The 230,686-nt window shown below is 46.2% G+C and carries 186 protein-coding genes, 1 tRNA gene and 10 pseudogenes (2 of these 197 running past the window's edge); 121 read left to right on the top strand and 76 right to left on the bottom strand.

From position 1 onward, the window contains the following. The 3 genes from UNITIG_RS20755 to UNITIG_RS20745 all read left to right on the top strand — a co-directional run. A protein-coding gene (locus UNITIG_RS20755; RefSeq protein WP_101760242.1) for a phenylacetate--CoA ligase family protein crosses the window boundary here: on the top strand, positions 1-444 show its end. 948 nt of this gene lie to the left of the window's left edge; only the last 444 of its 1,392 coding nucleotides appear in the window; its start codon lies beyond the left edge, outside the window; it ends in the stop codon at positions 442-444. A gap of 116 nt (positions 445-560) precedes the next feature. Continuing rightward, positions 561-1,742: a glycosyltransferase family 4 protein gene (locus tag UNITIG_RS20750; RefSeq protein WP_101760241.1), complete on the top strand. Its 1,182-nt coding sequence runs from the start codon at positions 561-563 to the stop codon at positions 1,740-1,742. A gap of 54 nt (positions 1,743-1,796) precedes the next feature. Beyond that, complete coding sequence (locus tag UNITIG_RS20745) at positions 1,797-2,885, top strand: sugar-transfer associated ATP-grasp domain-containing protein (RefSeq protein WP_101760240.1); 1,089 nt, start codon at positions 1,797-1,799, stop codon at positions 2,883-2,885. A gap of 92 nt (positions 2,886-2,977) precedes the next feature. On the opposite strand, the gene UNITIG_RS20740 is transcribed toward UNITIG_RS20745, so the two are convergent. After that, positions 2,978-3,979: an acyltransferase gene (locus tag UNITIG_RS20740; RefSeq protein ID WP_101760239.1), complete on the bottom strand. Its 1,002-nt coding sequence runs from the start codon at positions 3,977-3,979 to the stop codon at positions 2,978-2,980. 111 nt (positions 3,980-4,090) lie between these two features. After that, positions 4,091-5,233, bottom strand: a complete 1,143-nt coding sequence (wecB, locus tag UNITIG_RS20735; RefSeq protein WP_101760238.1) for a non-hydrolyzing UDP-N-acetylglucosamine 2-epimerase — start codon at positions 5,231-5,233, stop codon at positions 4,091-4,093. 336 nt (positions 5,234-5,569) lie between these two features. Between wecB and UNITIG_RS20730 the strand changes: the two genes are divergently transcribed. Continuing rightward, positions 5,570-6,772, top strand: a complete 1,203-nt coding sequence (locus tag UNITIG_RS20730; RefSeq protein ID WP_101760237.1) for a glycosyltransferase family 4 protein — start codon at positions 5,570-5,572, stop codon at positions 6,770-6,772. A gap of 79 nt (positions 6,773-6,851) precedes the next feature. On the opposite strand, the gene UNITIG_RS20725 is transcribed toward UNITIG_RS20730, so the two are convergent. Both UNITIG_RS20725 and UNITIG_RS20720 read right to left on the bottom strand, forming a co-directional pair. Then, complete coding sequence (locus UNITIG_RS20725) at positions 6,852-7,991, bottom strand: DegT/DnrJ/EryC1/StrS family aminotransferase (RefSeq protein WP_101760236.1); 1,140 nt, start codon at positions 7,989-7,991, stop codon at positions 6,852-6,854. 328 nt (positions 7,992-8,319) lie between these two features. After that, positions 8,320-9,111: a glycosyltransferase gene (locus UNITIG_RS20720; protein ID WP_235015543.1), complete on the bottom strand. Its 792-nt coding sequence runs from the start codon at positions 9,109-9,111 to the stop codon at positions 8,320-8,322. Positions 9,112-9,766: 655 nt separating this feature from the next. Here UNITIG_RS20720 and UNITIG_RS20715 point away from each other — a divergent pair. The 13 genes and pseudogenes from UNITIG_RS20715 (at position 9,767) to UNITIG_RS20660 (ending at position 39,715) form a co-directional block, all read left to right on the top strand. Beyond that, positions 9,767-14,458, top strand: coding sequence for a MupA/Atu3671 family FMN-dependent luciferase-like monooxygenase (locus tag UNITIG_RS20715; protein ID WP_101760235.1), 4,692 nt, complete (start codon positions 9,767-9,769; stop codon positions 14,456-14,458). 72 nt (positions 14,459-14,530) lie between these two features. Then, positions 14,531-16,297 (top strand): type I polyketide synthase, encoded by a 1,767-nt coding sequence (locus UNITIG_RS20710; protein WP_101760234.1) that lies wholly within the window; start codon positions 14,531-14,533, stop codon positions 16,295-16,297. Then, complete coding sequence (locus UNITIG_RS24715) at positions 16,204-20,340, top strand: SDR family NAD(P)-dependent oxidoreductase (protein ID WP_235015560.1); 4,137 nt, start codon at positions 16,204-16,206, stop codon at positions 20,338-20,340. The genes UNITIG_RS20710 and UNITIG_RS24715 overlap by 94 nt, the downstream gene beginning before the upstream one ends. Before the next feature lie 3 nt (positions 20,341-20,343). Further along, a complete protein-coding gene (locus tag UNITIG_RS20700; protein WP_101760232.1) occupies positions 20,344-21,108 on the top strand; it encodes a serine aminopeptidase domain-containing protein in 765 nt (254 codons plus the stop codon). A 91-nt stretch (positions 21,109-21,199) separates the two neighbouring features. Continuing rightward, complete coding sequence (locus UNITIG_RS20695) at positions 21,200-22,066, top strand: hypothetical protein (protein WP_101760231.1); 867 nt, start codon at positions 21,200-21,202, stop codon at positions 22,064-22,066. A gap of 168 nt (positions 22,067-22,234) precedes the next feature. Next, complete coding sequence (locus UNITIG_RS20690; RefSeq protein ID WP_101760230.1) at positions 22,235-22,981, top strand: alpha/beta fold hydrolase; 747 nt, start codon at positions 22,235-22,237, stop codon at positions 22,979-22,981. A 22-nt stretch (positions 22,982-23,003) separates the two neighbouring features. After that, complete coding sequence (locus tag UNITIG_RS20685) at positions 23,004-23,852, top strand: hypothetical protein (protein ID WP_145999250.1); 849 nt, start codon at positions 23,004-23,006, stop codon at positions 23,850-23,852. Between the two features lie 91 nt (positions 23,853-23,943). After that, positions 23,944-25,074, top strand: coding sequence for an acyltransferase (locus tag UNITIG_RS20680; RefSeq protein ID WP_101760228.1), 1,131 nt, complete (start codon positions 23,944-23,946; stop codon positions 25,072-25,074). A 363-nt stretch (positions 25,075-25,437) separates the two neighbouring features. Beyond that, positions 25,438-30,264 (top strand): annotated as a pseudogene (locus UNITIG_RS24710) (acyltransferase domain-containing protein); the annotation flags it as partial. Positions 30,265-30,368: 104 nt separating this feature from the next. Beyond that, complete coding sequence (locus UNITIG_RS24705; protein WP_369809237.1) at positions 30,369-32,180, top strand: aminotransferase class III-fold pyridoxal phosphate-dependent enzyme; 1,812 nt, start codon at positions 30,369-30,371, stop codon at positions 32,178-32,180. Continuing rightward, positions 32,177-38,578 carry a non-ribosomal peptide synthetase gene (locus tag UNITIG_RS20670; RefSeq protein ID WP_101760227.1) on the top strand — a complete coding sequence of 2,134 codons (6,402 nt, stop codon included), beginning with the start codon at positions 32,177-32,179 and terminating at the stop codon, positions 38,576-38,578. The genes UNITIG_RS24705 and UNITIG_RS20670 overlap by 4 nt, the downstream gene beginning before the upstream one ends. Continuing rightward, complete coding sequence (locus tag UNITIG_RS20665; RefSeq protein WP_101760226.1) at positions 38,559-38,750, top strand: hypothetical protein; 192 nt, start codon at positions 38,559-38,561, stop codon at positions 38,748-38,750. The genes UNITIG_RS20670 and UNITIG_RS20665 overlap by 20 nt, the downstream gene beginning before the upstream one ends. A gap of 35 nt (positions 38,751-38,785) precedes the next feature. Beyond that, positions 38,786-39,715 (top strand): cupin, encoded by a 930-nt coding sequence (locus UNITIG_RS20660; RefSeq protein ID WP_145999249.1) that lies wholly within the window; start codon positions 38,786-38,788, stop codon positions 39,713-39,715. A 154-nt stretch (positions 39,716-39,869) separates the two neighbouring features. Here UNITIG_RS20660 and UNITIG_RS20655 read toward each other — a convergent pair whose 3' ends face one another. From UNITIG_RS20655 to UNITIG_RS20630, 6 genes and pseudogenes are all read right to left on the bottom strand, one after another. Beyond that, complete coding sequence (locus tag UNITIG_RS20655) at positions 39,870-42,503, bottom strand: tetratricopeptide repeat protein (protein WP_101760224.1); 2,634 nt, start codon at positions 42,501-42,503, stop codon at positions 39,870-39,872. A 46-nt stretch (positions 42,504-42,549) separates the two neighbouring features. Further along, positions 42,550-43,901, bottom strand: a pseudogene (gene prsR, locus UNITIG_RS20650) (PEP-CTERM-box response regulator transcription factor). Between the two features lie 19 nt (positions 43,902-43,920). Further along, positions 43,921-45,963, bottom strand: a complete 2,043-nt coding sequence (prsK, locus tag UNITIG_RS20645) for an XrtA/PEP-CTERM system histidine kinase PrsK (RefSeq protein WP_101760223.1) — start codon at positions 45,961-45,963, stop codon at positions 43,921-43,923. 165 nt (positions 45,964-46,128) lie between these two features. Next, complete coding sequence (locus tag UNITIG_RS20640; protein ID WP_101760222.1) at positions 46,129-48,357, bottom strand: DUF1631 domain-containing protein; 2,229 nt, start codon at positions 48,355-48,357, stop codon at positions 46,129-46,131. Positions 48,358-48,594: 237 nt separating this feature from the next. After that, positions 48,595-49,140, bottom strand: a complete 546-nt coding sequence (locus tag UNITIG_RS20635) for a fibronectin type III domain-containing protein (protein ID WP_101760221.1) — start codon at positions 49,138-49,140, stop codon at positions 48,595-48,597. A gap of 148 nt (positions 49,141-49,288) precedes the next feature. Beyond that, the gene (locus UNITIG_RS20630; RefSeq protein ID WP_101760220.1) at positions 49,289-50,251 is read right to left on the bottom strand and encodes a polyprenyl synthetase family protein; all 963 of its coding nucleotides are present in this window, start codon (positions 50,249-50,251) and stop codon (positions 49,289-49,291) included. A gap of 290 nt (positions 50,252-50,541) precedes the next feature. Here UNITIG_RS20630 and rplU point away from each other — a divergent pair, with 290 nt between their 5' ends. The 4 genes and pseudogenes from rplU (at position 50,542) to proB (ending at position 53,696) form a co-directional block, all read left to right on the top strand. Continuing rightward, positions 50,542-50,853, top strand: a complete 312-nt coding sequence (gene rplU, locus UNITIG_RS20625; RefSeq protein WP_101760219.1) for a 50S ribosomal protein L21 — start codon at positions 50,542-50,544, stop codon at positions 50,851-50,853. Between the two features lie 16 nt (positions 50,854-50,869). Further along, a complete protein-coding gene (gene rpmA, locus UNITIG_RS20620; RefSeq protein ID WP_101760218.1) occupies positions 50,870-51,127 on the top strand; it encodes a 50S ribosomal protein L27 in 258 nt (85 codons plus the stop codon). Between the two features lie 206 nt (positions 51,128-51,333). Further along, positions 51,334-52,529 (top strand): annotated as a pseudogene (cgtA, locus tag UNITIG_RS20615) (Obg family GTPase CgtA). A gap of 45 nt (positions 52,530-52,574) precedes the next feature. Continuing rightward, positions 52,575-53,696, top strand: coding sequence for a glutamate 5-kinase (gene proB / locus UNITIG_RS20610; RefSeq protein ID WP_101760348.1), 1,122 nt, complete (start codon positions 52,575-52,577; stop codon positions 53,694-53,696). Positions 53,697-53,778: 82 nt separating this feature from the next. Here the strand turns inward: proB and rpsT are convergent, their stop codons facing one another. After that, the gene (rpsT, locus tag UNITIG_RS20605) at positions 53,779-54,045 is read right to left on the bottom strand and encodes a 30S ribosomal protein S20 (protein ID WP_101760217.1); all 267 of its coding nucleotides are present in this window, start codon (positions 54,043-54,045) and stop codon (positions 53,779-53,781) included. Positions 54,046-54,236: 191 nt separating this feature from the next. Further along, entirely contained in the window at positions 54,237-54,662 is a 426-nt protein-coding gene (locus tag UNITIG_RS20600) for a diacylglycerol kinase (protein ID WP_235015541.1), read from the bottom strand. A 133-nt stretch (positions 54,663-54,795) separates the two neighbouring features. Between UNITIG_RS20600 and UNITIG_RS20595 the strand changes: the two genes are divergently transcribed. The 5 genes from UNITIG_RS20595 to UNITIG_RS20575 all read left to right on the top strand — a co-directional run bounded on the left by UNITIG_RS20595 (position 54,796) and on the right by UNITIG_RS20575 (position 58,040). Next, positions 54,796-55,293, top strand: coding sequence for a carboxymuconolactone decarboxylase family protein (locus UNITIG_RS20595; protein WP_101760216.1), 498 nt, complete (start codon positions 54,796-54,798; stop codon positions 55,291-55,293). Between the two features lie 3 nt (positions 55,294-55,296). Continuing rightward, positions 55,297-55,815, top strand: coding sequence for a carboxymuconolactone decarboxylase family protein (locus UNITIG_RS20590; protein WP_101760215.1), 519 nt, complete (start codon positions 55,297-55,299; stop codon positions 55,813-55,815). A gap of 298 nt (positions 55,816-56,113) precedes the next feature. Continuing rightward, positions 56,114-56,440 (top strand): hypothetical protein, encoded by a 327-nt coding sequence (locus UNITIG_RS20585; RefSeq protein WP_101760214.1) that lies wholly within the window; start codon positions 56,114-56,116, stop codon positions 56,438-56,440. A 209-nt stretch (positions 56,441-56,649) separates the two neighbouring features. Next, on the top strand, positions 56,650-57,252 hold the full coding sequence (locus UNITIG_RS25240; protein WP_101760213.1) for a TetR/AcrR family transcriptional regulator: 603 nt from the start codon (positions 56,650-56,652) through the stop codon (positions 57,250-57,252). Continuing rightward, a complete protein-coding gene (locus UNITIG_RS20575) occupies positions 57,249-58,040 on the top strand; it encodes a tyrosine-protein phosphatase (protein WP_101760212.1) in 792 nt (263 codons plus the stop codon). The genes UNITIG_RS25240 and UNITIG_RS20575 overlap by 4 nt, the downstream gene beginning before the upstream one ends. 432 nt (positions 58,041-58,472) lie before the next feature. Here UNITIG_RS20575 and UNITIG_RS20565 read toward each other — a convergent pair whose 3' ends face one another. The 3 genes from UNITIG_RS20565 to UNITIG_RS20555 form a co-directional block, all read right to left on the bottom strand. Next, positions 58,473-58,745, bottom strand: a complete 273-nt coding sequence (locus UNITIG_RS20565) for a hypothetical protein (RefSeq protein WP_101760210.1) — start codon at positions 58,743-58,745, stop codon at positions 58,473-58,475. Between the two features lie 263 nt (positions 58,746-59,008). Beyond that, entirely contained in the window at positions 59,009-59,236 is a 228-nt protein-coding gene (locus UNITIG_RS20560) for a hypothetical protein (protein WP_101760209.1), read from the bottom strand. Between the two features lie 214 nt (positions 59,237-59,450). Further along, positions 59,451-59,527 (bottom strand) — tRNA-Met (locus tag UNITIG_RS20555). Positions 59,528-59,710: 183 nt separating this feature from the next. On the opposite strand from UNITIG_RS20555, the gene UNITIG_RS20550 reads away from it, so the two are divergent. From UNITIG_RS20550 to UNITIG_RS20535, 4 genes are all read left to right on the top strand, one after another. Continuing rightward, a complete protein-coding gene (locus UNITIG_RS20550) occupies positions 59,711-60,604 on the top strand; it encodes a hypothetical protein (protein WP_101760208.1) in 894 nt (297 codons plus the stop codon). A gap of 58 nt (positions 60,605-60,662) precedes the next feature. Beyond that, positions 60,663-61,820, top strand: a complete 1,158-nt coding sequence (locus tag UNITIG_RS20545) for a 1-acyl-sn-glycerol-3-phosphate acyltransferase (RefSeq protein ID WP_101760207.1) — start codon at positions 60,663-60,665, stop codon at positions 61,818-61,820. 89 nt (positions 61,821-61,909) lie between these two features. Further along, entirely contained in the window at positions 61,910-64,027 is a 2,118-nt protein-coding gene (gene dinG / locus UNITIG_RS20540; RefSeq protein WP_101760206.1) for an ATP-dependent DNA helicase DinG, read from the top strand. A gap of 29 nt (positions 64,028-64,056) precedes the next feature. After that, positions 64,057-64,404, top strand: a complete 348-nt coding sequence (locus UNITIG_RS20535; protein WP_101760205.1) for a YqcC family protein — start codon at positions 64,057-64,059, stop codon at positions 64,402-64,404. Here the strand turns inward: UNITIG_RS20535 and UNITIG_RS20530 are convergent. Continuing rightward, the gene (locus UNITIG_RS20530; protein WP_235015540.1) at positions 64,401-64,595 is read right to left on the bottom strand and encodes a CPXCG motif-containing cysteine-rich protein; all 195 of its coding nucleotides are present in this window, start codon (positions 64,593-64,595) and stop codon (positions 64,401-64,403) included. The two genes, UNITIG_RS20535 and UNITIG_RS20530, sit on opposite strands and share 4 nt — an antisense overlap. Positions 64,596-64,629: 34 nt before the next feature. Continuing rightward, positions 64,630-65,253: a response regulator transcription factor gene (locus UNITIG_RS20525; RefSeq protein WP_101760203.1), complete on the bottom strand. Its 624-nt coding sequence runs from the start codon at positions 65,251-65,253 to the stop codon at positions 64,630-64,632. A gap of 413 nt (positions 65,254-65,666) precedes the next feature. Here UNITIG_RS20525 and UNITIG_RS20520 point away from each other — a divergent pair, with 413 nt between their 5' ends. Next, positions 65,667-66,941, top strand: coding sequence for a response regulator (locus tag UNITIG_RS20520; protein ID WP_235015539.1), 1,275 nt, complete (start codon positions 65,667-65,669; stop codon positions 66,939-66,941). Continuing rightward, positions 66,938-67,252, top strand: coding sequence for an ATP-binding protein (locus tag UNITIG_RS24695; protein WP_235015538.1), 315 nt, complete (start codon positions 66,938-66,940; stop codon positions 67,250-67,252). The genes UNITIG_RS20520 and UNITIG_RS24695 overlap by 4 nt, the downstream gene beginning before the upstream one ends. A 103-nt stretch (positions 67,253-67,355) precedes the next feature. Here UNITIG_RS24695 and csrA read toward each other — a convergent pair whose 3' ends face one another. The 7 genes and pseudogenes from csrA to UNITIG_RS20485 all read right to left on the bottom strand — a co-directional run bounded on the left by csrA (position 67,356) and on the right by UNITIG_RS20485 (position 76,016). Then, the gene (csrA, locus tag UNITIG_RS20515) at positions 67,356-67,547 is read right to left on the bottom strand and encodes a carbon storage regulator CsrA (RefSeq protein ID WP_101760202.1); all 192 of its coding nucleotides are present in this window, start codon (positions 67,545-67,547) and stop codon (positions 67,356-67,358) included. 206 nt (positions 67,548-67,753) lie between these two features. Then, positions 67,754-67,951, bottom strand: coding sequence for a hypothetical protein (locus tag UNITIG_RS20510; protein WP_101760201.1), 198 nt, complete (start codon positions 67,949-67,951; stop codon positions 67,754-67,756). Positions 67,952-68,038: 87 nt separating this feature from the next. Further along, complete coding sequence (locus UNITIG_RS20505) at positions 68,039-69,295, bottom strand: ribonucleotide-diphosphate reductase subunit beta (protein ID WP_101760200.1); 1,257 nt, start codon at positions 69,293-69,295, stop codon at positions 68,039-68,041. A 99-nt stretch (positions 69,296-69,394) separates the two neighbouring features. Then, positions 69,395-72,278, bottom strand: a pseudogene (locus UNITIG_RS20500) (ribonucleoside-diphosphate reductase subunit alpha). A gap of 544 nt (positions 72,279-72,822) precedes the next feature. Continuing rightward, positions 72,823-73,863: an ABC transporter ATP-binding protein gene (locus UNITIG_RS20495; protein WP_101760199.1), complete on the bottom strand. Its 1,041-nt coding sequence runs from the start codon at positions 73,861-73,863 to the stop codon at positions 72,823-72,825. A 30-nt stretch (positions 73,864-73,893) separates the two neighbouring features. Next, positions 73,894-74,799 (bottom strand): ornithine carbamoyltransferase, encoded by a 906-nt coding sequence (argF, locus tag UNITIG_RS20490; protein WP_101760198.1) that lies wholly within the window; start codon positions 74,797-74,799, stop codon positions 73,894-73,896. Positions 74,800-74,828: 29 nt separating this feature from the next. Beyond that, complete coding sequence (locus UNITIG_RS20485; RefSeq protein ID WP_101760197.1) at positions 74,829-76,016, bottom strand: acetylornithine transaminase; 1,188 nt, start codon at positions 76,014-76,016, stop codon at positions 74,829-74,831. Between the two features lie 379 nt (positions 76,017-76,395). Between UNITIG_RS20485 and grxD the strand changes: the two genes are divergently transcribed. From grxD to UNITIG_RS20470, 3 genes are all read left to right on the top strand, one after another. Continuing rightward, entirely contained in the window at positions 76,396-76,728 is a 333-nt protein-coding gene (grxD, locus tag UNITIG_RS20480; RefSeq protein WP_101760196.1) for a Grx4 family monothiol glutaredoxin, read from the top strand. A gap of 155 nt (positions 76,729-76,883) precedes the next feature. Continuing rightward, positions 76,884-79,547, top strand: a complete 2,664-nt coding sequence (locus UNITIG_RS20475; RefSeq protein ID WP_369809236.1) for a protein kinase — start codon at positions 76,884-76,886, stop codon at positions 79,545-79,547. Between the two features lie 93 nt (positions 79,548-79,640). Then, positions 79,641-80,417, top strand: a complete 777-nt coding sequence (locus tag UNITIG_RS20470; RefSeq protein ID WP_101760194.1) for a hypothetical protein — start codon at positions 79,641-79,643, stop codon at positions 80,415-80,417. A gap of 105 nt (positions 80,418-80,522) precedes the next feature. Here UNITIG_RS20470 and bfr read toward each other — a convergent pair whose 3' ends face one another. After that, positions 80,523-80,990, bottom strand: a complete 468-nt coding sequence (gene bfr / locus UNITIG_RS20465; protein WP_101760193.1) for a bacterioferritin — start codon at positions 80,988-80,990, stop codon at positions 80,523-80,525. A gap of 195 nt (positions 80,991-81,185) precedes the next feature. Then, entirely contained in the window at positions 81,186-81,389 is a 204-nt protein-coding gene (locus UNITIG_RS20460) for a bacterioferritin-associated ferredoxin (RefSeq protein WP_101760192.1), read from the bottom strand. Between the two features lie 306 nt (positions 81,390-81,695). Between UNITIG_RS20460 and UNITIG_RS20455 the strand changes: the two genes are divergently transcribed. Then, on the top strand, positions 81,696-82,298 hold the full coding sequence (locus UNITIG_RS20455; protein WP_101760191.1) for a peroxiredoxin: 603 nt from the start codon (positions 81,696-81,698) through the stop codon (positions 82,296-82,298). Positions 82,299-82,386: 88 nt separating this feature from the next. Here UNITIG_RS20455 and UNITIG_RS20450 read toward each other — a convergent pair whose 3' ends face one another. From UNITIG_RS20450 to pyrC, 3 genes are all read right to left on the bottom strand, one after another. Beyond that, positions 82,387-83,952, bottom strand: coding sequence for a SulP family inorganic anion transporter (locus UNITIG_RS20450; protein WP_101760346.1), 1,566 nt, complete (start codon positions 83,950-83,952; stop codon positions 82,387-82,389). Between the two features lie 183 nt (positions 83,953-84,135). Beyond that, positions 84,136-84,747 carry a ribonuclease T gene (gene rnt, locus UNITIG_RS20445; protein ID WP_101760345.1) on the bottom strand — a complete coding sequence of 204 codons (612 nt, stop codon included), beginning with the start codon at positions 84,745-84,747 and terminating at the stop codon, positions 84,136-84,138. Between the two features lie 69 nt (positions 84,748-84,816). After that, a complete protein-coding gene (gene pyrC / locus UNITIG_RS20440) occupies positions 84,817-85,857 on the bottom strand; it encodes a dihydroorotase (RefSeq protein ID WP_101760190.1) in 1,041 nt (346 codons plus the stop codon). A 207-nt stretch (positions 85,858-86,064) separates the two neighbouring features. Here pyrC and UNITIG_RS20435 point away from each other — a divergent pair, with 207 nt between their 5' ends. From UNITIG_RS20435 to UNITIG_RS20425, 3 genes are all read left to right on the top strand, one after another. Beyond that, positions 86,065-86,937, top strand: a complete 873-nt coding sequence (locus UNITIG_RS20435) for an OmpA family protein (protein WP_101760189.1) — start codon at positions 86,065-86,067, stop codon at positions 86,935-86,937. A 137-nt stretch (positions 86,938-87,074) separates the two neighbouring features. Further along, positions 87,075-88,295, top strand: coding sequence for an argininosuccinate synthase (locus tag UNITIG_RS20430; RefSeq protein WP_101760188.1), 1,221 nt, complete (start codon positions 87,075-87,077; stop codon positions 88,293-88,295). A 354-nt stretch (positions 88,296-88,649) separates the two neighbouring features. Then, positions 88,650-90,062 (top strand): Ig-like domain-containing protein, encoded by a 1,413-nt coding sequence (locus tag UNITIG_RS20425; RefSeq protein ID WP_101760186.1) that lies wholly within the window; start codon positions 88,650-88,652, stop codon positions 90,060-90,062. Between the two features lie 58 nt (positions 90,063-90,120). On the opposite strand, the gene UNITIG_RS20420 is transcribed toward UNITIG_RS20425, so the two are convergent. Beyond that, entirely contained in the window at positions 90,121-91,329 is a 1,209-nt protein-coding gene (locus UNITIG_RS20420) for a CaiB/BaiF CoA-transferase family protein (protein ID WP_101760185.1), read from the bottom strand. A gap of 574 nt (positions 91,330-91,903) precedes the next feature. Between UNITIG_RS20420 and mraZ the strand changes: the two genes are divergently transcribed. The 23 genes and pseudogenes from mraZ (at position 91,904) to UNITIG_RS20305 (ending at position 116,879) form a co-directional block, all read left to right on the top strand. Next, positions 91,904-92,350 (top strand): division/cell wall cluster transcriptional repressor MraZ, encoded by a 447-nt coding sequence (gene mraZ / locus UNITIG_RS20415; protein ID WP_101760184.1) that lies wholly within the window; start codon positions 91,904-91,906, stop codon positions 92,348-92,350. Positions 92,351-92,365: 15 nt separating this feature from the next. Beyond that, a pseudogene (rsmH, locus tag UNITIG_RS20410) lies at positions 92,366-93,291 on the top strand (16S rRNA (cytosine(1402)-N(4))-methyltransferase RsmH). A gap of 102 nt (positions 93,292-93,393) precedes the next feature. Continuing rightward, positions 93,394-93,717: a cell division protein FtsL gene (ftsL, locus tag UNITIG_RS20405; protein WP_101760182.1), complete on the top strand. Its 324-nt coding sequence runs from the start codon at positions 93,394-93,396 to the stop codon at positions 93,715-93,717. 15 nt (positions 93,718-93,732) lie between these two features. Further along, the gene (locus UNITIG_RS20400) at positions 93,733-95,505 is read left to right on the top strand and encodes a penicillin-binding protein 2 (protein WP_101760344.1); all 1,773 of its coding nucleotides are present in this window, start codon (positions 93,733-93,735) and stop codon (positions 95,503-95,505) included. Then, entirely contained in the window at positions 95,505-97,031 is a 1,527-nt protein-coding gene (locus UNITIG_RS20395; RefSeq protein ID WP_200821393.1) for a UDP-N-acetylmuramoyl-L-alanyl-D-glutamate--2,6-diaminopimelate ligase, read from the top strand. Before UNITIG_RS20400 ends, UNITIG_RS20395 begins: the two co-directional genes overlap by 1 nt. Then, positions 97,028-97,860 (top strand): annotated as a pseudogene (gene murF, locus UNITIG_RS25810) (UDP-N-acetylmuramoyl-tripeptide--D-alanyl-D-alanine ligase); the annotation flags it as partial. The gene UNITIG_RS20395 and the pseudogene murF, both read left to right, overlap by 4 nt. Positions 97,861-97,923: 63 nt before the next feature. Beyond that, positions 97,924-98,394, top strand: a complete 471-nt coding sequence (locus tag UNITIG_RS25805; RefSeq protein ID WP_235015558.1) for a glutamate ligase domain-containing protein — start codon at positions 97,924-97,926, stop codon at positions 98,392-98,394. Then, positions 98,394-99,476 (top strand): phospho-N-acetylmuramoyl-pentapeptide-transferase, encoded by a 1,083-nt coding sequence (gene mraY, locus UNITIG_RS20380; protein WP_101760178.1) that lies wholly within the window; start codon positions 98,394-98,396, stop codon positions 99,474-99,476. Before UNITIG_RS25805 ends, mraY begins: the two co-directional genes overlap by 1 nt. A gap of 18 nt (positions 99,477-99,494) precedes the next feature. Then, complete coding sequence (gene murD, locus UNITIG_RS20375) at positions 99,495-100,847, top strand: UDP-N-acetylmuramoyl-L-alanine--D-glutamate ligase (RefSeq protein ID WP_101760177.1); 1,353 nt, start codon at positions 99,495-99,497, stop codon at positions 100,845-100,847. Then, positions 100,847-102,109 carry a putative lipid II flippase FtsW gene (ftsW, locus tag UNITIG_RS20370; RefSeq protein ID WP_255399709.1) on the top strand — a complete coding sequence of 421 codons (1,263 nt, stop codon included), beginning with the start codon at positions 100,847-100,849 and terminating at the stop codon, positions 102,107-102,109. Before murD ends, ftsW begins: the two co-directional genes overlap by 1 nt. Then, positions 102,102-103,190 (top strand): undecaprenyldiphospho-muramoylpentapeptide beta-N-acetylglucosaminyltransferase, encoded by a 1,089-nt coding sequence (gene murG / locus UNITIG_RS20365; protein ID WP_200821392.1) that lies wholly within the window; start codon positions 102,102-102,104, stop codon positions 103,188-103,190. The genes ftsW and murG overlap by 8 nt, the downstream gene beginning before the upstream one ends. Further along, a complete protein-coding gene (murC, locus tag UNITIG_RS20360; RefSeq protein ID WP_101760176.1) occupies positions 103,183-104,634 on the top strand; it encodes a UDP-N-acetylmuramate--L-alanine ligase in 1,452 nt (483 codons plus the stop codon). Before murG ends, murC begins: the two co-directional genes overlap by 8 nt. Next, positions 104,627-105,583, top strand: a complete 957-nt coding sequence (locus UNITIG_RS20355) for a D-alanine--D-alanine ligase (RefSeq protein ID WP_101760174.1) — start codon at positions 104,627-104,629, stop codon at positions 105,581-105,583. Before murC ends, UNITIG_RS20355 begins: the two co-directional genes overlap by 8 nt. Next, positions 105,584-106,117, top strand: a complete 534-nt coding sequence (locus tag UNITIG_RS20350; protein ID WP_101760173.1) for a cell division protein FtsQ/DivIB — start codon at positions 105,584-105,586, stop codon at positions 106,115-106,117. A gap of 23 nt (positions 106,118-106,140) precedes the next feature. Continuing rightward, the gene (locus tag UNITIG_RS20345; RefSeq protein ID WP_101760171.1) at positions 106,141-106,362 is read left to right on the top strand and encodes a cell division protein FtsQ/DivIB; all 222 of its coding nucleotides are present in this window, start codon (positions 106,141-106,143) and stop codon (positions 106,360-106,362) included. Positions 106,363-106,408: 46 nt separating this feature from the next. Further along, on the top strand, positions 106,409-107,647 hold the full coding sequence (gene ftsA / locus UNITIG_RS20340; protein WP_101760170.1) for a cell division protein FtsA: 1,239 nt from the start codon (positions 106,409-106,411) through the stop codon (positions 107,645-107,647). Between the two features lie 82 nt (positions 107,648-107,729). After that, entirely contained in the window at positions 107,730-108,887 is a 1,158-nt protein-coding gene (ftsZ, locus tag UNITIG_RS20335) for a cell division protein FtsZ (protein WP_101760169.1), read from the top strand. Positions 108,888-109,123: 236 nt separating this feature from the next. Then, positions 109,124-110,035 carry a UDP-3-O-acyl-N-acetylglucosamine deacetylase gene (gene lpxC / locus UNITIG_RS20330; protein WP_101760167.1) on the top strand — a complete coding sequence of 304 codons (912 nt, stop codon included), beginning with the start codon at positions 109,124-109,126 and terminating at the stop codon, positions 110,033-110,035. A gap of 161 nt (positions 110,036-110,196) precedes the next feature. Beyond that, on the top strand, positions 110,197-111,126 hold the full coding sequence (locus UNITIG_RS20325; RefSeq protein WP_101760166.1) for a M23 family metallopeptidase: 930 nt from the start codon (positions 110,197-110,199) through the stop codon (positions 111,124-111,126). Between the two features lie 87 nt (positions 111,127-111,213). Continuing rightward, positions 111,214-113,918 (top strand): annotated as a pseudogene (secA, locus tag UNITIG_RS20320) (preprotein translocase subunit SecA). A gap of 43 nt (positions 113,919-113,961) precedes the next feature. Next, a pseudogene (gene argJ / locus UNITIG_RS20315) lies at positions 113,962-115,181 on the top strand (bifunctional glutamate N-acetyltransferase/amino-acid acetyltransferase ArgJ). A 48-nt stretch (positions 115,182-115,229) separates the two neighbouring features. Next, a pseudogene (gene mutT, locus UNITIG_RS25345) lies at positions 115,230-115,645 on the top strand (8-oxo-dGTP diphosphatase MutT). A 130-nt stretch (positions 115,646-115,775) separates the two neighbouring features. Then, positions 115,776-116,879 (top strand): phosphoribosylaminoimidazolesuccinocarboxamide synthase, encoded by a 1,104-nt coding sequence (locus UNITIG_RS20305; RefSeq protein WP_101760164.1) that lies wholly within the window; start codon positions 115,776-115,778, stop codon positions 116,877-116,879. A gap of 24 nt (positions 116,880-116,903) precedes the next feature. Here the strand turns inward: UNITIG_RS20305 and UNITIG_RS25800 are convergent, their stop codons facing one another. From UNITIG_RS25800 to dapA, 4 genes are read right to left on the bottom strand one after another with little or no spacing between them, the layout of a single operon-like run. Next, positions 116,904-117,392, bottom strand: a complete 489-nt coding sequence (locus UNITIG_RS25800; protein WP_369809234.1) for an MBL fold metallo-hydrolase — start codon at positions 117,390-117,392, stop codon at positions 116,904-116,906. Between the two features lie 35 nt (positions 117,393-117,427). Then, the gene (locus tag UNITIG_RS25795) at positions 117,428-117,667 is read right to left on the bottom strand and encodes an MBL fold metallo-hydrolase (RefSeq protein ID WP_369809226.1); all 240 of its coding nucleotides are present in this window, start codon (positions 117,665-117,667) and stop codon (positions 117,428-117,430) included. Further along, entirely contained in the window at positions 117,667-118,731 is a 1,065-nt protein-coding gene (gene bamC / locus UNITIG_RS20295) for an outer membrane protein assembly factor BamC (RefSeq protein WP_101760163.1), read from the bottom strand. Before bamC ends, UNITIG_RS25795 begins: the two co-directional genes overlap by 1 nt. Continuing rightward, on the bottom strand, positions 118,728-119,606 hold the full coding sequence (gene dapA, locus UNITIG_RS20290) for a 4-hydroxy-tetrahydrodipicolinate synthase (protein ID WP_101760162.1): 879 nt from the start codon (positions 119,604-119,606) through the stop codon (positions 118,728-118,730). The genes bamC and dapA overlap by 4 nt, the downstream gene beginning before the upstream one ends. Before the next feature lie 205 nt (positions 119,607-119,811). Here dapA and UNITIG_RS20285 point away from each other — a divergent pair, with 205 nt between their 5' ends. Beyond that, a complete protein-coding gene (locus UNITIG_RS20285; protein ID WP_235015537.1) occupies positions 119,812-120,315 on the top strand; it encodes a DUF3806 domain-containing protein in 504 nt (167 codons plus the stop codon). A gap of 14 nt (positions 120,316-120,329) precedes the next feature. Here UNITIG_RS20285 and UNITIG_RS20280 read toward each other — a convergent pair whose 3' ends face one another. The 4 genes from UNITIG_RS20280 to UNITIG_RS23185 form a co-directional block, all read right to left on the bottom strand. Next, entirely contained in the window at positions 120,330-120,803 is a 474-nt protein-coding gene (locus UNITIG_RS20280) for a DUF420 domain-containing protein (protein ID WP_101760160.1), read from the bottom strand. 74 nt (positions 120,804-120,877) lie between these two features. Beyond that, positions 120,878-123,109 carry a DUF1631 domain-containing protein gene (locus tag UNITIG_RS20275; RefSeq protein ID WP_159931245.1) on the bottom strand — a complete coding sequence of 744 codons (2,232 nt, stop codon included), beginning with the start codon at positions 123,107-123,109 and terminating at the stop codon, positions 120,878-120,880. 166 nt (positions 123,110-123,275) lie between these two features. Continuing rightward, the gene (locus tag UNITIG_RS20270; RefSeq protein WP_159931244.1) at positions 123,276-123,986 is read right to left on the bottom strand and encodes an AEC family transporter; all 711 of its coding nucleotides are present in this window, start codon (positions 123,984-123,986) and stop codon (positions 123,276-123,278) included. A gap of 7 nt (positions 123,987-123,993) precedes the next feature. Further along, the gene (locus UNITIG_RS23185; RefSeq protein ID WP_159931243.1) at positions 123,994-124,152 is read right to left on the bottom strand and encodes a hypothetical protein; all 159 of its coding nucleotides are present in this window, start codon (positions 124,150-124,152) and stop codon (positions 123,994-123,996) included. A 324-nt stretch (positions 124,153-124,476) separates the two neighbouring features. Between UNITIG_RS23185 and UNITIG_RS20265 the strand changes: the two genes are divergently transcribed. Together UNITIG_RS20265 and UNITIG_RS20260 are read left to right on the top strand one after the other, a co-directional pair. After that, positions 124,477-125,157, top strand: a complete 681-nt coding sequence (locus UNITIG_RS20265; RefSeq protein ID WP_101760156.1) for an NUDIX hydrolase — start codon at positions 124,477-124,479, stop codon at positions 125,155-125,157. A gap of 139 nt (positions 125,158-125,296) precedes the next feature. Further along, positions 125,297-126,472 (top strand): alanine--glyoxylate aminotransferase family protein, encoded by a 1,176-nt coding sequence (locus UNITIG_RS20260; protein WP_200821389.1) that lies wholly within the window; start codon positions 125,297-125,299, stop codon positions 126,470-126,472. A 50-nt stretch (positions 126,473-126,522) separates the two neighbouring features. On the opposite strand, the gene UNITIG_RS20255 is transcribed toward UNITIG_RS20260, so the two are convergent. Further along, on the bottom strand, positions 126,523-126,765 hold the full coding sequence (locus UNITIG_RS20255) for a DUF6868 family protein (protein ID WP_101760155.1): 243 nt from the start codon (positions 126,763-126,765) through the stop codon (positions 126,523-126,525). Between the two features lie 388 nt (positions 126,766-127,153). On the opposite strand from UNITIG_RS20255, the gene UNITIG_RS20250 reads away from it, so the two are divergent. After that, positions 127,154-128,467: a cytochrome P450 gene (locus UNITIG_RS20250; RefSeq protein ID WP_101760153.1), complete on the top strand. Its 1,314-nt coding sequence runs from the start codon at positions 127,154-127,156 to the stop codon at positions 128,465-128,467. 52 nt (positions 128,468-128,519) lie between these two features. On the opposite strand, the gene UNITIG_RS20245 is transcribed toward UNITIG_RS20250, so the two are convergent. Next, positions 128,520-129,311, bottom strand: a complete 792-nt coding sequence (locus tag UNITIG_RS20245; protein WP_101760152.1) for an undecaprenyl-diphosphate phosphatase — start codon at positions 129,309-129,311, stop codon at positions 128,520-128,522. 238 nt (positions 129,312-129,549) lie between these two features. On the opposite strand from UNITIG_RS20245, the gene UNITIG_RS20240 reads away from it, so the two are divergent. After that, positions 129,550-130,422: a 2-keto-4-pentenoate hydratase gene (locus tag UNITIG_RS20240; protein ID WP_101760151.1), complete on the top strand. Its 873-nt coding sequence runs from the start codon at positions 129,550-129,552 to the stop codon at positions 130,420-130,422. Between the two features lie 23 nt (positions 130,423-130,445). On the opposite strand, the gene UNITIG_RS20235 is transcribed toward UNITIG_RS20240, so the two are convergent. Beyond that, the gene (locus UNITIG_RS20235; protein WP_101760149.1) at positions 130,446-130,997 is read right to left on the bottom strand and encodes a DUF2244 domain-containing protein; all 552 of its coding nucleotides are present in this window, start codon (positions 130,995-130,997) and stop codon (positions 130,446-130,448) included. A gap of 226 nt (positions 130,998-131,223) precedes the next feature. Between UNITIG_RS20235 and UNITIG_RS20230 the strand changes: the two genes are divergently transcribed. The 8 genes from UNITIG_RS20230 (at position 131,224) to UNITIG_RS20190 (ending at position 138,033) form a co-directional block, all read left to right on the top strand. After that, positions 131,224-132,012 (top strand): sulfurtransferase, encoded by a 789-nt coding sequence (locus UNITIG_RS20230; RefSeq protein WP_235015536.1) that lies wholly within the window; start codon positions 131,224-131,226, stop codon positions 132,010-132,012. Positions 132,013-133,470: 1,458 nt separating this feature from the next. Beyond that, on the top strand, positions 133,471-134,274 hold the full coding sequence (locus UNITIG_RS20220; protein WP_101760146.1) for a hypothetical protein: 804 nt from the start codon (positions 133,471-133,473) through the stop codon (positions 134,272-134,274). 73 nt (positions 134,275-134,347) lie between these two features. Continuing rightward, the gene (locus tag UNITIG_RS20215) at positions 134,348-135,421 is read left to right on the top strand and encodes a hypothetical protein (RefSeq protein WP_101760145.1); all 1,074 of its coding nucleotides are present in this window, start codon (positions 134,348-134,350) and stop codon (positions 135,419-135,421) included. A gap of 41 nt (positions 135,422-135,462) precedes the next feature. Beyond that, positions 135,463-136,386 (top strand): hypothetical protein, encoded by a 924-nt coding sequence (locus UNITIG_RS20210; RefSeq protein ID WP_101760144.1) that lies wholly within the window; start codon positions 135,463-135,465, stop codon positions 136,384-136,386. Between the two features lie 96 nt (positions 136,387-136,482). After that, positions 136,483-136,923 (top strand): hypothetical protein, encoded by a 441-nt coding sequence (locus UNITIG_RS20205; RefSeq protein WP_101760142.1) that lies wholly within the window; start codon positions 136,483-136,485, stop codon positions 136,921-136,923. Positions 136,924-137,009: 86 nt separating this feature from the next. Beyond that, positions 137,010-137,432 (top strand): hypothetical protein, encoded by a 423-nt coding sequence (locus tag UNITIG_RS20200; protein WP_101760140.1) that lies wholly within the window; start codon positions 137,010-137,012, stop codon positions 137,430-137,432. Between the two features lie 206 nt (positions 137,433-137,638). Beyond that, complete coding sequence (locus UNITIG_RS20195) at positions 137,639-137,797, top strand: YqaE/Pmp3 family membrane protein (protein ID WP_101760139.1); 159 nt, start codon at positions 137,639-137,641, stop codon at positions 137,795-137,797. A 44-nt stretch (positions 137,798-137,841) separates the two neighbouring features. Further along, entirely contained in the window at positions 137,842-138,033 is a 192-nt protein-coding gene (locus tag UNITIG_RS20190) for a DUF3185 family protein (RefSeq protein WP_101760138.1), read from the top strand. Positions 138,034-138,072: 39 nt separating this feature from the next. Here UNITIG_RS20190 and UNITIG_RS20185 read toward each other — a convergent pair whose 3' ends face one another. Further along, entirely contained in the window at positions 138,073-138,762 is a 690-nt protein-coding gene (locus UNITIG_RS20185; protein WP_101760137.1) for a pseudouridine synthase, read from the bottom strand. A 278-nt stretch (positions 138,763-139,040) separates the two neighbouring features. Continuing rightward, positions 139,041-139,436 carry a cereblon family protein gene (locus tag UNITIG_RS20180; RefSeq protein WP_159931242.1) on the bottom strand — a complete coding sequence of 132 codons (396 nt, stop codon included), beginning with the start codon at positions 139,434-139,436 and terminating at the stop codon, positions 139,041-139,043. Positions 139,437-139,629: 193 nt separating this feature from the next. Between UNITIG_RS20180 and UNITIG_RS20175 the strand changes: the two genes are divergently transcribed. Next, positions 139,630-140,160: a methyltransferase gene (locus UNITIG_RS20175; RefSeq protein WP_235015535.1), complete on the top strand. Its 531-nt coding sequence runs from the start codon at positions 139,630-139,632 to the stop codon at positions 140,158-140,160. On the opposite strand, the gene UNITIG_RS20170 is transcribed toward UNITIG_RS20175, so the two are convergent. Further along, complete coding sequence (locus tag UNITIG_RS20170; protein WP_101760135.1) at positions 140,136-141,113, bottom strand: DMT family transporter; 978 nt, start codon at positions 141,111-141,113, stop codon at positions 140,136-140,138. The two genes, UNITIG_RS20175 and UNITIG_RS20170, sit on opposite strands and share 25 nt — an antisense overlap. 425 nt (positions 141,114-141,538) lie before the next feature. Between UNITIG_RS20170 and UNITIG_RS25225 the strand changes: the two genes are divergently transcribed. The 3 genes from UNITIG_RS25225 (at position 141,539) to UNITIG_RS20160 (ending at position 143,841) form a co-directional block, all read left to right on the top strand. Then, entirely contained in the window at positions 141,539-142,015 is a 477-nt protein-coding gene (locus UNITIG_RS25225; RefSeq protein ID WP_255399703.1) for an FAD-binding protein, read from the top strand. Beyond that, positions 142,015-142,971 carry an FAD-binding protein gene (locus tag UNITIG_RS20165; protein ID WP_255399702.1) on the top strand — a complete coding sequence of 319 codons (957 nt, stop codon included), beginning with the start codon at positions 142,015-142,017 and terminating at the stop codon, positions 142,969-142,971. The genes UNITIG_RS25225 and UNITIG_RS20165 overlap by 1 nt, the downstream gene beginning before the upstream one ends. A 105-nt stretch (positions 142,972-143,076) precedes the next feature. Continuing rightward, entirely contained in the window at positions 143,077-143,841 is a 765-nt protein-coding gene (locus tag UNITIG_RS20160; protein ID WP_159931241.1) for an SDR family oxidoreductase, read from the top strand. A gap of 554 nt (positions 143,842-144,395) precedes the next feature. On the opposite strand, the gene hrpB is transcribed toward UNITIG_RS20160, so the two are convergent. The 3 genes and pseudogenes from hrpB to guaD form a co-directional block, all read right to left on the bottom strand. After that, on the bottom strand, positions 144,396-146,990 hold the full coding sequence (gene hrpB, locus UNITIG_RS20155) for an ATP-dependent helicase HrpB (RefSeq protein WP_235015534.1): 2,595 nt from the start codon (positions 146,988-146,990) through the stop codon (positions 144,396-144,398). 75 nt (positions 146,991-147,065) lie between these two features. Continuing rightward, positions 147,066-147,691: pseudogene (gene queC / locus UNITIG_RS20150) on the bottom strand (7-cyano-7-deazaguanine synthase QueC). A 151-nt stretch (positions 147,692-147,842) separates the two neighbouring features. Beyond that, complete coding sequence (guaD, locus tag UNITIG_RS20145) at positions 147,843-149,144, bottom strand: guanine deaminase (protein WP_101760133.1); 1,302 nt, start codon at positions 149,142-149,144, stop codon at positions 147,843-147,845. Between the two features lie 151 nt (positions 149,145-149,295). On the opposite strand from guaD, the gene UNITIG_RS20140 reads away from it, so the two are divergent. From UNITIG_RS20140 to UNITIG_RS20120, 4 genes are all read left to right on the top strand, one after another. Beyond that, complete coding sequence (locus UNITIG_RS20140) at positions 149,296-149,865, top strand: phosphoribosyltransferase (RefSeq protein WP_101760132.1); 570 nt, start codon at positions 149,296-149,298, stop codon at positions 149,863-149,865. 373 nt (positions 149,866-150,238) lie between these two features. Continuing rightward, positions 150,239-150,853: a VPLPA-CTERM sorting domain-containing protein gene (locus UNITIG_RS23770; RefSeq protein WP_101760130.1), complete on the top strand. Its 615-nt coding sequence runs from the start codon at positions 150,239-150,241 to the stop codon at positions 150,851-150,853. Positions 150,854-151,548: 695 nt separating this feature from the next. Further along, positions 151,549-152,055, top strand: a complete 507-nt coding sequence (locus tag UNITIG_RS20125; protein ID WP_101760129.1) for a hypothetical protein — start codon at positions 151,549-151,551, stop codon at positions 152,053-152,055. Positions 152,056-152,202: 147 nt separating this feature from the next. Next, entirely contained in the window at positions 152,203-152,787 is a 585-nt protein-coding gene (locus UNITIG_RS20120) for a hypothetical protein (RefSeq protein ID WP_101760128.1), read from the top strand. Between the two features lie 964 nt (positions 152,788-153,751). Here the strand turns inward: UNITIG_RS20120 and UNITIG_RS20110 are convergent. Continuing rightward, positions 153,752-155,203: a hypothetical protein gene (locus UNITIG_RS20110; RefSeq protein WP_159931240.1), complete on the bottom strand. Its 1,452-nt coding sequence runs from the start codon at positions 155,201-155,203 to the stop codon at positions 153,752-153,754. Positions 155,204-155,672: 469 nt separating this feature from the next. Between UNITIG_RS20110 and UNITIG_RS20100 the strand changes: the two genes are divergently transcribed. Then, a complete protein-coding gene (locus UNITIG_RS20100; protein WP_101760125.1) occupies positions 155,673-158,216 on the top strand; it encodes a TonB-dependent receptor in 2,544 nt (847 codons plus the stop codon). Between the two features lie 222 nt (positions 158,217-158,438). Here the strand turns inward: UNITIG_RS20100 and UNITIG_RS20095 are convergent, their stop codons facing one another. Next, positions 158,439-159,533, bottom strand: a complete 1,095-nt coding sequence (locus UNITIG_RS20095; protein ID WP_101760124.1) for an AraC family transcriptional regulator — start codon at positions 159,531-159,533, stop codon at positions 158,439-158,441. Between the two features lie 275 nt (positions 159,534-159,808). Between UNITIG_RS20095 and UNITIG_RS20090 the strand changes: the two genes are divergently transcribed. Beyond that, entirely contained in the window at positions 159,809-160,834 is a 1,026-nt protein-coding gene (locus UNITIG_RS20090) for an AraC family transcriptional regulator (protein WP_101760123.1), read from the top strand. 34 nt (positions 160,835-160,868) lie between these two features. Here UNITIG_RS20090 and UNITIG_RS20085 read toward each other — a convergent pair whose 3' ends face one another. The 5 genes from UNITIG_RS20085 to UNITIG_RS20065 all read right to left on the bottom strand — a co-directional run bounded on the left by UNITIG_RS20085 (position 160,869) and on the right by UNITIG_RS20065 (position 166,478). Further along, entirely contained in the window at positions 160,869-163,697 is a 2,829-nt protein-coding gene (locus UNITIG_RS20085) for a collagen binding domain-containing protein (RefSeq protein ID WP_101760122.1), read from the bottom strand. Positions 163,698-163,721: 24 nt separating this feature from the next. After that, a complete protein-coding gene (locus UNITIG_RS20080; RefSeq protein WP_101760121.1) occupies positions 163,722-164,579 on the bottom strand; it encodes a molecular chaperone in 858 nt (285 codons plus the stop codon). A 156-nt stretch (positions 164,580-164,735) separates the two neighbouring features. Further along, positions 164,736-165,185, bottom strand: a complete 450-nt coding sequence (locus tag UNITIG_RS20075; RefSeq protein ID WP_101760120.1) for a hypothetical protein — start codon at positions 165,183-165,185, stop codon at positions 164,736-164,738. Between the two features lie 117 nt (positions 165,186-165,302). Beyond that, complete coding sequence (locus UNITIG_RS20070; protein WP_101760119.1) at positions 165,303-165,752, bottom strand: hypothetical protein; 450 nt, start codon at positions 165,750-165,752, stop codon at positions 165,303-165,305. A 258-nt stretch (positions 165,753-166,010) separates the two neighbouring features. Beyond that, on the bottom strand, positions 166,011-166,478 hold the full coding sequence (locus UNITIG_RS20065; protein WP_145999246.1) for a hypothetical protein: 468 nt from the start codon (positions 166,476-166,478) through the stop codon (positions 166,011-166,013). Between the two features lie 651 nt (positions 166,479-167,129). Here UNITIG_RS20065 and UNITIG_RS20060 point away from each other — a divergent pair. Together UNITIG_RS20060 and UNITIG_RS20055 are read left to right on the top strand one after the other, a co-directional pair. Then, the gene (locus tag UNITIG_RS20060) at positions 167,130-168,599 is read left to right on the top strand and encodes a sigma-54 dependent transcriptional regulator (protein WP_101760117.1); all 1,470 of its coding nucleotides are present in this window, start codon (positions 167,130-167,132) and stop codon (positions 168,597-168,599) included. Positions 168,600-168,946: 347 nt separating this feature from the next. Next, on the top strand, positions 168,947-169,762 hold the full coding sequence (locus UNITIG_RS20055) for a two-component system response regulator (protein WP_101760116.1): 816 nt from the start codon (positions 168,947-168,949) through the stop codon (positions 169,760-169,762). A 31-nt stretch (positions 169,763-169,793) separates the two neighbouring features. Here UNITIG_RS20055 and UNITIG_RS20050 read toward each other — a convergent pair whose 3' ends face one another. Then, the gene (locus tag UNITIG_RS20050; RefSeq protein WP_101760115.1) at positions 169,794-170,870 is read right to left on the bottom strand and encodes an AraC family transcriptional regulator; all 1,077 of its coding nucleotides are present in this window, start codon (positions 170,868-170,870) and stop codon (positions 169,794-169,796) included. A gap of 25 nt (positions 170,871-170,895) precedes the next feature. Between UNITIG_RS20050 and UNITIG_RS20045 the strand changes: the two genes are divergently transcribed. The 10 genes from UNITIG_RS20045 (at position 170,896) to UNITIG_RS20000 (ending at position 185,130) form a co-directional block, all read left to right on the top strand. Next, on the top strand, positions 170,896-172,287 hold the full coding sequence (locus tag UNITIG_RS20045; protein WP_101760114.1) for an acyl-CoA dehydrogenase family protein: 1,392 nt from the start codon (positions 170,896-170,898) through the stop codon (positions 172,285-172,287). Positions 172,288-172,324: 37 nt separating this feature from the next. Further along, positions 172,325-173,434: a trans-acting enoyl reductase family protein gene (locus tag UNITIG_RS20040; RefSeq protein WP_101760113.1), complete on the top strand. Its 1,110-nt coding sequence runs from the start codon at positions 172,325-172,327 to the stop codon at positions 173,432-173,434. An 86-nt stretch (positions 173,435-173,520) separates the two neighbouring features. Next, positions 173,521-175,074, top strand: a complete 1,554-nt coding sequence (locus UNITIG_RS20035) for an AMP-binding protein (RefSeq protein ID WP_101760112.1) — start codon at positions 173,521-173,523, stop codon at positions 175,072-175,074. A gap of 28 nt (positions 175,075-175,102) precedes the next feature. Then, on the top strand, positions 175,103-175,537 hold the full coding sequence (locus UNITIG_RS20030; protein ID WP_145999245.1) for a hypothetical protein: 435 nt from the start codon (positions 175,103-175,105) through the stop codon (positions 175,535-175,537). Between the two features lie 32 nt (positions 175,538-175,569). Further along, positions 175,570-176,664: a saccharopine dehydrogenase NADP-binding domain-containing protein gene (locus UNITIG_RS20025; RefSeq protein WP_159931239.1), complete on the top strand. Its 1,095-nt coding sequence runs from the start codon at positions 175,570-175,572 to the stop codon at positions 176,662-176,664. Positions 176,665-176,743: 79 nt separating this feature from the next. Next, positions 176,744-178,651 carry a DUF3604 domain-containing protein gene (locus UNITIG_RS20020; RefSeq protein ID WP_101760109.1) on the top strand — a complete coding sequence of 636 codons (1,908 nt, stop codon included), beginning with the start codon at positions 176,744-176,746 and terminating at the stop codon, positions 178,649-178,651. Between the two features lie 259 nt (positions 178,652-178,910). Next, entirely contained in the window at positions 178,911-180,104 is a 1,194-nt protein-coding gene (locus tag UNITIG_RS20015; protein WP_101760108.1) for a lipid-transfer protein, read from the top strand. Positions 180,105-180,164: 60 nt separating this feature from the next. Further along, a complete protein-coding gene (locus UNITIG_RS20010; RefSeq protein ID WP_101760107.1) occupies positions 180,165-180,929 on the top strand; it encodes an SDR family NAD(P)-dependent oxidoreductase in 765 nt (254 codons plus the stop codon). A 262-nt stretch (positions 180,930-181,191) separates the two neighbouring features. After that, positions 181,192-183,609 (top strand): TonB-dependent receptor, encoded by a 2,418-nt coding sequence (locus tag UNITIG_RS20005; protein WP_101760106.1) that lies wholly within the window; start codon positions 181,192-181,194, stop codon positions 183,607-183,609. Positions 183,610-184,212: 603 nt separating this feature from the next. Beyond that, positions 184,213-185,130: a phosphate/phosphite/phosphonate ABC transporter substrate-binding protein gene (locus tag UNITIG_RS20000; protein ID WP_101760105.1), complete on the top strand. Its 918-nt coding sequence runs from the start codon at positions 184,213-184,215 to the stop codon at positions 185,128-185,130. Positions 185,131-185,143: 13 nt separating this feature from the next. Here the strand turns inward: UNITIG_RS20000 and UNITIG_RS19995 are convergent, their stop codons facing one another. Continuing rightward, on the bottom strand, positions 185,144-185,980 hold the full coding sequence (locus tag UNITIG_RS19995) for a helix-turn-helix domain-containing protein (protein WP_101760104.1): 837 nt from the start codon (positions 185,978-185,980) through the stop codon (positions 185,144-185,146). Positions 185,981-186,125: 145 nt separating this feature from the next. On the opposite strand from UNITIG_RS19995, the gene UNITIG_RS19990 reads away from it, so the two are divergent. From UNITIG_RS19990 to UNITIG_RS19980, 3 genes are read left to right on the top strand one after another with little or no spacing between them, the layout of a single operon-like run. Beyond that, positions 186,126-187,931, top strand: a complete 1,806-nt coding sequence (locus tag UNITIG_RS19990) for an acyl-CoA dehydrogenase (RefSeq protein ID WP_101760103.1) — start codon at positions 186,126-186,128, stop codon at positions 187,929-187,931. A 51-nt stretch (positions 187,932-187,982) separates the two neighbouring features. Next, positions 187,983-188,441: a MaoC family dehydratase gene (locus UNITIG_RS19985; protein ID WP_101760102.1), complete on the top strand. Its 459-nt coding sequence runs from the start codon at positions 187,983-187,985 to the stop codon at positions 188,439-188,441. Between the two features lie 49 nt (positions 188,442-188,490). Continuing rightward, positions 188,491-189,405, top strand: coding sequence for an SDR family NAD(P)-dependent oxidoreductase (locus UNITIG_RS19980; protein WP_101760101.1), 915 nt, complete (start codon positions 188,491-188,493; stop codon positions 189,403-189,405). A 73-nt stretch (positions 189,406-189,478) separates the two neighbouring features. Here UNITIG_RS19980 and UNITIG_RS19975 read toward each other — a convergent pair whose 3' ends face one another. After that, positions 189,479-190,585 carry an alpha/beta hydrolase gene (locus UNITIG_RS19975; RefSeq protein ID WP_101760100.1) on the bottom strand — a complete coding sequence of 369 codons (1,107 nt, stop codon included), beginning with the start codon at positions 190,583-190,585 and terminating at the stop codon, positions 189,479-189,481. Between the two features lie 485 nt (positions 190,586-191,070). Here UNITIG_RS19975 and UNITIG_RS19970 point away from each other — a divergent pair, with 485 nt between their 5' ends. Continuing rightward, entirely contained in the window at positions 191,071-192,150 is a 1,080-nt protein-coding gene (locus UNITIG_RS19970) for an AraC family transcriptional regulator (RefSeq protein ID WP_101760099.1), read from the top strand. Between the two features lie 122 nt (positions 192,151-192,272). On the opposite strand, the gene UNITIG_RS19965 is transcribed toward UNITIG_RS19970, so the two are convergent. Then, positions 192,273-193,151: a LysR family transcriptional regulator gene (locus tag UNITIG_RS19965; protein ID WP_101760098.1), complete on the bottom strand. Its 879-nt coding sequence runs from the start codon at positions 193,149-193,151 to the stop codon at positions 192,273-192,275. Positions 193,152-193,283: 132 nt separating this feature from the next. Between UNITIG_RS19965 and UNITIG_RS19960 the strand changes: the two genes are divergently transcribed. The 3 genes from UNITIG_RS19960 to UNITIG_RS19950 all read left to right on the top strand — a co-directional run bounded on the left by UNITIG_RS19960 (position 193,284) and on the right by UNITIG_RS19950 (position 195,727). Then, a complete protein-coding gene (locus UNITIG_RS19960; protein WP_101760097.1) occupies positions 193,284-193,985 on the top strand; it encodes a CoA transferase subunit A in 702 nt (233 codons plus the stop codon). A gap of 21 nt (positions 193,986-194,006) precedes the next feature. Next, complete coding sequence (locus UNITIG_RS19955; protein ID WP_101760096.1) at positions 194,007-194,669, top strand: CoA transferase subunit B; 663 nt, start codon at positions 194,007-194,009, stop codon at positions 194,667-194,669. Positions 194,670-194,977: 308 nt separating this feature from the next. Beyond that, the gene (locus UNITIG_RS19950; RefSeq protein WP_101760095.1) at positions 194,978-195,727 is read left to right on the top strand and encodes a VPLPA-CTERM sorting domain-containing protein; all 750 of its coding nucleotides are present in this window, start codon (positions 194,978-194,980) and stop codon (positions 195,725-195,727) included. An 819-nt stretch (positions 195,728-196,546) separates the two neighbouring features. On the opposite strand, the gene UNITIG_RS19945 is transcribed toward UNITIG_RS19950, so the two are convergent. Further along, positions 196,547-197,893 (bottom strand): C1 family peptidase, encoded by a 1,347-nt coding sequence (locus tag UNITIG_RS19945; RefSeq protein WP_159931238.1) that lies wholly within the window; start codon positions 197,891-197,893, stop codon positions 196,547-196,549. 383 nt (positions 197,894-198,276) lie between these two features. On the opposite strand from UNITIG_RS19945, the gene UNITIG_RS19935 reads away from it, so the two are divergent. The 3 genes from UNITIG_RS19935 to UNITIG_RS19925 are packed head-to-tail and all read left to right on the top strand — an operon-like array spanning position 198,277 to position 201,322. Beyond that, complete coding sequence (locus UNITIG_RS19935; protein WP_101760092.1) at positions 198,277-199,455, top strand: hypothetical protein; 1,179 nt, start codon at positions 198,277-198,279, stop codon at positions 199,453-199,455. Next, positions 199,445-200,530, top strand: a complete 1,086-nt coding sequence (locus tag UNITIG_RS19930; protein WP_101760091.1) for a hypothetical protein — start codon at positions 199,445-199,447, stop codon at positions 200,528-200,530. Before UNITIG_RS19935 ends, UNITIG_RS19930 begins: the two co-directional genes overlap by 11 nt. A 12-nt stretch (positions 200,531-200,542) precedes the next feature. Then, positions 200,543-201,322, top strand: coding sequence for a hypothetical protein (locus UNITIG_RS19925; RefSeq protein ID WP_101760090.1), 780 nt, complete (start codon positions 200,543-200,545; stop codon positions 201,320-201,322). Between the two features lie 69 nt (positions 201,323-201,391). Here UNITIG_RS19925 and UNITIG_RS19920 read toward each other — a convergent pair whose 3' ends face one another. The 4 genes from UNITIG_RS19920 to UNITIG_RS19905 form a co-directional block, all read right to left on the bottom strand. Further along, a complete protein-coding gene (locus UNITIG_RS19920) occupies positions 201,392-204,097 on the bottom strand; it encodes a bifunctional serine/threonine-protein kinase/formylglycine-generating enzyme family protein (RefSeq protein ID WP_145999244.1) in 2,706 nt (901 codons plus the stop codon). 11 nt (positions 204,098-204,108) lie between these two features. Next, complete coding sequence (locus UNITIG_RS19915) at positions 204,109-204,627, bottom strand: FHA domain-containing protein (RefSeq protein ID WP_101760088.1); 519 nt, start codon at positions 204,625-204,627, stop codon at positions 204,109-204,111. 258 nt (positions 204,628-204,885) lie between these two features. Then, the gene (locus UNITIG_RS19910; RefSeq protein ID WP_101760087.1) at positions 204,886-206,070 is read right to left on the bottom strand and encodes an MFS transporter; all 1,185 of its coding nucleotides are present in this window, start codon (positions 206,068-206,070) and stop codon (positions 204,886-204,888) included. 24 nt (positions 206,071-206,094) lie between these two features. Beyond that, positions 206,095-206,640 carry a nuclear transport factor 2 family protein gene (locus UNITIG_RS19905; RefSeq protein ID WP_101760086.1) on the bottom strand — a complete coding sequence of 182 codons (546 nt, stop codon included), beginning with the start codon at positions 206,638-206,640 and terminating at the stop codon, positions 206,095-206,097. A 273-nt stretch (positions 206,641-206,913) separates the two neighbouring features. On the opposite strand from UNITIG_RS19905, the gene UNITIG_RS19900 reads away from it, so the two are divergent. Further along, complete coding sequence (locus UNITIG_RS19900) at positions 206,914-208,146, top strand: MFS transporter (RefSeq protein ID WP_101760085.1); 1,233 nt, start codon at positions 206,914-206,916, stop codon at positions 208,144-208,146. A 156-nt stretch (positions 208,147-208,302) separates the two neighbouring features. On the opposite strand, the gene UNITIG_RS19895 is transcribed toward UNITIG_RS19900, so the two are convergent. The 4 genes from UNITIG_RS19895 to UNITIG_RS19875 form a co-directional block, all read right to left on the bottom strand. Next, positions 208,303-209,295 carry a hypothetical protein gene (locus UNITIG_RS19895; protein ID WP_101760084.1) on the bottom strand — a complete coding sequence of 331 codons (993 nt, stop codon included), beginning with the start codon at positions 209,293-209,295 and terminating at the stop codon, positions 208,303-208,305. Positions 209,296-209,320: 25 nt separating this feature from the next. Then, positions 209,321-211,819 (bottom strand): heavy metal translocating P-type ATPase, encoded by a 2,499-nt coding sequence (locus tag UNITIG_RS19890; protein WP_200821388.1) that lies wholly within the window; start codon positions 211,817-211,819, stop codon positions 209,321-209,323. A 178-nt stretch (positions 211,820-211,997) separates the two neighbouring features. Continuing rightward, a complete protein-coding gene (locus UNITIG_RS19885; RefSeq protein WP_145999243.1) occupies positions 211,998-212,876 on the bottom strand; it encodes an alpha/beta hydrolase in 879 nt (292 codons plus the stop codon). A gap of 465 nt (positions 212,877-213,341) precedes the next feature. Continuing rightward, positions 213,342-213,848 carry a flavin reductase family protein gene (locus tag UNITIG_RS19875; RefSeq protein WP_101760081.1) on the bottom strand — a complete coding sequence of 169 codons (507 nt, stop codon included), beginning with the start codon at positions 213,846-213,848 and terminating at the stop codon, positions 213,342-213,344. 57 nt (positions 213,849-213,905) lie between these two features. On the opposite strand from UNITIG_RS19875, the gene UNITIG_RS19870 reads away from it, so the two are divergent. After that, entirely contained in the window at positions 213,906-214,145 is a 240-nt protein-coding gene (locus UNITIG_RS19870; RefSeq protein WP_145999242.1) for a hypothetical protein, read from the top strand. Next, positions 214,136-214,777, top strand: a complete 642-nt coding sequence (locus UNITIG_RS19865; RefSeq protein WP_101760079.1) for an NAD(P)-dependent oxidoreductase — start codon at positions 214,136-214,138, stop codon at positions 214,775-214,777. Before UNITIG_RS19870 ends, UNITIG_RS19865 begins: the two co-directional genes overlap by 10 nt. Before the next feature lie 353 nt (positions 214,778-215,130). On the opposite strand, the gene UNITIG_RS19860 is transcribed toward UNITIG_RS19865, so the two are convergent. The 6 genes from UNITIG_RS19860 to UNITIG_RS19835 form a co-directional block, all read right to left on the bottom strand. Then, complete coding sequence (locus UNITIG_RS19860; RefSeq protein WP_101760078.1) at positions 215,131-215,388, bottom strand: hypothetical protein; 258 nt, start codon at positions 215,386-215,388, stop codon at positions 215,131-215,133. Between the two features lie 309 nt (positions 215,389-215,697). Further along, positions 215,698-216,327 carry a VPLPA-CTERM sorting domain-containing protein gene (locus UNITIG_RS19855; RefSeq protein ID WP_101760077.1) on the bottom strand — a complete coding sequence of 210 codons (630 nt, stop codon included), beginning with the start codon at positions 216,325-216,327 and terminating at the stop codon, positions 215,698-215,700. 503 nt (positions 216,328-216,830) lie between these two features. Then, positions 216,831-217,505: a hypothetical protein gene (locus tag UNITIG_RS19850; RefSeq protein ID WP_101760076.1), complete on the bottom strand. Its 675-nt coding sequence runs from the start codon at positions 217,503-217,505 to the stop codon at positions 216,831-216,833. A gap of 332 nt (positions 217,506-217,837) precedes the next feature. After that, the gene (locus tag UNITIG_RS19845; protein ID WP_101760075.1) at positions 217,838-218,365 is read right to left on the bottom strand and encodes a HugZ family protein; all 528 of its coding nucleotides are present in this window, start codon (positions 218,363-218,365) and stop codon (positions 217,838-217,840) included. Continuing rightward, entirely contained in the window at positions 218,362-218,778 is a 417-nt protein-coding gene (hutX, locus tag UNITIG_RS19840; protein WP_101760074.1) for a heme utilization cystosolic carrier protein HutX, read from the bottom strand. Before hutX ends, UNITIG_RS19845 begins: the two co-directional genes overlap by 4 nt. Positions 218,779-218,842: 64 nt before the next feature. Beyond that, complete coding sequence (locus UNITIG_RS19835) at positions 218,843-220,900, bottom strand: TonB-dependent hemoglobin/transferrin/lactoferrin family receptor (RefSeq protein WP_101760073.1); 2,058 nt, start codon at positions 220,898-220,900, stop codon at positions 218,843-218,845. A 200-nt stretch (positions 220,901-221,100) separates the two neighbouring features. Between UNITIG_RS19835 and UNITIG_RS19830 the strand changes: the two genes are divergently transcribed. The 11 genes from UNITIG_RS19830 to UNITIG_RS19780 all read left to right on the top strand — a co-directional run bounded on the left by UNITIG_RS19830 (position 221,101) and on the right by UNITIG_RS19780 (position 229,391). Then, entirely contained in the window at positions 221,101-221,784 is a 684-nt protein-coding gene (locus UNITIG_RS19830; protein WP_101760072.1) for an energy transducer TonB, read from the top strand. A 5-nt stretch (positions 221,785-221,789) separates the two neighbouring features. Continuing rightward, complete coding sequence (locus UNITIG_RS19825) at positions 221,790-222,392, top strand: MotA/TolQ/ExbB proton channel family protein (RefSeq protein WP_101760071.1); 603 nt, start codon at positions 221,790-221,792, stop codon at positions 222,390-222,392. After that, positions 222,385-222,810, top strand: coding sequence for a biopolymer transporter ExbD (locus UNITIG_RS19820; protein WP_101760070.1), 426 nt, complete (start codon positions 222,385-222,387; stop codon positions 222,808-222,810). The genes UNITIG_RS19825 and UNITIG_RS19820 overlap by 8 nt, the downstream gene beginning before the upstream one ends. Beyond that, on the top strand, positions 222,807-223,664 hold the full coding sequence (locus UNITIG_RS19815; RefSeq protein ID WP_101760069.1) for a hemin ABC transporter substrate-binding protein: 858 nt from the start codon (positions 222,807-222,809) through the stop codon (positions 223,662-223,664). The genes UNITIG_RS19820 and UNITIG_RS19815 overlap by 4 nt, the downstream gene beginning before the upstream one ends. Beyond that, positions 223,664-224,689 (top strand): iron ABC transporter permease, encoded by a 1,026-nt coding sequence (locus UNITIG_RS19810; protein WP_101760068.1) that lies wholly within the window; start codon positions 223,664-223,666, stop codon positions 224,687-224,689. Before UNITIG_RS19815 ends, UNITIG_RS19810 begins: the two co-directional genes overlap by 1 nt. Continuing rightward, positions 224,690-225,448, top strand: coding sequence for a heme ABC transporter ATP-binding protein (locus tag UNITIG_RS19805; RefSeq protein WP_101760067.1), 759 nt, complete (start codon positions 224,690-224,692; stop codon positions 225,446-225,448). A 188-nt stretch (positions 225,449-225,636) separates the two neighbouring features. Further along, positions 225,637-226,539, top strand: coding sequence for a DUF4437 domain-containing protein (locus UNITIG_RS19800; protein WP_101760066.1), 903 nt, complete (start codon positions 225,637-225,639; stop codon positions 226,537-226,539). A gap of 49 nt (positions 226,540-226,588) precedes the next feature. Continuing rightward, positions 226,589-226,819, top strand: a complete 231-nt coding sequence (locus tag UNITIG_RS19795) for a hypothetical protein (protein WP_101760065.1) — start codon at positions 226,589-226,591, stop codon at positions 226,817-226,819. Between the two features lie 5 nt (positions 226,820-226,824). Next, a complete protein-coding gene (locus tag UNITIG_RS19790; RefSeq protein ID WP_101760064.1) occupies positions 226,825-227,757 on the top strand; it encodes a sodium-dependent bicarbonate transport family permease in 933 nt (310 codons plus the stop codon). A gap of 54 nt (positions 227,758-227,811) precedes the next feature. After that, positions 227,812-228,291: a 5-(carboxyamino)imidazole ribonucleotide mutase gene (gene purE / locus UNITIG_RS19785; RefSeq protein ID WP_101760063.1), complete on the top strand. Its 480-nt coding sequence runs from the start codon at positions 227,812-227,814 to the stop codon at positions 228,289-228,291. After that, complete coding sequence (locus UNITIG_RS19780) at positions 228,291-229,391, top strand: 5-(carboxyamino)imidazole ribonucleotide synthase (protein ID WP_101760062.1); 1,101 nt, start codon at positions 228,291-228,293, stop codon at positions 229,389-229,391. Before purE ends, UNITIG_RS19780 begins: the two co-directional genes overlap by 1 nt. Here the strand turns inward: UNITIG_RS19780 and UNITIG_RS19775 are convergent, their stop codons facing one another. The 3 genes from UNITIG_RS19775 to UNITIG_RS19765 all read right to left on the bottom strand — a co-directional run. Further along, positions 229,392-230,042: an HPP family protein gene (locus UNITIG_RS19775; protein WP_101760061.1), complete on the bottom strand. Its 651-nt coding sequence runs from the start codon at positions 230,040-230,042 to the stop codon at positions 229,392-229,394. Positions 230,043-230,109: 67 nt separating this feature from the next. After that, complete coding sequence (locus UNITIG_RS19770) at positions 230,110-230,469, bottom strand: hypothetical protein (RefSeq protein WP_101760060.1); 360 nt, start codon at positions 230,467-230,469, stop codon at positions 230,110-230,112. Positions 230,470-230,496: 27 nt separating this feature from the next. Continuing rightward, positions 230,497-230,686: the 3' end of a hypothetical protein gene (locus tag UNITIG_RS19765; RefSeq protein WP_101760059.1), read on the bottom strand. Its footprint extends 242 nt past the window's final position; 190 of the gene's 432 nt are visible here — the last part of the coding sequence; the start codon falls outside the window, past its right edge — the gene reads right to left on this strand; the stop codon is at positions 230,497-230,499.

Genomic DNA, 230,686 nt, shown 5'->3' with positions numbered 1-230,686 from the left:
TTGCCTGGCGAAGAGGCTGAGGTGGTATGCACTGGATTTATAAACGATGTAATGCCGCTGATTCGTTACCGCATCGGCGATAGAGCTATAGCCGGTAGTCAGACATGTTCTTGTGGCAGTCCATTTCCGCTGGTTGATGCGATCTTGGGTCGGAATGATGATGTGATTGTCACCCCGGAAGGGCGGCGTGTTGGGCGGCTCAGCCCAGTGCTGAAGGGCTTTCCTGTAAAAGAGGCGCAATATTTACAGTCTAATAGTAGCAAGGTGACGGTAAAATTAGTTGTGGGTGGCGAGTATAACCGAGAGATAGAGCAGGCGTTTATCGCTGAGTTACGTAAAAGGCTTGGTGATATGATCGAAATTGAGTGCGTTCTTGTGGAAGAAATTGAAAGAGGTCGGGGGGGGAAATTCAAATCTATTCTCTCTACGATACAGAAGAATTAGCACGAAATAATATTTTCTGTTCGTTCAGTTCAGCTGGTCTTCGCTCTACCAAAGGTCTATATGAATGAACGATGCATGCTAGTGTGTCATATGGTTGTTGTTAAAGGAGCTTTAGAGTGAATATATTGTATATATGGGATGCCGACTACCCTTGGGATGTCAGGGTGGAAAAAATATGCTCTGCATTAGTTGAGCGTGGCAATACTGTACATATAGCTGCCAGAAATCTAAAAAAGTTGGCGGAATATGATATAGATAATGATCTTCATATCCATAGAATTAAACCTTATACAAATAGCAGAACAAATTATTTTCTTTCCTTCCCGGTTTTTTTTAGCCCTATATGGAAACGGTTTTTAGATAAAATAATAGCAGCTGAAAATATTGATTTAATTATTGTGCGTGACTTGCCGATGGCTATTGCCGGGATATGGGCTGGGAAAAGAAATAATATACCTGTGTTATTTGATATGGCTGAAGATTATGTTTCATTGGTTGGGGCAATGTGGAAAAGTAAGAAGTTTAAAGGCTTTAACTTGATTGTTCGCAATCCCTACTTGGCAAAAATAGTTGAGAGGTATTCTTTTAAGCGCGCTGACCATATTTTTGTTGTTGCAGAAGAGGCTGCAGACGTAGTGCTGAGAGGTGGGGGTGAAAAAGATAAAGTAACGGTAGTTGGTAATACACCATCGCTATCCGTATTCAAACAGCAAGAAAAGATAGTGAATGATACTCTTGATCTGATCGAAAAAAAATATTCTGCCATCTATGTAGGTGGAATTCAGCTAGGCAGGGGTTTGCAGATAGTTATTGAAGCTTTGCCAGAGATCGTCAGAAAAATTCCGGACTTTCTATTCGTTGTTGTTGGTGATGGTTATGCAGTTAAGCAATTAAAGGAGCAGGCGAAGCGACTTGGCGTAGAAAAATATGTGCTTTGGGTTGGTTGGGTGGAGCATCAGTTAATATATAACTACGTTAGCTTATGTAAGGTTGGGTTGATTCCCCATGTTGTAAATGATCATAAGAACACGACGATCCCCAACAAGTTATATGATTATATGGGGTTGGGATTACCTGTGGTTGCAAGTGCTGCTGCTCCATTGAAGCGGATATTGGAGGAAGAGCGTTGCGGCGTGGTATTTAAGAGTGAAAGTCCTGAAGATTTTTGCAGGGCGATAAACGATGTTTATGAACGGGCGGATGAGTATGGGGCGCTAGGTAAGCAAGCCGTAGAAAATAAGCATAATTGGAGTGTTGATGAGGAGCGTCTGGCGGAGGTCGTTAGTCGATATTCTTAGTTGTTTTAGATGAGAGCTCCTGTTCGGTTTAAAAATTCTTTTAGGTCTTTGTAAATGTTACAAGAAAGCCACCCCATTATTCGTCAGCTTATACGCTTTGTTGCGCTTCCTTATTATTATTTTATAGAAGTTAATTGGAAGGAGTGTGACGTATCGCGATGGCAGGTCGTAAAAGATCTGCTGTATATCTTCTTTAGGCTCAACTATTTCCCTGATAACTACAATAAGTGCCGTTTGTGGGAGCTACCTAGGGAGGAGTGGGTTTATTACTATGGTTCTTTGTATAATCCTTGGCAGCGCTGGCGCCTTAGAAAAGAAGTTTTTCCGATTAAATACAGGCTGTTATTTGACGATAAGCATATTTGTCATTTGCTGTGCTTGGCTTGCCAGTTGCCGGTTCCAATGGGGCATGGAATTGTAGAGGCGCGCAATTTTAAACAGCGGATGCTTGAGATTTTGAGTGATCGTCCAGATAAAAAGCTCATACTTAAACCAATAGAGGGGAGAGGGGGCGCAGGAATATTGTTTGTGAGCAAGGCCGATGAGGGCATTGTAGTTCAGGCAGGCAAGGAGTTTTTTCCGCTTGATTCATATGAGTTGACGTCGGTGGCAGTGGTTCAAGAGTTTCTGGAGCAGCATCAGGCGTTGGCTGCTTTTTCCAGTTCAGTAAACACCATTCGAATTGTTACGATGATGACCAGATCTGGCGATGTGATTATTATTGGTGCTAGATTGCGAATCGGTATTGGTGGTGCACTGTTGGATAATACATCTCAGGGTGGGGTCGCGGTCAAGATTAATATGGATGATGGAACTTTAGTCGATGTGGCTCATGATAATAAAGGTCGGTCGTTTTATATTCATCCAACTTCCAATATTGCTTTTGAAGGATTTACAGTTCCATGTTGGCAGCAGGTTGTGGCGCTTGCTGAAGAGGTCCAAAGAAAATTGCCATATAATAAATTGCTTGGTCAGGATATAGCGGTTTCAAAAGATGGGCCGGTCATTATTGAGCTTAACGCTGAGTATGATAATGTTATGTTTGAGCAAGCATGTGGGCCTTTATTAAAAAATAAATTAGTACGCGAAGAATTTTCGGCCTACGGACTGCTGATCAATAAGTATCAAAAAAATTTACAATAATAAATGAGATTGCAGTCTCTAAAAAATTAATTTGATATTTCTTTGTTTTGAATATGGGGCTTTCTTGATCGGGTTACTCTTTTTAATAGTGACTATTTGAATTTTGAAAGTAGTAGGTTTTTGAGTGGTGTCGCTAATGGCTTTTCAATCGTTATGTTAATGACCCATGAAATAAATAACATAATGACGATTGTGGTGAAGATCAATATTTCTTCAGCGATGAAGCTTGAATATTGGTCAATTATTGCTTTGCCGGCGAGGTTGTGTATTAAGTATAGCGGGTATGTGAGAGCGCCAAGAGTCAGAATTATTTTGCGTTGCTTTATCTTTATTCTGTCGGTGGCCATTGCATATATCAATGCATAAGAAAGCCAAATTATTATTACTGCAATTGATTTTGTGGTGGCGTTGGCGACTAATAGAAAGCCATCGGCCTGGTCGAATGCTTTAAAGCTTGAGATTACTAATGAAGATAGCAGGACGATCAAGTTGAAAGGAGTGTTGCCTTCTTTTTGTATTAAAAAGCAAGCTATGCCGGCAATAAAAAATGAGGAGTAGCCAGGTGAAATAAACCACCCCATAAAAAAAGGCTGCCCCGTCAAGCTGTGGAGAACTGTTATTCCAAGCCATAAACTCAGCCATATTTTATACTGGTGAAAAACACCAAAAAGTAATAATAAAAAAATGCATAGGTAAAACTTGAGTTCTTTCTTGAGTGTCCAATAGACGCCGTCTATATCTTCAAATCCCATATATTCATTCAAAAGTGTAAAATTGGCTAATATTTGGGCAATGCTGAAATTGTCTTTTGTGAGTATGGTAAGTGTTAGCACGGTAAATATAACACCGGCCCATAGAGCTGGGTATAATCGTACAAACCTGGAGATTCCAAATTGGATTGGCGTTCTATTTTCAGCAGATAGAGCAATAACATAGCCGCTAATAATGAAGAATAGCGGTACCCCGAGATATCCAAATTGGGTGATTGTAGCCAGTGTTGGGAACGCGGTAGATTCTGGTCGTGAAATATAGTGGTAAAGTACTACAGCTAAAGCGGCAAAAAATCTTATCAAGTCTAATGCGGCAATTCTCATCTTCTTTCCTTGATGGCTGGCATGGTTTTCTACGGTTAATAAAATGCTTGGTTGTTGATGTAAATTTTGGCTTACCTAAATCAAACCACCGTGGCCCAGTTGCCGTTTTGCTCAGCTAAAATTATCAGTTAGTGTTTGTATAATTCTTGGTGTGGCTTTGCCATCACCATATGGGTTAATTGCAGTTGCCATTTTGTTGTAGAGAGTATCATCATTGAGTACGTTTTCTATACCGTTGGTTATGGATTTTGTATTGGTGCCGACTAAAAGGACGGTTCCTGCTTCTACAGCCTCTGGGCGCTCTGTGACATCACGCATCACCAGAACGGGCTTGCCCAGTGATGGCCCCTCCTCCTGGACCCCACCAGAGTCGGTTAAGATTAAGTCAGCGTTGGACATAATCCAGACAAATGGTAAGTATTCTAAAGGTTTGATTAGTATTACATTATCTAGCCCGTTTAATATTTTGTTGACTGGGGTCTGTACGTTTGGGTTTAAATGCACGGGATAAATAAAATCCCAGTCGGGATGGTTATTGGCGAGTTCTTTGATGGCGTTACACAGATCTATAAATCCTTGGCCAAAGTTTTCTCTACGGTGCCCGGTTATCAAGATCAATTTTCTGGATTTATCGGATACTTTATTGATGATATCTGTCCCGAATTGGTGTTCTAGTAAGTCTTCGTCGAGGTGTTTTACTTTGTCGGTGGCAATTTTTAATGCATCAATAACGGTGTTTCCCGTTTTCGTGATGGTTGATTCTGATATATTTTCTGCTAATAAATTGTTGACTGCTGCGGGTGTCGGCGCAAAATTAAAATTACTTAGCCGCCCGACTAGTGAGCGGTTGGCCTCTTCGGGGAACGGCGCCTGCATGTTTCCTGTTCTTAACCCGGCTTCTACGTGGCCTATTTTTACCCCTTCGTAAAAGGCGGCTAAGCTTGCTGCAAAGCATGTAGTGGTATCACCATGTACCAGGACGATATCGGGTTTTGTCTCTTTAATAACATCTGAAACGCCATGCAGAACCCTTGAGGTAATCTCTGCGAGGGATTGACCTGGTTTCATTAAGTTAAGATCAAAATCTGGTTTGATATCAAATATCGAAAGGACTTGGTCCAGCATCTCTCTGTGCTGCGCGGTAACACAGACTAAAGGAAAAAAGTTTGGATCATTTTGCAATCCGAGCACAACGGGAGCCATTTTAATCGCTTCCGGCCTTGTGCCGAAAACGTTAAGTACCTTTATAGTCATTGCTGTTTTATACCTTTGTCGGATTTCTGAGGCGCTGTTAGTCGTAATATCTATGGCATGTTTTTTTACTGGTGAATGTTTACTTCTATACCATAACAATCGACCAGTAATGATTATGCTTTGATTGGAAGTATGCTGTATTTATTTCGGGGCTTCAATATCAACTTTCGGTATGATATCTCGTTGTTTCAATGTGGTTTATTTTGAAAAATTATGCTATTTAGTTTGTGTGTCGGGATTTGTGCTTGGTGCAGTGTAAAATGCCTATATAATAGAAGTATATTAACTGAGTATTTCAACTAATATCAGTTCACAGTGTTAAAAAATAGAGGCTGTATGAAAGAAAAAGTATTACTAGTGCTTGCCGAGATTCCTTACCCAGCGACAAGGAATGGCTATACGCTTCGATATTACCCATTGATTAAAGAATTGGCACAATATATCGATGTGGATTTGATCTGTTTGGCTGATGGCAGTGGTGAAGTTGAGCATGGAGATCTCACGGATTACACCAACAGTATAACTATTTTACGTACCAGTAGGGCTGCTGATTCCTTTCTGGATAAAATTAAAAGCTTATCTTGCATGTTCTCTCCTTGGGGTATTCCTTATCGATGTTATCGTCATGGCGCTGTGAAGCTTGCAGCTCAAATTATTGATGTTTGTGAAAGCCATTATAATGCCGTTTTGTGGGTTGCTCCGGGTTTGACTGAGGCGTTAAAAATATGTCGCCGATCTATCACTGCTGATCGCTGGGTGATGGATATGATTGACTCGCCAACTTTGACTGAGTCACGTACCAGTGGCGCTAAAACTATCAAGGGTAGGCTTAAGCTGGCAAAAATGCGTCGCTGGGAATTGGATATTATTTCTGTATGTGATTTGGTGGTGTATATATCCCCAAGAGATAGGCAGGAAATAGAAGGCTACGTTGTTGATGCCGATAGAAAATTAGCGGTGATACCTAATGGGATATTTATTGATAACTATTCTTCGGAAGCGTTGACATTGCGGACCCCTAGCATTGGTTTTCTTGGAAATATGTCTTACCTACCAAATGTAGAGGCTGTGCATACGTTGTGTCGTGTCCATGCCCAGGCAAAGTTGCGTGTGCCAGGCTTGCATTTATATATTATTGGCCGGGACCCCTTGCCGGAAATAAAAGCTTATGAAGCTGATGACATCTCGGTTACTGGCACCTTGGATAATATATGGCCACATGTTAATGGGGTGGATTTGTTTGTATTGCCAATGGCAATGGGCGCTGGGCAGCAGAACAAAATGTTGGAAGTTATGTATGCTAAAAAGCCTATTATATCTTCGTCCGTTTCTAATGGCGGTGTATGCGCAATTCATGGTGAATCAATATTGATTGCTGACGATGAAAAAAGTTGCGTAGAGCAAATAGTTGACATGTTCGGCGATTTGCAACAGATGAAAAAGATTGCGGATGGTGGTGCTGATTTTGTTAATCAGCGTTATTGCTGGGATAAAGTAGGGCGTGATTTTAATCAGAAACTGGTTGGAACAGTAGCCTAAAAATCAGCATAGATAGTGTAGCTAAGCCGTGAGTGCAGCCTGGTTAGCAGGCTGAGTATAAATAAATAGATTCAGGTTTTTAACGGGAGGTTAGTAGCTTTAAAGCCTGAGAGATGTCTTTTATTAAACGGTTGGACCTGCTATGGCAGGGTAAAGTGAGTAGAGCCTCCGCAAACCTGGCAGCGTGGCGATTATCAGAGGTTAGCGTCACCAAAGAGTTTATCCCTGGGATTCGATCAATACTAGAGCCGTACATAGTACTGGCGCCAAGCCCTTTCGTATTTAATATTTTGTAGAGTTGGTCTTTGTTCTGTCGCTGTTCACATAGAACGGGGTAGCGCAGTAATGGGTCTCGATTTTGCTGAGCGATGGGGTGTATTAAGCATTGCATTGCTAGTGTTTCGTCTAAATTTTTTTCAATGGTGCGCGCTCTTCGCAGGTAGCAATGAATGTTGGCTTGTAGCCAGTGCTTTCTGACAGAATCGATAGCCGTTATTTGTTTTAAGGGCTTATAAATAGTTTGGCCAATGTTGAGCAATGGATTTCTATTGGCTAGCCAATAAAATTTGGGGTGGATGAGTAAATTATAAGCTCTTATTTTTAATGTTAACAGGCGATCATCGCTTGAGGCATGAATATAGGGGCTTAGCTGGAGTCGATTAGTAAACGTGGAATTAATAAGGCAGAGTCCGCCTCCCAGCAAGCTGACCGGTTTACCTCGCCCAAATGAGGTAATAATAAAGTCGCCTTGCAATTCAGTAGGGCGGGTTAATGGGGTATAGGATTGTGCATTGTCTTCAATTAGGTGGCAGTGTGCGGGGAGTAGGTTTTTTATCTCCTTTAGTCGTTCAGGTATGCCTAGAAAGTTTACCGCGATCACTGCAATCGTATTGCCCGAGAGGTTCTGCTTAAGTTCAGATAAACATAAGGTAGGTTGATTGGGCGTAATATCGACAACCACAGGCTTTATTTTTGCAAATACAGCTGCACTGACTAAATCGGGGCAGCAGTAGGCTGGGATAATGACTTCAGGGTGTTTGACGTCGGGATGTAGCTGTTTCGCAGCGAGTAAGGCTAAGGCCAGTGCGGAGGTGCCGGAGTCTACATAGTGCGCATTGAAGCCGTCAAATTCAGGCGCAGGTTCCACAAGCTTGGGTATAAGAATAGCTTCCCCTACAGGAGGGAGATCCCCGTGTATTATCGGGTCGAGGGTTGCCATACGCTCATCCGTTTGCCACTTAAAAACTGGCAGCTAGCATCAAAAATAGCAAGGTTCACTTGTACGAAGAAGTAGATTAATTTGCTGATCGGGAACTGCCTTATTTTTTGAGAGTAGTGTGCAGATAGAGCGGTTCCATAGAATATTATTTGTAGTAGGCATACGAAGTTATAAATACTGGCCTCGCCCCACAACATTAAATTAGTCACTAAGAGTAATATTAAAAACCAGGGCTCTAGCCAGCGCATTAATTTGTGGCTAATGACCTGAAAAGCAAAGACGCCATGCTTTAGCGGATTTATGGCTTGTGGATTGCTGTTAAGTGCAGTTAGGCCGCGGATGACAGTGCGCGTTTTTCTGGCGTATTCTTTGCTGGGTCGCTCAGGTCTTGATAGTAGCCTAATACATCTGGTGCGCTAATCGAAGCATAGCCATTGGCGGCTGTGTTTAAGGCCGTGTTAAAGTCGCTTGGCGAATGAATATCCCAAGTTTCGCAAATGATTTTCCTGGCAGCAAAGAATGAGCCGCTTAAGCCAACTAATCCTGCGAGTTTAGACTCCAGTTGACGCAACCACATTTCATATTTGACATAAGCGCCCTCTCCAGCGACTTCGCCATTTTGGTTCAGCACACGGTCTTCACTGGAGACGGAGCCAATAGTTGGATCAGTAAAGTATTTACCCAATATGCTAAGGGCATCTTCAGGAATTTGAGTCGCTGTATCAGAAAAGACAATCACGTCACCACTGGCTTGCTGGATGGCACAGAGTTGCGCGTGCTCTTTTCCGAGTCGTTCAGTAGCTCTGACAAGTTTTATACCTTTATTGGAATACTCGTTGACGATGTCATCGGTACCGTCATCTGAGCAGTCTGAGGCTACAATAATTTCAAGTTGGGCTTCCGGGTAGGTAAGTTCGAGTGAATTATCCAGCTTCTCTCTGATGCGGCTCGCTTCATTGTGGGCTGTAATAATCAGTGTGAGATTTGGAAAAGGGCTTGCAGGTTGCTCCTTGATTGTTAACGTCGGTTTCATTTTTATCAGGAGAATGAGAATAACGGGATAGATAAAGTAGCTGTAAGCCGATAGTAGTAGTAGTGTCCAAAAAATAATCTCTAGCATTTTGATTCTGCTTCTTATTTGTTTCGATGAAAGCGATAAAAGGAAGGAGGCTATTTCAGCCGTTAACGTAATCTCAAATGTCCTATTGTAGAAGTGAGATGTCTTTTTGTCTTGTGAGAATTAAAAAAGTGGGATTTTGCACATTCGACTGCTGCTGGAAAAACAAAGGTGTCAGCAAATTGGTTTTTTAAAAGATGATTATAATAACCAGTTAATCGCAATGGGGTTGAAATATGTACAGAAAACCCTCTAAAACAGCGCTTTGACGTATTTATCTGCTGAATTTTAGGCGCTGGGGCAAATGTTACACTCCAGCTTCTCCCTGTTTTTGTAATCGGCGAATAACATAGACAGCGGTAAATGGAGTATTATTTACGTTGCTAAGGGCCATATTTTTTTCTATATATAAAGGGATGTGTGTCTTTTGTCGCGATTGGGCTTGCATAGATATGCGCCTACATTATGGGGGTGCATAGAGTGACTTCTGGCTGGCATACAGTTAGCCACTAAGGCCTTCGATGTTGTTTGGCGCAATGCCAAGTATTCTCGGTTGAAACTCTAATAAAGCCACATGTTCTGGCAGCACTAATTGTGTAGCGTTAAAGCAAATTAATAAGGGATGGTGCATGGGCATCATATTCGGAGTTGAATTAAGATGACTAAAATGGATTTGCCTAATACTAAGCAATCTTGTGTGGTGTTGGGGGAGCAGTCACTGCTGGTCCAGTGTTGCGAGCTATTGCTGAGCAGTAATTATCAGGTTGAAATGGTAGTTACTAATAATCAGAGTATTGTGCAATGGTGCTGTGAACACGCTATCAAGCATATTTCTAAAATTGACGAGCTGATACCCGCTGTAGGTGATAAGCCGATTGATTTCCTTTTTAGTATTACCAACCTCAAAATGTTACCGGCTGAAGTGCTGGCGATCCCCAAGGTATTGGCGATAAATTTTCATGATGGACCGCTGCCAGCCTATGCGGGTCTGAATGCGCCCGTGTGGGCCTTATTGCATGGCGAACAGCAGCATGGGGTTAGCTGGCACATCATGACCAGCGACGTAGATAAAGGTAATTTACTGGCACAAAAATATTTCCCGATTGTCCCCGGCGAAACGGTTTTTACCCTTAATGCAAAGTGTTATCAGGCGGCAATAGAGTCGTTTACCGAGCTATTGGATGGCTTGGCAAAAGGTGCGTTAGAGGGCGTTAGTCAAGGTGAAGCAGGGCGCTCTTACTTTGGGCTGGTAGATCGCCCGGTGGCAGCGGCGACCATTGATTGGAATCAGGGTTTTCGAGATATTGATCGGCTGGTGCGGGCGCTGGATTACGGGCCTTATCCCAACCCGGTGATCGCTCCCCGTATCGTATTGGGGGCCCAGCATCTACTAGTGTCCACACCTGAATTTGTTGCGCTGGAAGCTAACACCGCTGTTGGCAGCATTATTTCTTGTTGCAGTAAAACCTTAACCGTTGCGACTGCTGATGGGGGTATTCGGTTTACCAGGTTGACTGATTTGGATGGCAAAGTTGTTGATGTTGTTGCCGTACTGGCAGCCTGTGGGCTTAAAGCAGGTGATTGTTTGCCAGTGATAGAAAGCGATCAGCAGCAGTTGTTAACTGAAACCGTACGAAAGCTGGTTCGCTACGAGCCTTACTGGGAGCGACGGCTATTGTTGTCTGAACCGCTTGAGGCGCCGTATAGTCAGCAGCAACGTCGACAGCAAGCAGATTGGCAGCAGTGTGAACAGGTGCTGCCTCTGACTGGATTGGGTGGCGATTTTATCACTTCGGTATTTGCGCTGTTATTGAGCCGGCTGGGGCGTAAAACCCATTATACGCTGGCGTACCGTCCCCTTAGTTTGCAGCAATTGGACCCTGTGTTGCAGGATTATTTTGCGCCTGTAGTGCCATTGGTGGTCAATGTTGAGGGGGGAGAGACTTTTCAGCATTGGCAACAGGGCTTTGCGGTTGATTTGCAGCAAGCGGAGCAGCGAGTGAGTTATCTGTCGGACTTGCGCGCCCGTGTACCTGCTTTGGCGGGGTCACTGGGTTGTGAAGAGTTCCCTATACGATTGGATCGAGTGCAGAGTTTATCCGACTATTCGGTGCTGGCACCAACGGAGCATAATCAGTTAGTGATTGTGGTGCCGACGGATGGCAGCAGCTTGCATTTTCGCTACGATGCGCGAGCGTTGGATGCGACTGCTATCAGTCGTCTATTTGAACAATTTATCGTGTTGCTGGACGGGGTGATGGCCGATCAGGCAGCACTGTTATCGATGTATCCAATAGTTCCTGCAGCAGAACTCGCGCAGTTGGCTGAGTGGAACGGCACGGCTGGCGATAGCGATATTAATGATTGCGTGCACCAACTATTTGAGCGTCAGGTACTGAGTCAGCCAGATACCATCGCTTATGTATTCGAGGGTGAGCAGCTAACGTACCAGCAACTGAATAGCAGAGCCAATCAGTTGGCGCGGCACTTATTAGACAGTGGTGCCAGAAGCGGTGATTTGGTCGGTATTCTGGTTGATCGCTCGCTGGATATGGTGATTGCGCTGCTGGCGACGTTGAAGGCGGGTTGTGCTTATGTCCCGCTGGACCCGGTTTACCCAAAAGACCGCCTGGCTTATATGGTGGCAGACTCCGGTCTCGAAATGCTAATCACTCACCGTAAGCTGGCCACTTTGCTGGGCGGTTATGGGGTCAAGCGGATTATTGTGGATGAGTTGCAGGGCGCGTTGGTCTCCTATGATGAAAGTGATTTGGGCGAGGTGGTTGATCCCGCGTCCCTGGCTTATATGATTTATACCTCGGGTTCTACCGGTAAACCCAAAGGGGTGATGGTAGAGCACCGCAATGTGATTAACTTTTTTGCCGGTATGGATCAGCGGGTGGAACCGGCACCGGGAACCTGGTTGGCCGTGACTAGTATCTCCTTCGATATATCAGTATTGGAAATATTTTGGACTTTGGCTCGAGGTTTGACCGTAGTGTTGTATGCGGATGCCGTACGCCAGAAATCCGATGCGGGTATTCCGCTTAGCGCCTACCCGGATCAATCCGTCGAGTTTGGTTTATTCTATTGGAATGTGGCAACTGACGAAAATCAGTACGATCAGGATAAGTATCGATTGCTGTTAGAGGGTGCTAAATACGGCGATCAGAATGGTTTCAATGCAGTGTGGACACCCGAACGGCACTTCGCCGCATTTGGCGGTTTATTTCCCAATCCTGCTGTTACCGGTGCCGCAGTTGCTGCAATCACCGAAAATATTTCTGTTCGTGCCGGTAGTTGTGTAGTGCCGTTACATAGCCCTATTCGGGTAGCAGAAGAGTGGGCGGTGGTTGATAACTTGTCTAATGGTCGTGCGGGAATCGCTATAGCTGCGGGGTGGGCGCCACCGGATTTTGCCATTAAACCGGAAAATTTTTCCGACGCTAAAAATATTATGTTTGAGTCGGCAGAAACAGTACGTAAATTGTGGCGTGGTGAAACCTTGAACTTCCCGGGGCCAGATGGCAAAGAGGTCGCTGTTCGAACGTTACCGCGTCCGCTGCAGGCAGAGTTGCCGCTATGGGTTACTACCGCAGGTAATATTGATAGTTATGTGCGCGCCGCCGAAATTGGCGCTAATGTGCTGACCCATTTACTCGGGCAGACCATTGAAGAAGTCGCTGAAAAAGTGAAAGCGTATCGGTCGGCCTGGAAAGCGGCTGGCCATCCTGGCGAAGGCACAGTGACGCTAATGCTGCATACGTTTGTCGGTGAGGATGCGGCGACGGTGCAGGAACAAGTGCGGCAACCATTGAAAGACTATCTAAAAAGTGCGATGTTTTTAGTCAAAGCGGCGGCCTGGCAATTTCCTACTTTTAAGAAAATGTCGGAGCAGCAAGGCAAAACCCTTGATGACTTTTTCGAAACTATTTCTGACGAGGATATGGATGCGTTGCTGGAGTTTTCCTTTCAGCGCTATTTTCACACCAGCGGTTTGTTTGGTACTCCCAAGAGTGCGATGCAAATGGTGGATAAAGTAAAAGCATCAGATATAGATGAAATTGCTTGTCTAATAGATTTTGGTATCGATACCGAACTGGTGCTCGAACATCTGCCGTACCTCAATCAGCTGCGTGAATATAGCCAGCAAGTGCTTAAGGCGGATACTACTGCCGTTGATGATTATAGTTTGCCGGCGTTATTTCAACGGCATAACGTTACCCATTTTCAATGCACACCGTCGATGGCGACAATGTTAGCAGCCGACAAGCAGGCGCGCTCGGGATTGGCTGCTCTTAAGCATATGATGGTTGGGGGTGAGGCGTTTCCTCCGGAGCTAGCGAGCGAGCTTAAGTCTCTGGTAAGCGGTCGCGTTTCAAATATGTATGGACCTACCGAGACTACAATTTGGTCGAGCACCGGAGATGTCGAAGGCGGCAATGCCCAGTCAGTGTCTATCGGTCGCCCATTGGTTAATCAACAAATTCATATACTTGATGAAAATCAGCAGCCGATGCCCATTGGTTTGGCGGGCGAATTGGTTATTGCTGGCGATGGCGTGGTCCGCGGCTATCACAATCGAGCGGATTTAACCGATACTGTTTTTATTGAGGATAAGTACTCCGAGGGCGTAGGCGCACGCATGTATCGCACCGGTGACCTTGCCCGCTATCTTGCTGATGGCCGTTTAGAGTGCATGGGGCGGGTCGATCATCAGGTCAAGATCCGTGGCTATCGGGTTGAGCTGGGAGAAATAGAATCCCTATTGCGTCAACATCAATCAGTGATGGAGGCAGCGGTAATCTTGCGGGAGGATTCGCCTGGTGATAAACGGTTGGTCGCTTATGTTCGTTGCCACACGATTCAGGATTTGGATGCTTCTGAGCTAAAGTTGTTTTTAAAGGAGCAGCTGCCAGATTTTATGGTGCCCTCTTTGTTTGTGGCATTGCATGAACTGCCCTTAACACCCAATGGAAAAATAGACCGCAAGAGTTTGCCCAAGCCGCAACAATCGTCGACCGCCACGGAAGATTCAAAGGCGCCGGAAAATGATGCGGAAATCATGATTGCCGATATCTGGAAGCGAGCGCTGGACATCCCTTCCGTCGGTGTGCGGGATAACTTTTTTGATATTGGCGGCCATTCTTTATTGATTGTGCAAGTGTTAAAAGAGTTACAGGAAAAAGTGTCCAAACCGGTACAGATGACAGATTTGTTTAAATACACAACGATAGAAGCATTGGTCGAATTTATTAGTGGTGATGGTGATGGCGCAAAAACGCTGGATCAAAGTCAGGCCCGGGCGGCTGCGAGAAAAGCGGCTGCGGGGCGACGTCGCCGTCGCTAGTTTGGGGCGTAAAGTTCAATCGGCCAATGAATTGTTATTGGGCTGCAAAAAAATACAAGGTTAAAAGTAATAATGATTGATGAAAACGAACAGGCTGATGATTTTGAGGCGGGAAGCAGCGATATAGCGATAGTGGGTATGGCTTGTCGTTTTCCTGATGCTGATAGCCCAAGCCAGTACTGGAATAATTTGCAGCGCGGGCATGAGTCTATCACTATGCTTACCGATGAAGAGTTGTTGGCGTCGGGTGTATCAAAGGAGCAAATTAAGCATCCAAATTATGTAAAGTCCGGTATGTTTCTGCAGCATATGGAAAATTTCGATGCGGGCTTTTTTGGCTTCAGTCCTATGGATGCGAAAGTCATGGATCCGCAACATCGGCATTTTCTTGAAGTAAGCTGGGAGGCATTTGAAGATGCCGGTTATGATCCCGCTGACTTTTCCGGTTCCGTTGGGGTGTTTGGTGGTTCCGGCCACAATGCATACATGCCCTATAATTTGCTGACTAATCCAGACTTGATGGATGACCTGGGTTTCTTTCTGGTTCGTCATACGGGTAATGATAAAGACTTTCTCACCACTAGAGTGTCCTATTGCTTTGACTTAAAAGGTCCAAGCATTAATGTCCAAACCGCTTGTTCCACCTCATTAGTCGCTGTGCATTCTGCAGTACAAAGCTTATTAAACGGCGAGTGTGATATGGCTTTAGCCGGTGGCGTTACCATCGACTTGCCGCACCGTAGGGGCTATCAGTTTAAAGATAGCGAAATTCTGTCTCCCGATGGACATTGCCGGCCGTTTGATGCGAGTTCCAAGGGTACGGTTTTTGGCAGTGGTGCAGGGGTGCTGGTATTACGTCGCCTTGATGATGCCATTGCCGCCAAAGACAATATTCATGCGGTCATTAAGGCCTCCGCTATTAATAACGATGGTGCAGGTAAAGTAAGTTATTTGGCGCCCAGTGTTGATGGCCAGACCGCAGCCATTCATGAAGCATTGGAAATTGGGGAAATAGATCCGCAATCGGTTGAGTATGTTGAGTGTCATGGTACGGGCACGCAGCTCGGTGATCCTATTGAGGTTGCCGCACTCACCCAAGCTTATGGTGCCGGACATGATCGCAAACAATACTGTGCCATTGGCTCCGTTAAATCGAATATCGGTCACCTTGATACAGCCGCAGGTGTCGCCAGTTTAATTAAAGTGGTGCAGTCACTAAAGCATAAAAAAATCCCGCCTACACTGCACTATCGAGCACCAAATCCCTCAATAGATTTTTCTGCCAGTCCATTTTTTGTCAATGCGGAGTTGCGCGATTGGCAGTGTGCCGACAGCCGTCGTGCTGGAGTAAGTTCCTTAGGTGTGGGTGGGACTAATGCCCACATCATTGTTGAAGAGGCAGAAATTTTAGAAAGTGGTAGCTGTCCACGCGATTGGCAGTTGTTGATGATTTCAGCGCGTAGTGATCAGGCATTACAGAGAGCTACAGATCGATTGGCTGAATTTTTGGATCCGGATGACGCGGCTAATCAGGATGCCGCTCCGCAGCTAGCGGATGTGGCTTATACCCTGGCAGTAGGGCGGCGCAGTTTTAACAAGCGGCGTTTTGCTGTCGTGCAATCAACCGCGGATGCGGTTACGGTATTGGATGGTACCGAGCGCGGACGAATTGAGTCGGCCGACACCCGGACGTTGAGCGCGAGCTCGCGTTTATGTTCGCTGGCGGCGGCGCGCAGTATGCGGGAATGGGCGCCGGTTTATATCTCGACGAGCCAGTCTTCAGGTCAACAGTCGATGAGTGTTTGCAACTGCTGGAAGAATTTATTGATTATGATTTAAAGGCGTTGCTGTATCCCGAGACGGATGATTTGGCGACAGCGGGACGGGAATTAGAGCGCCCCAGCCGTTCACTTCCAGCACTATTTGTTACTCAGTATGCGCAGGCGCGATTATGGATGTCGATGGGGGTAGAACCCAAGGTATTGATCGGCCATAGCATGGGTGAAAATACCGCGGCATGTATCGCCGGGGTGTTGTCACTGAAGGACGCATTGGGCTTGGTGGCGTTGCGTGGCCAGCTGTTTGAGACTGTTCCTGAAGGCGGCATGCTCAGTGTGCAGTTAGATGAAAAACAATTGCAGTCATTATTATCGCCCCAATTGTCAGTCGCCGCTCAAAATGCGCCCGGCTTGTCTGTGGTGTCGGGGCCTAAACAAGCGCTGGCGGCATTGGAAAACGTACTCGCGGCCAGAGAGTTTTCCTATCAGCGGGTGCATATCGATATTGCTGCCCACTCCAGCATGCTGGAGCCAATTCTTGGAGCGTTTGGGGATTATGTTCGTTCGATCTCGTTGAGTGAGCCTAATATACCGTTTATTTCCAACCTGACCGGTGATTGGATAAAAGATCGCGAGGCTACTGACCCTGAGTATTGGGTTAAGCACCTACGCAACACCGTTAGATTCAGTGATGGTGTGGGTTGCCTGCTTGAAACCAACCAATACAATTTGTTGGAAGTGGGACCCGGTCGGACATTAAGCAGTCTCGCTGCGATGCATCCTGAAAAGACCTTGCAGCATACTATCCAGTCATCACTGCGGCACCCGGACGAAGTCGTTGCGGATGTGCCGTTCATGCTGGCTGCTTTGGGTCGGCTGTGGCAGGGAAATTGTATTTTTAATAAAGCCGGTTTATTTGCCGATCAGGATCGGCGTCGAGTATCCATCCCCACGTATGCCTTCGACCACGTCCGGCATTGGGTTGAGCCTGGCAAGTCGCTGGCTGGTAAAGCCCTGCAGCGCCGTGAACAGCTAAATGAATGGTTGTATCAGCCGGTTTGGCAGCGGCAGCCGCGCTTGGAATTAACGGCTGATTTAAGCAATAGCAAAGTCTTGTTATTGGCTGGCCAACATACTTTGAATACAGCGCTGGTGGCGTCATTGCAAAGCCGCGGCGCAACCGTGATCGATGTACGCATTGGTAATCGTCTGCAAGTCGACGCCACGCCGATGACGGTACGAGCAGGCAATAGTGATGATTTCGTGTATCTTGTCGACAAGTTGCAGCAAGACGGCCAGCTAATCAATTATGTTATTCACAGTTTGGCGCTAGAGCTGGATCCTGCACAAGGCTGTTCGTTGGACAATTTAGCTGAGCAGCAAACACTGGTGTTCGATAGCTTGTTTTATCTTTCCCAAGCTGTCGGTAATGAAGGCTGGGAACACGATCAGCGCTGGTTATTGTTGACCGCGGGCGCACAGCAGGTGGCAGGAGAGGAAATGGGCTCCGCACTGCAGGCGTTAATGAATGGGCCGGCACGGGTTATTCCGCACGAGATGCCGAATATTTCCTGCGTCTCTGTAGATCTTTCACTGCAGCAGGCAGTAGCCCATGAGGCTAGCCTTGCTGAAACTTTATTAGCAGAGCTTACCGCTACAGAAGGCGCAGTCGCTTTGCGCGGTGCGGCGCGGTTTAGTCAAAGTTACCAGCATGTGGTTGGCAACCAGACGACTGCCACCGCGGTGCGGGATCAGGGTGTTTATCTTATTACCGGGGGAACCGGCGGTCTGGGCTTGGTTGCCGCCGAGGCCTTGTTACAGGACGCGCAGGTTAAAGTGGCGTTATTGGCTAGACGTAATTTGCCCGAGCGACAATATTGGCAAGCGCTTATTGCTGAGCAGGTGGCTGAAGCACCTACATTAAGTCGAATTCTGGCGCTGGAAGAGCGCGGTGCCGAGGTCATGCTGGTCCAAGCAGATGTCAACAATGTTAGCAGTATGAGTGCGGCGATTGATCAGGTTCAGCAGCAACTGGGCCCTATAAATGGAGTCATTCATACCGCCGGTGTCATCGATGATGAGTTAATTCAGCTCAGGAGTATTGAGCAGGTGGCGCAAGTACTGGCACCTAAAGTCACTGGAACTTTAGTGCTACAGCAGCTGCTGGATTTATCGGCGTTGGACTTTATGGTGCTGTACTCATCGACCAGTGCTTTTTCTGGATTGCCGGGACAGGTTGATTATGCCGCCGCTAATGCCTTCCTTGATAGCTTTGCTCATGCCTGTGTTGATGCCAATGTCATTTCGATAAATTGGCCAGCTTGGCGAGACGTGGGAATGGCCGCGGCGATTGCTGATGGTAGCAAGCAGCGCTATCAGCCCGCGGGAAGGCCGGTGGAGCATCCTTTGTTGGATCGCTGTATTCGCGAAGATGAAACGCAGGCTGTGTACTCAACCTTGTTTGATGTGGAAAGTTACTGGTTGCTGAGCGAGCATCGCATTAAAGAGGGTGGCGCATTAATTCCCGGCTCCGGATTTGTCGAATTGGCAAGAGCTGCCTTTGCTGAGGCTAAGGGCCCTGGCCCAGTAGCGATGCAGGACTTGGCTTTTGAGTTGCCTTTTTTTGTTGCTGATCATGAGTATAAAGCACTGCAGGTGAGTTTATTTTATCGCGAGCAAGGTGCTGACTTTACGATCACCAGTGATAGCGACGGCGATGTCGTCGAACATGTGAGGGGTTCTATTCGACGCGGCGATGATGTTAACGAGCAGTTGGATTTGTCGGCCATAATGAGTAATTGCCAACAAGGGGTGCAGGGTTTCCATGATGCTGACCATCACCCCTATTTGGATTTTGGCGCCCGCTGGCAAGTGTTGAACAAAGTGCATTATGGCAGGGAGCAAGCGTGTATCGATTTGCAATTAGACGAAAGCTATTGCGATGAATTACAGCACATGCATCTGCACCCTGCCATTTTGGATATGGCCACAGCCGGCGCGCAAGTGATCATTCCTGAATACCATGCGCAAGATGAATTATATGTACCGGTGGGCTATGGACGTTTGCGCTTTAGTGGTGAATTGAGCCCGCAGATGTTTAGCCATGTGGTCTATAAATCTGGCGATGGCGGTGTTCATAATCATGACATTGCCAAGTTTGATATTCGTATTTGTGATGATCAGGGTAAGGTGGTGGTGCAGGTTGATGACTTTACCATGCAGCGTATTGTTGATGTATCCGCATTGCGGCGGGCGGTGGATAGCGTCGGTCGAAATGATAACGCCAGCTTAGAGCGAACGTTGGAATTAGGTATTGGTGCAGAAGAGGGTACAGCTGCTTTGCTGCATGTGCTCGGACAGCGCTCTATGCCGCAAACGGTAGTCAGTGTCTATGAATTAGCGGCGTTGCAGGCTGAGCTGTTAGCGCCTTTTGCGGCACCGGAGCCCGTGAGTAATGAAGTGGTTCACGATCCTGATGTTGACCCTGAAATTGTTGAAATTGAACAAGTGCTGCTGGCCAACGAGGCTATTGAGGCTATTGTTGTGCGTTCGCATCTTGACGAAGCGGGTGAACGACGGTTGATTGCGCATTTTGTGCCGGATTACGATCATAATATAACGGTTAGTGAGTTGCGTCGCTTTGCCAAAGACGTATTGGCATTAGGCAGTGTTCCACAGCAATTTATTGAGCTGGATGAAATGCCTGTCAGCGAGAGCGGTGAAATTGACCGTTTGCAGCTAAAAGATCCCTTCGCAGTGGAAGACAGTTATGTTGCACCGCGAACCTCAACGGAGCGAGCGCTGGCCAAAATATGGCAGGACGCACTGGGCATTGACCGCGTGGGGTTGAATGAAAATTTCTTTGACATCGGTGGCCATTCGCTATTGTCCATTAGAATCATCGTCAGAGTGGAACGAAAGTTTGGTGTGCGTCTCGATCAGGCCACCATGGTGCTGCACACACTTGAACAAATTGCGAGTGAGATTGACGGGCAAAGAGATGATAAGCCGGCTGACGATGTTGAAGGAAGTAGCGGCGACACTGAGTCTGGTGATACCAAGGAGCCAAAAGGGCTCATTAAAAAGCTATTTGGAAGGAAGTAAATAATGAATCCATTTTTCTTTGGTGACTCCAAAGAGCCTCTCTACGGAGTTTATCATCCGCCAGCAGGGGCAAATAAAGACGAAGGAGTAGTGCTTTGTTACCCGTTTGGACAAGAAGGTATGCGCGCTCATCGTGCTATGCGTCAGCTGGCGATGCAATTAACCAAAAAAGGCTTCCACGTCTTGCGCTTTGATTGTCGTGGTACCGGTGATTCGGCGCTTGATATGGAAGATATCGAGGCCCAGACATGGCTAGAAGATACTGGCGTTGCTATCGATGAATTGCGCGCCATGGCGGGTGTTAGTCAGATTAGTGTTATAGGTCTGCGTTTAGGGGCGTTGATTGCAGCGGCTACTGCAACAGCTAGAAGTGACATAAAAAGACTAGTTTTGTGGGACCCTATTCTTTCTGGTGCCGATTATATTCGGGAGTTGAAGCAGGAGATTTCCCAAGAGAAGCCGATAATAGGCAATTATGAAGAGGCTGATGGTCGTCTTAACTTTAACGGGTTTGCTTTGACTGCGTGTTTTCAACAAGGTTTGGAAAAATTGCAGCTGCTGGAGATGAAGCCAAATGCCAAACAAATCTATCAAGCCGTTTCCCATAAAGAAGACGCTTTTGCCGCGTTGAAGCAATCCTGGAGTGCTTATGAAGGTTTTCACTACCGGATGACTCCAGCCCCGCATGACTGGAATTATGTAGATAAAGTAGGAGGTATTTTACTTCCTCAGCCAATAATTCAGGCCATTGTTAATTGGATGGAATAGCATAGTGGTTTATCGGCGAGCAGTTGTTTGACGGTAGTAGTAAGGCGTCAGGTATTTTGGTTTAGTCATGAAGGTAATATAAGGTAGCAAGATGAAGGAACGAGCAGTTCGTATAGGTAAGCCCGTACCGCTAGTGGGTGTGATTTCTGAACCGGATCAAATTCAACCTGAGCGGCCAGCGGTCGTTATTTTTAACTCGGGTGTCATGCATCATATTGGTAGCTGCCGTTTGTCGGTAAAAATGGCGAGATCATTTGCTGCCGCGGGCCACTTAGTTATTCGCTTCGACTTTTCCGGTATTGGGGATAGCGAACCGCGTCGAGGTACGGATTCTTTTGAGGTTTCAGCGCCTAAAGAGGCTGCCGAAATTATGGATTATCTACAGCGAAAGCGCGGTTGCAAAAGTTTTGTATTGTTTGGATTGTGTTCAGGAGCTGATGCTGCCTACCAAACGGCTCTTATCGATGACAGGGTAGTAGCTTTTGCTCAAATTGATCCCTATTGTTATCGTACTTTTCGGTATCATGTGCAGTATTACGCATCACGTTTTTTAGTTGCAGAACGCTGGAAGAGTAGCTTTAAGCGTTTGCTAGCTGCGTTGCGTGGTGAGAAGAAAAAACAAAGCGCTGCAGAGCACTCGGGAATAGAGGATGAATATTTTGAGGTGCCAAACTATTCCCGTGTTTTCCCTCCAAAAGAAGAAGTTGCTGAGGGCTTAAGGAAAATTATTGGCCGAGGGGTTCCTAACTACGTTATGTTTACTGGCGATGAACCTGATTATAATTATAAGTCCCAGTACCTGGACAGTTTTAAAAATATCGATTTCAAGAATTTGTTACAACTCGATTACCTGGTGGAATCCAATCACATTATCACTGATCCCCGGCACCAGAAATTTGCCGTTGAACAGATATCGGCTTGGTTAGCTAATGTGAGTACGCGCTTGGTAAATAAATAGCCTTTATTATTTTGGAGGTAGGCTGATTCTGTGAGTGAAAATCAGCATGCCTTTATGCACTAAAGTTGTACGTGTTCAAATTTATTGCCAAGTGTAGTTATGCCATTTATTCAGGGGCAAGCTCAACGACAATAAGTTTAATGCGTTTTTCAATATTTATGGTATTTCATGGAAGCATTTTTTTTTGGTCCTTCGGACAGCTATCTTTATGGTGTTTATACACCCCCTACGGGAGCTCTGGATCGCAACGAGGCTGTGGTACTTGTTTTTCCTTTTGGGCAGGAGTACATGCGCTCGCATAAATCTTTTAGTTTTCTGGCTGATCGGCTAGCTGAGCAAGGCTACCACCTGCTGCGTTTTGATTGCCGTGGACAGGGTGATTCTTTTGGTGATATGTCGGGTGTTACAGCCCGTGACTGGCAGGCCGATATTTGTCTGGCCATTCAGGAAGTGCTGGATATTTCCAGGGTTTCCAAAGTGACCTTGCTGGGGTTAAGGCTGGGAGCCTTATTGCTGGCCACGCTGACTGAAATGCCTGCTCAGGTCTCCCGGTTGGTGCTATGGGATCCGGTAGTTGCCGGTGAAGACTATCTTCAGGAAATTCTTGGTGACGGATCCCAGCGAGACGATGGCTCAGTTATTGTCCATGGTTTTCAGGCACCTGAGATGTTTATTCAGTCGCTTGCTCCGCTGTCTTTACTGGTTAGTGAACCAGCCAATAAAATACAAATAATTCAGTTCGCCTCACATGAAAATCAACGTTTTGAGCAGCTTAAAATGCATTTTTCCAACCGGGAAAATTATCAGTTTGAATTTGTATCCGCACCCCATGATTGGAATTATCTCGACACTAATGGCGGTATTCTTTGGCCTATTGCGATGCTGTCGGCCATTGTTGAAAAATTAAAAGAGTAGCAGTTTAAGGAGAGGTAAGCAGTTGAGCGCAGAGGCAATGAGAGAACGGGTATTTATGATTGGTGATCCAGCACCATTGATGGGTGTTTGGTGTGCGCACACAAATCGCGATAGTGATAGGCCTGCCTTTATCCTGCTCAATTCAGGTATTATCCATCGGGTTGGGGCTTGCAGGTTGAGTGTGGAATTGGCTCGTGGGGTGACATCGAGTACCGGCATTCCCAGTTTTCGTTTTGATTACTCCGGTCTGGGTGATAGCCCAAAGCGTCGTTCTTCCCTGGACCGTGATAGTCAGGTGGATCAGGAAATTATTGAAGTAATGGATTATCTGCAGCGCAAAGAGGGTATCAGTCAGTTTATTTTGTACGGTCTGTGTTCCGGTGCCAGAGATGCGGTACGGGTTGCGGCCCAGGATTCCCGGGTGACGGGAGTGATGCAAATGGATGGCTATGCCTTTAAAAATCGTCGCTATTATCTTGAGCATTATAAAACCCGGGTATTCGACTGGCGCGAATGGCGCCGATTTGTTTTTCATTCAATCCCCGGTCATATCAAGTCCCGTTTTGTAAAAACCAAAGCAGAAGATGAGTCTGTCGAAATGTTTCAGTTCGATTGGGGGCATTATCCGTCAAAGGAATATATACAAACGCTGTATCGCGATTGTGTAAAAAGAGCGGTTCGATTTAATGTGGTTTTTACCGGTTCATGGGATCATGAGTATAATTATGCCAATCAATTCTTCGATATGTTCAATGAGGTTTCATTTGGCAATTCGGTTAAGTTGACTTACATGGAAGACAGCGATCATGTTTTTTCTAATCCGGCGGATAGAAGGCAATTGGTTGAAAATGTCTGCGACTGGCTGCGGTAAATTTTTTTATTTGATGTAGTTTTTATCGCGCCTTAATAACGGTGTCATTGTCTGGTTCTTAAATAGTGCTGGAGATTGATCGGGCATATCAATGCGAACAACACCAATAACATTGCCGCATCTGGCAGCACTGACTTCCTTGCGAGGTATTGCTGCGCTGTGCGTGGTATTGCATCACTTTTGTGTATTTTTATTTCCTGAAATCTATCGATTGTTGCCTTCCCATTTTTTGACAAAATCCTATCTCTGGGTCGATCTTTTTTTTATTCTCAGTGGCTTTGTGATGACTCATGTCTATCAGCAGCGTTTTTCCTCGGGGTATCACAAAGTTGAGTTTAAAAGATTTTTGCTAGCACGGTTTGCCAGAATTTATCCGCTGCATTTTTTTATGTTGTTGGTGTTTATTGTATTCCAGTTACTGTATCTATATGTGCTGGCCAACAGCCCGGATCCAGAACTAGTAAGGGCTGGAAGTGCGGGTGATAAACGCACCTGGCTGACGCTTTTGTCTAATTTTTTGTTGTTGCAAACCTTTCATAGCAATACATATTGGAATGAGCCAGCCTGGTCAATCAGTGCCGAGTGGTGGGTGTATTTGTTGATTCCCTGGTTGATCGCACTGTTGGGAAAAGCTTGTATCAAACGCTTGCTAATAGTGTTTCCGCTAGCGCTGGTTGCTCTTGGTCTGATGGAGTGGCGGTATGGTGATTTGGGTTTGTTCTATGCAGGGTGGCCCATGTTGGTGCGGTGTCTGGTGGAGGCGACTATGGGTATTGCGCTGTATCGTTTTTATCAAAGAGGCTGGTTTGGTAATTTTCCTGATTGGGCGCCAACGGCTGCCTTTGTAGCGATATTGCTGTCGCTGGCACTCCCCGTTCCGCACATCATCAGCGTGATGTTATTCCTGCTACTCGTGCCCGTGTCGGCAGTTATCCGGGATGGCGATCAACATTGGTTGGCGAATAAGCTATTAGTACATCTTGGCGTGATTTCCTACTCGATCTACATGATGCACTGGTTGGTCAAACAAGCGATTACCGAGCCGGTATTTTGGGTGACGGGTCAGCCAGTGACGGCGCTGTTGTCTTTACCACAGCAAGGTATTGTGGTGGTGCTTGCGCTGATCGCAGTCTTGTTGATTTCACATGCTAGCTATCATCTGGTGGAGCGCCCATGGCGTCGGCGGCTGGTTACTGGTAAGTTTGATCATAGTGTCGGCTGAGTGCCGAAATAAGCGAGGTTCTAGCCAATTTTAGAGGTATATTCCTTCGTATTATTACCTAAATTAGTCACATGGCGCTGACAAATAAATACTACACTTAGATACTTCCATACTCCCGCCAACATAGATCTCAGGGTGCTGTCTATCAAGGCATTATTGGGAGCTAGTTGCAGGGTTAATGTGCTATATCTATTAGCCCGCGCAGTGGACCAATAAGAATAATGGCGTCAGCTTAGCCATTGCCCAGAGCAGAGGATGCCGTGAAGACCGGAGGCTCATTGCAGCTGGCGGGCACATTGGAGTTGGCGGTAGGCAAGAGAAGTCATCTACAATATTTAATGGAGTAAGGGGTAGCTTAACGTTATGCGAGGCAACCATTCTGGTGAAGAAGCTATTACTATCCAGTCATGCTTTGCGCACCAGGTAAAAACATTTCCAGATCGTCCCTCTTTATACCTTCCGGCTACAGCAACAGTGCCAGCAGGCAAAGTATCTTACCGGGAGCTGGATCAATGGAGTGATAAGCTGGGGCGGCAGCTGCTGGAGCAAGGGGTTAGGGCGGGCGACGCCGTTGGGTTGCTGACCGAACGGTCTGCGGGAGCTATTGCGGCGATGCTGGCTATTGTGAAAGTCGGCGCCCACTATGTACCTTTAAACCCGGCCTATCCCGAATCCCGATTGGAAATGATGCTCGCGGACGCGGCCATTCGAGTGGTCTTTGCCGGGCCTGAAGCTGCTGAGTTGGCCCCGGCGCTGGGAGTACAGGCACTGCTGCTGTCTGGCGATTGTCAGTATGCAGGTTTAGCGTCAGTAGCCCCGATTCCACAGCAAGGTCTTGCTGAAACAGCCGCCTATATTCTGTATACCTCTGGATCAACAGGAAAACCCAAGGGCGTGGTTGTTCCTCAGCGCAGTATTCTGCGCTTGGTCTCGCCTGAAAATAGCTACTGCCGGTTTGATGAAACCCGCCATTTTTTGCAGCTGGCCCCGTTGTCTTTTGATGCCTCTACTTTTGAAATCTGGGGTGCATTGCTGAATGGCGGTTGCTGTACGGTTTTGCCGGGCGACAACATGCCCGGTTACGACCAGTTAGGAGATATCATTGCTAACGGTGTGACGACAGCGTGGCTGACCTCTTCGCTTTATAACACCCTCATTAGCGAGCGGCCTGATATATTACAGCCGCTGGAACAGTTGCTGATCGGCGGCGAAGCCTTGTCTGTTGCCCATGTGCGCAGGGGGCTGGAAAAACTGCCGAATACCCAGATCATCAATGGTTATGGACCGACTGAAAACACCACTTTCACCACAGCCTACCCAATCCCTCGTAATCTTCCCGCAACCGTTAGCCGCATAGCTATCGGCTACCCCATCTACAAAACGCACTGCGAGGTTTTTGACGAAAGCTTAAATCCCGTTGCTGATGGTCAGTCTGGAGAGTTGATCGCTTTTGGTGATGGTTTGGCGCTTGGTTATCTTAACCGCCAGGATTTAACCGGGCAGCGGTTTGTTGAAGTGAGCTGTGCTGATGGCGTCAGCCGCCGTGGTTACCGAACAGGGGATCTGGTGGTTAAATTAGCCGATGGTCGTTATGACTATCGCCAACGCAATGACAAGCAGGTCAAAATTGACGGCCATCGCATCGAACCTCTAGAGATTGAACACTTTATTAATCGACTGGGCTCGGTTGATGATGCCAGAGTTATAGTCAGGGTCGGGCCACAGGGTCAAAAAAGGCTGGTAGCTTATCTTGTCGGCCAGGTCGACAAGCGCGAGTTACGTGCGCTTATTAGTGCTCACTTTCCCGCGTTTATGGTTCCTCATTTTATTATTACGCTAGCCAAACTGCCCAAGAACCAAAATGGAAAATTGGATGAAGCGCAATTACCTGATCCGTTTATCACAGATCGGAGTTCACCGGTTTCATCCCCGCAGGTTACAGAGTGTTGGCGACAAATATTGGGTCGCGATGTTGATGACGCCACTAATTTTCTGGATGCGGGAGGAACATCGTTAGAGGCCTTGCGCCTGACTGAACTGTTGGAAAAAACCTTTGATTGTGAACTGGATGCAACATTTGTATTTGCGCACAGCACGATTCGCGCACAGATAAAGTATTTTTCTCCTGACGCTAGGGGCAAGGCGCAAACTGCAGCGGATGCGATTACAGATGCTAATGATGAGCAACCGGAAAGTTTAGCCAGTGATTCGGGAAATGAGGATGTCGCCGTCATTGGCATGGCCTGCCGTTTTCCGGGTGCCGAAAATCTGGAGCAATACTGGGATAACCTGATTAACAGTCGAGAGAGCATAAGCTTTTTTAAACCTGAGGAGCTTTCACCTGAAGTTAATCCAGCGGATGCCAATAATCCAAACTACGTAGCTGCTAAAGGTGTGGTTGCAGGCTGTGATGAGTTTGATGCCGCCTTTTTTGGTATTTCTCCCGCCGAAGCGGCGATTATGGACCCTCAGCAAAGAATTGCCTTACAGCTAGCGTGGCATGCGCTGGAAGATGCCGCTGTAATCCCGGGAGATGCTGTGCTGCGTACCGGTGTTTTTGCGGGTATGAACTGGTCGCGGTACTACCAGCAATATGTGCTCAATAATACTGAAGTAACGAATAAGTTTGGCGCGTTTAACGCGGCGCTGGCTAATGAGTCCGACTTTCTCAGCAGTCGAATTTCCTACAAGTTAAATCTTACGGGCCCGAGTATAAATGTTTATACCGCCTGTTCGACAGGGCTGGTTGCCATCGCCCAAGCTTGCCAGAGTTTGGCTCAAGGCGAATGTAATATTGCCTTGGCGGGTGGTGTGTCCATCGCTACCCCGATTAACAGCGGCTATCTTTATCAGGAAGGCAGCATGCTATCGCAGGATGGACACTGTCGTCCCTTTGATGCAAAAGCAACCGGTACTACTTTTAATGATGGTGCTGGTTTTGTCGTGCTTAAACCTTTGCGGTTGGCATTGCGCGATAACGACGCTATTTATGCAGTGATTAAAGGCTGTGATGTCAATAATGATGGTGGCAACAAGGCCAGTTTTACCGCACCTAGTGTTGCCGGACAAGTCAGTGTCTATAAAAAGGCGCTGGCAAATGCCGGTGTTGCTCCCGCCAGTATTGGCTTTATTGAAACACACGGTACTGCCACACCGCTGGGAGATCCGATAGAAGTTAAAGCGCTAACAGAAGTTTATAGCGGCGGCAAAGATATGGAAAAACGGCATGCTGATTTTGCGCCTTGCGCTTTGGGCTCGGTTAAATCCAACATTGGCCATACTATCCATGCCGCCGGTATTGCGAGTTTTATTAAAAGCGTGATGGCTGTTAAGCATGGAAAAATTCCTGCTACGCTGCATTTTAATAGCCCCAACCCAAAATTGAATTTGCAGAACACGCCTTTTTACGTCAACAATCAGTCAGTAGACTGGGCTGAAAAAAACGCGCCGCGCCGAGCTGCTGTCAGCTCGCTAGGTGTCGGTGGTACCAATGCACATATTATTCTCGAACAGTTTATTGCGGAACATAACCCCCTTGAAATAATCGCCGAAGATACAGCTCATACCGCGCCCGTCAGCCATCCGGGTCATACGGTTTTAATTACCGCAAAGAATCAGGCGTCTTTGGAGTGTCAGCTTAATAGTTATCGGCAGTTTTTTGCCGGCGCTAACGAATCTGTTCAATTGCGAGATGTGGCTTATAGCAGCCGGACCACTCGCCAACATTTTTCCTGGCGTGCTGCAGTAAGTGCAGGCAGTGTTGCCGAGATGATTAGCAAGCTGGAAAATAAGCGTGCTTATGCTCGTGGTGAGTTGCGTAATGCGGCGGGGCCAATTGGTTTTATGTTTCCCGGCCAAGGTTCTCAGCGATTACAAATGGGCCGCTGGCTCTACCAAAATAGTCGCGATTTTCGCCAGCTAGTGGATGACGGCGCCGACATTATTCTTGAGCAGCAAGGTTTTGACCCGCGCCATATTATTCTGGCTGACGAAAAAGCTGAACTCTCACTGGATGTGAATCAAACACGTATCGCGCAGCCGCTGCTGTTTTTATTAGAGTACGGTTTGGCTAAATATTTACAGGCTAATGGTTGTCAGCCGGACTTTCTAATCGGTCACAGCGTGGGTGAGTTTGCTGCCGCGGTATTGGCCGGCGTTTTTGATTTTGATCAGGCTCTGCGTCTGGTTGCTGCCAGAGGCGCATTAATGCAGACCATGCCCGCGGGAAAAATGCTGGCAGTGCAGGCAAAAACTGAATCGATAAGTCACTTGCTGGATGCAGGCTTGTGTCTGGCAGCAGTAAACGCCCCGAGCGTATCGTGCTGGCGGGCCCCACTGAGGCGATTGAGCGGGCAGCAGCCAGTCTACTTGAAACGAAAACGGCGTGTTCGGTGCTGCACACCAGTCATGCTTTTCATTCCGACATGATGCAGCCCATAGTAGGCGAAGTTGAAAAGCTCGCCGCTTCTCTGCAGGGCAAAGCACCACAAATTCCCATTTTTTCTACTGCAACCGGCAAGCTGCTGACCGCCGAGCAAGCAATGAGCCCTGGCTACTGGGCAATGCAGTTACGTCAGCCTGTATTATTTTCAGCGGCAGTGAATAGTGCCCGTGAATATTATCAGGGACAGCAGCTGGCTTTTGTGGAAGTCGGCCCAGGGGCCGCATTGTCCAGCTTGGTGGCGACAGATAATGTGGTTTCCACCAAACCGGTTAAAGTAAAAAATACCTTGGCCAGTTGTGCGTCGGGCAGCTGCGTTGATGAAAAGTTTATCGATGAATTTAATCAATGTTTAAATACGCTCTGGGTGAATGGTTTTGAGATTGATTGGCGTCAGCGTGAAGGTCCAGGGCCCCTGAGCAAAGTAAAGTTGCCTAATTATAATTTTGATAAAAAACGTTTTTGGCTGGAAAAAAATAGTGCGCCAGCCGTTGCAGACAGCTCGCAGCTGTCTACCCAGCAGCCCATACAGCAGCCCATACAAAAACCACCAGTAATGCAGGAAGTGACAATGAGTGCAGAACAACACCGTCAGCAAATTGAGCTAAAGCTGCGCAATATTTTAGAAGATGTGACCGGGCTTGAGCTTGCTGAGGTCGAGGCCGAAGCGCATTTTAGCGAGGTTGGTTTGGATTCATTGGCATTGACTCAAGCTGCTACTGCTATCGATCAGGAGTTTTCTATCGGTTTAACTTTCCGTCATTTGGTTGAAGACTATTCATCGATTGCAGAGCTCAGTGATTTTGTCGCCGAGCAGGTACCTCCTGCCACTACGACTGTTGCTGCGTCAACGATGGTCGATACTACGGTTGGTGGTGCAGCCGACATTCAGGCGACACTGGCACAGATGATGCCTACGGGTATGGCCGGGCCTTCGAATATGAGTAGCGATGTACAGTTGCTGATCCAGCAGCAATTAAAAATTATGCAGATGCAATTGCAGGCTTTGTCCGGCACGTCAGCTGCAGTAGGGTCGCAGCCAGTATCATCTGCGCAGATGTCATCCCAGCCTGTTTTACCTGCCGCCGATAAGCCAGCTATGGAAACGAATAAAGCGCAGGGCGCCAGACAAACTCCAGGCACACGTATTGTCAAGGAATCGGTGGGGGTAAACCTGACCAAAGCCCAGCGGCAGTGGTTGGATGAAGTGCTTGATCAATACCAGAAAAAATATGCTGGTTCCAAGGCATACACACAGAAATATCGAAAAATTCTCGCTGACCCGCGTACGGTGTCAGGTTTTAATCCCGAGTGGAAAGAGATTATTTTTCCGATTGTGACAGAGCGTTCCAAAGGTTCGAAATTGTGGGATATCGATGGTAATGAGTTGATTGATACTTCCAATGGATTTGGCCCAATATTTTTTGGGCACTCGCCGGACTTTGTCACGCAAGCGGTACAGCAACAATTAGCGATGGGTATTGAGACTGGCCCGCAGTCATCATTGGCAGGCACCGTTGCCGAACTGTTTTGTGAGCTGACTGGTAATGAGCGTTGTAGTTTTGCCAGTACTGGGTCGGAAGCTGTTGTGGGTGCGATTCGTTTGGCGCGAACCGTAACCGGGCGTAAAAAAGTAGTCATGTTCGAGGGCAGTTACCACGGTATTACAGATGAAGTTATTAACCGTCCGGGTAAAAACTATCAGGCACTACCTGCTGCTCCGGGGATTCCCCGTGAGGCCACAGCTAATATGTTAGTGCTGCCCTGGGGAGAGGCGTCAAGTTTGGAAGTGATCAAGGATCTTGGTTCTGAGTTGGCGGCCGTGTTGGTGGAACCCGTGCAAAGTCGCAAACCGCAATTTCACGATCAGCAATATTTGCAGAGCATTCGCACTATCACTGAAGAAACTGGTACGGCGATGATACTGGATGAAGTGGTGACTGGCTTTCGTGTTGCTGCCGGAGGTATCCGCGAGCGCTTCGGCATCGATGCTGATCTGGGAACATACGGCAAAGTGGTTGGGGGTGGTCATCCGATTGGCATCATCGGTGGTAAGGCTAAATTTATGGATGCACTGGATGGCGGTTTTTGGCAATTCGGTGATGAATCGATCCCGGAAGTGGGAGTGACGTTTTTTGCAGGTACCTTTGTTCGACATCCCATCGCCCTGGCGGCAGCCAACGCTATTTTAACCCGTATCAAACAGGAAGGTTCTGTACTCTACGAAACGCTGGAGCAAAAAACTGCAGCGATGACGGCCACGGCGAAAACGTTTATCGAGGAAATGAAATGCGCTGTGGGCTTTGAATACTTTGCTTCATTTTTTTATGTGTCGGTGCCGACCAGTGCACATTGGGGGCATATGTTATTTACCCTGATGACTCTGGAGGGTATTCATATCCAGCAATACCGTCCTAATTTTCTTACTACCGAACATAGCGAAGCGGATATAGAAAAAATTCTAAAAGCATTTAAAAAGTCATTGGCCCAATTAGTTTGTCATGGATTGATTGAAGGGGATATGGTGGCTGCCAAGCGCTTTTTGAGTGAGAGACCCGCTATTCCTGAAGGTGCCAGGCTAGGTAAAAATGCACGCGGTGAACCGGCTTACTTTATTGAAGATCCGAAAAATAAAGGCCAGTACATTGAGGTTGGCAAACCATGAGCGAAGCAAACTTCAATCCGTTTGCTGGTGGCGAAATTCTACGTATTAGTCCGACCACCGCGCCACAAAGGGAAGTCGTTGCCTCATGCAAAATGAGCGCCGAGGCCAATATCGCCTTTAATGAAGCCGTGGCCGTCGCTATCGATGGTGAGATAAACCCTGTGTTACTGGAAAAAGCGTTTAATACACTTATCGCTCGTCACGATATTTTGCGCGCTACTTTTTCTTCCTTGGCGGATGAGTTGTGTCTTCAGCAAGCAAAAGATCTGCAGCTAGATTTTGCCGATTATAGTGAGCTGGCTGCAGCAGAAAAACAGCAAGCGCTGGATAGCCTTTATCAGGAGGTGGCGCTTAAACCATTGAACTTAGAAGATGGTCCTTTGCTATTTGTTTGGCTGCGTAAATTGGGAGATGCCCGCTATGAGTTGATCATGCTGCTTCATCATGCCATTGCTGATGGTTGGTCACAGGGATTGTTACTGTCTGAACTGGCGGAGCTTTACAGCCGCGAAGGTGATTGCAGTGAGATGCAGCCCGCTCCTTCTTTTTTTGATTTTGCCGATCAGCAGGGCGCATCAATGGCGGCCAACGCCGATATCGATTACTGGTTAGAGCGGTTCAAACAACTGCCGCCAACACTGGACCTGCCTCTGGATAAAACTCGCCCGCTGCTGCGTAGCTTTGAGGCTACCCGCGTCGATTTTGAATTGGATCATGCACTAGTACAGCGCTTACCCAAAGCGGCCTCGCTGCTGAAATCCAGTTTGGTTAATTATGTCCTGGCTGGTTATTTTACGTTGCTTTACCGGCTAACTGGCAACACTGATATAGTCGTTGGTTTACCTGTGGCCGGCCAAGCTGCCATGCATCGTCTGGGACAGGTTGGACACATGGTACAGCTACTGCCGGTGCGTATCGGGCTCGATGCAGCGATGCCATTTGCTGAAGTCGTCAAGCAGGTGAAGACCGAAGTGCTTAATGCCAGTGATCATCCCAATTTTACCTTTGGCCAGTTATTGGAAAAATATGCAGTCGATCGCTCCCGTGTGCCTTTGGTCAGTACCATATTTAATATCGACCAGCCCATGGCTTTATTGGAATTTGGTGCCGCCACCGGTTCAGTTCGCGGCTTGCCTAGGGCAGGGGAGAATTTTGAATTATTTCTGAATGTTGTCCCGACCAGTGATCAACTGACTATCGAAGTAACGTACTCAACTGCTTTGTTTGAACAGGCAACGATTGATGCGTGGATGCAAGCCCTACAGACGATCCTGCAGCAATCTATAGTTGAAGGTCAGTTAGCGCTTTCATCTTTCGTGCTTAGTGATGACTTACCTGCTGTGTTGCAGGCATCCAATCAGACTGAGCGTGAGGTAAAGTATGCCGATCTGGTTTCTGCATTTGCAGAGCAAGTTGCTCACAATCCTTCCGGCGTTGCGGTTATTGCCAATAATCATTCGCTTAGTTATCGCGAGCTGGATGATCTATCCACCAGACTGGCGCTGTATTTAAAAACCCAGCAGATTAATGAAGGTGACACGGTGGCGATTTGTTGTCAGCGTTCAGAAAATCTGTTGATCGCTACCTTGGCCATTTTAAAGTTGGGTGCCGCGTATCTACCCCTTGATCCGGCTTTTCCTGAAGACCGCTTGGTTTATATGCTGGAGGATAGCGGTGCGGTAGCCATCGTTGAAGATGAGTTGGCACCTTCCAGAGTGAAACAGACTGCGCTCAAGCATATCGAGCTGGGGAGTGCGATGGCTGAAAACGGATTGAATGATGTTCTTGACCCGTTAATGTCATCGGCTAATCGGATGGCGTATACGATTTACACTTCGGGCTCAACTGGACAACCCAAGGGTGTTTGTATCCAAAATAGTGCGATGATGAATTTCCTTGAGTCCATGGCGGCAAGCCCGGGTCTATGCGCCAGCGATAAATTGTTAGCCGTTACCACCTTGTCATTTGATATTTCTGTACTCGAATTGTTTTTACCTTTGATGGTGGGCGCTACCACCGTGATCGCCAATAGTGATGAGGTGATGGATGGTGAAAAGCTGGCGGTGTTAATTAAATCGAACCAGATTTCTGCGTTGCAGGCAACACCGAGTACTTGGCGTATGCTGTTGGCGAGTCGCTGGGTGGGACAGTCTAATAATATGGGCGGTGGCCTGAAGGCATTGTGTGGTGGCGAGCCCTTACCTGCTGATCTTGCTGCGGCGCTATTACCGAAAGTGGGTGAGCTATGGAATATGTTTGGTCCCACTGAAACCACAGTTTGGTCCGCCTGCAAACGTATTACCGAAGTGGATACTGCCATTTCAATTGGTAAACCTATTGCCAATACCCAGTGTTATATTCTCGATGAAAATCTCAAGCCGCTGCCGGAATCTGTTCCCGGCGAATTGTTTATCGGCGGTAAAGGCGTCACCTTGGGGTATCACCGTCGTGAGGAATTAAATGCGGAACGCTTTATTCAGCATCCTGACTATGGTCGTATCTATCGCACCGGTGACTCAGCAAAGTTGTTGGCAAGCGGCGAGCTGCAACACCTGGGAAGACTTGATGATCAAGTAAAAGTGCGCGGTTATCGGATAGAACTTGGTGAGATCGAAACGGCGCTGGCAGAGAGTGAAGCCATCGCGATGGCTGCAGTTTATCTGTGGGAAAGAAGTGCAGATGATGTCAGGTTAGTGGCTTGCCTGGTCTTGTCCGATAACAATAAGCTCGCTAGTGATGCTCTGGACGCGGCGGCATTACGCGATCAGTTGTCTGCGCGGTTGCCAGCCTATATGGTGCCGCAGCACTTTATCGCTGTGGATCATATCCCGCTGACGCCGAATGGCAAATTGGATCGCCGCGCGCTGGCCAAGCCTGAGCTGGAGCAAGATGTACAGCAACAAGTAGCGGCTGCCAATGATTTTGAACGGCGAATTTCAGACCTTTGGTGCGAGGTGTTGAATATTCGTGAAGTAGGAGTAACTGACGATTTTTTTCTGCTTGGTGGTCACTCCTTATTGGGAACACAATTGTTCGCCAAAATCAGCACAGAATATGGTGTGAATTTAAGTTTGAATAATTTATTTTTAGCGCCGACTATCCGTAAGCAGGCGAAGTTGGTTATTGAGTCTTTAAAGGATGACATTAGTATTCCAGCCATTCACTCTTATGCGAATTACGAGGGGCTGCCACCAGCGTCTTCTCAACAACAACGTATTTGGTATCTTGAGCAAATTGAGCAGGACTCCATGGCCTATAACCTGGCGGCCTCTTTCAAGCTTACCGGCAGCCTTGATATAGCGGTTTTACAAAAATGCTTTGCCCTCATCGTTGAGCGTCACAGTGTGCTGCGTACTAATTTCATTCACACTGATAAAGGACTAGTGCAATCGATCCGTCCAGTGTTGACTATTGATTTACAGCCGCAGTTATTACCCGAAGAAGTTATCAATGGGGACATGACTTTACATCGCTTTTTAAAACAGCAGGCGATGCATAGTTTTGATTTGAGTAGTGATGTCTTGTTTCGGCCGGCGCTGTTTACCATTAATGATCAGGAACATGTGCTGTTTTTGTTGATACATCATCTGATATTTGATGGCTGGTCTTTTGACGTGATTCTGCATGAATTGTGCGTATTGTATAACGCTTTGTCACAGGGTGAACAAAACCCTTTGGATGAGCTGCCGGTACAGTACAGCGACTATGCTATTTGGCAGCGTGAATTGCTGCAATCCGGCCATATGGATCAGCAGCTCAATTACTGGCTGGATACATTGGGCGGCGAGTTGCCGATCCTTAACTTACCGGAAGATTTTAATCGGCCGGTGGGTCAGCCGCATCGATCCGAAGCGGTGCTATGGTCACTCACTGAGGAAGAGGTTGTTTCACTGGAGCACAAGTGCAAAGAGTTGGGCTGCACTTTATTTATGTTGTTAGTGTCGGTCTATGCTTTGATGCTGCATCGGCACAGTCGCCAACAGGATATCTTAATCGGCGCGCCGGTTTCTGGCCGTGGTCAGGATGAAACCAGTGGTTTGCTGGGGTTTTTTGTCAATACCATCGTGTTGCGTTTTGGCATCGAGCCGGGTGCTTCTTTTAATAGTTGGTTACAGCAGGTGAAACAAACCTGCCTAAATGGGTATGCCAATCAGGATGTGCCGTATGAATTGCTGGTGCAGGAACTGAAACCAAAGAGAGACCGCTCTCGCTCAGCTATATTCCAGGCATTCTTTTTATTTCAGGATACGCGTAATCGTACCGAAGAATTTAATTCGCTGCAGAGAGAGCAAATCAACGTTGATCGTCCCGGTGTGCAAACGGATATTGATTTCTGGGTTAAGCGTCAGAGTAGCGGATTAGTTGGTGGTCTGGAGTATCCCGTCGCTCTGTTTGAGCATGATAGCGCGCAACGATTTGCCGATAGCTTTAGTCAGATTCTTTCCCAGGTTGCAGCGCGGCCGGAGACACCGCTGTACAAATTAGCTGCTGCCAGTGCTAAGGATGTTGCCATGATGGCGAGCTGGAATGACACCCGTCGAGATTATGGGCAGCCTTTATTTCTCGATCATTTTTATCAGGCTGTGAGTGCTCAGGGTAACAAAATAGCCGTGCGGGGTGGGAGTGAATCATTAACGTATGTTGAGCTGGATAGCTATTCCAATCAATTGGCCCATACCCTGTTAACAACCGGTGTGGCCAGTGGCGATTATGTTGGTGTTTGTTTGTCGCGTGATGTGCGAATGGTGGCCAGTTTGTTGGCGATATGGAAAGTGGGAGCTGCCTATATTCCTCTAGACCCCGCTTACCCTGCCAGTCGTTTATTGCAGATGCTCGAGACGGGCAGTGTGTCCGTGCTGGTTACTGAATCTGGTCTTGCTGATACATTAAGCGATTATCCTTGCCGACGGATTTTAATCGATAGCGACGCGGCAGACATCAGCGCTCGGGATAATCGTCAGCCAAATATTAAATTGTCCCAAGACTCTTTGGCTTATGTGATATTTACCTCCGGCTCGACCGGTAAGCCTAAAGGGGTGAAAGTGCCACAGGGGGCGCTTGCTAACTTTCTCAATTCAATGGCGGAAGAACCCAGTCTTGTAGCAGAGGATATTTTGCTGGCAGTAACGACATTGTCATTTGATATTGCCGGGCTGGAATTATTTCTGCCGATGATGGTAGGTGCAACGGTCGTTATTGCAGAGCAAGAGCAGGCGATGGACGGCAATAAGCTATGTGATCTACTCGCTGCGAATGCTGTCACTGTTATGCAGGCAACACCTAGTAGTTGGCGATTGTTATTGGCGGCGGGGTGGCAGCCCCGGCAAGGCTTTAAAGTTTTATGTGGCGGCGAAGCACTACCGTTAGCTTTGGCTGAGGAATTGGTGAATAAAGGTGTGGAAGTCTGGAATATGTATGGCCCGACGGAAACAACTATCTGGTCTACCTGTGAACTGTTAAGCAAGGATTTTAAACAGCTTCTTATTGGTAAGCCGATCGCAAATACCCAATGCTATGTGCTGGATGAATACCAGCAGCCTGTACCTATTGGTGTTGCCGGTGAATTGTATATCGGTGGTTATGGCGTTACCGCCGGTTATTTAAATCGGGAAGAGGAAACAGCTTTGCGGTTTTTAACGGATCCCTTTGCTGCAAGTATGGCCGCAAAAAAAATGTATCGTACAGGTGATCGGGTGCGCTGGCACAGTGATGGGCGGCTGGAATACTTTGAACGAATAGATAATCAGGTGAAGTTACGCGGCTTCCGGATTGAGCTTGGCGAACTCGAAAATGTGATGGGTTATCACCCGGGGGTGAATGAGTGTGCGGCAGCGGTCAAAGAATTTTCTGTTAACGATAAGCGTCTGGTGATGTACACAGTATTTGAAGCGGGAGGGGAAGTCACCAATTCGGAATTGCGTCGTTTCTTGCGGGAGCACTTACCAGACTACATGATTCCACAACTTTTCGTAGAGCTGAAGGCAATGCCACGCACACCCAATGGCAAAGTTGATCGCAAGGCGCTGCCGCAACCGTCAATGGGCAGCGGTCAACGGCAGGAACGCATTGCTCCGCGGACAGCTACTGAAATAATGCTGGCTGAGATTTGGTGCGCAGCCCTAAATGCTGAGTTGGATATTAGTGTCGAGGATTATTTCTTTGAAATTGGTGGCCACTCCCTGCTGGCAATGGACATAATTTATGCCGTCGAGCAACAATTGTCCGTAACTATCTCGCCGATGGATATTTTGGTGAATTCATTGGAACAGATAGCCGCAAAAATTGACGAGGCTAAGTTTGATAGTAGTGATGTTGGCGATAGAGGTTCTTCAAATGCCGAGAAGTCAGCGACAAAGAAGGGTGGTTTGAGACGACTGATTGGACGGTTTAAGTGGTAGTGATGAAAAAGTTTTTACGGAAATAAAAGTGAGTGGTTGGATGTTGCGTGACTTTTGGCAAGCATTAGAAAAAATTGTAAAGTCACCTTTCAGGGAGGTTATGAATATGCGCATTACTATGGTATATATTTTAGCAAAAGCTGATAGCTTTATTTTTTTAAACTGTAATTGAAATAAGTCTATGATATTTCAACTTTGAGTTAAACGATGATTGAAGCAAAAACATCTTCTCCGTTCCAGACGTTCCAGATTTCGCCGGATAATCCTCAGCAGTTTAGTACTTATTCATCATCAGCTTTTCGGCATAATTTGCACAAAGACCCTTTGATGTCATTGCAAAGTATTGAGGGCTTAGCAGAGCATTTGATGAAAAAAGGGTTGTGTAAATTCATCCATCCCGATACCGCTATTGATTCGGCATTTAATCATCAGCAGACGCCTGTTGATGGGCGTTCATTATCCGAAGTCTTTCGGCGAATAGAAGAACCTGGTTCCTGGATTGCGTTATATCAAATAGAAGAGCATCCCAGTTATAAGAAGCTGTTAGATCAGTTGGTGGAGTCTTTTAAGCCTTTGGTCGAGCCTGAGCAAACAGGGATATGTCATGTGGCTGGATTTATGTTTGTGTCTGCGCCACCATCGGTAACTCCTTTTCATATTGACCGGGAAAACAATTTTTGGATGCAGGTTAAAGGCCGCAAGACTTTAACAGTGTTTGATCATACTGATAGAGAGGTTGTTAGCGGGCCTGATGTAGAGGATTTTATTATTTCAGGCAGCCTTGGCAATGTTCGCTTGCAGGATAAATTTTTGGATCGTGGTAAAAGTTTTAATGTCGGCCCGGGCGACGGGATTTATTTTCCCTCAACCAGTCCGCATATGTCTGAGTCTAAACCTGATTGGGTTAATGACAATGATGGTGTCTCTATTTCTTTGGGTGTTGTGTTTTATACTGATCAAACCCGACGTGCTGCGCGAATACACCAGTGCAATAAATTGCTGCGAAAATTTGGGTTGCGACCAGGTTTTCCACAAACCAGAGGTTGGTCTCAGGCTGTAAAGTCATTAATCGGTTGGGGTTTTGTAATGTTCAGGTCGGTGTTTAGAGGGTATAACCCTCCTCGCGGCTCATACTAGTCAGGGCATAATACAACAGAGCGGACAAACCGATCTATTTGATGCGGCAGGCATATCCGTTGTTTCTATTTAGTGTGTTGCTGCGAAAATATAATCGATCAATTATAGGGAGTGTAATCCGCAGCAGAGTAGTTAAATTAAAGGTTGTATCGCGTTACATATTTTTTGCGGCTTCCAGGTGTTGTTGTATTTCTTTATTGTTGGGCGCTTTTTCAGCTGCTTTTTCAAGTAATGAAATACCTTTTTTAACGTCGCCATTCTGAGCCAATATCCAGCCATAGGTGTCTAAAACACCTGCGCTTTCTGGTGACACTTTATAGGCTTTTTCAGCTAGCGTGGTCGCTTTTGGGTCTGACTTTTCAAAATATAACCAAGCTAGATTATTCAGCGCCAAGCTGTCAGTGGGTGCTAATTCAAGTGCTTGTTCATAGAGTTCTATAGCGGCATTCTTCTGGTTGGCACTTTGGAACTCTATTGCTTTAAGTACTTTGGCTCGTGAGCTATTGGGAAGTTTTTGTTGCCATTCAGTAACAAAGTCGGCAGCAGCGGCTTTATCTCCGCGCCGTTGCAAAGTACGGTAAAGACTTGAAGCAGTGGTGTCGTTAGGTTGTGTGTTCCATGACAGTTGGAAAAATTTTATGGCGTCATCCCAATGCTGCTGTGCTACATAAACTTGTCCCTTAAGGAAGTTACTTAAAGGGTTGCCTGTATCAGCGGCAGCAATTTGATCGGTAACCTTCAGCGCTTCTGAATAATTTTTTGCTGCTATCTCTACGTTGGTTAGGTCGGTTAGTAATCGTGCCTCCTGCGGCGCTAATTTAAGTGCCTGAAAAATACTGGATCTGGCCTCATCATAGTTTTCATCTTGTACATTTTGTAGAGATAAGCTGCGGTAGAGAGAGATTGCTACTGATCGGGTGTATTCACTAATCGGCGAGGTGGCGGTTGCCTGTTTAATGAGTTGCTGAGCTTGTTGCAGGTTGTTTTGTCGACCGTAGTATTCAGCGAGAACACTTGGCAAGGTGCTATTGGTGTTTTCCTGCTTAGCCGTTTTGTTCAGTTCCTGAAGGATGGCATCGCCTTTTCCCTGTGCTTCAAAGCTGGTGATTAAGCCTTTGTAGGCGCTTATATTATTAGGGTCTGCAGCGATAACTTGTCGAAACTTTGTAGCAGCGTTAGTTAACTTTTTTTCAGCAAGATCAAGCTGGCCTAGCGAAAGGTGGGCAAGTAAATTATTGTTATCAAGCGCCGCAGCTTGTTCAAGTCGCTGTCTTGTTTCCGGTAAGTCTCTGGCGGCAAGACTGACTTGAGCTGCTAACAGCATAGTGGCTGAACTGTCTGGAGAGTCGACAAGCATTTTGTCTGCTGTTTTCTGTGCCTTGGATAGCTCTTTATTGCTGAGTAATAGCTTGATGTATTCCTCTTGAATGTTGTTGTCCTGAGGTGACTTTGTCAGAGCTGTATTGAGCTGTGCGTAGGCCTGCTCGGGTTTGTTAAGCGCTAGATAATACCGGGAAAGAATGAGATGCAATCTTGCTTTACTAGGTTCTATAGCTAAAGCTTTTTGAATAGCCAGTGCGCCTTGTTCGTCGGTAGGGTTAAGGTTGAGTAAGGCTAGGCCATAAATGGTATGAATCCCGGAATCATCGGGATGTGATTTCAGTGCGTCTTCGAGTAGTTCAACAGCTTTGTCCGCTTTGTTGAGTTTGATTTGAGTGAGGGCTGTAGAGCTTATAACCTGAGTGGACGCAGTTTCTGCATCAATATTTTGACTCAGTAGAGCTTCTGCTTCCGACATATCGCCTTGTTGGTAATTAATCATTCCAAGCAGCACGCCGCTCATGCTGTTATTAGGAAATTCTTCGTATAATGTGGTGAGTAGTTCTTCAGCTTGATCAAGTTCACCAGATTGGTAAAGGCGTAGAGCTTCAGTGAATTTGCTTTTAGCTTGTTGTGCCTCAGGGTTTGCTTCGGCAAGGATGCGAGAGTAAACCAGTCCTTCGCTGGGTCGTCCAAGCTGAGTTAGTGTTTCTGATAGCTGCTGCAAAATTCTACTCTTTAATGGCAGTAACATATCAGTTTGTGGTAGTAGCTGAATTGCTTCAGTCAAGTATCGTTCAGTGTTTTCCAGCTCATTTTTGTAATAGGCCAGTTGGGCTTTAAGGAAAAGTGCTTCTGGATTGTTGGCGCTAGAGCTAAGTAATTGGTCCAGTATTGTTGACGCGTTGCTAAACTCATTTTTTGCTATTGCAATTTTAGCTAAGCCGATTTTGGCTTCCGCATTATCGGCGTTTTCATTTAGAATTTGCTGATATATTGCAGTTGCTGATTCAAAGTCCTTTAATCCAAGCAGTGCATTGGCCCGAATTAGCTTGGTTGCTATTGAATTATCATTTGGGCGTATCGTGTCTATAGTGTTTAGAGCTGAGCGAAATTTTCGTGCAGAATTTTGTACTGTTGCTAGGGTTAAGCTTGTTTCACTTGGATATTTTTCCGCTATAGAGTTCAGTACATCCAGTGCGGACGAGGTGTTTCCCAATTCGTTGTAGATAGTTGCTAGCCGAATATAGCCATCGGCTGACTCAGGTGCATATTTAATTACATTTCGAGCTTCGATAATCGCTGCGCGGTATTGTCCCTGCTTCATATAAGAGGCAGAGGTGTTTAGATGAATTTCTGCTTGCTTGCTACTGTCAGCTTGCTCATCAGAGCAGCCATTAATCAGGAGTAGTGCGGTCAAACCAAAAGCATAGACTGCAGTCGATAAGATGTGTGAAGGGGAGCGCATAAGTATCCTTTTATTGTTTCCTGTTTTTGCTGATTACACCGAAAAATTAGTTGCTGATTTTATATTTTTTTACTAGGTCGTATAGCGTGGGGCGAGTAATGCCCAATAATTTTGCTGCTGCAGAGTAATTACCATCGGTCATTGATAGAGCGCGTTTGATGGCACTTTTTTCAGCGTCATGGCGAACTTGACGTAAATTGATTGAAAAGTTTTCTGCACTATTGATGGTGAGGTCTTCGGGAGTAATCTGCTTACCATCGCACATAATAATGGCGCGCTTGATTTTGTTTTCCATTTCCCGAATGCTGCCTGGCCATGGATAGGATTCAATAGCTTGAGTTGCTTCTGTTGAAAAAGAGGTCGCTTTACTTTTTTGGTCGACGGTCATAGTTTCGAGGAAGTGGCGTGCTAGTAACACTTTATCACCTTCCCTGTCGCGTAGCGGTGGAATATGAATTACCATTTCGCAAATTCGATAGTATAAATCTTCACGGAAGCTGCCTTCGGCTACCATTTCTTCAAGATTTTTATTGGTAGCACAGACAACTCTGACGTCTACCGGGATTTCATCCCGGCCGCCTACGCGTTCAATAACACGCTCCTGTAAAAAGCGTAGCAGCTTGGCTTGCAAAGGCAGGGGCATATCGCCAATTTCATCAAGAAACAGGGTGCCATTCTGCGCAACTTCGACTTTACCAATCGTTTGTTTATTGGCGCCAGTGAAGGCGCCTTTTTCATAACCGAATAGTTCGCTTTCCATCAGGTTTTCAGGCACTGCGGCACAATTGATAGCTACAAATCGGGCTTCACGTCGTGGACTTATTCGGTGGATGGCTTTGGCAAATACTTCTTTACCGGTACCGCTCTCACCTAGCAGTGTGGTGGTTACCGTGGTTGGCGCAACCTTTTCTATAGTTCTGCAAATCCGTAGCATTTGTGGGTCAGTGGCAATGACACCATCAAGTGGTGATTGCTGTTCTTCATGCAATTGACGGTTTTGCTGTTCCAGCGAATACATGTGGTACGCGCGTTGTACGATGAGATCCAGGGTTTCTGTGTTGATCGGTTTTTGATAAAAGTCATAGGCCCCATCGCAACTGCGCGTACGGCATTTTCATAGTCATGATTACCTGTGACTACGATGATCTTGGTAGACGGGGAGATACTGCTAATTTCTTGTACGGTTTTAAACCCTTCCTCGACCCCTTCTTCGTCAGGTGGTAGCCCAAGATCCTGCAGAATGACCGCTGGTTCATGTTGGCGAACGGCTGCGACAGCCGCTTCGCGGTCACCGGCAATGATGACGTTGTAGGCATCAAAGTGCCAACGTAATTGACTCTGTAGGCCGGGATCATCTTCAACAATGAGGAGGGTTTTGTCGCTAGGTTCTTTGCTCATAAAGTGGTCTTATTTGTGATTAGGCACTGATCGGAATGCTGATAGTAAAGGTGGTTCCCTCGTTGAGCGTGCTATCAACGTCGACTGAGCCTCCGAGGCTGGCGATGAGCTCTCTGGTTTGGTACACGCCGATCCCCATTCCTTTACCTGATTTAGTGGTATCAAAGGGTTTAAATAAGCGTTCTCGAATGAATGTTTCATCCATCCCTGAACCGTTATCTTCGATGGTTATAATGGCATTTTTAGCCTCTTGACGTAAAGTCACATCGACAAATCCGTTACTATTTGTCGCTTCTTGGGCATTTTTAATTAAGTTGCCCAGCGACATGATGAGGTGATCCTGATCTGCGGTTACTTTCAGTTCTTTGGTCTCAAAGCGCAGTGATGGAGTAGGTTTGAGTTCCTTGCATTTTTTGGCGGCTTCCATCAGCACTTTGTGCAGTTCTAGATTGCGTACTTCCAGACTTTCCTGTTGCTGAAGTTTTCTGAGTAAATTGCTCATTCTACTGACTGAGTTGTCGATAGTTTTTATGGCGTCTTCAACAAATGCGGGGTTTTCTTTGTGTTTGGCTGCGTTTTCTACCACCAATGCTTGTTGGGCAATGAGGTTTTTCAGATCATGCATTATGAAGGCGGTAAGTTTATTAAAGGCGTCAAACTGCTTGGATTCAGCTAGCTGTTCAGCGGCTTCGTGGCGATCGAGATAGCTGGCCACCTGACGCCCTACTGTTTTAAGCAGGTCGAGATCTTCCCATGTGAGTGTTGCATCATGGGGCGGTTGAGTAAGGATAATAAAGCCCAGTAAATTACGCTCTGTCAGTAGCGGCAGTACCAGCCATAGCTGCGGTATATCGTAAATCCAGTCGGGCAGTTGCCGGTTGATTTCTCCTATTGCTTCCTTGTCGGTAGAGTGCGGTGAAAAAACCCATTCCTCGTTCTTCATGGTTTTACAGAAATCAGTATCTTGATGTTCGGCTATCGAGGTGGTTGGAAGTTGTAAGTTATAGGTTTGGACAGGTCTGTAATAGCCGTTATTGGCCAACCATAAACAACCGCCCTCACTTTTAAAAATCGATGCGACTACGGTAATAGCGCGTTGGTGAAAATTTTCGTTTTGGGTGGGCTGAGTAAGCGAGCCGATTAGCCTTAGCCATTCGCTGCGGTAGTCATATTTGTGGCGAAAGAAATGTTTATTGATCCAAACGTTGATGCGAGAGCGAATAGTGCTGGAAACAAACAGAGTTACAATTGAAAGCAGGGCGCTGAATAGTACGGCGATTTGAACAACACTACCCCAGCGTCCGCCGTATAGTTGAACATAATAGCCGCCGATAGCAATGAGGGCTAAAAAACATCCGGCGGCTGACATGCTGGTGGTGTAAAAAACTACGGGGCGTGATACCGATAATGCAGTTCTTTGCGGCCCCTGGTTGATAAAAATGATGCTGCCCACTGTGAGGGTGAGTGCGGATAAGCCGTTAATTGCGCCGCGGGACTGCCAAAGCCCGAGATCAATTTGATTGAAAATCAAACTATAAGAAAATAAATAAATATCGTAGGCGAATAGTGCGCCTATGCTAACACTAATGAGTTTCATTAAGCGTTGTTGTCTGCTGTTGCGGTAGAGTTGTTCAACGCAGATCAGGCCTACAATCGAGAGTATCAGGTTGTTCCAAATTAATAGGTCGCTATCGAGCATCCAGGGGTGATTAAGGGCGATCAGTCCGATAATGGAGCTTAGGCTGATTAGCCAAATACTGTGGATGGTATAGCGGACGTTGGGTGGTAGTTGACCGGCAGTAAACTGTAAGCAGGACAGGATGGCGCTAATCCAGACGCCATAGCGCAATGTTTCCAGTAAGACAAGATGCTCACGGGCAAGTGTGTAGCCTTGATAGTTCAGTGCAATGGCGAGCTGCCAGACTAGAGAAAAAAAACTCGCAGCGATCAGCGCCGGTGGTGCTAGCTTTATCTTGTAAAGATATATGAGGGTGAGTGTCAGTGCGGCAAAGACTATGCTGCCACTCAAGTAGCTTGCAAAGGCTATATAATTTTCTTCCATAGCAGTTATATTTTCCCTGCCGGTTATATGGCGGGTGGGTTATTGATCAATAGTGGGAAAGTATAGCTGTTAATTCTAATTTGTAGGTTGGTATTTTTTCGGCAAAGTCGGGGTGGTGCTGGATTGAAAAAATCGATACTGGTTAGAATTGCCTGTCATTAATTATTAAATCTTTTCTGGTTTGGGTGAGCTGGCACTATTCAAATTGCCCAGTACTTGGCTCATTGCTCGGTCAAAAATATTGGATGAGTTCAAAATAACCGCTCTGCCTGCTTGCATATCACAAGCAAAATCTTTGCGGGCTTTCTCCAGCACTTTGAAGCCAAATCGGTTGACGAACACGTAGGTGTCAGAAGCTTCCAGCTTGACTGACAGTTTACAGCGAGTCACATTGCCGCTCTTATGATCGGTGTAAGAAATCCAGGTTTGCAGGGGCAGTTGTTCTGCTTTGCGAATATATTCATAAGTCAGTTGCTTGTAGCGAGCTTGCTGTCGTTCGACTCCAGTCATGTCCTGCCAGCTCTTGCTACCGCCACCTGGTTGGTGACCTAGTTGTGATGCCTGTGCCGCACTTAGTGGGCGTGTTAGCAAGTCGCTGTGAGCGCCTGATGCTAGTTTGTCGAGTGTTTTTTCGATACTTGCCAGATGCTCGTTAGCTGCTTCTGAGGTGACCGAGATTTGATTCATGCCAACGCTGATTCGCTGCAAAAGATTTGGCTTGATGCTTTCATAGCGCTGTTGTGATTTGGTGTCCTGATGCCGCAGGCTAGCCCATATCAGGTCATCAATTAGCTGTGCAGCATCGATCCATTCTGGACTTTCTTCGCCATGTTTTAGGTGTACAAGGACTAATAGATTTAACCAGTGCGTGGTAAGAAATTCACTGATAGCATCCGGTAAAGCTGACGTTTCCAGCTTTTCAAACATGATTTTTTGGGCCATGAGCTTGGCGAGTTTGGTTCTTGCCTGGCCTTCGGCGGCTTGCTCGGTACGTTTTTCGATAAGCTTGGATTTATGTTCATTTTTTTCTGAAAAGCTTTGTAGCTCACTAAGCTTTTCAGAAAAAATGCTGTCGTCATCGGTGAAGTTATCAATAATGTCTTGTGTGATTTTGGCTAGTAGGCTGTATAACCGGTCTTTGTTGTGCTGCGCCGAATCATCAAGGCCGATGCTGGTTTCAGCGATGAAGTTAATCAGCTGTCTGGCAGGGTGCTTGCCATTGCTGAAAAAAGTTTTATCCCGCAAGGCGATCTTTAGTGTCGGTATTTGCAGCCGGCTGATTAATGCTTGGGCGGGTAGCGGCAGGCTCTTATCGTCCAATACAAATTCAAAGAACATGGCAACTAAATTAATAACATCGTCGTCAGGCTGGTGTACAGATTTTTCAGGCGTATTGTCTTCCTGATTGGATAATATGAGTTCAATAATTTGGCGTAAGTCTTCCGCTAGCTGCGGTTCGCTATCCTGTATCGGGCTGATATTGTGCTGAATTGTAGTCAGCAAATTTACTAGCTCAAGATTGGATATTGCGGGGCCGTGGTTGGCTGAGTACGCCGTGTAGTTAGGTATTATGGTGGCGAGCTGTTCGGGCGATTGATTGCGGATGAGCGCCAGAATAGAGCTTAATTCTTCCAGATCAAATTCAACATTGGGTTGAATGGGTTGGGCGGGTGACTGCTCTGCCTTCGGTGATGATTTTTTGTAGCGTTCCGTTTTGGGAAGCGTCCCGGCATCTATTAATAAGTTGTTGGCTGAAGAGTACACAGACGCCAGCTTAGAGGTGACGATACGGTCAAATTGCTTAAGTAAAATAATACGGGCTTTAATATTTAATTCTAATAGTTTGCTCGCGTTAGCAAAATAGTTACAAATTTGCTGTGGATCGAGCGGATTATTGTTTTGATCAACTGAAGAGTGTGGGGTGAGGTAATCGAAACGCAGTGTCAGGTGGTAAAGCGCCTCCTGAGAATTTGCCCGTGCTTTGCTCGACATGCTGGAAATGGCGACATCTTGCTCAAGAATGTCATTCTGCACCAAGCTTAAGTTGCTATGATGTTCGGGGTGGTTGCTATCTTGTTGGTGCTTGGTTTTGCTGGCACCGGGTGAGGCAAGCTGGTGGAACCCGGTTTCGATTTCGCTTTTAAAGCAGGCGATGACGCCATTCTTTTTGAGGCGAACTTCACGCATGGATTCAAAGTATAGATTTTGTTCCTGATTGCTTTCTGCACGGCTGGATAGATCGAAAAAGAGGTCGTCGCAGGAGCTGAACAGGTTTTCAAGTTGGGCTAATAAGATAGATATAGAATTCTCTTTCACTTGACGTAACAGCGTTGGCAGGCTCTTAGGTGAAGTGCTGTTGTTAACAGCTTGAATGTAATCAGTATCTTTTTTCATAATATTGGCAAAAGTAGTCTCGACAGTTGCAAGCGCTCAAAAGGAATACAATAGAGAATGCAATTATTATGCCTTTATTTTAAGTGATTCTAGCTTTCGGGTTTTGTGTCACAGGATCAATCTAAGTTATTGATTTTAAATCAAAAAATACCAGTCTCTTGGGTGCGGTCAAATTCGCTGGATTTCGCTTGCGTGGCTTGATCGTAAAAATTGTCGACAGTTTGTGCTGGGATGGGGTTAGTTAATGGTTGCTTCGGCAAAGTCGGACAGGGCGCTGGAGTTGCCAGTATTGTCAGTGGTGCTGATGGCAAAATAATAGGTGCCTGGCGGTAGTGGTGGAGTGGTGTGCTCATAGGTCTCGCCACTATCTATTGTGACCACTTCTCCTTCTCCCTGCGCAGACCCTTCGCGAAAATAATAAATAGTAAATCCACTGATCTCGTTGGCAAGGAGTGCGTCACCATTTTCACGTGTCGCCGGTGCGGTCCAGGAGATAGAAATACTTTTGGCTTCTGGTAGCTCGGTATCAGTTAGCGGATCATCGCTGTCGCTGTCGTCAGGTGCGTTGCTGGAAGCGTTGTTTGTAACAGGAGGTGGTACAGAAATTTGTTCAGGGGCTTGCTGGCTAGAAGTGCTAGCCACGGTATTGCTCGAGGTTGCTTGTGTTTGTGAGGTTGTTGCATTGCTTTCGCCGCCACCGCCACCGCCACCGCCACCGCCACCGCAAGCGATAACAAGGCTGGAAAGTGCAATGAGAATAAGAGCTTTGGTTGGGCTCGGCATGATGGTTAATCCAAATTCAGTGTGGGATTTATTTCCCCACTAGATTTATTTTGATACCTGGGGGCGGATATGACAACTATAGAATGCGTTTGGTGGTAAATATATAGCGGTTTTGTGACGATTTTGCCTGAAAAATAAGCCTGATGGGCTAATTTTTCCGAGTAATGGCCAGGTGCGTTAATTTAATCATTGCTTCTTTATAGTCGGTTGGTGGGAGGTGGTGAATGGCGGCCAATGCTTTTTGCTGGTGGTCCTTGGCGATTTGCTTGGTGTGGTCTAGACCACCGCAGCTCTGAACGGCCTGTATCACCTGCTCAATGTTATCTTTGCTTTTTTTCATGATAGCTCTGCGGATGATATCTGCTTCGGTAGTGGAGCCATTTTTTAATGTATAGATAAGGGGAAGAGTGGGTTTGCCTTCAGCCAGATCATCGCCTACGTTTTTGCCCATTTCTGCGGGGTCGCCTTCGTAGTCCAGTACGTCATCGATTAATTGAAAAGCCAGGCCGAGGTTCAGCCCATAGTCGTAGTAGCAGCTTACTGTTTCATCGTCGCGCCCTGATAGCATGGCCGCGCCAGCAGTGGCGGCGGCGAATAGTACTGCAGTCTTGTTTTTGATGACTTGAAAATAATCACTTTCACTGGCTTCCGGGTCGCCGGCTTTAGTGAGTTGTAATACCTCGCCTTCAGCAATGTTGTTAGTGGTGTCGGCGATGAGGTTCATAACCTCCATGTTGCCGATTGCTACTAGCAGTTGAAAGGCCCGGGTATATAGAAAGTCACCCACTAGCACGCTGGGAGCATTGCCCCACTCGGCATTGGCGGTGGGTCGTCCTCTGCGCAAATTGGAGAGGTCGACAACATCGTCATGGAGTAAGGTGGCGGTATGTATAAACTCTATCACGGCGGCCAGGGTGACATGGTCCTGATTGAGTTTGTTACAACTGCCGCCAGCGAGTAATACCAGCATGGGGCGCATCCGTTTGCCGCCAGCATCGACTATGTAGTGGCCAATATTCTCTACTAGCGGCACATCTGAGTGCAATTGATCGATAATGAGCCGGTTAACGGCTTCAAACTCGCTGCTGACAGTTTCGCGTATTGCTTGCATGTTTTGTTGGGTCTAGTGGGCTGGTTTACGGGGTGGCATGCTAGGTTGCTGTATTAATTGTGTCAAGCAGGGCTCTGGATGATTGGCTTGGGCTGTTTTAGCGCAGTTAGGGGCTTGTGGTGGTAGGTAAACTACCGTAGAATGCGCGTCCCTTAAATCCGAACCCGCATATTCTGATGTTGTGGTTCTGGTGCCTGGACTTGTCCTGGCTAGCTGGCTATTTGAGAGTAGTTGGCGGCTGGTTGATAGATTGGTTCATATTGCAAGCAGGCCAACACTGGAGTTAGACAATGTACGCAGTTATTGAAAGCGGTGGTAAGCAGCACCGTGTTATCGAGGGCGAAACCCTTAAGTTAGAAAAAATTGAAAGCGCCGTCGGTGAAGCCATCGAGTTTGATAAGGTTTTGATGGTTGGTGAGGGTGAGGGCGTTAAAATTGGCGCTCCTTACGTTAAAGGCAGCAAGGTAACTGCTGAAGTTATTGAGCAAGGGCGTCATAAAAAAGTTAAAATTATGAAGTTCCGTCGCCGTAAACACTCTATGAAACAAGCTGGTCATCGTCAGTGGTACACTGAAGTTAAGATCACTGGCATTAAAGGCTAAACGAGGAGATTGAACAATGGCTCACAAGAAAGCAGGTGGTAGTACTCGTAACGGTCGCGATTCTAATGCCAAGCGCTTAGGTGTTAAGCGTTACGGTGGTCAGGAAGTATTAGCAGGAAATATTTTAGTTCGTCAGCGCGGTACGCGTTTTCATGCAGGTGAAAATGTAGGTTGTGGTGTTGATCATACTTTGTTTGCCAAGGCAGATGGAGTAGTGAAATTTGAAGTGAAAGGCCCGAAAAATCGCAAATTTATTAGCATAGTTTCTGCCTAGGCACGAGTAAGAAGTTTTTTGAAAGCCTCGTCTCAGGACGGGGCTTTTTTTATGCGTAACATTTTGGCTGCTGGTTTGATTAGGTGTTGCTTGTTTCAGGCGAGTATCTAGGGAATAGTGGTCAATGGATGGTGTTGGGGTGATCGACTATTATCTACAGCATTATTTTTATTTAATTCTATTTTTATTAAAAGCGGAGAGCAGGCATGAAATTTGTCGACGAGGCCAGTATTAAGGTCCAGGCAGGTAAAGGAGGCAATGGCAGCCTTAGCTTTCGGCGTGAGAAATATATCGCCAAGGGTGGGCCTGATGGTGGTGACGGTGGTGATGGCGGTAGTGTCTGGCTAGAGGCTGATTATGCCGTTAATACCATGGTGGATTATCGTTTTCAGCGCAGTTACCAGGCAGAGAATGGCCAGCAGGGCATGGGCAAAAATTGCACGGGTAAAGGTGGCGATGATATTACCTTGAAGATACCTGTGGGTACTACGGTCATTGATGAGGATACGCAAGAGATTCTTGGTGATCTGGCTGAACATGGTCAGCGTTTAAAGGTCGCTCAGGGTGGTTTCCATGGTCTGGGTAACACCCGGTTTAAATCCAGTACCAATCGAACGCCACGGCAAACCACGCCGGCTCCGAGGGCGAGTTTCGCAACCTGAAGCTTGAGCTGAAGGTGTTGGCAGATGTAGGTTTGCTGGGTATGCCTAACGCGGGTAAGTCTACTTTTATTCGGGCAGTGTCTTCGGCTAAGCCAAAAGTGGCTGGTTATCCATTTACTACATTGGTGCCTAATTTGGGCGTGGTGAAAGTGCAGGCGCATCGTAGTTTTGTGGTGGCAGATATTCCTGGCTTGATTGAGGGGGCCTCTGATGGTGCGGGTTTGGGGGTGCGCTTTTTGAAGCACCTGACACGCACGCGGTTGTTGTTACATATTGTTGATATGGCGCCTTTTGATAATAGTGATCCGGTAGACGCGGTGCAGGCAATCGTGCGGGAGCTAGAGCGTTTTAGTCCAACCTTGCATGGTCGTGATCGCTGGTTAGTGTTGAATAAGATGGATTTGCTGCCGGCTGATGAGCAGGAGTCTCGTTGTCAGCGGGTGATTGAGGCATTGGATTGGCAGGGACCGGTTTATTCTATTGCGGCTATTAATCGTCTGGGGGTTGACCCCATTTGTGGCGATATCATGGCGTATCTGGAAGCTATTCGAGAGCGTGAGATCACCGACCCGGAATTGGCTGAGAAGGAGCATGCCATTCAATCGCAAATGCAGGAGGAGTCCCGCTTGCGTATTCAGGAGTTGGCTGCAGCAAGAAAAGCGGCAAGGCAGCAGAGTAAGGCAGATGACGATGACTGGGATGATGACGATTACGATGTTGAGGTTTTTTATCAGCCATAAATGCGTGGTAATGAATAATAACGGTGTATGCAGGTTTCTTTTGAGATGAGTGCCAGAGAGCAATTACAGCAGTCCAAGCGCTGGGTTATCAAGATTGGTAGCGCACTATTAACCGCTGATGGTAAAGGCTTGGATAGGGCCGCTATTGCTGATTGGACGGCGCAAATGGTGCAGTTACGTCAGCAGGGGATTGAGTTGGTATTGGTATCCTCCGGCGCGGTTGCCGAGGGGATGAGTCGTTTAGGTTGGTCCAGGCGTCCGCACGCCTTGCATGATTTGCAGGCCGCGGCGGCGGTGGGGCAAATGGGGTTGGTGCAGGCTTATGAATCCTGTTTTCAGCAGTATGGTTTACATACTGCTCAGATTTTATTGGGGCATGATGATATATCGGCCCGTGACCGCTATTTGAATGCCCGCAGTACCTTGACCACATTGTTGGCGCTGGGGGTGATTCCGGTGATCAATGAAAACGATACCGTGGTTACTGATGAAATACGGTTTGGTGATAACGATACTCTGGGGGCATTGGTTGCCAATTTAATTGATGCCGATACCTTGGTTATTTTGACTGACCAGCAAGGCTTGTATGAGGCTGATCCGCGCTCTAATCCGCAAGCGGAATTATTGCATGAAGCGGATGCCAGTGACGCCCGGCTATTAGCAATGGCAGGTGGTGGTGGTCTGCTGGGGCGTGGTGGGATGGCGACCAAGGTTCAGGCTGCAAAGTTGGCGGCACGTTCTGGCGCCAATACAGTCATTGCCGGTGGCTTGCTGGACTCCGTACTACTCAAAATTGCCGCTGGTGAGCAAGTGGGTACATTGTTGCGTGCGGCTCAGCAGCCCTTGTTGGCGCGCAAGCAATGGCTGGCGGGCATGTCCAAATTGAAAGGTGAGTTGACGCTTGATGATGGCGCTGTGAGGGTGTTGTGCAGTTCGGGTAAGAGTTTGCTGCCAGTAGGTGTTAAGTCGGTGTCGGGCGCGTTTGAGCGTGGTGATTTGGTCTCATGCCAGGATAAAGACGGGTTGGAGGTTGCCAGAGGTTTGATTAATTACAGTGCGGCAGAGGCGGCGTTGCTATGTGGAAAAAGTAGTGCTGAGATAGAGCAACTACTCGGTTATCAGGGAGATAAAGAGTTGATCCACAGGGATAATCTAGTGCTTGTATAGTCGGAGTGAAATGTATCGAGTGAAACAATGAGCATAAAAAAACCGGCTGTTGCCGGTTTTTTTATGCTTGCGACCTAATGGCTTAGGCAGCCAGGCTTTTAACCTGTGCATTTAAGCGGCTCTTGTGACGCGAGGCTTTATTCTTGTGGATAATGCCTTTGTCAGCCATGCGGTCAATAACCGGTACGGCTGCGTTATACGCCTGAGTGGCTTCTTCTGCATTGCCGGACTGGATCGCTGCAATAACTTTTTTAATAGAGGTACGTACAACCGAGCGCAGGCTAGCATTGTGCTGGCGACGTTTTTCCGCCTGACGGGCGCGCTTTTTGGCTTGTGGTGAGTTCGCCATTATTTCAATCCTGAGTGTCGATAAAGTGTAAAGTTTTGTCCCGCAGATCGATCATATAAGTGGATAGAAAAGCGAGCTTGAATTTAGGAGGCGGGATTATTCCTTGTTCAATCCCTGATGTCAACCCACAGAAGGCATCTGGATGTATTCTTGTGATTTATGGCTGGTTTGGTGTTTGTGACCTAGAAGCTTCAGCCGCCTCCTTGAAGATAGTCCCAGCAACTTAGGCACCAGCAAATTAGGAATAAGGCCATAGCCAGGAATACTACTGAAGAGCCAATATCTTTGGCTTGTCCTGATAGAGGATGAAGTTCAGTGCTAACCCGGTCAACAATGGCCTCAATAGCGGAGTTAATCAATTCGGTGATGAGTACTAAAAAGCAGCTGCCAATGAGTAGTAATTGATGGGCGAGGGTGTCGGCGATTACAAAGCTTAATGGTACAAAAACCACGGCAAGACAGGTTTCAACTCGAAAGGCTTCCTCGTGTAGCCAAGCGGCCTTGAGTCCTTTGGCCGAATAGCCGCCGGCTGCGATTATACGAGCGATACCCGTTTTCCCCGGTTTATTCATTGCCGGTTCAGGGTCTTTTGTTGAGTCGGGAGTGTGCTTACTCATGTATCGGGAGGCTTATTAGTAAGTAAACGGTAATAATATGTTGGTTGCTTGATAAAAATACAGTGCTTTATGCTGGGTGCGTAAAAATATCCAGTACTGTGCTGGTTATGCAATTCAAATAATAGGTTGGCTTATGATTTGGCAGCGGCATTCATCGCAACAGCGAGGCACTTTTGGCCAGATATTTTCGCTAAGGCCTAATCTTTGGGCAGATTATCAGCGATTTATTGCGGTGCTATGGCAGCGCACGTCGCTGAGTGTGGTGATTTTGGAGTTGACTCGGCTCAGGGTGGCACAGCTACATAATTGTAAACCGGAGTTGAATCGTCGCTATCAATTGGCAATAGATGCCGGTTTAGTAGAAGAAAAAATTCAGCAGTTATCCCAGTGGCATACAGCCAATGTTTTTTCACGATCCGAGCGGGGGTGTTTGGAATTGGCTGAATTGTTTGTGATCGATCCTCATGCTATTAGCGACGAGGTGGCAGCAGCGGTGCAGCATTCTCTGGGCGACAATGGGTTTGTCGCCTTAATGGAAGCGTTAGCGATGTTTGATGGCTTTTGTCGGTTTCAGTTAATGTTGGATGTTGCAGTAGATAAGCAATTACAAATCATTGTACTGGAGGATTAAGAGATGGCTACGACCGCGAGAGTGAGCCCGCCAGCAAATGCCGCGGGAGGAGACCCCATTAGTGGTAGTGCCTTGGCGTTGCAGCCAGAGTCGCTACAAGCATTTAACCGGTTATATGCAACGTTGTGGAGTCGAGGGGAGCTGGAACACAATTACAAAGAGATTGCACGACTACGTAATGCCAGAACTACCAATTGTGTGTTCTGTAAAAATGTTCGTTTCGAGCAGGCTAAAGTAGCGGGATTGACGGAAGCCAAGGTCGATTTGATCAGGGATAATTATGCGAGTAGCGCGTTGAGTGATAAGGAAAAATTGGTTATAGCTTACACTGATGTTTTTTTGAAAAATCCAGCGGCGCTGACAGATGAATTGAAAAGTGCAATGACAGAACATTTTAGTGAGGCGCAAATTGTAGAATTAACCGCTGGGCTGGCTATGTTTATGGGCTTTTCAAAAATAGCGGTTTCGTTAGGTGGTATGCCTGATTCATTGCCAGTGTTTACAATGCCTACGCCAGTGTGAGTGTGGGCTCATTATTTGAAACAAAGCATTAATTTTTGCAATCGGCGTTATATTGATTGGTATGGAAAAGTGTAATATTTTCACTTTAATCATATGGTTCTGGTAAAAATAACAATTGATATTGGCAGGATTTGGCAGTGGGTGTTGATTGTTTCTACATGTCTTGATGGTAGTTCCTGTCAAGCAAAACATTGCCAACTTTTCCCCATGATTTCGGCGGTATTAGCCGCTAAGCTTAATTTCAATATTGAGTTTTAGCCATGGCGGTGGTCGCCTGAAAAGTTAGGTTTGTAGGCTTATGAAGAAAGTAGCAGCATTATTGTGGTTATCGGTAGTTTCGGCTTTGGTGGATGCTGCGTGTATAGAGGCCGAGGCGCCAGGTTTGCCGCACCCTGATGAAGCAGGTGAGTATGAAATGTTACAGGCCCAATTTGCGGTAAAAGAGTATTTAGCTCAGCAGGAGTTGTTTTTAAGCTGTGTACAGGATGGTCGCCGTCACAATCAGGCGATTGATCGAATGAATGACATTGCTGATCAATATAATCGCAGTGCGCGTCGTTATAAAGCGCGCATGGAATCAATGGATAGGATGACCGAGCTGGCTTTGCTGACAGCTGATTATTAGTTTCTCACGTAGCTCTCCCTTCGTGAACCGGAGCTGCTTAGGTAGCTCCTTTTTTTCGTCTGATATTTTTGTAACTTCCCTGGCTAGACTTAGGTTTCTTGAGTGATTGAGTAGCCGGTCTTTTAAAGCTTGGTGCCATATCGCCCTGAATCAATATTAGTTATACTTCGGCGAATTTTTAAGACAACTTTAGCCTTGAGGGGGGCTCCATGAAATCAACCGCAGAAAAAATACTCGATGCGGCAGAGGATCTCTTTGCTGAAAAGGGTTATGACGCAACATCCTTGGGCGATGTTGCCGATGTTGTCGGGATTCGGTCCCCTAGTCTTTATAACCATTTTCGCAATAAAGAGGCTTTATATACGTCCGTCGTTGAGCGGCTAATTTCCCGTTTTTATTTTCCTTTGGTGGAAATGTTGGAAGGCGATGATGTTAGTCAAAGCAGCGTCTTGAAGTGGTTGGAAAAAGTGGTGAACTTACACCATGACAATCCAAACTTTGCTCGACTCATTCAGCATGCAGCACTTTCGGGTGGGCCTCATACTAAAGAATTGGTTGAGCGTATGGTGAAACCGATGTTTGATCGGCGAGGAGAAGAAGCTCAAAAGAAATTGTTCGGTTTAGGAAATCCAGAGTTGCAACCGTTCGCTATTATTGCACTCAATAATATTATGATGTCCTATCTGACTATGGCGCCGCTCTATAAGGATATGTTGGATCAGGATCCCTACTCTGATGAAGCGAGATTGTTACAGACTGAGATGATCCTGAAGTTGGCTGAATTCGTTATGGGGCCAGCGGAACGATCATGAGTGATTCGGATAATATGACTATGTTGCCTTCGCGACACTTGCCTTTTGAAGGTACCCCTAATTTTCGTGACTACGGCGGTTATCAAACTATAGATGGCCGCACTATAAAGTGGCGTACATTATTTCGCTCCGGTCAATTGTCAGCGTTGACCAGTAATGATCATCAGCAATTTACAGCCTTGGATATACGTGTTGTGTTTGATTTTAGGCGCGATGCTGAGCGTGAACATGATCCTAGTTGTTTTCCAGTGAATGCAATGCCTGAAGTGGTTGGTTTACCGATTGATCCGGGTAGTTCTACCGGTTTTTTTGACAAAGTGGGTAGTGGTAGTCTTGGCGACAAGGAAATGGCGGATTACATGTGTTTGATTAACCGCGAATTTGCTTTGGAGCAAGGGGCAATTTATCGTCAGATGTTTCAGTACCTACTGAGCCAGCAAGCGGGCGGCTCGTTAGTGCATTGTGCTGCTGGCAAGGATCGTACGGGGTTTGCAGCAGCGATGGTGTTGTCAGCTTTAGGTGTGTCGAGAGCCACTATTATGCAAGATTATATGCTAACAGCTGATTATTTTAATATCGAAAATGAAATTGAGCGGATAAAAAATAAATATCAATGGCAGGGAGATGGTGGTGCAATACGTCCTATGCTGGAAGTCCGCGAGAGCTATTTACAAACAGCATTCGATGCCATTGATAACGAATTTCCTTCCCTGGATATTTATCTGCAAGAAGTGTTAGGTGTGGGTGTTGAAGAGAAAGCGTGGTTGCAAGAGCGTTATCTAATCTAGCCGGTATTTCATTGGTTGCGTTCTTTGTGCTTCTTTTTGGCTTTGTTTCCATTGCTTTGATTTAGCACTAATTTAATGCTGGTTTGCAAATTGTGTAGTGGATAGGCAGTTGCATTGCTCGGATCTTGTTCTGGTCGGGTGTGGCGAGAGTCGATCTCTATGCGGGTGTGATTTATCCAGGATAATTGGTCGCCAAATGAGGAGGCATCGGTTGAGGTGCTTGTGGAGGCTCTTCGGCCCGAGAAGTGCTGTGTATATTGGGTGAAGACTGAAAGCGGCTGATTTTGCATGATTGCTACTCAACAGGGTGGTTAGCTGATTTATCATGGCTAGAAAGTATTAAGCCATGCTGAGGTAGTATTCTTCAGTATGGCTTAATTGGGGTATAGCGCAAATGCTCAATGCAGCACGCTAACTGGTCTTTTTGCAGTGCTATGCCTGACAGGCGTTTTTGGCAGCTTTAATTTGCTTTTTATGGCAGTTATCCAGCGAGTCACTACCGACACACCATTTTTTACGCTGATTCCAGGCGGTTAGTGGCTGCTTCTGGCCATTGGAGCATTTGACAATATAGTTTGAATATTCAACGCCATCGGGAGTTGTTCCGTCCGCGGCAAAAGTGATGCTGGTTGGTTTGGCGGCAGTTGCCGTCATGGATACGGCTAATAATGCGGGAGCTATTAAAATAGATAAAAAATTTTTCATGCGAGTCTCAGAGTTTTCCTTGTTGGCTAAAATTGTGCGGGCATTCTACCATCTGAAAACGTAATTGCTAGCCGACTAGACGGACTGTTTTGCTGGCGGGGCCGGCATCTTCAGTTTGATGGCTCTTATGGGTTTTAAGTATTTGATTCTTAAGGTTTTTAATTACTTTGATGCAGGTGTGTACGGGATTAAAGTTTTGTTAATTACCAGCCCATTGCATGATGAGTGAGCTGGTAAAGGGATAAGTGATTATCCGGGTTGTGTTAAGCGAGGCCTGCGGCTACTAATACGCAACCGATCAAGGCGAGGACCAGTGATTCTTTGGCAATATCCAGACGCAATAACGCATAGCCATAGGCTAGAGGTGGGAGGAGAAAAGCGCACAGTCCCCAGGTGAAGTCTTCTTTGGCGCTGGTAAAAAGTAGTGATACCCAGCTAGCGAGCAGTGCAGCAACACCGAAGGTGGTGAATAGAGCAGGAAGTGCTTCCATAGTAATCTCCAAATATTTTAGTGGTCTTTGCCGCTAAGCTTAGCATGCAGCTGCAAGGCTGACGACACTAAGAGAGAAAGAGGTGCGTCGTCAATGGGTTGTTTGAATCACTGAAATTAATGACTAATATTTTATTCGAAGGGTAGTCATTAAGCCAAAGGCATGAATGCATAGGCAATAAAAAAGGCTTGCCCAATGGCAAGCCTTTTTTAATTGGTAGCGGGGGCCAGATTTGAACTGACGACCTTCGGGTTATGAGCCCGACGAGCTACCAGGCTGCTCCACCCCGCATCGATAACTCTGTTACGTCCAGCTCTTGTGGCGCTGTCGTTAACAAGGCGCGCATCATAGGGGTGTGCTTGTTATAGGTCAAGATTAATTATGGTTAAATAAGCAGAATATATTATTGGTGTTTTGTTTTATAAGCTTTACAGTGTATTTAAGTTTGATATTTGATCTGATGGAATAATAATAATGATGAAAAAGAGCTTATGGCTCGTGTTTGGAATCCTTGCATTACCGGTGCTAATTTATACAGCGCTGTTCATTGAAAACAATCGCGATGTTGACCCTGTAGAACAGCATATTATTGCCAGTAGTCTGGAGAAAGCCACCCACTGGGCGGTCACTAACCGTGATAGTTTGTTAACACAAAATAATGCCATGTTGTGGTGGATGATTAAGCGCAGTGCTGAATTATCTAACGATTATCGTTTGCAGCGTTTATATAATGATTATCGCAAGCGTTATATTGATGGAAATCTTGCGTCCCCCTGGCGGCCTTTATTTGGCCTGTACTCAGGTCGTAGCAATCTTGCCCAGCGTTTAGAGGGGTTTCCTGATTACAATTTATATTTTATTTACGGTCTAACTTGCGATCAGGGTTTGCAAGCTCAGGCATTGGTGCAAGCACAAATGGAGGATGGTTTTTGTTCGGATCACCATCCTATTAGCCCGGCTTGCGTCACCCATCAGTTAATGGGATTACAGTTTCGCCAGCAGAATGCCTGTGGTGATGAGGCAGAAATGAAACGGCAGGTGGAAGTTTTGCAGTCAATGATTGTTAAGCAGTTGACTTGGGATCCGCGTGTTGTTGATGTGTATTTGCAACGGGTGTTGATGTTGGTTGATACAGGTGCTGTTGCTGATGTTAATCCTATTTGGCTACGCCGTATCATTAATCAGCAATTGGCAGGCGGCGGTTGGAGCCCGTTCCAGCCACTGCTGGCAATGACCGGAGAGAAATATTTTGGTTTCACTGGCAAAAGTCTCGCCATCACTAAGCCAAAACCTAGTTTCCATGCTACGGCGCAGGGGATATTACTAATGACGCTATTACTCGATAAGGGTGAGGCGTCTAGTGACTAATAATGCTGTTTCCGGTATTGTTCCCCGCCACGGATTAACCGCCAATAAGTGAGCAAAGATGGGTCAGTTTGCCGATATTCGCCCCTATAACGATGCCGAAGTTCCAGCTGTTCTGCGGAGCCTGATTAGGGATGATGAACTCATATCCGCTATTGCGAGCCTTAAGTTGGGGGCGTGGCATAAATCGTTTACTTGGTTGATTTATCCATTGGTTCGTCGGTTTTTAAAGGGCCAGCTTCGTGGTGTGGCGACGGTTGATGGCTTTCAACACATCATTAAAAATTACATGGATAGTATGATTGAAAGCACTACTACTGGTTTTACGGTCTCGGGTCTGGATCAACTGGATCCGGCCAAGCCTTATTTATTTATGAGCAACCATCGCGATATTACACTGGATCCGGCCTTTGTGAATTACGCGCTATATCATAATGATCACGATACGGTCCGGGTTGCGATTGGCGATAACTTGCTGACCAAACCGTATGTATCTGACTTAATGCGGCTTAATAAAAGTTTTATTGTTAAGCGTTCTGCGAAAGGGCCGCGACAAATTTTGGCGGCCTATAAATTACTCTCAAGTTATATTCGGCATTCAATTGAAGAAGATAAAAATCCCATTTGGATTGCACAGCGAGAAGGTCGAGCCAAGGATGGTAAAGATCGTACTGAGCCTGCGATCATTAAAATGTTGGCAATGAGCCAGAACAAGGCCACTGAAAGTTTTTCAGATTATATTAATGCATTGAATATTGTTCCGGTTTCAATTTCCTATGAATTAGATCCCTGTGATAGTGCCAAGGCAAAAGAGCTCTACATCACTACTGAGCAGGGTAAGTATCAAAAAACGGAGCACGAAGATGTTGCTTCAATCGCTGCAGGCATTGCGGGTAACAAGGGTAAGGTGCATGTATCCTTTGGTGAACAGCTCACCGGCGACTTCGTTGATGCTGATGCAGTGGCTTCGGCTGTCGATGAGCAGGTGGTGAGTCGCTATGTGTTGCACCCCAGTAATTTCTTCGCTTATAAAATGCTACATGGATATTACCCGGATGGATTGGTAAGCAGTGCTAATAAGCCTTTTGCTATTGCTGGTTTAGAGGCGCAGGAAAAATCTTTCCAGCAGCGTATCCAGACTTTACCGCAAGCGCATCAACCTTATGCGCTGGGTATTTATGCTAATACCATTGATAACAAAAAACAGTACCTGCAGTAACTTCATTAATTAGCTTATTTGCGTTCGTTGGTCATTGCTATGCAATACTCGCGTAGAATAGCTTACCGTTCACTTATTCACATAATCTCATGTTAACTGACGATATTAAGCACACTATCCAGACCGCTTACTCTACTTTGCTTGAGAGCAAGGATTTGAAGGCGCGTTATGGCCAGCGTTTAATGATTGCTGATGTCGCCCGTACTTTAACTTCGGTAGCTGAAACCGAAGAGGCGCCAGTGTGTGTGGTAGAGGCCGGCACAGGAACAGGGAAAACGATTGCGTACACCATTGCCGCGGTACCAATCGCGCAGGCGTTAGAAAAAACGTTGGTCATTTCGACTGCGACTGTGGCACTGCAGGAGCAAATTATTCACAAAGATTTACCGGATATATTACGTCACAGTGGTTTAGCGTTCAGCTTTGCACTGGCGAAAGGTCGTGGTCGGTATTTGTGTTTATCCAAACTTGATGGCGTGCTGCAGGATAATGATGCAGGTAATGAAGTGATGGGTTTATACCCGGATGAATTACAGTCCAAAGTTGATACTCAAACCTTGACGGTCTATCAGGATATGATTACCGCGTTAGGCGCTGGAGATTGGGATGGAGATCGGGATGCGTGGTCGCAGGAACTTGATTTATCCGTGTGGTCCCGGGTCACCACTGATCATGCTCAATGTACCGGACGACGCTGCGCCAATATCAGCCAGTGTTGTTTTTATAAAGGTCGAGAACAGTTGGGTAAGGTGGATGTGATTGTCACTAATCACGATTTAGTGCTCGCTGACCTATCTCTAGGCGGTGGTGCTATTTTGCCGGACCCTGAAGATTGCATTTATATTTTTGATGAAGGCCATCATCTACCCGATAAAGCGATTAATCATTTTGCCCTTTCCTGTCGCTTGCGTTCCACTGAAAAGTGGTTAGACCAAGGCATCAAGGTACTAGCAAAAGCTGCTCCCAAGCTGGGTGATGGCGCAGGCATTGACAGACCGCTGCAGGCTTTACCAGCTGTCATGACTTCGCTTAAGCAACAATTTGGTATGTTGTTTAATAGTTTTGAGGGTGAGTTAAATACTGAGCCAGACCGGCGTGGTTCTATTCCTGCGCATCGTTTTGAGCGGGGAATAGTGCCAACCGCTTATCGTCTTCAAGCGGTGGAACTGGCGGCACAATTTCGCACCATGCACGACCTGTTAGACCGCTGTTGTACATTATTGGATGAGGCAATGGAGGAGTCAGGCAACGCGATTAATAAACAGGAAGCCGAATCATGGTTTCCAGCGTTCTCTATGTTGCGTGGTCGGGCAGAGGCTAATAACTCGCTGTGGTTAGATTATAGCCGTGCCGACAAGGCTGAAGATCCTCCGCGTGGTCGCTGGGTGTCTGTGGTAGATAATGCCAGCGGTAATCTGGATTTTGAAGTGTGTAGTAGCCCGATTTTGGCGGCGAATACCTTATCGCGCTATTTGTGGAATCGATGCTATGGTGCGGTGGTTACCTCAGCCACCCTGACAGCACTTGGTGGTTTTGAGCGTTTTAAAATGCGTGCCGGCACGCCTGAGTTAAGTAGTTATTCTGTGGTACCCAGTCCCTTTGACTTTTTTACTGCCGGTGAGTTGGTGGTGCCAAATATGGACTGCGATCCATCTGATGCCGAAGCGCATACCGAAGCGGTTATCGATTTGTTGCCGAAAATATTAAACAGCTGTGAAGGCAGCCTGGTATTGTTTGCTTCGCGGCGACAAATGGAACAAGTTTACGAAGGTATTGCGTTAGAGTGGCAGCAGCGTATCGTCATGCAAAATAGTTATCCTAAGCATGAAGTATTGCGGCTCCATAAGGTGGCCGTTGATAGTGGCGCGGCTAGTGTTATTTTTGGCTTGGCCAGCTTTGCCGAAGGTGTGGATTTACCTGGTAAATATTGCACCCATGTGGTGATTGCTAAAATTCCTTTTGCGGTCCCTGATCAGCCGGTTGAGGCAGCGCTAGCCGAGTGGATTGAAAGCCGGGGCGGTAATCCCTTTATGGATATGACTGTGCCGGATGCCGCGTTGAAATTGGTGCAGGCGAGCGGCCGTTTGTTGCGTACAGAAACCGATAGCGGCAAGGTGACACTGTTAGACAGGCGGGTGGTTACTAAGCGCTATGGGCAGGCAATGTTGGATTCGCTGCCGCCATTTAAGCGAAGTATTGGCAAATAGCTGGGTATTCTTATGCGCCAGGAAAATTTATGACTGTTGCGATTGAAGTTGCGTCATTGTTAATGGATATAGAATTGCTATTGCGAAATTCAGGTCAGTGGCAAAAGGATTCCCCTTCAGCAAAAGCGTTAGCCAGTGTGGAGCCTTTTTGTATAGATACGTTAACCTTTGTGCAATGGCTGCAATTTATATTTTTACCTAAGATGCGCTTGTTACTGGAGCAACAGCAAACATTACCCGTTCGTTGTGCTATCGCCCCGATGGCGGCAGAGTATTTTAATAAAATAAACATAAATGCTGACGAGTTATTAAGCGTATTGGAGAGTTTGGATCAATTGCTCTCCGCGGCGGGTGAACAAGCTGTGCCCAAGCTTTAGTAACTATCGTCTTCAGTGTGAGTGGTGACTGTAATATTGTGATCGTCATCACCGCTAAAACTATCGGTATTAATGATGCAGTTAAAAATAATCGGGCGGCAACATACATAGCAGTCTTCCGTGTAGCTACTATCTCCGGCGCTGGTATCGATAAGTGCTTCAAAGGTTTCGCCGCAATAAGGGCATGGCACTATTTTGCTGATGACAGCGTGCATGGTGGCTGAATTAACTTTCGGCTAATTCGCTTTCAACGGCTAAATACATACGTACCAGGTGCGCGAGGGAATTAGCACTGAGTTTCTCCATGACTCTGGCGCGATGTATCTCAACGGTACGTTGACTAATATCCAAATCAATAGCAATGACCTTATTGGCTTTGCCGTCGACCATCAGTCGCATCACATCCAACTCTCTGGGAGTGAGTTCCTTGATACATTCAATAATGACTTGACGCTGCAACAGGCTGCTACGGTTTTCTTCATCGAGGGCCATTGCCTGGCTGATTTTGTCGAGTAATTCCTGCTCCCGGTAGGGTTTTTGTACAAAATCGACGGCGCCCTGTTGCATAGCCTCTACCGCCATGGGTACATCACCATGGCCGGTGACAAAGATAATAGGTAATATCGAATTGATATCATTCAGTTTGCGTTGTAGCTCCATGCCATTCATGCCTGGCATGCGGATGTCCAGCACAATGCAGCCGGCCATGTCTTGTGAGTAGCTGGCTAGAAAACTATCGGCGCTGGCAAAGGACATGACCTCGCGGCCAATGGATTCCAGCATCATTTGTAGCGAGTCGCGAACAGCATCATCATCTTCGATGATATAAATGCGAGAGGGTGTTTCCATTGTTAGGGTCCCTTTTTATTTATAGTTCTGTACAGTTATATATGGCATTTTTAAGCTCTCGTAAAGCCCTAAGTGCGTATTTGTACGTATATTGCTTGTTTTTTTGCCATTCGCGGGTGTGGATTCGCCTACCAAGTAATTCAATATTCAGTAGGTTTTAGTGTTAGCACTCGATAGGCCGTATTGCTGAATTCGTCGATAGTTTGTTGTTTAATCGCTGAGATATTCCTAAGCTGTTAAATAAATAAGTGACTAGATCAATGATTTACTACAGCTGAAAAGCGACAGCAGCGCTGTAATTAGTGAGTGGTTCAGTTGTGCGGGAATATATTTTCCGGTTGATTTTTTGTTGTGGGTGGCAGGGTTATTCGCTCTGCTGTTAGTGAGTATTTAGGTAAAAAATAGGACGCGGCATGAAGGATACAGACTTGCAACAAGAGCATACGGTGCTGGAAGCAGTGTCTCCTCAAGATGGTTCGCTGGAATATGTGTTGTTAGTTGATGATAGTCCCATCAATTTGCAAATACTCTACAAAACCTTGCTTAATTCCGGCTATAAATTATTAACTGCTAAAGATGGAGAAACTGCTTTAGATATTGCTCAAAAAGTAATCCCGTCTCTCATTCTGTTAGATATTATGATGCCCGGTATGGATGGGTACGAGGTCTGTGAAGCGCTCAAGAAAAACCCTGAAACCGCTAGTATTGCGGTGATTTTTTTATCTGCCTTGGAAGATAGCAGTGCCAAGGTAAGAGGTTTTTCTGTGGGGGGTGTTGATTATATCTCTAAGCCATTTCAGTCTGACGAAGTGGTTGCTCGCGTACGGAATCATATAAAAATCCATCGTTTGGAGCGGCAGCTGGCGCGTCGTAATGAAGAGCTGGTATCAGAAAATCAGCAAATACTTAATGCTGTTAGTGAAGGTATTATTGGCCTGGATAGCGACGGCAGAATCTCGATGCTGAATCCTTCCGCGACTGCGATTTGTGGTTGGGCTTCGTCGGACTGTGTGGGGGAACAGTTATCCACGCTAAAATTGTTTGATGTGGATGGCGATCATCATGTCCCTGAAAATGAAACCCTGCCCTATAAAAGTTATCGGTTGCGGCAATCAGTACACAGTGACATGGAAGTGATATGTCGTCGAGATAAAAGTTTGCTCCCTGTGGCCATTACTTCAACGCCGCGCGGTGAAGGTGGGGCGGTGGTAGTGCTGAGGGATATAAGCGAATGGGTGCACAGCGAAGAAGAATTGCGAGTTGCGCGTGAAGAACTGGAGTCGCAGCGAAAAAATATTGCTCATATTGAGCGTTTGAGTACTACCGGCGAAATGGCAGCAGGGATTGCCCATGAAGTGAATCAACCGCTAACGGCTATTTCGAATTATTCACGCGTCGCGAAACGATTGTTGTCACAGGACCCTTTAGATGCAGAAAAAATGGCCGATATTCTGGACCGTTTAGGGGTTCAGTCGGAGCGTGCTTCTGAAGTTATTCAGCGTATTAGAAAGTTTGTAAAGAAACCCGACGGTGGTTTGGTCGAGGTAGATGTTAATGACATGGTGCGTGATGTTATTGCCCTGGCAGAAGTGGACTCACGGATTAACGATGTGGGGTGCATTTTGATCCGCATAGGGAATTACCCGTTATTGCTATCGATATGGTGCAAATTCAGCAGGTGGCATTGAATTTAATTCGCAATGCGATGGAGGCAGTAGCAGAAACAGAAAACCGGCAGCAAGGTGTGTTGGTGGAAACAAACCATCAGGACGGCGCTGTTGTTATTTCGGTGGTTGATCATGGCGTTGGTGTGGCGGCGGAAGCGGTTGAGAACTTATTTTCGCCATTCTATTCCACCAAGGCGAACGGTATGGGAATTGGGCTTTCTATTTGTCAGTCGATTATTACTAATCATGGCGGTCAAATCGGCTACAAACCCAACCCTCGGGGGGGAGTATTTTCTATTTTAGTTTACCCGCAGCCAAGTAGCCCGAGGTGAAATAATCACTACTCTCGATGGCTAATTGATTGGGGTAGAATATTGGAAGTTAACTGCGACGCTAAATGAAATAGGGTCGCAGCTAATGTGATATTGTGGCGTATTAAGCGGTTTGGCTTAGTTGCTGGCCTTGTTCGTCTTGAATACGACGGTACACTTCCTCGCGATGGACGCTGACTTCTTTGGGGGCGGCAATACCGAGGCGAACCTGATTTCCGCTAATACCTAACACCGTGATTTTAACATCGTCGCCGATGATTAAAGTCTCTCCTAACCTTCTGGATAATACGAGCATTTGCAAAACCCTCCTAATGGTATTGACTTGAATTGAGGCTAGTTTAGCGCTTGCTCGTGGGCGTCATAATTCGCTCATGTACTTACAGTCATAGGTGGTATTACTTAATGACGTTACCTGGGTATTAATAGCGAGGGGGAGTACGTCCCCGCTGGCTGCGAGGTGTTTATTTGGCCGATTACAATGCCGGTGGCCGGGTGCGACTACTAGTGTAGTGTTTGGGAATGCTCGGCTACGGTGGGTGTTATTTCCTTATCCTGATTAGTTTGGGCTGAGGTCTGTTCGGTTATATAGCCTCGTAACCGGCCTACAACATTGGTCATAATATCGATGGTCTGGCCGATCTGGTCCAGAGTCATCAGGATTGTTTCGGAATCTAGCTGGGCTTTCTTGTCGTCGCTCATGGCCCTGTCCTGTAGTCACATAATTATGGTTTGATGTTGTGCAGCACTGAACAGCTCAGGCTGCACACTTAGCGGTAGTTGGGTAAATTACTCCCAGTTTAGCGCGCCACCTGTTTGGTATTCGATAACACGGGTCTCAAAGAAGTTCTTTTCTTTGCGTAGATCCATGATTTCACTCATCCATGGGAATGGATTTTGTGCGCCGCGATATTGCTCCGGCAAACCAAGCTGAGATAAACGGCGGTTAGCAATAAATTGCAAATACTCTTCCATCATCGCTGCATTCATTCCAAGCACGCCGCGTGGCATTGAATCTTTGGCGTATTCAATTTCCAGTTGCGTCCCTTCCAAAATCATTTGAATGATTTCTTTTTGGAAGCTTTCTGACCACAGCTGCGGGTTTTCCAGTTTAATTTGATTGATAACATCGATGCCAAAGTTCAGGTGCATGGACTCATCGCGCAAAATATATTGAAATTGCTCGGCAACACCGGTCATCTTATTGCGACGACCCATGGACAAAATTTGGGTAAAACCACAATAGAAGAAAATACCTTCGGTGACGGCGTAGAAACCAATCAAGTTACGCAGCAACTCTTGATCGTTTTCCAGTGTACCGGTTTTAAAGTTAGGGTCTGAAAGCGAGTGAGTATGACTCAAGCTCCAGGCAGCTTTTTTAGCAATAGAAGGCAGTTCACGGTACATATTGAACACTTCACCTTCATCCATCGCCAGTGATTCAACACAGTATTGGTAGGCGTGGGTGTGAATGGCTTCTTCAAAAGCCTGGCGAAGCAGATACTGACGACACTCGGGGTTAGTGATATGGCGATACATAGCCAATACCAGATTGTTGGCGACCAGTGAGTCCGCAGTAGAAAAATAACCCAGTGAGCGCATAACAATGCGACGCTCGTCATCGCTTAAACCATTCGGGTTTTTCCACAGGGCGACATCCGCCGTCATATTTACTTCTTGTGGCATCCAGTGGTTGGCGCAACCATCCAGATATTTTTGCCAGGCCCAGTCATATTTAAAAGGCACTAATTGGTTCAGGTCGGCGCGGCAATTGATCATCGCTTTGTCGTCTACCGTCAGTCGGGCTGCGCCCATTTCCAGGTCTTCCAGGCCGGCAGTGACATCAAGGTTTGCGATGGCGGCCTCGGCTTTTGCTACGGCATCAGTAACCTGAACTTCAGATGGTTCGGCTTCATAATTCGGAGCAGGTTCAGCTACTTTTTCAGCATTGAGAGCAGTGGCAGGAGCCGCTTCGGGTGTTTCTACAACAGGAGGGATTGGGGCGCTGGCGCCTTCTTCAATGTGGTATTCATCCCAGTTCAGCATGTTTTTTCACCTTTAATACTTTATCAATTTAATGTCATTATTCTGTGCTTGCCCAACAACCCGGCCATTAGATGCGAGGTTGTTGAGTAGCGCTGCTTGTTACTGACATGCTTCGCAGTCAGGGTCGTCCAGCGAACAGGCTTGCGGTACCGGTGCTGGTCCTGCAGCTGCAGCAGGGGCGGCTGCTTTGGACGATACCTTGTTGAGAGAACCGGTATCGATGGTGGATTTTTCCGTACCGGTGGCCGCTAAAGCGCGCAGATAGTACGTAGTTTTAAGGCCACGGAACCAAGCCATCCGATAGGTGATGTCCAGTTTCTTACCCGATGCACCTGAAATATAGAGGTTTAATGACTGCGCTTGATCAATCCACTTTTGACGGCGACTAGCAGCATCAACAATCCAGCGCGGCTCTATTTCGAACGCGGTGGAATAGAGTGCTTTGAGTTCAGCGGGGATGCGGTCAATTTTCTGCACGCTACCTTCGTAGTATTTCAGGTCATTCACCATGACGTTATCCCACAAGCCGCGAGCTTTCAGATCTTTAACTAGATGCGGATTTACAACTGTGAACTCTCCAGAGAGGTTGGATTTTACGTACAGGTTTTGATACGTCGGTTCAATCGACTGCGATACACCGGTAATGTTGGCGATGGTAGCAGTAGGCGCAATAGCCATAACGTTAGAATTACGCATGCCTTTGGTTTTAACTGTTTCACGTAGTGTGTCCCAGTCCAGTGTTGTTGATTGATCTACTTCGATGTAATTAGAACCACGCTCGTCGATGAGTTTTTTCACTGAATCGATAGGCAATATGCCCTGGCTCCACAGTGAGCCGTTGAAACTTGTGTAGGCGCCACGCTCTTCGGCTAACGCTGAGGAGGCTTGAATGGCGTAGTAGCTAATGGCTTCCATGGAGCGATCGGCAAATGCTACCGCTTCGTCAGAGCCGTAAGCGATACTCTGCATGTAGAGCGCATCCTGGAAACCCATCAAACCCAGACCTACAGGGCGGTGAAGCAAGTTGGACTTTTTCGCCTGTGGCACCGAGTAGTAGTTAATGTCGATAACATTATCGAGCATACGTACAGCGGTTTTTATGGTTTTTTCCAGTTTGATTAGATTAAGGCTACCGTTTTCGATATGTTGCGCCAGATTGACTGAGCCGAGGTTGCAAACGGCAATTTCTTCTTTATTGGTATTGAGTGTGATCTCGGTACACAGATTGGAAGAATGCACGACACCAACATGTTGCTGTGGTGAGCGGATGTTGCAAGGATCTTTAAAGGTAATCCATGGGTGGCCGGTTTCAAATAACATGCCTAGCATTTTGCGCCATAATTCCTGGGCGCGAACGGTTTTAAATAGCTTCATTTCACCGCTTTTACACTGTGCTTCGTATTCGGTGTAACGAGTTTCAAAGGCTTCACCGTATAGGTCGTGCAAATCGGGCACATCGTTAGGCGAGAATAACGTCCACTGGCCGTCATCGAATACCCGCTTCATAAATAAGTCAGGAACCCAGTTGGCAGTATTCATGTCGTGGGTGCGACGGCGATCATCACCGGTGTTTTTGCGCAGCTCAACAAACTCTTCGATATCCATGTGCCAGGTTTCGAGGTAAGCACAAACAGCGCCTTTGCGTTTGCCGCCCTGATTAACCGCAACGGCAGTGTCGTTGACGACTTTGAGGAAGGGTACAACCCCTTGTGATTTGCCGTTTGTGCCTTTTATATAAGCACCCAAAGCGCGCACAGGGGTCCAGTCGTTACCTAAACCGCCAGCCCATTTGGACAGCATGGCGTTATCTTGAATGGCGCCATAAATACCGTGCAGATCGTCGGGCACGGTGGTCAAGTAGCAAGATGAAAGTTGTGGCCGCAAGGTGCCGGCATTAAATAATGTTGGTGTTGAGCTCATGTAGTCGAAAGAGCTAAGCAGGCGGTAGAACTCAATAGCACGCTCTTCTTTTTGCGCTTCTTCAGCAGCAAGCCCCATGGCAACACGCATAAAGAAAATTTGTGGCAATTCAATGCGGACACCGTTGCTGTGAATAAAGTAACGATCGTAAAGCGTTTGCAGGCCCAGATAATTGAACTGAAGGTCACGCGAGGGATCCAGCGCTTGCCCCAGTTTCTCCATGTCATATTCTTTTAGGGTTGGCGATAATAATTCCAGCTCGACACCTTTCTCAATATAGGCAGGTAGTGCCTGAGTGTAGAGTGTGCTCATGTCCGCTTGAGTGGCGGTGCTGGCGATACCTAAAAATGTCAGTGCTTCGGCGCGTAAATTGTCGAGTAGCAAGCGGGCGGTAACGTAGCTGTAGTTAGGTTCTTTTTCCACCATTGTTCTGGCAGTGATAACCAGCGAGGTGTTTACATCGGATAGTGGTACGCCGTCATACAGATTTTTCAGTGCTTCATCGATAATCGCTTGCGCTGACACGTTGCCTAGGTCGGCACAGGCTTCACCGACTATGACCTCCATGCGGCCAAGGTCTAGTGGCGCCTGAGTGCCATCAGCTAGAGTAACGCGAAATAGAGGGGTGAGCCTTGGTGGGTTCTGAGGCAGCTTTCTCGGCGCGCTGTTGGCGGCGCTGCTCACGGTAAAGTACGTAATCGCGAGCCACTTTGTGCTCGCCGCTACGCATTAGAGCCAATTCAACCTGATCCTGAATATCTTCAATGTGGATAGTGCCGCCAGAGGACATGCGTCGTTTGAAGATGGCGCTGACTTGTTGAGCCAGTTTTTCTACCGTCTCATGAATGCGGGTAGATGCCGCTGCCGAGCCACCCTCAACTGCGAGAAAGGCTTTGGTGATGGCCACGGTGATTTTGCTGTCATCGTAACTAACAACAGTGCCATTACGCTTGATAACTCGTAATTGACCCGGAGCAGTTGCTTGTAATTCGGCGTTGGTGGTTGTAGAGGTTGTTGCCGCAGGAGGGGCGACATTCTTGTTATCGTCTACTTCGGTGTGCATAGGTTCTCCGGGTGCTGCGATCGCAGCGTCAGCTCAGCATTTAATATCATTGGTTTTGGGGCGAGTGGTGGTCGCTATCAAAATAATATCGGCGAACCTGGCAAAAGCAGTTTTTGCATAGGTGCCGATAAATATGCCTAGCGATAGGGCCATGACATGGCTGTTATCGAGTTAGGCGCTGATCTGATGGCAACGGCTTTCCGTCTTATCCCCTCTGTTTTTCTACACATAACAAAAAGTAAGTACTAACTTTTTATGATTTGGTTAATTTTTCTTCGTTTTTGTCGGTGCGTCACCCCTATATATTGGGGTTATTGAAAAACTTTATACAAGATAATGCGCTTTTGGCTCTTTTGCAAGGGCAATATGCTGAGGAGAAGTTGTGGATAATGTGTGGATAAAAGGATCTGTCTGTGACCGCTAACCTGCAAACATAGAGTAGATAAAAGGGTGATGGAAAACATAGGTTTTTATTATTAATACGAGCCCTTAAATTAATTTTTTATAGTAGTTTCTAATGATATGCATAAGAGTTATTTTCCAATTACTCATCAGGTGTGAATGCGATGAGATGCTCGACTTTGGCGTTGATTAGCAGCTTTTCCCCTAGCTCATAATTCTGGTGGCTGGGGAACAATGCTTCAACAATACTGCCGCTGGGCAGGCGCAGGTAATAGGCGGTGGCGCTTCCGGAAAAAATTTTCTTCACCACTTCGGCGCTGGTACCACCTTCGCCGTTGAGAACGATGTCATCCGGTCGAAGCAAAATGTCCACAGGGATGTTGGCTTGCCAGCTATAGGCTCGGTTGCCGGTGATGATACCTAGCTCGGTTTTAACCCGGTTTTGGTCTAGCGTCATGCCGGGTAATAGTCCGCCTTGGCCAATAAAGTTGGCGACAAAGCGGTTGGCCGGTTCATGGTATAAATTAAACGGGGTGTCCCATTGCTGCAATCTTCCCGCATGCAACAAGCCTACCTGGTCACTAAAAGAAAATGCTTCTTCCTGATCGTGGGTTACGAGGATAGCGCTGATGCCGTATTCTTTTAGTATCTCTCTAACTTCTAAATTTAAGTGCCGTCGCAGTTCAATATCGAGGTTGGAGAAGGGTTCATCCAGTAATAGTAAACGTGGATTGGGTGCTAAAGCCCGGGCAAGGGCCACTCGCTGCTGTTGTCCGCCGGATAATTCATGAGGGTAGCGCTGTGCTACTTTTTCCAGCTGAATCAGGCCGAGCAGTTGCTTGATGATTTTACGCTGCTCTGTTTCGGTCGATTTACGAATACCAAACCGAATGTTTTCATGCACGGTCAAGTGAGGAAATAAAGCGTAATCCTGAAATACCATGCCTATGTGGCGTTGTTCAGGCTCCAGTTCAAAGCCGGGCGCGCTAAGCAGTTGCCCGCCTAGCGTGATTTGGCCATGGGAAAGAGATTGAAAGCCGGCGATGGCCCGTAAGGCAGTTGTTTTGCCACAGCCGCTGGGGCCGAGCAGGCAACAAATATCGCCCTCATTGACATGAAAGCTGACATCTTCCAGTACCGCTTGGGTATCGTATTGGCATTGAATATTGTCAACTTGTAGCAAAGTGGTCGGAGTCCTGGCTGGCGATCGGTTTTACTGCTGTAACAATAATTCTAACAGTGCTTTTTGTGCATGCAGGCGATTTTCAGCTTCATCCCAAATAACGGTGTTGGGATTTTCCATCAGTTCGGCGCTGATCTCTTCGCCGCGGTGGGCTGGAAGGCAGTGCATATATAGCGCATCTGTGGCTGCGAATGAGAGTAACTCGTCATTGATTTGATAGCCTGAAAACTGTTGCAGCCGCTCCGCTTGCTGTTCTTCTTGACCCATGGATGCCCATACATCTGTGACCAGTAGGTTAGAGTCTCTGGCGGCTTCTTTAGGGTCGCGCACGATAGTAACCCTGTCTTTATTTGCTGCAAGTAATTCGGCATTGGGTTCGAAGCCTTCAGGGCAGGCGATACGTAACTCAAAATCGAATTGTTTGGCGGCGTTAATATAGGATTGGCACATATTATGGCCATCACCTATCCAACTGACCACTTTGCCTTGAATGCTGCCCCGGTGTTCCATGTAAGTTTGCATGTCTGCTAACAGTTGGCAGGGGTGATATTCATCAGTGAGTGCATTGATGACCGGCACCGATGAATATTGTGCAAAGCGCTCAATAATTTCATGGCCGAAGGTACGTATCATAATGATATCGACCATTGATGATAACACTCTGGCGCTATCTTCAATGGGTTCGCCACGTCCCAGTTGGGTGTCTCGTGGCGATAAGAACATGGCATGACCCCCCAGTTGTACCATGCCCGTTTCAAAAGAGACGCGCGTGCGGGTAGATGATTTTTCAAAAATCATTCCCAGCACTTTATTATGCAAAGGGGTTTCATGGCCGCCATTAGCCAATTTGTGCTTGAGCACAATTGCGCGGTCAATCAAACCTTTCAGTTCATTGGGGCTTAAATCCAAAAGCGTTAAAAAATGTTTAGCTGCCATAGTGTTGTGCTTGTCTATCTGATTTGCAGTTATGCTGATTCCGCAAACTGGTTAATAACGTCGAGCACTGTAGTCACAATTTGCTCGGCTTGTTGCTGATTAATAATTAATGGCGGCAGCAAGCGAATGACATTGCCCGCTGTGACGTTGATAAGTACACCGCTATTGCCGTTACTTTCATTGCTGTAGTTGCGAGCGAGATTGACGACTTCAGCGCAGGGTTCACTCAGCTCAATGCCTATCATTAAGCCCTGGCCTCTTACTGCTTTAATCATCGGTTGTTGCTGTTGCGCAGCACTAAATTGCTGCAACATATATTCGCCTAACTGCTTGGCGTTATCGCAAAGCTGTTGTTGCTCAATAGTATCAACGACTGCTTGCGCTGCGGCACAAACTAAAGGGTTGCCGCCATAAGTGGAGCCATGATTACCTGGTCCAAAAGTTTCCGCCGCTTTGCCATGAGCCAAGCATGCACCAATAGGTAAGCCATTGCCCAGACCTTTGGCGGTCGTGACCACATCGGGCAAAATACCGTGATGCTGATAGGCAAAGTAAGTGCCGGTTCTGCCATTACCGCTTTGAACCTCGTCAAGCATCATCAGCCACTGCTGTTGATCGCACAATTGCCGGATTTCTTTCAGGTAGTTGGCTGGAGGAATATTGATACCGCCTTCCCCTTGAATTGGCTCGACTAACACGGCAACGACATTGCTCTTATTGCGGGCAATGTTACTCAAAGCCTCAATATCACCAAAGGGGGCACGAATAAAGCCACTGACCAGCGGTTCAAAACCTGCTTGGATTTTTCGATTGCCTGAAGCGGTCAGCGTTGCCATTGTTCTTCCATGAAAAGCGTTAGACATCACAATGATTTGGGGTTGCTCAATGTCCTTGTTGTGGCCATAAAGGCGAGCAATTTTAATTGCCGCTTCATTAGCTTCGGCGCCTGAGTTGCTGAAAAAAACCGTATCCATGCCGGACACTTTACAAAGAGATTCTGCCAGTTGTTGCTGACGTTCGACACCATAGAGGTTGGAGGTGTGGATGAGCTTTTCAGCTTGTTGTTGGATAGCAGCCGTTACTGTGGGATGGGCGTGACCAAGGGCGTTAACACCAATACCACTAATGGCATCCAGATAGTCCTTGCCATCACTATCAAATAGACGTGCGCCCACACCATGGCTAAAGCTCACGGGTAAGCGACTATAAGTATTCATGACGGCGTTCACAGCGGTATCCTCAAATTCAACTATCAGTTTTTAGCTGAAAAATTATAGCCAAAAACGCAAAAAGGCAGCTGGAGCTGCCTAAATTAAGAACTAATCATATAGTGCTGACATGGGTTTGGCAATTGTCTAGTGACGAATTTTAGCGGGTATAGTCTGTTTACGAGCATGCTAACGAAAGGCCATTGAGGTTGGGTGGCGGAACAAATTGAATTGGCGACGGACTAATCTATAAGTATTATTGCTGAGTAATTTAGTCGGGCATTTTGCTGGTATTCACGTTACAATGACCGTCTATTTAACCCGATTTTGTAACCTGGTAGTTGTTTGCGGACAATTACGTTTTTAGATTTAAGCCAAGGTAAGCCTGATGGACATAATGGAAACAATTAAAGATCAAGTCGAAAGCAACCCGATTATTTTGTATATGAAGGGCTCCCCCAATCAACCGCAGTGCGGATTTTCGGCGCGGACGGTGCAATCGCTGATGTCCTGTGGAGAGCGCTTTGCTTTTGTAGATATATTGTCTAACCCTGAGATTCGTGCCAACTTACCGGTTTATGCAAACTGGCCAACATTTCCGCAGTTGTGGGTAAATGGGGAGCTGGTCGGCGGTTGTGATATCGTTTGCGATATGTTTGATAAGGGTGAATTGCAGACTTTGATTAAAGATGCTGCCCAGGCAACGGCAGAGAGCGAATAGCGCTGTAGCGCGAGGATTGCAAAAGCCGTCCCAGTTCGATTGTTTACAGATTAAAACCGCTCCTTATGGGCGGTTTTTTGGTTCTGATAGGTATAAGCTTTAGCCAGAACTGTGATATAAAAAAGACATACTGATAATAGTGATAATAAGCGCACATCAACTGGGTTCTTAGGGGTAGTCAAATCAAAATAGATATTCCCGGATATCGAGTCGTCCGTCCCATTGGGCGTGGTGGCATGGCGACAGTCTATTTAGCCATTCAGGAAAGCTTTCAGCGTGAAGTGGCGCTGAAGGTCATGTCTCCGCTGTTGTCGCAAGATGAGAGCTTCAGTGAGCGATTTTTACGGGAAGCAAGAATCGTTAGTCGATTGGTGCATCCACATATAGTCACCGTACATGATGTGGGTATTCAAAATGGCCACCATTATTTGTCGATGGAGTACATCGAGGGGCAGGATTTAAAGGATCGATTGCCCAGCCTTAATAGTGAACAGTTATTCCGTATTGTTGCTGAAGTTGCCAGAGCGTTGGATTATGCCGGTCGCAAAGGTTATGTGCATCGTGATGTAAAACCTGAAAATATTATGATCCATAATCTGGACGGCCGAGCGGTGTTGATGGATTTTGGTATTGCGCGAGCGGCAGACTCTGCCAGCACAATGACACGCACAGGTACTGCCTTGGGTACGCCGCATTATATGAGCCCGGAGCAGGCCAGGGGCGAAGCGATTGATTCACGGTCTGACCTTTATAGTTTAGGTGTGCTGATTTATTACATGTTGGCAGGGCGCGTGCCCTATGAAGCGGAGTCCCCAGTGGCGGTGGGAATAAAGCATGTTTCTGCCCCTATCCCTAAATTACCTGACGCGCTGTCGGGTTATCAGTATTTGATTGATAAGCTAATGGCGAAAGAGCCAAAAGATCGTTATCAAACAGGCAATGAATTAGTGCAGGCGTTGTCGTTGGTAGATATAGGGGTCTTGGATCAATGGCGTCCTACTCAGGGTTTTGAGTATCTGGGCAGTCATGAGCATACGCCTTTGCGTAGCGAGCAAGTTAGATTAGTGAGCGGCACTAACGCCTCTGCCGACACAGAAGTGCTGCAGCGGGCCGCTGCCGTAAGTAAGGCACCACCGAGTGCTGGTGATGGCTCAGCAGAGGAGTCATTACATATCCCGAAAGAAGATTTACAGCGACCGCAGCAAGCGAATAAGCAGCAGTGGATATTTGCCGTGCCGATTGTCGCCGCGTTAATTTTTGCGGGCTATATGTACAGTAACAATGACCGTCGACAAACCGCGGCAGAGCTTACCGATAAAGTGCCGGAGGTAACTACACAGAATGCACCGTCAAAAGCAGTACCCACACAAAATGAAAGTGAGACTTCGTTACCCACAGCTGGGCCCAAAACACCAGTTTCCTTAACCACTGAGTCAGTCACTAAAGCGCAATTAAGCGTTAATAGCGCACAGGACGTAAAGCAAGAGTCGCTTGATGTAGGTGCGTCTGAAAGCAAGGCGGCAGCGGATGAATCGCTAGCTACCAGCTCCAATGATGGGCAAGGTGAGGTGAATCAGTCATTAGATCCTGTTACCCAGCTGCTGGCTAACGCTGTAATTTTGCAAGCCGAGATCGACCGGCAGCCAGATAAAATGCCAGAACTATTAGATCAATACCGCCAAGTATTAGCGCTACAGCCACAAGAGCTTAGGGCCAGTGCGGCGCTTGAAGAGCTTAAACAAAAGTCGCTGTCGTCAGTATCGGCGGCGATAACTGCTGGTGAATTAATAGCAGCGCGCAGCCGTTTGGAAGCTGCGCTTGCCTGGTTTCCGGATTTGTCGGCAGAAAATAACTTTTTATTATTAAGTCAGCGTTTAGAGCAGTTTGAAAGCATCGAAGTATTGCTGACGCAGGCGCAGAATTACCTCTCAAGGGATCGATTAATTCAGCCGCCGGAGCAAAACGCGAAAGAATTGTTTGAGCAGGTGCTGAGTTTGGATAGTGATAATAAGCCTGCTAATAAGGGCTTAAATGATATTGCTGAGCGTTACAGTCAATTGGCTATAAAGAGTATGAATAAGCAGCAATTTGATAAGGCGCAGTCACTAGTAGCGAACGGCTTATCAGTCAGACCTGATGATATTGCGCTATTGGCAATACAGGATCAGTTGCCACTGGCAAGAAAACAAGAGCAAACCATTCAGCAGTTATTATTAGAAGCGAACGAACTCTCGGGTCGGCAGCAGTGGTTTGGCGTAGAGCCCAACGCAGTTGAAAAATATAGAGCCGTGTTGGCGATACAGCCTAAACGTGATGCCGCGTTGACTGGCTTGGCTACTATTGTGGGCCAGACATTGGCGAACGCAGTTGCAGCCATGGAGGCGCGAGATATTAATGGTGCAGTGGCATTAACGGAGGCTGCATTATCAGCTTTTCCGAATAATAGTCAGCTGCAGGATCTTAAGCGGCAATTGGGAGAGATGGGGCCGGTGATATCAAATTTACAGCTTAGTGGAATCGCAATTGCTGATTTGGATTCACCGCCTAATAATAAAACTCGCGCTGATCGTACTTTGCATATTGGTTTTCACTACGCTAATTTTACCCAGCCGGCGACAGTGTTGCAGGCGGTATTATTTGATGGTGCGCGCTCTGTCCAGATAGTCTCTGCGCCGGTAGTGCTGATTGGTCAGGAAGGTAAAATGCAATTTCGATTTGAGCGGCCGGTAGAGGGTTTCCCCGGGGGCGGTTATCATCTGGACCTGTTGATGGCCAGTGAGTTAATTTTCAGCGCAGCTTTTGTCATCGATAATAAATAATTCATTCGTTGCTAGGACTTCGTCTAACAATGTTATAGATTAGCCAGCGTTGACCGATAACCCCTCATAGTATAAATCAGTCAGGAGAGGACAATGATTAGAACGCTTACCCAGTTAGGGATATTGATGCTGGTCGTAGGTTTGGCCGCTTGCCAGGCACCGCCAAATATTAAAAAACTTCAGGATGAAAACGGCGCCTTAGCTCAGCAATTGGGTCAGGCCAACCAGCGTATCAGTTCGCTGGAAGCCGATAAAACCTTATTAAAGCAGGATGTTGCAGAGTTAAATCGTGTGGTTGCGGTGTTGGGACAGGAGAAGAGCTCTCGTGTAGCCGAGTCTACCAACCTTCGTGGGCAGGTGCGTCAGTTTGTGCAGTTACGTATTGATAGCTTAAAAAACTTTTTATTGGCTAGTGATTTGCTGGATTATATTGGTGGCGAATTAGTTGAGCGAACTAATGTAGAGCCAAAGCCGGTATTAGCAGTAGATTTGTATAACCAGATACCTGTTAGCGGAACTCTGACTGGTGTGGGTGGCTACTTCCAGAGCGCTGGTGATGTGTCGGTCAAAGTGCTGCGTCAAATTGGCGATAATTTAGTGGTAGTGTGGGCTAGCGAGCCGGTCATTATTGCTGAGCGCGGAATGCAGCGACTGAATTTTCCAGTCTCTGTTGGTGTGGAGAAAGGCGATTACCTCGCTTATTATTTTAGTAAGCCCGGCTCGATCAGTTTTGATACGGGAACCGGTGATACACGTTATTTAGCCGCGGATGTTCCTGTTGGGAGTTTAGTCAAGCGGAGTAGTCTGCAGGGTGAAAACGATAAGCGCAGTTATGCTGTTGGTGTTTTTGGATTGCTGAATACTAAGTGATGTAGGCTGAAAATTTGAGGTGTTAATAAATCCTCAGCACTAAAAAAGCGGCTAAAAAGCCGCTTTTTTAGTTTTAATCAAAAGGATTAAAATGCGTGTCAGTGTTTAGCTCATTTGACTTTGCTGGTAATTTTGCAGGCCGACTTTTTCAATGAGTCCCAGTTGGGTTTCCAGCCAGTCAATATGTTCTTCCTCGGACTCCAGGATATCTTGAAAGAGGTCACGGCTAACGTAGTCCTCAACGGTTTCACAATATTTAACCGCGTTTTTCAAATCCTTGTGAGCGATCATTTCCAGCTTAAGGTCGCATTTCAGCATTTCCTCGGTGTTCTCGCCGATTAAGAGCTTACCCAGGTCTTGCAGGTTGGGGAGGCCTTCCAAAAACAGAATGCGCTCGATTAGCTTGTCAGCATGTTTCATTTCATCGATAGATTCGTGATATTCGTGATCGGCTAATTCTTTTAGTCCCCAGTCTTTGTACATTCTGGAATGTAGAAAGTACTGGTTGATAGCAACGAGTTCATTGCCTAAAACGGTGTTTAGAAATTTAATAACTTTAGCGTCGCCTTTCATTTGAATAGCTCCATATTTTAGATGGGTTATTTCCAGTATAAATTTATGGAGGCGAGTGTGGGCTGACAGCAGCCCATTGTCAACGATAAGCTGTTGATTTTTATGAGATAAAAATAGAAATGAAAGTTATTATCAGTCGCATTTTGGTTGCGAGGATACAGTGATAAGTTAGTTGCTTGAGATAATTAGCAGTACTTAGCTTACCGCGTAGAATAATTGCTCGTCATCGATAGCGGGCGCCATGCTTTCGGTGAATACTTCTCTAGCTAGAATACCGCATTTGCCACACTGGGATGCCAGGCCAAGTTCCTTGCGAACCTGCCCGAATTGGGTGGCGCCATTAGCAACGGCTTCGCGAATTTGGCTATCGGTAACTGCTTTACAAAGACAGACGTACATCTTTAGTGCTCTCGACTTGATGGTATCAATATGGTCGAAATAGTAATTTGAATGAGAATCATTGTCAATATCATTTGTGTGTAAAAATTATCAATTTCTGCAGCGGTCGTTAATCGGGTCAGTAAGGGTATTTTCTATCCATAATAGTTTTTGACTATTGTTGTAATACAAAAAAATATGTGGGCTTGGGCTGAGTCGCTGTGTAAGATGGCAGCCCTGATTAAGCAAGGGGGTGCAGTAGTGGCCCGCTTGTAGACAAATAATTTAAATAATGTACTTAACCCTAACTATTGGAGGCAAAACACAATGAGTGTACTCGTTGGCAAACCCGCTCCGGATTTCACATGTAATGCAGTACTGGGCAGTGGCGAAATTGTAGATAATTTCAATCTTGCGGAAACCATCAAAGGCAAAATTGGCTTGGTATTTTTCTACCCGTTGGATTTTACTTTTGTTTGTCCTTCCGAGCTGTTGGCGGTTGATCACCGTATGGCTAAATTTAAAGAGTTGGGTGTTGAGGTGATCGGTGTTTCTATCGATTCACACTTTACCCACAATGCATGGCGTAATACTGATATTAATAATGGTGGTATTGGCCAGGTTGGTTATACATTGGCGGCGGATATTAATCATGATATTTGTCGTGCTTACGATGTGGAATCAGCTGGTGGCGTAGCTTTCCGTGGCGCGTTTATTATTGATACCAATGGTGTTGTACGTTCTCAGACGGTTAACGATTTACCACTAGGTCGTAACTTTGATGAATTTATTCGCGTTATCGAAGCGTTGCAATTCCATGAAGAGCATGGCGAAGTCTGTCCTGCCGGTTGGAACAAAGGTGATAAAGGTATGACTGCTTCTCCTGATGGTGTTGCTGCATACTTGTCAGAGAATGCTGATAAATTGTAATAATAAATGCAGCGCTTGACGTTTAAGCATCAAGCGCTCATAAAAAAGGCCTGTATTTACAGGCCTTTTTTTATATGGGCAGTATATTTTATGCCAGAGCGTCATCGGCGATGAAGTACTGGGGATCTTCAATCACGTTTACTTCGACTAAATTACCGGCACGTTTTAGTAGTAGCTTGCACTCTTGGGTTAGGTGTACCAAGTGCAGCACTTTGCCAGCGTTTAGGTAGCGTTCGGCTAAGGTATCAATGGCTTCCAGACCAGAGTGATCGCACACTCTTGAATCGGCAAAATCAACTATCACGTCATCATTGGCTTGGCTGGGATCAAACTGCTCTAGAAACGACGTAACTGAACCAAAAAAAAGTGGGCCATGTACGCTGTAGACGGTGGAGCCTTTATGGTCTTGCTGGGTTTCGATATTGATGTGTTTGGCGTGTTCCCAGGCAAACACCAGCGCAGACACAATCACGCCGACAATAACGGCAATAGCTAAATCGGTTGCTACGGTTACGCCAGACACTAACACCAGAATAAAGGCGTCACTTTTAGGTACTTTGCCAATTATTCTAAAGCTACTCCATTCAAAGGTGCCGATTACGACAATAAACATAACGCCGATCAAAGCGGCAAGTGGAATTTTTTCAATCAAACTTGAAGTAAATAAAATAAACAGTAGCAAGCAAATTGCGGCGGTAATTCCCGAGAGGCGTCCACGGCCACCGGAGTTAACATTAATCATACTTTGCCCGATCATCGCACAGCCACCCATGCCGCCAAAAAAGCCAGTGACAGTATTGGCGACACCTTGGCCAATGCATTCCTTGTTGCCGCGGCCGCGAGTGCCGGTCACTTCGTCTACCAGACGTAATGTCAGTAGGGATTCAATCAGGCCAATGGCAGCGAGAATAATTGAATAGGGCAAAATTATAGTGAGGGTTTCCCAGTTGAAGGGTACGGTGGGTATGTGGAATACCGGTAAGTCGCCTTTAATTGACGCGATATCACCAACAACACGGGTATCAAGCTCCAAAGCAAAAACGGCTACCGAGACACCGACAATGGCCACTAGCGATGACGGAACGGCGGTGGTCAGCTTGGGTAAAAAGTGGATGATTGCCATAGTTAAGAATACCAGCCCCAGTAGCATCGTCATTTGTGCGCTGTCCAGCCAGGCGACATCCACGATAGTGTCTTGCATAAACGTGCCGTGTAGCCAACCGGGTTCGCCGGCAACACCGAACTGACTGAGTTGCGCTAAAAATATAACGATGGCTAAGCCATTCACAAACCCTAGCATGACAGGGTGAGGAACCATGCGAATAAATTTCCCCAGCTTAAATATGCCTGCCGTAATCTGTAGCACACCCATTAACACCACAGTGGCAAATAAATATTCAACACCGTGATCCGCAACCAGAGCGACCATTACCACTGCCAGAGCACCGGTTGCGCCAGAAATCATACCTGGGCGGCCACCAATACAGGCAGTAATTAAACCGACAATAAAAGCGGCGTAAAGGCCAACCAGTGGCTCAACACCAGCAACGAAAGCAAAGGCAACGGCTTCGGGTACTAGTGCCAGAGCCACCGTTAAGCCGGAAAGTATGTCGTTTTTAACCGATGCGCGGTTGCTGGAATTCAGTTCAAACATGTTTGTCTCAGTATTGGCTGCGTTTAATTGTGCAATAAAAGCCATAGCGCATAATCGCTACAGCAGCTTGTATAGACCAATCGGCGTGGAATTATTATTGGGTGGCGATGGGAAGGTCGGCGATTCTACCGAATGTGTCCACTTAACACAATTTTGAGTAGGTAAAGTGGGCCTTATAACGGCTTATTCCGCAGCTGCTTGCCAGCCGCCCAGATCTTTCCAGCGGTTTACAATCAAACAGAATAGCTCAGCGGTTTTTTGCGTGTCGTAATCCGCGGAATGAGCTTCCGAGTTGCTGAAGTCAATGCCGGCGCTCTGGCAGGCTTTTGCTAATACCGTTTGCCCGAAGGCTAGTCCCGACAATGTGGCGGTGTCGAATACTGAAAACGGGTGAAAGGGGTTGCGTTTAATTTGGCAGCGCTCAGCGGCAGCCATTAAAAAGCCAAGATCAAAGTGTGCGTTATGACCTACTAGAACGGCGCGCGTACAGTCGTGAAGTTTTACTTGTTTACGAATTGCTTGCAGTAAATCCGGTAGGATCATTTCTTCAGGTTCGGCTTCGCGGAATGGGTGGTGTGGGTCAATGCCAGTAAATTCCAGCGCAGCGGGGTCAAGGTTGGCACCTTCAAATGGTTCGACGTTAAAGGCAAAGGTTTTATCCAGGCATAGGTTGCCTTCGTCATCCATAGTAATAGTAGTCGCGGCAATTTCCAGCAAGGCATCGGTTTGACAGTCAAAGCCGCCAGTCTCTACGTCAATCACCACCGGTAGAAAACCCCGAAAACGTTGCGACATCGGGTGTGTCTGTTCGTCCAGCTGATCGCTCACAGGTTTATCCTTGCAGTTAAAAAAATGTGGGTCGAGTTAGTCATTGACTACCTGCCATTGCAGGGTTTCGCCTGCGCATAAAGGCACCAGCTGAGTATCTCCCAGGGGGAGTGTTGCGGGGACTTGCCAAGCGTTTTTCGTTAACGTGATGGTGTCGGTATTGCGGGGAAGTTGATAAAAGTCCGGGCCAAAATGGCTAGCAAAGCCTTCCAGTTTATCGAGTGCGTTAGCTTGCTCAAAAGCCTGGGCATAGAGCTCGATAGCGGCATAAGCGCTATAACTACCGGCGCAGCCGCAACTGGTTTCTTTTTTGTCCTGGGCGTGGGGAGCTGAATCTGTACCCAGAAAAAATTTGCTGCTGCCGCTGGTAGCTGCTGCTATTAATGCTTGTTGATGGCTGTTGCGTTTGAGTATTGGCAGGCAGTAGTAGTGCGGGCGAATCCCGCCAGCGAGCATGTCGTTGCGGTTGTAGAGTAAATGATGGGCGGTAATGGTTGCAGCAATATTGTCGCTGGCGTGGGTAACAAACTGGGCGGCATCGGCGGTGGTGATATGCTCTAGCACCATCGGCAGTTCTGGAAAGTCTTTGGCAAGTTGTTGCAAGGTACGGTCAATAAATATTTTCTCGCGATCAAAAATATCAATGTGGCTGTCGGTGACTTCACCGTGTAATAAAAACCGTAGCCCCTGTTGCTGCATGGCTTCCAGTGCAGGATAAATGTTATTGATGTCGGTGACGCCGGAATCCGAGTTGGTGGTGGCGCCGGCGGGATAAAGCTTGCAGGCAATAACCCCGGCTTCTTTGGCAGCGCGGATGTCAGCGGCGCTGGTATTGTCCGTGAGATAAATCACCATCAGTGGATCGAGTTGGCGCGGGCAGTGCTGCTGGGCTGCCATGATCCGGGACTTATAAGCGATAGCCTCGGCGGCATTGCTAACCGGTGGCACCAGGTTGGGCATAACGATGCTGCGGCCAAAGTAGCGGGCCATATCAGCCACTGTATTTTTCAGGGCTGCGCCATCACGCAGGTGTACGTGCCAATCATCTGGGCGGGTAATGGTAAGTGTGGTGGTCATTTTTCGCTTCTATTAATGCTGTAACAGGGTGCACGGCTACTGATGCTAACAGATTAGCTAGCGGGGGAGCTTGGCTTCAGGGCCAACGTCCATCATCGCATTGGCCGAGGGAGTGGGCATGCTACCGGATTCGTCGTCAGGTTTAAAGATTTGCCGGTTTTGGCCGCTAACTGCTAAGAGGTATTAAGGTTTTGCTCGGAGATTACAATGGGTTCTATAGTTTTTCGTCTGTCAGTATTACTGTTGGTCACTCAGTGGGCTGTTACCGTGCAGGCGACGCGTTATGGGCCTTCACTGAATGAAGCTGAGTGGCGTTTGGAGTTATCTCCTTTTGAGTGTCGAATGTGGCAACCGATTCCTTATTTTGGTGACGCGGTGTTCTCCAATCGTGCGGGAGAGGAGCAAACCTTTTATTTGGCCCCTGTCCGTAAACAGATGCAGTCTGGTGAGGCCCAGTTAGTCTCGGAGCCGCCGGTATGGGATGAAAGTCGCCGGCGTGTGGATATGGGCAAAGTGACAGTCAATAAAAGCGGCAAGCCAGTAGCCGTGGGTAAACAACGGGCCTACCAATTATTAAATGAGTTGTACGTTGGTATGTCGCCAGTATTAACGCGTTCCTCCTGGTATGCTGAAAATGAGGAAATTGAACTATTCATGTCCTCAGTCAACTTCCGCAAGGCCTATAGACAATATCAGGATTGTCTCGCGAGTTTGCTGCCGGTTAACTTTGACCAGATCAATCGCTCACGCATTCGTTTTCAAACGGCCAAGTATGAGCTTACTGCTGCAACTAAAACCCAACTTGATCACGTAGTCATGTACGTAAAGGCTGATCCTTCGGTTACTGGTTTCTATATTGATGGCCATACCGATGATGTGGGGCGCAGGTTATACAATTTGGATTTGTCCAAGCGTCGTGCCGAAGCAGTCACCGGCTATTTGGTTGCCAGTGGGGTGGATGAGGCGATGATTACGACCCGCTATCATGGCGAGCAATACCCTGCGGTAAAAAATAATAGTGCGGCTAACCGCGCGGAAAATCGACGGGTGACCATTCGCCTCGAGCGTGAAGGGTTCTGATTGCGACCTGATTCCTTTTGCAGCGGCTTACTGGGTCGGTAGTGTCGGCCCTCTCGCCTTCTGAAACATTTCCCAGTAGAATACCCGCCCTTTAAAACCCCCTATCGATGCCGCTTTAACGAAGCGTGGAGAACCTCATGTCTGATATCAACAAAGTCGTCCTAGCCTATTCCGGTGGTTTGGATACCTCGGTAATTGTGCGCTGGTTACAGGATAACTATAGCTGCGAGGTGGTGACATTTACCGCCGATATCGGTCAGGGTGAGGAAGTGGAGCCGGCGCGGGCCAAGGCTGAAGCGCTGGGTGTAAAAGAAATTTATATCGATGATCTTAAAGAAGAATTCGTCCGTGATTTTGTCTTCCCGATGTTTCGCGCTAACAGTATTTACGAGGGTGAATATTTGCTCGGCACCTCAATTGCGCGACCTTTGATCGCCAAGCGACTGATAGAAATTGCCAATGAAACCGGTGCAGATGCCATCTCTCATGGCGCTACCGGTAAGGGAAATGACCAGGTGCGTTTTGAATTGGGCGCTTACGCATTAAAGCCCGGTATCAAAGTGATTGCCCCTTGGCGTGAGTGGGATCTAACGTCACGAGAAACCTTGATGGCCTACTGTGCCGAGCGCGATATTCCTGTCGATTTCGCTGCCGGTAAAAAGAAATCGCCATACTCAATGGATGCCAACTTGCTGCATATCTCCTACGAGGGCGGTATTTTGGAAAACCCTTGGGCTGAGGCAGAAGAGGATATGTGGCGTTGGAGTGTATCGCCAGAGCAGGCACCCGATAAACCAACCTATTTAGAGCTGACCTATCAAGCTGGTGATATTGTTGCTATCGACGGCCAGGATATGAGTCCTGCCACTGTGCTGGCTTATCTTAATAAGGTGGGTGGTGATAATGGTGTCGGGCGCCTGGATATCGTTGAAAACCGTTATGTCGGCATGAAGTCTCGTGGCTGCTATGAAACACCGGGGGGCACTATCATGATGAAAGCGCACCGTGGCATAGAGTCCATTTGCCTGGACCGAGAAGTAGCGCACCTGAAAGACAGTTTGATGCCGAAGTATGCCGAGCTGGTTTATAACGGCTATTGGTGGGCGCCAGAGCGTAAAATGCTGCAAACAGCCATTGATGAGTCCCAGCACTTTGTTAATGGTGTGGTGCGGGTGAAGCTTTATAAAGGCAGCGTTTCAGTGGTGGGGCGTAAGTCCGATCAGTCATTATTTGATGAAAGCATTGCTACTTTTGAAGATGATGCTGGTGCGTATGACCAGAAGGATGCGGAAGGTTTTATCAAGCTCAATGCGCTGCGGATGCGAATTGCTGCTAATAAAGGGCGCTCTCCGCTATAAAGCGATGTGTTTTTAGCCGTATTTAAGCTTTTTACAAGGCCGGTAGTCGCAAGATTACTGGCCTTGTTGCGTTCTGGTCCACAGAAAATGATCACGGCTAAAGAGATTTGTGAGTTAGTTAACGCAACTTAAGGATTTTATTGAATATTATAGCTTTTGAACTATCCTCCCTAAAGGGACAGAAAGGCTAGATGTAAGCGGCTTAATGGCTTTCAGTAATTCCGGGCAAGTGTTACTGCGAAATATTGTTAGCGACCAATGACAGCCTAGGTACCACTAGCTACATTTAGATAACACGATATAGATAACAACGATTCATTTACGCATACTCACCCGCGAGTACAGGAAGGTAACATGCTGAAGCTAAAAGATTTTTTAATACACCAAAGTAGGCTGTCGATTGCAGTACTACTGCTATTGGGGCTTGTGGGCTGTGGTAGTGGCGGTGGTTCGGATAATATTTTGTGTGGAGGCGATCCTTGTGCAACATCAGAGGATGATGATGCTGAGGATTCGACGAATGAAATTGAAAATATTGTTGATCAGGGCTCCCCTGACTCTATTCAGTTTGTTTCAGCAAGTCCGCAATTAATATCTATTCGTTCTGCAGGTGGTGATGAAACATCGATAGTTACTTTCCTGGTAACGGATACAGCGGGTGACCCTATTGAGGGGGTGCCGGTCTCTTTTACCATTGATAATACAATTGGTGGGATTTCACTCTCTAATACGTTAGATGAAACAAATGCTAACGGTGAGGCTGCAGTTATTGTTCAGTCTGGTACCGTTCACACCACCGTTAGCGTTACCGCAACAGTGGTTTCAACCCAGGACTCAACAGTCTCACCTTCTTTAAGTATTTCGACGGGTATACCGGACTTTAATAGCTTTTCTTTGGCATTGGATGTGTTTAACCCACTTGCCTGGAATTTAGATGGAAGTGTTGTAAACGCTACCGTGCGTTTGGCCGACTTCTTTAATAACCCGCCACCAGATGGTACTCAGGTGACTTTCTATACAGAAGGTGGCCGAATTGCGGCATCTTGTTCTTCTGTTGGAGGAGATTGTAGTGCTGAATGGGTGGGTACCAACCCAAGAGCAACACAGGGAGATGGCGATAGGCTGGGGCGTTCCGCAGTGCTTGCGGTGGTTACAGGTGCAGAGTCGTTTCAGGATACCAACAGTAATGGTGTTTTTGATGATGGGGATATCTTTACCACCGCCGACGATCAACCTGAACCCTGGTTAGATAACAATGAAAACGGTATCTTCGATAGCGGTGAATTCTATGTGGATTTTAATGAAAATGGCATGCGTGATGTTGCCGATGGTTTATACAACGGCCCTTTGTGCAGTCATAGTAGTCTTTGCTCAGCGAATAAGACGATAGCGCTTGGCGAGCAGCACTTAATTGTCATGGCCAGTAGCGTCTTTTCTATTCAGAGTGCTACTCTGGCCGCCGATTTTGGACCAGATGGTGATTTAGATATTGGTGCGGGCGGACGAACTTATTTCGTAACGGTTGGTGATGAGAATGGTAATACCTTGCCTTTTGAGTCCAGTATCGCGGTAAGTGCTACTAATGGTGTGGTTGATGGTGGTGGTATTGATATTGCAAGTAATGCCTATGAGCCAGTGACTTTTTCTATATTTATTGCGCCTGATGACACGTCTTCAGCGGATGGTTTTTTGAAAATAGCAATTACAGTTCCTGTTAATGCTGATGAAACGCTAACTACCGTTTTATCTTATCCTGTCTCTGACTGATCTTCAGTAAGAGCGTTTAAAAACAAGGCCGCAAATTGCGGCCTTGTTTGTTTTCAGTTCAAGTAATAATTTTATTTTCCCTAAGCTGCTGAAGGTTGCCAGCATCCAGTCCCAATATTTCCCCCAGCACCTCCTGATTATGACTCCCGAGCTTCGGCCCTGACCATTTGGTCTCCCCGGGTGTCGATTTTAATTTAGGCAAAATCGCCGGAATTTTTAGTGGCTTGCCATCAATTTCTACCTGTTCAAACATCCCGCGAGCCTGGTAGTGCTCGTCATTCATCATGTCTTCCACATTGTAAATCGGGCCTACCGGTACCCGCTCTGCTTCCAGAGTGGCGATGATGGTTTTGGCGGGGTTGTCCAGGCACCACTTGGCCAGAGCGGCATCGATTTCTGCTTCGTGAATAACGCGGCCAGCGTTATCGGCCATTGCGGGGTTCTCGGCCATTTCAGGGAAGCCAGCAGCGATCATTAAGCGTTTAAATATCGCATCGCCATTACCGCCAATTACTACGTATTTGCCATCCGCACAGCGGAAAGTATTGGTTGGCACAATGCCGGTTACAGTGGTACCAGACGGTTGGCGGATAACGCCAGCACCATCGTATTCAGGGATTACGGCTTCCATTAAATTGAACATGGATTCGTAGAGTGCGACGTCGATGACCTGACCTTCACCGGTTTCATTGTTGCTGCGCTCTATGATCGCAAGTGTCACACCTAGAGCGGCATGGATGGCGGCGATGGTATCGCCGATACTGAGATTGGGGCGTACTGGCGCCTGATCTTCAAAGCCGTTGACATAGCGAAAACCACTATAGCCTTCGCAGACGGAGGCATAACCGGGTTTTACCGAGTTGGGTCCATCCTGACCGTAGCCGGAAATACGGGTGTAGATCAAACCGGGGTTGCTGGCTTTGACATCTTCGGGCCCCAGTCCCCATTTTTCCATCACGCCAGGACGAAAATTTTCTACCAGTACGTCGGCAGTATCGATCAGTTGCCTGACTAGTTGTTGGCCTGCTTCTGCTTTCAGGTCGATGGTAACTGACTTCTTGTTGCGGCCTAAGCTGTGCCACCATAGCGAAGTGCCGTTTTGAACTTCGCGCCAGCCTCGTATCGGATCGCCACCTTTGGGTGGTTCAACCTTGATTACTTCGGCGCCAAAATAAGCCAGCATAGAGCCAGTGAATGGCCCGGCAAGCAATTGGCCTAGTTCTATTACACGAATGCCTTCAAGCGGGCGTTTGCGGGATTCGGACATGGTACAAACCTTTGTTGTTATTGGTGGCAGTTAAGGCGGGGCATGATAACTGAATTTGGGTGAGCTTGTTAATGTTGATGCAGTCATTTTTCCTGATGATGCAGAAGCCCAGGAGCATGCTAATTCACCAGCTGCTGATCTGTGAAATAGGGGATGATTTGGCCTGTGCCAGTGCTGGCTTGCACTTGAAGTTTACAAGTTTTGTATTAATCTGATGACTGGAAGCAGCTTGAGCTTGGTTGTTTTTTGATCATTATTGCTCCGATATAACCTTTCTAAAGAAAATCCCCCTTAGCAAATAAAGAAATAGCCTTTAACTTAATGTATTACATTAAGTTTGAATTCTAGTTGTTTGTTTTCGTTATTTTTCCTTTCTATAGTCCATTTGATTTGTCAGCATTTAGCCGCAAGTTACTGTTTTATTTAACGAAATTAGCGATGTTTTAGCGTTTTCCAGCTTGAACTATAGAGGGTGAATCTCTATAGTTGCAAAAGTGGAAAAAAGTGAATAAAAGTGAGTTTTTGTACCTTTTTGATCAGTTTCTGAATGTGAATAATTAATAAGTGGGAAATCGTGTACCAGAGTAGTCATTCAATCAGTATGGACGCCAAGGGGCGTCTGGCAATACCGACCAAGGTTCGGGAGTTGCTGCTGGCTGATTGTGGGGGTCGTATCGTCGTGACTGCTCATACCGATGAGCGCTGTCTGTTGATTTATCCCGAGCCCGAATGGGATCAGAAATTACCTGAAATTAAAGCCTTGCCGAACCGCAACAAAAAAGCGGCACGAATGCAGCGGCGTTTATTGGGTTATGCCACGCCGATGGAAGTGGATGAAGCCAATGGCCGGTTGTTGCTACCACCGACCCTGCGCGAGTTCGCTGGACTGGATAAAAAATTGATGTTGGTCGGAATGCTCAATCGCTACGAATTGTGGGATGAGCAGGCCTGGTTTGATTATTTGAATGAAGATGATGATGGCGTGGACGAGCCAGAAGAAGTGAGTAACTTCAATGTGTAACGTCGGTGTCGGGGAGTGACGGCTGCACACGAGACTGTGTTGCTGGAACAGGCTGTTGCGGAACTGGTCACTGATGGTAGCGGTACTTATATAGACGGTACTTTTGGGCGGGGCGGGCATAGTCGTTTGGTTTTGTCGCGGTTGGCTGCAGATGGCTGTCTTATTGGTATTGATAAGGACCCGCAAGCGATAGCAGAGGGTCGGCAATTGGCAGCTAAGGATCAGCGCTTTGCTATTGCGCAGGGCTCGTTTGCTGATATTAAGCAGATCGTTGCTGCGCAGCAGGCTGGTTCGGTTAATGGTGTGTTGCTGGATTTGGGGTGTCATCGCCGCAGTTGGATCAAGCTGAGCGCGGATTCAGTTTTATGCGTGATGGGCCGTTGGATATGCGGATGAATCCGCAAGTGGGAATGAGTGCGGCGCAGTGGCTGGCCGTGGCGAAAGAGGCGGAAATCGCCAGTGTATTAAAAGAGTTTGGTGAAGAGCGATATGCCAAACGTTTGGCTAGAGCGGTGGTGGAAGAGCGGCTAAAAAAACCGATAGTAACCACTTTGCATTTGGCAGAATTATTAAAAGACGCGCATCCAGCGTGGGAAAAAGGTAAGCATCCGGCGACCAAGTCGTTTCAAGCCATCCGAATTTATATCAACAATGAATTGGGTGACTTGCAGCAATTTTTAGATCAGTTGCTGGATGTTTTGGTGGTGGGTGGTCGGCTTGTGGTGATTAGTTTCCACTCGCTGGAGGATCGCATGGTTAAGCGATTTATTAAGCGGCATGTTAGGGGTGATGATTTGCCAGCCAATGTACCGGTGACAGCTGCTCAGCTTAATCGTCGATTAAAACATATTGGTAAAGCGATAAAAGCTGATGCCTTGGAAATTGATACCAATGTACGTTCGCGTAGCGCGATTATGCGAGTAGCTGAAAAGATCGCCTAAGTGGTTGTGTTAGATGATCGGTCGTAAATATAGTTGTTTTTGGGGTAGTGCCCAGAAGGGTGCTAAGAATCGTAAGGCTAAAAAAATAATGAAAGAGCCGCGATGAAAAGTAAAAACAAAAGCAGTGTTTCAGTGACTGCTGGTGGCGGTGATGAGCAAGTTCGATTGTTGGTAGTGAATTTATTGCTCTTAGTGCTGGTGGTGTGCTCGGCGACGGCTGTGATTTATAGCTCTTGGAAAAGTCGTCAACTATTTAGTGATTTACAGATGCAAAGCAGAGAAGCGGTGCGGCTGGAAGAAGACTGGGGACGGTTATTATTGGAACAGAGTACCTGGGCCTCCCATGTGCGTATCGAGCGCCTGGCGAAGACCAAATTAAATATGGTGGTACCTGATCCGGCAACAATCGTGATTGTAAAACAATGATCGGCAATGAGTGCGATGACTAAATTGTCACGACAAGCAGTACCTGCATGGCGGTTTTCGCTAATAGTGCTTTTGTTAGCAGGCTTGGTGTCGCTATTAATTTGGCGGGTGCTGTCGTTGCAGGTATTAGATACCGAGCGTGGTCATGGCTTTTTGCAGGGTCAGGGTGATGCTCGCAGTGTGCGTACTGAGCATATTCCAGCGTATCGCGGCGTCATTTCGGATCGTAATGGCGAGCCGTTGGCGGTTAGTACGCCGGTAGCTTCGGTTTGGCTTAACCCGCAACATATTGTTACCGATGAGAAGCAGTGGCCTGCTTTGGCAAAATTACTCGATTTAAATTTAAAGCAGTTAACAAAAAAAATTGATGCTAATCGTCAGCGCCATTTTGTTTATTTGAAGCGCCATATCTCTCCAAAACAGGCTGAAAGCGTAAAAGCTTTAGGGATACGCGGCATTAACATTCAGCGTGAGTACAAGCGCTATTACCCCGCCGGGGAAGTGGCGGCACATATTGTCGGTTTCACTAATATTGATGATCGCGGTCAAGAAGGTATCGAGTTGGCTTTTGATTCCTGGTTGCAAGGTCAGCCTGGGAGTAAGCGGGTACTAAAAGATTTGCGCGGCAATGTTTTTCGCGATATCGAACAGGGGCAGCAAGCACGCTCTGGTAAGGACATTACGCTGAGCATCGATATGCGCTTGCAGTACATGGCTTACCGGGAATTAAAGGCAGCGATGACGCGGGTCGATGCCAAGTCCGGCTCAGTAGTTATGTTAGATGGGTTGACCGGCGAAGTATTGGCGATGGTCAATCAGCCTTCTTTTAATCCTAATAATCGCAGCGAACTTAAGCCATCGAGTTTGCGTAATCGCGCGATGACAGATGTATTTGAGCCGGGCTCTACAGTTAAGCCGTTAACGGTAGTCGCGGCGTTGGAGTCTGGGCGTTATAAGCCAACTACGATCGTTGATACCAATCCTGGTTATCTTCGGGTTGGTAGTAAAACACTGCTGGATCCAGTGAACTACGGAAAATTAAATGTCACCGGCATTCTTACAAAGTCCAGTCAGGTGGGGACTAGTAAGCTTGCTTTGGATCTCGACGAGCAAATGGTGTGGCAGGTATTTAGTCGCTTTGGTTTGGGTATCAGTACGGGTAGTGGTTTCCCGGGCGAAAGTGCCGGTATGTTACCTGGTCGTCCAAATTGGCGGCCAATAGAGCGAGTTAATTTTGCTTTCGGTTATGGACTGGCTGTAACGCCTTTGCAGTTGGCGCAGGCGTATTCTGTTTTTGCTAGTGGTGGCCTATTGCGGCCTGCAACATTAATGCGGCGAACTGAACCGGTTAAAGGTGAGCGCATAATTAGTGCTGATGTGGCTGACGATTTGGTGGCGATGTTAACCACCGTGACGCAAAAAGGAGGTACCGCTACTAGAGCGCAGTTAGCCGCTTACTCGGTGGCAGGTAAAACCGGCACAGTGCATAAAGTCGGTGAAGGAGGCTATGCCGATGACCGCTATATGGCGGTTTTTGCGGGTCTGGCGCCGGCTACTAATCCGCGCGTGGTAACGGTAGTAATGATTGATGAGCCAAACCTTGATCGGTATCACGGTGGGGAATCGGCCGCGCCGGTTTTCGCTCGAGTGATGTCAGATGCGTTGCGTATTCTGGATGTGACGCCGGATAAATTTCCTGCAGCAGGTCGTCAGCTGCCGGTGGTGGCCAATAAATTAGAAAGAGAGACAGCACCTAGCGCAAAAATCGGGAGGCGAAAGTCGGCTTAATGATGACAGCCATACGAAGCCATCAAGCAACACCTTTGTCTGAGTTAATTACGGTTAACGATACGGTATTGGCTGACGTTTGTGTGTCAGGTTTGGCGCTGGATAGTCGGCAGGTAGTGGTTGGTGATTTGTTTTTGGCGTGTAGTGGATTAATGGCTGATGGCCGCGATTTTATTCCACAAGCAATCGCGCAGGGCGCGGTAGCGGTATTGGCAGAAAAAGATGATCGCTATAGCGAAAACAGCGTTCATGCGTCAATTCCGGTGATGGTTGTGGCTGATCTAACGATGAAGCTTAGTGATATTGCTGGCCGGTTTTATTCGCATCCATCGCAACAAATGTCTGTTATTGGCGTAACTGGAACAAATGGTAAAACCAGTTGTACCCAATTGATTGCGCAGTTATTAGAGCAATTGCAGCAAGCTTGTGGCGTGATTGGGACCTTGGGTGTTAGTACTAATGCAGGCATAACTACTGAATTGTCTCCAGTATTAAATACCACACCGGATGCGATCACCATTCAAAAAATATTGGCACAGTGGCACCAGCAGAATGTCAATATTGTAGCAATGGAGGTGTCATCCCATGGCCTAGAGCAGGGTAGAGTTTCGGCTTTGCATTTCGAGTTAGCGCTGTTTACTAATTTGAGTCGTGATCACCTTGATTACCACGGCACCATGCAAGCTTATGCTGAAGCAAAAGCCCGATTATTCAGGCAGCCAGGTTTGAAAAAAGCTGTAGTTAATATGGATGATAGCTTTACAGATACATTGGCTGCCGTGGTCTCATCTAATGTTGAGGTCTTGCGTTACAGTATTAACGGCGAGGCTGATGTCTGGGTTGATCAGGTGTCATACCATAGTGAAGGCGTTAGTGCGCGATTGCATTCTCCATGGGGCAGTTTTGATTTACTTAGCCCGTTATTGGGCGCATTTAATCTGAGTAATGTGGTAGCAGCATTAGCGAGTTTGGCGGCGCTAAATTATGACCTGGCAAAACTGGTAGCGGCGCTGCCAGCTATAAACACGATAGAGGGGCGTATGCAGCGTATTGAGTCCGCTGCAAATATTAATGTGATCGTCGATTATGCCCATACCCCTGATGCGCTTGAAAAAGCGCTAACCGCAGTACGACAGCATGCCGACGGCAAAGTGTGGTGTGTGTTTGGTTGTGGTGGTGACCGTGACCAGGGTAAGCGCCCACAAATGGGCGAGATTGCCCAGCGCTATGCAGATTTTGTGGTGGTGACCAGCGATAACCCGCGCAATGAACCTGCGGCAGAAATTATTAATCAAGTGTTAGGTGGCATCGATTGCCCGGCAGCGGTGGAAGAGGATCGCGCAAAAGCGATAGCGTTTGCTATCACCAATGCCCAGGCCGGCGACAGTATTTTGATAGCAGGCAAAGGACATGAAGACTATCAGTTGATTGCTGATCAACGTATTCCCTTTAGTGATATCAAAGAGGCACGACTGGCCTTAGCCAGACGTGTTGATATTCAGCGGTCGATGGAGGGGGTGGAATGATGTCTGCACTCAAATTGTCCGAGCTGGCCTTGGCTGCTGGTGGTGAATTGTATGGTGAAGCAGAATTTTCTTCGGTTTCTACCGATACGCGCTTAATTGTCGCTGGTGATTTATTTGTTGCACTGAGCGGCGAGCACTTTAATGGCAATGCGTTTGTTGATGCTGCGGCGAATGCTGGGGCGATAGCCGCGGTCGTAGACGAGTCAGTTGAAATTTCAATTCCGCATCTGAAGGTAAGTGATGCACGGCTCGCTTTCGGTATTTTGGCCAGGGAAAATCGGCGTAAATTTTCCGGGCCTTTAATTGCATTAACTGGTAGCGCCGGTAAAACCACTACCAAAGAAATGTTAGCCAGTATTTTGCAGCAGTTAGCACCGGTGTTGGCGACACAAGATAATTTGAATAATGAAGTAGGTGTGCCCAAAACTTTGTTGGCAATAGCGCCGGAGCACCAGTTTGCAGTGATTGAAATGGGGCAAGTAAGGCGGGGGATATTCAATACTTAACCCAGTTCGCCGAGCCGACTATTTCCATTCTTACTAATGCTATGCCGGTACATATTGAAGGCTTTGGGTCTCTCGAAACTGTGGCAAAGACTAAAGGTGAAATTTTTAGTTGTTTGTCGGCGACAGGTACAGCCGTTATAAATTTTGATGATCAATTTTATTCTCAGTGGTTACAGCAAGTCGGTGATGCCGCGGTGGTGCGTTTTAGTCAATCTAAAGTAGACGCGGATATCTATAGTTCCGCGGTACAGATACAGGCATCTGGTGCCCCAACATTCAGGTTGCATAGCAAGATTGGTGGCGCGGCGGATGAAATTAATATTCAGTTGCCGTTATTGGGTGAGCACAATATTAGCAATGCCTTGGCTGCCGCCGCCGCGGCCATCGTGGCGGGTGCGTCATTGGGGCAAGTCAAGGCAGGTCTGGAGCAGTTGGTACCCGTTGCAGGGCGGTTGAAAACTATTGCGCTAGCTAAACAAACGCTTATTGATGACAGCTACAACGCCAACCCTGACTCAGTGAAGGCGGCGATTGATGTCTTGGCAGGTTTTGCTGGTGAGCGTTGGTTGGTGCTGGGCACGATGGGTGAGTTGGGCGCTATGGCAGAACAGGGTCATCATGATGTGGCGGCCTATGCTCGGGCTAAAGGTATAGAAAAATTACTGGTAGTAGGCGAGTACGGGAAGCTAATGACCAGTGTTTTTGGTGGCGGCTGTGCGTATCAGGAAATGGCGGGGTTGCTAGCTGATCTTGAGCAATTCACTACCGCCTCAGCGATTTTAGTAAAAGGTTCGCGCAGTGCACGGATGGAAAGAGTGGTAGCTGCCTTAATAAAAAATAATGGGGGGCAGCACTAATGTTGCTATTGCTAGCGGACTTTTTGTCCCAATACATCAGTGCTTTTCAAGTCTTTAATTATCTTACCGTGCGCGGGATTCTGGGGATTTTAACTGCGTTGGGTATTAGCTTGATGTGCGGCCCCTATATGATCCGGCGTCTTAATTATCATCAGATTGGTCAATCAGTTCGTAACGATGGGCCAGAGTCGCACTTAAGTAAATCCGGTACGCCAACCATGGGTGGCGCTTTAATTTTAGTCGCTATTTTATTAAGTACATTGTTGTGGTCTGACCTTCGCAGCCCGTATGTGTGGACGGTAGTTGTTGTTACTTTTATTTTTGGTGCTGTGGGTTGGGTTGATGATTATCGCAAAGTAATTGAAAAAAATTCCCGAGGTTTACCTGCCCGCTGGAAATATTTCTGGCAATCAGTTGCAGGTTTGGGGGCGGCAATATTTTTATATAGTCAGGCATCGTCACCGGCCGAAACACAATTATTTTTGCCTTTCCTAAAAGATTTTGCTTTGGATTTGGGGTGGTTTTATATCGTACTGACTTATTTCGTGATTGTAGGCTCCAGCAACGCTGTTAACTTGACCGATGGTTTGGATGGCTTGGCCATTATGCCAACAGTGATGGTGGGGTCTGCGTTGGGCATCATTGCTTACCTGGTCGGTAACGTCACCTTTTCCAGTTATTTGTTTATTCCTTACATTGCCGGTACCGGTGAGTTGGTTGTGTTTTGTGGAGCACTTGCTGGAGCCGGTTTGGGGTTTTTGTGGTTTAACACTTACCCGGCGCAAATTTTTATGGGCGACGTAGGTGCGTTAGCACTGGGTGCAGCACTCGGTGTGGTGGCGGTCATTGTGCGCCATGAAATAGTATTTTTTATCATGGGCGGAATTTTTGTTTTAGAAACTGTCTCGGTTATTTTGCAAGTGGCTTCTTTCAAGCTGACTGGTAGGCGCATATTTCGGATGGCACCCATTCATCATCATTTTGAATTAAAAGGTTGGCCAGAGCCGCGGGTGATTGTGCGGTTTTGGATTATTACAGTGATGTTGGTGTTGTTTGGTTTAGCAACATTGAAATTACGTTAGTAGATAAAGGAAAAAAACGTGCAAGTAAGCGTAACGACTAATCAGCAAGTTGTAGTGGGTCTGGGGCTCACCGGGCTGTCCTGCGCACGTTATTTATCACGTAAGCAGCTACCCTTTGCTGTTGTTGATAGTCGTCAATTACCCCCAGGTCTCGATGCATTTAAGGCTGAATTTCCTGATGTATCGTTGACGCTGGGTGATTTCAATCCGACATTATTAGCTAATGCAGAGCGCTTGGTGGTCAATCCGGGGGTGGCGTTAGAGGAGCCAGCTATCGCAGAGGCGGTGGCTAAGGGTGTGCAGGTTTGTGGTGATATTGATTTATTTGCTGCTGAGGCGGTTGCGCCCATTGTGGCGATTACTGGCTCCAATGGTAAATCAACAGTGACTACGCTATTGGGTGAAATGGCACGCCAGGCCGGTAGAGAGGTGGCGGTGGGTGGCAATATTGGTGTTCCAGTATTGGATTTATTGCTGGCTGATGAGCCTGATCTGTATGTGCTGGAGTTATCCAGTTTTCAGTTGGAGCGCACCGCGGACCTGAGTCCAGCAGTAGCGACTGTATTAAATATCAGCGCGGATCACATGGATCGCTACGAAAGTCTGGCGGCCTATCAACAGGCAAAGCATCGAATTTTTGCTGGCGCGAAAAAAGTGGTGGTAAATCGTGCTGACAAATTATCCCAGCCGCCATTAAATCGTAAGGCACAGCTGATTAGTTTCGGTTTGGATGCGAGCGCTGATGATTTTGGCGTCGCCACTATTGAGGGTGATGATTATCTGATTTTTCAATCGAAACCCTTAATGTCGGTGCAAGAGTTGTTGATTGTCGGTCATCACAATATTGAAAATGCACTGGCAGCCTTGGCGCTTGGTCATGCTGCTGGGCTGGAGATGGCGCCGATGCTGGCGGCTCTAAAAACTTTTACCGGTTTACCGCATCGTTGTCAGTTCGTCGCTGAGTTGCACGGGGTGCGTTATTACAATGATTCAAAGGGTACCAATGTCGGTGCGTCCATTGCCGCCATTCAGGGATTGGCGGCGAGTGCTGAAAAAATTGTATTGATTGCTGGTGGTGTGGCTAAGGGTGCAGATTTTTCACCGCTGCTACCCGTGTTAAAGCAGTTTGTCCGCGCAGTAATTATTATTGGCGAGGCAACGCCGCAGTTAATCGAATTATGTGGGGGTAGTGTTACTGCTATTGCTGTCGACAGTTTATCGCAAGCAGTAACTGCTGCTGGTGAATGTGCGCAGGGTGGTGATGCGGTATTACTTTCTCCGGCTTGTGCCAGCTTCGATATGTTCAATGATTATCAGCACCGTGGCGAGCAATTTTCCGCGTCAGTGTTAGCGTTAGCGGGGAACAGCTAATGGGTGCGGTGATGCTTAATAATAGTAAGCGGTCGGCAATGCCATTGGCGATTCCGAACAATATTATTCCCAGTGGTCTATTCAGATGGGGCAATGTAGATACGTTACTGCTAGGCGCGGCAATGGCCTTGATCGTTATCGGTTTTATTGCGATGACATCGGCTTCGATTGAGTTCGCAGCTGAGCGTTACGGTAATCCATTTTTTCATGCGCAACGTTATTTGTTTCATTTAAGTTTGGGTGTGGTTGCGGCATTAGTGACATACCGCATTCCTATGAGCTTTTGGCAGAGCAGTGGTTGGTTTTGGTTGCTGGTGGGTTTTGCATTGTTAATTCTGGTGCTGATTCCGGGTATAGGTCGAGAGGTGAATGGTAGTCGGCGCTGGGTGGCTTTGGGCCCGTTAACACTGCAGTGCTCTGAGTTGGCCAAGGTCTGCGTCATTATTTATTTGAGTGGGTATTTAGTTCGTCGACAAGATGAAGTGCGGGAAGAGTGGAAAGGTTTTATTAAGCCGATGGCGGTTTTATTTTTAGTCACACTGTTACTTATGTTGGAGCCCGATTTTGGTGCCACGGTAGTGACCTTGGGTACCGCTTTCGGCATGATTTTTTTGGCGGGTGTACGTCTGTGGCAATTTTGTTTAGTGATCATGGCAGCGATGGCGGCGCTGGTTATTTTGGTCATTAGTGAGCCCTATCGCATGAAGCGCCTAACGGCATTTACCGATCCCTGGGCGGATCAGTTTGATTCTGGTTACCAATTGACGCAATCACTGATTGCCTTTGGTCGTGGTGAGTGGTTTGGCGTGGGACTGGGTAATAGCATTCAAAAATTATTTTATTTACCGGAGTCACATACTGATTTCGTGTTTGCGATTTATGCCGAGGAGTTTGGCTTTGTTGGTGCTGCGGTGCTGATTGCATTGTTTGGTTTGTTGGTCGTGCGGATCTTGCAAATTGGTCGCCGCGCGGAGCAGTTGGGACAGCTATTTAACAGTTATATCGCTTATGGCATTGCGTTAATGATTAGTGGCCAGGTGTTCATTAATATCGGTGTAAATACCGGATTGCTTCCTACTAAAGGCCTCACCCTGCCATTTTTAAGTTATGGCGGTAGTAGCTTAATGGTGTGTTGTGCATTGGTCGCAATGGTGTTGCGTATCCATGCGGATGTTGAGCTTGTTGCCAACGGTGCTAGTAGTACCAATAACAAGAAAGCAAGAAAATCAGCTGCAGATACCCGGGGAGGTAGCGATGAATAAATCGATTGCGCCTTCGGTATTAATAATGGCCGGTGGTACCGGTGGTCATGTTTTTCCTGCACTGGCGGCGGCTGAATGTTTGCAGGCAAAAGGTATTCATGTGGAATGGCTGGGGACTCGACGCGGCATAGAATCGCTGTTAGTGCCCGCGGCCAATATTCCTATCCACTTTATTACTGTGTCAGGTTTGCGCGGTAAGGGTGTCTTGAGTGTGATTAAGGGGTTGTTGCAAGTGGTGAGTGCGCTTTGGCAATCGGTAAAAGTTTTGGCGCAATTAAAGCCTGTGTGCGTGTTGGGTATGGGCGGTTTTGCTTCCGGTCCCGGTGGCTTGGCTGCAGTATTAACCGGACGGCCCTTGGTTATTCATGAGCAAAACTCAGTGGCAGGGACCACCAATAAACTATTGGCCAAAATTGCCAGCAAAGTATTGCTGGCATATCCAAAAGCACTGGTAAGTAGCAAGGCATTGCATGTCGGTAATCCGGTGAGAAAAGAAATTGCACAGCTGCCTGCGCCAGAGCAGCGCGGCATTGGTTCAGCAGAAAAAATTCGCTTATTGGTATTGGGCGGCAGTCTTGGTGCCAAACCGATCAATGATTTACTGCCAGCGGCGCTAGCGCTAATAGATGGTAGCAGTCAGCCAGAGGTGTGGCACCAAACCGGTAAATCACACATTGATGAAGTGCGTGCGGCCTATCAGCAAGTGGGAATTACCGTAAAAGCAGAAGCCTTTATCAGCGATATGGCTGCTGCCTATCAATGGGCCGATGTCGTGTTATGTCGCGCCGGAGCTTTAACCGTTGCCGAATTAACCGCCGCTGGAGTGGGCTCTTTATTGGTGCCGCTGCCACATGCGATTGATGATCACCAAACCGGCAATGCGCAATGGTTGGTAGAAAACGATGCCGGAAAAATGTTGCCGCAAGCACAATTGGATGCCCCTACATTATCAGGAGTGTTACAGGATTTGAGCAGTAATAGAGCGCCATTATTGGCAATGGCAATAGCGGCTAGGGCATTAGCTAAAACAGACGCAGCAGAACAGGTAGCCAACACCTGTTTGGAGGTGGCGAATGGTTAAGCCTACTAGCGTTTCCGCTTTTGTAGTGCCAGAAATGCGCCGTATTAAGCGTATTCATTTTGTTGGTATCGGCGGCGCTGGTATGTGCGGTATTGCTGAAGTGTTATTGAATACCGGTTACGAGATTTCAGGTTCTGACATTCAGGAGTCTGCGACTACCCGGCGTTTAGCAACAATGGGGGCCATTATTTTTATCGGTCATGTTGAGACCAATATTACCGGTGTAGATGTAGTGGTGACATCTTCAGCAGTGAAGCACGATAACTCTGAAGTTAATGCTGCTAGAGCGTTTCGTATTCCTATTGTGCCCAGAGCTGAAATGCTCTCGGAATTAATGCGCTATCGACATGGTATTGCGATTGCCGGTACTCACGGTAAGACCACGACCACGAGTTTAATCGCCTCAATTTTTGCCGAAGCTGAATTGGATCCGACATTTGTTATTGGTGGCTTGCTGAATAGTGCGGGCACTAATGCGCGCTTGGGTGAAAGCCGGTATTTGATTGCTGAGGCGGATGAAAGTGACGCTTCTTTTTTACATCTGCAACCGATGGTGTCGGTCATCACCAATATTGAAGCAGACCATATGGCTACCTACGAGGGTGATTTCAATAAGCTGAAAAAAACCTTTGTCGAGTTTTTACATAATTTGCCGTTTTATGGCATGGCAGTGATGTGTATTGATGATGATGTAGTTCGCGAATTATTACCCGCGGTGGGTCGCTCTATTTTGACTTATGGCTTTAGTGAGGATGCGGATTTTTCAATCTCCAATATCAGCAAGCAAAGTCTTAAAACCTCGTTTACGGTTTCGCGCCCTGCCGGCTTGTCGCCTATCAATGTCACTATCAATATGCCGGGTGATCACAATGTATTAAATGCGACCGCAGCGATTGCAGTGGCTACTGATGAAAATATTGATGATCAGGCAATACAGCGCGGTTTGGAAAACTTTCAGGGTGTTGGGCGCCGCTTCCAACTATACGGTGAGTTTGAAATTGATAATGACGGTGGATCGGTGCTGTTGGTGGACGATTATGGTCATCACCCTACCGAGGTGGCCGCGACTATTTCCGCGGCGCGGCAGGCGTGGCCAGAGCGTCGCTTGGTAATGATTTATCAACCGCACCGCTATACCCGTACCAAAGATTTGTATGAAGACTTTGTGCGTGTGCTTTCTACGGTAGATAGCTTGTTGTTATTGGAAGTGTACTCGGCAGGTGAAGAAGTGATTACCGGAGCTGATGGTCGCAGTCTCAGTGGCAGTATCCGCAGCCGTGGTCAGGTTGACCCGGTGTTTGTAGAAGATATTGCCGATGTGGCAGCGGTGTTGAAAAACGTGATACAGCCAGGTGATGTGGTGTTAACGCAGGGGGCGGGTAACGTTGGTGGTATTGCTGGCCAATTGGCAGCAGGTCAATTAGGTAGGGCCTGTGATGAGTAATGAAATGATAAATGATGTAGCGCAATTGTTAGCATCACAATTGCAAGGCCCGGTGGCTTTGTTACTTGGTGGGCATTCTGCGGAGCGTGAAATTTCCTTGCAAAGTGGCGAGGCTGTTTATCAGGCATTGAAAGCTAAAAATATTGCTGCAGAAAAAATTGATACTAAAAATGACGACTGGTTGGAACGGGTCGCCAAATTTAAACATGCGTTTATTGCTCTGCACGGCGGCGATGGTGAAAACGGTAATGTTCAGGCTGAGTTGGAAAAAATAGGTTTAAGTTATACCGGTAGTGGAGTCGCTGCCTCGGCGAAGGCGATGGATAAAGTTCACTGTAAAAAAATATGGGAAAAAATCAATTTATCGACGCCGTCGTTTGTTGAGTTAACTGAAGACAGTGATTGGGTGGGTATTATTCAGCAGTGGGGTACTGTGATTATCAAACCGGCGACTGAAGGTTCCAGTATTGGTATGGCGGTGGCCAACACGGCTGAACAGTTAGCAGCAGCTTATCAACAAGCCAAGCCCTATGGCAGTTTGGTGATGGCTGAGCAATGGGTGAGTGGTGCGGAATTTACCGTTGCGATATTGGGTGATAAACCACTGCCGCCAATAAAACTGGAAACGGATCATGGCTTTTATAATTACGATGCAAAATATATTGCTGAGGATACCCGTTATATCTGTCCTTGTGGTTTATCAGCAGAAAAAGAACAGGAGTTGCAACAGTTGGCTTTGGCGGCATTCGATAGCGTTGGTTGCAAAGGCTGGGGTCGCGTCGATGTGATGCAGAATGAACAGGGACAATTTTATTTACTGGAAGTAAATACTGTTCCAGGTATGACCAGCCATAGTTTGGTGCCGATGGCAGCAAAAGCGGCCGGATTGAGTTTTGCCGATTTAGTACTGAAAATTTTACAGCTGAGTATTGCGGAAGCTAAAAATTAAATGATGCAGCTACGGTTTAACAGCAAGAAAACAAAAGTGCGCGGGGCCAGCAGCAAGCAGTCAAAACCGTCACGCACCTTCAATGGCAGGCAGTTTTTACCTGTGCTGTGGCTGTCGGTAGTGATTGCGTTGTCTGTTGTCGTTGTACAGGTAGTTGCTGGCAAGTTGGATCAACCGGTAAGCCGAGTGGTGATTAATGGCGACTTCGTTAATGTCGAGCGGCAACAATTAGTGGCGGCAGTTGAAGTATTTTTAGGTAGTGGTTTTTTGTTATTGGATTTAGATGGTATTCGTCTGCAGCTTAACCAGCAGCCCTGGGTTTTTGATGTGATGGTAGAGCGGCACTGGCCTGACGAGATAGCGATTACTGTGATAGAACAAAAAGCGATCGCTCATTGGGGGGATCACGCTTATCTAAATCATCGTGGAGAGGTTTTTTCGCCGGATAAGCGGGCTGCCAATGGCAGTGGTTTGCCAGAATTGTTGGGGCCTAAAGACAGTGAGCAGCAAGTGATGAATCACTTTCGGAGTTAAGCAAGGGTTTAGCTTCCCAGCGTTTGGAACTTAAAAAGTTAGCTTTAACGGAAAGCGGTAATTGGTCGCTGGTGCTGACTAATGGGATAGAGGTTGAGCTAGGTGATAGTGAAGTAATGGAAAAAATGCGCAGATTATTGGCAACCTATGCACAGGGTTTATCCGCAGATTTCGCTCAGATTAAAACGATTGATATGCGTTATAGCAATGGTTTTGCAGTGGGCTGGCGCAGTGAGAAATCATAATGATTAAAATTTTAGCAATGACTTTAATAATGGGGAGTGCTGTCTAATGGGCACCGGAACAGACAATAAAATGATTGTCGGTCTAGATATAGGAACGTCTAAAGTCGTAGCCATTGTTGGTTCGATTACGGAAGAGGGCGGCTTGGAAATTGTGGGTATTGGCTCGCACCCTTCACGCGGTTTAAAGAAAGGCGTGGTGGTTAATATTGAATCCACAGTGCAGTCCATTCAGCGTGCTATTGAAGAGGCGGAGTTGATGGCAGGATGCCAAATTCATTCGGTTTATGCCGGTATTGCCGGCAGTCATATCCGCAGTTTAAATTCACACGGTATTGTCGCGATTCGTGATCGGGAAGTGTACGCACTGGATTTGGAGCGAGTGATTGACGCGGCGCAGGCAGTGGCGATTCCGGCTGATCAAAAAATTCTGCATATTCTGCCGCAGGAATATGTCATCGATACTCAGGAAGGTATAAAAGAACCGTTAGGTATGTCGGGTGTGCGTCTGGAGGCCAAGGTTCACTTGGTTACTTGTGCAGTAAATGCGGCTCAAAATATTGAAAAATGTATTCGGCGTTGTGGCCTGGAAGTAGAAGATATTATTTTAGAGCAGCTGGCATCAAGTTATGCCGTGTTAACTGAAGACGAGCGTGAATTAGGTGTTTGCCTGGTAGATATTGGTGGTGGTACTACCGATATTGCAATTTTTACCGAGGGAGCCATTCGTCATACCGGTGTAATTCCAATTGCCGGTGATCAGGTAACTAACGATATTGCGATGGCGCTACGAACACCGACGCAAAACGCCGATGAAATAAAAATTAAATATGCTTGTGCATTAACGCAGTTGGCCGGGGCCGATGAAACGATCAAAGTTCCCAGTGTTGGCGATCGTCCGCCGCGTGATTTGTCGCGTCAAGCTTTAGCCGAAGTAGTTGAGCCGCGTTATGACGAATTATTTACGCTGGTACAAGCCGAGCTGAGACGCAGTGGTTATGAAGACATGATTGCTGCTGGCATCGTGCTAACCGGTGGTACTTCTAAAATGGAAGGAGTCGTTGAATTGGCTGAAGAGATTTTTCATACCCCGGTACGAATAGGTGCGCCACAGAATGTAGAAGGTCTTGCTGATATCGTTCGCAATCCTATTTATTCCACGGGTGTTGGTTTGTTGCAATACGGCTTGAAGCAACAAACGGAAGGTCGTGTAGGTGGTTCGCGGCCACAGGTTTCGTCGGAAAGTATTTTTAGTAAGGCCAAAGAATGGGTCAAAAGTAATTTTTAATACTGTTATTTAAACTTTTAATTGCAAGATCTCTGAAACCGATTCGTCGGCGACAGAAATAAAAAACCAAGGGAGAAAAACCATGTTTGAGCTAGTTGATAACGTACCACAGAGCGCGGTCATAAAGGTTGTAGGTGTGGGAGGCGGTGGCGGTAATGCCGTTAAGCACATGATAGCGAATAACGTAGAAGGTGTAGATTTCATCTGTGCCAATACCGACGCGCAAGCCTTGACCAATATTGATAACACCACCGTATTGCAGTTAGGCGGAAATATTACTAAAGGTTTGGGGGCTGGTGCCAATCCGGAAGTAGGTCGTCAGGCTGCTCTAGAAGACCGGGATCGTATTGCCGAAGCACTGCAAGGTGCTGATATGGTCTTTATCACCGCCGGTATGGGCGGTGGTACTGGCACGGGGGCTGCACCAGTGGTGGCCGAAGTTGCCAGAGATATGGGTATATTAACTGTCGCTGTAGTTACCCGGCCATTTGGTTTCGAAGGTAAAAAGCGATTGCAAATTGCTGAATACGGGATGAAAGAATTGCAGCAGAATGTTGATTCTTTAATCACTATTCCCAATGACCGCTTACTGGATGTGTTAGGAAAAAGTGCCAGCTTGTTAGAGGCATTTAAAACCGCTAACGATGTGTTGCTAGGTGCGGTTCAGGGTATTGCCGATTTGATTATCCGCCCGGGGATGATCAATGTGGATTTTGCAGATGTGCGCACGGTTATGTCTGAAATGGGCATGGCGATGATGGGAACAGGTTGCGCGCGAGGTGAAAATCGAGCTCGCGAAGCTGCTGAAGCCGCTATTCGCAGCCCGTTACTGGATGACATTAACTTGCAGGGCGCGCGCGGTATTTTGGTCAATATTACCGCTGGTTTGGACCTGTCTTTGGGTGAGTTTTCCGAGGTGGGTGACACTATCGAAGAATTTGCTTCAGATAATGCCACCGTTGTGGTGGGAACTGTTATTGACCCAGAGATGTCAGATGAAATACGGGTTACTGTGGTCGCCACTGGTTTGGGTAGCGATCAGCTCAGCGAAGCGCCATTAAAAGTGGTTGAAAATAAACTAGCTGATACAGTTAACCCTGATTACCGAACGTTGGATCGTCCAACTGTCATGCGTAATAACCCTCAGGTAGCGATGGGTCGCGAAGCGGCTGTACCTAAAGAGGACAAGGATATGGAATATTTGGATATTCCTGCCTTTTTACGTAGACAGGCGGATTAAATCGTTTGGTTACGGGTCTCAGGATCTAGCAAAGAATATGGTTTGGCGCAGGGATGCGCTGCTTTAAAAGGGAGTTAATGGGTTTGGTGTTAGGCCAGTTCTCTGGTAGTATTCGCGCCTCACTTCTAAGGCTTCGGTGGTTTTTTGTCCATATTTAGCCAGATGCTGCAGGTTTCAGCGCTTTTTGGGGTAAGTCATCACTCCGCGCATACGATCAGAACCAATGAAGATTTGCCATGATTAAACAACGTACTCTACGCAATGCCATCCGCGCTACCGGTATCGGCCTCCATTCCGGTGAAAAGGTGTACCTCACACTACTTCCAGCTCCTGTCGATTCCGGGATTATTTTCCGTCGCACCGATCTGGATCCGGTGGTCGAAATAGCTGCCAGAGCCGAGAATGTCGGCGACACTATTCTCTCGACTACTTTAATGAAAGATGATGTTCGGGTTTCTACCGTCGAGCATTTACTGTCGGCAATGGCAGGCTTGGGTATTGATAATGCCTATGTAGAATTAAGTGCTGCTGAAGTCCCGATTATGGACGGCAGTGCTGGCCCATTTGTATTCCTTATCCAATCAGCGGGTATTGAAGAACAGCCAAAGGCCAAGCAATTTATTCGTATTAAGCGCCCAGTTACGGTGACTGATGGTGATAAAGTAGCCAGTTTCCTGCCTTTTGATGGCTTTAAAGTGTCTTTTACCATTGATTTTGATCATCCAGTATTTCGTGATCGTACCGGTAAGGCTGCGCTTGATTTTTCCAGTACCTCCTTTGTAAAGGAAGTTAGCCGGGCACGTACCTTTGGTTTTATGCATGAAATTGAATACCTACGCTCCAAGGGCTTGGCTCAGGGCGGCAGTGTTGATAACGCGATAGTGGTAGATGAGTACCGTATCCTCAATGAAGATGGCTTGCGCTATGAAGATGAGTTCGTTAAGCACAAGGTGCTGGATGCCATCGGTGACTTGTACTTGTTGGGCAATAGCTTGATTGGTGAATTTAAAGCTCATAAGTCTGGTCATGCCCTTAATAACGCTTCTTTGCGGGCCTTGATTGCGCAAACTGATGCCTGGGAAGTGGTGACTTTTGAGGATCAGTCAAAAGCGCCTATTTCGTATATGGCACCCGTTGCTGTCGCCTAAATACAACGGCAGCATTTGACTGCCGTTAATATTTGTCCAAAGTTTGACCGCGTTCACTATTTTATAGCCCCTAAAATTGGTATTAATTGGAGTTATATGCGATATTTACCCCCACAACGCAACCAGATTCTATTTAATCTCACTATCCAGCTGAAAATTCTATGAAAGTCATTATCGTCAGCGGTAAACACGGCCAGTCGAAATCGATTTCACTTGGTCGCTGGACCCGCACATTGCTTTCTCTGTGCCTATTGGGCGTGCCGTTGGGTATGGGGGTAGTGGCTGGTTATGAACTCGCAGATAACGAGGGAGAAGTGTTAGATTTGCAGGCACTGTCTGCAATGAAAGAAAAAAATCGTAAAGAACAGGAATTGGTTGCCAATACCAAAAAAGAGACTGAGCAACGTGTACAAGCGCTTACTCTTCGAATGGCAGAAATTCAAGCTCGGCTAGTCCGCTTGGATGCGCTGGGCGAACGTATCACCACCGTCGCCAAGTTAGACAAAGGCGAATTCGATTTTAGTCAATTGCCGGCTCTCGGTGGTCCCGAAACTGACGAGCAAGGCGCTTTCTACGAAAACCCCGATTTTGTCGATGCCATGAATAATCTTGTGGCCCGCGTTGATGATCGTGAACAGCAGCTAGAAATTCTTGAAACCTTATTAGCCAATCGTAAAATTGAAGATGAAGTATTCTTGGCTGGTAGGCCGATTAAGAAAGGCTGGATGTCGTCGCACTTTGGCCATCGTACGGATCCCTTTAATGGCCGCTTGGCGATGCATGAAGGCGTTGATTTTGCCGGTAAGTTAGGCAGTGATATTGTTGCAGTGGGTTCTGGTGTCGTTACTTGGTCCGGTGAGCGTTACGGTTATGGTCAGTTGGTTGAGATTAACCACGGTAGCGGATACATTACTCGCTACGCTCATAATCTGGAAAACAAAATTGAAGTGGGTGATATTGTTAAGAAGGGGCAGGTTATCGCCTTGATGGGAAGCAGTGGTCGGTCTACGGGGCCTCACGTGCATTTCGAAGTCTATAAACATGGTCGCCCTGTTGACCCTGCCAGCTATATTCATCGCGCCAGTCGCTGAATTTTCTCTTCCAGTTATTTTCTTTTTGCGTGAGCTATTTGCTCACGTTTTTGCGTTCAAACAATAACAGTTATAAGTAGTCATATTATGTTGGGAAATATCGCCAAAAAAATCTTCGGTAGTAAAAATGACCGGACGCTCAAGCGCATGGGTAAAACTGTGCAAGAAATTAACGGTTTTGAGGAAACCCTCCAAGCGTTAAGTGACGAGCAATTACAACAAAAAACCAGTGAATTTAAACAGCGTTTAAGCGAAGGTGAAAAACTGGATCAAGTATTATCCGAAGCTTTTGCTGTCGTTCGTGAGGCAGGCAAACGTACTTTAGGTTTACGTCACTTCGATGTGCAATTAATTGGTGGTATTACCTTGCATCAAGGGCGTATTGCAGAAATGCGAACGGGTGAAGGTAAAACTCTGGTTGCTACTTTACCTGTTTATCTGAATGCATTAACTGGCGAAGGCGCGTTTGTCATTACAGTAAATGATTATTTGGCAAGTCGTGATGCTAATTGGATGCGGCCGCTGTATGAATTTCTAGGGTTAACTGTAGGTATTGTTGTTTCTGGCCAGGATCCTGAAGCCAAGCGTGCTGCTTATGCGTGTGATATTACCTACGGCACCAATAATGAATTCGGTTTTGATTATCTGCGCGACAATATGGCGTTTACGCTGGAAGATCGTTTTCAGCGCAGTCTGAATTTTGCCATTGTCGATGAAGTGGATTCAATATTGATTGATGAAGCGCGTACGCCGTTAATTATTTCAGGGCAGGCAGAGGATAGTTCAGAGCTGTATCGCAGTATTAATAAATTAATTCCGAAGTTGCAATTACAAACTGAAGTTGATGAAGGCCATTTTACTGTTGATGAAAAGGCCCGTCAGATTGAATTGACCGAGCAAGGTCACTTATTTGTAGAGGAGTTGTTATCTGAGTCTGGCATGTTGGCCGAAGGTGAAAGTCTATATTCGGTATCTAATTTGGCGATGCTACAACATGTTTATTCCGGCTTGCGCGCGCATAAATTATTTAATCGTGATGTCGAATACATCGTGCAAAATAATCAGGTGGTGTTGATTGATGAGCACACTGGTCGCACGATGGCGGGCCGTCGTTTGTCTGAGGGTTTGCATCAGGCAATTGAAGCGAAGGAAGGTGTAAATATTCAGGCCGAAAGTCAGACATTAGCTTCTACTACCTTTCAAAATTATTTCCGTCTGTTCAATAAGCTTTCGGGTATGACTGGTACTGCAGACACAGAGGCATTTGAATTTTCCCAGATTTATGGCTTGGAGGTCGTGGTTATTCCGACCAATGTTGTGCCATCGCGTATTGATCTCAATGATTTGGTCTATTTGTCAGTTGGCGAAAAATACGATGCCATTGTCAATGATGTTAAAGAGCTCACTGCCAAAGGTGCGCCAGTTTTAGTGGGTACTGCGTCGATTGAAACTTCAGAAGAATTATCCAAGCGTTTCAAACAATCCAAAATTGAACACAAAGTACTGAACGCAAAATTTCATGAACAGGAAGCGGAAATTATTGCCCAGGCTGGCAGTCCCGGTGTGGTGACGATTGCAACCAATATGGCCGGTCGCGGTACCGATATTGTGTTGGGTGGTAATGTTGAAGTAGAAATTGCCGCAATGGACAATCCCAGCGCAGAGCAAATCCAATCATTACGTGACGCCTGGAAAAAGCGTCATGCAGCTGTGTTAGAAGCGGGCGGTCTCCATATTATTGGTACTGAGCGTCATGAGTCCCGACGTATCGATAACCAATTGCGTGGCCGTGCTGGTCGTCAGGGTGATCCCGGGATGTCGCGTTTTTATCTTTCTATGGAAGATAATTTAATGCGGATTTTTGCCTCTGATCGCGTACGCAGTTTTATGCAAGCACTGGGTATGGAAAAAGGTGAAGCGATAGAACACCGCATGGTGACTAACTCCATTGAAAAAGCGCAGCGCAAAGTCGAAGGTAGAAACTTTGATATCCGTAAAAATTTATTGGAGTTTGATGACGTTTCCAACGATCAGCGACAGATCGTTTATCAGCAGCGTTACGATTTGTTGGAAGCTGAAGATATTTCCGAGACGATCGAAGCTATCCGTGAAGACGTGATCAATGAGGTGATTGACCAGCATATCCCACCACAAAGCTTAGAAGAGCAGTGGGATATTTCCGGTTTGGAACAGCGTCTTGAAGCGGAGTTTTCTGCGCCGCTGCCATTGCAAAAATGGCTGGACGAAGATGACAATCTGCATGAAGAGCCTTTAAGACAAAAAATTATTGCTGAACTGGCTGTAGCCTATCAGGCAAAAGCGGATGAGATTGGTCCCGAGATTCGCCGCTTGGAAAACATATTATGCTGCAGATACTTGATAATCTGTGGAAAGAGCATTTGGCGACTATGGATCAATTGCGGCAGGGTATCCATTTACGTGCATATGCGCAAAAAAATCCCAAGCAGGAATACAAGCGTGAAGCCTTCGCTTTATTTGAGGCGATGCTAGATAGCTTAAAACATGATGTGGTGCGGTTTTTATCGAATGTTCGTATTCAGCGAGAAGATGAATTGGCCGCATTGGAAGAACAGCGGCGAGCTGCGCAGGCGAAAGATTTAGAGTTCAAGCATGATTCAGCTTCGGCAATTGGCGATGACTCAGGCAGTGGCAATGCAGAAGAAGCTGATTCGCAACCTTTTGTTCGCGAAGGAAAAAAGGTTGGCCGTAATGAAGATTGCCCCTGTGGATCGGGCAAAAAATACAAACAATGTCACGGCAAACTTTCCTGATAGGACGCTCTTCAGCCCATAGATTAATTGAAGGTATCTAAAAATGGCAGTCGGTGAAGGAAAATTACCCACGCTCCACCCGGTAGCGGGTTTTCGTTTGGGCACGACCAGTGCAGGCATTAAGCGTCCTGGTCGTCAGGATTTAGTCGTGATGGAGCTCTGTGAAGGCGCGACGGCAGCAGGTGTGTTCACCCTAAATGCGTTTTGTGCCGCGCCGGTACAAGTTGCCAAACGTCATATTGCACAACAGGCGCCCCGCTATTTACTGGTTAATACTGGCAACGCTAATGCCGGCACCGGCCCTCAGGGGTTGAAGGACAGTGTGGCATCTTGTCAGGCGTTGGCTCAATTAACAGACGTCGCTGCAGAGCAGGTATTACCTTTTTCTACCGGGGTTATTGGTGAGCCGTTACCGCTAGCGAAAATAACCGCCGCTTTGCCGCAGGGTCTCGCTGAGCTTGATGAAAACGGTTGGACGTTGGCCGCTAGCGGTATTATGACCACAGATACCCGCCCAAGGCGGCATCGTTACAATTTGATCACCTGGGCGAAACGATTACTGTGACGGGTATTGCTAAAGGTGCAGGCATGATCAAGCCTAACATGGCCACTATGTTGGGTTATGTGGCAACCGATGCGGCGGTTGAGTCGGAAATTTTAAACACTATTCTTCAGCAGGCGACTAATCAATCGTTTAATCGTATCACCGTTGATGGTGATACCTCGACTAACGATTCATGTATGTTGGTAGCAACGGGTCAAGCCGCTGCTGGTAAAGTTAGTGCTATAAATGACGCACTGTATCAACCTCTGTTAGATGCAATTACCACTGTTTTTATTGAGTTAGCGCAAGGCTTGGTGCGTGATGGCGAAGGCGCTAATAAATTTGTCACGGTAGCCGTGAGCGGTGGCGCTTCTGAACGAGAGTGTTTACAAGTAGCCTATACCATAGCCGAATCACCGTTGGTAAAAACGGCCTTGTTTGCCAGTGACCCCAATTGGGGGCGGTTGTTGGCGGCGATTGGTCGGGCTGGCGTTGAACAGCTGGATGTTAACAAAGTATCCGTGAGTATTAACGGCGTGCTAATTGCGGAGCAGGGCTGCCGTGCCGCCAGTTATACTGAGCAGCAAGGTCAGGCGGCTATGGACGAAGAAGAGATTACCATCGCCGTGGATTTATCCAGAGGGGATCAGCAAGCAACCGTGTGGACCACAGATTTATCTGATGAGTATGTTCGTATTAACGCGGATTACCGTTCTTAGGTTTAAGTAGTTCATAAATTAAATAAGTGGCAGTTAAAAGAGACTGAGTTGACAAAATTAGTACATGTCGCCGTCGGCGTTATCCGCAATGAGTCGCAACAAATCCTGATTGCGCTGCGACCTACCGAGAGTCATCAAGGTGGCTTGTGGGAATTTCCTGGCGGCAAGGTAGAAGCAGGGGAATCTGTGCAGACTGCTTTGAATCGTGAGTTAGAGGAAGAGTTGGGGTGACAGTGCTGCGTTGTCGCCCGCTCATCGAAATCAGGCATGATTATGACGATAAATCAGTGTTGCTGGATGTTTGGTGGGTTGATGCGATTTCCGGTCAGGCTGAAGGTAGAGAGGGGCAGCCTATTCGTTGGGTAGATGCAAATACGCTTGGTCAGTATAATTTCCCTGCAGCAAATAAGGCTATTATTACTGCTGTAATAGATTCTATCTCAGCTTCGTCAACAAATTGTTGATGACTGGCATCCCTTTTATTTTCTGGTAAAATCCCCGTTCTAGAAACCGACTACTTTTGTCGTTGCCGCTGTTGCGGTATTTCTAGAAATTCATCACTTCGAATCACAACATTTACACAGGGCATTCACCATGAGTCTTGCTGATAAGGTATTGGCAGTTAATAACGATCTTCCCATTCGCACCGAGTTACCGGTTCATAGCGGTAAAGTGCGTTCCGTTTATTGGTTAACTGCTGAAGATAGTCGGCGCTTGATTGCAGATAAAGGCTACGATGTGGCCGCCGATGCAGAGCTGGCAATTATGGTAATTAGTGACCGTATTTCTGCCTTTGAGTGTATCTGGAAAAGTGAGGGTGGTATGCAAGGGGTGCCGGGCAAAGGTGCCGCTTTGAATGCGATTTCCAACCATTGGTTTAAATTATTTCGCGAGCAGGGCTTGGCTGATAGCCATATTCTGGATATTCCCCACCCACTGGTGTGGATAGTGCAAAAAGCCAAGCCAGTGATGATAGAAGCTATTGCTCGCCAATACATCACCGGTTCAATGTGGCGTTCTTACGCCAAGGGCGAACGTGAATTTTGTGGTATTCAGATACCCGATGGTTTGCAAAAGGATCAGAAATTACCTGACCTGCTGATTACTCCGTCCAGCAAGGGCATTTTGAAAAATATTCCCGGTGTACCGGAAGTGGATGATGTTAATGTCACCCGCGATGATATTGTAAATAATTATGCGGCGTTTAAATTTCGCAGTATTGATGATATTGCAGTTTATGAGAAATTATTATCTGAAGGTTTTGATGTAATCAGTAAGGCCTTGGCCGATCTGGACCAGATATTTGTCGATACCAAGTTCGAGTTTGGTTATGTGACGGATAAGAATGGTAACGAAAAACTGATCTATATGGATGAAGTGGGCACGCCGGATTCTTCACGGATTTGGGATGGCGCCGCTTTTCGTGACGGTAATATTATTGAAAATTCGAAAGAGGGTTTCCGTCAGTTACTGCTTAAACATTTTCCTGAACCGGATATTTTGTTGGATAAAAACCGGATGGATGAGCGTAATGCTTTGGCCAGAGAAAATGAATTACCCGAATCGGTAATGATGGCAGTATCGAAAACCTATACAGATATCGCTGAAAAAATTACCGGTGAAAAAATTAACTTATCGGATAATCCTAAAGCAGAAATTATTGAAATACTGCGTGATCAATACGGCGTAATTGCCTAGTTAAACATTTAGTTAAGGACTGGCTTAGCTAACACCAAGCCAGTCAATTCCCTGATCCTGGTTGGCTAAAATTAAAGATTCTTGCTGACCAAATACCGCCTCTATCGCCGTTCTAGCTAGGCTTTCAGTATTGTTTTGTTCACTGATGTGAGAAATCACCAGATGTTGTAGTCGTTCGTGCTCAATGCTTGCAAGTAAATTCGCGGCCTGGTGATTACTTAAATGTCCCCAGTGGCCACCGACACGGTGTTTGAGTGATGGCGGATAGGGGCCCATCGCCAATAACTGCGGGCAATGGTTGCATTCCAGCATCAAGGCGTCGCACTGCTGATATTGTTCAATCACATGGGGTGTAATACTGCCAAGGTCGGTGAGTAGCCCGACCGATTTTTGTTGGCTGCGAAAAACAAATTGGCAGGGTTCTCTCGCGTCATGTGGCACAGTTACCGGAGTGGTTTCTATATCGGCGATAGTAAACGTCTGATGGATATTGATGGTGTTTAGGTTGGGTATCTTCCCTAAGCTGGCATATTGAGCTGTACCGTGGGTTAAATAAACCGGCAGCTGGTATTTGCGCGCAAAGGGCCAACGCCTTTGATGTGGTCACCGTGTTCATGGGTGACCAGAATGGCACTGATGTCTTGTGGTTGGTGGCCAAGCAGTTGCAGGCGGCGCTCGGTTTCTTTGACAGTAAAGCCACAATCAACCAGCAACAAAGCGTTGCTGGATTTGATCAGGGTAGCATTGCCTTTGCTGCCGCTACCCAAACAAGCAAACTGTAAGCCCATTAAGCGATATGCTTTTTAATTAATTTTAAAATTTTGGTGGTTTGTTTGTTGTCGAGTGCAGCACCGTTTTGTCGCTCAATGGTGATTGATACGGTGGTGTCATTAATTGGTGTCATGCGAATAAAATAAGGAATACCAAGATCGGTTTTATCGGTATCTGTACTCTTGCCCCAATTCCAAAGCCAGCTGAAAAACCCGTCTTCTTCCTCTTCATCATTGGTGTTATCGAGATAATGTACGTAATACAGTTTTTCGTCCCGATTTAAATCATCGATACTAAATTCAGCTTTCTCCAGCGCGCGGCCTAATGATGGCCATGCCCGGGAAAAATTGAGTTTGAGTTTAATGAAGGGGATGGCGTTGGCATCTTCCTCAAGTGTTACTTTGCCCGAGGAGTCTATAGCTTGCTGAGCGAGCATGGAAACTGAGGCAGCTGCGGCACTATCAGCAAGATATTGCGCCAGACTTTCAGTCATTATTTTTTCACGCTCTTCACTACTGGAGCTTTTGGGCCAGCTATCCGTGCCAGCGCGAAGGTCAGCTTGTAATACGTACACTTCACTACTGCCGCGTTGTACACCTTGCTCGATCCGCAAGCGATAGCGTTCGCGCAGTGCGTTTTCACCTGAAGGTTGTAACCAGGCAGTCTCTAACATGCCGCTGGTGGCATCGGCTCGTTGTACCGTTAGCTGATTCAGGCTAAGAAAACCGCGCAAGCGTGGCCAAACCTGACCGGGTGCGCCATCGACTAAAATCCAGCGCTGATCACCTAGCGTGTTGATGCGAACGGTGTCGCGTTCTACATCTTCGGATAAGGCCTCTGGCCGGGGAATAATAAATTTTTCGTCCAGTGAAGTGCGATCACTGATAGGAGGAATGGCGTAACTGTCATCCAGTGACTCACTGTCGATCCCGGCAGGTAATACCAGTGGCGTCTCAACTTTGGCTTGGCGGTAATCATTGCTGCGATCTCGAAAGGTGCCGTCATCGCCGAACAGCCAGCTACAAGCGCTAACCTGAATAATAACAGTGATACCGGTGATGAGTTTCAACACTAACTTCATTGGATAATTCCTGATTGCTGCATTGCTTGCTTTAACTGTGGGCGCAACGCTTCAGAAAAAACTGTTAAGGGAAGGCGAATGCCTTCGGTAATCATCCCCATTTCATACAGCGCCCACTTGGTGGGGATGGGGTTGGATTCTAAAAATAAACTGCTGTGTAGCGGTAGTAATTGATTGTCGAGCTGTTGAGCTCGTTCGCGATCACCGGCAATAGCGGCAGCACACATTTGTGCCATCAACTTTGGTGCGACGTTAGCGGTAACAGAAATATCACCTTTGCCACCAGCCAGCATCAGCTCCATGGCGGTTGGGTCGTCACCGGAATAAATGGCAATGCGGTCAGAGCAGCGTGCGATCAAGTCGCGGCCACGATCCAGGTCACCGGTAGCGTCCTTAATCCCAATAATATTGTTAATGCTGGCCAAGCGGTCGACGGTATCGTTTTGCATATCGCAGGCGGTGCGGCCGGGGACATTGTATAAAATTTGCGGAATGCTCACGCTCTCGGCAATCAGCTTATGAAATTGAAACAGACCTTCCTGGGTAGGTTTGTTGTAGTAGGGGGTTACCAGCAAGCAGGCATCAACCCCAGCTACTCTGGCAGCTTCGGTCAGTTCAATGGCTTCGTGGGGACTATTCGCTCCGGTCCCGGCGATCACCGGTATTCGGCCATTGATTTGGTCGACAACATGTTTGATCACCATGCAATGCTCGGACACACTCAGGGTGGCCGATTCGCCGGTAGTGCCAACCGCGACAATCGCATTCGTTCCTTCCTGCAGATGGAAGTCCACCAATTTACGAAGCGCTGGCCAGTCAATATCACCAGTGCTTGTCATCGGGGTTATCAGGGCAACCATACTGCCAGTTATCATCTATGTTCTCCGCAGGGAAGGCAAAAGCGTAATGGTACTGAGGGTGCTGTTTAAGCTCAAGCGGGAAAACGTAAATTGATGATATATCCAGCGATATTGGCGAGATAAACCGTCGAAATATGGTATTTGTCGGGAAAGTTGAATTACACTGCGCAGGCTTTGTCCAAACCCTCATCATTCACCTTAACAATGTTGGAAGCTACTGATGCGTACCTGGTTATTTATAGTACTTTTGAGTGTCTGCAATACGTCATTATTGGCTCAGGTTTTGAATCCTGAGGCATGGCGTAGCGAGCCCTTAACTTACAACGACCAAGTCTATATGCAGCGTCAGCATGACAGTATTGATGCACTGGCGCGTCGCCATTTTGGTCGCCAGCTAAATGGCAAAAAAGACAATGATTTTGCGGTAATGCAACGTTTGCTCGATGAGAACATTGTCGGTGCCGAGCAGGTAACCGAGTTACAGGCTATGGGCATTATTTTGGGCCAGCTGTTAAAAGCGGAGAAAGGTTTGATATGGGTGATCTATACCGATAAATATGGTCGTTCCAGAGCCTTGCAAGTACCGGGTATTGATAAGGAGTTTATTTTTCCTGCCACCCAGATTTCGCGTAAAGCCGAGGTGGGTATTCGGGTGGATGTGCGTCAGGTTTACGCTACCTTGCTACAGGCAGTCACAGATATCCGCAACAAACCTCCGTTTTAGCCGGTTATTGTTACCTATAGATAGAACCCATAATAATACAGCGGAAAGGCTGAGGTACCAGTAGCAATCATACTCAGCATGCCCAGTGTTCCCCAGCGTTTATGGGTTTTACTGAAGTGGTTGGGGGCGGGCGGCTTATCAAATTTTTTCAATGACAGTATGATTAATACAATCCAGATAAGGGTGGTCAAAATCGCTACCAGGGTATGGCCATAAATTAAGCTGTTGAGTAAGGTGGTGCCGTTATAGCTGCTGGCTTTGGTCAGCTCGAAAATGCCTCCAGACAGTTTTAAATCTGCCTCAAATAACACCACGGCGACCGCCAAAATAGAGGCCAGCGACAGCTGCACTTTTTTATGCGTGACGTAGTCCTGATTGCGGACTTTATGCCAGGAAAATAATAGTGCGGGCAAAATAATAAAAAAGGCGAGGATAACCAGATCCATTAATATATCGCCCCGTGTGCCTAAAAAACCTTGCGGTAACATAGTTCGCTCCTGTGATTTTTAATGGCTAAATTGTGACTGAGGTGTAGTTCAGTTGTAGTCTGATATTGGTTCGATTATGCCGAAAGTTTTAACTTATCGAATACCGCTTCCAGTGCGCGTTCCATAAAAGATTTTTTCAGAGGCTTGGCGATCCGAATATTCCCTGCAGCCATCCCCTTGGCGAGATTGTATTGGTTTTCTACCGCCTGTTTAACGCCAGTTTGATCCACAAACATATAGTGACTGGTGACCTTGCTATACCAGGCCAGTTTCAAAGATTGCACGACTTTCTCCCGATCAAATTCAAACCAGGTGCCAAAGGCGATTTCTTTAAGACGTTCAACGATACTTTGTTCTTCTTCGCTGAGGGGAGGCATGGGTGGAGCTAATGGTTTTTTGGGTTTCGCAATTATCTTTGCTGTAGCTTTGGTAGTGGTTTTTTCAGCTGGTGGTTGCGGTGCGGTTGCCGCGACTTTGTCGCTGCCACTTTGTTCGGCTTTTTGATTGTGGTCGGCAACCTCTTGCATTACTGAACTGTGGTAGGCAAGTTCCTGTGCTTCTTTGAGTGCTAGTAGCAAACCTTTGGAGGCTTCCGGATCGTAGCCAATGGTTTGTAAGCCTTCGGATACAGACTGTTCCAGGTCGGTTTGGTGGCGCTGGAAGTCAGCCTTATTATTGGCTACTGCAGCTGGACGCACGCTCCATACCACACCATCCACTACTTTTAATGCAGACTGCCAGGTCAAGCTTTGATCGCCGTGTCGTAATAAATTAAAGGCCAGAAAATCTGCCCAGGGTTTATGCAGCAATGTGGCAATTTTTTCAGGGATGTCAGCTTGCTGTAGTCGGGAGGTGATTTCATCCACTGCACGCTGTTTGGATAACTCCAGTTTTTCCAAACCTTGTTGCGATTCAGTGTTGCGCTTTTCGACCATGCGCGAGCGTTTTTCAAGATTATCTTTAAAGCGTAGAAAGTCTTCCAGTAATTGGTCAAAAATACCGGCGTCATCTATAAAGCCTTTTAAGACTGTTTCAACAATGCTTTTAATTTTTGGTAAAACTGTACGGTCGTTATCTTCTTTAACCCATTTGCCACCAATATCGGCCATGGTGTTCAGTAACACTCTGGCGCTGTGTTGATAGTTATCAAGAAAGGTTTTATCCATTAATGCCAGCTTGAGATAGGGGGTATGCAAATGACTCAGTAGTGATTTCACCGCATCATGTAAATTAGCGTCATCCAGCATATAGCGAAAAATCATTCCCACTAAATCGACCGTGTCGGCATCACCTTGGGACATTTTATGGCGGGCGGTGGGGTCGCTTTGCTGGGATAGCCGATGAAAAAGTTGTTCTTCAACTTTCTCTGCAGCGAGCGAACGATTTTGTGATGCGGCAGATAAAAATGCTTTGGATTGCTGAATGGCACTTAACGCCAGGGCATAGTCGACCGCAGAAAAAGTTTCTTTGCCGCCTTCACTACCATCGTTGGGGATGCCTGCGAAACTGACTCCTCCTGCTGTTTCGGTGCGCGGGCCGAGGTTCGATTGCAGCTGCCGAATAGCACTGTAAAGTTGTTGTTGATGGGCAATATTTTGTGCGGGTTCCACTACCGATTCCTGTTCGGTACTGTCGCTTGCCGGTGTTGTTGATTGAGTAGATTGTTGCGAGCTTTGGGCGGCTGCTGAAAAACGTAAATTAGCCAATATCCCTTTTTCAACTAACAGCGAATTTAAGCCGTCTAATTCTTTTGCAAAACTCAGTACAAACACTTTGCCTAGCTGTTTATAGATCATGATTTTGGTTTTGCTGTCGAAAGATAATTGCGTGACAGCTTGTTGAGCAGCGGCGCAGACTTTAGCGGGACCAAAAGGATTGGTTTCATCACTAACGTTTTTGCCGCCGCGTAAAACCGCCAGGCGTCGATTGAGCTTCCAAAGGGTTTCTGAGTTGCGGCTATTGGATTTGGAAACAATAACCGATATGGCCAGTTCGTCTTCCAAATCATCACGTTGAACTAGCGTTAGGCTGTTGGCATCAATCGCTTCGTCGATGGAGATTTCTTGATCGAGGCCATCAACAAAGGCCTGATAGCTTTTTTTCAGTGCTTGCTGGAAGGTGGTTTGCATCACACCGCTATTGGCTTTTAGCTGCTGCATGGCTTCAAAGTAACGGCGCTGGTCGTCGTTGCTGGTGCTTTGCTCGGCCTGCTCGAACAACATATCGGAAATGGTTTTTTCTGCTGCCATAAATAAATCGCCATAGAATTTATGGGCGTGATCGCGGCAGTGATTCAGTAGTTCCATTAAAGCGTGGTCCATTACTTATAATGAGCAATGCATCATATTTATTGATGCAATTGATGTAATAGTAATAATGTAGCCTAATTTCCTAATAGTAGGAGGTTAAACCTGTGTTAAATAAAGGTTTTTTGTGGATTGTCGCTATTTTTTAAAGATCATATCACTGCACTTATAAAACCAGCCATAGCAGTGCCGGCATGCTTACAAAACTTATCAGAGTCGACATCACCACTAAACCGGCTACTGCCTCTGGTGACCGTCCATAGCGGTGGGCCAGTAGATAATTAAACACCGCCGCTGGCATGCTGGACTGGATGATAAGGACACCCCGAGCGGCACCCTCCAGATCCAATATTTCGGCCACCAGAAACCCCACGGAGAGGCCAATGGCAAGCCGGCACAAAGCCAGCCCGGTGCTCAAGGCAAAGTCTTTTACTTTAAGTTGCGCCAGCGACACGCCCAGGGTGATTAACATAATAGGGATGCTAAAGGAGCCCAGCAGATTAAGGCTTTGCTCTAACCATAACGGTAATTGGGTGTCGGTAAAGATCAGCGTTGCGCCGATCAAGCCCGAATAAACTATCGGCGAGCGCCAGGTGTTGCGCCAGGCACTTTGACCACTGACCAGAGCGATACCTAGACTAAATTGAGTGAGACTAACCACCAGATAAATACCTAACGCGATGGCTAAGCCTTCCTCACCAAAGGCAAACAAACATACCGGCAACCCCATATTCACAGTGTTAGGGAATAGCAATGGCCCTAAATAGACCGGTAGTGACAATTTAAACCAGCGGCAGATCACCGTGGCTAGCAATCCGGTAAACAGCAGTACCAGGGTGGCAGCTAGTAAAGTATCGATTAAGGCTTGAGCGGGCATGGCCACTTTACTGAGAGTGCCCACCACCAAACACGGTGCGCCCAACATTCATCACGATGCGCGAAACAAACTGGCTTTCAAAGGGTGTGCCGCTGCGAGCCCAGCCGTAACCCACTGCTGCACAAATGAGAATAGGGGCGATAATGGTAAATACTTCGAGGTACATAGGGTGAGTTACTGCGGCCAGAGTAAAAAGAAAAACGTATTTTACCCAGCTGCCAGTGAATAGCTGAAGGAATTTCCCGATCCACTATCGCTTGGGATAAATTAGCTGTTTTATAGTTTTAGTATTCAATCGCAGTACGAATTGTGTAGAGCTAAGACAGAGGCTGGAACGCTAAAACTGCTAATTTATCCCGGACAGTATTGCGACTCCGATCTGGAATCTAGTGCTACGAAGTCTTGAGTCGTGCGTTTTCATGGATTAGGTCAAGGCCTGATTTCTTCAAACGCTCGGGCTATACTACGGGTCAAAGTTTGAGGTGTGCTTATGTCAAAAATTTTTCCGGCAGCAACTGCTGTGTTGGTTCGCGATAGCAGTGATGGTTTGGAAGTGTTGTTGTTGCGCAAATCGAAAAAGCTCAGCTTTGCTGAAGGCTCCTGGGTATTTCCCGGTGGCCGTATTGATAAGGCGGATTATCTGCATGACCTCGAAGATATCGAAGCCGCCGCCAGACGCGGTGCAGTGCGTGAAACCATGGAAGAGTCGCAGCTGAGCGTGGATGCGCAGGCATTGTTATATTTCTCCCATTGGACGACACCACCAGAACACACCAAACGCTTTGCCACCTGGTTTTTTATTGGCGAAGTTGAGGGTGATAGCCATGCAGTTGAGGTGGATGGTGGCGAAATTGTCGAGCATCGCTGGTGCCAGCCAGCCGCAGCCTTAGCTGATCAACAGGCCAAAAAAATCACCATGATGCCGCCCACTTTCGTGACATTAACGGAGTTGGAGCGCTGTAATACTGTCGCTGAAGCCTTGTCGATGTACCGCAATCGCCCTGTGCCGGAATTTATGCCCAAGGTCACCATGACCGATAATGGTATCGCTATGTTGTATCCTGGTGATGCTGGTTACGATCAAGCTGATCAGGATATTCCCGGTCCACGTCATCGTATGTGGATGCTGGATGAAGCCTGGCGTTATGAAAAAACGCACAGTGATGAATAAAAAGCCGCGTTATTTTTGCCAGTTATATTCACTATGTTGGCGCGGCGGCGGCCTACAGTTTTGCTGCGATTTAAAAACTGCTACTGTTGCGCCCTGATATTAATCCCACAGTCAACTGACCGTTTTGCAGGAGCCAGTTATGAGCAGTAGTTTTCATCCTACCCCACGAACCCTGATGGGACCGGGTCCCTCCGATGTAAGTCCTAGAGTATTGGAAGCGTTGGGGCGGCCAACTATCGGTCACCTCGATCCTGAATTTATTGGTTTGATGGATGAAATAAAAAGCTTGCTGCAGTACGCCTTGCAAACAAAAAATGCATTAACCCTGCCTGTTTCGGCACCGGGTTCTGCTGGCATGGAGGCTTGTTTCGTTAATTTACTCGAGCCGGGTGATAGCGTTATTGTCTGTCAAAACGGCGTCTTTGGCGGTCGCATGAAAGAAAATGTTGAGCGCTGTGGTGCTACCGCGATTATGGTGGAGGATGATTGGGGTAAGCCTGTATCCATCGACAAAGTCACCGCCGCGTTTACTGCTCACCCTGAGGTAAAAGTGTTGGCGTTTGTACATGCAGAGACTTCAACCGGCGTTGCCAGCGATGCCAAAGCCCTGTGTGAACTGGCCGCTGCCAATGGCGCGTTAAGTCTTGTTGATGCAGTCACTTCAGTCGGTGGTATTAATGTGGATCTCGATGGCTGGGGTGCAGATGCTGTTTATTCCGGTACCCAAAAATGTTTGTCCTGTGTGCCCGGTATTTCCCCTGTCAGCTTTAGCGATCGCGCCGTGGAGGTGATAAACAATCGCCAACATAAAGTGCAAAGCTGGTTTCTCGATATGCAATTAGTGATGGGTTACTGGGGGGCGAATACCAAGCGAGCTTATCATCACACAGCCCCGGTGAATGCGATGTATGCGCTACACGAATCCTTGGTGATGTTGAAAAATGAAGGCCTGGAAAATGCCTGGGCGCGTCATCGGCAACACCACCAAGCGTTAGTGGCGGGTTTGGAAGCTATGGGATTGACCATGCTAGTGGAGAAGCCCTATCGCTTACCGCAACTGAACTTGGTGGGTCTACCCGAGGGTGCTGATGACGGTGCTGTGCGCAGTGCCTTATTGGCCCAGTACAATTTGGAAATTGGCGCAGGTCTTGGGGCGTTGGCCGGTAAAGCCTGGCGCATCGGTTTGATGGGCTACGCCGCTAACCAAAATAACGTGTTACTGTGCTTGTCAGCGCTGGATAATGTGCTGTCGGCACAGGGTGCCACTATCAATCGTGGCGTTGCTGTAGACGCGGCGCTTGCCAGTTACGCCTGATTCGCCATGCCCACGGCACCCTTTGCGTCGCTGTGGGCTTAATGTCAGCACTAAAGGGCAAAGCGCAACACCAGATAGGGACCTAGATTGAACACCAGTATCAACAGCTTCAAGAGTCCCATCCCCGCATAATGGGTGACATTAAATTGTTGTTCGGTAATCTTGAAGATGCCGCTATGCAGGGCGAAGATCCAGTGCCGGCAGCTACAAAATAACAACACCCAGACTAATAAAACACCGTAGTTAATAACCGCGCACCAAGCCAGGCCGCTGCGTAAGATTTCCCATTCCATCTACACCTTCCCCTCTTTGATTCATACTGCTGAGTGTAGCAGTGTGCTATTTACAGCTATTGCGCAGGATCAAATGAAAGTGGTGCAGAGCGTACGGCGGGATTATTACTAAAAATTAAATGGCTTGCCTGGCTTCAGGATAGTGATGAATTTTTAATTTAAATTCATATATTTCAAAAGCTTAGTAAAATATTTGCGATTAAAATAAATGCCGCCAGCGCCAGCCTTTGGTAATAAGAAAGAATTTAGCCTTTCAGCTCTTGCATCCTTTTTGAGCTTTTGTATGATTGAAACTAATAACCATTAGTTAAAGTGAGCATGGGTTACTGAATTACCCCCTGTGTTCGCTGCAGATCAATGAATAACACCGAGTTGTGAGGATAGTACGATGAGTGATAATCCCAATGTAGCTGCTGAGGGCCGTTGCCCTTTTGCCAATTTTTCGAATCTGATCGATCCGGAGACCTATGCCGAAGGCATGCCCTACGATGAGCTCAAGCGTATTCGTGATTCGGGCCCCATCCACTGGATGGATGATCCCACCCGTGGCCGCCCTTATTGGTTGGTAACAGGGCGTGATGAGATCGATCAGATCTCCAAAAACCCAGCCGTTTTTTCCAGCGAAAAAGCCACCGCGTTAGCCGACGAATGGTCACCGGAAGAAATTGAAACAATTCATAAGCACATGACCATTAATATGGATCCGCCGCGCCATTTAACCTCGCGTAAAATTGTACGCTCAGTATTTACCCCCAAGAAAGTGGATTCCTATGAAGCCCGTTTTCGTGAGCATGCCAGAAATATTATTGATCAAGTAGCTGCCAGAGGTGAGTGTGAATTTGTTGAGGAAGTGGCTGCTGAGTTGCCATTGTTAGCAATTTTGGAATTATGTGGTATCCCGCCTGAAGATCGTAAAGATTTTTTCGAGTGGACCAATACTATGATGTTTAATGAAGATCCAACCATGTCGGTCTCTAAAGAAGAGACTGAAATGGCGTCAATCAACGTTATCACCTACGCCATGAAACTGGCCGCAGAGCACAAGGAAAACCCCAAGGACAATATGATTGGGGCGCTATTGGCCGGCACCAACGGCGAAGATGGTTTTAATGAAGATGAATTTGTTTGGTTTTTCCTGATGTTGATTGCTGCGGGCAATGAATCGACCCGGACTATTACCAGCCACGGCATGCGGTTGTTGATGGAAAACCCCGAGCAAATTGAGTATTTAGTCGAAAACCCCGATAAAATTCCCAACGCCTGTGAAGAAATGCTGCGCTATAACACAGCCTTTATTTTAATGCGCCGTGAAGCTTTGGAAGATGCGGTGGTGGGTGGCCAGCAAATCAAAAAAGGCGACAAAATCATTCTGCATTACCACACGGTCAATCATGATGAAAAAATCTTTGGTGACGATGCAATGACTTTTGATGTGCGTCGCGCGGAACGGATGCCTGACTTATATAAAGAGCACCGCTCGTTCGGCATCGGTCAGCATTTCTGTTTAGGTTCGCATTTGGCGCGGTTGGAAGTGCGGATCATGTTTGAAGAAATTATCCCGCGTCTACGTCACCCCAAGTTTGCGGGTGAGGTTGAATATACGCGTTCTAGTCTGGTCAATGGTATTAAGAAAATGCCGATTACCTTTGATCCGGAAGTTAAGAGTGCAGGCAAAGTTAAAGAGGAAGCTGCGGTCGCTTAATTTGGATTGTGTTCAAAAAAAAGCCTGTCACTGTTCAAGTGACAGGCTTTTTTTAGAGTAATTGATGAACAATAGCGATAGTACCGACGACAAAGCAATAATAAGAAAAATATTTTAGCTGTGCATTGCGTACCAGTTTAATCATCCATTGGCAGGCAAATAAGCCGGTGACAAAGGCGGCAACAAAACCCGCTGCCATCACACTGATATGGTCGTTACTGACGTTTAATGCGCCATCCATAATATCCTTGGCGATCTTGCCAAATATCAGCGGCACTACCATCAAAAAGGAAAAGCTGGCAGCTTTGCTACGGTCCACACCGAGTAATACCGAGGTGGAAATGGTCGCGCCCGAGCGGGAAATACCCGGTAATATGGCAATAGCCTGGGCAATACCGATAATCATCGCGTGTTTAAAGCTGACATCTTTTTCAGTATTTTTTGCGTTATCAGCGACTAATAATAATAATCCGGTTACCCACAGCATTAAGCCAACCAGTAATATTTGTTTATCAAATAAGGTTTCCAGCTCCTTGGAAAAGATCACGCCAATAGCGGCGGCGGGAATCATGCTGGCGATGATTTTTATTGAGAACTGTAATTCATCGTTATTCTTAAATTGAAACAAACCCAACACAATCCGCGAGACTTCCTTGCGGAAAATAACAATAGTGGCCAAAGCCGTAGCGAAATGCAGGACCACTGTTAACAGCATACTTTCCTGTGGAATACTGGTGTCACCTAACAGCGCTTTGGCTAATTCCAGATGACCACTGCTGCTAACGGGTAAAAATTCGGTTAAACCCTGGATAATGCCTAGGATAATGGCTTCAAAAAAAGACAAGTGTTGGCTCCTGTGGTTGAATGGCTAGATGCTAGATGCTAGATGCTAGATGCTAGATGCTAGATGCTAGCGGTATAGCTATTGTTATTAGGGGCAGAATAATAGTATGGATACTAAAGCCTTGTCATTAGTGGATGCTGTGAATAATGAAGTTTAGGGTGTAGCTGTCGATAAATACCACGCTATTGGCAAGTGCAGTGAATGATAATAAGTTTTCGATCTTGAAAGGGTAGTGGTTATGGCTATTAATCGGCGGCATCATCGGCTAGGTATCGCGTTCATTTTATCGGGTGCGATACTGTGCTCTGAGTCAGTACTGGCGCAATCGGCAGTGGATACGTCAGCGTTTGACAATGTAGTCGAGACCGTTGTGGCTGCAGCCAATAGTGGCGCCGCAGCACCGGTGGTTTCTCATAAGCAGTCCTTGAGTTTGGAACAGGCGTATCACACTCAAACACTGGCCGTTAAGCAGCGATTGGCAGGCGCGGTCCCGCAGGGATTTAAAGCCGGGCTCACATCAGTACCGTCGCGAAAAAAATTTAATGTAGATCAACCAGTGGCGGGGGTGTTGCTAAGTGGTGGCAGCGAAGTTAAGGCAGCTGCCGGCAACGTGGATGGCAGTGGCTATAACAATATGATGCTGGAAATTGAAATCGGCTTTAGCGTCAATAGTGTGATTGATCAGCCGCTAAATGATATCGCCAGCTTGAAGAAAAAAATTGCCAAGGTATATCCGGTGATTGAATTACCGGATCTGTATTTTGATTTACCCAAGCAATTAACCGGTGTGGATATCATCATTAATAATGTGGTGGCGAAACAGTTTTTGTATGGCGCAGGTCATGATCCGTTCCAGTTTGATCTCAATCAGCTCAGTGCCGAATTGCAACATGATGGCGTGACTATTCTGACCGGGCGCGGTGTTGATGCGATGGGTGATCAGTGGCAGGCGCTGCTGTGGTTGGTTAATCGCACCGTTAACAATGGCTGGCAAATACAGCCGGGGCAATTATTAATAACCGGAGCGCTGGGTAAAATGATCCCGGCAAAACCCGGTGTTTATCAGGCGGACTATGACGAGCTAGGTAAGTTGGCATTCACCATTGATTAATTGCTCGTATCATTAACCGTCGGTTAAATCGCTTGTTCAACGTTGTAACTATCATTGCGAACGGCTAAACCTTGTTGTCGCAACGTAGCCAACAATTGTTCGCTATCCGCTCTATTCAAAAACTCGCCCAGCGAAATTTGCAGTGATTCCCCGACGGCGTTGGTGTGAGTAATCTCTAAATGAATCGACTCCCAGCTGTGCGCAGGTCTTTGCACCAGCAAGCGGCACTGCGCTTTATCCAGCCGCCAGAATTGCTGTGGCTTGTTAAAGCCTTTTTCAATAATCAAATGCTCGCCGCAAAAACGAATAATATGGCGCTGGCGCGCTTGCCGGCAAACAATATACAAGGCACTGCCCAGCGCGGTAATTTCCAGACCAGTCACCGGTAAAATTAACCAGGCACCAATCAAACTAAAAACCGTGGCCACCACACCGGATAACAGCCCAACCACAATTAAAATTTGCTTATTGCGCTGCCAGCTGGCCGATTGATTAGGTTGGGCAATAATATAACTGGCGGTCTCATCAAGAGCCGCAGTGGCGGGATAATCGCTAATGGCGGAAACAGTAATCACTGGTCTCTCCCGAGGGCAACTCTAAATAATGGCAAACGTTCTCTGCGCAACCAGCATGCCTGCGTAGCGCTGCCTTAATCCTGAATTTATCTGGAGGCCAGAGAGCATTTGCCATTATTCAGAGGTGCCCTTACTGTTATTATGCACCGATTGTACACCTGTCGATTAAAAAATCACCTACCTCTACGAAAGGGGTTAGTAGTGATTAAAGTGCTTGGGAGCGAATATGTTCAAATACCTGATTAGTGCAGCAAAGCTGGCGGATTGTTATCAGCAGCCCAACGTCGTTGTCATTGATTGCCGTTTTTCACTGGCCGATACCGAAGAGGGCGAGCGTAATTACCAACAGGCCCATATCAGCGGTGCCCATTACCTGCATCTGGATAAACATCTCTCCGGCATTAAGTCAGTACACGGTGGTCGTCACCCCTTACCCGATAGTGAAACCTTGGCAGCAATATTGCGGGACTTAGGTGTCAATCAACAAACACTGATAGTGGCCTATGATGACCATCGTTTTGCCTTTGCCTCTCGTCTGTGGTGGTTGCTGCGCTACCTTGGTCACGACAACGTTAAAGTGTTAGATGGTGGCTTCAGCGCTTGGCGCCAGTTAGATTTGCCAGTGGATAATGAGAGTCCTATAGCCGCGCAGTCGGGAAATTTTTCAGCCACACTCAATGCCGCGATGGTGGTCGATATCAATGAAGTGAAAACCATCCCTCATAGCCAATCTTCAGTATTAATAGATTCACGCGAAAAGGCGCGTTTTTTAGGTCAGCAGGAACCAATCGATCCCATTGCCGGGCATATCAATGGTGCAGTTAATTTTCCCTGGCAGGAAGTCACCGATGCGCAGGGTTTGATGCAGGCTGATCCGCAGCAGCGGTGGGGGGATGTTTTAGCGCAGGAGGATGTTGTGGTGTATTGCGGTTCCGGGGTGACGGCTTGTGTGAATTTGTTGGCGTTGGCTGAGTCGGGCGGGAGGATGCCAAGTTGTATGTTGGGGGTGGAGTGATTGGTGTTCGTATTTGTTGTTGGAGAATGGCTCTGGGTAGGTTTTTTTTACACTATTGTCATTCCTGACTTGATCAGGAATCCAGAGCTACAGAGTGCATGTTTCTATTCTTATATCGTAGTTTAATTATTAAGTTTCAATTGCTTAGATAGTTTGCCGGGGTTGCCCGGCGGCAAGTCACTTCTTTTATCTAAAAGAAGTAACCAAGAAAAGTGATTCCCCGGTCAGTCGCCCCTGCGGGTACACTGCGCTACTCAGAAAATAACGGGACGCAGTTAATAATAAAACTCTAAGGCGTTTTATTACCCTACGGGCTTCGCCGTTCCGGCTCGTAGCAAAAAGCTTAGCTTTTTGTCGAACTCACTCACAAATTGCACTGCAATTTGGACAACCTTTAGGTTGCCAGTAGGGTGAAAATATTTCCTAGTGTATTTGAGTCACAAATTGCACTGCAATTTGGACGACCTTCAGGTCGCCTGCAAGGTGAAAATATTTCCTAGTGTATTTGAGTCACAAATTGCACTGCAATTTGGACGACCGCTAGGTCGCCCGTAGGGCGAAAATACGCCTTAGCGTATTTGAGTCAAACATTCGTTTGCTCTAAGGGCCGCAAATTTCCTCCGTTGCTCGCCTCCTTTTAGGGGAAGTAAGTCAAGGGCATGAATCGCTTTGCGATTCATTAAGGGATATTTAAACCTTAATTGTTAATTGGCCATCAGATCACATTGTCTCTTGAACTAAGCCTGATTGTGAGTATTATCCGTTTAATAACAAAAACAATACGTTAGGGAAGAATGACAATAGAACGTTAGGCTACTTATACTGACCATTCTGTAATTTATCCCTTTTGACAACATATACCGACTGGTCGGGTTGAAGTAACTTATACCGACAGGTCTATATAATAAGCGTTACATATTTAAAATATGAAAACTAAATATTTACTGTCCATCTTCATCCTAACCCTCCTGACAGGGTGTGTTCTTCATGACACAGAATACCGAGAGACCATCGTCGGCCACTGGAATGGATCTACAGAAAACCAATTTGGACGCTCGGCATATTGTCTTGTTTTCGAAAAGAACGGTGACCATACAATATATAAAATGGATTACTCATCGGATGGCTATAAGGAAGGATTTACAGATAGAGGAAAATGGGAGGTTAAATTTGGGAAGTACATTAATAAAATTACCTCTGTAGAGAGAAATGGCCACACCGAAGACTCGCAATGGCCACATGAGAATAAATTCAAAATCATAGAGTTAACAAGCTCCACCCTAGCTTTCCAAACGGAGCTAAAGGACAATAAAATCTACACAAGCTCAAGGATTGAAGATTGTGCCAAGATCAAAATGTAACAATACGTTCAATGTTCGCCAGCAAGCTGGCTGGACAGCTAAAAGCGCTGCTTCGCAGCAACGCTGCCCATTAACTCAGCGTTAGGCATCTCAAGCTATGAGTAATCCTTGTATTTTTTGCAATTTAAATGGAAAGAAAAGCAAAGAACACTTATGGCCAGAGTGGATGCACCCGTTTTTGCCTTTAGAGGGCGACGGAGAAAATATTCGTGAAACGAATACTTTTAAATGGAAAGAGCAAGTTGATGCCAAAGAACTAAAAAGACAAGGTCATCTTACAACTACAAAATTTCGTGTCGTGTGCAGAGCGTGTAATAGCGGCTGGATGAGCAGACTTGAAAGTGAAGTTAAGCCAATGCTTTCGAAGATACTTCAAAACGAACCGGTAATCCTTGAAAAATCAGATCAAGATATTCTATCACGCTGGATTGCAATGAAAGTCATTGTTGGCGAGTATGCTGATAAAGACATATCGGTAACTCCAAAAAATGACAGAAATACGCTGCGCACTGAAAATAAGGTGCCAGATTATTATGCGGTGTATATAGGCAAGCATGATCACTCATCAGATTCTGCATGGCTTAGGATATCTCAAATACTGGCCACTTCACCAGATGGACCTAATCCTCCACTGGGAAATTTAAATAGAAACTCACAATCAGTTGGCTTTATTTGTGGCCCCCTATATGTTTTTGTCTTTGCAACTAGAGAAAAAGGCATTAAATCAACGGAATTCTTTAACCTGCCAAAGATGAGTAGAATTTTTCCTATAGAAACAGATAAAGTTGTATTTCCTTCACAGCATATACTTACATCAATAGATATGGGTAAAATATCGTGGGCTCTGGATGACATGAAAAAGATGAAAAATGTTCAGTATATTGAGGAAATACCGTGCTAAATAAAATGCCTAACAAATTAAGCAAGCGGGACTGCCTAACCGGCAGCCCCTTCTTAAGGCGTTAGGTATCTACGTGCCACAGAATAAGCAGGAACAGTTACTTTCCTTGATTTCAAAATACTCTATTGGTTCAGAGTTTGTATTTGAGCCCGATGAGTATAGGAAAGGAAATGCAACACGCGAACCTGCTGACCTTGTTTGGTATGTTAATGATTGTGTAGTGCTGATATATATGCGTTATTACCAAAGCGGTAAAGGAGTTAAGAGAAATCAGTTAAAGTCCGAAAAATGCTCGCATCACAACCTAAATCAAGCTCAAGGGTGGCTAAAAGAATGGAAAGGTGGCCGCACTTTAAAAGGAAAGAATGAGCATGATAGCTTTGCAGTACCCTACGAAAATTGTAAACATATACTGGTTTTATCGATAGTTGATGGAAAAAATTGCAGGGGTAAAAGTCATATTGAATTTGCAAACCAAAATGACATTACATGTGCTGGAACGTTACCACAGAAAGTGATTGAAGAACTTGTCAGGCATGGAGCGTCCTCTATTGATATTATTCATTATTTAACTCGAATGGTTTCAAATACCACTGATCATATTGAAGCAAAGGTTGGCATCGACTTTGTTCAAAACGATTTCAAGGCAATTATTGATAAGGTTGACCCCGATCATATGTGGATGAAGGGTAGTAAAGAATCATATGAATATCTTTCAGCTACCATGAAAGCTCTTCTGCATAACGACAATGGAGACACAGAAGGGTTGGCTGATCGATTAACAGACCTCCCAGCAATGGATTACTGGGTCCTAGTTACCTGCATGCTTAGTCAGAGACAAGCTTCCATAGATAATCAGAAGGTGCTGTGGTCACGAATTAATCTCCCAATCACTGGTGTACATATAGTATTAGCAAGCGGTAGCCTTTCAGGTAATGCTGAAAACATGAAAGAAATTCTCAAGCTGAATGATCCAATTGATAACAAAGTACCGTCATTTATGATTTGTTGGAATTTTATTGGTGCTGACCTTCAGAATACTATGATTGCAGTTAATGAATTCAATGAAACCCCTTATACGCAGCGGTTTCTTGACCAATACCTAACAAGTAAAGCAAACCGACGCATAAATGCGCGGCTTCTTTAGGCGTTACGTGTAATTAGTCCGATCACAGAAGGAACGCTCAGATGGCTGAAGCTGACAGTAAACGAAGGATTAAATACGCTTTGCAGCTAGTTGGTTGGAGCTATGAAAATGGCAACCAAGACGTGCTGAAACGAGATGCTGCCAGGGTTGCCCCATCGGAATATCGATCAGAGATGGACGGTTCTTTGTTTTGTCCTGTTTGTTTCACAAATCTAAATAGAGTGCCAAAGCAAAAGGAACATTTTTCTAATGGTCGGGAGGCATATTTTTGCCACTTAGCAGCTTACAAAGAAATCAAGTGCGATCTTCGTTCTAGCAAGCCTGAAGGAAAGAGGTATGAAACATATGAAGAGGCACGTAAAGCTATAGATGATGAAAACCTAGTCATAGTAGATGGGTTTATTAAAGATAAGCCTGAGCTTCCCGATGACGCAGGGGGTGAATACGATGAAACTCCCGTCGAAGATATCGATGGCCCTATCTCAGATGTACCTATAGGACGGCATAGAGGTGAGTCCTTCAAGCTTCCAAGTAAGATTACCACTGTGGCTGGTATTTGTAGGAATTTTGACGAGAATCTCTACAAATATTATTACTTTCCAAATAAAAAATACTCAATACGACTAGTCGATCTGCTTCACCCTGTAGAAAAAATCCAAGAGGAAGATGATGAGCCAAAGCTTTACTTCGGAACTATCGAAAGTACCATCCATTTAGGTGAGCACAAAAGACCAGATAATATACGCATGACCTATTTAAAAAATAATCAAATAGGTGTTCAGGATTTTTGCATCAAGTTACAAGATAGACATCAAAGAAGTCATGGCATTACCGATGCATCAATTGGCAGAACTGTTATTGTTTATGGCAAAGTAAGTGATAACGGTACAGGCCTGTGTTTTAAAAATTTGGGCTGGGGTGAATTTGCATTGCTCCCCAGAAAGTATGATGGGTTGCTAGCGTGAGCACACGTAACAAGGCGCTGCTAGGGTCAAACCTACGCTTCGCTTCGGTTTGTCCCAGAGCGCGGCGTTATAAACAATAATCAAGGATCGATATTCATGAGAAGTATAGCTCTAATATTTGTAGTTTTGTTTGTAAGCGCCTGCGACAACGGGAGTAGCAACAGTGGCGCGACAGTGCCCGAAGAGGCAAGAGGAACCTGGAGAAGAGGATGCCTTGATAGTGCAAACTCCGGATCAACTCAGTCTACTCTCGAAATTTCCGAAACCACCATAACATGGATCTCTAAAGGCTATAATGAAACCCGATGTGCCGGAGACCCATTTCTTGAAACAGAGGATTCATTAGATTACTCCCATATTGGAATGGTTGTAACGAGTGACGGAATAGAAGCCACTCATGCTCGGCTAATTAATAATGAATCAGAGAGTAATTCGGAAATCATGTACTACATTGATGGCTTAAACCTATATATTGCCAGCCATGCCGAAAATTCATGGGTTCTTGATTTTGAGCACCCGTTTGTTAAGCAGCAATAATTTATAACAATTTTAGCCATGCGATGCCGAAAAGCTCGGCGCACATGCTAAAGGCGTTATATGCAAATCATCAGAGGTAGAAATATATGTCAATGAGTCTATATATAATATTAGCTTTAGAGCAGATTCCCTCAGCTACAGATATTAATTCTGCGGCCGAAAAGCTTTCTGTTCCGCTAGAGATTAGCGTTACTGATAATCTATCTTCACAATCTGGTTTTCTGCCAATGAAAGTTTCTGGTTCTGAATCAGGTGTGGAAGTTTATGTCTATGATGCATCAAAATTAAAGGATGAAATCCCACCAAACAGTGAAGTAAATTTCAGTACATCAATAGCTTTTCAATTTAGGTGGGGTGGCGAAATGAAAGAAATGATTGCAGCATTTTATACCGCCAAAGTTTTAATGCTTACATATAATGGTGTAGCTTTTGATTCCGAAAGTGGTATTTACGTAAGCGCTGAACAAATATCTCAAGGGGCTGATGCCATGAGCCAAATGCAGGAATAAAAGCAGGAATAAAAGGGGGGAATAAAAGGGGTCGTATAGGAATAAAAGGGGTCGTATCGATTTAAAAGTGATCAGTTTTGAAAAATAAATAGGGTCGTATCGATTTAAGGAATAAAAGGGGTCGTATCGATTGAAAAATGATCAGTTTGGTTTGGGTGTTCCGAGGCTGGTTGGTGTAAATAATTAAACAATCCGGGAGTGCCGTGATGAATAAATTAGTCTTGATAATTATTGCAATAGTATTGCCGCCACTAGCTGTTTTTCTTAAAAATGGTGCAGGCAAAGATCTTCTTATCAATGTTGTCCTGTGTTTGTTTTTCTATGTTCCAGGCATCCTTCACGCACTGTGGTTGGTTACAAAATAAATTTTTAAGCTGTCTGGCATATACATAATATATTTGGAGTGAATATGAATAATAAAGTTATTGGCATAATACTCATTATTGTCGGTGTGGGTTTGGCCTTTTGGGGTTATGACGTCTACGACGCGGCGGGTTCTAAAGTTAGTAGAGCGTTGAGTGGTGACACGCCTATTGAGGCTTGGGTCGGTATGATTGGCGGGGCGATATGTCTTGTGATTGGAATTATCAAAGTGAAATAAAATGTTTGGGGTTGGTGGGAAGAGTAAAAGTTATTAATACTAAAACGGACACCTACTAACTCCCAAAACCCTCTCCCCAGTCACCGGATGAACAAACTCCAACCCCCGAGCATGCAACAACAATCTCTCCGCCATTGCTTTCGCCTTATCATGCGCATAAAAATTACACCCCAAAATCGGATGCCCAATTTCCGCCAAATGCACGCGCAGTTGATGCGAGCGGCCAGTGATCGGCGTTAACAATATCCGAGTGCAATGATTTTGTTGATCGTAATCCAAAACCTGATAATGCGTACTAGCCGCTTTACCGTGCTCATGATCCACTTTTTGTTTGGGCCGATTGGGCCAATCACAAATTAACGGTAAGTCGATATCCCCTTGCTCTTGCTCCAGCAAACCAAACACCACAGCTTCATACTGCTTGGTAGTCTGCCGTTCAGCAAACAAGCGATTAAGCGCGCGATGACACTCGGCATTCAGCGCCAATACCATCACCCCTGAGGTATCCATATCCAAGCGATGCACAATCCGCGCTTGCGGATAATCAATTTGTATTCGGCTAATTAAGCAATCTTTATTGGCCTCGTGCTTGCCCGGCACTGACAGCAAGCCCGAAGGTTTGTTGACCAACAGCAAGTCATCATCCTGCCACAACACTTCCACCGCTTGATGGCAAGGCGGCACAATAAAATCAGCGGAGGTTTGAGTATCAGGCACGGCGTGGGTCATTTTTATGGCTTTAGTCGGAGGCTAGTTTAACGCAAGTTTTACGTGAGGTCAGATCTAACTTTTATCCCCAGTGAATAACTTTTCCTGGTTACTTCTTTTAGACAAAAGAAGTGACTTGCCGCCGGGCAACCCCCGGCAAACTAACTAAGTAATCAAAACTTAAAATAAACTCGGGCATAAATAGAAAATACGCACTCCGTAGACTGGGTTCCCGATCGGAGTCGGGAATGACAAGTTGTAGTGAAAAAGAACAAATGATTTGCCGCATGGGAACCCACCTATGGTTGCCGCAACTCATATACCAACCGATCCCCAATCAACCCAAAGAAAAACCGCTGATCAGGCAACTGGTCATCCTTACTAAAATAATACCACCCCAAATGCTGCTCACATTCACTACAGCTAGCTAACTGCCACTGATAGCCACCAAACCAACTATGCTCAGCCGTTGCCTGACTGCTGATGCTACACCCTGGCGCATGTTGAAAACAGCGGATGCTGTAAGTGATACCGGCAGGGTTGGTAAAGCGGTATTGTTGATGCAGTCCGATAGTGGTTTGCTGGTTGCTGCGGGTGATGGGGTTGAGGCAAAAACGGCAAAGCCACAGATCGCCGTCGATATCATCCAGCAAATGTAGCATTTTCTCGACTGTATCTAATTGAATATCGCTCATCAGCGGTGCCTCTTTTGTTATTATAGCCAACTTTTCCCAAGCCGAATCCATAAGCTATGACCGCGACAATTGCCCCGACATTAACCGCCCTGCTGCAACAAGTGCTGCCTGCGGCCCGAGCAGAGTTGATGGCGTTACCGTTAACGGCGGGCATCGAGTTGTTTTAATCAATGAAGATTTTCCGCAGCAGCAATTGAGTCATGACGAGATGCTGGCGGTGATGAATTACCCGGCCTATTGGGCTTTTTGTTGGGCCAGTGGTTTAGTGTTGGCGCAATTTATTGTTGAGCATCCTGAGTGGGTCAAAGACAAACGGGTGTTGGATTTTGGTTGCGGTTCCGGCGTGGTGGCGATTGCGGCGGCCAAAGCAGGGGCGGCCAAGGTGATCGCCTGTGATATTGATGCTGATGCATTGATCGCGACGCAGGCGAATGCCAACCATAATCAAGTGGCCATAACGCTCTATAGCGATTTTTATGCTATCGATGAAGCGGTCGATATTATTATCGTTGCCGATGTTTTGTATGACAAAGAAAACCTGCCATGGCTGGCGCGATTTTTAGCGCGAGCAGGGCAGGTGCTGGTGGCGGATTCGCGGGTGAAAAATTTTGATTATCCACCGTATCAACTCATTGATCGCCGTGCGGGCACCACGGTACCCGACCTTGACGAATTTGATGAATTCCGCGATGTACGTATTTATTTTGGCGAAGCTACGGGGTGAGCGTGTTTTAATTTCCCCATGGCGGTGACGCCAATCATCACCACTACAAACCCTAGCAATTGCGTTATGGTTAATACTTCGTCCAATAGCATTACCGCTAAGGCCAGTGTCGCAATGGGCCCTAGTGAGCCAATGGTGCCGGCGGTGGTGGCACCGACTCGCTGGATGCCAGCTGACAACATAAAGGATGGTAGCACTGTACAAAAAATGGCGATGATCAACGTTAAAACATACACCTGTAGTGTTTGTGTTAATAGCGCGGCTGGCGTTTGCAGGCTAATAAAATGAACCGCAATGGCGGTACACGCAGCCAACATGGCGTAGGCGGTATAGAGCTGGCTGGGTAAGCTGCGCATCACAAAGTCGCTGCCGATAATATAAATGGCAAAACAGATAGCACTGATAAAAACCAATCCGCCGCCAAAGTAAAGAGCGGGGATGCTACCTATCGGGCTAGCCATCACGCTGGTTTGGTCGTGCAGTGTCAGATCATTAAAAAAGACAAACACCAAACCCGCATAAATCACGGCGATGCACACACCTTGTGCGAGCCGAATGCGCTCACCTAAGAAAACGACAGCCATAATAGCGACTACGGTTGGGTAAATATAAAGTACCAGGCGCTCCAGGCTGGCGCTGATGTATTGCAAACCATAAATATCAAAGGCGCTCGCTAAATAATAACCGCAGATACCCAAGGCAAAGGTGAGTGCCAGTGTTGGCGCAGGTATTGTTTGATGAAAGCGGCGGCTGGCGTACACAGCGATAAATAAATAAAACGGCAGTGAAAACAGCATCCGCAGTGCCATTACCATCTCCGGCTCGGCGCCCTGACGATAGGCCAGCTTAATAAAAATCGCTTTGCTGGAAAATAAGGCGGTGGCTATTAATACCATGCCAAAGCCCAGCAGCAATTGCCCGGGCGGTGGTGGCTTGTGGTGTGGGTGGTTCATTGGGTTTCCTCCATAGTGGTATTGGAGGGCTGCGATAAGGCGGTTTTCTGCTGGATTAAATGACTGAAACAAAAAGGCCGCGTTCTAATCGCGGCCCTGGGTTATTGTGTGTTGATAAAAGTATTAAGACAATAAGCGACCGCTGTAGCTGGCTAGCCACAGGATCCAGACCTTTACTGTTTGATTGCTGATACTGTTCATTGGGGTTTGTCTAATACTGTACTTATTAATTGTGGTTAAGCGTTTGTAGGATAGCCTGCTTTGGTTATCAAGGAAAGCAGCAATGGTTTCTAACCTAAAAAGATGAAGTATTGCCGAATCGTAATAGGCATATTCTCTTGTCTGATTTAAAGTTTTAAAACACTCCCAGCAAAGCACTCAGGATTTATTATGGCTAACAAAACTCTGGCGACCCAGCCCGAAAAATGTCGACCATTGTCGAATGGCATATGGAAACCGATGTAGCGGTGACCGGCTTTGGTGGCGCCGGGGCAAGTGCTGCTATAGAGGCGCACGATACCGGTGCTGAGGTGATTATTTTTGAGTTGGCCTCAGCTGCAGGTGGCTCTACTGCTTTATCGGGGGCGGATATTTATCTGGGCGGTGGCACACCAGTGCAGCAAGCGTGTGGCTATGAAGACAGCAAGGAGGATATGTTTAATTACATGATGGCCAGTAACGGCGCGCAAGCGGATGAAGCCAAAATCCGCAACTACGTTGAACATAGTCTGGAACATTACCAATGGCTGGTAGGTTGCGGTGTGCCATTCAAAATGTCCGAGCATAAAGAGCGGGCGGTGATGCCATTAAATGATGATTGCCTGTTGTACAGCGGCAATGAAAAAGCCTACCCGTTTAATCAATTGGCCAAGCCGGTGCCCGAGGCCATAACCCGGAAGTGATGGGCGATAAAGGCGGCGCACTGGTGATGAGCGTGATGTCTAACAACGTTACCGAGCGCGGTATACGGGTTGAGTATGAAGCCCGGGTGCTGACCTTGATCATAGATGATGAAGGTGCAGTGCAGGGTTTGGTGGTACGCATCAATCAGCAGGAGTTAAATGTTCGCGCCCGCAAAGGGGTGATTCTTTGCGCCGGTGGTTTTGTGATGAATGACGCCATGCTGAAACAGTATGCGCCGGATTTATTGCGCTGCAATTATCAAACGGGTAACCCGGGTGATATGGGTACCGGCATTTTAATGGGTATGGGGGTCGGTGGTGCAGCGATAAATATGCATGAGGGTTTTGTCAGCATTGCTTACTATCAACCGGCGTCGTTAACCAATGGTATTTTTATCAATCAAATGGGGCAGCGCTTTATTAACGAAGATTGTTACCACGGTCGGGTGGGTAGCTTTGCGTTAAAGCAACCGGGGGACCGCATTTTTCTGGTTTTTAATGTGGAAGACTATGGTAACTACGAACAGATAAATTATATTTTTGCGCCGGTGGCTGGCACTGGTGATTCGGTCGAAGAGTTAGAGCAGGAACTGGAATTAACGGCGGGTTCATTAGCGGGTACGCTGGCCATGTATAACCAGCATGCAGCCAAGGGTGAAGACCCTTTGTTTCATAAATCTGCCGAGTGGTTAAAGCCAATAGAGCCGCCATTGGTGGCGTTGGATTGTACGCCTGGCCGTGGTGCGTTTTATTCCTTCTTTACCTTGGGAGGTTTGGATACCCAGCCAAGCGGTGAAGTGCTCTCCGCCGAAGGGCAGGTGATCAAAGGTTTGTATGCGGCAGGCCGCACTGCTTGTGGCATCGTGCGTCGTGGCGATGGTTACAGCAGTGGTATGTCGGTGGGGGATGCCACGTTCTCAGGCCGGTTGGCCGGTAAGGCAGCAGCGAGCCGTTAGTTTGGGTAAGTAAAGGTTTGCAAAAAACCATTAAGGTTGGCTTGGTGGTAACTAAATACTGTTATGATCTTGAGCTCGTTTCAATCTTGGTCAGTGGAGTTGCTTATGAATCGTATTGCCCTACTATGTTTTACTTTATTGCTGTCGATACAAGTGCAGGCAGCTACCGTTTTGGTGACTGGCGCAAATCGCGGCATAGGTCTGGAATTTGTAAAGCAGTATGCAGCACAAGGCTGGACAGTCATTGCCACCAGCAGAAAACCAGCAAAATCCAATGAACTAAATGCTTTAGCTAAAGCCAATAGTAATATCAAGGTTGAGCGTCTGGATGTGACTGACGTGAACGATATTGCCGAGCTAGCCGCCAAATACAAAGGTCAGCCGATTGATGTGCTGATTAATAATGCCGGTGTTCTGGGCGACTATGAAAAACAAAAAATGGGTCAGTTTGATTACGACGAATTGGACTGGGTTATCAATGTGAATGTCAAAGGCCCGCTGCGGGTCAGTGAAGCCTTTTTGGAAAATGTTAAAGCCAGTGAGCAGAAAAAAATTGTGGTGTTAGCGAGTGCCTTGGGTTCAATTACCATGGGGCCATTTATCTCTAATATGTATTGGTATAAAATTTCCAAGGTAGGCATGAGCATGGCTATGGCTTCTATGCAGAAAGATTTAAAAGATGATGGTATTACTGTTTTACGTCTGGGGCCTGGTATGGTGAATACCCGTTTGTTAGCGGCCTCCGGTGCTGGTGGCAAAGGTATTGAACCACCTGAAAGTGTTGCCGGGATGAGGGATGTAATCGCCAAGGCGAATCCGAAAATGGGTAAAAAATCCTATAACTATGATGGCAAGGCAATACCGAATTGATTTGGGTGTTGTGTAAAAAAAACCGGCTTGGATGGCCGGTTTTTTTATGGCTAGGTTTTAGTTGGTGCTGCGGAATTATTATTCCGCTTAGTCGTATTATTGTCAGAATAAATACGATGCACCATAAATAAGCTGAAGTCATCCTCGGCGTATGCCAGGGATCCAGAGCTACAGGGTGCAAAATAGCTAGTTTTCCTCGAGTTTAATTCAAACTCCCAACTACGCACTTCGTAGTACTGGATGATTCGCTGCGCTCACCCTAAAGGGCCGCACATTCGTGCGTTCAACGCACTGTGTGCTTTTGTCCCGATCGGAGTCGGGAATGACGAATAAAGAATCGAGTCTTTAGCTCAATTCAACAGGTTCGTATTACTATTGAAGGCCGAAACCCTAAAGCGATTTATTTAACCCGGACAGCAATGCGATCAAGTTGGGAATGACGAATAAATAATTGGGCTTCTGTTTTGATTCGGTTGCGTTTCATGTTGTTAATGAGGTTTGAAGTTTTACAGAAAAAATTAAGGTGGTTTTCGGAATGGCGCACAACCCCGACCCTATTCCTTCGCCAGTCGCCGCTTAGTCAGCTTGGTGGGCAGCGCTTGTAAAGGATCATCCGGCCACGGGTGTTTTGGGTAGCGTCCCTTCATTTCTTTTTTTATCTCTACATAACTACTCTGCCAAAACCCTTCCAGATCTTGTGTTACTTGCAAGGGGCGTTGCGCTGGCGACAGTAAATGAATTTTGAGTTTTATCTTACCGTTGGCAATGGTAGGTGTGTGGGTGCAGCCAAACATTTCCTGCAGTTTGACTTTTAACAGTGGCGGGTTTTCGCTGTAGTCAATTTCGATATTGGAACCGGAAGGTACGCGCAGATGTGTCGGTGCCAGCTGATCCAATTGTTGTGGTAATGGCCAGGGTAATAAAGCGTTGAGAATATTGGCTAAATCCAACTGCTTGAAATCGGCGAGTTTATTGATAGGGTCAAGATAAGGTTCCAGCCACTGGTCCAGCGTAGCGAGTAGCGCTTGATCAGATAAGTCAGGCCAGAGCTTGTCGTTTTGTTGCTGCTCGCTTTGAAAAATTAAATTGACTCGCGCCCGCCATTGCTGAAGTTTTTTAGTCCAGGGCAGCAGGCCCAGGCCGCGCTTTTGCACTAGCGCCAATACGGCTAGGCGTTTGCTGTCAGGGTCAATCGATGGCGATTTTTTTCGTTGAATAATTAATTTTCCCAGCCATTGCTGTTGTTCGGCAACAAAGCGATCGGAGTCGTCCTGCCATTCAATATTGTTCTTGTTGCTAACCAGGTGTTGCAGTGCATTTTGCAAGAGTAGTGGGTCAAAAGCGCTACCGGTATAAATCGTATCGTGCCGGCTTTTTCCGGTGCTATCGATACGACCACCGAGTTCCACTACTGCCAGCCATTCATTCGAACTTAATGCCTCGGCGGGATTGATTTGCGCAATGCGGCCGTTGCTTAATTGATATTGTTGCTGGTTGTCAGTTTTGCGGCGGGCAATGCGGTCCGGGTAGGCGCAGGCTAACAGAAAGCCTATGGCGTGTTGCGGCGGTAGGGTATTGGTTGCCGTTGCCTTGAAAGACCGGCTCAACTGGGCGAAAGATTTAGCTTGTTGTTGTGTGCGTCGCAGCCAAGCCTTGTGTTGGCTATGACAGGGTGTGTCGCCCATTACTACCGCCAAGTGCAATTCCAAATCACCGCCAAACTCGCGGCTTAATGGACTGCGGTCAGCTAACAGTGCTGCCAAGGCGCAGGCAGTATCTAGCAATTGATAATCGACGCTGCATAGCAGCATATGCGCCAGCCGTGGGTGCGTGGGCAGTATCGCCATCCGTTGGCCATGCTCGCTGAGTTGCCAGTGGCTGAGTTTGCGGGTTGCTGGTCCAGTCTTAGTAGTGATAGCCCCAAGCTGAGCCAGTAAATCCAGGGCTTGATTAAAGGGGCCGGCAGGCGGTGTATCCAGCCACTGTAATTCTTCAATATCATCAATGCCCCAGGATAATAATTGCAAGGCGAGTGGGGCCAGATCGGCTTGTAGAATTTCCGCCGGTGATTGTTGCGCCAGTTGCTGTTGTTGCTCTTCACTCCACAGGCGATAGCAGACTCCGGCGCTTAAACGACCGGCGCGGCCCATGCGCTGAATGCTGGAATCTTTGCTGATCGTGTTGGTGCGCAAACGGGTCATGCCGGTGGCAGGGTCAAAATTCGGTTGCCGGCAAAGGCCGCTATCCACCACAACGGTAATGCCTTCAATGGTTAAACTGGTTTCGGCAATGTCGGTGGCTAACACAATTTTACGCAGGCTGTTATCCGCCAGCGGTGCGATCGCTTGTTGTTGTTCTGCCAGACTGAGTGCGCCGTACAGTGGCAGTACCACCGTATTGTCCGTTAAGCGTGATGTTAATTGTTGCATCACCAGGTGAATTTCACCTTGGCCGGGAAGAAAAGTCAGGATACTGCCGCGTTGTTCTGTTGCCGCCTGTAATAGCGTAGTGGTGACGCGCTCAACCACATTGTCGTCAAATCGCTTGGCCTGTTGATAGATGATTTCGACCGGATACATTTTTCCATGGCTGCGTACAATGGGGGTTTGGTCTTTACCTAACAATTGAGCTATGGCGTCACCGTCCAGCGTTGCCGACATGACGATGAGTTTGAGAGGCTGCGCGGCGTCTCGAAATAACTCCCGGCTTTGCAGGCTGAGCGCCAGACCGAGATCACCATCCAAACTGCGCTCATGGAATTCATCAAAAATAATAGCGGCAATGCCTTCCAGCGCCGGGTCTTGCATTAACAGCCGCGTGAGGATGCCTTCGGTAATGACTTCAACACGAGTGTGTTGGCTGACTTTGCTGTCTTGCCTGACGCGGTAGCCTATCGTGTCGCCGGCTTTTTCGCCTAGCAATTCGGCCATGCGGTGGGCGGCATTGCGGGCGGCCATTCGTCGGGGTTCCAGCATAATAATTCGCTGGCCCTGTGCCCATTCCTGATCCAATAGCGCTAACGGTACCAATGTGGTTTTACCGGCACCGGGGGGGGCTTCCAACACTAGCTGATGCTGTTGCTGCAAGTGCTGCTGAATCGCTGGCAGAACTTCGCTAATCGGTAGCGTTGGCAGGGTGGGACGGTTCAAAGGTTTGTCCTTTGCTGGGCAGTGTTAGCCGCAGAAATGGGAATGTTATTCGTATAGCCGTTATTCGTATAGCCGTTATTCGTATACTAACGGGTCAGTAGCATTGTTGAGAGTAAACGCTTCCAGGCGCTCGACACAGGAGCCACACTTGCCGCAAGCGAGTTCGCGGCCGTTATAACAGGTCCAGGTTTTACCGTAGTCCAATCCCATCGCCAGCCCGTCGCGTAAAATTTCGATTTTATCGCCGTTGAGATAGGGTGCCACCACTGCGATGGGGTCGTAGTTTGCCAGTAGCGAGGCCTTGCCCATGGCTTCTACAAATTCGGGACGACAATCGGGATAAATCGTGTGGTCGCCGGAGTGTGCGCCGTACCAGACTTCGCTGGCGTTTTCATTCACTGCGTAGGCAATCGCCAGTGAAATTAAAATCATGTTGCGATTGGGCACCATAGTGGATTTCATATTATCCGCTGCATAGTGCCCTTCAGGAATATCTTGCTGACTCGCAGCCATCAGTGAAGAATTCGACATCAGACTTTGCATGGCGGTAATGTCGACGATGTTATGGGGATGTTTAACTCGGTACAGACCCGCTCGGCAAAGGCCAGTTCTTTGTTATGGCGCTGACCATAATTAAAGGAGACTGCCAGCACCTCATGGCCGGCGGCCACGGCTTTATTCAGTATGGTAAAAGAGTCCATGCCGCCTGAGTAAATCACTACCACTTTCATCGTGTTGCTGTGCCTTATTGGTTGATAGGGTGGGTTTATATCGTTGGTTTAAATAATAGGGGGCTTATTATAAGCATTTATAGCGGGTTTATCGGCATTATTTTGGGGTTGATGCCGGTCCTTAAGGCTGGCGCTGATGCACCAATACGCCAGCTGCCCAGGTTTGGGCAATGGCCCGGTCATCTCCCAGCATGCTGAGCACAAATAGCTGTTCAAATAAATCCTGACACTGGCGTAGCCGATAATCGATAAACGGGGTGCAGCTTTTATCAATGACTACAAAGTCTGCTTCTTTGCCGATGCCAAAATTGCCAATCACATCCTGCAAGTCCAGTGTAGTGGCACCACCTAAGGTAGCCAGGTAAAAACTTTTTAACGGCGATAAGGTTTCACCGCGCAGCTGTAAGACTTTGTAAGCATCATTAAGTGTTTGCAGTAGCGAAAAGCTGGTGCCAGCACCAATGTCAGTGCCTAGCCCGACATTAACTTTATGTTTGGTTGCGGTGCTCAGTGGAAATAAACCGCTGCCCAGAAATAAATTGGAACTGGGGCAAAAGGCTATGCCGGTTTCGCTGGCGGCAAGGCGTTGCCATTCTTCATCTTTAAGATGAATGCCGTGGGCCAAGATGCTGCGGCGACCTAATAAACCGGCGTGATCGTAACAATCCAGATAGTTTTTTCGCTGCGGAAAGAGGGATTCAATCCAGGCCACTTCATCGACATTTTCCGCGATATGACTCTGTAGATAGACATCGGGAAATTCCGTTAGCAATTGACCGGCTTTAGCTAATTGTTGTTCGGTAGAGGTACCCGCAAAGCGTGGCGTTACGGCATATTGCAAACGTCCGTGTTTATGCCATTTTTCAATCAGTGCTTTGCTGTCGTGGTAGGAGGATTCGGCAGTATCCAGTAGATTGTCCGGCGCATTGCGATCCATCATTGCCTTACCGGCAATCATACGTAAATTCTTGCTACTGCAGGCGGTAAAAAAGGCGTCGATAGATTGCTTGTGTACCGTCCCAAATACCAGCGCCGTGGTGGTGCCGGCGCGTAATAACTCAGTTAAAAATAATTCGGCAATGGTGCCGGCATAGTCTTCGTCGGCAAACTGCGCTTCGGTTGGGAACGTATATTTATTTAACCATGGCAGTAAGCTTTCACCATAGGAGGCAATCATTTCTGTTTGTGGGTAGTGGATGTGGGTGTCGACAAAACCGGGTAGCAATAGACTGTTAGGGTGTTCTATTAATTCAATATCGGCAGCCAGTGTAGGCAGTAAATCAGTTGCCTGGCCTAAGGCGCTGACTTTGCCCTCGTCAATCAGCAGCAGACCATCGGCAAAATATTGATAAACGTCTGCCGCTGCAACTTGATCAGGGTCAGCAAGAAAATGCAGAATGCTTGCTCTATGCGCGGTTGCCATGTGGAGTCCTATGCGGTTGCGGTTTTGCCGGGTGGTGACTTTGCCATTAACGCTGCTGCAATTATACATAGCCTGAGCAATTCGGTACCATGTTTGCCCTTGTCGCGACGCTTGGCGATGACTTTTCTTTCAATTGCAGTGGGATAAAAACGTGTCAAACAAGCAATACATTAGTGCCCAACAGTTGCTGGACGATTCCTTTGCCTTAGGGTTACAAGTACTTGAGGATGCTTATGTCCCCGATTTTATTATCGGTGTTTGGCGCGGTGGCACGCCAGTAGGTATCGCAGTACAAGAATTGTTAGCCTACTTTGATATTACCAGTGACCATATTGCAGTGCGGACCTCTTTATATAAAGGCATAGAACAGCGCGGCAGTTTGGTGGAAGTGTATGGTTTGGACTATGTGATAAACCGTGTAAATGCCGCTAGCCGTATTTTGCTGGTTGATGATGTGCACGACAGTGGCTTAAGCCTGCAACAAATTGTGCAGGATTTAACAATCGCCTGCCAGGACCGTATGCCAATGGTGCGTCTCGCTACCCCTTATTACAAGCCCGCGAATAATAAAGTGGGTAAGGTACCCGATTATTTTGTTCATGAAACGGATGATTGGTTGGTGTTTCCCCACGAGTTAGTGGGATTGACCGCGCAAGAAATTCTTGGCAATAAGCCCGGTGTCGACGTGTTGAAAGAAAAATTAATGGCAAAGGTTGATTGAAAAATGTTATCTGATCTGTTGGCGCCATGTTATTTGCTTTTAAAATATCGATTTTTATTCATCGAGTCTTTAATTGTTTACCTGATTTAATCGGTTAAAGGCTGGTAAACTATTGATCTCGTTTATTGGCATTGCAAATAAGTATGAATCCGGTGGCGGTATTCGAAATTGTAAAGGTCATTTCGTGTCATCTTTCGAAAAATTGAACTTTTTGAAAACAATTCCCAGTTTTTATCAAGTAACTGTGATGTGTATTTTTGGGGCAGGTCAAATATTATCAAAACCCGTTAACTAGAAACTTAGCGACCTTTATCGGATTTTTTTTGCATCATACTATTATTGCTCCCCTGTTAATAATAATGGAGTTTTAAAAATGATAAAAAAATCCCTTTCCAAATTTGTCGCTGCATTGGCATTCTCTTCTTTGGCGGCTGTTGCTCACTCTGCAACGGTTACCGTTTCCGGTCAAATTGATTCTGCCTCAGGCGCGTTAGCTTCACTCGCACCCGCTGGCACTCCTTTTACTGGTGATTTTGATTTTGACACGCAGCTAAACTCAGCCATGGTGCTATTGTCAGGTTTTTGTTTTAACACTGACGCCGCAGGCCAGCCGCCCTCAAGTGCAACCTGTCCAGTGACTAAATCCGCTGTTCCGATTTTTGCTCAAGGCGAAACGGTTTATACCGGTGCGGTAAATCCTCCAGGAACCGTGTTTGATCAAGCGGGTACCACTTTTGACGGCACTTCTGGTTTGTTAGCCATTCTGGCTTACTCACCATCATTTGGCGTCAATATCGCTATTGATATGTTGTTTAACTCAGATGGCACTGGCACCTTAACTACCAATGCTGGCTTCCTTGGTGGCGCTACTGGTTCATTGACCTGGAATGCCCCTTCTGAAGTACCTGTACCTGCAGCAGCCTGGTTGTTTGGCTCGGCGGTTGTTGGTTTGGCCGGTGTTGGTCGTCGTCGTTCGACGGTAGCATAAACGTTGGGCTTTGTTGTTTAGGTCTCAACTCATAAGCCTCAGCTTTCTTGGGGTTTGATCAAATGGTTCTCTTCGGTGAAACGGGAGGACCATTTTTTTTGCATGGCGGGTCGCTGAGCGAGGCGAGTAATTGAGATCCGTGGAGTGGATATTTTCAGTTTATATCTGAGTTTAATTGTTAAGTTTAAATTTCTTGGATAGTTTGCCGGGGGTTGCCCGGCGGCAAGTCACTTCTTTTGTCTAAAAGAAGTAACCAAGAAAAGTGATTCCCCGGTCAGTCGCCCCTGCGGGTACACTGCGCTACTCAGAAATTTGCGGCACGCGATCCGAACTCGCCTTTTTTGATACTCAATCAAAAAAGACTCAAACATTCGGTCGCTCTAAGGGCCGCAAATTTCCTCCGTTGCTCGCCTCCTTTTAGGGGAATTAAAGTCAAGGGCATGAATCGCTTTGCGATTCACTAGGGGATATTTAAACCTTATTGGCCATCAGATCACATTGTCTCTTGATCTATGCCTGATTGTGAGTATTATCCGTTTCATAACAAAAACAATGCGTTAGGGAAGAATGACAATAGCACGTTAGGATATTTATACTGACCATTCTGTAATTTATCCCTTTTGACAACATATACCGACTGGTCGGGTTGAAGTAACTTATGCCGACTGGTCTATATAATTAGCGTTAGGTTTACCATGAATCGAGCCCTATTTATCATCGTAATTATGTTCAGCATCGTCGGTTGCGATTCCGGGAACGAGCCGCCAAAAGGCTATGTAGATTCTTGCTATGGTGGCGAATGGAGTGAAAAGTTAGTAGGTAAAAGCCCTGCTTATTCCGCCGTTATTGATATTCAGAAAGACCAATGGCCAAAACTTAAGGGAATTCTTGCGCAGCTGGCAAAAGATAATGAGCTAGATTACTTTGATTCAAGTAGGGAATCGGAAACCTTATCTATGTTATATGTTTCGGCATGCTCCAAGAAGGGTTTGTGGGTAAATTTTGACAAGCGAGTGTGGTCATTTGAGGGGGGCGAGCCGCACTCCCCACTACCTCTAATGGCGAAGGTCTACATCTATGATAACGTCAATATTTGGGAGAAAATCCCAAATGACTTGGATAATTTACTCAGGTCAAATTGGCCTAAGGCAGTCGATACAAATCATGGCTATAAATCAAGTCTTCAAGATTCACTGTTTTAACGGGAAAAAACCTAACAAAAAGCTGCACACGGAAACATTTTACTACGCTCGTTTTTGTGCATTCCGCTGCGCTGCATTTTTTCACAAAAACGCTCTCCGTAAAATATTCCGGTGAGCTTGGCGTTGTGAGTATCGAGAATATGCACAATGAGCGATGAAAGTAGAACTGCAGAAGATTTACACAAAGCCGGAGAACTTAAAGAAGTAAGTGAGCTACTCTGGGCTGAATATAACAAAGCTAGAGATCTTCAGACTAAAGCAATTGATGATTTTGATAAGTCTCTTTGGCTTACAAATTCTGGCGCTGCCACAATTACAATTGGATATATTACATCGTCTGATAATCCTACAATTATGCAGCTAATAGGATCAGGTATATTCGTTATGGGTATACTTTCTCTAGTGGCAATGAAATTTATCGGTGAATATAACGCAGTTAGAGACTCCGAAAGACGCTTTTCTGCTTCAGGGTCTTTTTTCAAAAATGGCGCGAAATTGTCAATTTTCGAAAAAATCCGAGACAAGAAATTTGATCGTTTAACGTGGTTTTATAGAAAATTTAAAGCGGCTGCAGGTCTTTGTTTTGTGGCTGGCTGCATTGTTACGTTAGTAGGACTATATCCGCTAATAGAAGGTAAAACTCATAACAAGGGGCTGCATTCGACCTCCGGCCACAGTCACCTTTTGTGCAATAAAGCCGCACAAAAGGCGCCTGCAGCCTCCGGCGAATGAGCACGGCGATATGTATGGAAGCTTTTTATGAGTTTTAAAGGTTATTTTTTTATATTGATTCTGGCTGTCTCTGGCTGCACTACCTATCAGCTAGAGCCAGTAGTGGAACAAGCCACCGAGGAATCTCCCAAAAAATACATTCTTATTCAATTAGTATTAGTGAAAATACAAAAGTATGGAATAGGAATGAGATCCTTGAAAAAACTAAAGAATCCCTAGGTCATAGCGTAAAGCTAGACTCCATCCCAAAAATCACAACCCAAGCTAAGATCAATTATCACCTTGATATAGGTATTAAGTATTGGCACAGAGGAGCAGGTGGCGATGCTTTTATTAGTGCGCTGAGCTTAGGTCTCATCCCAACCTGGGGAGAAAATAAAGACCTCTTCATATACATATTTGACTTATATAAAAATGGGGAGCTCCATAATTCGCAAACCTATTCAGTTAATGAAAAACATTATAGCCATATACTCCTTCTACCTTTTGCAATCATAGATTTTATGGCTCCTAATAAACCAATTGAATACTATGTAGAGGCCCTACATGCTAATAAAAACATATAAGGCCTGGTAGGCGTGACTGAACCTCCCCCGATAAAGTAGATATCAAGTCCTTTGATTTTATTATTAACTGTACCCCGAAGGGGGCGACTGACCGGGGAATCACTTTTCTTGCTCACTTCTTTTAGACAAAAGAAGTGACTTGCCGCCGGGCAACCCCCGGCAAACTATCCAAGTAATCAACACTAAAAATTAAACTCCCATACTAGTAAAGAAACAATCACTCCGTAGCTCTGGATCCCACGCCTGCGCGTAGGATGACGACCTGGAAATCAAGTTTCAACTTTGCATTTCATAGAGTTGGCCTTGTATTGATAAGCTCAAATGCTACAAATGACATTTTATCCCGGACAGCAATGCGCGAAAGCCGGGAATGACAAGCAGCTAAAAACACCAACCACCTACCACATCAAATCACCAGTAGCCGTACCAAGAAACCCGGCATCCGCCGTCAACGACCCAGTACCATCGTCATTAAACGTAATATTGATAATGATATTCACACCAAAAGACGGTGAATAAGCCAGTAGTGCCAGTACCCCTTGATCACCATCGAAAGTGGTACCCGCTTGAGTAAAATCAGTACCGGCGGGGTTGACTGCGCCGGTGTAATTACTGTTGCCATTGGCATAAATCGGTACTGCGGTTTTGGTGACCGGACAGGTTGGGCTTGCCGGTGGCAGTCCAACGACGTCAGTCGCAAAACAGAAGCCGCTAAGGAGTACTTGTGCGGAATATAAATCGCCTTCAGCTAAATCAAATTCACCGGAGAAGGGGGTGCCGACGGGGGTGAGTGAAGCCAGTGCACCAGTAGCCGCAGTGATAGTGCCGGTTAAAATAAACGGCGGCAGAGTAGCGGTTATTTGAGCTGTGTCGCTATCGCCAGTGCCATCCGGGCGATTGTTCACGGTCATCTCTACGACATAGTCACCGGGTTCGCGGATACTATCCAGAGTGGGTTGCGCCGTTGTCGGATTAAGTAATGTTGCCGGCGTACAATTAAAAACGCTGCAACTGGGTTGCGACACAATGATCCAACTGTAAATCAGTGGATTATCAAGCGGGTCGGAACTTGCACTGCCATCCAGTTGCACTGATACCGCGGTGGGTTTGAGGGTGATGTCGGTACCGATGGTAGCCATGGGCGCAATGCCTAACGATTCTCGTAAGTGCGCTTCCGCGTCAGCTGCGCTAACCAAGGTGGTGGTCACCGATCCGCTATTGGCAACCAGGTTGGCGGCGTCAGTGGCAAATGTGAGGCTACTAAAATCGAGTGTAAGTGATTGTGCTTGCAAGTGAGCATCGTCGCTGATTTGAATGCCGTTGCTGGCATCGCCGTCACTATCCAGGCTGAGTAGTAACCGGGAAATATTGAGTACGGTGTTGTTGGCGATGGCGGTAGCACCGGCAATATCCAGAGGTGTGACCACGGCTTTGGCTGTGGTGCTGGTAAAGTTAATGCCGCCAATTGAAAAGACTACCGATTCTCCCTCAATATAACTGAATTCACCGCTAGCTGTGGTGAAGCCTGATTGGGTTTCAGTCGTAAAAGCGATATTAGCTACCGCCGCGTCAATAAAAACACCGGTGCTGATTGTGGGTGCTGGATCAGGTTCGGGCTCGGGATCGGTTTCAGGGTCAGTTTCAGGATCGGTTTCAGGTTCTGGGCCGGGTTCCGGTGCGCTCGGAGTGGCGTTGGGTAGCGGATCAAATCCATCCTCGACTGATGGTGATTCGCTGCTGCAGCCAGCTACTAATAAAGACATTAGCAGTAGCGTGGTGGCGCAGTGCGATGCTGTTGTTGTTTGGAGGCGAGTGGCTCGGGAGTGAATTAAATCTTTATTTTTTATCATGCTGCTAACCTCAAAAAATTAGGCTCTGGAAAATAGGTTGAGTCGGGAAGTATCGGTTTCAAGCTGAAACTGGTGACCATATCTGTGCGTACAGCATGCGTGCTAACGCGCTGTGCAAGTCATTTATTATCATTCTTGTTGCTAATTAATTTACCTAACGCGAGTTGCGGGTTAAAGGTCAGGCATCGCCATATTCGACGAAATTGGCACTTATTAACCTGCGTCTAAAATGACGGGTGTCATTAAATGTCAGCTTAAATGACTCTGAATTTAATGGATATATGCGGCTGGCTGGATAGCCGTTAAGATTATTTTCGATCAATTTGAGCTTGGTATCACTGAGTAATTGCAGCTGGCCAGTATTGGCTATCGTTGTTGATCACATAAAAATAACATTGAAATTCAGAACATTAATCACCGATAAATATTCGAAATTTCTGCTACAGAATAATTTTTAGGCGGGTAAAAAATGACAGTACAAAAAATAGTTCCGGTCGTATCAGCGTTGATGCTGGTATTACTGGCGCAGCAGAGCAGTGCGCAATTAGAAGAAGTGATAGTGACCGCGCAAAAGCGCGCCGAAAGCCTGCAGGATGTATCGGTGTCGGTATCTGTAGTCACCGGCGAAAAACTGTCTGATCAGGGTATTTCCCGCGTTGAAGAATTATCCGTGTACATTCCCAATTTAACGTTATCGGAAACCGGTATTGGTACCCAGTTATTTGTTCGTGGTATTGGTTCAGGGATTAATCAGGGTTTTGAACAGTCGGTAGGGACTTATGTTGATGGTATTTACTATGGTCGCGCGCAGCTAACGCGCTCACCTTTTTTTGATATGGACCGTATTGAAGTATTGCGTGGTCCACAGGTGACGTTATTTGGTAATAATAGTATTGGCGGCGCGTTATCGCTTAATACCGTTGCGCCTAGCCAGGAAAGTGAAGCCAGTGTATCGGCACTTTATTCTCCGGAATACGGCGAGACAGAGTTTACTTTGATTGCCGGCGGTGCACTGACTGATAATATCAGCGCCCGAGTCGCCTACCGTAAATTTGATCTCGACGGCTATTTATATAACGAAAGTTTAGATCGGGATGAGCCGCAGCGGGATTTTGAAACCTTGCGTGCCTCCTTTAAGGTGGAGTTTAGTGATGCAATCGATTCCACGCTGAAGTTGGAGCGATCGAATTTTGATGTTGAGGGTCGACAGATTGCAGTGTTAGGTGGTATCAAAAATTCATTTGGCGCTGGTAGTAGTACCTCTGGTTTTAGTTTTGCCGGTGGTAATGTGCCAAGCCCGACCGCCAATATGACGTTGGCAGAGATATATAATAATCAGAATTTTTTCGGCAATACCGATTACCTGGCTGCCGATGGCAATTCATTAGTATTCAGTCCAGACGGAAGTAGCCGCTACAGTAATGGTGATTACAGCGACAACACCACCAATAATGTGACGCTTACTACGCGTTTCGCCCTGCCAGCTGAATATGAGCTGTCGATGATTTATGGTTATCTGGATTATGAATATGACGAAGTCTGTGATTGTGATTTTAGCGGTCTCCTTTTGTTCGATTACAACACCATGGAAGACTATCAGCAGCAAAGTCTGGAATTGCGTTTTACCTCGCCTGGAGGACAAACTGTCGATCTCATAGGCGGTATTTATCTGCAAAAAGATACGCTTGATTATGACGATCAATTGCGTATCCCCGAGACCGGTTCAGCGATTCAGGATGTAGTGGCTGGCATCGCATCGGTGGCCGCATTGGCGCCGGATCTGGCCAGTGTCAATGTGCCGCGACGTTTTGATCAGGACAATGAGCAGCAGGCCATTTTTGGTCAGCTTACCTGGAATCTGGCGGATAATTTCAGAGTGATGGTGGGGGCGCGTCGCTCGCATTATAAAAAGGAAGCTACCCGGATAATGGACTTTGTTAATACCGATGGCAGTCTTCCGGATGATAACGCTGGCTCAGCACTGGCTCCGGGTGGCGGTTCGCGCCTGGAAAGTCTGGACTTTCTATTCGGTAGTGTTTTTGGTGCCTATCGTCACACTGAAGAGGGGGAGAGAGAGCGTTACAAAACGTCTTATAACGTTATTGCTGAATGGGATTTGAGTGACGACATTTTATTGTACACATCGTTGACTGAAGGCTTTAAGGCGGGTGGCTATGATGTACGGGCTAACTCTCCTACCTCTTCTAATAAACAACCTGATAATGCCTCGATACCGGTCTCACGTCCCGGTACCTTTGAATTTGATGATGAAGAAATCACCGCCTATGAAGCGGGAGCAAAAATGCGCCTGAGTGATTCAGTCGAATTGAATATGGCGTATTTTTATACCGAAATTGATAGTCTGCAAGTCAGCACCTTTGATGGCAGTGTCGGTTTTAATGTTACCAATGCTGGTAGGGCTAGAACGCAAGGGGTTGAGGCCGAGTTGCGGGTGGCGTTAACGGATAACTTACTGCTAATGGCTTCAGTGGGTACGCTGGATTTTGAATTTTTGGATTATGAAAATGGCTCTTGTATCGGCTCTGACGAATTAATCATTCAGAATAATCTTCAGTTGCCATTGCAGCGCAACTGTCGCTTGCAAATAGATAGCAACAGTCGTGCGTACCTGTCTGATATGAAAGGCGAGACTAATATTTATGTTGCGGATTATTCCGGTTTGTTATCGTTGGCTTATAACCGCGAAGTATTTGGAGTATTACAATTTAACGGCAGCATAGATTATTCATTTACCGATGAGTATTTTGCCAATGAAAATCTTGACCCTAATATGAAACAGCCTGCTTATGGAAAATTTAATATTCGCCTGGCACTAAGCGATCTGGATGAGCAGTGGACCGCGGCATTATTAGTACGCAATGCTACCGATGAAACCACTATAGGTTTTGCCAATAACGTGCCGTTGGCAACCTCACAATTTGCAGCGCCCAGTTACTATGCCTTTTATGATCAGGGCAGAAGTTGGGCATTGCAGCTTAAATATAATTTTTAGGACCGATGTTTGTGGACTGTCCGAACCTCGGTAGAATGATAGTCTTTAGTAGTGATTGTTGATCTAAATTAGGTGGTTGTTTGAGTGTTTAGGATCAGGTATTGGTTTAGGTTGGCGGCGATACGGTAAAAAATATTTAAGCACTGTGTTAGTAGTACAGAGTCAAGAAATAGCGACGTGCATGGGTGATTACCCTGCTCGTCGAGTTAAGTGTCGAGTAACTTATTTCGCAGGTTTTAATCTAGCGAATTCTGCTGAATCGGTTACCAGGTTTGCTGAAACAGGCAGCGCTACACTGCCTTCGCGCAGTTCGGAGGGTTTATACCCTGTCCATTTTTTGAAGGCGCGACGAAAATTCGAGGCATCGCTAAACCCAAGCTGTTCTGCAATTTCACAGATAGTGAGTTCAGTGTCACTGAGGTACATGATGGCTTGAGAACGACGAAATTTATCGACAATGGTTTGGTAGTTGTTGCCATTGTCGCGTAATTTTCTATACAGACTGCTTTTCGATAGATTTAATTGTTGCGCCATAGCTTCCAATGAAGGAATATCGGGCAGGGTTTTCGCCAAGGTGGTATTGATCTGCTCGCAAATAGAAAATCGCGACTGCCAGTGTACTAATACCTCACGGCAGTGGCGCTCTTTGATATTGCGTACCGGTTCATTGGCAGTAGTGATTTTACTTTTAAAGAACTCCCGGTCGATACTGATGCTATTGCTTGGGGCATCAAATTCTACCTCGCAGCCAAACATTGATTCATACATCTTCCAGTGAGGTGGTTTCGCATATTTAAAGCTGGCTCGATGATAGCGTAGGGGTTTGCCGGTCATAAACCGTGTTTGGTGCAACCAGCAATAAAACAGCGACTCGGTTAATAACCATTGGGTGGGTTTGGATACTTCCTGTTTACAAATTCTATCGACCTCGATAGTGCATATGTCGCCATTCCATGACAGGTTGAACTGCATGGAAAGTGAGAGCAACGGGAAAAACTCCATAAAATGTTCAATCGCTTGTTCGATGTTGTTGCAGGACATTAATAACTGGCCGACGGTGCCGGCGCCCGCCAAATTGAGCAGTTTTCCATATTGAAAACCCAGCCCGGTGGCTGCTGTAGGTTGCAGTGATTGTTCAAGAATGGCTAGGTATTCGGCTGGACTTATGCGCTTGCGATGGTTGAAAAGTTTTTGCGTGGAGCCGTTAAAGCCGCGCAAGCAATAGCCTTCTTCTTTGAGCACCGTTTGCAGCATGGTGACATATAAAATGCTCAGTACTTCGTCATGTAATGAAAACCTGGCGTGAGAATATTTCATGTATCTGTGCCCGACTTGGGTGTAATGTTGTTATTAGTGTTATGCAGTTTTTGCTGGCGCGTTATCAGCAATACCTTGATAGCGGTATTTTATTTTTTGGTGTTTTTGCACACGCTTGTTTCCGCTGACCATAAGTCGCGTGAATAATTATTATGGCGTAATGTACGCTTCACCATGACTTTTGGAAGGTCTATACTTGCCAATATTCGGTCAGTTACAGCCTTGGTTAATAATGTATAGCTGTTCTGACTTGCTGACAGAGATCTTTAAACGGTATGCCTGCAAACGATAAACAACCCTGGGATGGCCTTGTCCTGCATCCGTTATACAGTGAAATTTTGCTGTATTTGGCTGGAGCTCATGGTGTCTCTGTGGAGCAGTTGTGTGATGATGAGCAGATGCAGCGGCTCAAATCACGGCAAAATCCTCGCTGGTTTGTCGCTTTGTTGTTGAAGTTGCTGGAAGAGAAGCCCTCGCTGTCCAGTATCGGCTTTGAATTTGGTGAACATTTGGACCTGGCCAGTGCTGGTGTAATTGGACAGGCGGTCAGTACTGCCCCGACCCTGGGTTTGGCCTTCGATCTAATGAGCCGTTACTATCCTTTGACGGGTATGTATTTGGATATTGACCGGCAGCGAGTGATGGATGACATTATTGTCACGGTGGATACCGGTTATGATGATGTCCCCCAGCAAGTAAAAACCATGGTACTTGAAGCGGTGTTGGTTAGTTGGAATTTGAGCACCAAGCTGTTGTGCGGTGTGCCATTGCCGGTTAAGCAATTATGTTTTGATTATCCTGAACCCGCACACGGTGATAAATACCGTGAATATTTTAATTGCGATATTCAATTCGACAGTTTCAGATCTACGCTGACAGTAGATACAGCAGTTGTCGCACTACCAATTGTTACTTCGAATCCGGTGGTGCATCAGCGCGCGGTTAGTCATTGCGAAGCGGCTTTGTTGCGACAGGGCATTACACAAACAGTGACTAACCAGACGCGAAGAATTATTAAGTTGATGAATAATTTGCCTGAAGCCAGCCTGGATATTGTGGCTTCGAGATTAAACATTTCGCCGCGTACCCTGAACCGGCGCTTGCAAGAAGAAGGTGTAGGATTCAAAGTCTTGCTCGACGAACAGCGCTGTCAGCGCGCTTGCTTGCTGTTAGCCAAAAGTGATTACAATATGGACCAAATTGCAGAACAGTTAGGGTATAGCGACTCTTCTAATTTTCGTCGTGCGTTTAAAAAATGGACTGGTGCAACGCCAACCCATTATCGCAAAGGTAGTGATTAGAAATTAATAATTTTTTGTCGCTGTTTAAATTGGGTTAAGGTGATTCAGGTTTCTGCCCAGCAGTATTTAGGACAATGTCATCAATATAGGTAACACCATCACTCGCACTAGCATGAAAGCTCAGGGTATTTTGAAACTGAACGTTAAAGCGTTGTAACGCATCTTCGTCAATGGTGAGCCAATAATGCCCTGGTGCTAAACCGGCAAACACATAAAAACCATCGAATTCAGTGAGGGTTGTGGCGACGGTTTTGCCTTCCCTATTTTTTAGGGTAATAGGAATGCCGGCCAGCGGTGCCGGTTTCTGTTGGCGTAATATGGAGAGACTCCCCTCGGCTTCTACGGTAGTGATTACCGCAACATCAATGGGGTTAACGCCGCCGGCATGAGAATGCACTTGGCTCTTGTTTAGCAGCGGTTTTAAGTAAGGGTCGGCTAAGGTATCTTGGTTGACGGCTAACACGCTATTGCCATCGGTGCTTAAACCATCCAGATACACAATACCATCGCTGCCGGTCTTTTTATCCTGCCAGCGGTTGCGTCCCAAAAATTCCACGCCTGCCAGCGGTTGATCACCACTGGAATAAATCCCGTTGCGGTCCAGGTCATGAAAGACGCGCGCTTTAACCCGGCCGTGCTGACCACGGGATTGCCCGCTCACCGTCCAGCGGCTATTACCTTCATAGCCAAAGGAAAATTCAGCGCTTAAAAAAACCGAATTATCGCCGTGCTCGTTGAAAAACGCTGAGGCTGAAAAAGTGACTTGTTCCAGTAAGTATGAGGCGCTGATATCCATCGAGTCAGTGCCGTTGCGGGTCAGATCTTTATTTAAGCCGAGTTGCGCGCGAATACGCTGGCTGGGAAACCAGGTTAACCGGGTTGCGGCTGAAGTGAGTTCTGATTCTGGTTCGATCCGGTAATTAAGGTCGGCACGGATACTGATATTGGAGGTCGCTACCCGAGTGTAACTGGTGCGGCCGACGAAAATATTGTCGCTGTTATTATTGTCATCGAGATCAATGTAGGTTGAGTTGATGCTCAGGCGGCCATTGAATAATTGAAAGCCGAGCAAGCTGTCCCAGGTATTTGTGTCGATACCGTTTTCGAACTGGTCTTTGTTAAAGGTGATGTTGTAATTGACGGGAGCGTTGGTAAAAGGCGTAAATTGGCCGCTAAGTCGCACTTCAGTTTCCGCGTCGATCAGGCCGCCGGGATTTCTATCGCTACTAAATTCAGTGTAATTTTGATGCAAAAAAGACAATGCTGTAGCGCCTATTCGGGTTTGTCCGCTGATTAAATCAGCATGTCCTGCGCCGGCTTGCCATACCCGGTTTAATTCAATCGATGCACCGGGAAGTGCGCCGCTAAACCCCAGTTCGGTGTATTGATTATCCTCGCCGAGACCTAGCACATTTTTATGTTCGGCGGCGGCGATGGCGACAGCCAACCAATCGCTGACGCCGTGCTTTACTTGAGCATACACTTTTTTATCATCCAATCCGGCGCGCACTTCAATAACATTGCCGTACTCATCGACTCTATTTTGTTGTTCTTTGTCAATCACTGACTCGCCAAGGTTGGTAAAACTCAAGCGTCCGGTGGTTTTGCCTTTTGCCAGCATTTCATTGCCAACATTAATGCTTTGCCGTGACGATCGCTCTTGTCCCTGTGGACCGAATAAACGTAGATCGAAAATATTCTCACCATATTCCACAGGCACATCGGTAAAACGGTAGCGGCCATCACTGCCTACGGTTTGAAATGCCAGCAATGAACCATTGCGATAAAGTTCTACTTCCCAGCCAGGTGGACCTTCGCCCTCGATGAGTTTTTTGCCGAAACCGCTACCACTGGTTGCCGCGCCAAATTGTAAATCGATGCCCAAACCTTCGCCGCCAGCAAAAATCAAAGAATCCGACACTGCGTAAATATCACCTATGGCGATATATTTCAGCCCGGCTAGTAGGCTCTCATCCTGAGTTGGCGGGCGCTTGTAAAGGGTAAATATTTCCCGGTGGCTAGTGTCATTGGGCGCTTTTGTCATGGAGAAACGGCCTTCCATGCCCAATAAATCGCCGTTGGCTTGTACGGTGTAATATTCGTCATCGTCGGTTTGCTGTGCGTCTGCTGGTTGTTCGCGATGTTGAATTTGGTAGCCCATGTTGATGTAGACGAGGGGTTCACCCAGCCAGTCATAGTTATCGGCAATTTGCGGCAGTGGTTCTGAGTTTGTAATGCCCAGCGCGCGGTCGCGTAATTTTTCCCGTGCTAACTGCGCTTCTAACGGTAGCGGTTGTTCACTGTCGATAATTAAACGCAAGCGGCCGGTGTCTAACTCAACAGCCAGCGGTAGCCATTTTTTTAGTAAGCGTACATCAACATATAAATCCAGATCGTCACTGACAATAATGGCCTGTTGATTAATTGTTTGCCGTTGATCATTGATAAAGACAGAATGCTCTGCGGTATTTAAATCAAAGCGCTGGTCTTCACTAATAAACCAGCCAACAGCTTTGCCTGCGGTTGGGTCTACCTCAATAGGAAATTCGATGCTGTCAAATAGAGGTTGCAGTGGAATGACGGTGACTTCGGGAGAGGAGTAGATAAAAATGTTTTCAGCAATTTTATAATTGCCGAGATAAATATCAACAATGAGTAAATTATCATCGTTGAGTAGTGATTCGCTTATTTGTTTATCATAGCTCTCAAGGTCATCGGCAAAACCTTCAGCAAAGCCGTTGCTCGCCAGGATCAAACAGCAGAAGATTAGCCCTGCCAAATGCCAGCACAAGCCAGAGCAACGGGACAATATAATCAGTGCAAACGAGGATTGCAGCGGTCGAAAAAATGCGGGTAACAGCACTGGGAAAACGCTAAGGTAGCTGGCTTACCATGACTTACTAGCGGTCGCGGTTTCATTGCCACCATAAGCGGCATCTTCAGTAAATTCGACTTGCAAGGTGCCTTGCTCGCTTAAAGTAAATTCAGGCAGCGGCGAAATAGTAATCTTGCGGCTGTTATTGGGAACGTAGACTGCCAGCCCTTTGGCATAAGCCACCCGTTGTTTTTTGGCGTTGGCTGCGGTCCACCAAATATCCAGATCGCCATAGAGTGAGCGATTACCTTGGCGGTGAAGGTTGAGTTCGATGTGTTGTTTATTATCTGCGTCAGTAATTAAGGCAATATTGTCGATAGTGGCTTTAGCTTCCAGTTCACCGTGACGGACGATGACCGGTATGGTGACTTCAACAATGGGCTTTAAGGTAAAGTCCATTTCGCTATCGTTGTCATCCAGTACCGATTCCTGTTTTGGCAATTTGCGAAAAACCAGATGGCTACGATACTCTCCCGTCGCTAAGTCTTTCGGTTTTCTTAATACAATTCTGACTTGTTGTTTGCTGCGGGCTGGCACCGTGACCCGTCGCGGCGAAAAGCGAATCATCTTATCGGAGAATAATTCACCGTCCAAAATCTCATCCTGTTCAGTAATTTCACGAAATTTGCCGTTATCCTCGGCGCGAATATTGCGCATAAACAGCCGGTAGTTACCTTCATCATCTCCGCGATTGACGAGGGTGACGGTCATTGACCGTTGTTTTTCCAATACCACCCGGGTAGGCAATATTTGCAATACTGACTCGGCATTAGCCTTGTTATTAAGTGCGGGAAAAAAATTCAGCGCAAAAATAATTGCTGTATTGATGAACAAGTGATTTGAGAAACGGGGCTTACTAAACGGAAACATGGAATATCTACCTCGATAACGCTAACTATTATTATTGTTTTACAAACTTCTGTATTGCTATTAACAGATTTACGGACAGCGGAAAACAAACTGCCACCAGTATAGTTGCTAATTCATATTTAGGTATGGTGGATGGAGAGAAAACCGTCAACCGGTTTATTGATAGTGGGTAGTCAGGGTATAGGGAATATTTTTGTCGCCAACCGTGGCTTCAGTGAGAGACAAGCTGCCAGTGATTTTGATATCGGCTGTGCCGCTGGTCAGTGTTTTAGTGTGACTGCCAGCAATTACCGGCGTAAAGGCGATACCGTCTACTGCCTGCGTCGAGTTAACACTGACGATGACTTCTTGCCCGGCAACGCCACTAATTCTGAAAATACCGGGGGTGCTATTGCCGGTACAATTTTGACCGGCAGAAGCAGAGAGCTTGCCGGCAGTGTCCATGGTACAGGTGCCATTCAAATTACTGAGGCTGCCAAAATCCAGGGCAGTAATTTCTGCTACTGCTAAAGCATCATAGATCGATACTCTGGCAGTCGCTGCAAGCTCAATGGCTTGAGCGACAGTGCTTAACAGCAGCAGTAAAGGCAGGAGAACTGATTTCATGCGCCAGAGGGTAAGTTTTACCGACTGTCCGGTCAATAAGTGTAAGCCCTAGTGGGCTAGGTAGAACTAACTATTGGCGTTTTGTGTCAGACATGGAATCTTGCGACAGCTTATTGTTCATTCATAGTTAACCGAAACGCTATAAGACAAGCTAAGACTACCTTCTGATACATTATTAAGAACCAGGTCGCCGACAATATTCAAAGTACTCTTGCCTTTGTTATCCAATACGCGGCTACTGGCGCCAACAATGACAGGTGTTAGGCTGACGCCGTTACTGGAGCCGCCTGCGACTAGAATAAAAATGGAATAGTATTTGGTGCCCGATAGTTGAAAGCTGGCGCTAGTGCCAGTACCCATGCAAGTCTGGCCATTTAAACCACTTAATATACCTTGATCATTCATCCGGCAAGTGCCGTTTTCGTTGGAAATCATCCCAAAATTTAACTCATCGTTAGCACTAATCGAGACGGCTTTATTCTGTGCCGACAATAGCGGGGACAGTATCATCAGCGCAATCATCAGCAGAATATTAAGCTGCTGGCGTGTCGAGTTTATAAAATTCATGACGTTAAAGTATCTTGGTAGTTATGCTGTTAACTGGCCAGGGCGGCTAAATGGCCAACATTTATTGAGAATTGAAGATAGCATAATGCACACAGTGCTGTGTGAGATAAAACATTAAGTGAAGATGGAGTGGGGGAGCGGTATTGTTGAAGATGTATTAACCATAATAAAAAAGGCAAGCACCCAAGCAATAGCTGCTTTAGTGCTTACCTCTAATAACAAACGACTACTTTTGTTATCTATTTTTAGCGGTAACTCTTATTGGTAGTTGGCAGTAAAGGTGTAGGCAATGTCCTTGTCGCCATCAGTTGCACTTGCTAGTACCAGGTTACCGATAACAGCAACTGTAGCTGAACCACCCGTCAACGTTGCAGTGCTGGCACCGTCGATAACAGGGGTGTAAGTAACACCATCAACCGCTGATCCAGCAGTTACGCTCAGGTCAACAACTTTACCGTCAGTACCGTCTACAGTAAAAGCGGCTGGTGTTTCTGTACCAGTACAGCTTTGGCCATTGGAGCCGGTTAAAGCACCGCCAGAGGCCATAGTACAAGTGCCGTCTTCGTTAGTGAGGATACCAAAATCAATTTGCGTGTCTTCTGAGATTGACACAGCGGTAACAATTTCTACATTTGCATTGGCAGAAAAGTCGGCAGCGGTCGCTACAGTGCTTAAAGAGATAAGTGACGCAGCGGCGATAGGTAAAATAATTTTATTCATGTTCATAATCGTAATTCCTGAAAATTGTGTTGCAGTTTTCACTGCGTGTTTAATTGTTAAATCGAGTCGCTCAGCAAAGCTCCCGGCTATTTTTTTAAAATACTGTTTTAGCTCTCCCAACAACCAGTATCTTTCTCCCTTATCAATTTGCTCCCTGTCTCTCAGTGGTGTTCGTATTGTCGTTGCCAGCTGCGAGTGTTTTTTGATAACGAGGAGGGTATTGCAGTCGGCGTGCCAGCTTTGCTCTGCCGCCCCGTGCCAGCGGTGTCAAAATGGGTCAGGAGATATAAGGGTTTATACCTATAGTGATGATTTATAAGGTTTTTTTATTGGTGTGCCAAAAATATTGCCGACTGTAAAGCATGTCAGTAGTGTGAGCCGGTTCAAAGAAATGAGGAGTTAAGAAGATAGGTTGTATAAATATATATTGCTGATAATTTGCAAAATGATTCGCAATATACTAATTATTAAGGAGTTTTTTCGCACATTGCCAAAAAATACAGTGGATTGCTTCAATTAAGGAATCATCGTTAGGCAGGACCAGCTTCTTTATAAGAAGTGAAACTAACAAGCATTAGAGTCTATGGAAGACTGAGGGGATAGCTGAAACTATCGCCAATAAAATAATAATTAACTTCCTTTGATAAGTGACCAGTAATGCCAAGTAAAACCAATACGATCCTTTTAGTAGACGATAGTTATGCTGTGCTCAGCCAATTGATGGATTTAATCAATGCTGAAAACCATGTCATTCATACCACTCACAATGTCGATGATGCGATTGAGCGGTTGGCGAATATTAATCCGCAATTAGTCATTGTTTCCATTGAGCCTGAGCAGATGGCTGAGTTGGCGATTATCAATTGGATTCGTAAGCACCAGTTGCCAATCGCCGTCATTGCTGTTTCAACCGATCCCAATTCTGAAGTCGCTGCCTCCGCAGTCAGGGCCGGAGCCACTGATTTTTTGAAGTTTCCGGCTTCGCCAGAAAGATTAAGTATCAGTATTGAACAAAGTATTCAGCGCTTAGAGGCTGAAAACCAAAGCGATAAACTGGATCATCCTATTTACGATGAGTCTGCCCTCGGTTTTATTGGCGCGGGCAAGTCCATGCTGGAAGTCTCCAAGCTGATTATCAGTGCCGCCAAAAGTGATGCCAGTGTTTTTATTACTGGTGAAAACGGTACCGGTAAAGAAGTGTGCGCCCAACTGATTCATCAGCTTAGTAAACGCTGTGATAATCAAATAGTGCCTTTGAATTGTGCGGCGATTCCTAAAGATCTGGCAGAAAGTGAGGTGTTCGGCCACGTCAAAGGTGCGTTTACCGGAGCCCATGCGGATCGCTTGGGGGTCGCTGGTTTGGCTGATAAGGGCACTATGTTTTTGGATGAGATCGGCGAAATGGATCTCGATTTGCAAACCAAACTGCTACGATTTTTGCAAACGGGCACCTTTAACCGTGTCGGTAGTGGCGAGCTACAGCAGGTTAATACCCGTTTTATCTGTGCGACGAATCGCGACCCCTATCAACAAATTGCCGAGGGTTTGTTTAGAGAAGATTTGTTTTATCGTTTGAATGTTATCCAGATTCACCTGCCGCCATTACGTAATCGTGGCGACGATATCCCGGTGTTTGCCCAAAACTTTCTGGAGAAATTTGCTCAGGAAGAGGGTAAGCGGTTTAAGGCTATTTCTGAAGAGACCGAAACCTTGCTGCGCTCTTACTCCTGGCCGGGTAATGTCAGGGAATTACAAAATGTCATGCGCAGTATTGTGGTGCTGCATGATGGAGAAACGGTTATACCATCAATGCTGCCGCTATCAATCATTCGTGAGAAAGGTGAGCGTCGTCGCAAAGCCGGTGATAGCGTGCCACCACAATCAACTGAGGTCGCCGAGTTGAAGCAGCAGGCTGAAAAGTACCGTGGTATGCCGGCAGCTTTGGTTAACTATAATCAGATTGTACCTCTGGATGATTTAATCAACCATGCCATTGAAGTCGCTATCAATGAATGCAACGGTAATGTAGTAGAAGCAGCTATGCATCTACAAGTGAGTGCTTCCACTCTATATAGAAAGCTAAAAACCAGGAATAGAGAGCAGAGAAGGGAAACCGCTCAGGCTTGAATGATATTACAGATTAGGTCGAAGTCATTCCCGACTTGATCGCACTAATCTCCGGGATAAATCTGCAACACCCCTGATAAGTTAAAGTCATCCCCGACTATGATCGGGAATGACGCATAAAAAAGTCTCTAGCTTAGCGCAATTTAGATTATCGATGATAAAGCGGCAATTCATTCCTGATCTTGGCAGTCTATGAAAAAGTTGACGCAGTTCACAGTTTCATTATCCAATCAAATAAATTCAAAATGTTTAGCTGGGCTAGTTTATTTCTATGCTAAGTTGAACCTGACTACTTTATTTATCTAGGTTTTTTAGCGGCGTATTTTTCTAATAAAAGGCGCGCTGTAATGAAAAAAAACTTGGTAATCGTTGACGGTTATTCCGTCGGCCCAGCTTTATACCAACGCTTTGCGGAAGTTTATAACCCGATACTCTGTTCTACCGGACACGAGTTACGGTTATTACTGGGCCGTGTTAATGCTGATATGTTTCTTATTGAAACGAATTTGCCCTGTATGCAAAGCGATGAAGTGTGCCGAATGATTCGGCAGGCACCTGAGTATCACAGCTCGCCTATTATCTTCTTCGGCAATAAAATCAGCTTAAAAGCTGAATATTTGGGTTATGAGGCGGGAGGGGATGCGTACATTAATAAGTATGATGATATTGATCAATTACTGCTTCGTTTAGAAGGCTATCTTCACCAGAAAACATGCCAGACTAAAAGACAGTTAGAAAACGGTAAGCTCTCTCAAAACGCACGCTTAAACATTAGCCAGCAATGGAGTTGGGAAGTACTCACAGCCAATCTAAAAAATATTGTTGCTAGTAGAGATACTGACCAATTGGCGAACTCAGTCATTAATAGTTGTGAAGAGCTTAGTCTGAGTAACAGCGCTATGTTCTATTTACCTACTGGCAGTAAATACTTTAGCAGGCTTGGCGGTAATCATGCTGCTAAAGAATATCAATTACTACTAGAGGCAAAACAAGGTGGCGATATTATTGCCATGGGTAATCAATTGGTATTCAATGCGCGCAATTGTAATTTACTGGTGCGAGATAAACAGCATGCTCAATTGAATACGCAGCAATTATTGCCCATTATGAAAATCATGCTGAAGAGTGCTAGTGACACTTTGGGTTTATTGGCGTCTCGATAGTACTGAATTTAAATGGTTGTAGTAAATTTTACTACGACTGACTTTTTTTCCATTGCATGGGAGTGACGCCATACCAGCGTTTAAAGGCGCGAGTAAAGGCGGTGTTATCAGCGTAACCTAAATAATCTGACAGTTGAATAATAGAAATATCCGAGTTTTCCAGCCGCTCCGAAGCAATGCTTTTCCGCACTTTTTCCAGTAAATCTGTAAATGAAGAGTTCTGTTCTTTGAGCATGCGATGAAGTGTCCGGCGGTGTACAGCCATGATGCTGGCGACATTATCAATGGTGCAGTTGCCTGTAGGAAGAGTGCGGCGGATGATGGTTTCGACTTGTGAGCATAAGTCAGTATCCAAATGATGTTTTAGTTGACCAATATGAGTTTGCAATATTTTCTTGAGTACGGGGTCTGCTTGATAAATGGGTTGCTTTAGATAGTTTTTGGGAAAAACTATTTGGGTTTTTTCCTGATTAAAGTACACCGGCACTTTAAAAATTTTCGGATAAATTTGAATGTTATCCGGAGCCTTATGAGTGAAGTTTACAGAATGAGGCTTCCAGCCAGCTCCACAAACAGCCTTAAGGATTATCATTCCTTCAGATAAAGCCAGTTCGTTGGTTTGTCGCGCACACTTAATTTCTCCTCTGGTAGTGTAGATTAAAAAAGCAAAATCACCTTCAACTACTACTTCCACGGTCGCGGCTTCTTCTACTTGCAGGGAAAAATGTTGACACAATTCATTAAGCGCTGATCCCACGTCATCAGATTGCTGCATTACATAACCGATAACCCCGAGTAAATTAATATCCTGTTTTGACCCAAGTAGTGCGCCAATGTGAGGGCAGCCGCTGTGAGTAGCCGCTGATTGCAGGAGTTGTTCAATCTGCTCATAACTAATGACATCATCACCAGAGTGTTCAGTAAAAAAAGTTGGCGATAAGCCTACCTCCTTGAGTATGGCACCAAGGTCACTATGGAGTTCGTTAACGAGTTCTGGAAATCCTGCCATTACAGCAAGGCGAACATCATGCATTTCAAATATTCCATGTATAAAAGTGATAACCCTCTGATGTGTAAGTGTTATTAGCTTGTCACCAAATGTCAACATGATGTCACCAAAACACGAGTTTTAAATGGGGGAGGGCAGTACTCTTTTTCAATCGGTATTTTTGCTTAAAAAAGAGTTAGTTGCTCAAACAATAACAATTACCGGTTTGATTAATGGTAGTCCTAGAGTAGAGAGGTCAGCTATGTTTTCTTTTGATGAAATGCCAATGCCAAGCTTGGGGTTAGGAGGCTTAGAGGCCGATTTAACAGAAGAAGAGCGTGCTATTCAGGACGTTGCCCATCGTTTTGCCAAAGACGTAATGCGTCCGATCGGGCAGCAGTTGGATGCGATGACAGCAGCGCAAGTGATTGCGCCAGACTCGCCACTATGGAGCTATTTTCAACAACTTAAAGACTCCGGCATTCTCGATCTGGAAACCATGATGGCCATGGATTATGAACAGAAGGCTCGTATTATTCCGTTGATTTTTGAAGAGCTGGGCTGGGGTGATTCCGGTTTGGCCGTGTGTGCGCTTGCGACTTCTTTCCCTGCCTTTGCGGCAATGGCCAGTGGTGATGAGCAGTTGATCGCGCAGTTTGGATCAAGGCTGGGCTGCTGGATTGCGACCCAGCCTGACCGTGGCAGTGATCTTGTGGATGTGGAGTGTGAGGAAATCTATCCGGGCTCTCGGCAAAGTAAACCCAATTTGCAGGCAAAAATTCAAGGCGATGAAGTGATTGTTAACGGTCAATCTTCAGCTTGGGTTACCGGTGCTCCTTTGGCGGAAACAGCTCTGGCGTATATTCCCTGTGATTATGGTGAAGGTATTTATAACGCTGAGGGAGGATTGCATCAAATCGCGATATTAATTGATTTGAATGACCCAGATGTTAGCAAGGGTAAACCGCTGGATAAGCTTGGGCAGCGTCCTTTGCCGCAAGGTGAAGTATTTTTTGATGAGGTCAAAGTGCCTATTAAAAATGTACTGGCTCAAGGCGATAAAGCGGTGGGCAGTTTTCATGGTGCTATAACGTTTGGCAACATGGAAATGGGGTTTACCTTTACCGGTGTGGCCCGCGCTGCCTTTGAGCATGCATTGGCTTATGTGCATGAGCGCAAGCAAGGCGGCACCGAAATAATCAATCATCAAAGTGTGCGTTTGCGTCTGTTTGATCTTTGGCGAAAAGTTGAGGCGGCAAGAGCAATGGCGCATCGAGTGGCGAGTTATAACTATAGTAGCCATGGTCCACATTTATTAGCGTCTGTTACCAGTAAAACCTTTGTCACCAGAGCTGCTTATGAAGTGGCAAGTGAAGCCTTGCTGTTGTTTGGTGGTAATGGACTGACTAAAGAGTATCCGATAGAAAAAATTGTGCGTGATGCGCAGGCAGCGTTAATTGAAGACGGTGAAAATAATATTTTAAGTTTGAAAGGTGCTGACTGGTTAAGCAAGTGGTACAAGGCAAATAAATTGTAATTAAGAATAGTAATTAATTGATTGAGGAGTTAACAGCATGGCTACTAAAAATCCGGTCGTAATTTATGGCGCTAGCGGCTATACAGGGCGCTTAATTGCAGAATATTTACGTGAATACGAAATACCATTTATAGCTGCTGGTCGTGATAAAGCTAAAGTTGAAGAGGCAATGACGCATGTTCCCGGTATTGAAACGGCGCAATTTGAAGTAGCTGAAGTTAGTCACGATGTCGATGCTTTGGCGGAGCTTTTTGCTGGCGCGCAGGTGGTCTGTAACACTGTTGGGCCGTTTATAAAATACGGTGAAGTCGCTGTGCAAGCCGCCCTGAAGGCCGGTGTGCATTATCTTGATACCACTGGCGAGCAGTGTTTTCTGATTGATATGAAGAAGAAATACGGCAAGCAGTTTGCCGATGCCGGTTTAGTACTAGTACCCAGCATGGCCTATATGTATGCGACACAGGAAATTGCTGCCCAGATCGTACTGGAAGAGGATGGTATCGACAGTTTGGATACTGGTCTATTGGCTTCCGGTGTTCCTACTTACGGTTCTACCCAGAGTATTTTCGGGATGTTTATTACTGATAATCTCTATCTGGAAAATGATCAGTTTGTGCCCTGGGAAAAAGCCCGTGGTTGGGAAATTAATGTCCCCGGCCGCATGATGACGCAATTGGCACACCCATGGGGTGGTGGCAGTTTGCCGGTGTGGTTTAAGGATGATTGCCGCGTGAAAAATTGTCGGCAGTTAACCTCGTTTACTAACCGTCCGATGTTTGAACAGATTATTGAATTACAAAAACATTACGAGGCCAACATTAAGCAACTACCAGAAGCAGAACAACTTGCAGCGCTGAGTGCTATCGGTGAGCAAATGCAACCGGGTATGCCGCCGCGCGAAAATATGTTGCAGCATCGTGCGATTGATTTTGCGATGGGTGTAGGTACTGCAGGCAGTCGTACCTGTGTTATTCGTACCGGCCCAGGTTATTTACAAACCGGTGTGCTGCAAGCCGCCGCCGCGCATAAATTAATTAACAACGGTCCAGACACGTCGGGTTTCTGTTCGCCAGCGCAAGCTTTAGGGTATCGCTACTTGCTAGGTGCGTTGAAAAACTTCTTCCCGGTTGAAGTGGACGTTTATTAAATTTTCTGTTCTTTTTTAGATTCTCAACAGGATGTCAATTTAATCGCCGTTGCATGGATGCATCGTAGCGAGTAAGAGGTGAGATTGTGCGCGTAATAGATTTTTTTGATAAAGGGGTAGACCTTTACCCGAATAATCTGGCTTTTGTAGAGCCCGGTTCGGATTTTACCTATCGTGAAGCTGCGGAGCAGTCACACTTTATTGCCTCGACCATTCGGGGAAAGGGTTATGGTAAAGGTTCAAAAATTGGCATTCTAGCGCCTAACTGCAATTTGGCATTTCTTGCTCTGCTCGGCTTGTTTCGATCTGAAGCTATTTGGTTGCCAATCAACCCACGTAACGCCAGTGATGCCAACAATGAATTGGTATCAAATTTTGGTGGTGAGTTATTGTTTTACCACAGCGCTTATAAAAACGAAGCAATAGCGATGAAACAGAGTGTGCCTGCTATTCGCGAGCTGGTTTGTCTTGATAGCGGTACTGAAGAAGGTGAGTCATTGGCGCAATGGATTAATGATTTTCGTGAGCCCTTTGAAATGGATGAAGAAAACCCTGACGATATCATGGCCTTGTTTCCTACCGGCGGAACTACCGGAAAGCCAAAGGGTGTGATGATTACGCATAAAAATGTTGAAACGTTTTTTGCTAATTACTGGTCAGCTTTTGATTATAAGGATAACTCCCGGCATTTAGTAGTTGCGCCAATGACGCATTCGGCTGGCTTGCTAGGTTGTGCGCATTTTGCTCGTGGTGGTAGCAATGTAATGATGGCCAAAGCAGATCCCAAGGCTATTGTTGATGCTATCGAAGACTACGGCATTACCCATTTTTTTATTCCGCCTACTGTGCTTTATATGATGTTGGCTTTGCCTGATATTCGCGAAGGAGATTATTCAACCTTGAAGCATATTTTTATTGGTGCTGCGCCGACCTCACTGGAAAAACTCAAAGAAGCGATTGATGTGTTTGGGCCGGTAATGTCTGAAGCGTTTGGCCAAACTGAAGCGCCAGCATCGATAACGGTTAAAGCGCCGTGGGATTATATGAATGCTGATGGCAGTATTAATGAGGCGCGCTTGCAGTCTATTGGTCGTCCTGCAGCCTTTAATAAAGTGGCCATGCTGGATGACGATGGCAATGAAGTGAAGCGTGGTGAACGCGGAGAAATTTGTGTGAAAGGTGATTTGGTGGTGCCGGGTTACTACCAGAATCCACAAGCTACAGCCGAAATTCGCCAGTTTGGATGGCATCATACCGGTGATATCGGAGTCATGGATGAAGATGGTTTTGTCACCATTGTTGATCGCAAAAAGGACATGATTATTAGTGGTGGTTTCAATGTTTTCCCCAACGAAATTGAGCAAGTAATTACCCGGATTCCGGAAATACAGGATTGCGCCGTTATCGGTGTGCCTGATGAGAAGTGGGGTGAGGCAATTAAGGCCATTGTGCAATTAAAGCCGGGCATGCATATTTCTGAAACAGAAATAATAGCTTTTGTAAAAGAAAAACTGGGTGGTGTGCAGACACCCAAAAGTGTCGACGTTATTGATGACCTTCCACGTAGCCCAGTAGGTAAAGTATTAAAAACTGAGCTACGCAAGCAGTATTGGTCGGGTCAAGCTAGAGCAGTAAATTAAGGTGATAGTGAAGATGTCAGGTGTGAATATGAATCAAGAAAAGTCTATACCCTATTCACAGTATTACCAGTATATGTTCTATAGCGCTGCGCTATTTAATATTTCTGTAGCGGTAAGTTTAGTGGTGGACTTTGAGTCACTTTATTTTCTTATGGGTGGTGAAAATATTTCACTCGATCCAATTGCCAGACTTTTTATGCAGTTATCGATGGGCGCAGTATTTTTGTTCGGTGTTATGTATGGCTTGATTGGTCGCCAGCCGACGGCTGTCGGCAATAGTGCGCTTGCTCTGTTGGGTATTGTGGGCAAGGTGTTTTTTTTCTTGATGATGACGGTATATGGTTTGAGAGAAATAATACCCTGGGGTTTTGCTTCTTTGTCGTTTGTGGATTTGATTTATTCGCTATTATTTTTTGAATACCTTCTGCGTTATAACGGACAGTTGAAACATTCAGAAAGTTAATAGTTGAATGCTGGCTAGTTAGAGGCAATGCTTTGAAAATTGTATTACTGGGTGCAACAGGGCTGACAGGTAGACTGCTACTTAAACAGTTGCTGAGCCGTGGAATCAAGCCAGTGTTGGTAGGACGCAATCGAGATAAATTGCTATCGCTGTCACAGCAGTATGGCGGATTGGATGTTGGTATTGCTGATGCTCAGGATTTTACATCTTTAAGTAATCTGCTGAACAAAGGTGATTTGCTAATTTCTACAGTAGGGCCTTTCTGTGAGCTGGGCGAGGTGCCATTGCGAGTCGCAGTAGAAAAAGGCGCTCACTATATGGACTCAACCGGCGAGCCGGCATTTATTGCCTCGGTCTATGATCAGTATGAAAAAAGATTAGAGAATACATCAACGGTTATTCTAACTGCTTGCGGATTTGATTATGTGCCGGGTCAATTAGTGGGTGCTAAGTTAGCGCAGGAGTTGGGTGCTGAAGTGGCTACCTTGAATATTTCTTATGCCCAACCCAATGGCGGTATTGTAAGGCTGAGTGCCGGAACAAAATCTTCCTTGGTGAAAGGGTTGTTTGAACGCGGTACTTTTTATAATAACAAACAGTGGCGCGAAGATTTTCTGGGAGAAAAAACTCACAGTATTGTGGCGGGCGATAACAAAATAAAAGTCATTTCTGTTTCTGGGTCAGAGTGTTTTGAGTTACCACGAATGTATCCTACCCTTGATAATGTGAATGTGTATTTAGGTTGGTTTGGTCCTTTAGGGGGACTGGTGAGTTGCATTAGTCGTTTGCAGCAAAAGCTTTTAAAAATTCCGGGTTACCTGAAAATGATGCAGGCACTAGCAGCGAGAGTGCAATTTCCTGCAATTAACGTTGAAAAAATTACTGCTAAAGATGAAGGTGGATCACTGGTTGTAGCAGAGGCATTTGATAGCAACGGCAAGCTAATTAAACAGTGTACGTTGTCGGGTCACAACATGTATTACTACACTGGCGAGATAATGGCCTGGATAGTCAGTAAAATTCAACGCGGCGAAATAAAAGCCTGTGGCGTAGTCGGTCCGGTGCGAGCGTTTGGGTTGGAAGCATTGGAGCAAGCACATATCGATATAGGTTTTTCTGTGCATTAATCCGCTTCGCAACTAATCCCCAAAATAGCTGGTGGCAATTACAGTAATGAATAATTTTGAAACACTTTGAAGGCTGCTTATGAATATTAAAAAACACTCAAAAATAACAGTTGCGATATTGCTGGGTTTATTTGCTCTAACCCAGTTGGTTATTCAGGCAGTCGCTGCAGAACAAACTGCTGCCATTAAATCAAGCAGTGGGCAGTCTTTTTCCCGCTATGCAGATCGTCAATATCCGACGAAATTACTGTGGGGTGATACGCATTTACACACCGGCTTGTCAGTGGATGCGAGAGCTTTTGGTGCCACTTTAACGCCCGCAGACGCTTTTCGTTTTGCCCGTGGCGAACAAATTACTTCCAGCCTTGGGGAAAAAATTCAACTGTCACGACCACTGGATTGGTTAGTTGTCGCTGATCACTCGGATGGTTTAGGGGCGATGAATGAGATTGTCGCTGGTAACCCTGGGTTATTGATCGACCCTAAAGTAAATAATTGGCATCAGCTGATTAGTGAGGGTGGGCAGTCAGCGTTTAAAGCAACAATGGATATAATTGCCACCATTTCCAGTGGCGATGTACCAGAGGTGCTGAAGGATCCTGATTTTGTGGGCACCATCTGGGAAGATTACGTCAATGTTGCGGATAGCTTTAATCAGCCGGGTACCTTTAGCGCAGTGATTGGTTATGAGTGGACATCGACAACCGGCGGAAATAATTTACACCGCAATGTTCTTTACCGCGATAGTGGTGAATACGCCAAACAATTACTGCCGTTTACGGCTGCAGAAAGTGATAATCCGGAAGATTTATGGCAATGGTTGCAGCGCTATGAAGATATAACCGGTGGTCAGATTTTGGCGTTAGCGCACAATGGCAACATCAGCAATGGCATCATGTTTCCTGAAATTAATCCTGCTAGTGGTCGCGCACTGGATAAAGATTACGCCGAAATGCGAGCGCGCTGGGAACCGCTTTATGAAGTAACTCAAATCAAGGGTGATGGTGAGACACATCCGTATTTATCACCTAATGACGAATTCGCCAATTATGAAACCTGGGATCAATCTAATTTGGGGCCGGTAAAGAAAAAACCCGACATGTTGCAATATGAATACGCCCGCGAAGCCTTGAAAAAGGGTTTAAAGCTGGAACAAAAATTGGGTGTGAATCCCTTTAAGTTTGGCATGGTGGGTTCTACGGACAGTCATACAGGGCTGGCGACTGCGCAAGAAAATAATTTTTTTGGTAAACATACTGGTGTTGAACCCGCTGCCAAGCGCTGGCAGAAACAAATTGGTCATTTTGGTGATGTGATCTTTATGGGTTGGACCATGGCGGCGTCAGGCTATGCGGCTGTATGGGCAGAAGATAATTCGCGCGAAGCAATTTTCGATGCGATGAAGCGCAAGGAAGTGTATGCCACTACCGGATCAAGAATCGCGTTACGCTTTTTTGGCGGCTGGGAATTTACTGCAGCGGACACGCTGGAGCGAATGCCGGAACGAGTAGGCTATCGCAAAGGCGTGCCGATGGGAGGAGATTTAACCCGCGGGCCAAAAAATAAAGCGCCCACTTTTTTGGTGGCAGCGATGAAGGATCCACTTAGCGGTAATTTGGATCGTGTTCAAATCATCAAAGGCTGGCTGGATAAACAAGGCCAGACCCATGAGCAAGTGTTTGATGTGGTGTGGTCGGATAATCGCAAACCAGATACGACCGGCAAGCTACCGGCAGTGGGTAATACCGTGGATATAGAGAGCGCAACCTGGACCAATACGATTGGTGCTACAGAGTTGTTAACGGTTTGGGAAGATCCGGATTTTGAGCCCAGGCAGCGCGCGTTTTATTACGCGCGGGTGCTGGAAATTCCTACACCGCGCTGGACTGCTTACGATGCCAATTTCTATCAAGAAAAGATGTCAGCTGAAGTGCCGATGGTGACGCAAGAGCGCGCGTACAGTTCACCCATTTGGTATACGCCCTAATCATTTCAATCGCCGCGCTTTATGTAGAGCGCAGCGAACAAAGTGACTTGTTATTCCAAATACTTATAGTTGTTGTTTTATTTGGCCCTTTTTTACTGTCAGCGTTGTCTTACCTTCAAAAATGGGTGATCGGCTTGTCACCAAATGTCAGTGAGCTGTCACCAAAAAACGAGTTTTTATCGAAGTGTGGCGTTAGTCTTTGGCGCAGATGTCCCGAAAAAAATAAAAGTGCCCATGTAATTTTGTATAGGAATAGAAAATGACAGAAAAAATTGTAGTTGCGGGTGTCGGCATGATTCCTTTCAAAAAGCCAGGCCAAAGTGATAGCTATGATGTGATGGGCTCGCTGGCGGTACAGAGCGCGTTAAAAGATGCCGGCCTCGAATACTCACAAATTCAATCAGCATTTGCCGGTTATGTGTATGGCGATAGCTGTGCCGGGCAAGCAGCGCTTTATCACGTAGGTATCACCGGTATCCCGATTGTTAACGTCAACAATAATTGCGCCAGTGGTTCCACGGCGTTCTCTTTGGCCTCGCAAGCGATTAAGCATGGCATCGTAGAGTGCGCATTAGCCGTTGGTTTCGAGCAAATGCAACCCGGGGCTATTGATCTGGTTTTTCCTGATCGTCCTGGCCCCGTTGATAGACACACCAAAGCCGCGGCAGATTTAGTTGGTTTGAGTGAGCAGGAGCGGCAGCTACCTCCTGCAGTACAGTTATTTGGTTGTCAGGTGGATCTCACCAAACAAGCGTATGGTATTGATGACGTTGTCATTGCTGAAATCAGTAAAAAAGCCAGACGCCATGCGCAGCATAACCCTTTTGCCATTTTTCGTGAGCCACTGACCACCGAACAGATTTTAGCGGGCGAGCCAGTGTTTCGAGGTTTACGTAAGCTTTACGCTTGTCCTCCCAGTTGTGGTGCCGCCGCCGTCATTGTTTGCACCGAGTCATTTGCCAAGCGGCATGGATTGGATTACAGCGTGCAAGTGATTGGGCAGGGTGCTTGCAGTGATAAAGCAGAGTTTTTTAAAGGCGATCCATTAGACATCATGTTCCGGGCACTGAGTCGCGATGCGGCAGATCAGGCTTATCAGCAAGCAGGCCTTGGGCCTGAAGATATAGATGTTATTGAGCTGCACGATTGTTTCACCAGTAATGAAATTTTAACCTATTCCGCTTTGAACCTCTGTGCTGATGGTGATATGGAAAAGTTTATTGTCGAAGGTCAAAACAGCTATGGCGGACAAGTGGTGGTTGGCCCCTCAGGTGGATTGTTAGCCAAAGGTCATCCATTGGGTGCGACCGGATTAGCGCAAATTACTGAATTAGTTTGGCACTTACGTGGTGTCGCCGGTGATCGACAAGTTGAAGGTGCGCGCACGGCATTGCAGCACAATGGCGGTTTGGGCAGTGCCGGCTTTGTTAATATTTTTCAAAAAACACATTAACTTTCAGAGCAACGTTAGGCGGCTGGTTGTAGCCGGTGGCAACAAAAAAGGTAATTATTAATGAGCGATTTTAATGGGAAAGTAGTCATTGTCACTGGCGCGGCTGGCGGTATCGGCAGAGCAACTGCCATTCAGTTTGCGCAGCAAGGTGCGAAGGTAGCGGTAGCAGATATCGATGAGCAGCGGGTCAATGAAACCGCAGCAATGATTGGCGACAATGCGCTTGCACTTACTGTTAATGTTGCTTCTGCAGATTCCTGTCAGGCGATGGTAGCAAACACGGTTGCGAAGTTTGGTCGCCTGGATATTATTTTTAATAACGCGGGTATTTCTGGCGAGCGTGCCTATACGGCGAATCAAACTCTCGAGGCCTGGCACAAGGTTATTGATATCAATCTCAATGGTGTTTTTTACTGCACGAAATTCGCCTTACCGGAAATGTTAAAAGTGGGTAGCGGGGTGATTGTGAATACCGCGTCGATTGATGGCCAGATCGGGATGGCAACGATTCCACATTATTGTGCTTCCAAGCACGCTGTTATCGGTCTGACTAAATCCTGTGCTATTGAATATGGTCCTCAAAATATTCGCTGTGTGGCGATTGCGCCAGGCTATGTGAATACCCATTTGACCCAGTCGGCCTTTAATGAAACTGAAGCTGCGATCATGACCTCTATGATTCCGCAGCGGCGTGCGGCTGAACCCGATGAGGTTGCGAATTTAGTGTTGTGGCTGGCATCGGATAAGGCGTCTTATGTGACTGGTTCAACACACACGATAGATGGCGGAATAACCGCTGGCTTTGGGGATATGCGATCAGCGTAACCTACAGAATTTATGAAACTAGAATTAGTTAATTGTATTTTGACGTAATGGTGGACTTTATCTAATGGGACATTTTTATTCGCTGTCCCCAGTTGTCAATAAACTGTCCCCTGTTATCCAGTTTCAATTAACGAGTTGTTTAAGATGTATTCAGTCAGGTGAAATTGTAGTGCTGCTTATGGACCTGACGGAAACGAATTGCCAGTAAGAAGTATTGAATCAATGCACCTTACTAAACAGTTTTCAATTGGAGATTATATAAATGAGTGATAACAAAAAATCCAAAACCCTTCTGGCTGCAGCCATTAGTTTAGTGATTGCGGGTCAAGCCAGTGTGGCCTCGGCCGGTAGTTTAACCATTGAAGAGATCGTTGTAACGACCACTAAACGCCTGGAAGCGCTGCAAGACGTTTCTGTCTCTGTTTCTACGGTTGATACCGAGTTTATGCAAATAGCCGGTATCTCTGATATTGAAGATGTCTCAATGCATGTACCGTCGCTGACGGTATCGACTAACTCCAGCCCCTGGAATACCAGCTTCCGTATGCGCCGCATTGGTAACGAGGGCAACATCCCTACCTTTGAACCGGACACCGGTTTATTTATTGATGGCGCTTTCCGTTCACGCTCCGGCTTAGGTCTTGGCGATCTGGTGGATATCGAGCGTATCGAAGTACTGAAAGGCCCACAGAGTACCCTGTACGGTAAAAACGTTACCGCCGGTTTGATCAGTGTCACCACCAAAGCGCCGACCGAAGATTTTGAAGCGATGCTGGAAGGTTCGGTGGGTGAGGATGATTTATACGTTGCCAAAGGCTTTGTGTCTGGCGGATTGGCCGAGAATGTGTTTGGCCGTTTAACGTTTTCCCATTCCGAACATGATGCGTTGATGGACAATGCCTCTGGTGAGGATGCCAACGAACTTAATAGCACATCTCTGCGTGGGCAACTGGTACTGGAACCAAGTGAAGATTTAGCGATTCAATTAACACTGGGTGCGGTAGAGCGCGACTTTAATGGTTTGGTCGGTGAGCCGGAGTTTTCAACTACGGCACAAGCAGTTTTTGCGCAGGCGCAGCGCTTTCCAACCATCTCCAATGCCACGCCATTGGCTGATAACAAATTGGGAAATTACAAAATTGATTACCACCCTGACACCAGTACCTTTAATCAGGAATCTTATGAATTCATCGCTACTGTGGATTACTATATTGGCGATGTGATGCTTACATCGATCAGCAGCTATGACGAATACGACGTTGTTTCGCATCAGCAATCGGCGGCGCAGTCCCCTATAGATATCCTCTCGTTCCGGGATGACACTTCGGGTTATTCCTGGAGCCAGGAATTCCGTTTGACCGGTGAAAGTGGCGATTCGCTGGAATGGATCACCGGTATTTTCGCTTACCACAATAACTTCCAGCGCGGCACCGATAACAAGCCTGAGTTTGTGATGGGGGCTGATATTGAAGAATTGGGTTTTGCGTTGCTGGCACCTAATCTCACCACCCAGTTAGGCGCTGATCCCATAGCTACCTCGATTCTTCTGGGCAGCGGTAACCCGATTGCTAACGGTTTAGGTGTGGCGGGTGATACCGGTGATTTCTACAATGAGCAGGATACCGATACCTTTGGTATTTTTGGTCAGTTTACCTGGAGTATCACGGCTGACTTATCAATGACAGCGGGCTTGCGCTACAGCTACGAAGAGAAAGACGCCACACTGATTACTTCTTATACCAATAGTCCTTTGGCTACAGCAGCGGCACCTGCCTTTGCGTTACCGTTAGCGGCCCCTGGCGGTCTAGCAGGTCTTTTGGCCCCGGATAATAGCTGGGCGCCGGATGATTCATGGGATGCGATTACCGGTAACGTAACTCTTGAATATCATGTCAATGACGACGTAATGATTTACGGTACTCTGGCACACGGTTTTAAAGCCGGTGGTTTTAATCTGGGTTTTGGTACCTTGCCTAATGAGCAGCGCCCCTTTGATGAAGAGACTGTGGACACGCTGGAGTTTGGTTGGAAGACCCAGTTTTACGATAACCGTTTACAGGTCAATGGTTCGGTCTTTCACACCGAATACACCGACTTTCAATCAGCGGCGTTTCAGGGTTTGACCTTTTTGGTTAACAACGCGGAGCAAGTGGATAACACCGGTGTTGAATTCGACGGTTTGTTTTTAGTATCAGAAAGTATCAGCGTGAATTTTGCAGTGTCCTACGTTATTGCTGAATACGATGAATACACACGCGGTTCCTGTTATATCGGTAGAGCGCCGGACAGTGCTACCCAAGCAGACAAGTGTGATTTGAGCGGTGAGGAATTACCGTTTGCACCACGCTGGAAAGCTAATAGTGGTATTCAATATGAAGCGCCAATGGGAGCCGGTGATTTTTATAGCCGCGTCGATATTGCCTGGGTAGGCAAGCATAACCCCAGCTCGGAATTGGATCCGCGTCATAAGCAAAGCGATTATGCGATGGGGAATGTCAAGCTAGGCTGGCGCACAGAGAATCTGGATGTATCCCTGTGGAGTAAGAACTTCACCGATCAATCCTATGCGATTCAATATGCACCGGATAACTTAATGAGTGGTGTTACCAGAGCTGGTTCTCATCAGGGTTTCTTTAATGACCCACGCTCTACAGGTGTCACTGTTCGCTACGATTTTTAAAGTTTAAACCTGGTTACAGCGGGTGAGGTTTCACCCGCTTTTTTATGTATTTTCACTGGTGGAATAATCGAGGAAAGATAATTAGGCTCTAATATTCGACATCATCGCTTGCCAATAATGCTATGACAGTAGTGAGTTAATTATTGGGTATGTTTGTCAGATGAATTACAGTGTTAATGCAAATGATTGCCCATTGTCACCCCCGCCCCTTTTTTCTATCGTAAAACCAATAGCTCTGTTTACTACAATTTTTAATCATCGCGAATGAGTGTGCTGATGGTTAGATGTATTTCTCCTGATTTTTAACAGGGAAAATTAACCTTAGTCAGACAATAAAAACTGTTAGTGTATTTTAAATGTGATTTACTAAACAGAATTTAGTAATAATAAGGCCGGGTTAAAGCGTTAATGACTCTAAATGGTGTGTGTAGTTTGTTAGCGACGTCATTCCGGTGATGGCCCAAGGTTATGTAGGTGGAGTCAGCTACTTTTGTTTCTGATAATAGACAAGGACTACTAAATTCACGTAGTCTGTTTAACCTGTGTTGTAGTAATCTATAAACTAGAGTGAAGTTATAAGCTAAATATTGGGAATGAACGTCTATGCGCGCCAATATGAAGTTGCTGCTATGGGTCAATGTGTTGGTAAATGAAGTTCATCGGTGTTTAGTCCTGATAATAGGCTGGTCCTTGCTGATGAGTTTGTCGTTAGCTTCCATGGCAGAGAGCCCGGCATTGAATGTTGAGCGCGAAATCAGCATCAGAAGTTTTCCTTTTTTTAATAATAAATTAGCACAAGGCTGGTGGCAGCCGTTACGGCAGCATATTTATACTAATACTGGCTTAACAGTCCGTATTTCAATACCGGATGATTATGCGGCTTTATTCGATGAGGCTGCTAACGGTAAGTATGATTTGTATTTGGTTCCAGACCATTTTGTTCCATTAATGGTAGAGAGAGATACTGTAAAACCGCTGCTAGCGATAAATTTAAATTCACAACCCAGAATTATTTATCGTAGAGATGAGGGCATAGAAGATGTCACTCAACTGCGTGATAAATGTATTGCCATGCCTGATAAAATATCGATGGCGTCAATGTGGGCTGAGGAATGGTTGCTTACAAAACAAATAAGCTATCAGGTGATGCGGCTTCCCAATTTTCCAGCGGTGGTTATGAGTGTGATTTCTGGCCAGTGTGAAGCTGGTGTTATCACTTCCAGTGCGCTAGGCAGTCAGCCACCTGCGTTCCAAAGATTAATCAGGGTTGAAGAAATTCCTACCAGCGATAAGTACTGGGCAGGAATAGGAATTGTTGCCAATGATGCTCTTGATATCGAGCTGGCGCAAAGAATTCAAACGGCGTTGTTAACTTTTGGTAAAACACCAGCCACAATAGATTATATTAAAAATCCCTTTTATTCAGTGCCAGTTATCATGGATAACAACAGGGTGGAGTATTTTTCAAAGCAGTACAAAGCCTTATTACCCGCATTAAAACATGAGTTGGTAGTGGAATAATTTTTCCTATCGCTCAATAGTAAAGTAAAGGATGTTTTAGGTTGTCATTGATAAGTGAGTCGATAACTGCTTGTTCATTTTCAGGATAAAGTGTCTGGATGGTTAAGTTGGGTTCAGACGCATAGGCAGTGGTACCGAGTGCCCCTACCGTTGAACTCACACTAAAAAATCGCTGAAGTTTGCCGTTAATCTCCATTTGTACTTTAAAACTGGCCATGGGTTCCAGCTTGCTGGCGCGTTGCTGCCAGTCATGAGGGACGCTGGGATGCTTGGCTAATTTAAGCGGTAAGGCTTTGTCTTGTTCTTTGTCACTAAATAAACTTTGTTGGGTGAGAGACATGAGGATTACCGATAAAGTATCTTCCCAGTTGCTAATAATATTTCCCGCGCCTTCACGACTAAAAATAAAATCATAAAAGTTACTCACCTGATTTAATTCTTTGGTGTTTACACTGTTACTAAAAAAACTGACCCAGCCACGATTAACCATCAGGATATTACTGGATCTATCGAGTAAAGTGGTGGGGTAGGGGTCTAGTGCCCGCAGGTTCATAGTCATGGCTTTACGTAGCCATTTTAATTCTGCGGAGTGAAAATCCACGGGTTTTTCTATGGCGGCGTAACCTGCTGAAATTAATAGATGATTACTATCCCTGTCACCAAGTTTGAGGGCTTTGGCAATTTCAATCACCATGCTTTCACTGGGACGGCTGCTGCCATTTTCCAAGCGGCTGATATGACGTGGTGAACTATCCAGCCGCTCGGCTAATTGTTGCTGACTGACACTATGCACTGCTCGCCAGAATTTCAGAAAGCGACTAAAGGGGAGTTGGAGGTGAGTCTGCTGCAAAAGTAAATCTCTAGTGTCAGTTAATAACCTATCGACGGATTGTTCTCATAGATGTTGTAATAAGCCAGACATCAGATGTCATGGTAACGTCCGGGGCGTTGGTGGACAATAGCGGACATCATTCGCCAAACTTCAGGGTTTTACCATGGCTGCTCCAATCCTTGATCGCCGCGATCTGGAATTTATGCTCTATGAGCTATTTGATACTGAAGCCCTCACCCAGCGGCCCCGGTATGCCGACCATAATCGTGAAACTTTCCAAGCGGCAATGGATACCGCCCAGACTATCGCTGAAAAATATTTGTTACCTAATCGATTGAAGGTAGATCAACACCAGCCTACTTTTGACGGTGATAGGGTGCAGATGATTCCTGAGATTAAAGTCGCTTTGGATGCCATTGCCAGTGCCGGGTTGATCTCTCCCGGTGCTGATTACGATGACGGTGGGATGCAGTTGCCGGCTATCGTCAGTGCAGTTGCCAATGGCTATCTAACCGCTGCGGGCAGTACCACAATTGGTTACATCAGTCTGACCAACGCTAATGCGAATTTAATTGATGCCTATGGTAGTGATGCACAAAAGCGGCTATGGGTTGAACCTATGCGCTGTGGTCGCTTTGCTGGCACCATGGCTATGACTGAAGCCCATGCGGGTTCGGGTTTGGCGGATTTAACGACCATCGCGGAAAAAAATGAAAGTGGTGAATATTTCATTACTGGCAATAAAATCTTTATTTCCGGTGGCGATCACGATCTCAATGAAAATATTGTGCACTTGGTATTGGCACGGATTAAAGGTGCGCCCAAAGGGGTGAAAGGGATTTCGCTGTTTATTGTGCCCAAGTTTTTAGTCAATGCCGATGGTTCAATGGGTAAGCGCAATGATGTCAATCTTGCGGGGCTGTTTCACAAAATGGGTGGGCGCGGGCAAACCTCAACCTCGCTCAGTTTTGGTGAGAAGGGTGGCGCTGTAGGCTATTTGGTGGGCGAGGAGCATAAAGGTTTACGTTATATGTTCCATATGATGAATGAAGCGCGGGTGATGGTGGGTAGCGGCGCGGCCTTACTGGCATTAACCGGTTATCAATATTCTTTGGATTACGCCAAAGAACGCCCTCAGGGTCGCTTGGCTTCTTCCAAAGACCCCGCGTCAAAGCCCGTTAATATCATTGAACACGCTGATGTCAGGCGCATGTTACTTGCACAAAAAGCTTATGCAGAAGGTGCATTCTCATTGTGTTTATTAGGGGCTCAACTAGCCGATGATGAAAAAACGGCCGCTACCGAACAAGAGCGTCAGCGCGCGCATTTACTGCTGGATTTTTTAACACCGATGATTAAAACCTGGCCGTCTGAGTATGGACCTAAAGCGAATAGTCTGGCGATTCAGGTATTAGGTGGACACGGTTATATTAGCGAGCATCCGGTGGAAATGCTTTATCGGGATAATCGCCTTAACCCGATCCACGAAGGTACTACGGGTATACAGTCCTTGGATTTGCTCGCACGTAAAGTACCGATGAATAATATGGCAGGTTATTTAGCGGTCATTGAGGAAATGGAAAAAACTTGTAGTCAGGCGCGTAGTGATGTTGAGCTCAGCGCTTATGCCGATGAACTGTCAACCGCTATTGCAACACTAAAACAAACTACTGAGGCCTTGCTCGGTGCCATGATGACTAAAAATATCGATTTGGCATTATCAAACTCAGTTAAATACCTGGAGTTGTTTGGCAATATCGTCATTGCCTGGATGTGGTTGCGTCAAGGTATTGTGGCAAATCAGGGCTTGGCGAATAAACCGCACCAAGCAGATGAGAAATTCTATCGTGGCAAATTACAGGCATTAAAGTATTTCTTCAAATTTGAACTGCCTGAAATATATGCCTGGGCTAACTTACTAACCGGGATGGATAGCACCAGTTTTGATATGGATCCCCAGTGGTTCTAAATCATTAGCGAATAAACAGTACTTAAAAACAATAGGAAAAGGAGTGGTGCAATGGCACAAATTATTAAGCGTGATGAGGTGTCTAATTATGTGGGCTTTAGCAGTGAACCCTCAGAGTGGTTTACCGTTACTCAGGATCAAATTAATCAGTTTGCGGATTGCACGCTCGATCAACAATTTATTCATGTCGATCCTGTGGCAGCAAAAGAAGGACCATTTGGTGATACCATCGCCCATGGTTTTTTGACCCTGTCGATGTTGACGCATTTTGCAAAAGGGTTTTCGATGGTTATCGAGGGTGCCCATACGTTGGTCAATTACGGTTTTGATAAAGTACGTTTTTTAACACCAGTGAAAGTGAATAGTCGAGTTCGTGGCAGAGCGACGTTTGCAGCTATCGAAGAAAAAAATCCCGGTCAATTTTTATTACGTTTACAAGTAACCGTTGAGATTGAAGGGGAAGATAAGCCAGCATTGATTGCCGAGTGGATTACAATGCAGATGCTTTAATCTAAAGGTTTATTAAGAAACTACTGAAAGAAACAGGTTGAATAAAATTATGACAATTAATTTTGCAGGAAAGGTCGCTATCGTAACCGGTGCGGGCAATGGTTTGGGTCGCTCGCACGCATTAGAGCTTGCCGCTCGCGGTGCCAAAGTCGTGGTTAACGATTTGGGTGGAGCACGTGATGGCAGTGGTGGCGGTTCGGCTGCAGCGCTGGAAGTGGTTGCCTTAATCGAAGCGAACGGTGGTGAAGCCATCGCCCACGGAGCCAACGTCGCCAGCTTTGATGAAGTCGAGGATATGGTCAAACAAGCGTTAGCAAAGTGGGGGCGGGTTGATATTTTAATCAATAACGCCGGTATTTTGCGTGATAAATCTTTTTCAAAAATGGCGCTGGATGATTTTCGTTTAGTGATGGATGTGCATCTCATGGGGTCAGTGAACTGCTGTAAAGCAGTATGGGAAATCATGAAAGCCCAGACTTATGGTCGTATAGTGATGACCACTTCTTCGAGTGGTATGTACGGTAATTTTGGCCAGACGAATTATGGTGCTGCGAAAATGGCCGTGTTGGGTTTGATGAATACGTTGGTTTTGGAAGGAGCTAAATACAATATTCGAATTAATGCATTAGCCCCAACGGCAGGAACCCGTATGACTGAAGACTTAATGCCGCCAGAGGTATTGGCGATGTTAACCCCTGAAGCCGTCACTGCGGGTGCCTTAACCTTGTGTCACGATGATGCGCCTAACCGGATGATTTTATGCGCGGGCGCCGGTGGTTTTGCCACTACCCGTTTATTTGAAACCGAAGGCGTGTATTTAGCTCCCGCAGATCAAACACCCGAAAATGTGTTAGTACACTGGGCGCAGATTAATGACTTGGCTGATCAACGTGAGTTGACAGAGGGATTGAAACAGTCGGAGAAGTTTTTAGGTAAGGCGTTCAATCATCTGCAATCAGAATAATGGCTGATTGTTTGTAGCAAAAAAAAACCGGCCGAAGCCGGTTTGATCTACTTAGTTGATCCCTAACTTGGTATTACAGTGAGTCCATAAAATCACGTAGTTCGTATTTGAACAGACTCTTTTGCTTGCTGGAGGAAATCTCAGCTTCGCCATCACCTGCTTGCTCACCGTAGTTGCCGAATTGGGCGTGGTTACCGCCTTCAATTTCAACCACTTCAGTATCCGCTGGTAATAACGCCAATGACGTAATAACTTCCTCTGGTGTTTCTATCAGGTCGTTAGTTGCGTAAATGGTAATTGCTTTAATACCGGTAGCTTGCATTGGCAGTGCGGGTTCTGAGCCTAATAAGATCAAGCCCTGCACCAGTCCTGGGTTGCTGGAGATAAACAAACTACCAATAACGCCACCTAAAGAGTGACCACCGACTGCCCATTTTTCCATGCCGGGATTGGCCAGAATCGGTTCAATCGCCGCCATTGGATTGGTTTGGATAATCTCCACACCATCACCTTTGATAATGAACGCATCTTGTTGAGTGATACATAAGTTGCGGGCAACTTTTGCATACGCTTCAGCGGCGACACCACCACCAGCGTACAGAACCACGCCACGATTATCACGACGATCGGCATTGGTGCGAACAAAACTGTAGTAATTACCATGATCGGTAACCGTACACAGTGAATCGCTGTCCAGTGCGCGTAATGCGGTGCTATCCGGGCCTGCGATACCGGGTACAGGATCTGGATCAGGGATGGGGTCTGGATCGGGCGTAGGATCTGGGTCAGGAGTCGGGTCTGGATCCGGGGTTGGATCAGGATCAGGCGTTGGATCAGGGTCGGGAGTAGGATCGGGATCAGGCGTTGGCGCAGGGTCTTGCCATTCACCATTTTGGAAACCACAGCCGAAAGACAGGCTACTGGCACTGCCTTCCAGGTAGTGAATGGAGCTGCTTGGCGTTACGCAGCTACCGACAATATTGGAGATATCACAGGCATTAGCGCTCCAATCGCCATCAACACCATCGCAGTATGTTTGATTAACGGTTTCCTCACAGACGTTAAAACTACCGCCAGGAGATGATTGTACATACAGGCAGCTATCAGCGTTGGCATTTATGGCGGCAGCCATAAGTGCGGTACCGACGGCGACACCGAGAGAGAGTTTTTTAATAATCATGATTATTACCTTTTTACTTGGGTTAGCTATTATTAGAATCCGAAGTTCGTCGTGTGAGTGGTAAGGCTGGTTTTTCCGTTCACAATGACGAATACCGAAAATAAAGTCTGGGCAATACGGGGTCGCCCAAATACATGTTGTTAGACGTAAGGATGCATAAGCTTTTGATTATTAATGAAATTTTAAATTAAAAGTTTTGAGGCGGTGACGTCCAAGATTACGTTTGTAAATTTCCACCTGATATTGGACGCTTATTGGGCGTGCTTTATATAGGGTGGGATAGAGAAAATAATGGCATAGCGGTTTGGCTGGATAGGTTTTAACGATTGCTACGATTGGTTAGACTCGGTGATCGCTGGGATAAAAAATAAGATTAATAATTTATTATATTGCTCGTCCATCTCTCATTCTTGAGAAGCTAATTTTATTTGGGCTGGGTTGAAAATGGACTGTTGCACTACTGTTGATTAAAAAGGATAGAAGCCTTGATTGCACTGGTGACCTTATTTCAATTTACGTTATTTGTGCTCTGTAGCCTGTTGGCAAGTTTTGTCATCGCACAAAAAAAGTCAGCCGCTATGGCAGGCTTATTTTTTACTATTGGCCTGCACGCCGGTTTTATTGGTTTGGAAAATTATTACGGGGTTAAATGCTTTGATCATGCCTCAGCATTGATGTTGCTATATGGCCCTTTTTTATATTTGTCAGTGATAGGGATTTTGAGTAAAAAGCTATCAATGTCGCGTAGCGACTTTTGGCACCTGTTGCCCTATGGATTTGCAATGTTGTTATGGTCTGTGGGGTTGTTTAGCGATAATACTGTTATCACTCTCGCGGTTTTTAGTCAGGGTATTTATATTGGTCTGAGTTTTTTGCAAATTAGACGATTTAGATTAGTAGTATCCCACACAAAATCCATTGTGTTGCCTGATGCCTACCAATGGTTAAATACTGCAGTGCAGATTTTTGCGGTAACGTATATCTTTATGTTTGTGCGTATGGGCTTAGGTTTTTATCTGGCTAAAGAGATAACCGATCAACTCGATTTCGCTTTTTTTATTATCGCCTCCAGCTGGTTTTCGTTGCTAATCTTTAAAGGTCTGGGGTCAGCAGAGTTTATCCCGACTATAGAAGCGGAGGATGAAGACTTGAGTCAGCATCTGTCTAGCAATATGGTGCATTTACCTAATCATCAGCATCAACAAGTATTGCAAAAGATAAATGCTTTTATGGCAGAAAAAAAACCTTATGTTGATCCACAAATTACGCTTAAGGAATTTGCCGAGCAGCTACGGCTCCCGGCCCGACAGTTGTCGGAAGCTATTAATGATCAATATAAAATCAGTTTTTCCGAATTTATCAATCGTGCTCGGGTACAGGAAACCCAGCGTTTAATGACAGCAGCAGGGTGGTCAGAACATTCGCTATTGGATATTGCGCTGGCAGCGGGGTTTAATTCCAAGTCATCGTTTAATTTAATGTTCAAGCGGATAACCGGGAGTACGCCTTCGGCTTATCGAAATTCCCTGCAAATGCCGGAGTTAGTGAGGCAATCAAGCCGGTGAGGCCTTAAGAGCTAGATGTATTTTCTACCCAAAGCCTGACTCTGCTATAAGCTGTTGTTGCATCAGGGTGAGGAAAATACGTGTAAGAAACCAGCATTTTATCGTCAGTTGGTTAATAGTGTTCAAGTAACGATAGCGTCCAGCATCGATTTAGCTGCGGAAGATAGTGGCTGGCGACTACGGGTGATAACACCAACATTGCGATTAATGATGGGGCCTTTTACCGGCCTGCATTGTGCGCCAAGTTCATGCATTTGGTCTTCGCTGAGAGAGGGGACTACGCTCACACCAAGGCCTTGTGCAACCATCCGGCCGATGGTCGCTAATTGATGCGCTTCGAATACCGGTGCCAAGCTAATATTATAATTTTCAAGTATTTCGTCGATAAGCAGCCGAATGCTGGATGGTCTTTGTAAGGCGATAAAAGGCAGGCCAGTCAGGTTGCTCCATTTTAGTGTTTTCAGTGCAAGTAACGGGTGTTCTTGCGGTAATACCGCCACAAATCTATCGAGAAATAGTGGCGTGAAATTTAAATCCTGCTGCTCCCCAGGGTCAAAGGTTATCCCTATTTCCGCGTGACCACTGCGTACCATATTGACAACATTTTCTGAAATTACATCATGCACGGTAATATTGATATCGGGAAATTGCTGATGATAGCGGTTGAGTAAAGCGGGGAGTAGGCTGCTAGCAAAAGTGGGCATGACAGCAATATCCAGCTTGCCGCGTCGAAGCGAGAATAAGTTGCTGACATCTTGCAGGGAGTTCTCCCAATCAGCAAGCAGGCGTTTAGCGACAGGATAAAACTGTTCTCCCTCCGGGCTGAGCACAACTGATCGTGTGGTTCTGGTAATCAGTTGACCGCCGATGGCCTCCTCCAGTTTTTTAATACTAATGCTTAGCGCGGGCTGGGACAGGTGCAGCTCAGCGCAGGCTTCGGCAAAGCTATGGGCTGTAGCCACAGCTACAAAGGACTGGATTTGCTTGATGGTGATATTCATTTATTAAATTTATCAATAGTTAGTATATTTAAATTTGTTAAATATAATTTTATTCCGTAGTCTTTGTAAAGTGATAGTTTATTCGCGTTGATGTTACGAGCGTAGCGTGAGCGCAAGATCCCGGAGGCGATGATGGCAGGCTTTGATAAAGTGGTGACAAGTTACGAGGAGGCAATGGCAGGGCTTGAGGATGGCATGACGGTGATTGCCGGTGGTTTTGGCCTGTGCGGTATTCCTGAAAACCTGATTAAGGAAATTCAGCGCAAAGGAACAACCGGTCTCACCATCGCTTCCAACAACTGTGGTGTTGATGGCGAGGGTTTGGGCTTGCTGCTGATTAATAAACAAATCAAAAAAATAATCGCTTCCTACGTTGGGGAAAATGCCTTGTTTGAATCGCAAATGATGAGCGGAGAGCTGGAGGTTGAGCTGACGCCGCAGGGAACACTGGCTGAGAAAATGCGCGCAGGTGGTGCGGGTATTCCGGCATTTTATACGGCTACTGGTTATGGCACTTTGGTTGGTGAGGGCAAAGACGTTCGCGAGTTTAATGGTCGACATTACATTCTGGAAGAATCCCTGCAGGGGGATTTCTCGATTGCCAAAGCGTGGAAAGCGGATCGTCATGGTAATTTGGTGTTTAGAAGAACCGCCAGAAATTTTAATCCCATGGCGATTACCGCCGGTAAGATTGCCGTTGTTGAAGTAGAAGAAATTGTCGAGGTCGGAGCAATAGATCCCGATCAGGTGCATCTACCGGGTATTTATGTTGATCGGTTGATACAGGGTACATTCAAGAAAACCATAGAGCAAAGAACGGTACGTTCGGCTTAAGGCTTAGAGAGGAGAGTAGCGATGGCTTTAACCCGGGAACAGCTGGCACAACGACTGGCACAGGAATTCAAAGACGGTTATTACGTCAATTTAGGGATTGGCATTCCTACGCTGGCGGCTAATTATGTGCCGGATAATGTCTCTGTGATGCTGCAGTCAGAGAACGGTATTTTAGGTATGGGCCCATTTCCATTGGAAGGTGAGGTCGACGCTGATGTAATTAATGCGGGTAAGCAAACAGTAACGTTGTTGGATGGGGCATCAATTTTTTCATCGGCTGAATCATTTGCGATGATTCGCGGTGGCCATGTTGACCTAACGGTACTGGGCGCTTTTGAAGTTGACTGTCACGGTAATATCGCCTCTTATATGATTCCAGGCAAACTTATCAAAGGCATGGGCGGGGCGATGGATTTAGTGGCCGGAGCAGAAAATATTCTGGTGGCTATGACGCATTCATCGAAAAACGGTGAGTCCAAATTATTAAAGCAATGTACCTTACCGCTGACCGGGAAGGCGTGTATTAAAAGAGTGTTAACGGATTTAGCATTGCTTGATATTGAAGATGGGAAATTTATTTTACGTGAGCGTGCGCCCGGCGTGAGTGTTGAAGAAATCCAGCGGCTGACGGCAGGGGAATTGGTGATACCTGAAGATGTTACGGAAATGGTTTTTAACGTATAGGTGCAGTAACGCAGGCTTGATCTGACAGGCTGCAGCTATTGTCTTAAAACAAGCTGAGTTATATGTAAGATCAACAATGTCCGGTATCAAGGCGGAAGAAGCATGGACCAGTTTTTCTCTTTTGCTAACTTTTGACCCTTAACAGCCTGAGGGCTGTTAAGGCCCTGCGGGCTTCGCCTTCGGCTCGGTCCAAACGCTATGCGCGTTTGTGACCCTTATCTGACATTTACAGAGCTCAGAATTAATGGCATATTATCTTTACAAAAATGAACCACCATAAAAATAATTGCTGCAATGGAGTGTCCCTCATGATGAAGTTAATTTTGAGCCTTTTTGGTCTAATCCTTCCTTTTTACGCTAAAGCTGCGCCACTTAGCATCATTGATATTTGCAACCCTTCATTAGGCTGTTATATCCAAAGCGTATTGGGGGCGACTGCCAATGCAACTTTTTATACCGCTAATGATCAGTATGGTTTGAGCGTTTATACTGAATACAATCTTGGTGCCAGCTCTAATCATTATGATCCGGGCACTGAATATGGCTATCCGCCTGTTAGAACATCTTTATCTGGCAGCGTTTTTTTAAGATCGCAATTTCAATACCTTGCTTCCGATTCTTCGTTTAGAGTGAGCTTGATTGATTCGGGGCCTAGCTGGCAAGGAACGCCTTTTAGAACCACAAATTTTGATTTAAGCTTTGAAGCATTACTTGCTGGCTATGGGTACGAATATAATAGTGGTGGTGCTGGAGAAATAGACCCTGAAGAAGGAGTTTATTATGGCAATATGCAATCAGATAAATGGTTACATTCTTGTATAGAGTGCGGCTGGGATATTGATATACAGCTAATAGATATGCTGTATAGCTTTAATGGCAGTTATTTCCAGTTCAACGTTAATCCTTTTGATGATCGTGAGCTGTTATATAAGGATCAGACCACATATTACTACAACGACATAACGACCTATAGCTTGTCTGACGTACCTGTTCCTGCGGCGGCATGGTTGTTTGGTTCAGCATTGGTTGGACTGGCTGGAATAAAACGTAAGAAATAAACCAAGTAAGTTAAACGACTAAGGCTCCACTTTTGGGGCCTTCTTCATTTCTGCTAATGACCGTAGTTGGCACAGAAGCGTACATCGCTCCTGATTGCGCCCTTGGTGGCTACGTGACCCTTAACAGCCTGAGGGCTGTTAAGGCCCTGCGGGCTTCGCCTTCGGCTCGGTCCAAACGCTATGCGCGTTTGTGACCCATTGCAGGCCCGAGTAATTACGTGCGCATTCCAGCTGGCAGGAAATTGGATAGGGTCGATCTTATCGCGGCACGATGTGGGGTCGGACCAATAATTTTACGTAGTGTGTAAAATTTTGCTCTGACCCCCTTTAGAAACCGTTGGCACGATGTTGTTTCGAAGTATCTGCCAGAATGGCAAGTTGATAAATCGGAGTGACCTGAAAAAGGTTTATTTAGGGAAATCGTGCCAACGGTTTCTGTCAGGGGTCAGAGCCACTTTTGTAAACAGCACAAAAGTGGGTCCGACCCCGCACTGTGCCATGGCAAGTATTATTTCTATCCGACCTCGTACCAACGTCTCTAATTGGCACGTTTCGCCAATCGTAAATTTCAGTTTCACCCTAAATAATAGGGCTGCTTTCGTGCGGACACCGGACGGTACGATCTTCTACGGGCTAATAATCAATTGTGTCAGTTCGAGTCTAGCTCGATACATATAAGGTGAATATTTTCTTTACATTCAACAGGTGTCCAAGCCTATCAATTTGAACAATGAAGCAGGATAAATTACCAGCCGTTTTAATTGTTGAGAGGGAGTGTTGTGACTAGTTGCTGGTGATCCCGGTTTTTTTTACAGTTTCTTAAAGTTGAACTTGGTTGACCTGAGAAATGGACGTTGAGTACATATAGAATTTTTTCATCCATTTTTCAGTGATACAGGCATAGCCGCCTTTGCCCCAGCCTTCGCCCCAACTATTTGACGTGACTACGCAGTATTTGCCTTCAATTGCCCAATAAGTCTCAGGCAGTAATACATAACCAATCAAGGCTACTGCATGGCCACCGGTATGGGGTCCGGTGCCTTGACCGGTGTTTGGGTCAACCAGGCTGACCAAGCCTTTGGCATTAAAAAAACTATTGGGCAATTTAAAGCCGGCAGCAACCGGTCTATTGGCATTTAATTCCGAGAGAATATTGTCGACGGGAATTTTTGTAGAATAACTGGCAACTCGATAACGCTGGCCTCCGGAGTTTACCTGACAGTAGTTTTGCAGGGGGGAATAAGTCACGTTATCGTTAATCACTGGTCGATAAAGACAATATTGCTCAGACATTAGTGAGGCATCTTTGTGGGCGACGGTCTTGTTGACTTTAAAACCTAAGTCGAAGGTTGAACCATCATTTTTGACTCTTCCTTTTGGATCAAACTCGGGGCGACAGGGCTGTTCGATACAATCCACCCGGGCAAGATAAAAAAACTGCTGTTCAGAAAGGTTAATGGTGTCAGCGATAGTATTGACCTCTCGTTGGCTAATTAACGTCTCAATAGCTTTAACACCGGCAAAGGCCGCACATGTACCTCTACCTGCTTGATCTTGCACGTTTTGAGTAAAAGCATAGGGGATAATATGAAAATCCCCTGGTTGGGTAGGGCGAGTAGATCTGTCAGCAGTAGCGAGGTTATTGCCAGTTTGGGCTTCACCCGTATCAAACTTTTCAAAATCATAAGTGGCAAGCATGTATTGATTTTTATTTTCTATATATTGCTTCTCGGCTAGCCCCCAGCGTTGCAGCGTTTCCTCGTACTCTTTGTTCCATCCTGCAACGGTGCTATCAAAATTTTCATCAAAACCCTTTGCGATTTCGTCAAAGCCTTTATCCTCATCAAAGAAGTCATCGTCGTCCTCCCAAAAAGCATCGTTTTTAGGTTTGGGTTTAGGTTCAGGTTGGGGTGTTGGCGCAGGGGATGGTTTGGGGGTTGGCGGCGTGGGTGGTTCAATACTCTTCTTTTTGTTTGCCGGAAACTCCATTCCCATCGTCTGATAGAGCTCTGTCATCACTATTTCACCCTTCCTGGTTAGCGCATCTTCAGGAACTGTTGGCAGTGGTGTAAATTGCCTGGAGATGGTTTCAGCCCAGAGAATGGGGGCAGTCATTGCAGCTGTGGTTAATAGAATGATCGAGCTAAGGTGAATCGATTTTGTCATTGCTAAATCCTTTTTATGGCGAACTTTGTTTCTTATCTGGCGTAGTGAGGCGTTAAAATCTAGCGCTTGGCTAAGATTAACAGCCATTTGCCAGCTTCGAAAAGTCCTTGTTAATTAGCGCACTGCTTTTTCGTAAAAGAGTGTTTGAAACTAAGCTTAAAATTTATCACTATACGGGCTGGGCAAGTTTATTTTTGCTATCACGCTCAGCTAAACATAATACTTTGGCTAAAATATTGCCTTTAATTTGTACCATAGGTCTTGATGGGGTAGCACTATTGTACTACCATAAGCTCCGCTTGCAAGCCGTAAAAATCTACCTTCAAAATAGTGGCAAAGTAGAGTGAGTGGGAACGGATATAATCGTTAGGGAGAATAAATCTGTGCTATGGTTTTTTAGAAAATGGTATTGTTGTTCGTGCCTGCTACTTGCAACAGTTATCAATGCGGGCGTTTCCAGTTATGGCAATGCTGGTGAGCTTGCCAAGCCAGATGTCTTTTATGCAGGTGTTGCCTACCTTGGCGATTACCAGTACATCAATCAGGCTTATCCTCTATCGTTACAATTAAATGATCCAGCGCAGCCCGAAGTCACTTTGGATAAATATCTGATTTCGCTATTAGCAGCTAATCCACCTGTCAATTTTGAATTACGTTATGACCTTGGTGATCTAAATCGCTCACAATCTATCGCAATGGCCATAGCCATAGATAAAGAGCTTATTAGTATCGAACAATTCAAGGCGAGTAAGCTGGTTACCAAAGTCATACTGGAAGTATCAGCCCAAATATTATTTTATGATTTTGATAGTATGACGCTGATTGATAATTATCCGATTAGTTTTGCTGTCAATCATCTACTGGAAGAGGGTCAAACCCTATCGGCGACGGAAAAACGGAAATTGGCTAAGATGCTATTTTTCGAAGAAACTGATGGGCTATTGGTAACACTGGTTAACGAAGTGCAATCCATGCGCTTAAATACCCGTGCCGGGATCAGGTTTCAGCTCACCGACCTGGCTGTTCAGGAACGGGTTATAGCGTTAAAACCAGTAGCGCTCCCGGCCGGTTTGTTCGAACAATATATTGGTCAATTCTTTTCTTCACAGCTTAGCGCCCAACACAAAGTGAATGTTTTGCCTTACAATCGAGGCTACGGCTTAGGGAGTCAGCTACCCGGTCGCTTTGCCAATGGAAAAATATTTAGTTTGGCGATGCCAAAGCCTGACTATGAGTTTACGATCGACGTAAAGAATTTTACTAAGTCGGAAAGTGAAGACCAAGTGATTTATGGCACCCAAATGGCTTTTTCGATGTTCGAGCCACAGCGAAAGAAAACGTATATAGATGATGATTATCGTTATGCAGTTTACAAAATTGGTACCGCTAGTCGGATAAAAACTGACGACTGGAGTGCCTACGAGGATGCACTGGAAGGACTACTTGCAGAGTTAACGGCGCAATTAGCCAAACCGGATCGATCCTGGCATAAAGCTCATGCACGATCGTCATCCAGTTATTCACAATTCAAACACAAAAAGGAATTATTTAATGAATCATAAAATGTATCCTTCTTTGGGCCTCTTCTGGTGGCAGCTAATAGCTGTTTTTTCTATTTGCTTGCTTTCAGTTTCGGCACATGCTGTTGAACAGAAGGCCAGCGCCTCAGTGGATTATGGTTTTTTTCTCAATGCCGAACAGCGTTCTGAAGCCGAATTAATAGCGCAACAAAAGGCTATTGAATTATGGATTGTCGAAAAACAGCCTAGCCAGTATAAAAATTATGAAAAGGTAAAAAATGATATCGACGCTAATATCGGCGATTATATTCTTGAATATATCGTGCTGGATACGGAGAAGAAAAACAAAAAATATACCGTAGTTATTCGCGCTAATATCAATGAGCCCAAGTTACAAGCAAAATTATTACAGCCATCAAATCAGGCTACGGCTGGTGCTAACGCGCTGTTATCATTTATTTTTGTGGCTCGGGAGCAAGTTGGAAAAGTAAGTCAATCCGATAAGGAAAGCTCGCAAACGAAATCCCAAAATCAAGAAATTAGTAAAATACGTAACGATGATAATGCGGGACAAGCAAAATCTCAGACCCAGACTGTCGGAGTGAAAGAGCGCAGTACCCAATACAATGACAAGGCGATTTGGGAAGTTTCAACCACTACTGAAATCGACACGGCAATGGGGGATGTATTTACCGAGGCTGGTTATTTAGTGATTGATGCTGCCATTTTGGAAGACGAATCAGGCAAAATGTTGAGTGTTAGTGCCTTTATAAATGATTATAAAAATGGCTCCGATATATCACCTGCCACCCGTAAAGAGGCTATTCAGGGAATGCGCGCGCTTGCTGATCCAGTGGAATATCTCGCATTGGGGACGTTGGATATAGATGAACAGATTATTGACCCCAAAACGGGAAATATAAAAATCGCTGTCTCCATCACCGGTCAGGTTCTGTCAATGAAGTACCGTGGTGCCGCGGTCGCCAAGGTTGGCCCGCAAGTTACCTTTGGCGAAGGCCCGACCGTGCTGGTGGCGAAAAATAATGCGCTTAAAAATGCTGCTACATTAGTGGCACAAAAGCTTGTTGCCAAGTTAAGTGCTAGAAATATTCGATAAAAGGGGATTTACGTGAAGTCTATTAAAAAAATAATATTTATTATTGTGAGTATTAGCAGCATAGAGTGCTGGGCGCAAGACCAGGCGCCGGTATGGGCCAGTGACCCGGTTATCGCTTCTGCTGATTGCAGCACGCTTGAATATAAAGATGTCCTTAATTTTCTGACTAAATATTTTTATCCAACGCTGGGCTTTTCCAGTGAGCAAGATAAAGCCGGGTCAGAAATGATGGAGTCTTATGCGATATCAACATCGCTGATACTGCGCTCCCAGATGTGTCTGGCCGAGGCCCTTGAATTAAAAGAGATCACGGATAATCTCAGAAAGGAACAGGCGCTCATTAGTAGCGGTACCAGCATGAGTAAGCGTGAAATTAAAAAGCAGCGTAAGCTCTCCGCTAGCGCCAGTGCTAAAATCGAAGAAGCAGCGCTAGGCATTGAAGAGCTGACACCAGAGCAGCGAAAAGACTTCACGCTTGGTGCTACGACTTATTTGGCCGGAAGTTTTTCAACCTCCGAGTTATTCAAGCATGTTAAAAAATATGCCGAAGTTACCAAAAAAGAGGTGAGTAGCGGCGGCTTTTTAAGCGGGGGAATGAGCAGCGCATTCGGAAAAGTGAAGGGAGTTTTAGGTACTGCCAATACTATTAGGGTTATCTCCGGGGGGATGCCTGAGCATGTCAAAAACCTGATTGATAACAGCAAGTTTTTGATAGAGTATTCTGACCAGCAAGAAATTGAGTTGCCGGAAGAAGCGACCACATCTATCTCGCAATCGGTTGAGTGGATTTAGTGGTTACTTTCAATGGGATTGCGCAGCGTGAATGCGGTGAGTGATTTATCACGACTACATAGGGGAGAATTAGCGTATTTCTCCCCTGGAGTTATTTTTTACCAGCCTGAATCCATTTTCATTAGATCGACTGAATTTGGATGTTTTAACTCGAGCTTTAGTGTGCATAAATTTACTGCCGCTTTTCCAGGATCCGCCTTTGGTAACAAAGCGAGAGCAATCTGTAGTACTCGCATTTACGACTATTTTTTCGTCGCGTTGATCGGTCCAGCAGCTTATTGTCCATTCCAGTACGTTGCCATGTAAATCGAAAATTCCCAGGCTGTTGGCCTTAAATGAACCGACCGGCGCAGTTGAATCTTTGTAGCCATCATTTGGCCAGCCAAAATTCTGTGAGCCGTTGGCAAATCCCGGTGCAGCTGAGCTACCCCAAAAAAAATCGCTGCTTGAGTTTACCGCTTGCTCCCATTCTGCTTCTGTTGGCAGGCGATAGCTCAGGCCGGTCTTTCTATTGAGCCAGGGAATAAATTGACTATTAATATCTTCAAGGCTGATATTGATAACCGGGCGATTGCCTCGTCCCCAGTTATTATCTTCGGGTTTATGGCTACAGGCATTGTCCTGAACGCAGGCATCCCATTGGGAAAAAGTGATTTCTTTTTCGCCAATATAAAATGGATTCACTGATAGTTTTTTGCCAGTGTCTAAGGTGATAGAGCTCTTGGGCACTTCTACAAATAGGCCGCTATAGCGCGTAACCTGGTTGGCATAGTCTTGTTTCGCCTGCTTGAGAGCAGTAGATAAATTATTATTGTCCTCGCCTTTCGGGAAGTCATTGTTCAATTGTTTCAGTTTAGTTTCGGCCTGTTTGAAATTTCGCGCCTTAATTAGCTTGTTGATCTCAGCGCGCTGTTGTTTGTACTGTTGTTGTTTGGCGACGATCTCTTCCTGTGCGATAGCTTCCTTTAGTCTATTTGCTATCGTGCTGATATCTTTAAATTCGGGTATCTCAGCGCTCACATAGCTGAGTTGTTTGCTTGCTTGATCAAAGGCTTTGTTTGCTAAAAGTTGCTCGAAAGATTGATTGATGAGGGTTAATACGGTTTCCAGCTTTTGTTGTGCTGCTTTGTTAGCATTATTAGAGGCTGATAGAATCGCCCGGTACTTTAATAGGGCGTTATCGCCCGCCGGTAAAAACGCGCGCTTTGCAGTCAGGTCTTTTTCAGCTAGCGCTAATAATTCTTGCTGACTAAACCATTGTTTGTTGTAGGCTATTAAGTCGCCTTTGGTTAAAGTCGGTCGAAGAACTAGCTTGTCAGCGTGATTCAGCTGAAATTGTCCTTCAAAAGCGCCGTCTTCTTTTTGTATTTTGATCGTGTATTCCCCAGCCTGAAGCAGCTCAATAGAAATGGGGGTTGTTGATGGGTGTAATTTTCCATTGAGGTATACTGACGCCTGTTCCGGGCTGCTGATGATGGTTAATGTTCCCTGTCCTTTTGCTAGCTTGTAGTCCGATTTGACCAGCTCGTCATCTACCAGGGTAACGCTTAGTTGTTGCGGTTGATAATATTGCTTTTGAATGGTGATTTGCTGTTCGCCAGCGGGTAGATTTTCAAGTGTCAGTGGTGTGATGCCCAGACTTTTTTCATTAAAAAAAACTTCAGCGCCTGCTGGCTGGCCGTTTAGATACAAAATTGCACGGCCTGTTACAGCGGCTTTTTTATCTTCTTTGTTAACGTCGGTTTCGACCTCAGCGGTAGTAGGGTGTGCTGCTGGTGGCGCGCCGCCTGTGGTACTGAATAGATAGGCAGCTACAGCCATTATTATTAAAACTGTGATAGCCATGCCAGTCTGGATTTTTTTACTAGTCGACGCGGCAGTGATAATAGATTTTGATTTGGGGCCAGAGGTATGGCTTTTGGCGATTTGATCTCGCATTAGCGTGGTTTCATTTTTATCGGTGAAGCCACGGGACATTTTTCTTTCGAGGGCATCAAGTGCGGAAACTAAAGCGTCTCCACTTTGAAAGCGATCATCGGGTGATTTTGCTAATAGCTTGTCTAATAGCGGTTGAAACTCTTCAAACTCATCAGGGAGGACGGGGGGCGCTTGTTGAATATGTTTCTGAATAATTCCCTGTGAATCTTCAGCATCAAACGGCAATTCACGCGTTAGCATGCGATAAATAATAACCCCCATGCTGTATAAATCGGATCGCCCATCAATGGTGGAGGCCATGGCCTGCTCAGGGCTCATATAGTAGGGTGTCCCCATGGTGGTGCCGACTTGAGTGGTGTTTTTCCCCATGATTTTGGCAATGCCTAAATCGGTGAGAATGGCATCACCGGATTCATTAAATAGAATGTTTTCCGGTTTTATATCGCGGTGAACGAGGCCTTGCTTGTGAGCATAAGCCAGCGCCTTACTAATTTGGCGTGCGATGCTGATGACTTCTTTTATTGAAACGCCTTCATTGATTTTAGCTTTTAAATCCCCGCCATGAAGCAACTCCATGGTGTAAAAGGTGTAGCCTTCCTCATGGCCGACGCCATAGATAGTGACAATATTGGGGTGTTTTAATTTAGCAGTGGAGAGAACTTCCTGATCAAATCGGCTGGATAACTCTTTGTCCCGAGCAAATTCCGGTGGTAATACTTTCAGTGCTACTTGCCGGTCTAATTGCTCGTCCGTAGCTTCATAGACATCGGCCATTCCTCCCGAGCCAACTTTCCTGATGATTTTATAGAATCCTAATTTATCGGGAATCTCAGTCACTGGTTACTCCTTTAAACTTTGATTATTTGACAGCGTCCTACGTTGATTTCACTTCTTCTGGGTACAGTTTTGGATTGCACCTGTTTACCGTTTAAATAAATACCTGCGCTCGAATTTAAATCGAATAGCCACCATTTACCACCGCAAAGTGCCAGCGTGCAATGATGGGCCTCGACGTTTGGTTCATCAATGACGATATCATTGTCACTGGCAGCACCAATGGTAATAAGTTTTTGGTGAAATTGCCTGCGGCTGCGAACCCCTTTAATTTCGATCAACCATAAGGATTCTAGCTTGTTATTTTCAGGGTTTAATAAACTATCCCGTTCGGTGCGAACTTTATTGAGAAGTGCCTCCTTGATGGCCGCTGAACGATTCGTAGCAGGTTTGCTCTCGCTGAGCATGGTGCGTAAATAGTTGCTCCAGCTGGTATTCGCTGCCTCTGCTCGGACTTCCAATTCTTGCCAGAAAGCCTCTTCCAGAAATAGTGATGTCGTTTTGCCATCGAGCTTTATGCTGCGTTTACTCATAATGTTGCCAGTATTGATGTAGTAGCATTCTACTACATCAAGACAAAAGCTCAATGCCAAAATTGTCAGTGTGATCTATTGCTGATGAACAGCGTCCGGAAGGAGAGAAACTAGCGCTATGTTGAAATCGGGAAGCGTCGTATGAGTATTGTGCACTGATGTTTATACATTGTGTTCGAGTGCTGTAAGCCTGGCTATATGGTCAGTGGCAAGACTAAGTCGTGTCAGCCTTTCAACAGGGGTTGCTCATGGTCTGCTTTAGGCTACTCGCTTTTGCCAGATAACATTAATCAGTAAGCCAATCATCAACAATGCTGCGCCTAAATAGAATGGCGCATTCGGGTGAATGTTCACATAAATTAACCCGGTGAGGCTGGGGCCAATAACCCGGCCTAAAGTGCCGACAGCAGAAAATGCTCCCATCACGCTGCCGCGTTCATGGGGCTCGGCATTTTGTGATACCAGTGATTGGATACCAGTAAAGAATAAAGCCATAGATACTCCGGCCAGGCACCAGGAAAGAATGACTGCAGGGTAGGATTGTATTGCACCGGATAAGGCGATCAGGATGAGTGCTACAGCGTAACCAATAGCGCCCAAGCCAAACATTTTTGCTTCGCCAAGGCGCTTATTGATCGGTCCTATTAGTTTGGCTTGGGTAAAGCTTAGCACCAGTCCGGCGCACAGAAAAAGAAACATTAACTGGCTGGGGCCGCTAATCAAGAGTTTGTCTTTTAACCATAGCGGTAAAATAACTTCAGCAAAGGCACCGGCAATATTAAACAGCATGGCGCAAACAAAAAAACCCAGTAACGCAGGCTTGGCCAGTGCCATCGGTAAACTTGAAAATGGATTAAGGCGCAGTTTATTGTTGCGGTTTTCTAGGCGGTGTTCTTGATCCAGACTCTCTGGTAGTACAAAAAATACCAGTAACAACGCCACCAAACTAGCGCCAGCAGAGCAAAATGCGGCGAGTTCCAAACTGGTATTTTCAAAACTGCCTCCGCCTAACCATGCGCCTAAGGCGGGCCCTATGACAAACCCAAGCCCGGTTGCTGCGCCGATAGTCCCCATGCCTTTGGCGCGGGATTCATTATCGGTAATGTCGGCCACATACGCTTGTACCACAGACATATTTCCTGCTGCGGCCCCCTGAATAAGACGGGCGAAAGCCAGCATTAACAAGTTTTGGGCGAAACCTAGCGTAATGTAACCGATAACAGATGCGCCAAGAGTTAATAGCATGATCGGTTTACGGCCATACTTATCACTCATCAAGCCTAATGCCGGGGCGGCTAGCATTAAAGCCACCGGGTAGATTGAAAAAAACATTGTGGCTTGATCGGGCGAGGCGCCTAGCTGTAAGGCGTAATATAAAAAAATCGGGATAATAATGCCGAAGCCTGCGGCATCAAGTAGCGCTACTAAAAATAAAATTCGCATATCAATTTTTAATCCGTTTGTTATTTAGTGCGCGCCGCTGCCCTGTCGGGGTGCTGAGGAATGAATGTGATGGATACGCCATTGCGGTTTATCTGCAATACTGGTTTGCTCCAGTATAGCTGTGGCCAATCCTGATATAGACATAGGGATATCCGCAGCCCCTGCTTTGCCCTTTAGCACACCCGCCGCAGTAAATTTGTAGATCGCAAAGCCCAGTTCACCATTTAATTCGCCCAATAATAACTGAATGGTGTAGGTGACATCAGTAAATGAATCTAATTCTTTGCTCAGGTGATTGTCACGAAAGTCTTGCCATGACCAATTCGGGTAGCCGGATTCAATGGTAGAAAAATCATCGGGAATAACTACTTGCTCAGCCAGTTTGATGGAACGTTGTTCCATAGCTTGAGCATAAGTATTTAGTAAATTTTGAATGGTTTTTTCATCAGCGCTAAGTTCGCGTATTTCGACAATGGGTTTTGCCGATAGTGGCATTTCATGGTCGCCAGCAGCGAAGCAGCCATGGGAAAAGCTTAGCAGTAGGGTTGTGAGTAACAAAAATACTTTCATTTTTATCTCCCGGTTTGCAGGCTAGAAGTTATTGATCGTGTTGGTGGCTTCAATGATGAAAATTTACCCGGTTGGAAATATACATTGGGGTTTAGTCGTTACAGGTTTTTATTTTTAATGATGCCGGGTAAGTATACTGGCATTGAGTCATATTCATAGTAGCCCCTTAGGAGGCTTATTAAATTGAGTTTAATGGTGGGTACTGTGATGTTAGAAAAATTCGCTTGGAAGTGCTTTAATGGCGCTGCATTTTCTTGATTAAGGCAAATAATAATGCAAGCAGACCAAAGGAAGTATGGCCCGGTACTACTCAGCGCAGGGGTTACCGGTGTTAATGCCACTACCTATTTTTGGGCCGCATTGGTCGGTATCTGTTTAGTGCTTTGTGTGAATTTGTTGCAACCCTATTTACTTCAGGAAAACCTTGCTATTCCCCGTGACCAACAAGGGAAAATTACCGGAAGTTTGGCATTATTTCAGGAGATAATTGTCATATTGGCAGTAGTGCCATTAGGTTGGATTGCTGATCGAATAGGGCGGCGACCGGTTTTTGTTAGTGGCTTTGTGTTATTTAGTTTGGGTTTTATTCTATACCCGCTTGCTGGTTCCAGTGCCGACCTCTATGGATTCCGTTTCATTATCGCTCTGGGTGCGGCTGCTTATTCTATTGGCCTGTTTTCGATTAGTGCTGACTATCCTGATAACAAGGATCGTGGTAAGTGGACGATGATCTTTACTTTGGTGCAGGGTGTCACCGCCGCTTTTTTTGCGGGTCCTTATCTGGCTAAATTACCGCAGTTATTTATTGCTCGCGATATAGATGTAATTACTGCCGGCCAATACGCGTTTTGGGTGATTGCTGCGCTTGGCGGTTTTAGTGCCGTGGTGATGGCGTTTGGTTTGGCAGGACCCGGTATTGAAAAGCATCAAGAGCGCAGCAATTGGAAAGATATGCTCACTACTGGAATAGCAGAGGCCAAACGTAACCCTCGCATAGCGGTTAGTTATGTAGGTGCTTTTGCAACCCGTGGTGACTTTGCCATTATCGCAGCTTTTTTAATGTTATGGGTAACCCAGGCGGGTACCGCACAGGGAATGGAAACCAAAGATGCGTTGGCTAGAGCAGGTATGCTATTTGGACTGTCACAACTTGCGGCAACCGTGACGGCATTATTTATCGGGCCTTTGTTAGATAAGATTGATCGGCTGACAGGCTTTGTTATTGCTATGGGGATTGCAACAGTTTGTTATTTGCATATGTATTTTATTACTGATCCGCTCGGTTCTCATATGTTGCTTGCGGTACTGCTGTTGGGTGTGGCTGAGATGTGTACGATTGTTGCCGGACAGGTTTTGATGACTCAGGAAGCACCTAGCATGTTACGTGGTCGGGTTATTGGTTTGTTCAGCTTGTTCGGTGCTTTCGGTATTATGGTAGGCACCTCAGTAGGTGGTGTGCTGTATGACCATTGGATGAAAGCGGGTCCCTATGTGTTTATGGGGTGATTAATTTACTGGTGTTTGTTTGGGCGTTTAAGTTGCGTCGGACTGAATTAAAAAATGCTAGCGCTGCATTAAACCTTAGCGAGTAAAACTAACCAAAAAGATAACGAGCGCTAACATTTTTACATGCTAACTATTGGGGTGTTGAGTCTGTATTAATTAACCATTAAACACGGCAATTCCTGCCGCGCCGCGCTTGGGGGCTCTTGACCCTTGGTATGTTCCCTGTTCCTGCTCAAGCTGTCGCCGTATTGTCATTTCGGTATTGCTGGTTTCGACCATTCGAATGACTTTACTTTTTTGTGGGTCAACTTTGCATACTTCGCCCGTCCAAACATTAGCTGAATAAATATAGCGTTCGTCTGCTGTTGCGGTTATTTGTGCCCAGCCATAACGCCCCAGCTCGACTTTGTCGATTATCTTGCCCGTTTCATCCAGTACTTCGTAGTGACAGCCGCGGGTGACAATTAATTTACCACTACGCAGATAGTGCATAGCAATAAACCAGTTTTTATCATAAATGCTGCCGCCTTCAATCAGTGCTAGTGGCGACATTTGACACTTCTGTTGAATGTTGTAGCGGTGCAGGCATTTACTAGTTTCAGCGGTATAAGTAATAAACTCTTCGCTGGGGTGTAAGGAGCCATGGGTAAAGCCTTTGAAGCCGGTGAGTTCGGGGTAATTATCAATTGTTAATTCTTCAATAAATTCCCAGTCGTTATTAAAGTGGTGAAGATTGCCATAGCCGAGAATATTGCTGCCCGGTAATTTTTTCGAGGTGGTACCGCCATGAATTTTTTCGCCAATGAGGTATTCGCCCAGATAAATATCACCATTAGTAGCAAAGTGAGCGCTACCGAAGGCGCGGTCAGCAAAGTGATGGGTGGGTCTTTGAATACCAGTGGAATCAATATGAATAACTTTATGGCTATGCATATCGAAACCCCATAACACATTGTTGCGGTCAAATTTAATACCAACCACAAAGTGTTCAGTGTCGTTAGTCCACAGCACGCCTTTTTCATTGAGGTCGGCATCGTATTGAATAATTCGCCCTAAACCACGGTGATCATCTTCTTCATTATCGAGCCAGGTGCAGCTAACGAAGACATCACCTTTGGCAAATGGTTTTATGGTATTTATTCTTTCCATGTATTCATTTCCAAAAATTATTATTTCAGGATTGATTCACGTTACCAAAGTGCCTTAAGCGAAGGCTATTAGTTACTACAAAAAGGCTGCTCATAGCCATAGCCAAGGCGGCAATAGCCGGGTTTAGCCGAAATGTGGGGCCTAGCAATGGCACTAGCAAACCTGCCGCAACGGGGATAGCGGCAATGTTATAAGCAAAGGCCCAAAACAAATTTTGTTTTATTGCCTGCAGTGTTCTTCTGCTGAGGGCAATTGCTTGCGGGATTTTCAGCAAGTCTCCTTGCATGATAACAATATCTGCAGTCTCTATAGCAATATCAGTGCCGGTGCCAATGGCAATACCAACATCTGCTTGAGCGAGGGCGGGAGCGTCATTTATACCATCGCCGACCATAGCCACGACCTGATTACTACCCTGTTGATCTTTTACTGCATCGGCCTTCATTGCAGGCAATACTTCGGCGACGACATTATGGCGAGCAATACCGACTTGATCGGCAACTGCTAAAGCGGTGCGGCGGTTATCACCGGTAAGCATTTTTACTGTTAGTCCCATGTCTTGCATTTTTTTTATAGCGGAAGCGCTGCTGGGTTTGACCGGGTCGACAATAGAAATCATACCTGCGAGTTGTTGGTCGACGCCGATGAAAATAACGGTATGTCCTTTGGACTCTAAGGCCTGTGCTTGTTCTTCCCAGGGGAATAAGTCAAATGCCTCATCCTGCATTAAGCGGCGATTACCAATAGCAATATTCTTTCCATTTACTCTAAGTTTCAGGCCCTTGCCGGTGACGGAGTTAAAATTACTGCCATCAGTGAGAGTTATACCTTGAGCTTTGGCATGTTCGACAATGGCTGCGCCTAAAGGGTGCTCACTGTTTTTTTCAGCGGAGGCAGCCAGAAATAACAATTCTTCCACGGTCATTTGACTGGCGAGAATTTCACCCACTGTGGGTTTGCCTTCAGTTACGGTTCCGGTTTTATCCAGTAGTATGGTCGTAAGCTTACAGCTTCGCTCTAAAGATTCGGCATCTTTAATTAATAAACCCAATTCTGCGCCAGCACCGGTACCGGCCATAATGGCGGTAGGTGTTGCCAGTCCCATAGCGCAGGGACAGCTAATTAATAATACCGCAGCGATAAACATCAGTGCGGTGCCAATCGGGTTTAGTTGCGGAAAGTAAGGTGTTGCCAGCCATAAATACCAGGCAATGCCGGTAACAATCGCAAGGCCAATGACAGTGGGTACAAAGATAGACGCAATGGTATCGGCTAGTGCCTGAATGGGTGCGCGACTGGATTGCGCATCCTGTACCAGCTTTATAATGTGCGACAACGTTGTGTCTTTGCCAACGGCAGTGGCTTGTAAACGAAAGGCGCCGGTTTGATTAATGCTGCCACAGATGACGTTATCACCTGTTTGTTTGAGTTGGGGAATGCTTTCACCGGTGAGTATTGATTCATCTACGTTACTGGAACCAGCAATCAGGATGCCGTCGACCGGGACTTTCTCGCCGGGTTTGATCAGTACAATATCATTCAGTTTGACATCATTGATCGCTATTTCAACTTCTTCCCCATCCCGAATAATCATCGCAGTACTGGATTGAAAGCCCATCAGTTTTTTAACCGCCTGACTGGTTTGGGCTTTAGCTTTGGACTCAATATATTTTCCTGCCATGATCAGCGTAATAATCATTGCCGCTGATTCAAAATAAACCGGGAACTGGGTGATATCGAGACCTAATAGTAAAACCGTTAGACTATAAAAAAATGCGACGGATGAACCCAGTGCAACCAATGTGTCCATATTGGTATTGTGCATTCTTGCCGCTTTCCAGGCGCCAGTATAATAATCTTTGCCCACCCAGAACTGGACCGGTAAGGTGAGCAGGGCAGCTAACCAATGTTGCTGGGTAAGCGTTAAGCCGGGTATGTCGTCAATGCCAAACATATGACTCATGCTCAGCACCATAATGGCTATGCTGAGAGCTGCACCGACGATTAGTTTTAAGCGCTTGTTGCTGAAGTCTTGCTGGCGTGCTTCTTCGGCAGCATCATTACCTGAGGATGTATCCGCGTGGGTGCTTAAAATTGAGTAGCCGGCGTTTTCTATGATCGTGCGTAAATCATTGGCCTGAATCATAGATGGCAGGTATCGCACTGCGGCCGTTTCATCGGCAAATTGTACCGTAGCAGCAATAACTCCCGGGTTTTTATTCAGTGCTTTTGTGATAGCGAGTGCGCAGTTGTTACACGTCATACCACCGATGATGAAATGGCTTTCTTTACTGGCAACGTCAAAGCCAGCTTGTTGTATTGTTGCGACTATCTCCCGCGGGGAAATAATATCCGGATTGAATGCTATTTTACTGCGTTCATCGGCGAAGGTTGTTTCAACGCGCTGTACACCGTTGAGTTGGTTGATAGCGCGAGAGATTGTGTTGGCACAATTATTACAATTCATCCCGATAATATCGGTAATCAATTGTGTGTTCGGCTCATTATGATCAGGTGTTGCCACGGCAAACCTCTAATAATTAACAGTTTATCAGTGCGGGCAGTGAAGGCGATTGCGTCAATCATTGATTTCACGGTTGTCATTGCTTCGGTACTGCTAGTAATGTCGATTTCCCCAACATTATGGCGTGGCGTGAGTGATTGCAATTAATTATAGGTTTTCAGTAGTCTTTGCCTCTTGGTTAATACAATTGGTATCGCTTACAAAATATTTTTGCCCGCGCAAGCGCAGCCAGTGATTCAGGTACGCCTAAGTTGGCGAGCCCATGAAAGCCATGCAGCATGTCTTCGCTAATATCCAGTTCCACTACGCCCCCTGTAGCCAATATTTTTTGGTAAATAATGTTAGCCTGCTCGGCAGTGGGGTCCACGCTACCTGCTTGCAAAAGTAATGGTGGCAGTTGCTGAAAATGGGCAAATACCGGTGAGATTAAAGGATTATCCAGTTTTTCATCACCGGCATAATCCAGCCCACGTTGATGACAATAAGACTGATGATAGAGGGGATCTTGATTGTTGTTGTCAGTGGCGACATCAAACCATCCACATAGCGTGATGGCGCAGCAGGGCAGGGTAGCGTGCTTATCGCGAAGTTTTAGCAGGCTGCTGAGTACCAAGCCGCCGCCACAGGAATCCCCGATCATTGCTATGCTGCTGGCAGGAATATCATTGGCAAGCATGCCCAAATAGGCATTGCAACAATCATCTAGTGCAGCGGGAAATAGATCGGTGGGGGCCAATCGATAATCGACCATGACGACACGTACATTGAGATTGCGTGACAGCATTTCAGCATAAAATAGAAAGCCGTCGCCATCAGCGGCGATAAACGCTCCGCCGTGAAAATATATTAAATACTGTTCAAAATCGGTGACCTCAGCCGCTGTCACCAGCGCGCAGCGAACGCCGCCGTATTCAATCCATTGCGCCTGTGTCGTTGCATCGATAGGGTGGCCATGCACGGCGTTCATTTTATCTCTGGCCGTAGCTAGATTGTCTGTAGGCGACGTTAAGCTACCATCAAGGGTATCGATTATTGACTGGTAAATTGTGCTAGGCATGACGGCACTCAAAAGTTCATTGATATTCTTGGCGGTCTTACTGCTGACTGAGCCAGACAATTTTTCCGGTTTCTGTACCAGGTAGTGTCAGGGTTATTATCCAGTGATAGCTGCGAAACACCACATAGACTTTGTTAATAAACCTTTTTTTTCGGCGGAGGCTTGTTGCATGCTTTCTTCGAGCGCCATACAACTCATCCGGTTTACCCCAATGACCCGCGGCGATTCTTGACAAAATACTAGAGTTACGTTTTTTGTCGGCTGCAGTGCTGCTGTAGCATTGGTTGTACAATAGCCCGGTAAAATAGCATTTACGTTGATAGAGTGGGCAGCCCATTGATTGGCTAGCGTTAGCTAGTAGCTTTGGTAATTCAGCACCGCGGTGCAAGTAGTGATACAAAAACTGCTACGCTTTATGGCTGGCCAGATTTTAGATGTAGCCGTTTTTCAGGGTTTAGGCAATAGCTAATCAATTAAGTGAAATTTACCACCTAGATAGATTAAGCCGTTGGTCTCGTCAGTGCTGTAACTTTGTTCGATAAGTGCGACGATAATAAGATGGGTTTCAAAACGGTTGATCTGGGCGACCCGACAGCAAAAGTTAGCTTGGCTAGCTGCGAGTAGCGGTGGCTGATCGGTATTGCTAGACCACTCGCCGTGCCCAAAACGCTGTTCACCTTTATGGTGCATGCAGTGATCAAGCGTTGCTTGTTGGTCGGCGGCTAGCACGTTGACCCCAAAGCAGGTATCTTCTATCAGCAGAGTCGCTAGCGACGCAGTTTTTTCGATGCAGACCAGCAGTGATGGCGGCGAATTACTGACATTGCACACCGCGCTGGAAATACTGGCGTGGCGCTGTCCGTGACTATAGCAAGAGAGTATACAAACGGATTTCCCAATTTTTTTAAACGCTTGTTTGGTTTTACTTTCAAGCTCTTGTTGGGAAATTTGTGCAATTTCTATGTTACTCATAATAAAATTTCATTTAGTGGGTGTTAGATATACTGACTATTTAAGCAGAAGGCTGTATTGATTGCTAATTTCATGGCGCAGGACTTATTAATAATTTGCACTGCAGAGAATTTGGTAGCGATTGCGCAAGTGAGTACAGACATTATGATGCAATTGTTGGATGAATACAGCGAAGCGCAGTGCTTAAAAATTATGTTTATCGTTGATCAGTATAATAGTTTGAATAAGTTCGCCAACAGTGTCGGTAACCAGTGGGAGCCGGGCTATAAAAATAGGACGTTAACACAATGCAAATAACAATATTGGGTGCCACCGGGGATTTGGGTAGAGAATGTTTACAGCAGTCTGTTGAAGCGGGGCATGCAGTTACAGTGTTGGTGCGCAGCCCGGAAAAACTTCCTGCTGCCCTTAAAGAGAAAATAACGGTCATCCAGGGGGACGGTCTTTCAGCAGATGATGTGCAGTCAGCTATGCCAGCAGGGACTGACGCAATACTGTTTGCGGTAGGTGTTGATGAAAAAACATCGCCGCAAAATTTATGTACCGATGTCACCCGCAATGTACTCGAGGCGATGCGCAAAAACAGTATTCCCAAGCTGGTATGGTGCGGCGGCGGCAGCAATCTTCGTAAAGAGGATGTAATTACTTTTGGGGCAAAATTTGTACGCTGGTATTCGGAGATTTTTCTCAAGCTTAGACATACCGATAAAGAGAACCAACTGGCATTATTGGATGAAAATTCTGACCTTAATTGGGTTGGCATTCGGCCATTACAAATGATCAAAGGAACTAAAAAAACAGTCTATCGGCTGGGTTATAACGCCTTTAGTGGTACGTCAAAAATTCACTTCGCCGATTGTGCACATGCGATGGTAGCGATGTTGGAAGATGATACCTGGACGGGAAAGGTACCGATTATTCAGTATTAACCCGTCTTTTATATAAACGCTTAATTGGTCAATGAACAGCAGGTTCAATGGCGTGAAAATGAAGTGCGTTCAATACAGTTATTTTAAACGTACATGCATAAACTAAGCTCAAAATATCGAAAGTGCTTAATTTAAAAGCTGTTATCACCTCTAACGGTTTGACTATGTCGCTCCTCTACCTTTCTGTAGCAATAGGTGACACTAAAGTCCCTTGTCATTCTTTTACCTTGACCAGGTAGGTATTGGGCAGCTGGATCTAATTACCTCATCCAATAAAAAACCCGGCAATAGCCGGGTTTTTTATTGTTTACATCTTAAGAATAAATGCTGCTTTGCAGTATCTGAATTAACTCTTAAGGCTTGTATTTGTCAGCAAACTCACGAGAAATAGTCTCTAAGCCTTCTTTTTTGGCACCTTTCAAAATAGTTTTTAGCGCCATTTTACGGAACAATTTTGGAACTTGAGTTAAATCTTTAGCGGCTTCAATGCTAAACGTAATGCCATCGGCTAGGCCATCGCCCAAATCTTTAATTTCTTGTGCTGCACAATGGTCGGAACAGTTACTTGAGCTGCAATCCTCTCCAGCTACTATACATTTGACGTCTGACATGGTTGTTATTCTCCTATAAATCAATAAAAATAATCAGATACTAGTGTTGCTAATAAATTTAGTTCGCGAGCATTTATACGATCAAAAAGGCTGACCGGTTCAGCGAAGATTGGCGATTATAGCAAAAGCTCATAGCTACTGTCTCGTATTTGGACATTTTGCATAGATTAGCGCTCTTAATCAATCGCCACCCGCATGCTAGTTCACTTTTCAGTCAGAGAAAAGGGATGGCTTAGTGCCAACAGGAGACATTGAGAAGAAATAAAAGGGCCCCAATTAAAGAGCCCTGATAACGTTAACTTTCTAGCTTTATTGCTTGCGCTTGACTCCGACTAAACCAATTAATGCTGAGCCAAATAGCCATATTGCTGCTGGTACAGGGACTGGTGAAACTTCACCTGTAACGGATAGAACTAATTCTACTCCGTTGCCTGAGCCGCCCCACGGATCTGAGGTAGTATTCCACAATGCTGAGCGCATGATTAAGGATTGGCCATTATAAAAATCAGTTTGTGTCGCATAATACGAGGCTTGTAAAATATAGTGTTCGTTGGTTCCGTCTAAATCAACGTCATCGCCGCCAAGGGTAATTGTCCCTGGCATGGTTGAGTAATCCAAAATCGTCTCTTTGATTCCATTGGCGCCGAAATTATAGTTGCCACAAAAGCTGGTTTGATTAACTTCCGTCCAGTTTGTTTCAATGCATTCATAAGCAGATGCAGAATAAGCCATCGAACCTGTTGTTAAGTTCGATATTCTTTCTATCATGAAAGTGTAATACGAATTAAACGGCGCAATGTAATCAACTTGAAAAGTTCCAGCATCCATCGTCAGGGTTTCAGTTACAGTGTTATAGCGTCCAGTAACAACTCCACTTAAAGTGCCCCTGCTTTCACCATGATCATCGCCGTAGTTGACTTCGTTTAATGTGACTAGCATTACCGCTGACTGACTGCTTAATGTAAATATGAAGAACACACAAAATAATATGACTCTCATTATCGATAAACTCTCTGAAGGTTATTGTTATAAGCTTATTGAAAATAATATCATTATGAATGACGCAATGCTCAATAGGACTCAATCTAATTTTTGTTATAGCTTCCGCGATGTACGCTTATTGGTCAAACCGACTTTGTAAAGCCTTTCGACAGAAATCTAAATATGTGCGGAATTACCAAATATAGATGCCGCCGCTGATGGCGGCTTAGGAAGCAAGAGCTGAATCTAGCTAATAGCTATAGTAGGTCGCCAGCTGTCGAAACAGCTATTTTAAATTTACTTATTAACTAAACTCAAAACATTGGCAGCTGAAAATTAAAAGCTGTCATTACGACTAACGGTTTTAATATGTTCTGTCTCGGCAGCTCCCTTCGTGCCATTAACTGGCAAAGCCAGAATCAATTAGGCTACCGAAGTAGCCTCGATACTGCATCTAAAGATTATTTCTTGCGCTTAATACCAACCAGCCCAATCAGCGCAGAGCCAAATAGCCATGCCGTTGCTGGAACAGGCGTTGATACAACATTATCAACAGAAAACACCATCTCAATCCCAAAGAGAGCGTCCCCTGATGTTTGTGGATCGGGATCTAACCAGCTATTTGAGTGCATTATCAAGTTACCACCAACGCCGTCAAAAGAAGTCATGCTTACTGCATAGAGGTCACCTTGGATAATTAAATGTTCTGGATCTGGATCCGCCACATCATCGCCACCTAAGGTACGAATACCTGGCATAGTCGAATAATCCATTGTAGATTCATCAATTCTATTTTGCCCGTAGTAGTAGCTACCACAAAAATTTAAGCTGGCACTGGCATTGGAGCAAACATAGCTATCTGCAGCATAATTGTCATTACCCGTTGACCAGTTAGTATGCTCATCGCTATACATGAGCCCTCCCCAGCCGTAATAAGCAAAGCTAGTCACACCCGCATCCATACTAACTATGCCTGTTGTCGTGTCATAAACACCACTTACGATTCCAGTAATGTATCCAGATGTTTCACCATGGGCATCACCCCAATTGAGATTACTTAATGTGACTGAATAAAGTGCTGCTTGAGTGGTAAAAGAAAGTGTAAGCATTACCAAAGCTATGGTTTGTTTAAGCATAAGAAAGTACTCCGTTACATTAATTATTTTTATTGTGGTTTATTTTTTTGCAGTGAATATGCCATAAATCCTGAGCCCAGTAAATGTCGGCAATGGGTTGCTGCTGCCATGGGAAGCTAATTGGCATGCTTAGCCCTCGATGTCCGTTGTGGGGCACTAACGACATTTACCGTCCAATTATATGTCCAGTATGTTCTCCGCTGGTGGGGTTGTGAGAGGAAAAGTGGAGGCAGGGACTTAAAGGTAAGTCTTCGTCTTACCAATCCCCTGATTTCGGCGCACAGGCCCCAGGGTGAGGCTCACAATAATAATCATTTCCGCTCCTTGGCCTGTCACCCTTTTGCTCGCGGTTTGTGCCCGTCGCGCAGATGTTCAATTGTTTCCCCTGTTAAGGACTTGCCAGCAATAGTGTATGCGCGGCCAAAATCTTTGATGAAGCGCCCGCCCAAAGGTGTTAGCTTAAATAAATGAAAGTCACTTAACTGGCTAAGATTTAACACTCGCTCTCCTTGTTTTTGGTAGAGATACTCAATGCCTTCATCGTAAGTTGTACCTGCGTCAAAAGCGATGTGTTCGGCAGTTACTTGATAATTCACCCTGATGCGGGCAAAAATCGTTTGTGCTTCTGTTTCGTCTTCAATGATAAGTACAGCCGCTTTTGAATTGTTTTTTAAATTAATGCCATGCACTGCAATATCACTGAGTAATACATAGAGGCAGTTATCACCTTTGGCAAAAGGTGCGTAAGAGGCGTAGGGGTGGCCATCAACATCCAGTGATGATAAATGCAGAGTTCTTCGTTCTTTTAAAAATGTTTCCAGTTCGTCTGCTAGACGTAGTTCCATAGATTTGTTTTTCACCGGCTTTCTCCATGTTCAACTTTCTGTTTTAAATCCAGATAAAATTGTTTTTGTGATAGGTAGAGCTGATGGTCGGAATCTCTACCCAGAAAAATTTTAAAAATACAGTAGTGGTTACCATCCTGAAAAACAAACGCATGGCTTTCCTGACCGCGATGCAGTTTGCTTTGAAACGCAATACTGGTGATTTTTTTTAGGTTGAGATGACCTTCAAAGCCACTCTCGCCTTTTAAGTTGTAAAACCCCTGGGCCAGTTCGCCTTGAGGAAAAACGCCTTTAAATTCGAAAACCGAACCGCCGTGTAAAATAACGGCAGTAGTATTTTTCCACTGACTGATGGTCTCTAATAATTGCTGTGCTTCGCTGCCCGCCAGGCAGTTTGCCGGAATATTATCGGCTTCTGTCTGTGTCATGCTTTTGTCTCCTGTTGTTTGGCATCATGCGCTGGATAAATCCGATACGATAATCTCAGTGCTGTTAAAAGCGATATTGCGCTGAAATTTTTACCGAGCGACCTGGCTGGTATACAGAGGCCCAGGCATTGCGATAGTTTTGATCGAAGGCATTGGCCACATTTAAATCAATTTTTACACCTTCGAGAGATTTTTGGCTGGGCTCCCAACTGGCGTAAAAATCTACTGTAGTAATTCCTTTATAGGGTCCCTGAGTGTCGTCGCTGGGGGTTTTATCCTGATTGCTGGTTTTGATAGCTTTAACGCCAACTTTGGTGTCTATCGACCAAAAACCATAGTCCAATGTTGCTACCCATTTATCGGCGGGTATTCCAGCTAAGTATTCGTCGGTATCTTCATCTTTTCCCCGGGTTTGACCGTAGGAAAGTGACGCGGTCAGCGCATCCAGTTGGTAACTGGCGGCAACTTCAAATCCTTGCAGCTGGGCTTTGGCGATATTTTCTGATGTTGAGGTGCCGGCGCAGCCGGTGCCCATACCTGGTATAAAACACGTAAAGGGCATGTCTTCGGGAACGTTGACACTTAATTGAATAAAATCGTCTACTTTATTTTCAAACACACTGGCGACAATAACTACTTTATCCTGACCGATAATATCGCTGAAACTAAATTCACTTTTCAGTTCAATATTGTTTGAGGTTTCCGGGTCAAGTTCGGGGTTGGCAACAAATATATTGCTGGGCCCACCGGGATAAAAAGAAAAGTGGATGCCATCCATAAATAATTCATACACATCCGGTGCGCGGAATGCTTCGTCGTAACGCAATGAGAGCGCCGCCCATTCACTGGCTTGCCAGCGCGCGGCGATAGCGGGTGAAAGGGCTGCTTCATCACTGTTATCAAAACCAGCGGCCTTGGATTCAAAGCTGTCGTAGCGAACACCAGCTTCCAGTACTACCGAGGAAGTTATTGCATAATCGCCATACACAAAAGCGCCGACAGTGGTGGTTTTGGCGTTGTCCGGCGGGTTGGGGCGACCGTCGCCATTGTCGGGGCGGTCGGTATTTAGTGTGTCTTCATAACCATCCACACCCGCTAGCAGATTCAGTTGACCAAAAACCGCTTGGTTAGTGAGTGAGAATCCCAGTGTTTCAATATCGCTAATATCTTTGCCGTCATTGAGATTGCGTTCTTCTATACGGGTGTCGTTTTGATAGAGATTGGCATCCAACTGCAGCCATTTGCTGGCGGGATTGTAGTGATAGTTCAGGCTGATATGTTCGTCAGTGGTTTCGCGATCAATTAAATTGTCCGCGTCATTAAGTTGTTCTTCGGCACTGCCGACCACAGGTGGATGGCCATCGGTGTCGGCAGTGCGGTAGTTGAGGCCAATGCGGCTGCTGTCATTAAGCTGCCAATCCAGTTTTACCAGTGCGGTGAGGTTTTCCGTTTCTGCGCCAAACAGGGTGTCACCATTGCCTTGTTCCATGGTATCGCTGTCGAGATAACTGGCTGCGGCCAACCAGCTAAAGGCGTTGTTTTTACCGGCAATTGCCGCCGTGGCGGTTAGTTTGTCACCGTTATTATTAAAACCGGCTTTGATCAGGCCGCCGGGAGTGCCTTCGGTTTTGATTAGGTCATCAGCTGACAGGGTTTGCTGTGAGACCACGCCAGCAATGGCACCGGAACCCCACAATGAACTCACCGGGCCCTTGACCACGTTAATACTTTTTAGCAGGGCAGGGTCAAGGAAATACGATGGGCGGTGACTAAAGTTGGTATTCACCCGTGAGCCATCAATAACTTGTAACACTTTGTTGCCTTCCAGGCCGCGAATATTGACTGACTGATTACCGGCTATCGGGCCGCCGGCCATGGTCACATTGGCTTCAAATTTGAGTGCATCTGCTACCGAGGTGGGTTGGATTTCATCCAGCTGATCGCGATTAATGCTGTCGATACTACGGGTATCTTTTTGCGCGGTTTGTTCGATTCGGGAAGCTGAAACCTCGACGGTATTGAATACGGTAAGCGGTTTTTGGGTGGCTTGTGCTGCTAGCAATGAGCTAAAGCTGGCAGCGATCAAGCCCCCAATGGCCAGTTGTGGCGCTTTGTTTTTCATTATTGACTCCTGATTTTCTATGGCGGGTGGCGCTTAAAAAACAGGATCGTAAACATATTGAATTTAAATGTAAATACTAATCGTTATCATTTGCATTTAAAAATTGGGCTTGCTAGGATTTGCGCTATCGACCAAGCGGGGCAACAGAAGGGCTAGCCCTCATTGTCAAAATGGTTCGGAAAACGAGGTAGGAACAACAGATGGAAGCTAGCAGGGCAGTGGGATGGGTTGGTGCTGTAGCCATTCAGGGTGTATTGCTGAGCATGGTGCCCACGCTGTCGGCACCGCAGGCGAGTGGCGCAGTGCAGGCGAATCCGGTGGCGCTGTCGATCAGTTACCAACGTCCGCAAAATACGCCAGTTGTTATTGCTGAACCCCCGACTGAGCCGGTCGTGAAGCAACGGCGTTCAGTGGTGAAGCGGCGGGTCGAGCGGCCTGTGCCCACTATGAGTTCGACAGGCCGACAAAGCGCAATGCTAAAGCCGGCACCGACGACGAATGCTGAGCAACAGGCTGAGCCGGCACCGCCTAAGCCCGTCACAGAAACTGCTGCCGGGTCCCCCTCTCATCTGGCAGAGGCGGAATTGGTCGAAGGGGTGCATCGGGCGCTTGTTACTGAGCCGCTGTTTGCCCGTGCGCCGGCGCCACCACACTATCCCAGACTGGCTCGCAAACGTGGGCAGCAGGGTACGGTATGGGTTGATGTGGTGTTGGATAATCGTGGCCAGCAAATAAGAACCGATATATTTAAAAGTTCAGGGGTGTTGCTGCTGGACCGGGCTGCACTGGAAGCGGTTGAACAATGGCAGTTTCTGGCACACCGCATTAACCATATTGCGGTCGCATCGCAAGTGCGGATACCCGTTGAATTTTCATTGGAATAAAAACTATGACCTACTATTTATCACTGCAACAGCAATTGGGTTATTTAGCTATACCCTTGCTTTTGTGTTCGTTAATCACGCTAGCACTGCTGTTGGAAAAAATGCTGGTGCTGGCGCTGGCCTCTTACCGAAAGCAATTAGTAGATCAGCAGGCGCCGGTGTTTGCCGGTAAAAATCAGCCCTTGTTGGTAGCCCGGGGGCTAAATTTTTTAACAGCACACCGCTCTGAAAAAAAATCCTTGCGTGAAGATGTGGCTGAAATCTGGCTAGGCTCACAGCGCCAGCAATTATCCAGCGGTATTCGCTTGTTACAGGTTATTGCGTTGCTCACTCCACTGCTGGGTTTGCTGGGTACCGTATTGGGATTGATTCAGGTATTTGAAAGTCTTGCTGACCATCATGGTCCTATCGAGCCTTCATTGTTGGCGGATGGTTTGGGTTTGGCTATGTACACCACTGCTGTGGGGTTAATTATTGCTTTGCCGGCACTGGCGGGGGCGCATGGTTTCCAAATATGGGTTGATAAAATTATTCATCGCACTGAGCTCAGTATGAATATGATGAATTTATTGATTGATGGTATTGAGTTAGGTGCAGGGCATGATTAAGTCACAGTCGGTTACAGCGTCGCCACTGCTGACTGCAGAGATCACGCCATTGATTGATATTGTGTTTATTGTGATTGTCTTTTTATTAATTACTGCCAACGCACCTTTATTATCGTTGCCGGTGGCGGTACCCGAAAGCGATGCCGAGGTAACCCTTGAGCTAACATCAGGGACTGAATTAACGGTGTCGATTACCGCTGAAAAACCCTATTGGCATATTGATCAGGAAACCTATCACCACTGGCGCGATTTTAAACAGGCGTTGCTGGCAAAAACACAGGGTAGTAATCAGTCTCTTACTATTGCTGCCGATAAAGCTGCGCCCAGTGAACCACTATTAAAACTTTTAGCATTATTAAACCAGCAGGCCTTTGGGCATGCTCATATTGTGTTGCAACATGCGAGTACAGAAGAATGAAGTTTATAAGAGTAGTAGCGACGAGAGTCTGTTTGTCGAGTTTAATGGTTTTATTAAGTCTGGTAGTCAATAGTCAGCAGCAACAAACATTCGCCACAATTATCAGCACCGATGCCGGTGTTACTGATGTGTTAATAGCGTTGGGGTTAAGTGATCAACTGAAGGGTGTAGATGTAACCAGTGTGGTTCCTGAGTCATTACCGGTTGCAAGATTGGGTTATCACCGAACCTTATCGACTGAGGGTTTGCTTAGTTTAAATCCTGACTTGATTATCGGCAGTGTGCATATGGGGCCTGCGGAAACTATTGCCGCGTTAAAAACGTATCCACTAACCTTGCTGCAATTACCTATTGCCCGTAATGCCCAAACGCTGCGTGACAATATTCAGCGTATCAGTGTCACCACCAATAAAAGTGCGCAGGCGTTACCTTTAATGCAGAGTATTGACCAGGCGATGGCGCACATTAATCAGCGACAGCTTGCCGCGAATAGCTCTGTTGCTTTTTTATTGCACATGGAGGGTAGAGGTTTACGGTTGGCGGGTCTTGGTACAACCGGCAACGACATTATTGAAATATTAGGCGGTAATAATGTTGCTGAGCACAATAGCTATCGCTCGGTTTCGGTTGAAGCACTATTAAGTCTTGAGCCCGAGGTAATTATTATTGCCGGGGAGCAAGGGGTGGCGACTTCGTTATTAGCTGATAATCCTTTGTTACAACATACGCCAGCGGGTCAGTCGCAGCGGATTGTAGCAGTGAATAGCAGTTTGTTGGTAGCGGGTATTAGTTTGCAGGCGCTGGATGTAGTGGCGGCTTTGGCGACGCAATTACAACAGGTTGCGCCTCGCTAATGTTGCGCCTCTCATTATCATCGCTATCGGGTTTTTGTTTATTGCTCTTGCTGGTTGCTGTGACGTTGTCACTTACCCGCGGCGCGATGTCGATACCAGTGGGCGAAAGTTTGCTGACGCTTTGGGATAGGGTGTGTGGAACCGGCTACAGTAATTTAATGCAGTATCAGCAATTGGTAGTGTTGGATTTGCGACTGCCCAGAACCATGCTGGCTTTATTGGTGGGTGCGATACTGGCGCAGTCTGGCGCTGTTATGCAGGGCTTATTTAGAAATCCATTGGCAGACCCCGGGATCATCGGTGCATCTGCCGGCGCGGCGTTGGCTGCGGCAGTAGCCATTATTTTTTTACCGGCTGGGTGGCAGGGTATTGGTATTCCTGTGGCGGCTTTTGTCGGCGCGCTACTCACAACGCTGCTGGTATTTAAGTTGGCGCAGGGTGACAACGGCACCTCGGTAGTGATGTTATTGTTAGCGGGTGTGGCGGTGGCTGCGTTTAGCGGAGCCATGATGGGCTTTCTTAATGTCATCGCCAATGATCAGGCATTGCGCGATATTAGTTTGTGGCAAATGGGTTCTGTTGCTCATACTCAGGAAGAAAGCTTATGGCTTTGCTTACTGGTGCTATTGTTTACTGCTTATTATTTTCAGCGCCATGCTCAAGCATTGAATGCATTACTGCTGGGTGAGTCCGAAGCGCGGCATCTGGGTATTGATCTTGAAGTTCTAAAAATAAAACTGATTGCGGTCACCACTATCGGGGTGGGTGTGACTGTGGCTGTGGCTGGTATTATTGGTTTTATTGGTCTGGTGATTCCGCATTTAATCAGAATGATCAGCGGTCCTGATCATCGTTCGCTGTTACCGCTATCGGCGATGGTCGGTGCGCTGTTGTTGTTATTTGCTGATGTAGGCGCGCGCTTGGTAATGGCGCCTTCAGAGCTGCCGGTGGGGTTATTGACGGCTGTTATTGGTGCACCTTTTTTTGTGTTGTTACTGATAAAACAACGCAAGGCTTTTGTATAAATGCTTACGCTCGAAAACCTTACCGTTACTATTGAGCAGCACCAACTCTTGGCGATTGAGCAGCTGAGTTTATATGAAGGGGAAATGTTTTCCGTACTGGGTAAAAACGGTGCGGGTAAATCGACTTTATTTAAAGCAATTTGTGGGGATATGCTGGCCCAGGGTGGACGCTATTTGCATCAGCTTTCTATTGAGTATTGGCCTAAAACGTTGCTGGCCAGACATCTGGCAGTGTTACCACAAAGTAGCTCGCTAACGTTTCCGTTTACCGTGCGGGAGGTGGTTGCTTTGGGTTTAATTCCATTGAGTTTGAATCATCGGCAGGGGCAGCGCTGTATCAGTGAAATGCTGGCGTTAACGGATACCCAACAATTTTCAGCACGTTCGTATTTAAGTTTATCTGGTGGTGAGCGGCAGCGCGTGCATCTGGCCAGAGTGTTGGTGCAGCTATCACAAGCTGAGAAGGCGCCACTGCTATTATTGGATGAACCTACATCGGCGCAAGATCTTGCTCAGCAACATCATTTGCTGGCATTAATAAAAACCCTCTGTCAGGAAAAAAATATCACCGCACTGGTGATTATGCACGATCTGAATTTAAGTATGCTTTACAGTGATCGTGTGGGTATTTTGGCTGCAGGGCAATTTGCCGCAATTGGCGCGCCTCGGCAGATATTGAATACGGAAACCATTAGTGATCACTGGGGATATCGACCCCGGCAGGTAGAGGATGCTTCCGGAGTTCGCGTTTTTATTTAGTGTTTACTAATTACACCGAGTTGGGAAAACGACTGCAGCTCTGCAGTTGTTGGCTATCCCTGCATTCGCCGCGTAGCATCAAGTCATTCATTATCGTGAATGATTATAATAATTAATATCAACTATTATCTATTAAATATTCTCCCTATTATGCTTCCTATGTTGTTAAACCCTATCCGGAGAAAAATATGAGACCCCATGTTGAGTTTGTTGATCAGCAAGATTTGCTTTGGCATCACGCCGAGTTTGAGCATGCCGAAGGCAGTGCCAAGCAGCAGAATTTAAGTTATGACGAAGAAGATGGCTCGGCTTCGTTAAGAGTAGAGTTTGTGACAGATTGGTCGCGTTCTGCCGGGTTTCATGAGGCCCAAACGGAATGGTTCGTGCTTTCGGGTAAGGTAGATATCGGTGGCGAGATTCTCACAAAAGGCGGTTATTGGTGTGCGCCTAAAGGGGCGTTAACTCCGGCTATTAAAGTCACCGAGGGTAGCCAAATTCTGTTGTTCAGAGAATATGCGGCTTGGGGCTTTAAGCCTGCCAAGGACGCTGCACAATCAATCTCCAGTGATTCAGAAGTGGTTATCAAGCACTCTGAATCGATGGATTGGTTTGATGTCGAGGATCCAGCTAATGGCAGTCCGATGGATTTTTCTCGCGGCGGTACTCCCGTCCCTGGTTTGTTTATCAAGCTGCTTTATCGCGACCCCAAAACGGGTTTCTATACTCGACTGATAAAAGCAAAGCCCGGTTGGCGCGAGCACCCATTAGCGCATCACCCAGTGTACGAGGAAGCCTATTGTCTAGAGGGGGAATTTGATTACAACTATGGTTTGATGAAACCTGGGCAGTACTTTTTCCGCCCTGCTGGTATTCGTCACGGTGATTTTACTGCAGGTGAAGAAGAAGGGTGTACCTGGATCTTGCGCTGTGATGGAGATTTAGTCGATTGGTATACCGAAGAGGCCAGCGTTGAAATGCATGGGAAACCGGTAAATTGGGGTGATGACTTCCCTGGTACTGAGCCGCCTGTGTATATCCAGCCAGTGCGATCTCGTACTGCAGGTAAGTGGCAGGACCCTAGTTATCAATAAGTCCGTTAATACTGAAGATACTTTTATGACTGGATAAGGAGTTGTGATAATGTTTCAAGATACGCATTTAGTATTTGGAGTAACGGTAGGTTCAGTAATTGTAATGCTTGGCGTTTTTTTGCTCGCGCTGTCAACTACTGGATGGAGTTTGATTGTCATCGGATTTGCAGTCGCCGCTATAGCTATCGTGTTTAGGCCAACAACAGTTGAGCGTAAAGCGTCGCTGGATACTGAGCGTGTGCACCACCTGGTTACCAATCCCGGCAACTTGGTGAGTTAATAATTATGGTGCTGGATATCAGTATTGCCTTCTTCATGCTCGGGGTGTTGGCAACACTTATACGTTCGGAAATTCAATTTCCGAAAGCACTTTATCAATCACTGACATTATTTTTGATGATAGCGATCGGCTTGAAAGGGGGGGTTGCTTTATCGGAGCATGCTTCCTGGCAGTTGGTTCCGCAATCAATTTTCGTTATCATGCTGGGTATTGTTATTCCGCTGATTGCTTTCCCTGTTTTATTTTTAATCGGTCAACTTGAGCGCAAGGATGCGGCTTCAATTGCTGCGCATTATGGGTCTGTGAGTATCGGTACGTATGCAGTAGCGGTAGCTTTTCTTGAAGCACAACAAATTGAGTATGAGGCGTACTTTCCATTATTTGTTGTGCTCCTTGAGATTCCCGCCATTGCTGTCGGTATCGCCCTTGCTAAAAACAAAGGCAAAGTGCTTAATCGCAAAGCTCTGGCACATGAAATATTTTGTAATCAAAGTATGGTATTTATGCTGGGTGGGTTAGCTATTGGATTTTGGGCTGGTGAGCGTACCGCAACTATTGCACCATTCTTTTTTGATTTATTTAAAGGCGTGCTGGCTTTATTCTTATTCGAAATGGGTATGGTTGCCGCTAGTCGGTTGCAGCAAGTTAAATCAACCAGCAGTTTTATATTATCGTTTGGCGTAGCCATGCCCTTGGTTGGGGGGCTACTGGGTTGTTTGCTCGGTGTTGCTATAGGGTTATCGACTGGAGGAGCTATCTTGTTAGCATCACTGGGTGCAAGTGCGTCTTATATAGCTGTTCCCGCTGCGATGCGAGTGGCTATACCAGACGCTAATCACGGGCTATCAATTACCGCATCCCTGGCCATCACGTTTCCATTTAATGTGTTGGTAGGGATTCCGGTGTATGTTGTTTTCACTCAATGGTTCGTTAGTTAACAGTCATTAATCAAGTTGATAAAATGGTAGTTCAAAGCTAGATAGGAGAGGGTAATGAGTCATGTTGAAGTAGCGATTATTATGGGGTCGCAGAGTGATTGGCCAACCATGCAGTGTGCAACCGTTGTATTGGATGCGCTAGGGGTATCCTACAGCAAGCAAGTCGTATCGGCACATCGCACTCCCGATAGACTTACACAGTTTTGCCAGGACGCTGAAAAAAACGGCATTAAAGTCATTATTGCTGGCGGGGGCGCGGCACATTTACCGGGTATGGCAGCGGCAAATACCTGGCTGCCGGTGATTGGCGTTCCGGTGCAAAGCAAAGCGTTGAATGGTATTGATAGTTTGTTATCGATTGCGCAAATGCCTAAAGGTGTTGCAGTGGCGACGCAAGCAATCGGTGAGTCAGGTGCATTTAATGCGGGGCTTATGGCTGCCCAGATTTTGGCCACCAGTAATCAATCTCTCCAGCAGCGCTTGATCAGTTGGCGAAAAAACCAAACTGATAGCGTACCGGTGGAGGTTGAATAGTGCATGTTGCGATTATTGGTTGTGGTCAGCTTGCCAGAATGTTGGCATTGGCCGGCATTCCGCTAGGTATTAAGTTCAGTTTTATTTGCGACACAGGTGAGCATAGTGACACTGTCTGCGTTAACGGCTTGGGAGAAATAGCTTACTGGCAGCCTGAATCGTCTGTTGAGGCGCTCTATACAGCGCTGGGTAGCCCGGACCTTATTACTGTAGAAAAAGAGCAAGTTGAATTGTCGTTGTTGCGGGATCTGAGTAAGTTTTCTGCCGTTTATCCTAGTATTCAAGCAATAGAAACAACAAAAGACCGGTTTAAAGAGCGCTGTTTGTTAGATAGCCTGGATATTCCTGTTGCGCCGTATTTGTTTGGACATTCAATAGAAGAAGCCGTTAAGCAATTAGGATTGCCACTGGTATTTAAGTCTATTGATGAAGGCTATGATGGCAAGAATCAGTGGCAGGTTAAAACTGAGGACCAGCTTCAGAGGCTTATTGAGGATCAATCCCTACATCCGCAAACTTTGATTGCAGAGCAGTGGATTAATTTTGAGCGGGAACTTTCTTTGGTCGGTGTTCGCGATTGTAATGGTCAAATAGCATTTTATCCGCTCGCCGAAAATATACATACACAGGGTATTTTATATCGCTCTATTGCTCCTGCTGACAAGTTAACCTCTGCACTCATTGCGACTGCTGAAGATTATCTGCAGAAAATAATGAATCACCTGGATTATGTAGGGGTGATGGCTATGGAGTGTTTTGCAACGGAGTCAGGATTAATCGTTAATGAGCTGGCTCCCAGAGTGCATAACAGTGGTCATTGGACGCAGCTTGGTAGCCCGACGTGTCAGTTCGAAAATCATATACGTGCTATTACCGGTATTGCTTTGGGGTCTACCGACAATTTTGGTGTTACCGGCATGATTAACTTGTTAGGTACTGCCAAGCCGCCAGTAAAATCACTTGGGGCTAATTCAACACTGCATTGGTATAACAAAGAGGCTAGACCGGGAAGAAAGCAAGGACATGTCAATTTTTTTGATAAATCCAGAGCACAACTTATCCAGCATATGGATGCGTTTGAAAAAACACTGTTACCGTGATTAGCACCATAAAGATAATGGCGGATCGATAGTGGCAGATGCCAATATGTCCGTTCTGGAAACAATGCCAACCACTTGGCCGTCATCTTCAACGATTGGTACTGCATCTAATTGATAGTCGACTAATGCAGATGCAATACGACGTACGTCAGTGACTGGCGCTGCCGAGATGATTTTGTTGTCGGTTTCATTGATAAGCTTCATTACCGAACCGGGCTGTTGGCTTGCTGATAAGTTATTACTAAGTAAGTGCTCATAAAGTCGCTTGCGCGAAAACGCGCCTACCAGTGTTCTAAACTCATTAATAATGGGCATTACCTGATGATTGTGTTGCTGAAACACTAACCATGCTTGCTGAATAGACGTGGTTGATGAGAGCGATCTCACGGGTGCAGTCATGATTTGGTAAGCTTGTTTAATGGGTTCCCGGTGCTCTTTTTTGTTTAAGAACAATTGATAAGCATCCAGGGCATTCTGGGACACTTTATATTCACTGGTTGGCTGTTCGAGATTGATTGCGGCCGTGGCCTGGTCAAGCGGGTCTTGCTCGATCGATCGTGACGAAAAGTAGGGGCTTGGTTTTTCAGTGCGCCGAAGTTTTTCTAACGAACCTGAAAAACTTCGGCCTGTGGGTGTGTATATATAAAACATACTATGACTCCTATTAAAACCTATAGATTTTAAAGGCTGAAAAATTATAGCCTCAATTATTCTATTGTTATGCGCTCTCAGAGACTGCGTCAGTATCTTCAATATAAAACCGTTTTTTGCTAATTATTTTTCGCCGCTTAATGCATTGCATAAAGTTTTTTCCTGCACGGTTAATACCGCGATCGATGGCATGTTTTATATCTGCTTGTCGTTCAGTGATGACCACATCTTGTAGTAAGTTCGATTTGATCATTACCTTGCACTGTTGGTCTATTCCACCTTTCGGGCCATTTATATCAGTTAAGTTAATGGTAATTGACCTGATCAATTGGCTGTTGCGACTAAATGCAAAGCCGAGTCGATAATGAATGTAATTTTTTATGTCCTTATCGTTTGCTGTGTTGCCATAATTAATATTAACTTTCATAATAATCTCCATTAATAGAGGGATAAATTAGCAGGGATATTCATTTGAAATGGTGCTGGCAATTATTTGCTCTACGTCTTTAGTTGATTGTCCAGAAGCTACCAGCTTGTTAGTAATAGCCATGGATAGTTTCAACCTGACTGTTTCGTTAATGGTGCAGTCATTCTTTTGCGGTTTTTCTTCCAGGCTTGTGTAATATGCTCTTTGTTGAAAGCTC

Origin of the sequence: Oceanicoccus sp. KOV_DT_Chl, assembly GCF_900120175.1 — a bacterium.
Classification (GTDB): domain Bacteria; phylum Pseudomonadota; class Gammaproteobacteria; order Pseudomonadales; family Dasaniaceae; genus Oceanicoccus.
Note: the sequence above shows the minus strand (reverse complement) of the source record. Positions and strands in the feature narration are given on the sequence as shown.

Bases quoted from the DNA above. Each gene is read 5' to 3' on its own strand.
- UNITIG_RS20745 (WP_101760240.1), top strand. From the start codon at position 1,797: ATGTTACAAGAAAGCCACCCCATTATTCGTCAGCTTATACGCTTTGTT.
- UNITIG_RS20740 (WP_101760239.1), bottom strand. From the start codon at position 3,979: ATGAGAATTGCCGCATTAGACTTGATAAGATTTTTTGCCGCTTTAGCT.
- wecB (WP_101760238.1), bottom strand. From the start codon at position 5,233: ATGACTATAAAGGTACTTAACGTTTTCGGCACAAGGCCGGAAGCGATT.
- UNITIG_RS20730 (WP_101760237.1), top strand. From the start codon at position 5,570: ATGAAAGAAAAAGTATTACTAGTGCTTGCCGAGATTCCTTACCCAGCG.
- UNITIG_RS20725 (WP_101760236.1), bottom strand. From the start codon at position 7,991: ATGGCAACCCTCGACCCGATAATACACGGGGATCTCCCTCCTGTAGGG.
- UNITIG_RS20720 (WP_235015543.1), bottom strand. From the start codon at position 9,111: ATGCTAGAGATTATTTTTTGGACACTACTACTACTATCGGCTTACAGC.
- UNITIG_RS20715 (WP_101760235.1), top strand. From the start codon at position 9,767: ATGACTAAAATGGATTTGCCTAATACTAAGCAATCTTGTGTGGTGTTG.
- UNITIG_RS20710 (WP_101760234.1), top strand. From the start codon at position 14,531: ATGATTGATGAAAACGAACAGGCTGATGATTTTGAGGCGGGAAGCAGC.
- UNITIG_RS24715 (WP_235015560.1), top strand. From the start codon at position 16,204: ATGGGCGCCGGTTTATATCTCGACGAGCCAGTCTTCAGGTCAACAGTC.
- UNITIG_RS20700 (WP_101760232.1), top strand. From the start codon at position 20,344: ATGAATCCATTTTTCTTTGGTGACTCCAAAGAGCCTCTCTACGGAGTT.
- UNITIG_RS20695 (WP_101760231.1), top strand. From the start codon at position 21,200: ATGAAGGAACGAGCAGTTCGTATAGGTAAGCCCGTACCGCTAGTGGGT.
- UNITIG_RS20690 (WP_101760230.1), top strand. From the start codon at position 22,235: ATGGAAGCATTTTTTTTTGGTCCTTCGGACAGCTATCTTTATGGTGTT.
- UNITIG_RS20680 (WP_101760228.1), top strand. From the start codon at position 23,944: ATGCGAACAACACCAATAACATTGCCGCATCTGGCAGCACTGACTTCC.
- UNITIG_RS24705 (WP_369809237.1), top strand. From the start codon at position 30,369: ATGGTCGATACTACGGTTGGTGGTGCAGCCGACATTCAGGCGACACTG.
- UNITIG_RS20670 (WP_101760227.1), top strand. From the start codon at position 32,177: ATGAGCGAAGCAAACTTCAATCCGTTTGCTGGTGGCGAAATTCTACGT.
- UNITIG_RS20660 (WP_145999249.1), top strand. From the start codon at position 38,786: ATGATTGAAGCAAAAACATCTTCTCCGTTCCAGACGTTCCAGATTTCG.
- UNITIG_RS20655 (WP_101760224.1), bottom strand. From the start codon at position 42,503: ATGCGCTCCCCTTCACACATCTTATCGACTGCAGTCTATGCTTTTGGT.
- prsK (WP_101760223.1), bottom strand. From the start codon at position 45,963: ATGGAAGAAAATTATATAGCCTTTGCAAGCTACTTGAGTGGCAGCATA.
- UNITIG_RS20640 (WP_101760222.1), bottom strand. From the start codon at position 48,357: ATGAAAAAAGATACTGATTACATTCAAGCTGTTAACAACAGCACTTCA.
- UNITIG_RS20635 (WP_101760221.1), bottom strand. From the start codon at position 49,140: ATGCCGAGCCCAACCAAAGCTCTTATTCTCATTGCACTTTCCAGCCTT.
- UNITIG_RS20630 (WP_101760220.1), bottom strand. From the start codon at position 50,251: ATGCAAGCAATACGCGAAACTGTCAGCAGCGAGTTTGAAGCCGTTAAC.
- rplU (WP_101760219.1), top strand. From the start codon at position 50,542: ATGTACGCAGTTATTGAAAGCGGTGGTAAGCAGCACCGTGTTATCGAG.
- rpmA (WP_101760218.1), top strand. From the start codon at position 50,870: ATGGCTCACAAGAAAGCAGGTGGTAGTACTCGTAACGGTCGCGATTCT.
- proB (WP_101760348.1), top strand. From the start codon at position 52,575: ATGAGTGCCAGAGAGCAATTACAGCAGTCCAAGCGCTGGGTTATCAAG.
- rpsT (WP_101760217.1), bottom strand. From the start codon at position 54,045: ATGGCGAACTCACCACAAGCCAAAAAGCGCGCCCGTCAGGCGGAAAAA.
- UNITIG_RS20600 (WP_235015541.1), bottom strand. From the start codon at position 54,662: ATGAGTAAGCACACTCCCGACTCAACAAAAGACCCTGAACCGGCAATG.
- UNITIG_RS20595 (WP_101760216.1), top strand. From the start codon at position 54,796: ATGATTTGGCAGCGGCATTCATCGCAACAGCGAGGCACTTTTGGCCAG.
- UNITIG_RS20590 (WP_101760215.1), top strand. From the start codon at position 55,297: ATGGCTACGACCGCGAGAGTGAGCCCGCCAGCAAATGCCGCGGGAGGA.
- UNITIG_RS20585 (WP_101760214.1), top strand. From the start codon at position 56,114: ATGAAGAAAGTAGCAGCATTATTGTGGTTATCGGTAGTTTCGGCTTTG.
- UNITIG_RS25240 (WP_101760213.1), top strand. From the start codon at position 56,650: ATGAAATCAACCGCAGAAAAAATACTCGATGCGGCAGAGGATCTCTTT.
- UNITIG_RS20575 (WP_101760212.1), top strand. From the start codon at position 57,249: ATGAGTGATTCGGATAATATGACTATGTTGCCTTCGCGACACTTGCCT.
- UNITIG_RS20565 (WP_101760210.1), bottom strand. From the start codon at position 58,745: ATGAAAAATTTTTTATCTATTTTAATAGCTCCCGCATTATTAGCCGTA.
- UNITIG_RS20560 (WP_101760209.1), bottom strand. From the start codon at position 59,236: ATGGAAGCACTTCCTGCTCTATTCACCACCTTCGGTGTTGCTGCACTG.
- UNITIG_RS20550 (WP_101760208.1), top strand. From the start codon at position 59,711: ATGATGAAAAAGAGCTTATGGCTCGTGTTTGGAATCCTTGCATTACCG.
- UNITIG_RS20545 (WP_101760207.1), top strand. From the start codon at position 60,663: ATGGGTCAGTTTGCCGATATTCGCCCCTATAACGATGCCGAAGTTCCA.
- dinG (WP_101760206.1), top strand. From the start codon at position 61,910: ATGTTAACTGACGATATTAAGCACACTATCCAGACCGCTTACTCTACT.
- UNITIG_RS20535 (WP_101760205.1), top strand. From the start codon at position 64,057: ATGACTGTTGCGATTGAAGTTGCGTCATTGTTAATGGATATAGAATTG.
- UNITIG_RS20525 (WP_101760203.1), bottom strand. From the start codon at position 65,253: ATGGAAACACCCTCTCGCATTTATATCATCGAAGATGATGATGCTGTT.
- UNITIG_RS20520 (WP_235015539.1), top strand. From the start codon at position 65,667: ATGAAGGATACAGACTTGCAACAAGAGCATACGGTGCTGGAAGCAGTG.
- csrA (WP_101760202.1), bottom strand. From the start codon at position 67,547: ATGCTCGTATTATCCAGAAGGTTAGGAGAGACTTTAATCATCGGCGAC.
- UNITIG_RS20510 (WP_101760201.1), bottom strand. From the start codon at position 67,951: ATGAGCGACGACAAGAAAGCCCAGCTAGATTCCGAAACAATCCTGATG.
- UNITIG_RS20505 (WP_101760200.1), bottom strand. From the start codon at position 69,295: ATGCTGAACTGGGATGAATACCACATTGAAGAAGGCGCCAGCGCCCCA.
- argF (WP_101760198.1), bottom strand. From the start codon at position 74,799: ATGGCAGCTAAACATTTTTTAACGCTTTTGGATTTAAGCCCCAATGAA.
- UNITIG_RS20485 (WP_101760197.1), bottom strand. From the start codon at position 76,016: ATGAATACTTATAGTCGCTTACCCGTGAGCTTTAGCCATGGTGTGGGC.
- grxD (WP_101760196.1), top strand. From the start codon at position 76,396: ATGGACATAATGGAAACAATTAAAGATCAAGTCGAAAGCAACCCGATT.
- UNITIG_RS20470 (WP_101760194.1), top strand. From the start codon at position 79,641: ATGATTAGAACGCTTACCCAGTTAGGGATATTGATGCTGGTCGTAGGT.
- bfr (WP_101760193.1), bottom strand. From the start codon at position 80,990: ATGAAAGGCGACGCTAAAGTTATTAAATTTCTAAACACCGTTTTAGGC.
- UNITIG_RS20460 (WP_101760192.1), bottom strand. From the start codon at position 81,389: ATGTACGTCTGTCTTTGTAAAGCAGTTACCGATAGCCAAATTCGCGAA.
- UNITIG_RS20455 (WP_101760191.1), top strand. From the start codon at position 81,696: ATGAGTGTACTCGTTGGCAAACCCGCTCCGGATTTCACATGTAATGCA.
- UNITIG_RS20450 (WP_101760346.1), bottom strand. From the start codon at position 83,952: ATGTTTGAACTGAATTCCAGCAACCGCGCATCGGTTAAAAACGACATA.
- rnt (WP_101760345.1), bottom strand. From the start codon at position 84,747: ATGTCGCAACGTTTTCGGGGTTTTCTACCGGTGGTGATTGACGTAGAG.
- pyrC (WP_101760190.1), bottom strand. From the start codon at position 85,857: ATGACCACCACACTTACCATTACCCGCCCAGATGATTGGCACGTACAC.
- UNITIG_RS20435 (WP_101760189.1), top strand. From the start codon at position 86,065: ATGGGTTCTATAGTTTTTCGTCTGTCAGTATTACTGTTGGTCACTCAG.
- UNITIG_RS20430 (WP_101760188.1), top strand. From the start codon at position 87,075: ATGTCTGATATCAACAAAGTCGTCCTAGCCTATTCCGGTGGTTTGGAT.
- UNITIG_RS20425 (WP_101760186.1), top strand. From the start codon at position 88,650: ATGCTGAAGCTAAAAGATTTTTTAATACACCAAAGTAGGCTGTCGATT.
- UNITIG_RS20420 (WP_101760185.1), bottom strand. From the start codon at position 91,329: ATGTCCGAATCCCGCAAACGCCCGCTTGAAGGCATTCGTGTAATAGAA.
- ftsL (WP_101760182.1), top strand. From the start codon at position 93,394: ATGAAAAGTAAAAACAAAAGCAGTGTTTCAGTGACTGCTGGTGGCGGT.
- UNITIG_RS20400 (WP_101760344.1), top strand. From the start codon at position 93,733: ATGACTAAATTGTCACGACAAGCAGTACCTGCATGGCGGTTTTCGCTA.
- UNITIG_RS20395 (WP_200821393.1), top strand. From the start codon at position 95,505: ATGATGACAGCCATACGAAGCCATCAAGCAACACCTTTGTCTGAGTTA.
- mraY (WP_101760178.1), top strand. From the start codon at position 98,394: ATGTTGCTATTGCTAGCGGACTTTTTGTCCCAATACATCAGTGCTTTT.
- ftsW (WP_255399709.1), top strand. From the start codon at position 100,847: ATGGGTGCGGTGATGCTTAATAATAGTAAGCGGTCGGCAATGCCATTG.
- murG (WP_200821392.1), top strand. From the start codon at position 102,102: ATGAATAAATCGATTGCGCCTTCGGTATTAATAATGGCCGGTGGTACC.
- murC (WP_101760176.1), top strand. From the start codon at position 103,183: ATGGTTAAGCCTACTAGCGTTTCCGCTTTTGTAGTGCCAGAAATGCGC.
- UNITIG_RS20355 (WP_101760174.1), top strand. From the start codon at position 104,627: ATGAGTAATGAAATGATAAATGATGTAGCGCAATTGTTAGCATCACAA.
- UNITIG_RS20350 (WP_101760173.1), top strand. From the start codon at position 105,584: ATGATGCAGCTACGGTTTAACAGCAAGAAAACAAAAGTGCGCGGGGCC.
- ftsA (WP_101760170.1), top strand. From the start codon at position 106,409: ATGGGCACCGGAACAGACAATAAAATGATTGTCGGTCTAGATATAGGA.
- ftsZ (WP_101760169.1), top strand. From the start codon at position 107,730: ATGTTTGAGCTAGTTGATAACGTACCACAGAGCGCGGTCATAAAGGTT.
- lpxC (WP_101760167.1), top strand. From the start codon at position 109,124: ATGATTAAACAACGTACTCTACGCAATGCCATCCGCGCTACCGGTATC.
- UNITIG_RS20325 (WP_101760166.1), top strand. From the start codon at position 110,197: ATGAAAGTCATTATCGTCAGCGGTAAACACGGCCAGTCGAAATCGATT.
- UNITIG_RS20305 (WP_101760164.1), top strand. From the start codon at position 115,776: ATGAGTCTTGCTGATAAGGTATTGGCAGTTAATAACGATCTTCCCATT.
- UNITIG_RS25795 (WP_369809226.1), bottom strand. From the start codon at position 117,667: ATGGGCTTACAGTTTGCTTGTTTGGGTAGCGGCAGCAAAGGCAATGCT.
- bamC (WP_101760163.1), bottom strand. From the start codon at position 118,731: ATGAAGTTAGTGTTGAAACTCATCACCGGTATCACTGTTATTATTCAG.
- dapA (WP_101760162.1), bottom strand. From the start codon at position 119,606: ATGATAACTGGCAGTATGGTTGCCCTGATAACCCCGATGACAAGCACT.
- UNITIG_RS20285 (WP_235015537.1), top strand. From the start codon at position 119,812: ATGCGTACCTGGTTATTTATAGTACTTTTGAGTGTCTGCAATACGTCA.
- UNITIG_RS20280 (WP_101760160.1), bottom strand. From the start codon at position 120,803: ATGTTACCGCAAGGTTTTTTAGGCACACGGGGCGATATATTAATGGAT.
- UNITIG_RS20275 (WP_159931245.1), bottom strand. From the start codon at position 123,109: ATGGAACTACTGAATCACTGCCGCGATCACGCCCATAAATTCTATGGC.
- UNITIG_RS20270 (WP_159931244.1), bottom strand. From the start codon at position 123,986: ATGCCCGCTCAAGCCTTAATCGATACTTTACTAGCTGCCACCCTGGTA.
- UNITIG_RS23185 (WP_159931243.1), bottom strand. From the start codon at position 124,152: ATGTACCTCGAAGTATTTACCATTATCGCCCCTATTCTCATTTGTGCA.
- UNITIG_RS20265 (WP_101760156.1), top strand. From the start codon at position 124,477: ATGTCAAAAATTTTTCCGGCAGCAACTGCTGTGTTGGTTCGCGATAGC.
- UNITIG_RS20260 (WP_200821389.1), top strand. From the start codon at position 125,297: ATGAGCAGTAGTTTTCATCCTACCCCACGAACCCTGATGGGACCGGGT.
- UNITIG_RS20255 (WP_101760155.1), bottom strand. From the start codon at position 126,765: ATGGAATGGGAAATCTTACGCAGCGGCCTGGCTTGGTGCGCGGTTATT.
- UNITIG_RS20250 (WP_101760153.1), top strand. From the start codon at position 127,154: ATGAGTGATAATCCCAATGTAGCTGCTGAGGGCCGTTGCCCTTTTGCC.
- UNITIG_RS20240 (WP_101760151.1), top strand. From the start codon at position 129,550: ATGGCTATTAATCGGCGGCATCATCGGCTAGGTATCGCGTTCATTTTA.
- UNITIG_RS20230 (WP_235015536.1), top strand. From the start codon at position 131,224: ATGTTCAAATACCTGATTAGTGCAGCAAAGCTGGCGGATTGTTATCAG.
- UNITIG_RS20220 (WP_101760146.1), top strand. From the start codon at position 133,471: ATGAGTAATCCTTGTATTTTTTGCAATTTAAATGGAAAGAAAAGCAAA.
- UNITIG_RS20210 (WP_101760144.1), top strand. From the start codon at position 135,463: ATGGCTGAAGCTGACAGTAAACGAAGGATTAAATACGCTTTGCAGCTA.
- UNITIG_RS20205 (WP_101760142.1), top strand. From the start codon at position 136,483: ATGAGAAGTATAGCTCTAATATTTGTAGTTTTGTTTGTAAGCGCCTGC.
- UNITIG_RS20200 (WP_101760140.1), top strand. From the start codon at position 137,010: ATGTCAATGAGTCTATATATAATATTAGCTTTAGAGCAGATTCCCTCA.
- UNITIG_RS20195 (WP_101760139.1), top strand. From the start codon at position 137,639: ATGAATAAATTAGTCTTGATAATTATTGCAATAGTATTGCCGCCACTA.
- UNITIG_RS20190 (WP_101760138.1), top strand. From the start codon at position 137,842: ATGAATAATAAAGTTATTGGCATAATACTCATTATTGTCGGTGTGGGT.
- UNITIG_RS20185 (WP_101760137.1), bottom strand. From the start codon at position 138,762: ATGACCCACGCCGTGCCTGATACTCAAACCTCCGCTGATTTTATTGTG.
- UNITIG_RS20180 (WP_159931242.1), bottom strand. From the start codon at position 139,436: ATGAGCGATATTCAATTAGATACAGTCGAGAAAATGCTACATTTGCTG.
- UNITIG_RS20170 (WP_101760135.1), bottom strand. From the start codon at position 141,113: ATGAACCACCCACACCACAAGCCACCACCGCCCGGGCAATTGCTGCTG.
- UNITIG_RS25225 (WP_255399703.1), top strand. From the start codon at position 141,539: ATGTCGACCATTGTCGAATGGCATATGGAAACCGATGTAGCGGTGACC.
- UNITIG_RS20165 (WP_255399702.1), top strand. From the start codon at position 142,015: ATGGGCGATAAAGGCGGCGCACTGGTGATGAGCGTGATGTCTAACAAC.
- UNITIG_RS20160 (WP_159931241.1), top strand. From the start codon at position 143,077: ATGAATCGTATTGCCCTACTATGTTTTACTTTATTGCTGTCGATACAA.
- guaD (WP_101760133.1), bottom strand. From the start codon at position 149,144: ATGGCAACCGCGCATAGAGCAAGCATTCTGCATTTTCTTGCTGACCCT.
- UNITIG_RS23770 (WP_101760130.1), top strand. From the start codon at position 150,239: ATGATAAAAAAATCCCTTTCCAAATTTGTCGCTGCATTGGCATTCTCT.
- UNITIG_RS20125 (WP_101760129.1), top strand. From the start codon at position 151,549: ATGAATCGAGCCCTATTTATCATCGTAATTATGTTCAGCATCGTCGGT.
- UNITIG_RS20120 (WP_101760128.1), top strand. From the start codon at position 152,203: ATGAGCGATGAAAGTAGAACTGCAGAAGATTTACACAAAGCCGGAGAA.
- UNITIG_RS20110 (WP_159931240.1), bottom strand. From the start codon at position 155,203: ATGATAAAAAATAAAGATTTAATTCACTCCCGAGCCACTCGCCTCCAA.
- UNITIG_RS20100 (WP_101760125.1), top strand. From the start codon at position 155,673: ATGACAGTACAAAAAATAGTTCCGGTCGTATCAGCGTTGATGCTGGTA.
- UNITIG_RS20095 (WP_101760124.1), bottom strand. From the start codon at position 159,533: ATGAAATATTCTCACGCCAGGTTTTCATTACATGACGAAGTACTGAGC.
- UNITIG_RS20090 (WP_101760123.1), top strand. From the start codon at position 159,809: ATGCCTGCAAACGATAAACAACCCTGGGATGGCCTTGTCCTGCATCCG.
- UNITIG_RS20080 (WP_101760121.1), bottom strand. From the start codon at position 164,579: ATGTTTCCGTTTAGTAAGCCCCGTTTCTCAAATCACTTGTTCATCAAT.
- UNITIG_RS20075 (WP_101760120.1), bottom strand. From the start codon at position 165,185: ATGAAATCAGTTCTCCTGCCTTTACTGCTGCTGTTAAGCACTGTCGCT.
- UNITIG_RS20070 (WP_101760119.1), bottom strand. From the start codon at position 165,752: ATGAATTTTATAAACTCGACACGCCAGCAGCTTAATATTCTGCTGATG.
- UNITIG_RS20065 (WP_145999246.1), bottom strand. From the start codon at position 166,478: ATGAACATGAATAAAATTATTTTACCTATCGCCGCTGCGTCACTTATC.
- UNITIG_RS20060 (WP_101760117.1), top strand. From the start codon at position 167,130: ATGCCAAGTAAAACCAATACGATCCTTTTAGTAGACGATAGTTATGCT.
- UNITIG_RS20055 (WP_101760116.1), top strand. From the start codon at position 168,947: ATGAAAAAAAACTTGGTAATCGTTGACGGTTATTCCGTCGGCCCAGCT.
- UNITIG_RS20050 (WP_101760115.1), bottom strand. From the start codon at position 170,870: ATGTTGACATTTGGTGACAAGCTAATAACACTTACACATCAGAGGGTT.
- UNITIG_RS20045 (WP_101760114.1), top strand. From the start codon at position 170,896: ATGGGGGAGGGCAGTACTCTTTTTCAATCGGTATTTTTGCTTAAAAAA.
- UNITIG_RS20040 (WP_101760113.1), top strand. From the start codon at position 172,325: ATGGCTACTAAAAATCCGGTCGTAATTTATGGCGCTAGCGGCTATACA.
- UNITIG_RS20030 (WP_145999245.1), top strand. From the start codon at position 175,103: ATGAATCAAGAAAAGTCTATACCCTATTCACAGTATTACCAGTATATG.
- UNITIG_RS20020 (WP_101760109.1), top strand. From the start codon at position 176,744: ATGAATATTAAAAAACACTCAAAAATAACAGTTGCGATATTGCTGGGT.
- UNITIG_RS20015 (WP_101760108.1), top strand. From the start codon at position 178,911: ATGACAGAAAAAATTGTAGTTGCGGGTGTCGGCATGATTCCTTTCAAA.
- UNITIG_RS20010 (WP_101760107.1), top strand. From the start codon at position 180,165: ATGAGCGATTTTAATGGGAAAGTAGTCATTGTCACTGGCGCGGCTGGC.
- UNITIG_RS20005 (WP_101760106.1), top strand. From the start codon at position 181,192: ATGAGTGATAACAAAAAATCCAAAACCCTTCTGGCTGCAGCCATTAGT.
- UNITIG_RS20000 (WP_101760105.1), top strand. From the start codon at position 184,213: ATGCGCGCCAATATGAAGTTGCTGCTATGGGTCAATGTGTTGGTAAAT.
- UNITIG_RS19990 (WP_101760103.1), top strand. From the start codon at position 186,126: ATGGCTGCTCCAATCCTTGATCGCCGCGATCTGGAATTTATGCTCTAT.
- UNITIG_RS19985 (WP_101760102.1), top strand. From the start codon at position 187,983: ATGGCACAAATTATTAAGCGTGATGAGGTGTCTAATTATGTGGGCTTT.
- UNITIG_RS19980 (WP_101760101.1), top strand. From the start codon at position 188,491: ATGACAATTAATTTTGCAGGAAAGGTCGCTATCGTAACCGGTGCGGGC.
- UNITIG_RS19975 (WP_101760100.1), bottom strand. From the start codon at position 190,585: ATGATTATTAAAAAACTCTCTCTCGGTGTCGCCGTCGGTACCGCACTT.
- UNITIG_RS19965 (WP_101760098.1), bottom strand. From the start codon at position 193,151: ATGAATATCACCATCAAGCAAATCCAGTCCTTTGTAGCTGTGGCTACA.
- UNITIG_RS19960 (WP_101760097.1), top strand. From the start codon at position 193,284: ATGGCAGGCTTTGATAAAGTGGTGACAAGTTACGAGGAGGCAATGGCA.
- UNITIG_RS19955 (WP_101760096.1), top strand. From the start codon at position 194,007: ATGGCTTTAACCCGGGAACAGCTGGCACAACGACTGGCACAGGAATTC.
- UNITIG_RS19950 (WP_101760095.1), top strand. From the start codon at position 194,978: ATGATGAAGTTAATTTTGAGCCTTTTTGGTCTAATCCTTCCTTTTTAC.
- UNITIG_RS19945 (WP_159931238.1), bottom strand. From the start codon at position 197,893: ATGACAAAATCGATTCACCTTAGCTCGATCATTCTATTAACCACAGCT.
- UNITIG_RS19930 (WP_101760091.1), top strand. From the start codon at position 199,445: ATGAATCATAAAATGTATCCTTCTTTGGGCCTCTTCTGGTGGCAGCTA.
- UNITIG_RS19915 (WP_101760088.1), bottom strand. From the start codon at position 204,627: ATGAGTAAACGCAGCATAAAGCTCGATGGCAAAACGACATCACTATTT.
- UNITIG_RS19910 (WP_101760087.1), bottom strand. From the start codon at position 206,070: ATGCGAATTTTATTTTTAGTAGCGCTACTTGATGCCGCAGGCTTCGGC.
- UNITIG_RS19905 (WP_101760086.1), bottom strand. From the start codon at position 206,640: ATGAAAGTATTTTTGTTACTCACAACCCTACTGCTAAGCTTTTCCCAT.
- UNITIG_RS19900 (WP_101760085.1), top strand. From the start codon at position 206,914: ATGCAAGCAGACCAAAGGAAGTATGGCCCGGTACTACTCAGCGCAGGG.
- UNITIG_RS19895 (WP_101760084.1), bottom strand. From the start codon at position 209,295: ATGGAAAGAATAAATACCATAAAACCATTTGCCAAAGGTGATGTCTTC.
- UNITIG_RS19885 (WP_145999243.1), bottom strand. From the start codon at position 212,876: ATGCCTAGCACAATTTACCAGTCAATAATCGATACCCTTGATGGTAGC.
- UNITIG_RS19875 (WP_101760081.1), bottom strand. From the start codon at position 213,848: ATGAGTAACATAGAAATTGCACAAATTTCCCAACAAGAGCTTGAAAGT.
- UNITIG_RS19865 (WP_101760079.1), top strand. From the start codon at position 214,136: ATGCAAATAACAATATTGGGTGCCACCGGGGATTTGGGTAGAGAATGT.
- UNITIG_RS19860 (WP_101760078.1), bottom strand. From the start codon at position 215,388: ATGTCAGACGTCAAATGTATAGTAGCTGGAGAGGATTGCAGCTCAAGT.
- UNITIG_RS19855 (WP_101760077.1), bottom strand. From the start codon at position 216,327: ATGCTAGTCACATTAAACGAAGTCAACTACGGCGATGATCATGGTGAA.
- UNITIG_RS19850 (WP_101760076.1), bottom strand. From the start codon at position 217,505: ATGCTTAAACAAACCATAGCTTTGGTAATGCTTACACTTTCTTTTACC.
- hutX (WP_101760074.1), bottom strand. From the start codon at position 218,778: ATGACACAGACAGAAGCCGATAATATTCCGGCAAACTGCCTGGCGGGC.
- UNITIG_RS19835 (WP_101760073.1), bottom strand. From the start codon at position 220,900: ATGAAAAACAAAGCGCCACAACTGGCCATTGGGGGCTTGATCGCTGCC.
- UNITIG_RS19830 (WP_101760072.1), top strand. From the start codon at position 221,101: ATGGAAGCTAGCAGGGCAGTGGGATGGGTTGGTGCTGTAGCCATTCAG.
- UNITIG_RS19825 (WP_101760071.1), top strand. From the start codon at position 221,790: ATGACCTACTATTTATCACTGCAACAGCAATTGGGTTATTTAGCTATA.
- UNITIG_RS19820 (WP_101760070.1), top strand. From the start codon at position 222,385: ATGATTAAGTCACAGTCGGTTACAGCGTCGCCACTGCTGACTGCAGAG.
- UNITIG_RS19815 (WP_101760069.1), top strand. From the start codon at position 222,807: ATGAAGTTTATAAGAGTAGTAGCGACGAGAGTCTGTTTGTCGAGTTTA.
- UNITIG_RS19810 (WP_101760068.1), top strand. From the start codon at position 223,664: ATGTTGCGCCTCTCATTATCATCGCTATCGGGTTTTTGTTTATTGCTC.
- UNITIG_RS19805 (WP_101760067.1), top strand. From the start codon at position 224,690: ATGCTTACGCTCGAAAACCTTACCGTTACTATTGAGCAGCACCAACTC.
- UNITIG_RS19800 (WP_101760066.1), top strand. From the start codon at position 225,637: ATGAGACCCCATGTTGAGTTTGTTGATCAGCAAGATTTGCTTTGGCAT.
- UNITIG_RS19795 (WP_101760065.1), top strand. From the start codon at position 226,589: ATGTTTCAAGATACGCATTTAGTATTTGGAGTAACGGTAGGTTCAGTA.
- UNITIG_RS19790 (WP_101760064.1), top strand. From the start codon at position 226,825: ATGGTGCTGGATATCAGTATTGCCTTCTTCATGCTCGGGGTGTTGGCA.
- purE (WP_101760063.1), top strand. From the start codon at position 227,812: ATGAGTCATGTTGAAGTAGCGATTATTATGGGGTCGCAGAGTGATTGG.
- UNITIG_RS19775 (WP_101760061.1), bottom strand. From the start codon at position 230,042: ATGTTTTATATATACACACCCACAGGCCGAAGTTTTTCAGGTTCGTTA.
- UNITIG_RS19770 (WP_101760060.1), bottom strand. From the start codon at position 230,469: ATGAAAGTTAATATTAATTATGGCAACACAGCAAACGATAAGGACATA.